At 41.6% G+C, this 225,111-nt stretch carries 198 protein-coding genes, 2 tRNA genes and 1 pseudogene (1 of these 201 only partly in view); 120 read left to right on the top strand and 81 right to left on the bottom strand.

Annotated elements, in window-relative coordinates; all coding sequences use genetic code 11:
- The 3 genes from D1164_RS23720 to D1164_RS23715 all read left to right on the top strand — a co-directional run.
- A partial coding sequence (locus tag D1164_RS23720) for a hypothetical protein (protein WP_172594332.1) occupies window positions 1–428 on the top strand: 428 nt, incomplete at its 5' end.
- A 9-nt stretch (window positions 429–437) separates the two neighbouring features.
- Entirely contained in the window at window positions 438–1,577 is a 1,140-nt protein-coding gene (locus D1164_RS04305) for a carbohydrate kinase family protein (protein WP_119348688.1), read from the top strand.
- A gap of 62 nt (window positions 1,578–1,639) precedes the next feature.
- Window positions 1,640–1,786 (top strand): hypothetical protein, encoded by a 147-nt coding sequence (locus D1164_RS23715; protein ID WP_172594331.1) that lies wholly within the window; start codon window positions 1,640–1,642, stop codon window positions 1,784–1,786.
- Between the two features lie 153 nt (window positions 1,787–1,939).
- Here the strand turns inward: D1164_RS23715 and D1164_RS04300 are convergent.
- Window positions 1,940–2,179: pseudogene (locus tag D1164_RS04300) on the bottom strand (transposase); the annotation flags it as partial.
- A 236-nt stretch (window positions 2,180–2,415) separates the two neighbouring features.
- Between D1164_RS04300 and D1164_RS04295 the strand changes: the two are divergent.
- From D1164_RS04295 to uvrA, 3 genes are all read left to right on the top strand, one after another.
- The gene (locus D1164_RS04295) at window positions 2,416–4,854 is read left to right on the top strand and encodes a carbohydrate binding family 9 domain-containing protein (protein WP_172594330.1); all 2,439 of its coding nucleotides are present in this window, start codon (window positions 2,416–2,418) and stop codon (window positions 4,852–4,854) included.
- A 1,264-nt stretch (window positions 4,855–6,118) separates the two neighbouring features.
- Complete coding sequence (locus D1164_RS04275) at window positions 6,119–7,042, top strand: lytic transglycosylase domain-containing protein (RefSeq protein ID WP_119348683.1); 924 nt, start codon at window positions 6,119–6,121, stop codon at window positions 7,040–7,042.
- A 10-nt stretch (window positions 7,043–7,052) separates the two neighbouring features.
- Window positions 7,053–9,920 (top strand): excinuclease ABC subunit UvrA, encoded by a 2,868-nt coding sequence (gene uvrA, locus D1164_RS04270; protein WP_119348682.1) that lies wholly within the window; start codon window positions 7,053–7,055, stop codon window positions 9,918–9,920.
- Window positions 9,921–10,432: 512 nt separating this feature from the next.
- Here uvrA and D1164_RS04265 read toward each other — a convergent pair.
- On the bottom strand, window positions 10,433–12,079 hold the full coding sequence (locus D1164_RS04265; RefSeq protein WP_119348681.1) for a sialidase family protein: 1,647 nt from the start codon (window positions 12,077–12,079) through the stop codon (window positions 10,433–10,435).
- Window positions 12,080–12,411: 332 nt separating this feature from the next.
- Between D1164_RS04265 and D1164_RS04260 the strand changes: the two genes are divergently transcribed.
- Together D1164_RS04260 and malQ are read left to right on the top strand one after the other, a co-directional pair.
- A complete protein-coding gene (locus D1164_RS04260; protein WP_119348680.1) occupies window positions 12,412–13,509 on the top strand; it encodes a Gfo/Idh/MocA family protein in 1,098 nt (365 codons plus the stop codon).
- Window positions 13,502–14,986, top strand: a complete 1,485-nt coding sequence (malQ, locus tag D1164_RS04255; RefSeq protein ID WP_172594329.1) for a 4-alpha-glucanotransferase — start codon at window positions 13,502–13,504, stop codon at window positions 14,984–14,986. Before D1164_RS04260 ends, malQ begins: the two co-directional genes overlap by 8 nt.
- A gap of 1 nt (window position 14,987) precedes the next feature.
- On the opposite strand, the gene D1164_RS04250 is transcribed toward malQ, so the two are convergent.
- A complete protein-coding gene (locus D1164_RS04250; RefSeq protein ID WP_119348678.1) occupies window positions 14,988–15,791 on the bottom strand; it encodes an alpha/beta fold hydrolase in 804 nt (267 codons plus the stop codon).
- Between the two features lie 139 nt (window positions 15,792–15,930).
- A complete protein-coding gene (locus D1164_RS04245; protein ID WP_119348677.1) occupies window positions 15,931–16,653 on the bottom strand; it encodes a pyridoxine 5'-phosphate synthase in 723 nt (240 codons plus the stop codon).
- Window positions 16,654–16,718: 65 nt separating this feature from the next.
- Here D1164_RS04245 and D1164_RS04240 point away from each other — a divergent pair, with 65 nt between their 5' ends.
- The 9 genes from D1164_RS04240 (at window position 16,719) to murI (ending at window position 26,760) form a co-directional block, all read left to right on the top strand.
- Complete coding sequence (locus tag D1164_RS04240; RefSeq protein ID WP_147372023.1) at window positions 16,719–17,384, top strand: CBS domain-containing protein; 666 nt, start codon at window positions 16,719–16,721, stop codon at window positions 17,382–17,384.
- Between the two features lie 10 nt (window positions 17,385–17,394).
- A complete protein-coding gene (locus D1164_RS04235) occupies window positions 17,395–18,276 on the top strand; it encodes an NAD kinase (protein ID WP_119348675.1) in 882 nt (293 codons plus the stop codon).
- Window positions 18,277–18,581: 305 nt separating this feature from the next.
- On the top strand, window positions 18,582–19,325 hold the full coding sequence (porG, locus tag D1164_RS04230; protein WP_119348674.1) for a type IX secretion system protein PorG: 744 nt from the start codon (window positions 18,582–18,584) through the stop codon (window positions 19,323–19,325).
- Window positions 19,325–20,071, top strand: coding sequence for an isoprenyl transferase (locus D1164_RS04225; protein ID WP_119348673.1), 747 nt, complete (start codon window positions 19,325–19,327; stop codon window positions 20,069–20,071). The genes porG and D1164_RS04225 overlap by 1 nt, the downstream gene beginning before the upstream one ends.
- A 16-nt stretch (window positions 20,072–20,087) precedes the next feature.
- Complete coding sequence (gene bamA, locus D1164_RS04220; protein WP_119348728.1) at window positions 20,088–22,802, top strand: outer membrane protein assembly factor BamA; 2,715 nt, start codon at window positions 20,088–20,090, stop codon at window positions 22,800–22,802.
- Between the two features lie 65 nt (window positions 22,803–22,867).
- A complete protein-coding gene (locus D1164_RS04215; RefSeq protein WP_119348672.1) occupies window positions 22,868–23,380 on the top strand; it encodes an OmpH family outer membrane protein in 513 nt (170 codons plus the stop codon).
- 44 nt (window positions 23,381–23,424) lie between these two features.
- Window positions 23,425–23,940 (top strand): OmpH family outer membrane protein, encoded by a 516-nt coding sequence (locus D1164_RS04210; RefSeq protein ID WP_119348671.1) that lies wholly within the window; start codon window positions 23,425–23,427, stop codon window positions 23,938–23,940.
- A gap of 136 nt (window positions 23,941–24,076) precedes the next feature.
- Window positions 24,077–25,915, top strand: coding sequence for a glycosyltransferase (locus tag D1164_RS04205; RefSeq protein ID WP_119348670.1), 1,839 nt, complete (start codon window positions 24,077–24,079; stop codon window positions 25,913–25,915).
- A gap of 17 nt (window positions 25,916–25,932) precedes the next feature.
- Window positions 25,933–26,760, top strand: coding sequence for a glutamate racemase (murI, locus tag D1164_RS04200; protein WP_119348669.1), 828 nt, complete (start codon window positions 25,933–25,935; stop codon window positions 26,758–26,760).
- A 36-nt stretch (window positions 26,761–26,796) separates the two neighbouring features.
- On the opposite strand, the gene D1164_RS04195 is transcribed toward murI, so the two are convergent.
- From D1164_RS04195 to D1164_RS04180, 4 genes are all read right to left on the bottom strand, one after another.
- Window positions 26,797–27,885, bottom strand: a complete 1,089-nt coding sequence (locus tag D1164_RS04195) for a phosphotransferase enzyme family protein (RefSeq protein ID WP_119348668.1) — start codon at window positions 27,883–27,885, stop codon at window positions 26,797–26,799.
- A gap of 12 nt (window positions 27,886–27,897) precedes the next feature.
- On the bottom strand, window positions 27,898–28,797 hold the full coding sequence (locus D1164_RS04190; protein WP_119348667.1) for a nucleotidyltransferase family protein: 900 nt from the start codon (window positions 28,795–28,797) through the stop codon (window positions 27,898–27,900).
- Between the two features lie 14 nt (window positions 28,798–28,811).
- Window positions 28,812–30,044: a glucose/galactose MFS transporter gene (gene gluP / locus D1164_RS04185; RefSeq protein WP_206610914.1), complete on the bottom strand. Its 1,233-nt coding sequence runs from the start codon at window positions 30,042–30,044 to the stop codon at window positions 28,812–28,814.
- 165 nt (window positions 30,045–30,209) lie between these two features.
- On the bottom strand, window positions 30,210–30,722 hold the full coding sequence (locus tag D1164_RS04180; RefSeq protein ID WP_119348726.1) for a gamma carbonic anhydrase family protein: 513 nt from the start codon (window positions 30,720–30,722) through the stop codon (window positions 30,210–30,212).
- A gap of 207 nt (window positions 30,723–30,929) precedes the next feature.
- On the opposite strand from D1164_RS04180, the gene D1164_RS04175 reads away from it, so the two are divergent.
- Together D1164_RS04175 and D1164_RS04170 are read left to right on the top strand one after the other, a co-directional pair.
- A complete protein-coding gene (locus D1164_RS04175) occupies window positions 30,930–32,768 on the top strand; it encodes a 2-oxoacid:acceptor oxidoreductase subunit alpha (protein WP_119348666.1) in 1,839 nt (612 codons plus the stop codon).
- Between the two features lie 2 nt (window positions 32,769–32,770).
- Window positions 32,771–33,838, top strand: a complete 1,068-nt coding sequence (locus tag D1164_RS04170; protein ID WP_119348665.1) for a 2-oxoacid:ferredoxin oxidoreductase subunit beta — start codon at window positions 32,771–32,773, stop codon at window positions 33,836–33,838.
- 123 nt (window positions 33,839–33,961) lie between these two features.
- On the opposite strand, the gene D1164_RS04165 is transcribed toward D1164_RS04170, so the two are convergent.
- Window positions 33,962–34,516 carry a hypothetical protein gene (locus tag D1164_RS04165; RefSeq protein ID WP_119348664.1) on the bottom strand — a complete coding sequence of 185 codons (555 nt, stop codon included), beginning with the start codon at window positions 34,514–34,516 and terminating at the stop codon, window positions 33,962–33,964.
- Window positions 34,517–34,732: 216 nt separating this feature from the next.
- Here D1164_RS04165 and D1164_RS04160 point away from each other — a divergent pair, with 216 nt between their 5' ends.
- From D1164_RS04160 to D1164_RS04135, 6 genes are all read left to right on the top strand, one after another.
- Window positions 34,733–35,896: a GNAT family N-acetyltransferase gene (locus D1164_RS04160; RefSeq protein ID WP_119348663.1), complete on the top strand. Its 1,164-nt coding sequence runs from the start codon at window positions 34,733–34,735 to the stop codon at window positions 35,894–35,896.
- 49 nt (window positions 35,897–35,945) lie between these two features.
- A complete protein-coding gene (locus D1164_RS04155) occupies window positions 35,946–37,151 on the top strand; it encodes a GNAT family N-acetyltransferase (protein WP_194074849.1) in 1,206 nt (401 codons plus the stop codon).
- A 116-nt stretch (window positions 37,152–37,267) separates the two neighbouring features.
- Window positions 37,268–37,531 (top strand): type B 50S ribosomal protein L31, encoded by a 264-nt coding sequence (locus D1164_RS04150; protein ID WP_119348662.1) that lies wholly within the window; start codon window positions 37,268–37,270, stop codon window positions 37,529–37,531.
- A gap of 206 nt (window positions 37,532–37,737) precedes the next feature.
- Window positions 37,738–40,191 carry an endopeptidase La gene (gene lon, locus D1164_RS04145; protein WP_119348661.1) on the top strand — a complete coding sequence of 818 codons (2,454 nt, stop codon included), beginning with the start codon at window positions 37,738–37,740 and terminating at the stop codon, window positions 40,189–40,191.
- A 116-nt stretch (window positions 40,192–40,307) separates the two neighbouring features.
- Window positions 40,308–40,778, top strand: coding sequence for a DUF302 domain-containing protein (locus D1164_RS04140; RefSeq protein WP_119348660.1), 471 nt, complete (start codon window positions 40,308–40,310; stop codon window positions 40,776–40,778).
- An 8-nt stretch (window positions 40,779–40,786) separates the two neighbouring features.
- Entirely contained in the window at window positions 40,787–41,104 is a 318-nt protein-coding gene (locus D1164_RS04135) for a heavy-metal-associated domain-containing protein (RefSeq protein WP_206610913.1), read from the top strand.
- 322 nt (window positions 41,105–41,426) lie between these two features.
- Here the strand turns inward: D1164_RS04135 and carB are convergent, their stop codons facing one another.
- Entirely contained in the window at window positions 41,427–44,654 is a 3,228-nt protein-coding gene (carB, locus tag D1164_RS04125; RefSeq protein WP_241558251.1) for a carbamoyl-phosphate synthase (glutamine-hydrolyzing) large subunit, read from the bottom strand.
- A gap of 27 nt (window positions 44,655–44,681) precedes the next feature.
- Window positions 44,682–45,758 carry a glutamine-hydrolyzing carbamoyl-phosphate synthase small subunit gene (gene carA, locus D1164_RS04120; protein WP_119348658.1) on the bottom strand — a complete coding sequence of 359 codons (1,077 nt, stop codon included), beginning with the start codon at window positions 45,756–45,758 and terminating at the stop codon, window positions 44,682–44,684.
- 218 nt (window positions 45,759–45,976) lie between these two features.
- On the opposite strand from carA, the gene argR reads away from it, so the two are divergent.
- The 15 genes from argR to D1164_RS04045 all read left to right on the top strand — a co-directional run bounded on the left by argR (window position 45,977) and on the right by D1164_RS04045 (window position 59,338).
- Window positions 45,977–46,456, top strand: a complete 480-nt coding sequence (gene argR, locus D1164_RS04115; RefSeq protein WP_119348657.1) for an arginine repressor — start codon at window positions 45,977–45,979, stop codon at window positions 46,454–46,456.
- A gap of 2 nt (window positions 46,457–46,458) precedes the next feature.
- Window positions 46,459–47,124, top strand: coding sequence for a GNAT family N-acetyltransferase (locus tag D1164_RS04110; RefSeq protein WP_119348656.1), 666 nt, complete (start codon window positions 46,459–46,461; stop codon window positions 47,122–47,124).
- Between the two features lie 109 nt (window positions 47,125–47,233).
- A complete protein-coding gene (locus D1164_RS04105) occupies window positions 47,234–48,427 on the top strand; it encodes an argininosuccinate synthase (RefSeq protein WP_119348655.1) in 1,194 nt (397 codons plus the stop codon).
- A gap of 9 nt (window positions 48,428–48,436) precedes the next feature.
- The gene (argC, locus tag D1164_RS04100; protein WP_119348654.1) at window positions 48,437–49,405 is read left to right on the top strand and encodes an N-acetyl-gamma-glutamyl-phosphate reductase; all 969 of its coding nucleotides are present in this window, start codon (window positions 48,437–48,439) and stop codon (window positions 49,403–49,405) included.
- Window positions 49,406–49,509: 104 nt separating this feature from the next.
- Window positions 49,510–50,661, top strand: a complete 1,152-nt coding sequence (locus tag D1164_RS04095; protein ID WP_119348653.1) for an aspartate aminotransferase family protein — start codon at window positions 49,510–49,512, stop codon at window positions 50,659–50,661.
- Window positions 50,662–50,672: 11 nt separating this feature from the next.
- Complete coding sequence (gene proC / locus D1164_RS04090) at window positions 50,673–51,476, top strand: pyrroline-5-carboxylate reductase (protein WP_119348652.1); 804 nt, start codon at window positions 50,673–50,675, stop codon at window positions 51,474–51,476.
- Between the two features lie 10 nt (window positions 51,477–51,486).
- Window positions 51,487–52,575, top strand: a complete 1,089-nt coding sequence (gene proB, locus D1164_RS04085) for a glutamate 5-kinase (protein WP_119348723.1) — start codon at window positions 51,487–51,489, stop codon at window positions 52,573–52,575.
- 12 nt (window positions 52,576–52,587) lie between these two features.
- The gene (locus D1164_RS04080) at window positions 52,588–53,838 is read left to right on the top strand and encodes a glutamate-5-semialdehyde dehydrogenase (protein ID WP_119348651.1); all 1,251 of its coding nucleotides are present in this window, start codon (window positions 52,588–52,590) and stop codon (window positions 53,836–53,838) included.
- 25 nt (window positions 53,839–53,863) lie between these two features.
- Window positions 53,864–54,814: an N-acetylornithine carbamoyltransferase gene (locus tag D1164_RS04075; RefSeq protein ID WP_119348650.1), complete on the top strand. Its 951-nt coding sequence runs from the start codon at window positions 53,864–53,866 to the stop codon at window positions 54,812–54,814.
- Window positions 54,815–54,919: 105 nt separating this feature from the next.
- On the top strand, window positions 54,920–55,654 hold the full coding sequence (gene hisA / locus D1164_RS04070) for a 1-(5-phosphoribosyl)-5-[(5-phosphoribosylamino)methylideneamino]imidazole-4-carboxamide isomerase (protein WP_119348649.1): 735 nt from the start codon (window positions 54,920–54,922) through the stop codon (window positions 55,652–55,654).
- Window positions 55,655–55,727: 73 nt separating this feature from the next.
- On the top strand, window positions 55,728–56,363 hold the full coding sequence (locus D1164_RS04065) for a nucleotidyl cyclase domain-containing protein (protein ID WP_119348648.1): 636 nt from the start codon (window positions 55,728–55,730) through the stop codon (window positions 56,361–56,363).
- Window positions 56,347–57,036 carry a DUF3307 domain-containing protein gene (locus D1164_RS04060; protein ID WP_119348647.1) on the top strand — a complete coding sequence of 230 codons (690 nt, stop codon included), beginning with the start codon at window positions 56,347–56,349 and terminating at the stop codon, window positions 57,034–57,036. Before D1164_RS04065 ends, D1164_RS04060 begins: the two co-directional genes overlap by 17 nt.
- Before the next feature lie 32 nt (window positions 57,037–57,068).
- Entirely contained in the window at window positions 57,069–57,824 is a 756-nt protein-coding gene (gene hisF / locus D1164_RS04055) for an imidazole glycerol phosphate synthase subunit HisF (RefSeq protein WP_119348646.1), read from the top strand.
- 35 nt (window positions 57,825–57,859) lie between these two features.
- Window positions 57,860–58,477: a bifunctional phosphoribosyl-AMP cyclohydrolase/phosphoribosyl-ATP diphosphatase HisIE gene (hisIE, locus tag D1164_RS04050; protein ID WP_241558250.1), complete on the top strand. Its 618-nt coding sequence runs from the start codon at window positions 57,860–57,862 to the stop codon at window positions 58,475–58,477.
- Window positions 58,478–58,657: 180 nt separating this feature from the next.
- Window positions 58,658–59,338, top strand: a complete 681-nt coding sequence (locus D1164_RS04045) for a hypothetical protein (protein WP_119348644.1) — start codon at window positions 58,658–58,660, stop codon at window positions 59,336–59,338.
- Window positions 59,339–59,439: 101 nt separating this feature from the next.
- On the opposite strand, the gene D1164_RS04040 is transcribed toward D1164_RS04045, so the two are convergent.
- The 5 genes from D1164_RS04040 to D1164_RS04015 form a co-directional block, all read right to left on the bottom strand.
- Window positions 59,440–62,919, bottom strand: coding sequence for a hypothetical protein (locus D1164_RS04040; protein WP_119348643.1), 3,480 nt, complete (start codon window positions 62,917–62,919; stop codon window positions 59,440–59,442).
- A 57-nt stretch (window positions 62,920–62,976) separates the two neighbouring features.
- Window positions 62,977–63,417, bottom strand: coding sequence for a hypothetical protein (locus tag D1164_RS04035; protein ID WP_119348642.1), 441 nt, complete (start codon window positions 63,415–63,417; stop codon window positions 62,977–62,979).
- Window positions 63,418–63,468: 51 nt separating this feature from the next.
- A complete protein-coding gene (locus D1164_RS04030) occupies window positions 63,469–64,134 on the bottom strand; it encodes an oxidoreductase (protein ID WP_119348641.1) in 666 nt (221 codons plus the stop codon).
- A 528-nt stretch (window positions 64,135–64,662) separates the two neighbouring features.
- The gene (locus D1164_RS04020) at window positions 64,663–65,061 is read right to left on the bottom strand and encodes a hypothetical protein (protein WP_119348639.1); all 399 of its coding nucleotides are present in this window, start codon (window positions 65,059–65,061) and stop codon (window positions 64,663–64,665) included.
- A gap of 65 nt (window positions 65,062–65,126) precedes the next feature.
- The gene (locus D1164_RS04015; RefSeq protein ID WP_172594328.1) at window positions 65,127–65,696 is read right to left on the bottom strand and encodes an RNA polymerase sigma factor; all 570 of its coding nucleotides are present in this window, start codon (window positions 65,694–65,696) and stop codon (window positions 65,127–65,129) included.
- A 143-nt stretch (window positions 65,697–65,839) separates the two neighbouring features.
- Here D1164_RS04015 and D1164_RS04010 point away from each other — a divergent pair, with 143 nt between their 5' ends.
- The 4 genes from D1164_RS04010 (at window position 65,840) to D1164_RS03995 (ending at window position 69,195) form a co-directional block, all read left to right on the top strand.
- Window positions 65,840–66,433, top strand: a complete 594-nt coding sequence (locus D1164_RS04010; RefSeq protein WP_147372021.1) for a hypothetical protein — start codon at window positions 65,840–65,842, stop codon at window positions 66,431–66,433.
- A gap of 199 nt (window positions 66,434–66,632) precedes the next feature.
- On the top strand, window positions 66,633–67,745 hold the full coding sequence (locus D1164_RS04005; RefSeq protein WP_119348636.1) for a L,D-transpeptidase family protein: 1,113 nt from the start codon (window positions 66,633–66,635) through the stop codon (window positions 67,743–67,745).
- 2 nt (window positions 67,746–67,747) lie between these two features.
- Window positions 67,748–68,428 carry a L,D-transpeptidase gene (locus D1164_RS04000; protein ID WP_206610912.1) on the top strand — a complete coding sequence of 227 codons (681 nt, stop codon included), beginning with the start codon at window positions 67,748–67,750 and terminating at the stop codon, window positions 68,426–68,428.
- 11 nt (window positions 68,429–68,439) lie between these two features.
- Window positions 68,440–69,195 carry a hypothetical protein gene (locus D1164_RS03995; RefSeq protein ID WP_119348635.1) on the top strand — a complete coding sequence of 252 codons (756 nt, stop codon included), beginning with the start codon at window positions 68,440–68,442 and terminating at the stop codon, window positions 69,193–69,195.
- Here D1164_RS03995 and D1164_RS03990 read toward each other — a convergent pair whose 3' ends face one another.
- On the bottom strand, window positions 69,196–70,170 hold the full coding sequence (locus tag D1164_RS03990; protein ID WP_119348634.1) for a nucleoside hydrolase: 975 nt from the start codon (window positions 70,168–70,170) through the stop codon (window positions 69,196–69,198). It abuts the gene before it with no gap.
- A 201-nt stretch (window positions 70,171–70,371) separates the two neighbouring features.
- Here D1164_RS03990 and D1164_RS03985 point away from each other — a divergent pair, with 201 nt between their 5' ends.
- Window positions 70,372–70,869, top strand: coding sequence for a response regulator (locus D1164_RS03985; protein WP_119348633.1), 498 nt, complete (start codon window positions 70,372–70,374; stop codon window positions 70,867–70,869).
- A 15-nt stretch (window positions 70,870–70,884) separates the two neighbouring features.
- On the opposite strand, the gene D1164_RS03980 is transcribed toward D1164_RS03985, so the two are convergent.
- Window positions 70,885–71,916 (bottom strand): AI-2E family transporter, encoded by a 1,032-nt coding sequence (locus D1164_RS03980; RefSeq protein WP_172594327.1) that lies wholly within the window; start codon window positions 71,914–71,916, stop codon window positions 70,885–70,887.
- 85 nt (window positions 71,917–72,001) lie between these two features.
- Here D1164_RS03980 and murB point away from each other — a divergent pair, with 85 nt between their 5' ends.
- Entirely contained in the window at window positions 72,002–73,018 is a 1,017-nt protein-coding gene (gene murB, locus D1164_RS03975; protein ID WP_119348721.1) for a UDP-N-acetylmuramate dehydrogenase, read from the top strand.
- Between the two features lie 20 nt (window positions 73,019–73,038).
- Here murB and D1164_RS03970 read toward each other — a convergent pair whose 3' ends face one another.
- The 8 genes from D1164_RS03970 to mltG form a co-directional block, all read right to left on the bottom strand.
- Window positions 73,039–73,854: a helix-turn-helix domain-containing protein gene (locus tag D1164_RS03970; protein WP_119348631.1), complete on the bottom strand. Its 816-nt coding sequence runs from the start codon at window positions 73,852–73,854 to the stop codon at window positions 73,039–73,041.
- A gap of 83 nt (window positions 73,855–73,937) precedes the next feature.
- Entirely contained in the window at window positions 73,938–74,297 is a 360-nt protein-coding gene (locus D1164_RS03965; protein WP_119348720.1) for a VOC family protein, read from the bottom strand.
- Between the two features lie 129 nt (window positions 74,298–74,426).
- Window positions 74,427–74,984, bottom strand: a complete 558-nt coding sequence (locus D1164_RS03960; protein WP_147372019.1) for a hypothetical protein — start codon at window positions 74,982–74,984, stop codon at window positions 74,427–74,429.
- Window positions 74,985–75,018: 34 nt separating this feature from the next.
- Window positions 75,019–75,402, bottom strand: coding sequence for a DUF6713 family protein (locus D1164_RS03955; protein WP_119348629.1), 384 nt, complete (start codon window positions 75,400–75,402; stop codon window positions 75,019–75,021).
- 40 nt (window positions 75,403–75,442) lie between these two features.
- A complete protein-coding gene (locus tag D1164_RS03950) occupies window positions 75,443–76,312 on the bottom strand; it encodes an SDR family oxidoreductase (protein WP_119348628.1) in 870 nt (289 codons plus the stop codon).
- A gap of 75 nt (window positions 76,313–76,387) precedes the next feature.
- Window positions 76,388–76,540 (bottom strand): VOC family protein, encoded by a 153-nt coding sequence (locus tag D1164_RS03945; RefSeq protein ID WP_194074848.1) that lies wholly within the window; start codon window positions 76,538–76,540, stop codon window positions 76,388–76,390.
- An 83-nt stretch (window positions 76,541–76,623) separates the two neighbouring features.
- Window positions 76,624–78,258: a leucine-rich repeat domain-containing protein gene (locus D1164_RS03940; RefSeq protein ID WP_147372017.1), complete on the bottom strand. Its 1,635-nt coding sequence runs from the start codon at window positions 78,256–78,258 to the stop codon at window positions 76,624–76,626.
- Between the two features lie 379 nt (window positions 78,259–78,637).
- The gene (gene mltG / locus D1164_RS03935) at window positions 78,638–79,720 is read right to left on the bottom strand and encodes an endolytic transglycosylase MltG (protein ID WP_241558249.1); all 1,083 of its coding nucleotides are present in this window, start codon (window positions 79,718–79,720) and stop codon (window positions 78,638–78,640) included.
- Window positions 79,721–79,827: 107 nt separating this feature from the next.
- Between mltG and D1164_RS03930 the strand changes: the two genes are divergently transcribed.
- Window positions 79,828–81,018, top strand: coding sequence for an FprA family A-type flavoprotein (locus D1164_RS03930; protein WP_119348625.1), 1,191 nt, complete (start codon window positions 79,828–79,830; stop codon window positions 81,016–81,018).
- Between the two features lie 108 nt (window positions 81,019–81,126).
- On the opposite strand, the gene yaaA is transcribed toward D1164_RS03930, so the two are convergent.
- Window positions 81,127–81,894 carry a peroxide stress protein YaaA gene (gene yaaA / locus D1164_RS03925; protein ID WP_119348624.1) on the bottom strand — a complete coding sequence of 256 codons (768 nt, stop codon included), beginning with the start codon at window positions 81,892–81,894 and terminating at the stop codon, window positions 81,127–81,129.
- Window positions 81,895–82,024: 130 nt separating this feature from the next.
- Window positions 82,025–84,403, bottom strand: coding sequence for a tetratricopeptide repeat protein (locus D1164_RS03920; protein WP_119348623.1), 2,379 nt, complete (start codon window positions 84,401–84,403; stop codon window positions 82,025–82,027).
- 577 nt (window positions 84,404–84,980) lie between these two features.
- Between D1164_RS03920 and D1164_RS03910 the strand changes: the two genes are divergently transcribed.
- A complete protein-coding gene (locus tag D1164_RS03910) occupies window positions 84,981–86,075 on the top strand; it encodes a nickel-binding protein (protein WP_119348621.1) in 1,095 nt (364 codons plus the stop codon).
- Between the two features lie 113 nt (window positions 86,076–86,188).
- Entirely contained in the window at window positions 86,189–86,593 is a 405-nt protein-coding gene (locus tag D1164_RS03905) for a group I truncated hemoglobin (protein WP_119348719.1), read from the top strand.
- 124 nt (window positions 86,594–86,717) lie between these two features.
- On the opposite strand, the gene D1164_RS03900 is transcribed toward D1164_RS03905, so the two are convergent.
- The gene (locus D1164_RS03900) at window positions 86,718–87,110 is read right to left on the bottom strand and encodes a DUF302 domain-containing protein (protein WP_119348620.1); all 393 of its coding nucleotides are present in this window, start codon (window positions 87,108–87,110) and stop codon (window positions 86,718–86,720) included.
- Window positions 87,111–87,532: 422 nt separating this feature from the next.
- Between D1164_RS03900 and asnB the strand changes: the two genes are divergently transcribed.
- Entirely contained in the window at window positions 87,533–89,239 is a 1,707-nt protein-coding gene (asnB, locus tag D1164_RS03895; protein WP_119348619.1) for an asparagine synthase B, read from the top strand.
- Window positions 89,240–89,259: 20 nt separating this feature from the next.
- Here asnB and D1164_RS03890 read toward each other — a convergent pair whose 3' ends face one another.
- From D1164_RS03890 to D1164_RS03880, 3 genes are all read right to left on the bottom strand, one after another.
- On the bottom strand, window positions 89,260–89,580 hold the full coding sequence (locus D1164_RS03890; protein ID WP_119348618.1) for a nucleotidyltransferase family protein: 321 nt from the start codon (window positions 89,578–89,580) through the stop codon (window positions 89,260–89,262).
- 11 nt (window positions 89,581–89,591) lie between these two features.
- Window positions 89,592–90,011: a nucleotidyltransferase substrate binding protein gene (locus D1164_RS03885; RefSeq protein ID WP_119348617.1), complete on the bottom strand. Its 420-nt coding sequence runs from the start codon at window positions 90,009–90,011 to the stop codon at window positions 89,592–89,594.
- Between the two features lie 64 nt (window positions 90,012–90,075).
- The gene (locus D1164_RS03880) at window positions 90,076–90,681 is read right to left on the bottom strand and encodes a type 1 glutamine amidotransferase (protein WP_119348616.1); all 606 of its coding nucleotides are present in this window, start codon (window positions 90,679–90,681) and stop codon (window positions 90,076–90,078) included.
- A gap of 106 nt (window positions 90,682–90,787) precedes the next feature.
- Here D1164_RS03880 and D1164_RS03875 point away from each other — a divergent pair, with 106 nt between their 5' ends.
- From D1164_RS03875 to D1164_RS03820, 12 genes are all read left to right on the top strand, one after another.
- Window positions 90,788–91,882 carry a TlpA disulfide reductase family protein gene (locus tag D1164_RS03875; protein WP_206610911.1) on the top strand — a complete coding sequence of 365 codons (1,095 nt, stop codon included), beginning with the start codon at window positions 90,788–90,790 and terminating at the stop codon, window positions 91,880–91,882.
- Between the two features lie 28 nt (window positions 91,883–91,910).
- Entirely contained in the window at window positions 91,911–92,882 is a 972-nt protein-coding gene (gene fmt / locus D1164_RS03870) for a methionyl-tRNA formyltransferase (RefSeq protein ID WP_119348615.1), read from the top strand.
- A gap of 231 nt (window positions 92,883–93,113) precedes the next feature.
- Window positions 93,114–93,392 (top strand): co-chaperone GroES, encoded by a 279-nt coding sequence (locus D1164_RS03865; RefSeq protein WP_119348717.1) that lies wholly within the window; start codon window positions 93,114–93,116, stop codon window positions 93,390–93,392.
- Between the two features lie 27 nt (window positions 93,393–93,419).
- Window positions 93,420–95,060, top strand: a complete 1,641-nt coding sequence (gene groL, locus D1164_RS03860) for a chaperonin GroEL (protein WP_119348614.1) — start codon at window positions 93,420–93,422, stop codon at window positions 95,058–95,060.
- Between the two features lie 226 nt (window positions 95,061–95,286).
- On the top strand, window positions 95,287–96,630 hold the full coding sequence (gene gdhA, locus D1164_RS03855; protein ID WP_119348613.1) for an NADP-specific glutamate dehydrogenase: 1,344 nt from the start codon (window positions 95,287–95,289) through the stop codon (window positions 96,628–96,630).
- A 123-nt stretch (window positions 96,631–96,753) separates the two neighbouring features.
- A complete protein-coding gene (locus D1164_RS03850) occupies window positions 96,754–97,518 on the top strand; it encodes a TatD family hydrolase (protein ID WP_119348612.1) in 765 nt (254 codons plus the stop codon).
- A 27-nt stretch (window positions 97,519–97,545) separates the two neighbouring features.
- Window positions 97,546–98,589 carry an asparaginase gene (locus tag D1164_RS03845; RefSeq protein WP_119348611.1) on the top strand — a complete coding sequence of 348 codons (1,044 nt, stop codon included), beginning with the start codon at window positions 97,546–97,548 and terminating at the stop codon, window positions 98,587–98,589.
- A 63-nt stretch (window positions 98,590–98,652) separates the two neighbouring features.
- Window positions 98,653–98,740, top strand: a tRNA-Ser gene (locus tag D1164_RS03840).
- Between the two features lie 356 nt (window positions 98,741–99,096).
- Window positions 99,097–99,906, top strand: a complete 810-nt coding sequence (locus D1164_RS03835) for a MotA/TolQ/ExbB proton channel family protein (protein ID WP_119348610.1) — start codon at window positions 99,097–99,099, stop codon at window positions 99,904–99,906.
- 9 nt (window positions 99,907–99,915) lie between these two features.
- Complete coding sequence (locus D1164_RS03830) at window positions 99,916–100,374, top strand: hypothetical protein (protein ID WP_119348609.1); 459 nt, start codon at window positions 99,916–99,918, stop codon at window positions 100,372–100,374.
- A 32-nt stretch (window positions 100,375–100,406) separates the two neighbouring features.
- Window positions 100,407–100,982 carry a biopolymer transporter ExbD gene (locus D1164_RS03825; RefSeq protein WP_119348608.1) on the top strand — a complete coding sequence of 192 codons (576 nt, stop codon included), beginning with the start codon at window positions 100,407–100,409 and terminating at the stop codon, window positions 100,980–100,982.
- 2 nt (window positions 100,983–100,984) lie between these two features.
- On the top strand, window positions 100,985–101,455 hold the full coding sequence (locus D1164_RS03820) for an ExbD/TolR family protein (RefSeq protein ID WP_119348607.1): 471 nt from the start codon (window positions 100,985–100,987) through the stop codon (window positions 101,453–101,455).
- Between the two features lie 64 nt (window positions 101,456–101,519).
- On the opposite strand, the gene aspS is transcribed toward D1164_RS03820, so the two are convergent.
- Window positions 101,520–103,274 carry an aspartate--tRNA ligase gene (gene aspS, locus D1164_RS03815; protein WP_119348606.1) on the bottom strand — a complete coding sequence of 585 codons (1,755 nt, stop codon included), beginning with the start codon at window positions 103,272–103,274 and terminating at the stop codon, window positions 101,520–101,522.
- Between the two features lie 71 nt (window positions 103,275–103,345).
- Between aspS and D1164_RS03810 the strand changes: the two genes are divergently transcribed.
- On the top strand, window positions 103,346–103,801 hold the full coding sequence (locus D1164_RS03810) for a nucleoside deaminase (protein WP_262707157.1): 456 nt from the start codon (window positions 103,346–103,348) through the stop codon (window positions 103,799–103,801).
- Between the two features lie 6 nt (window positions 103,802–103,807).
- On the opposite strand, the gene D1164_RS03805 is transcribed toward D1164_RS03810, so the two are convergent.
- Both D1164_RS03805 and aroB read right to left on the bottom strand, forming a co-directional pair.
- The gene (locus tag D1164_RS03805; protein ID WP_119348604.1) at window positions 103,808–105,049 is read right to left on the bottom strand and encodes a 3-phosphoshikimate 1-carboxyvinyltransferase; all 1,242 of its coding nucleotides are present in this window, start codon (window positions 105,047–105,049) and stop codon (window positions 103,808–103,810) included.
- 1 nt (window position 105,050) lies between these two features.
- Window positions 105,051–106,118 carry a 3-dehydroquinate synthase gene (gene aroB / locus D1164_RS03800; RefSeq protein ID WP_119348603.1) on the bottom strand — a complete coding sequence of 356 codons (1,068 nt, stop codon included), beginning with the start codon at window positions 106,116–106,118 and terminating at the stop codon, window positions 105,051–105,053.
- A 94-nt stretch (window positions 106,119–106,212) separates the two neighbouring features.
- Here aroB and D1164_RS03795 point away from each other — a divergent pair, with 94 nt between their 5' ends.
- Together D1164_RS03795 and dprA are read left to right on the top strand one after the other, a co-directional pair.
- Window positions 106,213–106,665, top strand: coding sequence for a hypothetical protein (locus D1164_RS03795; protein WP_147372015.1), 453 nt, complete (start codon window positions 106,213–106,215; stop codon window positions 106,663–106,665).
- A gap of 31 nt (window positions 106,666–106,696) precedes the next feature.
- Window positions 106,697–107,803 (top strand): DNA-processing protein DprA, encoded by a 1,107-nt coding sequence (gene dprA / locus D1164_RS03790; protein WP_206610910.1) that lies wholly within the window; start codon window positions 106,697–106,699, stop codon window positions 107,801–107,803.
- Between the two features lie 116 nt (window positions 107,804–107,919).
- On the opposite strand, the gene D1164_RS03785 is transcribed toward dprA, so the two are convergent.
- Together D1164_RS03785 and D1164_RS03780 are read right to left on the bottom strand one after the other, a co-directional pair.
- Window positions 107,920–108,078 (bottom strand): histidine kinase, encoded by a 159-nt coding sequence (locus D1164_RS03785; protein WP_147372013.1) that lies wholly within the window; start codon window positions 108,076–108,078, stop codon window positions 107,920–107,922.
- Window positions 108,062–108,649: a zeta toxin family protein gene (locus D1164_RS03780; protein ID WP_119348600.1), complete on the bottom strand. Its 588-nt coding sequence runs from the start codon at window positions 108,647–108,649 to the stop codon at window positions 108,062–108,064. The genes D1164_RS03785 and D1164_RS03780 overlap by 17 nt, the downstream gene beginning before the upstream one ends.
- Before the next feature lie 83 nt (window positions 108,650–108,732).
- Between D1164_RS03780 and D1164_RS03775 the strand changes: the two genes are divergently transcribed.
- Window positions 108,733–110,055 (top strand): DEAD/DEAH box helicase, encoded by a 1,323-nt coding sequence (locus tag D1164_RS03775; RefSeq protein WP_119348599.1) that lies wholly within the window; start codon window positions 108,733–108,735, stop codon window positions 110,053–110,055.
- Window positions 110,056–110,126: 71 nt separating this feature from the next.
- Here the strand turns inward: D1164_RS03775 and D1164_RS03770 are convergent, their stop codons facing one another.
- The 3 genes from D1164_RS03770 to D1164_RS03760 are packed head-to-tail and all read right to left on the bottom strand — an operon-like array spanning window position 110,127 to window position 113,578.
- Window positions 110,127–111,215, bottom strand: coding sequence for a DNA alkylation repair protein (locus D1164_RS03770; protein WP_119348598.1), 1,089 nt, complete (start codon window positions 111,213–111,215; stop codon window positions 110,127–110,129).
- 60 nt (window positions 111,216–111,275) lie between these two features.
- The gene (locus D1164_RS03765) at window positions 111,276–112,622 is read right to left on the bottom strand and encodes a 1-acyl-sn-glycerol-3-phosphate acyltransferase (RefSeq protein WP_119348597.1); all 1,347 of its coding nucleotides are present in this window, start codon (window positions 112,620–112,622) and stop codon (window positions 111,276–111,278) included.
- Window positions 112,619–113,578, bottom strand: coding sequence for a bile acid:sodium symporter family protein (locus D1164_RS03760; protein ID WP_119348596.1), 960 nt, complete (start codon window positions 113,576–113,578; stop codon window positions 112,619–112,621). The genes D1164_RS03765 and D1164_RS03760 overlap by 4 nt, the downstream gene beginning before the upstream one ends.
- A gap of 296 nt (window positions 113,579–113,874) precedes the next feature.
- On the opposite strand from D1164_RS03760, the gene D1164_RS03755 reads away from it, so the two are divergent.
- Window positions 113,875–113,962, top strand: a tRNA-Ser gene (locus D1164_RS03755).
- Between the two features lie 94 nt (window positions 113,963–114,056).
- Here D1164_RS03755 and D1164_RS03750 read toward each other — a convergent pair.
- The 4 genes from D1164_RS03750 to D1164_RS03735 form a co-directional block, all read right to left on the bottom strand.
- Entirely contained in the window at window positions 114,057–115,211 is a 1,155-nt protein-coding gene (locus D1164_RS03750) for an alkaline phosphatase (RefSeq protein ID WP_241558248.1), read from the bottom strand.
- Between the two features lie 118 nt (window positions 115,212–115,329).
- Entirely contained in the window at window positions 115,330–115,998 is a 669-nt protein-coding gene (locus D1164_RS03745; protein ID WP_119348595.1) for an AlbA family DNA-binding domain-containing protein, read from the bottom strand.
- 5 nt (window positions 115,999–116,003) lie between these two features.
- Window positions 116,004–116,897: a VIT1/CCC1 transporter family protein gene (locus D1164_RS03740; protein ID WP_119348594.1), complete on the bottom strand. Its 894-nt coding sequence runs from the start codon at window positions 116,895–116,897 to the stop codon at window positions 116,004–116,006.
- Between the two features lies 1 nt (window position 116,898).
- Entirely contained in the window at window positions 116,899–117,345 is a 447-nt protein-coding gene (locus D1164_RS03735; RefSeq protein WP_119348593.1) for a GNAT family N-acetyltransferase, read from the bottom strand.
- Window positions 117,346–117,631: 286 nt separating this feature from the next.
- On the opposite strand from D1164_RS03735, the gene D1164_RS03730 reads away from it, so the two are divergent.
- Complete coding sequence (locus D1164_RS03730; protein ID WP_119348592.1) at window positions 117,632–118,414, top strand: DeoR/GlpR family DNA-binding transcription regulator; 783 nt, start codon at window positions 117,632–117,634, stop codon at window positions 118,412–118,414.
- A 137-nt stretch (window positions 118,415–118,551) separates the two neighbouring features.
- Here the strand turns inward: D1164_RS03730 and glpT are convergent, their stop codons facing one another.
- Complete coding sequence (gene glpT, locus D1164_RS03725; RefSeq protein ID WP_119348591.1) at window positions 118,552–119,892, bottom strand: glycerol-3-phosphate transporter; 1,341 nt, start codon at window positions 119,890–119,892, stop codon at window positions 118,552–118,554.
- Between the two features lie 53 nt (window positions 119,893–119,945).
- Entirely contained in the window at window positions 119,946–121,523 is a 1,578-nt protein-coding gene (locus D1164_RS03720; RefSeq protein WP_119348590.1) for a glycerol-3-phosphate dehydrogenase/oxidase, read from the bottom strand.
- A gap of 468 nt (window positions 121,524–121,991) precedes the next feature.
- Between D1164_RS03720 and yjjX the strand changes: the two genes are divergently transcribed.
- Entirely contained in the window at window positions 121,992–122,510 is a 519-nt protein-coding gene (yjjX, locus tag D1164_RS03715) for an inosine/xanthosine triphosphatase (RefSeq protein ID WP_119348589.1), read from the top strand.
- Window position 122,511: 1 nt separating this feature from the next.
- Here yjjX and D1164_RS03710 read toward each other — a convergent pair whose 3' ends face one another.
- Window positions 122,512–122,841, bottom strand: coding sequence for a NifB/NifX family molybdenum-iron cluster-binding protein (locus D1164_RS03710; RefSeq protein ID WP_119348588.1), 330 nt, complete (start codon window positions 122,839–122,841; stop codon window positions 122,512–122,514).
- A gap of 219 nt (window positions 122,842–123,060) precedes the next feature.
- Window positions 123,061–124,374 carry a Na+/H+ antiporter NhaA gene (nhaA, locus tag D1164_RS03705; protein WP_119348587.1) on the bottom strand — a complete coding sequence of 438 codons (1,314 nt, stop codon included), beginning with the start codon at window positions 124,372–124,374 and terminating at the stop codon, window positions 123,061–123,063.
- A gap of 285 nt (window positions 124,375–124,659) precedes the next feature.
- Between nhaA and larE the strand changes: the two genes are divergently transcribed.
- The 8 genes from larE to D1164_RS03665 all read left to right on the top strand — a co-directional run bounded on the left by larE (window position 124,660) and on the right by D1164_RS03665 (window position 132,931).
- Window positions 124,660–125,499, top strand: coding sequence for an ATP-dependent sacrificial sulfur transferase LarE (gene larE, locus D1164_RS03700; protein WP_119348586.1), 840 nt, complete (start codon window positions 124,660–124,662; stop codon window positions 125,497–125,499).
- Window positions 125,500–125,505: 6 nt separating this feature from the next.
- On the top strand, window positions 125,506–126,693 hold the full coding sequence (gene larC, locus D1164_RS03695; RefSeq protein WP_119348585.1) for a nickel pincer cofactor biosynthesis protein LarC: 1,188 nt from the start codon (window positions 125,506–125,508) through the stop codon (window positions 126,691–126,693).
- The gene (gene larB, locus D1164_RS03690) at window positions 126,680–127,423 is read left to right on the top strand and encodes a nickel pincer cofactor biosynthesis protein LarB (protein WP_119348714.1); all 744 of its coding nucleotides are present in this window, start codon (window positions 126,680–126,682) and stop codon (window positions 127,421–127,423) included. Before larC ends, larB begins: the two co-directional genes overlap by 14 nt.
- Window positions 127,424–127,429: 6 nt before the next feature.
- Window positions 127,430–128,140: a sulfite exporter TauE/SafE family protein gene (locus tag D1164_RS03685; protein ID WP_119348584.1), complete on the top strand. Its 711-nt coding sequence runs from the start codon at window positions 127,430–127,432 to the stop codon at window positions 128,138–128,140.
- A 220-nt stretch (window positions 128,141–128,360) separates the two neighbouring features.
- On the top strand, window positions 128,361–129,110 hold the full coding sequence (locus D1164_RS03680) for a YebC/PmpR family DNA-binding transcriptional regulator (RefSeq protein ID WP_119348583.1): 750 nt from the start codon (window positions 128,361–128,363) through the stop codon (window positions 129,108–129,110).
- Between the two features lie 120 nt (window positions 129,111–129,230).
- A complete protein-coding gene (locus D1164_RS03675) occupies window positions 129,231–129,731 on the top strand; it encodes an SPOR domain-containing protein (RefSeq protein ID WP_172594326.1) in 501 nt (166 codons plus the stop codon).
- Window positions 129,715–131,613, top strand: a complete 1,899-nt coding sequence (locus D1164_RS03670; RefSeq protein ID WP_119348581.1) for an amidophosphoribosyltransferase — start codon at window positions 129,715–129,717, stop codon at window positions 131,611–131,613. Before D1164_RS03675 ends, D1164_RS03670 begins: the two co-directional genes overlap by 17 nt.
- 196 nt (window positions 131,614–131,809) lie before the next feature.
- The gene (locus D1164_RS03665; protein WP_119348580.1) at window positions 131,810–132,931 is read left to right on the top strand and encodes a lipid II:glycine glycyltransferase FemX; all 1,122 of its coding nucleotides are present in this window, start codon (window positions 131,810–131,812) and stop codon (window positions 132,929–132,931) included.
- Window positions 132,932–132,993: 62 nt separating this feature from the next.
- Here D1164_RS03665 and nifJ read toward each other — a convergent pair whose 3' ends face one another.
- The 4 genes from nifJ to D1164_RS03645 all read right to left on the bottom strand — a co-directional run bounded on the left by nifJ (window position 132,994) and on the right by D1164_RS03645 (window position 140,860).
- A complete protein-coding gene (nifJ, locus tag D1164_RS03660; protein ID WP_119348579.1) occupies window positions 132,994–136,545 on the bottom strand; it encodes a pyruvate:ferredoxin (flavodoxin) oxidoreductase in 3,552 nt (1,183 codons plus the stop codon).
- A gap of 50 nt (window positions 136,546–136,595) precedes the next feature.
- Window positions 136,596–137,771, bottom strand: coding sequence for an AAA family ATPase (locus D1164_RS03655; protein WP_119348578.1), 1,176 nt, complete (start codon window positions 137,769–137,771; stop codon window positions 136,596–136,598).
- 162 nt (window positions 137,772–137,933) lie between these two features.
- Window positions 137,934–139,772, bottom strand: coding sequence for a transcription termination factor Rho (gene rho / locus D1164_RS03650; RefSeq protein ID WP_172594325.1), 1,839 nt, complete (start codon window positions 139,770–139,772; stop codon window positions 137,934–137,936).
- A 485-nt stretch (window positions 139,773–140,257) separates the two neighbouring features.
- The gene (locus D1164_RS03645) at window positions 140,258–140,860 is read right to left on the bottom strand and encodes a class I SAM-dependent methyltransferase (protein WP_206610909.1); all 603 of its coding nucleotides are present in this window, start codon (window positions 140,858–140,860) and stop codon (window positions 140,258–140,260) included.
- A 171-nt stretch (window positions 140,861–141,031) separates the two neighbouring features.
- Between D1164_RS03645 and D1164_RS03640 the strand changes: the two genes are divergently transcribed.
- On the top strand, window positions 141,032–141,298 hold the full coding sequence (locus D1164_RS03640) for a cupin domain-containing protein (protein WP_119348576.1): 267 nt from the start codon (window positions 141,032–141,034) through the stop codon (window positions 141,296–141,298).
- 24 nt (window positions 141,299–141,322) lie between these two features.
- Here the strand turns inward: D1164_RS03640 and D1164_RS03635 are convergent, their stop codons facing one another.
- The 4 genes from D1164_RS03635 to D1164_RS03620 all read right to left on the bottom strand — a co-directional run bounded on the left by D1164_RS03635 (window position 141,323) and on the right by D1164_RS03620 (window position 143,528).
- Window positions 141,323–141,727 carry a QcrA and Rieske domain-containing protein gene (locus tag D1164_RS03635; protein ID WP_119348575.1) on the bottom strand — a complete coding sequence of 135 codons (405 nt, stop codon included), beginning with the start codon at window positions 141,725–141,727 and terminating at the stop codon, window positions 141,323–141,325.
- A 3-nt stretch (window positions 141,728–141,730) separates the two neighbouring features.
- Window positions 141,731–142,555 carry a DUF5777 family beta-barrel protein gene (locus D1164_RS03630; protein WP_147372011.1) on the bottom strand — a complete coding sequence of 275 codons (825 nt, stop codon included), beginning with the start codon at window positions 142,553–142,555 and terminating at the stop codon, window positions 141,731–141,733.
- A gap of 72 nt (window positions 142,556–142,627) precedes the next feature.
- Window positions 142,628–142,828, bottom strand: coding sequence for a YgaP family membrane protein (locus D1164_RS03625; protein WP_119348712.1), 201 nt, complete (start codon window positions 142,826–142,828; stop codon window positions 142,628–142,630).
- Window positions 142,829–142,898: 70 nt separating this feature from the next.
- Complete coding sequence (locus tag D1164_RS03620) at window positions 142,899–143,528, bottom strand: Crp/Fnr family transcriptional regulator (protein WP_119348573.1); 630 nt, start codon at window positions 143,526–143,528, stop codon at window positions 142,899–142,901.
- Between the two features lie 303 nt (window positions 143,529–143,831).
- Between D1164_RS03620 and D1164_RS03615 the strand changes: the two genes are divergently transcribed.
- Window positions 143,832–146,564, top strand: a complete 2,733-nt coding sequence (locus D1164_RS03615; protein ID WP_119348572.1) for a 2-oxoglutarate dehydrogenase E1 component — start codon at window positions 143,832–143,834, stop codon at window positions 146,562–146,564.
- Between the two features lie 12 nt (window positions 146,565–146,576).
- On the top strand, window positions 146,577–147,875 hold the full coding sequence (gene odhB / locus D1164_RS03610; protein WP_119348571.1) for a 2-oxoglutarate dehydrogenase complex dihydrolipoyllysine-residue succinyltransferase: 1,299 nt from the start codon (window positions 146,577–146,579) through the stop codon (window positions 147,873–147,875).
- 60 nt (window positions 147,876–147,935) lie between these two features.
- On the opposite strand, the gene D1164_RS03605 is transcribed toward odhB, so the two are convergent.
- The gene (locus D1164_RS03605; protein ID WP_119348570.1) at window positions 147,936–148,334 is read right to left on the bottom strand and encodes a hypothetical protein; all 399 of its coding nucleotides are present in this window, start codon (window positions 148,332–148,334) and stop codon (window positions 147,936–147,938) included.
- Between the two features lie 139 nt (window positions 148,335–148,473).
- Here D1164_RS03605 and D1164_RS03600 point away from each other — a divergent pair, with 139 nt between their 5' ends.
- The 12 genes from D1164_RS03600 (at window position 148,474) to D1164_RS03545 (ending at window position 164,184) form a co-directional block, all read left to right on the top strand.
- Window positions 148,474–150,054, top strand: a complete 1,581-nt coding sequence (locus tag D1164_RS03600) for a sulfatase family protein (RefSeq protein WP_119348569.1) — start codon at window positions 148,474–148,476, stop codon at window positions 150,052–150,054.
- A gap of 40 nt (window positions 150,055–150,094) precedes the next feature.
- Entirely contained in the window at window positions 150,095–151,627 is a 1,533-nt protein-coding gene (locus tag D1164_RS03595; RefSeq protein ID WP_119348568.1) for a sulfatase, read from the top strand.
- Between the two features lie 17 nt (window positions 151,628–151,644).
- Window positions 151,645–153,015 (top strand): sulfatase family protein, encoded by a 1,371-nt coding sequence (locus D1164_RS03590; RefSeq protein WP_119348567.1) that lies wholly within the window; start codon window positions 151,645–151,647, stop codon window positions 153,013–153,015.
- A 33-nt stretch (window positions 153,016–153,048) separates the two neighbouring features.
- Window positions 153,049–154,497, top strand: coding sequence for a sulfatase family protein (locus tag D1164_RS03585; RefSeq protein WP_119348566.1), 1,449 nt, complete (start codon window positions 153,049–153,051; stop codon window positions 154,495–154,497).
- 432 nt (window positions 154,498–154,929) lie between these two features.
- Window positions 154,930–156,057, top strand: a complete 1,128-nt coding sequence (locus D1164_RS03580) for a PAS domain-containing sensor histidine kinase (protein ID WP_119348565.1) — start codon at window positions 154,930–154,932, stop codon at window positions 156,055–156,057.
- A 595-nt stretch (window positions 156,058–156,652) separates the two neighbouring features.
- Entirely contained in the window at window positions 156,653–157,267 is a 615-nt protein-coding gene (locus D1164_RS03575; RefSeq protein ID WP_119348564.1) for a V-type ATP synthase subunit E family protein, read from the top strand.
- Entirely contained in the window at window positions 157,264–158,130 is an 867-nt protein-coding gene (locus D1164_RS03570) for a DUF2764 family protein (protein ID WP_119348563.1), read from the top strand. The genes D1164_RS03575 and D1164_RS03570 overlap by 4 nt, the downstream gene beginning before the upstream one ends.
- Window positions 158,114–159,880 carry a V-type ATP synthase subunit A gene (locus D1164_RS03565; protein WP_119348562.1) on the top strand — a complete coding sequence of 589 codons (1,767 nt, stop codon included), beginning with the start codon at window positions 158,114–158,116 and terminating at the stop codon, window positions 159,878–159,880. The genes D1164_RS03570 and D1164_RS03565 overlap by 17 nt, the downstream gene beginning before the upstream one ends.
- A 35-nt stretch (window positions 159,881–159,915) precedes the next feature.
- Window positions 159,916–161,235 carry a V-type ATP synthase subunit B gene (locus tag D1164_RS03560; RefSeq protein WP_119348561.1) on the top strand — a complete coding sequence of 440 codons (1,320 nt, stop codon included), beginning with the start codon at window positions 159,916–159,918 and terminating at the stop codon, window positions 161,233–161,235.
- A gap of 18 nt (window positions 161,236–161,253) precedes the next feature.
- Window positions 161,254–161,862 (top strand): V-type ATP synthase subunit D, encoded by a 609-nt coding sequence (locus tag D1164_RS03555; RefSeq protein WP_119348560.1) that lies wholly within the window; start codon window positions 161,254–161,256, stop codon window positions 161,860–161,862.
- Window positions 161,859–163,694 carry a V-type ATP synthase subunit I gene (locus D1164_RS03550; RefSeq protein WP_119348559.1) on the top strand — a complete coding sequence of 612 codons (1,836 nt, stop codon included), beginning with the start codon at window positions 161,859–161,861 and terminating at the stop codon, window positions 163,692–163,694. The genes D1164_RS03555 and D1164_RS03550 overlap by 4 nt, the downstream gene beginning before the upstream one ends.
- Window positions 163,695–163,725: 31 nt before the next feature.
- A complete protein-coding gene (locus D1164_RS03545; protein ID WP_119348558.1) occupies window positions 163,726–164,184 on the top strand; it encodes a V-type ATP synthase subunit K in 459 nt (152 codons plus the stop codon).
- 116 nt (window positions 164,185–164,300) lie between these two features.
- On the opposite strand, the gene D1164_RS03540 is transcribed toward D1164_RS03545, so the two are convergent.
- The 7 genes from D1164_RS03540 to ilvD form a co-directional block, all read right to left on the bottom strand.
- On the bottom strand, window positions 164,301–164,867 hold the full coding sequence (locus tag D1164_RS03540) for a chemotaxis protein CheB (RefSeq protein WP_119348557.1): 567 nt from the start codon (window positions 164,865–164,867) through the stop codon (window positions 164,301–164,303).
- Window positions 164,864–165,739 carry a CheR family methyltransferase gene (locus tag D1164_RS03535; RefSeq protein WP_119348556.1) on the bottom strand — a complete coding sequence of 292 codons (876 nt, stop codon included), beginning with the start codon at window positions 165,737–165,739 and terminating at the stop codon, window positions 164,864–164,866. The genes D1164_RS03540 and D1164_RS03535 overlap by 4 nt, the downstream gene beginning before the upstream one ends.
- Window positions 165,723–167,312: a response regulator gene (locus tag D1164_RS03530; protein ID WP_119348555.1), complete on the bottom strand. Its 1,590-nt coding sequence runs from the start codon at window positions 167,310–167,312 to the stop codon at window positions 165,723–165,725. Before D1164_RS03530 ends, D1164_RS03535 begins: the two co-directional genes overlap by 17 nt.
- A 1-nt stretch (window position 167,313) precedes the next feature.
- On the bottom strand, window positions 167,314–171,585 hold the full coding sequence (locus D1164_RS03525; RefSeq protein WP_119348554.1) for a response regulator: 4,272 nt from the start codon (window positions 171,583–171,585) through the stop codon (window positions 167,314–167,316).
- Between the two features lie 286 nt (window positions 171,586–171,871).
- The gene (locus tag D1164_RS03520) at window positions 171,872–172,747 is read right to left on the bottom strand and encodes a hypothetical protein (RefSeq protein ID WP_119348553.1); all 876 of its coding nucleotides are present in this window, start codon (window positions 172,745–172,747) and stop codon (window positions 171,872–171,874) included.
- Between the two features lie 48 nt (window positions 172,748–172,795).
- On the bottom strand, window positions 172,796–174,382 hold the full coding sequence (locus tag D1164_RS03515; RefSeq protein ID WP_119348552.1) for a hypothetical protein: 1,587 nt from the start codon (window positions 174,380–174,382) through the stop codon (window positions 172,796–172,798).
- A 128-nt stretch (window positions 174,383–174,510) separates the two neighbouring features.
- Complete coding sequence (gene ilvD, locus D1164_RS03510) at window positions 174,511–176,187, bottom strand: dihydroxy-acid dehydratase (protein ID WP_119348551.1); 1,677 nt, start codon at window positions 176,185–176,187, stop codon at window positions 174,511–174,513.
- A gap of 744 nt (window positions 176,188–176,931) precedes the next feature.
- Between ilvD and D1164_RS03505 the strand changes: the two genes are divergently transcribed.
- The 17 genes from D1164_RS03505 to D1164_RS03425 all read left to right on the top strand — a co-directional run bounded on the left by D1164_RS03505 (window position 176,932) and on the right by D1164_RS03425 (window position 192,971).
- Window positions 176,932–177,609, top strand: a complete 678-nt coding sequence (locus D1164_RS03505; RefSeq protein WP_119348550.1) for a hypothetical protein — start codon at window positions 176,932–176,934, stop codon at window positions 177,607–177,609.
- 38 nt (window positions 177,610–177,647) lie between these two features.
- Window positions 177,648–178,031, top strand: a complete 384-nt coding sequence (locus D1164_RS03500; protein ID WP_119348549.1) for a co-chaperone GroES — start codon at window positions 177,648–177,650, stop codon at window positions 178,029–178,031.
- A gap of 545 nt (window positions 178,032–178,576) precedes the next feature.
- Window positions 178,577–179,338: an RDD family protein gene (locus D1164_RS03495; protein ID WP_119348548.1), complete on the top strand. Its 762-nt coding sequence runs from the start codon at window positions 178,577–178,579 to the stop codon at window positions 179,336–179,338.
- Between the two features lie 245 nt (window positions 179,339–179,583).
- Entirely contained in the window at window positions 179,584–180,867 is a 1,284-nt protein-coding gene (locus tag D1164_RS03490; RefSeq protein ID WP_147372009.1) for a C45 family peptidase, read from the top strand.
- A 157-nt stretch (window positions 180,868–181,024) separates the two neighbouring features.
- A complete protein-coding gene (locus tag D1164_RS23945) occupies window positions 181,025–181,204 on the top strand; it encodes a hypothetical protein (RefSeq protein ID WP_119348546.1) in 180 nt (59 codons plus the stop codon).
- Between the two features lie 508 nt (window positions 181,205–181,712).
- Complete coding sequence (locus D1164_RS03480; protein WP_206610908.1) at window positions 181,713–182,105, top strand: DUF5684 domain-containing protein; 393 nt, start codon at window positions 181,713–181,715, stop codon at window positions 182,103–182,105.
- 364 nt (window positions 182,106–182,469) lie between these two features.
- Window positions 182,470–183,261 (top strand): alpha/beta hydrolase, encoded by a 792-nt coding sequence (locus D1164_RS03475; RefSeq protein WP_119348545.1) that lies wholly within the window; start codon window positions 182,470–182,472, stop codon window positions 183,259–183,261.
- A gap of 273 nt (window positions 183,262–183,534) precedes the next feature.
- The gene (locus tag D1164_RS03470) at window positions 183,535–184,416 is read left to right on the top strand and encodes a DUF488 domain-containing protein (protein ID WP_119348544.1); all 882 of its coding nucleotides are present in this window, start codon (window positions 183,535–183,537) and stop codon (window positions 184,414–184,416) included.
- Window positions 184,416–185,234 carry a hypothetical protein gene (locus D1164_RS03465; RefSeq protein ID WP_119348543.1) on the top strand — a complete coding sequence of 273 codons (819 nt, stop codon included), beginning with the start codon at window positions 184,416–184,418 and terminating at the stop codon, window positions 185,232–185,234. Before D1164_RS03470 ends, D1164_RS03465 begins: the two co-directional genes overlap by 1 nt.
- Window positions 185,235–185,456: 222 nt before the next feature.
- The gene (locus D1164_RS03460; protein WP_119348542.1) at window positions 185,457–186,218 is read left to right on the top strand and encodes an MBL fold metallo-hydrolase; all 762 of its coding nucleotides are present in this window, start codon (window positions 185,457–185,459) and stop codon (window positions 186,216–186,218) included.
- 119 nt (window positions 186,219–186,337) lie between these two features.
- Window positions 186,338–187,393 carry a hypothetical protein gene (locus D1164_RS03455; protein ID WP_119348541.1) on the top strand — a complete coding sequence of 352 codons (1,056 nt, stop codon included), beginning with the start codon at window positions 186,338–186,340 and terminating at the stop codon, window positions 187,391–187,393.
- 409 nt (window positions 187,394–187,802) lie between these two features.
- Complete coding sequence (locus tag D1164_RS03450) at window positions 187,803–189,242, top strand: SDR family oxidoreductase (protein WP_119348540.1); 1,440 nt, start codon at window positions 187,803–187,805, stop codon at window positions 189,240–189,242.
- Between the two features lie 208 nt (window positions 189,243–189,450).
- Entirely contained in the window at window positions 189,451–190,266 is an 816-nt protein-coding gene (locus D1164_RS03445; RefSeq protein WP_119348539.1) for a ZIP family metal transporter, read from the top strand.
- 172 nt (window positions 190,267–190,438) lie between these two features.
- On the top strand, window positions 190,439–191,347 hold the full coding sequence (locus D1164_RS03440; RefSeq protein ID WP_119348538.1) for an SDR family NAD(P)-dependent oxidoreductase: 909 nt from the start codon (window positions 190,439–190,441) through the stop codon (window positions 191,345–191,347).
- Window positions 191,348–191,526: 179 nt separating this feature from the next.
- Window positions 191,527–191,733, top strand: a complete 207-nt coding sequence (locus tag D1164_RS24155) for a GDCCVxC domain-containing (seleno)protein (protein ID WP_119348537.1) — start codon at window positions 191,527–191,529, stop codon at window positions 191,731–191,733.
- Window positions 191,734–192,528 carry a cation transporter gene (locus D1164_RS03430; RefSeq protein ID WP_119348536.1) on the top strand — a complete coding sequence of 265 codons (795 nt, stop codon included), beginning with the start codon at window positions 191,734–191,736 and terminating at the stop codon, window positions 192,526–192,528. It abuts the gene before it with no gap.
- Entirely contained in the window at window positions 192,525–192,971 is a 447-nt protein-coding gene (locus D1164_RS03425) for a hypothetical protein (RefSeq protein WP_119348535.1), read from the top strand. Before D1164_RS03430 ends, D1164_RS03425 begins: the two co-directional genes overlap by 4 nt.
- A gap of 229 nt (window positions 192,972–193,200) precedes the next feature.
- Here the strand turns inward: D1164_RS03425 and D1164_RS03420 are convergent, their stop codons facing one another.
- Window positions 193,201–193,563 carry a winged helix-turn-helix transcriptional regulator gene (locus D1164_RS03420; RefSeq protein ID WP_119348534.1) on the bottom strand — a complete coding sequence of 121 codons (363 nt, stop codon included), beginning with the start codon at window positions 193,561–193,563 and terminating at the stop codon, window positions 193,201–193,203.
- A 152-nt stretch (window positions 193,564–193,715) separates the two neighbouring features.
- Between D1164_RS03420 and D1164_RS03415 the strand changes: the two genes are divergently transcribed.
- From D1164_RS03415 to D1164_RS03395, 4 genes are all read left to right on the top strand, one after another.
- Window positions 193,716–194,096 (top strand): nuclear transport factor 2 family protein, encoded by a 381-nt coding sequence (locus tag D1164_RS03415; RefSeq protein ID WP_172594324.1) that lies wholly within the window; start codon window positions 193,716–193,718, stop codon window positions 194,094–194,096.
- A gap of 88 nt (window positions 194,097–194,184) precedes the next feature.
- Window positions 194,185–195,120: a ClpXP adapter SpxH family protein gene (locus tag D1164_RS03410; RefSeq protein WP_119348710.1), complete on the top strand. Its 936-nt coding sequence runs from the start codon at window positions 194,185–194,187 to the stop codon at window positions 195,118–195,120.
- A gap of 577 nt (window positions 195,121–195,697) precedes the next feature.
- Entirely contained in the window at window positions 195,698–196,174 is a 477-nt protein-coding gene (locus D1164_RS24185) for a DUF2975 domain-containing protein (protein ID WP_119348531.1), read from the top strand.
- 2 nt (window positions 196,175–196,176) lie between these two features.
- Window positions 196,177–196,383, top strand: a complete 207-nt coding sequence (locus D1164_RS03395; protein ID WP_119348530.1) for a helix-turn-helix domain-containing protein — start codon at window positions 196,177–196,179, stop codon at window positions 196,381–196,383.
- Between the two features lie 5 nt (window positions 196,384–196,388).
- Here D1164_RS03395 and D1164_RS03390 read toward each other — a convergent pair whose 3' ends face one another.
- The 5 genes from D1164_RS03390 to D1164_RS03370 form a co-directional block, all read right to left on the bottom strand.
- Window positions 196,389–199,412, bottom strand: coding sequence for a carboxypeptidase-like regulatory domain-containing protein (locus D1164_RS03390; protein ID WP_119348529.1), 3,024 nt, complete (start codon window positions 199,410–199,412; stop codon window positions 196,389–196,391).
- Between the two features lie 11 nt (window positions 199,413–199,423).
- Window positions 199,424–200,305: a hypothetical protein gene (locus tag D1164_RS03385; RefSeq protein ID WP_119348528.1), complete on the bottom strand. Its 882-nt coding sequence runs from the start codon at window positions 200,303–200,305 to the stop codon at window positions 199,424–199,426.
- 99 nt (window positions 200,306–200,404) lie between these two features.
- The gene (locus D1164_RS03380; RefSeq protein ID WP_119348527.1) at window positions 200,405–201,043 is read right to left on the bottom strand and encodes a response regulator; all 639 of its coding nucleotides are present in this window, start codon (window positions 201,041–201,043) and stop codon (window positions 200,405–200,407) included.
- A 118-nt stretch (window positions 201,044–201,161) separates the two neighbouring features.
- Window positions 201,162–203,099, bottom strand: a complete 1,938-nt coding sequence (locus D1164_RS03375; protein WP_119348526.1) for a tetratricopeptide repeat-containing sensor histidine kinase — start codon at window positions 203,097–203,099, stop codon at window positions 201,162–201,164.
- Window positions 203,100–203,183: 84 nt separating this feature from the next.
- Window positions 203,184–203,684 carry a hypothetical protein gene (locus D1164_RS03370; RefSeq protein ID WP_119348525.1) on the bottom strand — a complete coding sequence of 167 codons (501 nt, stop codon included), beginning with the start codon at window positions 203,682–203,684 and terminating at the stop codon, window positions 203,184–203,186.
- 375 nt (window positions 203,685–204,059) lie between these two features.
- On the opposite strand from D1164_RS03370, the gene D1164_RS03365 reads away from it, so the two are divergent.
- Window positions 204,060–204,908 (top strand): class I SAM-dependent methyltransferase, encoded by an 849-nt coding sequence (locus tag D1164_RS03365; protein WP_119348524.1) that lies wholly within the window; start codon window positions 204,060–204,062, stop codon window positions 204,906–204,908.
- A 175-nt stretch (window positions 204,909–205,083) separates the two neighbouring features.
- Window positions 205,084–205,542, top strand: coding sequence for a GNAT family N-acetyltransferase (locus tag D1164_RS03360; protein ID WP_119348709.1), 459 nt, complete (start codon window positions 205,084–205,086; stop codon window positions 205,540–205,542).
- A gap of 207 nt (window positions 205,543–205,749) precedes the next feature.
- On the opposite strand, the gene D1164_RS03355 is transcribed toward D1164_RS03360, so the two are convergent.
- Window positions 205,750–207,039 (bottom strand): aminotransferase class I/II-fold pyridoxal phosphate-dependent enzyme, encoded by a 1,290-nt coding sequence (locus tag D1164_RS03355; protein WP_119348523.1) that lies wholly within the window; start codon window positions 207,037–207,039, stop codon window positions 205,750–205,752.
- A gap of 129 nt (window positions 207,040–207,168) precedes the next feature.
- Window positions 207,169–207,591, bottom strand: coding sequence for a hypothetical protein (locus D1164_RS03350; protein WP_119348522.1), 423 nt, complete (start codon window positions 207,589–207,591; stop codon window positions 207,169–207,171).
- Window positions 207,592–207,697: 106 nt separating this feature from the next.
- Here D1164_RS03350 and D1164_RS03345 point away from each other — a divergent pair, with 106 nt between their 5' ends.
- Window positions 207,698–208,306, top strand: a complete 609-nt coding sequence (locus D1164_RS03345) for an HAD family hydrolase (protein ID WP_119348521.1) — start codon at window positions 207,698–207,700, stop codon at window positions 208,304–208,306.
- A gap of 101 nt (window positions 208,307–208,407) precedes the next feature.
- Window positions 208,408–209,448: an endonuclease/exonuclease/phosphatase family protein gene (locus tag D1164_RS03340; RefSeq protein WP_119348520.1), complete on the top strand. Its 1,041-nt coding sequence runs from the start codon at window positions 208,408–208,410 to the stop codon at window positions 209,446–209,448.
- A 37-nt stretch (window positions 209,449–209,485) separates the two neighbouring features.
- On the opposite strand, the gene D1164_RS03335 is transcribed toward D1164_RS03340, so the two are convergent.
- Both D1164_RS03335 and D1164_RS03330 read right to left on the bottom strand, forming a co-directional pair.
- Entirely contained in the window at window positions 209,486–211,138 is a 1,653-nt protein-coding gene (locus D1164_RS03335) for a hypothetical protein (protein ID WP_119348519.1), read from the bottom strand.
- A 24-nt stretch (window positions 211,139–211,162) separates the two neighbouring features.
- Window positions 211,163–211,876 (bottom strand): hypothetical protein, encoded by a 714-nt coding sequence (locus D1164_RS03330; protein ID WP_119348518.1) that lies wholly within the window; start codon window positions 211,874–211,876, stop codon window positions 211,163–211,165.
- A gap of 239 nt (window positions 211,877–212,115) precedes the next feature.
- Between D1164_RS03330 and D1164_RS03325 the strand changes: the two genes are divergently transcribed.
- The 3 genes from D1164_RS03325 (at window position 212,116) to D1164_RS03315 (ending at window position 217,946) form a co-directional block, all read left to right on the top strand.
- Complete coding sequence (locus tag D1164_RS03325; protein ID WP_119348517.1) at window positions 212,116–212,544, top strand: GNAT family N-acetyltransferase; 429 nt, start codon at window positions 212,116–212,118, stop codon at window positions 212,542–212,544.
- Between the two features lie 251 nt (window positions 212,545–212,795).
- Complete coding sequence (gene ccsA, locus D1164_RS03320; RefSeq protein ID WP_119348516.1) at window positions 212,796–215,861, top strand: cytochrome c biogenesis protein; 3,066 nt, start codon at window positions 212,796–212,798, stop codon at window positions 215,859–215,861.
- Window positions 215,862–216,164: 303 nt separating this feature from the next.
- Window positions 216,165–217,946 carry an AMP-dependent synthetase/ligase gene (locus tag D1164_RS03315; RefSeq protein ID WP_119348515.1) on the top strand — a complete coding sequence of 594 codons (1,782 nt, stop codon included), beginning with the start codon at window positions 216,165–216,167 and terminating at the stop codon, window positions 217,944–217,946.
- Between the two features lie 288 nt (window positions 217,947–218,234).
- On the opposite strand, the gene D1164_RS03310 is transcribed toward D1164_RS03315, so the two are convergent.
- The 7 genes from D1164_RS03310 to D1164_RS03280 all read right to left on the bottom strand — a co-directional run.
- Window positions 218,235–218,726: a DUF4494 domain-containing protein gene (locus tag D1164_RS03310; protein ID WP_241558247.1), complete on the bottom strand. Its 492-nt coding sequence runs from the start codon at window positions 218,724–218,726 to the stop codon at window positions 218,235–218,237.
- Window positions 218,727–218,984: 258 nt separating this feature from the next.
- Window positions 218,985–220,199, bottom strand: a complete 1,215-nt coding sequence (locus tag D1164_RS03305; RefSeq protein ID WP_119348514.1) for an ammonium transporter — start codon at window positions 220,197–220,199, stop codon at window positions 218,985–218,987.
- Window positions 220,200–220,223: 24 nt separating this feature from the next.
- Window positions 220,224–220,580 (bottom strand): P-II family nitrogen regulator, encoded by a 357-nt coding sequence (locus D1164_RS03300; RefSeq protein WP_119348513.1) that lies wholly within the window; start codon window positions 220,578–220,580, stop codon window positions 220,224–220,226.
- Window positions 220,581–220,599: 19 nt separating this feature from the next.
- Window positions 220,600–221,244 carry a TorF family putative porin gene (locus tag D1164_RS03295; RefSeq protein WP_119348512.1) on the bottom strand — a complete coding sequence of 215 codons (645 nt, stop codon included), beginning with the start codon at window positions 221,242–221,244 and terminating at the stop codon, window positions 220,600–220,602.
- A gap of 446 nt (window positions 221,245–221,690) precedes the next feature.
- Window positions 221,691–223,340, bottom strand: coding sequence for an ArnT family glycosyltransferase (locus tag D1164_RS03290; protein WP_119348511.1), 1,650 nt, complete (start codon window positions 223,338–223,340; stop codon window positions 221,691–221,693).
- 6 nt (window positions 223,341–223,346) lie between these two features.
- Window positions 223,347–224,981 (bottom strand): ArnT family glycosyltransferase, encoded by a 1,635-nt coding sequence (locus tag D1164_RS03285; protein WP_119348510.1) that lies wholly within the window; start codon window positions 224,979–224,981, stop codon window positions 223,347–223,349.
- A gap of 3 nt (window positions 224,982–224,984) precedes the next feature.
- On the bottom strand, window positions 224,985–225,111 hold the final stretch of the coding sequence (locus D1164_RS03280) for an ArnT family glycosyltransferase (RefSeq protein WP_119348509.1). 1,601 nt of this gene lie beyond the right edge of the window; 127 of the gene's 1,728 nt are visible here — the last part of the coding sequence; its start codon lies off the right edge, out of view; it ends in the stop codon at window positions 224,985–224,987.

Here is a 225,111-nt window from a genome sequence, read left to right as displayed (position 1 = left end):
AGAGTGCTGCCTATCTTGAGTTTTATGAGTTTTTTGAGAACAGTGTTTTGATGGGGGTCCCCGATTATGTCCCGGCGGAAGTAGTGGAAGGAAAAGTAAAGGTAAAACCGGCCGCATTCGGAAATATCGGCGGCGGCCTGCTGAACATCTCAACCATGAAGACCGGCAGGCTTACCCTGGCCAGGTTGTCCAACACCGGTAACCGGTACAGCATGCACATCTGCACCGGCGAAGGAAAACTAAAAGCCTGGGAAGAGGCCGGCTGGGATTACCCGGCGCCCCAATTGCCCAGCCTGGATATCCACCTGGATGTGCCGGTAGATGATTTTGCACAGAAAATATCGGGGCAGCATTATATTATTGCCTATGGCGACCACACCGGGCCCTTGAAAGACTATTGTTATTTAAAAAACATCGAAGTTGTATAAATAGCTGGTATGGAAAAACAGTACGACGCCGTGATTGCCGGTTACACCTGTGTTGATTTAGTCCCGGGGTTCAGAAAAAATTCTCCGGTAGCAGGCACCTCCGGTTTTTTTAAGCCCGGAAAGCTCATTGAAATCGGGGGGATGGATTTTGTATTGGGAGGTGTACCGCCCAATACCGGGCTGGCCATGAAAAAGTTTGGGAAGAAGGTATTTTTAAACGGGCTGATTGGTGAGGATTTTATTGGCGAAATAGCAGCGCAGGGGTTAACCCGTGCCGGGGTTTCCTTCAACATGATAAAAACAGGAGGGGCAGGTACTGCTTTCAGTATTGTACTGGCCCCTCCCGGGGTGGACCGTATATTTTTGGAATCACCGGGCTGTAACCGGGTTTTTGGCATGGAGCACATCGACTTTGACGCCATACAAAAATCGAGGCTTTTCCATTTTGGCTATCCGCCGCTGTTACGGGAGTTTTACCTGAATAACGGGCAGCAGCTGCAGCAAATGTACGGGGAAGTTCAGAAAATGGGCGTTGTTACCTCCCTTGACTTCAGTCTTCCCGACCCCGAAAGCGAATCGGGGAAAGTCAACTGGCCGGAGGTACTGGAAAGAACGCTTCCCGGTGTGGATATATTTGTCCCGAGCCTGGAAGAGCTCATTCAAACGATGGTCCCGGAAGCGTATGCAAAAATACAATCATTGCCCGGGGACACAGAGATTGTGGACAAAATCCCCCTTGACCTGGTAAAACAGGCCGGGCGCAGGATTATCGGTTTGGGGGTAAAAATCCTGCTGGTAAAGATGGGGCACCGGGGGGCCTTGCTTTTGTCAGGAAATATCTCTTCCTTAAACAAAAAAGCTGGCTTTGCTTTGGAGGAAAACAAATGGAACAACCGTGAAATACTGTGTGGCGCCTACAAGGTGGATAAATCAAAGGGGATTAATGCTACCGGGGCAGGAGATACGGCAGTGGCGGCATTTCTTACGGCGGTATTAAATGGTGAATGCCCCGAAGCAGCTGTTAAGTATGCAGCCATGGCTGGAAGGGAGAGCCTGTACTGCGAAAATATTTATAAAGAGATAGGCAGCTGGGAGCAACTGGCCCATAAAATACATGTTGAGCAAAATGAACTAAAATGCTTCTTGTAAATGGCATTAGTATCCGGAGTATCTTACCCTGAAATAACTTGACGTAAAAAGTGTCAGAAAAAATGAAAAAAGGGAAAGAAATCATGTTGACAGACTCCATGGAGGGATTTCAGGGAAAGGCAATTAATTACCATGATTATGAAGTAAGTTTTCGCCGATGGCTGGTCATTCAGATCGACTCAGGTAATATAACTTGCCAGGAAGCTTGAAAAGCAGTTGGAACGGACGCAGATGAAGAACGCGGCGCTGAACACGATGATTGATATTGCCGAAAACGACTACAAACTTGAAATCAGAAAAAAGTCTGGACCCAAACAGGAGATGTACTGGCGCGCATGTATCCTATGGTTTCCAAGGCGGTACTATGCGAACTGTTTGGGTTTACCCGCCAGGCCTGGTACGACAGCAAGAAACGTCAATCCGGAAATCAGGTTTGCCAGAAAGTTCTCAAAACTTCTGTGCCTGGTATGTTCTATTTGACATTGATTTTTAAGTTCATCATTAACTATCTCCGTCAGAGCTCTTTTTCTTAGTGAAATCATATCCTGAATATGCATCAGTGAGTTTTTTATGTTTTTACGAATCTTTGTAATCAGATGTATCCCTCCTTAACTTTGTCAAATTCTTTGCAGAATTCAAAGATAAGATAGAAAATTTCGGTAGTTTTATGCTCCATATTGAGCAAGGCTTTGTTTTTGTATATATTTGAATTTTAGACACTTTAACGTAATAGAAGCCTTGCTTTTTTACAACAATTATTTTTAGTTTCTTATATCGAACTCACGTTAATATTATGTTTTGGTATTTTAGGGCAAATTTTTTTCAAACCAATGATGCAATGAGATTCGACACAGTAAAGGAAAATTTAGGAAGCATGGAATGTGCTTTTTTGATTATTGGTAGCTATCTAAGATTCAAAAAATCCGGCAATATAAAATCAATCTTTCTGTTATTTTTACTTTTCTTTTCCTTCAATTCATTTGGACAGAGGGAGATGCAATTCAACCACTATTCACCTGCATATTTTGATTCTATCAGGCTATTGGTATATGATACGGCAACGGAACATTACGTGATTGAGGCCCATCGCCTGTCGGGAGAAAATGAAATTGTAATTGATGGACAATTAAACGAGCCCGCCTGGTGGAAAGCTGAGCACAAAGGCAATCTTTTGGAAAAGGAGCCTTTCCCGCTAATCCCCATGAGCGAAGAAACCGAATTTGCCATTTTACATGATGATGAGAATCTATACATTGGTGTATGGTGTTGGGACTCTGAACCCGGTAAAATTATTCAGCAGTTATCCCCACGTGGGACTTCAGCGCCAGATCACCTAATGTTTTTTATTGACAGCTACCACGACCACCGTACCGGATATAAATTTGTAGTGTCGCCAACGGGTGTGCAGGTTGATGAACTTCGGTATGATGACATAAAACGTGACAACAACTGGAATGGAATATGGTATTCAGAAGGGAGTGTTGATGAAAATGGCTGGTATGCAGAAGTTAAGATTCCTTTTTTTAATTTCAGGTATCCACGCGACAGCACTCAAACCTGGGGATTTAACCTGATGAGAAATATTTCGAAGAATGCCTCCCGCGGGCAATGGAAACCGCATTTACCGGAATGGGATAATACTACCCGTATGTCGCAGTTGGGACACATTGAAAATATCAGGAATATTCATTCCGGCAGAACTTTTGAAATCAGACCGTATGGCGTAGCCAGTTTTTCAGAATCGGCAGCTCAGAATTCATTAAAAACATTTAGTTTTGGAGGAGACATCCGGTACAGCCCCGGCCCTAACCTCACTGCGGATTTTACATTTAATCCCGATTTTGCGCAGGTAGATGCCGATATTTTTGAGATTAATCTGACCCGGTTTCCTACCCGTTTTAAAGAACTCCGTCCGTTTTTCACGGAAAGGATAAATATTTTCAATACTCCGCTGGAGTTATTTTACAGCCGCAGGATTGGTGCAAAAGGGGATATTCTCGGAGGAATAAAAATGACCGGGAAGTTACAACATGGAATTGAATTTGGGGTATTGGGAAACCTCACCGGCAAATCCTTATTTTCCAGTTCCGTACAAAATGTAGAAAATGCCCTGTTTAGTGTCATGCGGGTCAAAAAAGATATTTTGGGTTCAAGTAATGTAGGAATTTTAGCGGCAACAAAAGAAGACGCTGAAAACTATAACCGGATTGTGGGTGTTGATGGAAGTTTCATGCTAAACACAAATAATATAGTTGATTTTCAGGTTGCCTCCGGGCAAACTGAAATGGAGTATGACCACAATATGGCATATAATCTGGCGTATGTTCGAACCGGTGATTTGATGGGGGTTAAATTAAATTTCGATCGTGTAGAACCTGCTTTCGAAATTAACCGGGTGGGATATATTCAAAAAGAGCCTGACCGTGGCTGGAACAAATGGATTGGCCTTTTCCGGATTAGTCCCCGGATAAATAAATACCATATTCGCAGGATAACAGCCAACCTCGAATATGAAAACAAAAAAGATCTCTTTACATCGCGATACATTGATCGATGGCTTGAAATATACCCGGACTTTATTCCCGACCAGAAATTTGGGACAGTTGTTCAGACCGACACGGGCGAACGAACAATAAGCGGGGGAATAAAAGAAGCAAATAATTTCGAAACAGGCGGAGATTTAACCGTAAATTTCATAAATGAAATGTCTGTTTTTGCTGAATTAAAATACTTTTCCGACACTGAATTAACCGGCAGTTATTCCGGAAACGTCATAAAAATGAGCTATGCAACCAGGCCTTTGAGTTTAGGTCCTCAATTTGCAGGAAAGTTGTCGGCATCAAAGGGCACATTATACAATTTTGACCAAAAATATGTTGGCAGCCAAAAAAGTCTTTCTGCTGATGGAGAAGGCCGGTTTATGCATAATATAATAACCAAACTTCAGGGAGGTTTCACCAAAACATATAACCCGGAAAATGAGAACGACGGCCGATACTTCAAATTATCGTCTAATACCACATGGATGTTTACAAAAGACTTTTTTATCCGTGTGCATGCCCAGGGAATATTTGGCACAACATACTATGAACAAAAACAAATCTACAACGATTACTTACTCAGTGGTCTGCTCAGCTGGGAATACCAGCCGGGAAGTTTTCTTTACCTGGCCTACAATGAAGCCCGTTTCGATATTTTAGATTCAGGTATAGACAGAAACTTTGATTTTAAAAATCGTACGGTAGTTTTAAAGGTATCTTATTTCTTTAGTATTTAACGGTTCTTTGTCAATCAGGGGTAACACAAGTGCGCAGATGAAGAATGTGTGTATCCCTTCTATCAACCCCGTCTTGTTAGATGACTCCAGGGGGTGGTTGTGGACATTGAGTATTAGTTATTTATTATTGGATATTTTTACTGTTTTTCAGGAAATATTCGATGTAGAAAAAAATATTTTAGTTGGCAAAACTACTCTGCGGCTCTCTGTGTCTTCTCTGTGTCCTCTGTGGTTAGATAAAAAAGTTAACTACAAACAACCACAAAGGAGATGAAGAGAGGATTGGAAATATGTTTCTTTTTTCGGAAAATACCCAATGCAGAATACTCAATGTTTAATATCCAAATAGCAGTTTTTTGTTGGGTATTGGTTGTTGATTATTGGAAATTTCTTTTTTTTCTCAGAAATATCCAATGTAGAAAAAAACATTTGGGTTGGTAAAACTACTCCGTGGTTCTCTGTGTCTTCTCTGCGCCCTCTGTGGTTAAAGAGAATAAACCGGTAACAAAAGTCAGCGATAAAATAGGAAGCTGCACGAAAGAACAGGAAGAAGAATTTTATCTGTTCCTTTTATCAGGAATAAGACAGAAAGGAGTAAACATTTCCAGGGATAAAAAATTAAATAGTTTTGTAAACCAGTCATTGCAGAATAAGCATTTATACCTATCAGAAATAAAAGTTAAACCTGTCAAGCTATTTTAGGAAATTACATCGGGAGGTAGAAAATTTTCGTTGGGGCGGGACATTTTTCGTTGGGAACACAAAAAATCGTAGCGGGGAAGCTCAAATTCCGCTGGGGCCGTGAGAAATTACGCCGGGGCGGGTCATTTTCCACTGGGAGTATGAAATTTTCCGTCGGGGAGAGTCAAATCCCACAGGGGCGCTTAAAATCAGCAATTTGTAGGGACCTGTACGTAGCGTTTTTTAAGTTTGTCCTGCTTTTTCCAGTACACATACTGGCCATATTCGCAAATTATCCGGGCCTTTCCCCTTTGCTGGCGCTGATCTGTGATCAGTGTCCCGGGCTAAAAAACAAATATTTTTCTGGCTTCTCGTATTTCATCCACCCATTCTTTCAGGTAGGTGTAGCTTAACCACCGTTGACTATGGCAGATAGACTTTTCTTTTTACAAGACAATTGTGAACAAGGAACATGAAACATTCGTTCTTAAACTTTCAGATACATGGTTGAATCGAATAATTTTTCGTTGGCAACCAGCAAGTAAAAATGTAATTTTACGTTTTTTAAAAAAGTGAAAAACGAATGAAGCAGAAAAAGTGGTGGAGAATTGTAGTGCCATTTATTGTTGTGGCGTGTGTAGGGGTGATTGTTCTTTTTAGCATGGGCTCTTCGTATGAAGGTGAATCCAAAACGATAAGTACAGAAGCGCCAACGGTGTTTAAGTCAGTAAAAATTCCTGATTCGGTTTCGTTTGCAGGAGAGCCGGTCCCACTTGAAAGGTTCGATATAAAGGAATCGCTCGACCGCGAGTTGCTGGTCAACTCCTATTTTCATTCGCAAACCATTCGCTATATTAAACTGGCTCCACGCTATTTCCCTGTTATCGAACCCATTTTAAAAGAAAAAGGTGTTCCGGATGATTTTAAATACCTGGCAGTAGCCGAGAGCGGATTGAACCCGAGGGCTGTTTCTTATGCAGGAGCCGTGGGATTCTGGCAGTTTTTAAAGGGAACAGCCCGTGATTATGGCCTGGAGGTAAATGAAGAGGTGGACGAACGCTACCATGTGGAGAAGGCAACTTACGCTGCATGTGACTATCTTCTGGACGCTTACCAAAAATACGAATCCTGGGCAATGGTGGCGGCGTCTTACAATAGAGGAATGAACGGAGTGGATCGGCAGGTTACGCGACAGAAAAGTGATTCGTATTACGACATGCTTTTTGGGGAAGAAACCGGTCGGTATGTATTTCGGATTATTGCATTCAAGTTAGTTTTGGAAAGCCCGGAAACGTACAATTTTGTTGTGGCAGAAGAAGAAAAATACCCGTTAATTTCGAGCAGGGAGGTAACTATTTCCGGCAGGGTGGAAGATTTTGCCGAATTTGCTATAGCAGAAGGAATAAATTACAAGCTTTTAAAAGACTTCAATCCCTGGTTAAGAGAAAACTATCTGACCAATGCCCGCAATAAACAATATACCGTAAAAATTCCGGTACTGGAATAAATGATAAATCATGCAGGAGACAATATATACAGAAGATTTGGTTTTAGATGAAGGAGTTGAACCGGAAGAAAAAATTGTGGTTCAGGGGGCGCGGGTGCACAACCTGCGCGATATTGATGTTGAAATACCGAGAAATAAACTTACTGTTATTACCGGCCTGAGCGGGAGTGGAAAATCATCACTTGCTTTCGATACCATTTATGCCGAAGGCCAGCGACGTTACATCGAAACGTTTTCTGCCTATGCCCGTTCCTTTCTCGGAAACCTTGAACGGCCCGACGTGGATAAAATCACCGGACTCAGCCCTGTCATTTCCATTGAACAAAAGGTGACTACCCGCAACCCCCGATCAACGGTAGGTACTGTGACCGAAATATATGATTTTTTGCGCCTGTTGTACGCCCGTGCAGCCGAAGCATTTTCATATAACACGGGCGAAAAGATGGTGAAATATACCGAAGAAAAAATTCTGCAACGGATTAAAAATGATTTCTCAGGGAAACGTATTCACATACTTGCGCCGGTGGTAAAAGGGAGGAAAGGCCACTACCGCGAACTTTTCGAACAAATACGGAGAAAAGGGTTTCTTCATGCCCGGGTGGATGGTGAAATTACAGAAATCAGGCATAACCACCGGGTAGATCGGTATAAAAACCATTTTATTGAAATAGTAATTGATAAACTGGTTGTGGATGGAGCCGGAGATAAGCGACTCAAGGAGAGCGTTCAAACTGCTATGAAACACGGTCATGGAATTTTGATGATCCTTGATCATGACACGGACGAAATAAAATATTATAGCAGACTTCTCATGTGCCCTACCACAGGTATTTCATACAGTGAGCCGGCACCTCATAATTTTTCTTTTAACTCTCCGCAAGGTGCTTGTCCTAAATGCAACGGATTGGGAAGAGTTACGGAGATCGATATTGAAAAAATTATTCCAGATCAGGATAAAAGCATTGCCAAAGGAGGTATTGCTCCGTTGGGGGCTTATCGTAACTCATTAATATTTTGGCAAATTGAGGCGTTGGGTGAAAAGCTTGGATTCACCCTGAAAACTCCGGTTAAAAATATTCCGGAGGAAGGATTGCAGGCTGTGTTATTTGGTACCAACGAGCGCATTCAGTTAAAAAATACTCCGCTGGGCACCAGCATGAATTATATGATGAGTTACGATGGTGTCGTGAAATACATTGATAGCCAGAGGGAAGACAATCCGGCTAAAAAAGCGCAGAAGTGGGCAAATCAATTCGTGAAAACAACGGTTTGCCCGGAATGTAAAGGTCACCGGCTTAAAAAGGAATCACTTTATTTTAGAGTCGACGGAAAAAATATTTCGGAACTGGCCCAAATGGATTTGAACGAACTGGGAGAGTGGTTTCAAGGGCTTGAAGAACGGCTGACTGACCGACAGCGAAAAATCGGGACAGAGGTTATTAAGGAAATTCGGGACCGGCTGGGTTTTATGCTGGGAGTGGGCCTGGATTACCTGGCGCTCGACCGCACTGCTCAAAGTCTCTCCGGAGGTGAGTCCCAACGAATCCGATTGGCGACACAAATCGGTTCTCAACTGGTAAATGTGCTTTATATACTCGATGAGCCCAGTATTGGTTTGCACCACCGTGATAACCTGAAACTGATTCAGGCGCTGGAACAACTGCGTGATAGCGGAAACTCTGTTGTTGTTGTGGAACATGACAAAGATACAATGCTGCATGCTGACTGGCTTATCGACATGGGGCCTTTTGCCGGCCGGCATGGGGGAGAAGTAGTGGCAGCAGGGCCCCCGAAAGAGGTTTTGGCAACTGATACACTCACTTCAGATTACCTGAACAATCGCAGAAAAATTGAGATACCTTCCAAACGGCGCACGGGGAGTGGCAACGTTTTAACCGTTACCGGGTGCACCGGGAATAACCTGAAAAATGTAAGTCTGGATATTCCATTGGGTACTTTTATTTGTGTTACAGGCGTTTCGGGCAGCGGAAAATCAACGCTGATTAATGAAACGTTGCAGCCCATCCTGAGCCAGCATTTTTATAAATCGGTACAGGATCCGTTGCCTTATAAATCGGTAAAGGGGTTGGAGCATGTTGACAAGGTTATCCGCGTGGACCAGTCTCCAATTGGACGCACTCCACGGTCGAACCCGGTTACGTATACCGGAGTTTTTTCTGATATCCGCAGCTTGTTTGCCCAACTGCCGGAGGCAAAAATAAGGGGGTACAAGCCGGGCCGGTTTTCGTTTAATGTGAAAGGGGGACGATGCGAAGAATGTCAGGGAGGGGGAATGAAACTCATTGAAATGAATTTTCTCCCGGATGTATATGTGCATTGCGATAAATGCAATGGTAAACGGTATAACCGTGAGACACTGGAAGTACGTTACAAAGGGAAATCGATCAGCGATGTGCTGGAAATGACCATCAACCAGGGCGTGGAGTTTTTTGAAAGTATCCCCTCTATTGCTGTGAAGTTGAAAACGTTGAAGGAAGTGGGGTTGGGATACATCACACTGGGACAATCTTCCACGACTTTATCGGGAGGCGAATCACAGCGTGTGAAACTGGCTGCTGAACTGGCCAAGCGCGATACGGGCAAAACAATTTATATTCTCGACGAGCCAACAACGGGTCTTCATTTTGAAGACATCCGGGTGTTGTTGAGTGTGTTGAATAAACTGGTTGACAGAGGAAATACAGTGATTGTAATTGAGCACAACATGGATGTCATAAAAGTAGCTGATTACGTTGTCGATCTTGGCCCTGAAGGTGGAAAAAACGGAGGCAAAATTCTTTGTGCCGGAACCCCCGAAGAAATTTCCGGAGTAAAAAAATCATATACGGCAAAGTTTCTGAAAGAAGAATTGAGATAGTTTTGAATATCAGGAAAAAGAAAAGGGCAGCTCAATAGCCGCCCTTATTAATGTTAACCCCCAAACACACAAGCAATACAGGACGTATTGCACTACAAATGTAAAATTAATATTAAACTTTTCAAAATTTTTACGAAAAATATTCTGATGTAATCATAATTTACCTGAAGTTGTTAAGAAGTAAGTATTGATAAGGATGTGTATTCGTTTTGTGTTGAAAATAAGCGGGTTATTTTATTGTTTCAGCGGTTTGTTATAGGGAGTAGGTGTGCAATAAAAAGTGATTTATTTCGATGTGAAATTTTGGTATTCGAAGAAAAGTATCAAAGTAGAAGATCGTCAGGTATTTCTGATATTCTTTTTGTTAGAATGGGATGCTGGCGGTTTAGTTATCGATGCAGTATATTTTGCAGTACAACAGGAGCGAAGGAATATTTACTTAGCGACTTGATGTAATTTGGTCAATCCGGATGTATCAAAACAAACCGGCTCCCTTAAACCACCTCAATAATTCAGTTGAATCCACCCAGAATGTCCCGTACGGAAATTTTCTGAAAATAAAGCTCTTTCACTCCTTCGTACAGTATTCCTACCGTATTTTCATCAACCATAGTCATACAGGAGTAGCCGAATCCACGTGTTTCGTTTAGTTCTGCCTGGTTTTTTTCAGGCCATGTGTTGCCACTGTCCAGACTGGTTTTAATGGTCAGATTAGTGCGGGCTTCCCTGTTGTTGGGATTGGAAAAGAAAAGTACCTTCTGTTTTTGCCCGTCAATTTCAACATCAGCAGAAATAAGACTGGCCATGCAGTTGGGCTCGGGCAATACTGAATTGGAAGACGGGTGAATTGTCCATGTTTTGCCTAAATCGGAAGTAACCGCTACCGCCCGTCCATTGGTTTCGTCTTTTATTTTACGATTTCGATCGTCGCGCATATTGAGCATCAGACTGCCATCGGCCAGTTGTGCTACCTGCGATTCAGTGGTGTTTGGTTTGGCACCGGTGCCAATATGCCAGGTTTCCCCGCTGTCATGGCTGTAGATAATAGTGGAATGGCAGGTATATTGTCCGCCGTCGATGGCTTTTTCTCCCAGATCGGCTTTAAACTGCGCCGGAAAAACCAGGGTGCCGTCATCAAGGGTAATTCCCCGCCCCGGACCTTGCAGCAACAATTGCCATTCGGGGTCTTTTATTTGTTTGGTAATATTGATGGGGTCTGACCAGGAGAGACCATCATCAGTGCTTTTTGTCAGCATAAACTGACCTGTCTCTTCAGGAGTCATTCCAGGTTTTGAATCCCACCAGAGGCCGGCGTCTGGAGAGGGGCCACTCATCCATAAAGCTGCTACCCATAATGTTTCGGTGATATGGTCGTAGAGCACACACGGGTCTCCGATTCCGTTTGAATTTTCCGGGCGACCGCCCCATTCCCCCATGTCCATAATCACGCGCATGGGCTCCCAGCTCTGTCCTCCATCTGTACTGCGACTCATGCCAATGTCAATGTTCCCCTGAAGGTCACTAACGTTGTCGTAACGATTGTCATAAACGGCAATCAGTGTTCCGTTGTTTGTGGTTACCAGCCCGGGAATCCGGTAGGTATCGCAATTGTCTTGTCCTGCTGCCCTGAGCACTTTGGCCGGGCGGTAAGCAAAATCCGCGGGTGTCTCCAGTATCAGGTTTTCCTTTGCCCCAAAGTCCAGTTCAACATTTTTTATCCGAAAGCTTTTCTCAAGCGAGGCATTATCTTTTATCCTAAAATTGAAGGAGAGAAGGTGGCGACCCGCTTCAAGTGTTAAAGAGCCCCTTATTTTAATTTGTTCTGAATTAAATTTTTTAGTTTCTCCAAAGACTGAAAGAGAATCTTTGCTGGTTTCAGTTTTTGCATGTTGAACTACTACTGATTCCAAAAATCCGGTCTGGCTGTTTTTTCCAAGATGGAAAACTATTGATTCTAATTCAAGGGGTTCTTCTCCTTCGGGAACCGTTAGTTCCAGTTCAACGGCATTGTTATTTTTCTTTTCGATAAAAAGAGGTATTTTTTTTAGTATAATGTTTTTATGACTGAATTCCGGGAGCGTTCTTTGGTTTGTAACGGAGCAACTCAGGATAAAAGCCAAGGGAAAAAGCAAGCTGAATAAATGATATTTTATTTTCATCAGTTGTAATTATTTAATGAGTTGCCAAAAGTTGATTTCTGAAAAAGAAAATGATGTAAAGTGCAGAATTTCATTTTCTAAAATCTTATCGTGTTGAACAAAAATAAAATAAAAAGTGAGAGTTTTCCCGTTTTTAATCTGGGTAATTCGGGGAAGAATGCCCAAGTGGAATATTATCAGGTGTTTAAGTTTTTTGTTGAAGATTAGCTAGTTTTTTGTGCAGGTTATTCGCAATGTTTTTTGGCGTTACGTTAAATGAACTTATCAAACAAAGCAATTATTGTACTTTCTTCCCGAATCGCTATTTTTGAGAAAATTTTGAAAAATACTTTATGCAAAAAATACATATTGGATTTTTGGGAGCCGGGGGAATTGCCCGTGCACATGCCTATGCCCTTCAGTCATTAAAGTTTTATTATGACGAGATTCCGGAGTTGGTTTTTGAATCAGTAGCTTCGGCACGGAAAGAGAGCCGTGAGAGTTTTGCCGCAAATTACGGTTTTACTTCAGCGCAAACAGTGGATGAATTTTCACGGAATTCAAAAATCGAAGCTGTTTTTATTATGGGGCCGAACAATGTCCATTTTGAGCATTTGAAGCTTGCATTGAACATGCCCCGGGTAAAATATATTTACCTCGAAAAACCTGTTTGTGCTTCGTTAGAGGAAGAAGAGGCGATGAAAAAATTGGAAGAGGAAGTTGCCAGGGATGTAAAAATACAAGTAGGTTTTCAGTATTTACAAACCTCGTCGGTACGCGAAGCAATGCAGTTCTGGAAGTCGGGAAAACTGGGTAAACCTGTTCATTTCGATTTGAAATATTATCACGGTGATTACCTGCAACCAGCATACCGCGAAAAGCGAGTAACCCGCCTGACTCCGGCGCCTGATGGCGGCGCCATGGCTGATTTGGGATCGCATGGAATTAGCCTGCTGATGGCTTTTTTAGGGGAAGAACTGCAAATTGCCAGTGCACTGCAAGGTGGTGAGTTTCCTGATGTTCCGGCAGGATCCGATCTGTTTAGTTCTCTTTCTCTGGTGGACCCGAAAACCGGTGCGGTGGGAAATATGTCAGCCAGTCGTATCAGTTCAGGAACAGGTGATCTTGTGCACTTGGAATTGTATGCAGAAGGAGGTGCTTTGAGGTATTCTTCGAAAAAATCGGAGTATTATGAATATTACCTGGAAGGCTCCGGGCAGTGGGTTAAACAGATGGTGGGAAGTAACTATAAGCCGGTTACCAGTTTCCCTTCCGGGCATGTGCCTCCGGGGTGGCTACGCTCCATGGTGCATGCACATTACGTGTTCTTCACCGGAGGTGATCCGAAAGCCTTTTTATCTGACCTGAAACATGGCCTGGCCGTACAACGAATTGTGCGCGAAACGGCAGAACACCTTTCTGAATTCCGAAATAAATTCCGAAATGGTTGAGCGAAATAGCGGCATTCTGCTGCATATCACTTCGCTCCCTGGTCCGGAAGGAATTGGAACATTGGGTAAAGAAGCTTTCCGGTTTGTAGATTTTCTGGAGCAGACCGGGCAAAAGCTTTGGCAGATTTTGCCCCTGGGCCCGGTGGGGTATGGGAGTTCACCCTATCAGTGTTATTCTGCTTTTGCCGGAAATCCGCTGCTCATTAATTTAGATCTTGTGTCTGAATGTGGACTCCTTTCCAAAAAGAACCTGGAAAACCGTCCCCGATTTTCATCGGCGGAGGTCGATTTTCAGAAAGTGGAGGAATGGAAATATCCACTTTTGAAACAGGCTTTTGAAAATTTTCAGTCGAAAAAGAATGAGGCGCTTGAAGTTGAATACCATCATTTTTTAAAAGAACATACCTGGTGGTTGCACGATTATGCGCTGTTCATGTCTGCCAGGAATCATTTTAATAATTTGCACTGGAGTGACTGGGAGCATGATTTGAAGTTTCGGAAGAAGAAGGCTTTGCAAGAATATAGCGAACTGCTTTCCGTGGAAATCGAATTTCGGAAGTTTAAGCAGTTCCTGTTTTTTAAGCAATGGTTTGGTTTGAAAGATTATGCCCGATCGAAAAAGGTACAGATTTTTGGCGACATGCCGCTTTATGTTTCGGGCGACAGTGTGGATGTTTGGACCAATACCGACATTTTTATGTTGGATGAAACCTTCAAGCCTACACATGTTGGAGGTGTGCCGCCAGACTATTTTAGTGAAACGGGCCAGCTTTGGGGGAACCCGCTTTTCGATTGGGGGCGCCTGGAAGAGCGGGAATTCGACTGGTGGCTGGCACGACTACATTTTAACCTGAATCTGTTTGACAATGTTCGTATCGATCATTTCCGGGGGTTGGAATCTTTCTGGTCAGTCCCGGCAGACGAAAATACAGCAATTAACGGGGAGTGGCTGCCTGCCAAAGGATATCAACTTCTGAAAAAGTTTAAGGAACAGGTAGATTACCTGCCTCTGATTGCGGAAGATTTGGGGGTAATTACCCCGGAAGTGGAACAATTACGCAATGATTTTAGGTTGCCGGGGATGAAAGTTTTACAGTTTGGTTTCAGCTCTGATGCAAAAAGCCAACATTTGCCACATAATTACCGGCCCCGTTTTGTCGCCTACACTGGTACGCATGATAATGACACAACCCTGGGATGGCTGCACTCTCTGAAGGGAGAAGAAAGGAAGCTGGTTCGGCGCTATCTGGGCAGGCCGGGAAAAAGAGCATTGAAAAAAGGGATTGAATGGATTTGGGCTTCGGCTGCCCAAAGTGCTGTGATGCCCATGCAAGATCTACTTGGACTGGGAACCCATGCCCGTCTCAACACTCCGGGTGTTGCCAATGGAAACTGGAAGTGGCGGTTCAGTTGGAGGCAGTTAAGAGTGAAGCATAAAACATTTTTGGCTGAAATTACCCGAAAATATAATCGATAAGTTAGCAGCACCGCATTACTGCTTCCATAAATTCATTTGGTTTTTCTGCGTGCAGCCAGTGGCCTGCGCCGGGAATATCCACAATGCTTGCCTCAGGGTAGATTTCTTTAATCAATGGAATATCTTCATCCATAATGTAATTTGATCTCAGCCCGCGGATAAAAATTACCGGGTAGCTGGTTATCGGGATTCGGTCTTCAAACCATTGCCGGTTCACACCACTTATAATCTCGTCTAAATAGTCGTAAAGCACATCCACATTCAGCCGCCAGTTGTATTGTTTGGTTTTTTTATCTTTTGCCACATTCTTTAGCAAAAACTTCCGGATGCGTTCATCGTCTATTTTTTCAGAAAGCAGGTCGTCCACATCATTCAGTTTTTTTATCCGGCTAAAATCCAGTTCCTGCATAGCCAGCAAAATATTGTGGTGAAGATAGTACTGGCTGTCCTTTTTTTGTATCAGGTAATTTTTGGGAGCTATGTCAGCAATGACCAGTTTTTCCACTTTTTCAGGGTAATCGGCTGCAAACCACATGGCTGTTTTCCCTCCCATACTATGGCCCAGCAACGTCGCTTTTTCAATGTGGTGGGTTTCGAAAAAATTAGCCAAATCATCCTTCATGGCGTTAAATGTATGCTCGTCTGCAAAGGGGGAGCGACCGTGGTTTCGCTGGTCAATCATAAAAACTGTGTGGCTTTCGCCCAGCTTCTTACCCATATTCACCCAGTTGTCCGAAGAGCCATAAAGCCCGTGAACAATAACAATTGCAGGTCCGTTTCCCTCTTTTCGGTAATAAAGTTTCATGCTATTTCATCTCATTTATATTATTTACTTCGGGCGGTACTTAGTTCTATTAATTTCAATATCTAAAAGATATCTGATAGAATGTACAGCTCATTTCGATGGAAATCGAATGAATCTCAATAGTGTTCAGATGATTAGTCTATCTTTTCGGTTTCAGGCAGTCGAGGTATTTTTGAATGGTTGTTTCCAGTCCCATATACAAGGCATCGGCAATGAGCGCATGACCGATGGAAACCTCTTCCAGGTTGGGAATATTTTGGTAGAAATAGTTTAAGTTCTCCAGGCTTAAATCGTGACCCGCATTTACCTCTATCCCAATATTGCCGGCAAATTTAGCTGCCTCAGCAAAAGGTTGAATCGCTTCTGCTCTTCCCAGTGGATAAAGTCGTGCATAGGGTTCGGTATATAGTTCGATCCTGTTGGTACCAGTTTCGGCAGCCCCTTCGATGACCTTCGGATTGGCATCTACAAAAATGGAAGTCCTGATCCCGTTTTCCTGCAACCTGCTGATTATCTCTTTCAGAAAGGATAAATTTTTCCAGGTATCCCAGCCATGATCACTGGTTAATTGTTTGTGAGTGTCTGGTACCAATGTTACCTGATCGGCTTTTACCTCCGTAACCATCTTTAAAAAATCTTCGCTCGGATAACCTTCAATGTTAAATTCAGTGGTAACCACAGGTTTTATCTCGTAAACATCTTTGCGGGTAATGTGGCGTTCATCTGGTCGTGGATGAACTGTAACTCCTTGCGCTCCAAATTTTTGGCAATTTATGGCAGCGTCTTTTACATTGGGGACATTTCCACCCCGGGAGTTTCGCAGTGTTGCTATTTTATTTATATTTACACTTAGTCTTGTCATTGATGTATTTTTGATGCGCAAGTTACAATTTTTCACGTTGAATTGGAAAAACAAAAAATAAAGAATTGCTGGCGAGTAGATTGATATCGGATGTTATTCCTGCCATCGGATGCGATGAAAAGGGGCAAAAGGCACTGAACTTTATGGATGTATTCAGGGTTTCGCACCTTCCGGTGGTCTGTGATGAGAGGTACCAGGGGTTGGTGTCGGATAAACTCATTTATGATTTGAACCTGCTGGAGGAACCCATTGGAAAAGAAAAGGAAAAGTTTGATACCACACATGTTCATGAAGATCAACATATTTTTGAAGTTGCTATGTTGATGTATAAACTGAAGTTGAGTGTAATTGCCGTTCTTGATTCAGACCATGGTTATATGGGGGCCATTACACTGTACGATTTGGCCAGACGTTTTGCCCGCTATTTTTCGTTGCAGGAAATTGGCGGTGTGGTTGTGCTGGAAGTGAATGTGAACGATTACTCACTGGCGCAAATTAGTCAGATTGTGGAGAGTAATGATACAAAGATACTTAGCTTTTTTATGAACCGATTACCCGGAACCAATACGCTGGAGTTGATATTAAAACTTGACAAGGAAGATTTGTCTCCTGTTATACAGGCGTTTACGCGCTACGATTATAACGTAAAAGGAACCTACCTCGACCACTCCATGTTAAGTGATTTGTACCAGGACAGGTATGAGCAATTTATGAAATTTATGAACATTTAAAACCCTGTAAATGAAAGTGGCTGTTTTTGGAACTTCTTTGTCGAAGAGGTTTTTCCCTGTTTTGGATGAATTTTTTGGCTTTCTTAAAACAAATAAAATTGAAGTTCAATTGTTCAGGCCATTTTATAACTTTTTAAAGAACGAACTGAATATTGTACCTTATTATACAACATTTTTTCAATCACCTTCCGACTTCGATAATACCAATCAGTTTATCTTCAGTGTAGGGGGAGATGGCACCTTTTTACATTCGGTTGTAAATATTCGCAATTTTGATATTCCTGTAGTAGGAGTGAACAGTGGAAGGCTCGGCTTTTTGGCCGACATTTCGCAGGAGCAGGTTCAAGGTGCCCTTACCGATATTTTTAATGACCGGTACAGTGTGGTGGAACGTTCATTGCTGGAAGTAGACTTTTGTGGCAGAAAGAACTTAAATTTCAATTTTGCCCTGAATGAATTGGCGGTGCTAAAAACGGATTCTTCTTCGATGATAAATATTTCGGCCAGGTGTGGGAATAACCTTCTGAACAATTACTGGTCCGACGGATTGATTGTTGCCACTCCTACGGGTTCTACTGCCTATTCTTTGAGCGTGGGTGGCCCTATCCTGACTCCGGATTCAGAGAACTTTGTCATCACTCCCCTGGCTCCTCATAACCTTACCATCAGACCGGTAGTGGTTCCTGATAAGTATGAGATTGAGCTAAAAGTGGAAGGAAGAGGTTCGCATTATCTGACTTCACTCGATTACCGTTCTGAGGCTGTGGAGTTATCAACTACCTTGAAAATCAGGAAGGCAAAAGTTACTTTAAAAACACTGCAATTACCCGATCAGGACTTTTTTAATACATTGAGAAACAAGCTGATGTGGGGGGCTGACAAACGCAATTAATTATTCTGGAAGGCTTAACAATTTTTAATCTTTCTTTGGGTTTTATAATAGCATTCGGGTATGTTATATTTAGAATTATATTACTTTTGTACCTCTTGAAAGCTGAATAATAAAGGGGCAAGTAAAGTAAGTTCGTTGAAAACCAGTCGATTGTGTGATGATTTTATGATGTTTAATAACGGGAGATACACTGAATAAACAAATTTTTTGATTTTTGTGAATGTTCTGTAGGTCATTGCATTACGGATAAAACGAACCGTTAACATGCCTGAAGCTATTGTTGAATAAACGATTTGGACAACCAAATGAGAAAAATTGTATTGGTGTTTACAGCAATTGTTTTAACTGTTTCAGGGTTTGCTCAAAAAACAGCGGATATAGGCATTTGGGGAGGTTCTTCAGCTTATTGGGGAGATATAAAGGAAGCGCCTCCGATGCAGACGTTCAATTTAAATATGGGAGCTTTTTTCAGGTACAATTTCAATGCACGGGTTGCTTTGAGGACCATGTTTTTAACCGGTAGTATTTCGTCCGAAGGGGTTGTGGAAGATATCCCTTTCAGCTTTAAAAAAAATGTACAGGACATATCGGTAATGATGGAAGTAAACTACCTGAAATATATATTGGGAAATAAAAAAACACCGTTTACACCATATATTTTAGGAGGATTGGGGGTAACATATTTCCCTTATGCATTTGATCCGGCGGTATTTTTGCTCATTAATCCGGATTACCCGGTTCCTGATCCGGCGGAAGAGTCGGTTATCGGGCTGACAGTCCCTTTCGGATTTGGGATCAAGTTTTCCATTGGAGAAAGGTTCGGTATTGGAGCTGAATGTCAAATGAGAAAATTGTTTAGCGACAAACTGGATAATGCAGATGATCCGTTGTCGTTTGAAGTGGATAATGCAGACGGAGTTCCCGTGACGGTGAAGTATACTGACTTTTTGCATAATAATGATTGGCCGGGGTATGTTGGGATTCATTTAACGTACAAAATATTTTTGGAAAAGAAAGCCTGCCCGGCCTACGACAGGAAATACTGGTAATGAAATCGTTTAAGAAAAAATTGAATAACGAAAAAATCCCCCGGCATGTTGCCATCATTATGGATGGGAACGGGCGCTGGGCTGCCAAGCAAGGCAGCGAGCGGATTTTCGGGCACGAACACGGCGTCGAAGCTGTTCGCTCTACCGTGGAAGGGGCCGGCGAAATCGGGATTGAATACCTTACCCTGTACGCTTTTTCAACCGAAAACTGGGACCGGCCAAAACATGAAGTCGATGCATTAATGGGGCTGCTTGTACAAACCATCGAAGGTGAAACCGACGAGTTGATGAAGAAAAACGTCAGGTTGGAAGCCATTGGTGATTTGGAAAAATTACCTCCTGATGTGAGCCGGAAATTGAATGAGTGTATCCGTTTATTGGAGTCCAACACCGGGTTGAATCTGATTCTCGCACTTAGCTACAGTTCGAAGTGGGAAATTACTCAGGCCGTTAGAAAAATAGCATCCGATGTGAAAGACAAAAAAATTACCCTGCAAGAAATTGATGATAAACTGTTCGAAAGTTACCTGTCGACTGCCCGTTTCCCTGATCCGGAATTGTTGATCCGGACCAGTGGAGAATTCAGGATAAGCAACTTTTTACTTTGGCAGATAGCCTATTCGGAATTGTACTTCACCGACATACTTTGGCCCGATTTTAGAAAGGAGAATTTGTTTGAAGCAGTTTATGATTTTCAAAAAAGAGAAAGAAGATTTGGTAAAATCAGTGAACAGTTATTTAGTTAATTTATTTATGATCAGAATGCGAAAGCTATTTATATCCCTCTTGTTTTTTTCCATTGTATTTTCCTCGGCTGTGGTTGGTCAGATTACCGAAGATACCAATTTTTCAATTTACTATTCCAGCCCGCGTAAATATACAATTGCCGATATTCAGGTTACAGGGATTCGTTATCTCGATAAAACCGTACTTGTACAATTGTCGGGATTAAGTGTGGGGCAAGTGATTGAAGTACCGGGAGAGGGCATTACCAACGCCATTAAAAAATTGTGGGAACAGGGCCTTTTTTCCGATGTAAAAGTAACTGCCAGTAAAGTAGATGGAAATAATATCTGGCTGGAAATTTATTTGCAGGAAAGGCCCCGTTTATCGGACGTAAACTTTTACGGAATTAGTAAGTCGGAACAAGATGATATTACCGAAAAGGTTTTGCTGCTCAAGGGTAGTCAGATAACAGACAATCAGGTAAATAATGCCGAACGAACGATAAAGAATATTTTTCTGGCTAAAGGTTTTTTGAATACCGAAGTAAATATTGTACAGCGCGATGATACCACGCAAAACAACAGTGTAATACTCGATATTCAAGTAGACAAAAAAGAAAAAGTGAAAGTCAATGACGTTACTATACATGGGAATGAAGCCATAAAGGATAAAGTGCTTGAACGTTCGATGAAAAAAACAAATGCCAGGGAACTAAAGAACTTTTTTCGCACCAAAAAATTCCTTGAAGAAGAATACCAAAAGGATAAGATAAACCTTGTTGACAAATACAATGAGAAGGGTTACCGGGATGCGATGATTGTAAAAGATTCTTTATACCAGGTTGAAGTGGGTAAAAAGAATAAACCCCGCGTAAATGTTGAACTTTGGGTTGATGAAGGCGACAAATATTACTTTGGAGATATAAAATGGGTAGGTAATACCGTTTATCCGTCTGAATATTTGAGCAGTTATCTCGGAATTGAAGGAGGTGATGTTTTCAATCAGTCGATTCTTGAAAAACGGTTATTCGATAATGATGAAGGGCTCAATAATCTGTATCTGGACAAAGGCTATCTGTTCTTTGATTTACAGCCCATTGAAGTGAATGTTGAAAATGATACCATTAATTACGAAATGCGTATCCGTGAAGGGCAGCAGGCAACAATTGATAAGGTACTTATTTCCGGAAATACCAAAACGCACGAACATGTTGCCCGACGAGAGATTCGTACCTATCCGGGAGATTTATTCAGTAAATCGCAAATTATCCGGTCGGTAAGGGAATTGTCGCAGTTGGGGCATTTCGACCCGGAGGCCATTAATCCCGATGTCCGGCCACACCCCGAGGATGGTACAGTGGATATCGAATACCAGCTCCAGGAAAAGGCCAACGACCAGATTGAACTTTCCGGAGGTTGGGGTGCCGGTATGTTTGTTGGTTCTGTAGGATTGAAATTTGCCAACTTTTCAGCGCGCAATATTTTGAACAAAGAAGCCTGGCGACCTCTTCCTACAGGTGATGGGCAAACCCTTAGCCTGCGTTACCAACTAAGTGGCAAGTATTACCGTACAATAAGCCTTTCGTTCATTGAGCCATGGTTTGGCGGGAAAAAGCCTAATTCTTTTTCTGTCTCATTGTCTCATTCGAAGATAAATTACAGTGCCAATAAGTATTATCAAAGTTATAATCCCTATTATGGCGGTTACGGTGGCGGTTATGGTGGCTACCCGTATTATGGCGGTTATGGTGGAGGTTATGGTTATCCGTACTCTAGCTACGGTGGTTATGGTGGTTACGGAGGTTATGGTAGCTATGGTGGCTACGGCGGTTATCCACAGTATCAATACAATTACGGATCGGAAGATAACGACAGCGGGAATGATCAGATTTGGGAAACAACGGCATTGGCTATGGGATACGGTTACCGGCTTTCGTTTCCTGACGACTATTTTACCGTTTATCACGAAATGTCTTTCGAGCACTACCGCTTGCAGAATATGGGAAGTTACTTCTATTTCCTTGCCGATGAAAACGGCAAAGTGAACGGTACATTTAACAATGTGAGTATTAAAACAACTTTTGGAAGAAATTCAGTAGATAATCCGCTTTATTCAAGGCGCGGTTCACAATTCTCACTTACATTGAAGGCAACACCGCCATTCTCTCTGTTTTCCGGGAAAGATTATAGTTCTGAGGATATCACAAACGAAGAGAAATATAAGTGGATTGAATACCACAAATGGTTGTTTAAAGGACAGGTTTACAATCCGTTGTCACGAAATGAAAATTTGGTGCTGCGTACGGCAGTTGAGATGGGTTTTTTGGGATATTATGATCCCTACCGGCCTTCGCCTTTCGAAGGGTTTATTGTTGGTGGTTCGGGAATGTCTGGTTACAACATATATGGTACCGACTATGTGGCTTTGCGCGGATACAAAGATTTTAGCCTGAGTCCTCAGAGCGGTTCGAAAATGTATTCTAAGTTTACGATGGAAATGCGCTATCCGGTCACATTGAAGCCCAGCGCTACCATTTATGCCCTGGCTTTTTTGGAAGGGGGGAATGCCAACATGAGTTTCCAGAATTACAATCCTTTCAAACTTCATCGTTCTGCAGGTGTAGGCGTACGTATTTTCCTTCCCATGTTTGGGTTAATGGGTATCGACTGGGGGTATGGTTTCGATCAGGTTCCCGGAGCTCCTGATGCAAGCGGAAGCCAATTCCACTTTGTTATCGGGCAACAGTTCTGATAGTTACATATTTGGCATAAAATATGATATTGTGCATCTTAGTTATAACGAAAAATTAGTTAGCCATGAAGAAATTAATATTGACTATTGTAGCAGTAATTGCCGTTAGCGGGATTACTTTTGCCCAGAAATATGGCTTTGTCGACTCCGGTTATATTTTGGAAAATATTCCTGCTTTCAGGGCAGCACAGGAGCAGTTGAATCAGCTTTCGGCACAGTACCAGAAAGAACTGGAGACGATGCACGCTGAGATTGAACAAATGTACCAGGATTTTCAGGCTGAAAGTGTGCTTTTGTCTGAAGATATGAAGCGCAAACGTGAAGATGTAATTATCTCGAAAGAAAAGGACTACAAACAGTTGCAACGTAAATATTTTGGGCCTGAAGGCGATTTGTTTCAAAAACGCCAGGGATTGGTTAAACCCATCCAGGATGATATTTTCGGTGCGGTTCAGGAGATTGCCAATGAAGGAAGTTATGCCGTTATTTTTGACAAATCGGGCAATACAACCTTGTTTTATACCAATCCACGGTATGATTTGAGTGATCAGGTACTTCAAAAACTCGGATATAAATAATTAATAATTATCTTTGTGACCAAAAATTTAATACTACGTTGATTATGAGAAATTTAATGAAATTGTTTGTGTTGCTTATTTTTGCAACCGCTACCATTTCGGCCACTGCGCAAAACCTGAAGTTTGGGCATATAGATTTACAGGCGTTAGTACAGCTTATGCCGGAAAGAGCCACTGCCGAAACTGACTTCAATAATTTTCAGACAGAACTGGAGGATGTGCTTGGAGAAATGCAACAGAATTATCAGCAAAAACTCGCTGAACTGGAACAATTAGGTGAAGATGCCTCTGAGGTAAGAAGGAATGCCAAAATTACGGAACTTCAGGAAATTCAGCAGCGTGTTCAAAACTACCAGGTAACCGCTAACCAACAACTTCAACAAAAACAAGCCGAATTGCTGCAGCCTGTTTTTGATAAGGCTGAAAAAGCTATTGAAGAAGTGGCCCAGGAACAGGGATTACTTTATGTATTCGACGTAGGGTCAAGAGTTGTTTTATACAAATCGAATCAAAGTGTCGACCTTCTTCCGTTGGTAAAGCAGAAATTGGGTATTCAATAAGGAAAGAATTGTATCTATATATTGGCCATCTGTCACCAGGCAGATGGCTTTTTTTATGCTTTAAAACCATTTTTATTGGATAGAAGTGGAATTCGGTTTATATTTAAAGATGTGATTTTTATACATACAGAAGTTTATGAATTCACCAGTAGAAAGAGAAAAAGCAGGCAAAATAGAAATTCCATCCAATACCATTTTGTTTGAAATTGCATGGGAAGTGTGTAACCAGGTAGGAGGTATTTATACGGTGATCCGTTCCAAAGTGCCGTCGGTTATCGAAAAATGGGGTGATGAAAATTATTTTCTCATTGGTCCCTATTTTGAAGATCAGGCTTCGGCGCACTTCGATCCTGCCACAGACTATTCTACACCTGTTGGAAAAGCAGTTTTGAAGATGCAGGAGCGGGGTTTCGATGTGCATTACGGGCAGTGGATTGTTTCGGGGCGACCTCATGTTGTCCTGTTTAATCCATATTCTGTGTTTGACAAACTGGACGAAATAAAACATTTTGTTTGGCAGGATTACCACATTTCGCTTCCCGGGCAGGATGAATTGATGGATAAAGTGGCAGCATTCGGGTTTCAGGTGAAAGAATTTTTGCGTTACCTGTGTTCTTCCGGATTTTGTAGCAGCCGCGTAGTTGCCCATTTTCATGAATGGATGGCCGGACTACCTATTCCTGGATTGAGGAAGGAAAACCTTGATATAAAGATTGTTTTTACCACCCATGCCACTCTTTTAGGACGTTACCTTGCCATGAATGACAACCGGTTTTACGACCATCTGCCATTTTATAACTGGGAAACCGAAGCCAATAATTTTAACGTACGTCCCATTGTAGAGATTGAACGTGCTTCGGCACACGGTGCCCATGTTTTTACTACAGTGAGCGAACTCACTGGAAGGGAATGTACCCACCTGCTGGGGCGAACCCCTGATTTGATATTGCCAAACGGGCTTAATATCCAGCGATTTGAAGCGCTTCATTATGTCCAGAATCAGCACCTTCAGTTCAAGGAAAAAATACACGATTTTGTGCGGGGCCATTTCTTTCAAAGCTATTCTTTCGATTTGGATAATACCTTGTATTTTTTTACTTCTGGTCGCTACGAATACCATAATAAAGGGTACGATTTAACCCTGGAGGCGCTGGCCCGTCTTAACTGGAGAATGCAGCAATCGAACTCTAAAATGACGGTGGTAGCGTTTTTTATTACGCGCCGGCCTTTTTATACATTCAACCCCGATGTATTGCATTCCAAGGCGCTGATTGAAGATATCAGTCGTGTTTGTGAAGAGATTAAAGAGCAGGTAGGTCGCAGGTTATACACAAAAATTACTTCGCAGAACGGGCAATATGAGTTTCCGGACCTGTCTGAAATGGTAGACGACTATCTGCGATTGAAACTCCGGAGAAATGTACAAAGCTGGAGAACAAACCAGTTGCCAAAGATTGTTACCCACACGATAGTTGATGATACCAAGGATGAAGTACTGAATTTTCTCCGCACTGCCAACCTGGTAAACAACAGACACGACAGGGTAAAGGTGGTGTATCATCCTGATTTTATTTCTACCTCCAATCCTTTGTTCAAAATGGATTATAACCAGTTTGTGCGGGGATGCCATCTCGGTATTTTTCCCAGTATGTACGAGCCCTGGGGTTACACTCCGCTGGAGTGTCTTGCAAGTGGGTTACCTTCCATAACCAGTAATCTGGCGGGATTTGGCGATTATGTATCACGAAATATTCTGGACGGCGAAAAGCTGGGGATGTACATCCTTGATCGTAAGAGCAGAGATTTTAATCTGACCGCGGATGAATTGGCTGATATTATGATGCAATTTGTACAAATGACGCGCCGGGAGAGAATTGCCCTCAGGTATCGTAGTGAAGAGGCTTCACTTCATTTCGATTGGTCGAACCTGGGAAGATTCTATGATGACGCTTACGAACTGGTCCTTAAAAGATAATTCTCAAATTTGATTTTATGCAGTACTTCCCAATTGGCGTTTTCGATTCGGGTTACGGTGGACTGACCGTTTTAAAACAATTGAAAAAAAAACTTCCTCAGTACGATTTTTTGTATTTGGGTGATAATGCCCGGACTCCCTATGGGTCAAGGTCATTCAGGGTGGTGTATGAATATACCCTTCAGGCTGTCCAATATCTTTTTAGGCAAAACTGTCCGCTTGTAATTATTGCCTGTAATACAGCATCCGCAAAAGCTTTGCGGAATATTCAGCAACTCGATTTGCCGGGGTTGGCTCCCGACCGGCGTGTATTGGGTGTGATTCGCCCCAGTGTAGAGAAGGTGTCAGAAATTACGCGAAACGGGCATGTTGGTGTACTGGGTACAACGGGTACCGTTATTTCAGAATCGTATCCCATAGAACTGGCAAAGTGGTCTGGAGGGAAGGTCAAATCAACAGTTCAGGAGGCCTGTCCGCTTTGGGTGCCTCTGGTTGAAAACAATGAAATAGACTCAGAGGGAGCTGCCTATTTTGTTGAGAAAAACATCCGGAATATTTTTCAAAAAGACAAAGATTTGGACACTTTGATTTTAGGATGTACTCATTATCCGTTACTGCTTAGTCAAATAAGGAAGTTTGTTCCTCCAGATGTGCAAATACTCGAGCAGGGTGGGATAATAGCTGAAAAGCTGGGTGATTACCTTAACCGGCATCCCGAAATGGAAAAAAAATTATCGAAAGGAGGAAATGTTGATTTCCAGACAACGGAATCATCAGAGACCTTCAATGAAATGGCTGCTTTGTTTTTAAACCAAAACGTGGATGCCAAAACAGTCCATCTTTAATTTCCTCCCTTCGATAGGATTTGTTTTGATAAAAAATCAGGAGACCAGTTTTTTTATCACCTCTTTCATGGCGTCGTATTGTTCTTCAATACTGGTCAGTAGTTTATACTGCGCCCTGGTGCGTACCAGGTTGTGATCTTCCGATTTGGTTTTGTAATAGTTGTCACCGTCAATGTAATCCATCAAAAACCGGAGTACCTGCTCGTACGTAATGTATTTTGCAGAAAAAGGAAGGTATTCAATTTCCTTTTCCGTCAGGAACGAACCAGCCCCTTCCAGGTACCCTTTGGCAAAGGCTTCGAAGATTTCCATGTTCATCGATACATTATCGAGGTTGGTATCATCTTCTTTTCCGGTATTGGTATAGTAACGGATGGCATCTCCAAAATCGTTTAGTACGGTACTGTTCAGCACGGTGTCCAAATCGATAGCACAAAGCACTTCCCCGTTTTTATCGAACAGGATGTTGTTGATTTTTGTATCGTTGTGGCTTACGCGCGTAGGGATTGTTCCGTTTTCCACCAGTTTCCAAAAGTTCATCATTTCTTCGCGGCGACTTTCAATCCACCCAATTTCTTCAGCCACCTGGGCTTTCCTTCCTTTGGGATCTTCGCTCAACACCTTGTCCCATTGTTCGTAGCGGATACGAATATTGTGGAATCCGGGCAGGATATCGGTCAGCGGTTCTTTTAAGTCGGATACAAGCGACTGAAATTTTCCGACTCCCTTACCACCTGAGTAAGCCAACTCCGGTGTTTCGGCGGCTTCATAGGCAATGGTATCTTCGATGAAAAGGCACACAGCCCAGTACTCGTCCTGCTCATCAAGGAAATATAGTTTCCCGTCGTTGGCAGGGATAACAGTCATTGCTTCCCGCATGGGATCACCGCCTGCTTTTTCCACTTTTGCCTTGATGTGATCACATACCTTTTGAATATTCTCCATCATGGCCGGAATAGGAGAAAAGACCCTTTTGTTTTTTCGCTGAAGGATATATTGAGGCGAACCCTCTTCTGTTTTTATAACGAATGTGTCATTAATAAATCCTTCGCCAAGGGGAACTACTTCCTTTACTGTTCCTTCCAGTTGAAATTGATCGGCTATTTTTAGCAAGTCGAAATGCATAATAACAAGTTTTTAAAATAGTTTTTCAGGATATTCTCCCGCATCAATCAGTTGATTTATTTTGGCAACCACTCGCGGCTTGTCTTCTTTGTAAGTGACGCCAAACCACGGAGAATCAGCCTCTAATACCTTCACAGAGGCTTTCTCCTCCTGTATCATATCGAAAACGACCGATGGAATGAATATTTCCGATTTGGGTTCATTGATATGATTCTTCAGAAAGGCCGAAAACTTTTCTTCCAAAGAGTTGAATATTGAAGGTTTGAATCCCCAAATATTCATCGATACACTTTCGTTTCCTGTCAGTTGTTTTTCTGTGCCGTCGGGCTCAACAGAAATAATTTTGTCTTCCCTTTTCAGGATTTTTGTGGTTTCCACTATTTTCTGCAGCAGGTTGTTTTCGTCAACATCACAAACACCGCGGGACACTGAACCATAGTCAGATAAGGTGTTGTGAAGTTTATACCCAACCATGGAGTATTCAGTCGCATCAGAAGACTGACTTAGATATTCTGCCATTACTTTGTAAGCATTAAACCCGTAAAAGTCGTCCGCATTTAATGCACAAAAAGGTTCATTTATTAAATCTTTCGTTACAAGAATTGCGTGGGCGGTTCCCCACGGTTTTTCGCGTCCTTCCGGAAGGCTGAACTCTTTCGGGAGGTTATCCAGTTCCTGATACACATAGTCTACCTCAATTTTCCCTTCCAGCTTCGGACCAAATTTTTCCCGGAAAGCATCTGCAAAACTTTCACGAATAACAAAAACGACCTTCCCAAATCCGGCCCTGATGGCATCGTAGATGGAATAATCGATAATTGCTTCTCCGTTAGGGCCTACCGGTTCCACTTGTTTGAGGCCTCCGTAACGGCTGCCCATTCCTGCTGCAAGTATGAGTAATGTTGGTTTCATAAAATATTTTATAATTATACTTTTGATGTTCTGATTTTGTGTCCGCTTAGTGCATAGTAAAGAATAAACAGGAAGCAGGGAACAGCAACCCAGTAAGCATTTTGCGCCCCAATAGCATCTTTAAGAAAGCCATAAATCGTGGGGATTACGGCACCACCAACAATTGCTGTAACAAGCAGCGAAGAACCTGCTTTGGTAAATTTACCTAAGTCGGCCATGGCGAGAGGCCACAGAGCCGGCCACATTAATGAACAACCCAGTGCCATAAGGAAAACAAACCAAATAGAGATTACTGCCGGAGTGAATACCACCAGCAATGAACCCGCCAGGGCTACAAGGGCACTAATGAGTAATGCTTTTGACTGGCTTAAGTATTTGGGAATTAAGATAACGCCGCAAATATATCCTAAGGTCATCCCAATCGGCGCAATCCAGGCGTAAAGGTCTGCATTGGGAAGATTGAGGCTTACTGCATAATCTACGAGAGTTCCAAGCGAAATAGTCTCAGCACCTACGTATAGGAAAAGGGTAATACTACCCAAAATGAGGTGTGGAAATTGGAAAATAGATGTTTTATTGGCTGCATAAGGAGCATCTTCCACATTGTCAGAGTCTTCGCCAGCAGCTTTTACTTCTGGCAGACCTGAGAAGTAGGCAAGCACTCCAAGTAAAATAAATATCCCGATAATAATATAAAAAGGAAGGTTGATGTCGGTAAGTCTAACGTCGTCAACACTCTTATTGATTACCAAAGCCAGAAATACAGGTGAGATAGGCCATGCCAGTTTGTTGGCTATTCCCATGATACTCATTCGCTTGGCCGCACTTTCCATGGGACCCAAAATGGTTATGTAAGGATTTACGGATGCCTGTAAGAAAGCATTCCCCATTCCGCTGATAAAAGAGGCCAAAAGGAACAATGGTAAACTCTCCAATTCTGCAGATGGAATAAAGAGGTAAAAACCCAGCGCAAACATCAGGAATGAAAGCGCCATAGTATTTTTGTAACCAATCCGCTTAATAACCATTGAAGCCGGGTAGCTGAAAATAAGAAATGCGGAGAAGGTAGCCGCAATAACCAGGTAGGATTGCCCCGATGAAATTTGAAGGGCTTTGTTTAGTAAAGGTACCAGATAACTGTTAATGCCCAGGGCAAACCCAATGGCAAAAAACATAATTCCTACGATGATCAGGGGGAAAGTGTACGACTGCTTATTTACGGCAGCGGCTGTAGCTTTGGTACTCATAATTTTTGATTTTAACAGATTAATAACCGAACGCAATTTTCGATTACGAAAGAAGGAAATCTTTTTGATAATAGAAAATGTTGCACAAAAAAGTTCCTAATTTTTTTAAAAAGGAGAATTATTTTTTTGTGATAATTTCAAAAGAGAGGTTTAGGCGATTTCAGGCTATTGATACCAACCAGCATACATACTGTAGGCACCGGCGATCCGCTTAATTTCGCCCTCCAGCAAATCGGGGCTTATTGCCTTCATTTTTTTTGCCGGAATGCCTGCATACACACTTCCGCTTTCGACTACCGTACCCTTGGTAACCACCGATCCGGCAGCAATAATCGAATTGCTTTCTACAACAGCATCATCCAAAACCACTGCATTCATCCCAATCATCACATTATCGTGAAGAGTACAGCCATGAACAATGGCGCCGTGCGCAATAGTGACATTGTTGCCAATTTGGGTAGGTGATTTTTGATACGTGGCATGTATCACGGCGTTGTCCTGGATGTTTGTGTTGTTGCCAATTTTAATAAAATGCACGTCCCCTCGCAATACAGCATTAAACCAAACACTACAGTTATCGCCCATTTCTACATCGCCAATGAGGGTAGCAGTTTCTGCCAAAAAACAGTTTTTGCCAGTGATAGGCGTTTTCCCGTTGAGTGATTTAATAAGTGCCATTTTTGTGTTAATATTTAAATTCATTCCAAATATATCAAAACCTGTAAATATTTGTATATGTCATTAGTAACTTGTTAAATAATGGTTATTTTTGCTATCTAAGAATTACAAGTTAAAAGGGGTAGTCGATTCTAAAATTATAGTTCATTAATTTTAGGGTCGTTTTTCTTTTGAACTAAAAAAGAGGTAACCAAAAACCATATTTAAATGAAGGATGCAAAAGTAATTGAGTTGGAGGAAGTGGCCATTCGGTTTTCCGGTGATTCTGGTGATGGGATGCAATTAACCGGAACCCTGTTTTCGGATGCTACTGCATTAATTGGAAACGATATTTCAACGTTCCCTGATTACCCGTCTGAGATCAGGGCCCCACAAGGAACTGTCGGGGGAGTTTCCGGGTTTCAGGTGCAATTTGGGCAAAAACAGGTAACCACTCCGGGCGACTATGCGCATGTGCTGGTTGCCATGAACCCTGCTGCCGTAAAAGCCAATGCAAGGTTTATGAATGCGGGAGGGACCATTATTTACGATTCGGATTCGTTTACCGAAAAGAACCTGAATAAGGCAGGCTTCAAAACAGATGATCCTTTTTCGGAATGTAATTTGGATGACTACCGGAAAATTGCTGTTCCGGTTACCAGTATGACACGTGAAAGCCTGAAAGATTTTGGTCTCGATAATAAAAGTATTTTGCGAAGCAAAAATATGTTTGCTCTTGGCCTGGTGTGCTGGATGTTTAACAGGCCGTTGGAATATATCGAGGAATTTATTCGGAATAAGTTTGCGAAAAAGCCGGTAGTTGTTGATTCGAATATAAAAGTGCTGCATGCCGGATATAACTACGGGATGAATATGCAGCATATGACCCCGACCTACATGGTACATCCTGCAGAAATTGAACAAGGCACTTACCGAAATGTAAACGGGAACTATGCCACTGCCTGGGGATTTATTGCAGCAGCAGAAAAAGCCGGATTGGAACTTTTTCTTGGGTCGTATCCTATTACTCCGGCTACTGATATTCTTTCAGCACTTTCTGAGCGGAAAGATCTGGGGGTAAAAACTTTTCAGGCTGAAGATGAGATTGCCGGGATTACTTCTGCCATTGGCGCTGCCTTTGCCGGCGACCTGGCTATTACAACTACCTCGGGACCAGGGCTGGCGCTGAAATCTGAAGCGATTGGCCTCGCAGTAATGGCGGAACTTCCGATTGTAATTGTAAATGTTCAGCGTGGTGGCCCCTCAACAGGGTTGCCTACCAAAACGGAACAATCTGATTTGATGCAGGCGCTGTACGGGCGAAACGGCGAAAGTCCGGTGGTTATTCTGGCGGCCAGCTCTCCATCCGACTGCTTCTTTTACGCTTTTAAGGCGGCCAAAATTGCACTCGAACGAATGGTGCCGGTTATTCTGCTTACCGATGGTTTCCTGGGTAATGGCAGTGAGCCGTGGAAAATTCCGAAAATGGAAGAATTACCGCCAATTACGCCGCGTATTGCCAAAGATGCAGATGCATTTAAAGCTTATAAACGAGATGAAAACTTACTGGCCCGTGACTGGGCTTTCCCGGGAATGGCCGGATTTGAGCACCGCATTGGTGGTCTCGAGAAAAATATAGCAGGAACCGTGAGTCACGATCCTGAAAACCATCAGATGAATTGCCAGATTCGGGAAGATAAGGTTCAGAAAGTTGTGGATTTAGTGCCCGACCTGGAAGTTTGTGGAGACGATGATGGTGACGTGCTGGTGGTAGGCTGGGGTGGAACTTACGGTCACCTTATAAGCACAGTTAGGGAGCTTAGAAAAGAAGGTAAAAATGTAAGCCTTGCTCATTTTAATTATATTAAGCCCCTTCCCAAAAATACTGAAGAGGTATTCCGAAAATTCAAAAAAATAATTGTTTGTGAATTGAATCTGGGACAATTTGCAAGTTACCTGCGCGATAAAATGCCTGGATTTGAATACCATCAGATCAATAAAGTGAAAGGGTTGCCTTTTACTGTGAATGAATTAAAGGAAGGGATTTATAAATTACTGGAGGAATAAAAATGACGGATTTCAATTATACCATAAAAGATTTTAAAAGCGAAAATGAAGTGCGCTGGTGTCCGGGGTGCGGTGACTATGCTATTATGAATGCCGTTCAGCGTACTATGGCAGGAATGGGGCTCCCCAAAGAAAAGTTTGCCGTTATTTCCGGTATTGGCTGCTCCTCCCGGTTTCCTTATTATATGAATACCTTCGGTTTTCATACCATTCACGGAAGGGCTGCAGCGGTGGCGTCAGGTGTAAAACTTGCCAATCCCTCCCTGAGTGTTTGGGTTATTACCGGCGACGGCGATGCAATGGCTATTGGTGGAAACCATTTTATTCACACCATTCGCCGAAATATCGACTTGAATGTCATTCTTTTTAATAACCGTATTTACGGTCTTACCAAAGGGCAATATTCGCCTACTTCCGATCGTGGTTTCAAGAGTAAAACATCACCTTACGGAACCATTGAGGATCCATTTGTTCCCGGACAGTTGGTTATTGGATCGCGCGGAACTTTCTATGCAAGGGGTATTGACACTAATTTGAAACTGAGTGAATCCATCTTTCAGGCTGCGGCAGAACATAAAGGAACTTCGGTGGTGGAAGTTTTGCAGAATTGCGTTATTTATAATAACGGCGTTCATAATGAAATTACCAGCCCGGAGCATCGTGCCGACCGTCAACTGATTTTGGAACATGGAAAACCAATGCTTTTTGGCGCCGAAAATGAAAAAGGTATCATTATGGAAAAAGGCAGGTTGAAAGTAGCCTGGATCGGGGAGAATGGAATTACGGAAGACGATGTGCTGGTACACGATGCACATGAACCAGATCCTACATTACATATGGCTCTTATTAATATGTCGCTTCCCGAATTTCCGGTGGCTTTCGGAGTTATCAGAAGTGTCCAGGCACCGGTTTACGATATTGAAATGGAGAACCAAATTGAACAGGTGCAAAAGTCACGTAAAATAACCAGTGTGGATGAACTTTTAAGTTCAGGAAATACCTGGGAGGTTACCGGTAATGGAAACGGTAATGGCAGCCCGAAGGACTGTCCGGGGAAAGAAATAAAATAAAACGCAAGAGGATAAAGTTCTTATAGTATAATTAAAACGGGCTGGTCAGCGACCAGCCCGTTTTAATATATAAATTACCCATAAATCAGGATAATCAGGAAAGGCGAATTGAATTTGCAGGGTTTAAAACTTAAGGGCAACACCAATGTTTAAGTATGAAACTCCATACCCCAGTTCCAGTAATCCGGCAATGCTTTCATTAAAATAATACCGTCCTCCTAAAATCCATGAATACGTCAGGCCACTGCCCACAGAATTGGTAATAGTTCCTACCGTACCGTGGGATTTTGAGCTTACTATATTGTATCCCAGCATCAGGCCTGTGTAAGTGTCCAGTTTTTCTATAAACTGATAATGTAACGCTCCTCTTGCTCCAATGATAACACTGGAGTAATCCCAGCCATATCCCGAGTATTCCCATTTGGCGCCGGTGTAGCCAAAGTAGCCTCCCACGCCAAGCGAACTGTTTTCGTCAAACAATTCGTCTTTTACACCCACCTCAAATGATGCAGATACAGGAGGAATTTTGCTCTTATAATAGCTCCCGGAATAAAGGGTGCTTCCAAATCCTAAACCCAGATTCAGTACTTTGTCTCCTTCGTTGAAGGTGGTATTTTGAGCTTCGGAAGAGAAGGCACAAAATACGGCTACCAGAATAAGTAAAAAACTTTTGTTCATAATTTCCTTTTAAAGGTTAATAATTTTGCAATATTAAGATATTAATATGTTAATATCAATATTCGGTCTGAAATAAATCTGTTTTTAGTTCGGATTTTTTGTTTTTATAACTTCAGGCTAATATTTCCAGTCGTATTACCAGTTCGGGCGGTATTCTTTTTCCTGTTTCATCGTAAAAACTTATTTTCGGCAGGAACTTTTAAATTTTATTGGTGTATGGAAGTAATTGAGGTGTCCGGTAAAAAGACCAGAAATGAATTTTATAAAATGCCGGAAGGAATTTACAGGAATGATCCGAATTACACACCCTTATTGCGCCCAATGATTGAGAATACGTTTCATCCACAGAAAAATGCCAAATTTAAGGAGGGAGATGCCCGCCGCTGGATTGTGAAAAAGGAAGGAGAATGTGTGGGGAGAATAGCTGCATTTTTCGATAACAGTTATTCTTCCGGTTACGACCAGCCAACCGGTTGTTTTGGTTTTTTTGAATGTATAGATGACCAGGAAGTAGCTGACTTGCTTTTTGGCACGGCCAGAAAGTGGCTTGAAGAAAATGGTATGGAAGCCATGGACGGACCCGTGAACTTTGGCGAAAACTTTTTTTACTGGGGCTTGCTTGCTGATGGTTTTCAACCCCAGACCTTCGGGATGCAGTACCATCCTCCTTACTACCGGAAGTTGTTCGAAAACTACGGTTTTCAAATTTTTTATGAGCAATATAGTTATTCCCTGGATGTGACCAATCCCGACCTTCCCGACCGGTTCTGGAAAATTGCAGCCTGGGTTGCCAAAAAGCCGGAATACAGTTACCGGCATTTTACCTTCGAAGAGCAGGAGAAATACATAAATGATTTTCTTGAAATTCACCGGCAGGCCTGGGCCGATCACAGTAACTACAAACCGGCTGACTTTGATGAGCTCAAAGAAATGATAGATCAGGCAAAATTTATTTTGGAGGAGGAGTTTATCTGGTTTGTTTACCACAAAGAAAATCCCATTGCTTTTTTTATGATGATTCCCGATGTTAATCAGATTATGAGGAAGCTAAAATCAGGCAAAATGAATTGGCTGAATATTGCCCGCTTAATATATTATAAAAGAAAAAAGGTTATTTCGCGTTGCCGGGTAATTGTTCTTGGAGTTATTCCGCAATTTCAGCGTTTGGGTATCGAATCAGGAATTTTTTACCAGCTTAAACAGGTGATGCTTCGCAAACCATGGTATAATGATATGGAGATGAGTTGGGTAGGTGATTTTAATCCGAAAATGAATGCGCTTTTTAAATCGTTTGGAGCAACCCAAACTCTTACTCATCTGACCATGCGTTACCTGTTTGACCCTAAAAAAGAATTCAAACGGGCAGCAATAATTAGCTGACTATGGCGTATTTTTGTACGAATTACTAACCCGGCTTAATAAATATAAGATGCAACTGATTGAAGTAACAGATAAGAAATCGCGAAAACTTTTTCACCAGGTCCCTCATCCGATTTATAAAGGCGATCCCAACTGGGCTTGTCCGTTGGAAGGGATGGTGGAGAATGTGTTTGATCCGCAAAGGAATCCTTCGTTTAAAAACGGGGAAGCCATTCGCTGGGTTCTGTTTGATGAAAAAAACAATCCCATTGGCCGGATTGCTGCGTTTTATAACCTGGATAAGGCCAAAACCTTTGAACAGCCAACCGGCGGTTGCGGCTTTTTTGAGTGTGTCAATAATCAGCAGGCTGCCAATCGGTTGTTTGATACTGCCCGTGACTGGCTCAAATCCAAAGGGATGGAAGCCATGGATGGCCCAGTCAATTTTGGAGAAAATTATATGAATTGGGGCTTGCTGGCCGAAGGGTTCATGCCACAGGGGTTTGGAATGCCTTACAATCCACCTTACTATCTGGATTTGTTTGAAAATTACGGTTTCAAAATATATTTCAGGCAGTTTAGCTATCACTTAGATACCACGTTGCCCGAATTGCCCGAGCGGTTTTGGAAAGTGGCTGAATGGGTGGCCAAAAAGCCGCATTTCAGTTTTAAACATTTTTCATGGAAAGAAAAGGAGAGGTTTATCGATGATTTTGCCCGTGTGTATGATAATGCCTGGCGTTTCCACGAACATTTTAAGCCGATAGACAAAGACGATTTGGAAGATTTTATACAAAGTGCCAAATCGTTGATTGAAGAGGAGTTTATTTGGTTTGCCTATCACGAAGGCGAGCCCATCGCACTGTTTGTAATGGTGCCTGATCTAAACCAGATACTGGCCAAACTGAAAGGCCGGATTACCATCTGGAACCTGCCGAAGGTATTGTGGCTAAAATCGCGTAAAACAATGACCCGTACACGCGCCCTGATAATCGGTATAGTTCCTAAATTTCAGCGATCCGGGATTGAAGCTGCTATTTTCTGGAATCTTCGTCCGGTGATGTATAAAAAAAGATGGTATCGTGAAATGGAACTTTCCTGGGCAGGTGATTTTAATCCTAAAATTGTGGCACTTTATGAATCGGTGGGAGGTAAACGTGCCAAAACACATTACACTATGCGCTATCTTTTTGACCGAAATAAGCCATTTACAAGGGCTCCCATTATTTCTGCAGATCAAGGAAAAGAAAAATCAAAAACCGAACAGGAAAATTAAATTTCGTTTTTGCATTCTTAAAAACAATATTTATCTTTGCAGGCCTTTAAAAAATTAAAAATGAATGTTGAATGGATTGTAGTTTTAAATGCAACCATTCAGAAAAATAATAAAAAATGAAAAAGGGAATACATCCGGAAGAGTACAGGTTAGTGGCATTTAAAGACATGTCTAACGGACATATTTTTATTACCAGATCCACAGTAGAAACCAAGGAAACAGAAGAGGTCGACGGCGTGGAATACCCGTTGTACAAACTTGAAATTTCCAATACTTCACACCCATTTTACACCGGTAAGGTGAAATTGGTTGATACCGCAGGTCGTGTGGACAAGTTTATGAGCCGCTACGGAAAACATATGGAACAGAGGAAAAAGTAAAATATGTAACCGAAAGGTTAAAAGGCTCCGTAAATCGGAGCCTTTTTTTTGCCCTGCCATGCAATTTTGTCGGGTTCAAAAGGTATGTTTGGTGAACATCCTACGGTATCCAATCGTTTGTGGGGAGTGGCACGACTATTGCCAATAGCCCACGTTGAAATTAAAAACGACAGGTTCCGACAGAATGTCACATATAAAAAAGAAACATGGGGAAAATTAAAAATTCAGGATTCGAGAATATATTTTTAAGCGGAATGATGCAGGACGATTCAGACTTTATCCCGATTATTGCTGATGGCGATGATGCAGACTTGAAAAATACGGAGGTGCCTGACGTGTTGCCTATTCTGCCGTTACGGAATACAGTCCTCTTTCCGGGGGTGGTTTTGCCAATTAATGTGGGTCGTAAAAAATCATTGAAACTTGTTCAGGATGTTTATCGTGGGAGCCGTTTGCTTGGTACGGTGGCCCAAAAAGATTATACTATTGACGATCCTTCCATCGAAGACCTTTTTTCAGTGGGTACTGTTGCTGAAATACTGAAAATTCTTGAAATGCCTGACGGTTCAACTTCGGTTATAATTCAGGGGAAAAGGCGATATTCTATTCGTGAGTTTGTTTCGGAAGATCCTTATTACAAGGCTTCTGTCGAGCCCTTAAACGATATTCTGTCTCAAAATGATTCGGAGTTTAACGCCATTGTGGGATCGTTGAAAGACCTTTCTATTAAGATTGCCCAGTTTTCTGCTAATGTTCCCCCTGAGGCAACTTTTGCCGTAAAGAATATTGAGAATTCTACGTTTCTCATCAACTTTATCTGTTCCAATACTGATATTGAAGTAGATGACAAACAAAACCTGCTGGAAATTGAAAGCCTGAAGGAACGTGGAATTCAGGCAATCAGCTACCTCGTGAAGGAGGTGCAGATGCTGGAATTAAAACAGGATATCCAAAAGAAGGTGAAAACCGATATGGATCGCCAGCAGCGTGAATTTATGCTTAACCAGCAAATGAAAACCATCCAGGATGAGCTGGGCGGAAATCCGGTAGAGCAGGAGATCAATGAGCTTAAAGAAAAGGTGAAAGACAAAAAATGGGATAAAGAGATAGCCCGTTTTTTCGATAAGGAAGTTGAAAAACTACACCGACTGAATCCGGCTGCAGGTGAATATTCTGTGCAGTTTACATTTTGCCAGACATTGGCTGAATTGCCCTGGAATGAGTTTACCACCGATAATTTTGACCTGAGAAATGCCCGGAAAGTGCTTGATAAAGATCATTACGGGCTGGAAAAGGTGAAGGAACGCATACTGGAGCACCTTGCCGTACTTAAACTGAAAAAGGATATGAAATCGCCCATCCTTTGCCTTTACGGCCCTCCGGGGGTTGGTAAAACATCATTAGGGAAATCAGTTGCCCGTGCCCTTGGCAGGAAGTACGCACGTATGAGCCTTGGAGGCCTGCACGATGAGTCAGAAATTCGGGGGCATCGAAAAACCTATATTGGCGCCATGCCCGGTCGCATTATACAAAACATTAAAAAGGTTAAAACATCCAACCCGGTTTTTATTCTTGATGAAATCGATAAAGTATCCAAACATTTTCATGGCGATCCGGCTTCTGCATTGCTTGAAGTGCTCGACCCCGAACAAAATGCCGAATTTCACGATAATTACGTGGAGGTGGACTACGATCTTTCCAAGGTAATGTTCATTGCCACTGCCAACACCCTTAATACCATTGCACCGCCTCTGCGCGATCGTCTTGAGCTGATTGAAGTGAGTGGCTACCTGGTAGAGGAAAAAATAGAAATTGCCAAACGTCACCTTGTTCCAAAACAATTGAAAAACCATGGGTTGAATACAGGAGACGTTGTGTTCCCGAAAAGAATTATTGAAATAATTATTGATGGTTATACCCGCGAGTCGGGTGTAAGAGAGCTGGATAAAAAAATTGCCAAAGTTATCCGCAGGGTAGCCAAAAAAATAGCTTTTGAGGAAACTTACAATAAAAAACTAACAAAAGAGGATATACGCGAATATCTTGGTGTAGTTGAATACACAAAGGAGAAATATCAGGGGAATGAGTTTGCAGGGGTTGTTACCGGCTTGGCCTGGACGGCAGTAGGCGGTGAAATTTTGTTTGTGGAAACCAGTTTGAGTAAAGGAAAGGGAGCTCTCACTTTAACAGGTAACCTTGGCGATGTAATGAAGGAATCGGCTATGCTGGCTCATGAATACCTGAAATCACACGCCGAACAACTGGATCTGGCCCCTGAGGTTTTTGCCGACTGGAATGTCCATGTACACGTACCTGAGGGAGCTATTCCCAAAGACGGCCCATCGGCGGGTGTTACTATGGTTACCTCCATTGCTTCGGCTTTTACCCATCGTAAAGTGAAAAAGAATCTTGCCATGACCGGGGAAATCACACTCCGCGGGAAAGTGCTTCCGGTAGGTGGAATTAAAGAAAAGATACTGGCAGCCAAGCGCGCCGGCATTACTGAAATCATTCTTTCTGCTGAGAACCAAAAGAACCTGGAAGAGATTAAAGAGGAGTATATTAAAGGACTCCAATTTCATTTCGTAAATACCGTTATGGATGTGCTGGACATAGCTCTTTTGAATACCAAAGTGAAGAAGCCCGCAAAATCTGTTTAGAAACATTTGTTTGTTTTGAAGGCATTGGTCCCCGGTGGTACTTAGGGGGTGGGTATTCAATAAACATTTTCTTCTGCAGCTTGTTTTATGTCTGTATTACTTAAAACAGATATAAAATGAAGAAAGGTATAGTAACATTTGTAGGAGGAATTATTGTTGGGATAGCCGCAACTTTTTTTTCAATATTATTTATTCTTCCCGGCCAAATGTTTTTGGTGAATGAGAGCAGGTTGGGATTTGATCAAACCATGGAGGAAATTATTGAATCGGCCGAAGCCAATCAGTGGACGATTTCCCACATTTATGATTTGCAGGCAACCATGAAAAAGAAAGGCTTTGAGGTGGCGCCGGTAAACGTTATTTCTCTTTGTAACCCCATGCATGCCCACAACATTCTAAGTAGTGATGACGATCGCGTAGTTTCATCTCTCATGCCGTGCAGGGTTGCTGTTTACGAGAAAGATGGCAAAACCTATATTTCGATGTTAAATAGCGGGCTTTTTTCCCGGTTTCTGAGTGATAATGCCAAAGAAACCATAAAGGCTGCCGGCGAGGAAACCCTTCAGATTTTGAAACCAGTAATTTAAATGAAATTATGAAAGTTGTCGTTTTTATGGTAGTAACCTTCCTGATGGTCGGTTGTCAGAGCGGAAATAAAAAGCAGAACAATACCGGAGAAACTCCCGCTCAGATAGTATTGTCTGAGGAGACTTTGAATATTAGCGGAATGCATTGTAACATGTGTGTTGCCTCCATCGAAAAAGGTGTAAATGAAGTGGAAGGTGTTCAATTTGTAAAAGCAAATCTTGATGATTCTACTGCTGTGGTTCGGTTTGACAAAAACAAAACCAACCTGAATGAAATCAGCAGGGCAGTGGAAAAACGAGGCTACTCAGTAATACAAATGCAGTAGAAAATCCTTGAAAAATGTCTTTTTAGACTGTTTTTTCGCTGATTTACCGATTATGGCATTTTTTTTGTTTGTTTAAAGCATATTTTTGAATGAATACAGAAAACAAAATGCCATGGAAAACAAAATGAATCAAGATGAGGGACTAGTAGCATATTCATCAGCGGTTTGGAACATACAGGTAGGAGTTTTTAAACCCGAGCTGGTTTCAGCCAGAATGCTACCACCTGAGTTAAAATATTGGAAGTTAAAGGTAGTGCTTAATTAAAAAAAAATGCTTCCGCCATTTGGTGGAAGCATTTTTGTTTGGTCTTGTTTTTACTTTTCAGTATTGATCCCAACTTTTTATTGTAATATCATTTAAACTGTATTTGCAGATACTGTAAATGAATGCGCTGGCCACTCTTGAATTGGTTATCAGCGGAATGTTAAAGTCAATCGCATTCCTTCTGATTTTGTATCCGTTTTTCAATTCCCGTTTTGTATAGTTTTTCGGAATATTTACCACTAAATCAATTTTCTTTTCTTTGATAAAATCGATAGTGTTCGGGTGCCTGTCTTCTTCATCCGGCCAGTGCAGTAATGTGTTTTTAACACCGTTATCCTGCAAATACCGGTGGGTTCCTTCGGTCGCAAACAGGTTGTAGTCCAATTCCTGTAGCATTTTTGCACTTTTCAGCAGCTCTACTTTTGAGCGGGAAGGACCTGACGAGAAGAGGATGTTTTTTACCGGGATGCGGTAACCAACCGAGAGCATCGATTTTAAAATGGCCTCGTAATAGTTTTCTCCAATGCAGGCCACTTCGCCAGTAGATGCCATATCAACGCCCAAAACAGGGTCGGCATTCAGCAGGCGTGCAAACGAAAACTGAGGAGCTTTTACTCCTACGTAATCCAGCTCAAACAGTGATTTGTCTGGCTTTTCAACAGGCACTCCCAGCATTACTTTGGTTGCAATCTCAATCAGGTTCAGTTTCATTACTTTCGAAACGAACGGAAAACTCCTCGAAGCCCTCAGGTTACATTCAATAACTTTAATATCATTGTCTTTTGCCAGAAACTGCATGTTGAACGGGCCTGTAATTTCAAGCCCTTTGGCAATCTGCCGTGCAATTCTTTTAATGCGTCGTATAGTCTCCACATAAAGTTTTTGCGGAGGAAAAACAATCGTGGCGTCGCCGGAATGTACTCCGGCAAATTCAACATGTTCCGAAATAGCATAGGCAATAATCTCTCCTTCCCGGGCAACAGCATCAATTTCAATCTCTTTGGCTTCTTCAATAAATTCGGTCACCACCACCGGGTGTTCTTTGGAAACATTCGCGGCCATTTCAAGTAGGTGTTCCAATTGGTCGGGGTTTGAAACCACATTCATGGCAGCCCCTGAAAGGACATAGGAAGGCCGGATGAGCACCGGATAACCAACTTCTTTGATGAACTTGTGAATTTCATCAATGGTAGAAAGTCTTGCCCAGCGTGGTTGATCAATATGTAGCTCGTCGAGCAGGGAAGAGAATTTTTCCCGGTCTTCAGCATTGTCTATTTTTATAGGAGATGTTCCCAGTACCGGCACATTCTGGCTGTGTAATCTCATTGCCAGGTTATTAGGTATTTGTCCGCCCATTGAGATAATAACGCCGTGTGGAATTTCCAGGTCAATGATGTCCATCACCCGCTCGAAGGTCAGCTCATCGAAATACAGCCGGTCGCAGGTATCGTAGTCGGTACTTACAGTTTCAGGATTGTAATTGATCATTACCGACCGGTAATTTTCTTTTTTGATGGCTTCAATGGCATTTACACTACACCAGTCAAATTCCACAGAACTACCTATTCTGTAAGCGCCGGACCCCAGTACAATAACTGATTTGTCGTCGAAAGCAAAGTCAATATCATGTTCTTGCCCATTATATGTCAGGTAGAGATAATTGGTCAATGCCGGATATTCGCCTGCCAGGGTGTCGATTTGTTTTACAACAGGAAGCACATTGTGCTTTTTTCTGTAGGCTCTTACTTTCAGTAAGTCTTCCTGGATACGTTTATTGGAACTGTTGAGAACCATTCGTGCAAGCTGAAAATCAGAATAGCCGGCCTGTTTTGCAAGTCTCAGCAAATGAACAGGCAGGTCTTCCAGTTGATTCACCTGCTTTAGTTCCTTTTTAATATTGTGAATATTCTTTAACCGATACAGAAACCACCGGTCAATTTTTGTTTTGTCATAAATATCGTCAATCGAGTAATTTTTGTTGAAGGCCTCGGCAATTGCAAAGATTCGCCGATCTGTCGGATTGGAAAGTTCCGATTCAATTTCTTCGATATTAATTTCTTCCTTGTTTCCCACAAATCCGTGCATGCCCAGTCCAACCATGCGGATACCTTTTTGAATGGCCTCTTCAAAAGTACGCCCGATGGCCATTACTTCGCCCACACTTTTCATCGAACTGCCAATGTTTTTGGAGACTCCGATGAATTTGTTAAGGTCCCAGCGGGGGATTTTAACCACACAATAGTCGAGCGCAGGTTCAAACGCAGCCGTGGTAACTTTGGTTACTGTGTTTTTAAGTTGATGAAGACCGTAACCGAGTCCCAGTTTGGCAGCTACAAACGCCAGCGGGTAGCCGGTAGCTTTGGAGGCCAATGCCGAAGAACGCGAAAGCCGCGCATTGACTTCAATAACGCGGTAATCTTCTGAGTGCGGATCGAGGGCAAACTGCACGTTGCATTCGCCAATAACCCCTACGCGACGGATAATTTTGATGGATATCTCCCTGAGTTTATGGTATTCCGAATTGGTTAATGTTTGAGATGGCGCAACTACAATACTCTCACCGGTATGGATTCCCAAAGGATCAAAATTTTCCATGTTACACACGGTGATACAATTGTCGAACCGGTCACGCACCACTTCATATTCAACTTCTTTCCATCCTTTTATCGATTCTTCAATCAATATTTGAGGAGAGTAGGAAAATGCTTTGGATGCCAGTGACTCCAGTTCCGATTCATTTTCACAGAATCCGCTACCCAAACCTCCCAGCGTGTAAGCGGCCCTGATAATAATCGGAAAGCCAACTTCGCGGGCAGCTGACCTGGCTTCCTCCATGTTGGAAGCGGCAATACTTTGAGGGGTCAGGACATTAATTTCTCCCAACATTTTTCTGAAGATATCCCGATCTTCCGTATCAATTATCGATTGAACCGGGGTTCCTACCACCTCTACGTTGTATTTTTCAAGAACGCCGGATTGAAAAAGGGCCACCCCGCAGTTTAGCGCTGTTTGACCTCCAAATGCCAGTAAAATGCCCTGTGGTTTTTCTTTTTTTATAATTTCCTCCACAAAGAAAGGGGTAACAGGCAGGAAGTAAATTTTATCGGCAATCTCTTCGGAAGTTTGAATAGTGGCAATGTTCGGGTTGATGAGTACCGTTTCCACTCCTTCTTCCTTCAGTGCTTTCAGTGCTTGCGAACCTGAGTAGTCGAATTCTCCTGCTTCTCCGATTTTTAATGCCCCGGAACCGAGGATGATTGCTTTTTTTATGTTTGTATTTATCATGATAAACGATTGAATTGCGAATGTTGATTAAGCATTTTTGATTTTGTCAATAAAATCATCAAATAAAAACTCCGTATCAGTAGGGCCGCTGGAAGCTTCCGGGTGAAACTGAGTAGAAAAGAAAGGCTTGGTTTTGTGTCGAATGCCTTCGTTGGTGTTGTCATTTACATTGGTAAACATCGGTTCCCAGTCTTCGGGTAAAGTTTCGTCGGCCACAGCATAACCGTGGTTTTGCGAAGTAATAAAGCATCGTTCGGTTCCCCTGAGTAATACCGGCTGATTATGGCTGCGGTGACCATACTTTAGTTTGTAAGTATTGGCTCCGGCTGCCCGGGCCAGCAATTGGTTGCCAAGGCAAATACCCATTACCGGTTTGCTCCCGGTTAGTGTCTTTCTAATATTGTCTACTGTCTCAGTACACATGGCCGGGTCGCCCGGACCGTTGGAGATAAAAACCCCGTCATAATCTTCGTTGCTGAAATCGTAATCCCACGGAACACGTATAACGGTAGCTCCCCGTTTTAGCAGACAGCGGATGATGTTGTTTTTAACCCCGCAATCGATCAGTACCACCCGGGGATTCCCATTCCCGTAAACTTCACGTTGGGTACAGCTTGCACGGGCTACCAGATTCTCCTTGTTGGGGTCGTAAAAGTCGATTTTCTCATCTTCAAATTCAATTTTTCCCAACATCGATCCTTTCTCACGTAAAATTTTTGTTAAGGCTCGTGTGTCAATATCAAAAAGACCAGGGACTTCATATTCCTTCAGCCAGTCTGAAAGACTTTTTTCTGCATTCCAATGACTGAACTCAAAGGAGTAGTCAGAGATAATAAGTCCACTGATGTGTAACTTGTGCGACTCAAAGTATTTGTGAATCCCATTTTCTGTTGCTCCGGCAGGAACACCGTAATTCCCAATCATGGGGTAGGTGGAAACGAGTATCTGTCCGGTATACGACGGGTCGGTCAGGCTTTCGGGATACCCCGTCATACCTGTGTAAAAAACCACTTCGCCCGCTACCGGTTTTTCGCTCCCAAACGATTTTCCTACAAAAACATTCCCGTCCTCGAGGGTGAGTTTTGCTTGTCTAACTTGTAACATTTTAAATTATCTGTTAAAAAAAATGCGCTTGCCCCGCAAATGGTTCAAACGCATTTCTCTGAATTATCTTTTTTTATTGTACCCGTTTTGTTTCCCATAAAGACTTCTAATCAAATTTCTTCTGAAAACCGGGACAAAAATAATAATATTTCCCGATATTTTTATTGCATTCCTAAATAAATGTATAAATTTGCACAATTATTGGATATTTATTCAGGATGAAAAACCGGGTACAGCGGCAGCTTGAAATAAGAAGAATAATTGCAAAGGGAAATGTGCGCAGTCAGGAAGAAATGTTGGCTGCATTAAAGAAAAGAGGTTTTGATTTGACTCAGGCTACGCTGTCGCGTGATTTGAAGTTTCTTCAGGTGGCCAAGGTGCCTCATCCGGTAAATGGTTACGTATATCTTATTCCGAATGACGGACAAGATGATGTGAGGCCGATAAGATCGAAAGATAATTTTTTGGCGGATGGGTTTCAGGGATTGAATTTCTCAGGTAATCTTGCCGTGATGAAAACACTTCCTGGTTATGCCAGTACCATTGCTGCAGTCATTGACAGCGCCCGGCAATGGGAAATTTTGGGGACAATTGCAGGGGATGATACTGTGCTGATTATAAGAAGAGAGGGGACAACGAGCAATGATTTGATGAATGCGCTGATTTCGATTATCCCCAAGTTAAAGAACAAGTTGTAGAAATGAAGGATTTGAAGAGTATAAAAGTGGATGTGGCAAAGCCGGAACATGTCAGGTATGTCGACGAAATAAACGATGCCATCGATCTTGCGTCCAAGCAACGCGGTACCGGCATCGCGAGACGGTCGAACGAATATCTTGCATCGAAGATGGAAGAAGGCAAAGCAATTATTGCTTTTGACGGTGATAAGTTTGCCGGATTTTGCTATATCGAAACCTGGGGGAACAAAGGATTTGTGGCCAACTCGGGCCTGATAGTTGTTCCTGAATACCGTGGGTTGGGGCTGGCCAAGGAAATAAAAATGAAAGCTTTTCAGTTATCGCGTAAAAAATACCCAAATGCAAAAATATTTGGGTTGACAACAGGCCTGGCCGTAATGAAAATAAATCATGAACTGGGATACCGCCCGGTAACTTTTTCAGAACTAACAGATGACGACCAGTTTTGGAACGGTTGTAAAGGCTGCGTGAATTATGACATTCTGGAAAGAATGGGACGTGGTAAGTGTTTGTGTACCGGAATGTTGTATGATCCGGCATGGGAAAAAGCTCCCAAAGCGGGCAATGGTATTCGGAAAAGGAGCCTGCTGGAGGTAGTTCAAAAGTTGAAGCCTAAAAACGGCTTTAAAATACAAAAGTCTGAATTGATAAAAAAAACAAAAGAGTGACAGGGCGCCGCAAAAATTAAACAGTAACGCAGGGGTAATCACCCAAAAAATGAAAAGTTTTTAAATTGGATTTGGCGCTGCTGTTACTCTTTTTATATTAAAAATCACTATGGGGAAAAAATTAGTTTTGGCATTCAGCGGGGGGCTTGATACCTCGTTTTGCGTAAAGTATTTAAAGGAGGAAAAAGGATTTGAAGTGTATACCGCTATCGCAAATACCGGAGGGTTTTCTGAAAGCGAATTAAAATCCATTGAGGAGAAAGCTTATCGCCTGGGAGCAAAAGAACATATAACGTTGGATGTTACGGGTGAATACTATGAAAAGTGTATTCGCTACATGGTTTATGGTAATATTCTCCGGAATAATACTTATCCGGTTTCGGTAAGCTCAGAAAGGGTTTTTCAAGCCATTGCTACGATTGATTATGCAAAAAAGATTGGAGCCGGATACATCGCTCACGGCAGTACAGGGGCCGGAAACGATCAGGTGCGCTTTGATCTTACATTCCAGGTGCTGGCTCCTGAAATCGAAATTGTCACACCCATTCGCGACTTAATGTTGAGCCGTCAGGAGGAAATCGACTTTCTGAAAAAGCATGGAGTGGAAGAGGATTACAAAAAGATGGAGTATTCCATTAACCAGGGAATCTGGGGAACGAGCGTGGGAGGAAAAGAAACCCTTACTTCAAGCCAGGGGTTGCCAAACGAAGCATTCCCAAGTCAGTTGGAAGCAGAAGATGAAAAAACGATTGAACTGGGTTTTGTAAAAGGAGAACTGAAAACCATAGATGGAAAATCTTTTTCAAATGGACCTGAAACCATTCAGGCACTGGAAAAAATAGCTTCAAAATATGCTATCGGTCGGGACATCCATGTGGGTGATACCATTATCGGTATAAAAGGCCGGGTGGGATTTGAAGCCGCCGCTCCTTTGCTGATTATTAAAGCACACCATCTTCTGGAGAAACATACTCTTACCAAATGGCAGGCCTACTGGAAAGAACAACTGGCCAATTGGTATGGAATGTTCCTTCACGAAGCAATGTATCATGAGCCGGTGATGCGCAATGTGGAAACTTTTCTTGAAGCAACACAGGAAAATGTAACCGGAAAGGTATTTTTAAAATTGAAGCCTTACCACTTTGAGCTTCAGGGAATAGAGTCGGAACACGACCTGATGAATTCAGGGTTTGGCGATTACGGCGAAACAGTAAAAGCCTGGACTCCCGATGATATTAAAGGTTTCACCAAGATATTGGGTAACCCACTGAAAATTTACCATTCGGTAAACAAAAAAATCTGAAAAGGAGAAATGGTTAAAGTTGGAATAATTGGAGGGGCAGGATATACAGCCGGCGAGTTATTGCGGATATTGCTGAATCATCCGCAGGCAGAGATTGTTTTTGTGCAGAGTTCGAGCAACGCCGGAAACCTTATTTCAGATGTTCATTTAGACTTGTTGGGGGATACCGGTTTGCGATTTACGGATTCTTTTTTGTTCCATGATGTGGATGTGGTTTTTTTGTGCATGGGGCATGGAAAATCCAAAGAGTTTATAGAGAACAATAATCTGCCGGCAGGTTTAAAGGTGGTGGATTTGAGCCACGACTTCAGGCTAAAAAGGGAAGGCAATGACTTTGTTTACGGCTTGCCTGAGTTGGATCGTGAAAAGATTAAGAAGGCTTTGAAAATTGCCAACCCGGGTTGTTTTGCTACGGGTATTCAGTTGGCGCTGCTGCCCCTTGCAGCTAATAATATGCTGGTTGATGAGATTCATGTGCAGGCCGTTACCGGTTCTACCGGAGCCGGGCAAAAACCTACCGACGCATCGCATTTTAGCTGGCGTAACAACAACCTTTCAGCTTATAAAATTTTTCAGCATCAACACGAAGGAGAAATTTTACAGAGTTTAGGACAGTTGCAGCCGGGATTTTCCAAAGGGTTTAACTTTGTCCCCATCCGGGGAAACCACACCCGGGGTATTTTTGTTTCTGCTTACACGCGTTTTGACGGAACGTTGGAAGAGGCAACTGCCTTGTATCAGGAATTTTATAAAGATCATCCGTTTGTGGTGTTATCCGAAAGGAACCCATCACTCAAGCAGGTTGTAAATACCAATAAAGCCATTATTTATCTTGAGAAGCAACGAGATAAGCTGGTTGTTATAAGTCTTACCGACAATCTTATAAAAGGTGCGTCCGGGCAGGCGGTACAGAATATGAACCTCCTGTTTGGTTTAAGTGAAACAGCCGGGTTAAGTTTAAAACCGGTGGCGTTTTAGTACCCGGGATTGATTTTAAAAGAAACAGTTTAATGTGATTGCCGAATGACCGGTCGTATCGGAATAATTTCCCGATCAGGCATTCGGTTTACCTACTTTATATTATGAAACTATTTGATGTTTATCCGCTTTTCGACATAGCTCCCGTTAAAGCAAGCGGTTGTTATGTCTGGGATTCCGAAGGGAACAAATACATGGATTTGTATGGCGGGCATGCCGTAATTTCCATTGGGCACAGCCATCCCCACTATGTTTCGATGATTTCGGAGCAGCTAAAAAAAATTGGTTTTTACAGTAACTCCGTTCAAAACCCGCTGCAACAGGAACTGGCAGACAAACTGGGAAAGCTTTCAGGGTATTCTGATTACCAGCTTTTCCTGTGTAACTCGGGCGCAGAAGCAAATGAAAATGCTATTAAACTGGCTTCATTTGTTACGGGCAGGAAAAAGTTTGTTAGTTACAGAAAGGGATTTCATGGGCGCACTGCGGCAGCAGTTGCCTTAACTGACAATCCAAAAATTGTGGCCCCGGTCAATAAAACGGAGAATGCTATCATTCTTCCATTCAATGATTTGGATGCCACGGAAGCCGAATTGAAAACCGGACAGGTTGCGGCTGTAATTATTGAAGGTATTCAGGGAGTTGGCGGGATAAACGTTCCTGATTCTCAATTTTTGGAAGGATTAAAAAAGCTGACAGAAAAATACGGTAGTCTGCTGATTCTCGATGAGATTCAGTCAGGGTACGGACGTAGCGGACGGTTTTTTGCACACCAATATACATCAGTGAGACCCGATATTATTACTATGGCTAAAGGAATGGGGAATGGTTTTCCCATTGGCGGGGTACTCATTCAGCCTGAAATAAAACCCTGGATGGGAATGCTTGGTACCACGTTTGGCGGAAACCATCTTGCCTGTGCTGCAGCTATTGCAGTACTTGATGTGCTTGGCAGTGAAAAACTGGTTGAAAATGCCGAAGAAACAGGTAATTATTTGATGGAGAAACTGGCGAAAATCAGTCAGAATATTCAAATTCGTGGCGAAGGGTTAATGATTGGCCTTGAATTTCCGACGCCCATTCAGGAGTTGCGAAAGAAATTGTTGTTTGAGCACAAGATTTTCACCGGGGTTTCCGGACAAAATATGATTCGACTTTTACCGCCGTTAAGTTTAAAAAAAGAAGAAGCCGATCTATTTTTAAAAGCATTTGCTAAAGCATTTGCTGAAGTTTCTGCATCTTTGATAGATAATTAATTGCTGTTAAAATGAATGATAAAAAGATTGCCGTAATAGGGGCAGGGAATATGGGAGGTGCCATTGTGCTGGGTTTATTAAAATCCGGCTTTGTGGATGCTTCTGATATTTTTATTTCAGATCGAAAAGAGAGTGTTCTGAAAGATATGAAGGAGAGGGGAGTACATGTATCCGAAGACAACCTTGAGACTACCATGGGAGCCGATGTGGTTATTGTAGCGGTAAAACCCTATCATATTGAACATGTTCTAAAAGAGATCAAACCTGCACTAAGCCCGGAAAAAATACTGATATCGATTGTGGCCGGAGTGGGAATAGATGAGTTGGATAAGATGGCCGGGAACGATATTCCGATTTTCAGGGTAATGCCCAATACGGCGATTGCCTTGCAGGAGTCGCTTACGTGTATTTCAGCCAATGGAAATTCAGATGTGCACAAGAATTACGTGGTTGAGCTTTTTGATAAACTGGGTAAGACCGTTGAAATCCCGGAAGAGCTGATGGCTTCGGCCACTGTTTTGTCATCATGTGGTATTGCCTTTGCCTTGCGTTACATCCGGGCTGCCATGCAGGGGGGAATTGAAATCGGTTTTGGTGCTGAAATGGCTCAGTTTATCACGGCACAAACTGTAAAAGGAGCCACGGAACTGGTGTTACAAACCGGCCATCATCCAGAGCGTGAAATCGACAAAGTGACCACCCCGCGCGGCGTTACCATTACAGGGTTAAATGAAATGGAACACAAGGGGTTCAGTTCGTCATTGATACAAGGCCTTTTGGCGTCTTTTAAAAAAATAGAAAAAGATCTAAAGTAAAGATAAATTGATGGGTTTCAGGTATAGTAAAATAACGGTAAAGGTTGGCAGCAATGTTTTGGCTAAGGCTGACGGCACCCTTAATGTTGCCCGCATCGCCCATTTGGTTGACCAAATTGCATTTTTGCATAAAAACGGCATAGAAGTAATTTTGGTTTCTTCAGGTGCGGTTGCTGCAGGCAGGGCCGTTTTGGAACCTTCAAAAAAAACAGATGCCGTTTCGAAACGACAGCTTTGGGCAGCGCTGGGACAGGTAAAACTTATCAGCCGTTATTCCGATTTTTTCAACGAACACGGCCTTACCTGTGCGCAGGTATTAACAACCAAAGAGAATTTTTCAAGCCGTGCTCATTACCTGAACATGAAAAACTGTATGACTACCTTGCTTGAAAACAGAGTCATACCCATTGTGAATGAAAATGATACCATCTCGGTAACAGAACTCATGTTTACTGATAACGACGAGCTTTCAGGGTTGATTGCATCGATGGTTGATTCGGAAACGCTTATTATTTTGAGTAATGTAAACGGAGTTTACAATGCCGATCCGAAGGAGGAAGATGCCGAACTGATCCCAAAAATCGGCTTGAATGAGAAAGAGCCTGAAAATGCTATTTCTGCAAATCATTCCCAGTTCGGAAGAGGAGGAATGCTTACCAAATTCCGGCTTGCCAAAAAACTGGCCAACGACGGTATCGGTGTTCATCTGGCCAATGGATTTAAAGAAAATATTTTAATTGATTTACTCACGGGCAAAGAAGTGTCGGGACATACTTTTTTCGAGCCTTCTCCCAAACCGGCGAGCGGAGTAAAAAAATGGATTGCCTATTCCGATGGCTTTGCCAAAGGAAGAGTGGTTGTTAATCAGGGAGCAACGGATGCCCTGAAATCAGACAAAGCAGTGAGCCTTTTGCCCGTTGGAATTGTTAAAATTGAAAACGAGTTTAAGAAAGGTGACCTGATTCGAATTGTAGATGAATCCGGAAACACCTTGGGGTTAGGGAAAGCGCAGTATGGTTCCGAAAAAGTAGGAGTTGAAAAGCGTTCGGAGAAACAAAAGGCGCTGGTGCACTACGATTATTTATATATGGAAAAGTAACGGACAGTAAGTATGAAGATTGAACAGCAACTGAAAAAAGTTTTGGAGGCGTCGCGGAAGTTGAATTTGGTGGAAGAAGAGACGGTGAAAAGTGTTCTTCTCGATTTGGCGGATAAAGCAGAGGCCGGGACAGATTTTATTTTAGCAGAGAATAAAAAGGATTTGGATCGTATGGATCCGAATGATCCCAAATACGACCGGCTAAAACTTACAAAGGAACGAATCGAAGGAATTGCTTCCGATATCAGAAACGTAGCGGGTCTGGATAGTCCGGTGGGGAAAGTTCTGAAAGAATCAGTGCGTCCTAATGGGTTGAAAATTAAAAAGGTGACTGTTCCTTTTGGGGTTATTGGAATTATTTATGAAGCACGCCCCAATGTAACGTTCGATGTTTTTTCCCTTTGCCTGAAATCGGGCAATGCCTGTGTGCTGAAAGGGGGTAGCGATGCTATTTACTCTAACCAGGCAATTGTTTCCCTTATTCAGGATGTGCTAAAAAAATATCAGGTAGATGAGGATACAGTAGCGCTTTTGCCCGCCGGACGTGAAGAAACCAACGAAATGCTCCGGGCCCGGGGATATATCGACCTGATTATCCCCCGCGGAAGTCAGGGGCTTATTAATTTCGTGCGCGAAAATGCAACCATCCCGGTGATTGAAACCGGTGCCGGAATTTGCCATACTTATTTTGATGAGTATGGCGATGCTGATAAGGGACGGGAAATTATTTTCAATGCCAAAACCCGCCGCCCATCGGTGTGTAATGCACTCGACTGCCTGGTTATTCACCGGAAGCGCCTTGGTGATTTACCTGCCTTTGCCAGGCGGCTTGCTGAAGCAGAAGTGGTTATTTACGCCGATGAAAATGCGTACGAGAGTTTGAAAGGAAATTATCCGGGACAACTCCTGTTCCCGGCCACGGATGAATCATTCGGTACCGAATTTCTTTCGCTGAAAATGGCGGTAAAAACAGTCGGTTCATTCGATGAAGCGCTTGCTCACATTAATAAATATACTTCGAAACATAGTGAAGCCATTATTTCGGAGGATCCGGAACGTGTTGGAACTTTCCGTAAACTGGTAGACGCTTCTTCCGTTTATTCGAATACTTCAACAGCTTATACAGATGGTGCGCAGTTTGGTCTGGGGGCAGAAATAGGTATCAGCACTCAAAAGTTACACGCCCGTGGTCCTATGGCGCTTGAGGAGCTCACCAGTTACAAGTGGATTATCGAAGGCGACGGGCAGGTAAGACCAAAATAACCAGGCAAAAAAATGTATACTTAATATGAGAAATTTCACATCAGTAAAAGATATTCCTGACTTAAAAAAGGTAGTTGATGCTGCCTTTGAGATTAAAAAGGACCGCTTTGCCTTTCAGCATCTGGGTAAAAATAAAACGATGGTCCTGATATTTTTTAATCCCAGTTTGCGTACACGCCTGAGTACCCAGAAGGCGGCCATGAACCTTGGTATGAATACTATGGTCATGAATGTAAGCGAAGATGGCTGGCAGCTGGAATCGGAACTGGGCGTTGTAATGGACGGCGACAAACCGGAACACTTGTTGGAAGCCATTCCGGTAATTGGAAAGTATTGCGATGTAATTGGCGTACGTTCCTTTGCGAAGTTTCAAAACAGGGATGATGATTACTCCGAGAAGATTCTGTCGCAGTTTATTGACTATGCCGGCGTACCGGTTGTGAGCATGGAAGGCGCTACCCGCCACCCGTTGCAAAGTTATGCCGACCTGGTTACCATTGAAGAATTTAAAAAGAAAGAACGTCCCAAGGTTGTATTGACATGGGCGCCACATCCCCGGGCGTTGCCGCAGGCAGTGCCTAATTCGTTTGTGGAATGGATGCGCGAAACAGACTATGAGTTGGTTGTTACCCATCCCGAAGGGTATGAATTAGCGCCTGAGTTTATGGGGGATGTGAAAGTAGAATATGATCAGAAAAAGGCTTTTGAAGGTGCTGATTTTATTTACGCCAAAAACTGGGCTTCTTATAGTAGTTACGGGCAAATTCTTTCAAAAGATTTTGGGTGGACTGTGAACGAAGAAAAAATGGCTTTGACCAACGATGCCCGGTTTATGCACTGCCTCCCCGTTCGTCGCAATGTTATTGTGGCCGATGGCGTGCTTGACAGTCCTTCCTCTATTGTTGTGGAACAGGCTGCGAACCGCGAGATTACTGCTCAGGCCGTGTTAAAAATGATTTTGGAAAATAACAGGTGATACGGTTTCCCGCGAAGCGATCGTTTCGGTGCGAACCGTATTGAGAATGGGGAAATTTTAATTCATACCCCGTTCAACTTAAATCACCTTCTTCATGTAATAAGAATGAGTAGCAAGAAAATTGAAATCATTCCGGCTATCGATATCATTGGTGGCAAATGCGTGCGGCTTGCACAAGGCGATTACGAACGCAAAACGGTGTACAATGAAAATCCGCTGGAAGTGGCCCAAATGTTTGAGGATGCCGGAATCAGAAGGTTGCATCTTGTGGATTTGGATGGGGCTAAAGCAAAACATATCGTAAATTACAAGGTGCTGGAACAGATTGCCTCCCAAACCAATTTGATTATCGATTTTGGGGGAGGTCTGAAATCGGATAAGGATTTGGAAATTGCGTTTGATTCAGGCGCAGCCATGGTGACCGGCGGCAGTATCGCCGTAAAAGAGCCTGAAACTTTTTTGAGTTGGCTCGGGAAATTTGGGAGTGAAAAAATCATTCTTGGCGCCGATGCCAAAGATGGAATGATTGCTGTGAGCGGTTGGCAGGAAGAAACGGAATTACCCGTAATCGATTTTATCTCCGGATTTCATGAGAAGGGAATTTCCAAAGTGATTTCTACTGATATTAGTAGGGATGGAATGTTAACCGGACCTGCATTTGAGTTGTATTCAGAGATTATGAAAACATTCTCTGACGTTGAAATTATTGCCAGTGGAGGCATTGCTTCCATGGATGATATTTTCAATCTGGCCGAAATGGGTGTCCCGGGTGTTATTACCGGAAAAGCTATTTATGAAGGGAAAATTAGCTTAAAAGAGGTGGAAAACTATAACCTCTAAAGTGTATGTGTTGAAATTATAACCTTTCCCGGTTATTTTTTTATTTATAACCTATATTAGTTATATTTGTACTGTGAAACAACAAAAACAAATAGCGGTTATAACAGGAGATATCGTCAACTCTTCCATTTTAAAAGAAGATCAGAGAAAGATAATTCAGGCAAAAATTGAACGTTTTGTACATGAAGGTATTCTTCTGAAGACGCGATTTTACCGGGGCGACAGTTTCCAGCTGGCGGTAGAACCTTTCGCGGCATTATTGCTGGCCCTGAAGTTCAGGATGGCTGTGCGGCGTCTAAATGAAGGGAATGATGTGAGAATATCGATTGGCATTGGCGAAGTTTCAGCCTGGAATGAAGATGTACTTTTGTCGAATGGCTCTGCTTTTGAACGGTCGGGAAAAAATTTGGATAAACTGAAAAAAAAGGGCCTGCACATTATTATTGTTACCGGAAACAGTGAACTGGATAATGAGCTGGAAACCTATTGTTACATGGCCGACGTACTGATAAAAAACCTGACTTCCGTTCAGGCGAATGTTATTTTTCATAAATTGGACGATACCCCTCAGGAGCAGATTGGCGAAATGCTAAATGTCTCTCAGCCGGCAGTTAGTAAAACTTTAAAAGCAGCCAACTGGAAGGCAATTGAAAAGTTTCTGGGCAGGTACAGACAAATAGTTGAGAAAAATTATGGAATTACTGAATAGTGTTTTCCTTCCGATGCTAACGGGGCATCTGGTTGCCGATTTCTGGCTGCAACCGGGCTCCTGGGTGCACCACAAAAGAGAAAACGGATGGAAGTCGGCGAAACTGGTTTTACATTCCGGGATCGCATCATTGCTGCCTGTACTGTTTACTTTTCAGTTAGGTTTGTGGTGGTTCTTTCCGGTAATTTTTGTTCTGCATTTTTTTACGGACTTCTTTAAATCGAAATTACCGGACACGATCCTTGCTTTTCTGGTTGACCAGCTTTTACATATAGGAGTGTTGTTGGTTTTAGCAGTTTTTGCAACATCTGCAGAAATTTCAGAAGGTCTGACCGGGTTTTGGATTTATGCTGTCGGATTTGTTTTGGTCACCAGTCCTTTGGGTATTTTTACAGGGATGTTTTTAAATGTTGTGATACCCGATAAAAGTAAGGCATTTAAGCTTGATGTTTCAGCCTGGATAGGTATTTTGGAGCGTGTACTCATCCTGGTGTTTATCACGTCAGACCAGGTAGCAGCACTCGGTTTTCTGATTGCCGCAAAATCCATTTTTCGATTTAACGATACCCGTGAGGACGGGAACAAGAAAGCAGAATTCTTTCTTTTGGGGACACTGCTTTCCTTTACATTGGCTATTGTAGTTGGGTTGGTAATCAATTGGTTGTCATCATAAAAATATTTTGAACTTTTAATTTTAAACAGAGAATGCTTGCAAAAAGAATTATACCATGTCTGGATATTCGGGATGGTCAAACCGTGAAGGGAATCAACTTCGTAGACATCAAAGAGGTGGGTGACCCGGTTGAACTGGGAGCCAAGTATGCGGCAGACGGAGCCGACGAGTTGGTTTTTCTTGACATCACGGCTACACACGAAGGGCGCAAAACTTTTGTGGAACTGGTAAAACGTATTGCCCGTCATCTGAATATCCCTTTCACTGTAGGCGGTGGTATCAGCGAATTGGCAGATGCAGAAAAATTGCTGAGTGCCGGTGCGGACAAAATTTCCATCAACTCTTCGGCTGTACGCAACCCGCAACTGATAGATGACATGGCAAAAAGTTTTGGAAGTCAATTTGTGGTGGTGGCCATAGATGCACGAGGTGATGAAAAGGAGCACTGGACGGTTACCGTAAACGGAGGGCGCATTCCTACAGATAAGGAACTTTTTTCATGGGCAAAAGAAGCAGAAGATCGTGGCGCCGGAGAAATCCTGTTTACGTCCATGAACCATGACGGAACTAAAAACGGTTTTGCTAACCAGCAACTGGCCCGGCTGGCCGATTCATTAAAAATTCCGATCATTGCATCGGGCGGGGCAGGAGCAAAAGAACATTTTGTAGATGTATTCACGAAAGGAAAAGCAGATGCCGGACTGGCAGCTAGTATTTTCCATTACAACGAGATTCCAATTCCTGAACTTAAAAAGTATTTAAGAGAACAGGGGATTGTGGTGCGTTAATTTGTAAATCGTTAAATTCGCGGCAAATTATTATTATGATGGAGTTTTCAGGTATAGAACAAATAGATTTCAATAAACTAAACGGCTTGGTTCCGGCAGTTATTCAGGATAATTCAACACAGAAGGTGTTAATGGTGGGGTTTATGAATAAGGAAGCCCTGCAAAAAACCACCGAAACAGGAAAGGTAACCTTTTTCAGCCGTACCAAAAACCGGTTATGGACAAAAGGTGAGGAATCCGGTAACTTTCTGAATGTGGTTTCCATACTGGTTGATTGCGATAAAGATACTTTGCTTGTTAAAGCTAATCCGGTTGGACCGGTTTGCCATACCGGCGCCGATACCTGCTTTTCAGAAACGAATAAAGAGGCCGATATTCAGTTTCTGGAATATCTGCAGAGTTTTATTGATAAGCGGAAACAGGAGATGCCTGAAGGGTCTTATACTACATCTCTTTTTCAAAAGGGAACATCCAAAATTTCACAGAAGGTGGGAGAGGAAGCCGTTGAAACCATTATTGGTGCTATGGCCAACGATGATGAGAATTTTATTTATGAAGCAGGTGATCTGATTTACCATCTTATTGTTTTACTTACGCACAAAGGCTACCGTTTGGAAGATGTGGTTAAAGAATTGAAAAAGCGGCACAAATAGTTTGCAGGCCTGTGGCTGTACCTTCGGTGGATTTTTGCTTTAACCCCTCTTTTAAAAAATTGTTATGTAACATAGTTTCAAAACATAACTGTAAAACATTTTATATTTTTTATCATTTTCAGGGAGTTTTGCGTATAAGTTGGTAGTTTTGTATTACTGCTAACTCAAAAAAACTATATCATGGAAACCGCAACTGCTTGTCCGACCAGCACAGCCACCATTCTGGCCTGTCAGAAAATTGCCAAATCATTTAAGGAAAACATTTACGAATTGTCCAGCATCCGGAATGAATGGGATCCTGAATATGCCATTTCCCTTAATGTTTGGATAAATGATACCATTGAAAAGTATTATGCTGAAAGCTTTGACAGCATTAAAGATGAGAAATACCGGGAGTGGCATGAGGTGTTGGTGGCAGGGCTTCAAAGCCTTAAAGTTCTTCGGGCAGCATTAAAAGTGGATTTTAAAAAAGATAAACCTTTTGTTAAAGAAGTTTTTAAGAAACTGGGATACAACGATTATTTCAGCGACGCCAAGAATGGGGATCATCTGAGTTTATACAAGTTTCTGGTTACTTTTGCCGAGAACCTTGATGAGGATACCCGGAAAAAGATTTCTGACAAAGGTGTTCCGGATTCTTTATTTCATAAGATTCTGGAAACAGCCCGGCAGATTGAAGACTTCAAGTGTTGTTTCGAAGCGCTGGAAAGCGAAAACGAGTTGAATACCTTTGCTCAAAAAGATGTAATCGAAATTTATGAAATCGTCCAGGATATATGTCGCCTTGCAGCTGCCTATTACCAGTTTGATCCCATCAAACGGGACGAATTTAATTTCTATAAAGTTATGGTAAATCTTTAAACTGTCTGATAATTAGCTGTAAAAGCAGTCTGCTGAAGTTTCGGCAGGCTGTTTTTTTTTTAATCCCTGACAGGCTTTGAAACCTGCCAGGGATTAATCAATTATTTCCCTCTGAATAGTGGATCGGCACCAATAGTACCCACCAGTTCATCCAGATACTTGTCAGATTCAACATGTTGCAGGTTGTTGAAAGCGCTTTGCAACCGACCCGAAATTTCCATTTTTTCAACCAGCTCCTGGTTGTTCGGATCCGACATAAAATCTTTCAGGTACCGGATTTGTTTATTCAGGAAGGCTGTATCCTTTTGTTGTTTCAGCCTTAGCCGTTCTTTGTACCAGTCTGTTTGTAGTACAAAATCCCTGTCGAATTCCTTTCGGAGTTCCGGGCTGCTCAGCTCTTTTCCTTCGTAGTGCCCATAGGCCATAATGTGCAGAAGGATTTTCAGGGGAGGAATAGCTGCTTCCACACTGCCTTCTTCAAAGTACTGAAGCGCTACTTTTTGTTGAGCTTCTACAATGTTTTTAATTCCGTCAACATATTCTTCCATATCCTGAAGTTCAGGCCGGAGCATTTTGTCGTTAAATACAGCTAATGGCTCATCGAAAAGCCTGTTCATACAGCGGAAGGCAAAGTTCTCATTGATACGATAACCGAGGCGACTGGCCAGGATTTTTTCTCCGTTGTATTCAAAATCTTCCAGTTTTTCGAGGCAGTTATGACTGATAAGCTTTTGAGCATCTCTGTCATCGGGTTCAAGGCGGGCCCATATTTCCGGGACGAGGATACTGATATCATGATCAAACCGTTTGTATTGCCCGATGTATCCGGCAGCCGAACTGAATCCCTGGTACTCGGAAAGAATGTAGGAGAGCAAGGCATTGTTCAGATCGGTAGTTGGCACGAGCATATTGAACGGCCCTTTGGTGAGCGCCCCTTCGGAGCCTGCTCCTGTGGTGGAAGGTGACTTTCCGGTGAGGCTACAGATGAAATCCATGAACAGTTCCGGGATTTCCTGGTAATGAATCGGGTTATAGACACTGAGCGGACGGATGCCTTTTTCCCTTTCTGCAGGGTTGTTGCGCCGCCCGGGAAGCACAGCGTTCACCGGCAAATGAACAGGGTTCTCTGCCGGAACTTTTCTGAATAACCTGATTCCTGTTTCGGCAAGGTAAGTTTCCTGGTTTTCATGTTTAAACCGGTTGACCTGCAGGTAACGCGGGTTGTTGGTCGGAACGCCATTCACGACACGTGTGTGGGCAGGCGAAACAAAATAACAATCTTTATGTCCTTCAGCTACCTTTTTAATCAGATCCTGCACAGGGGCAGTATACTCATCGAAGCGGATGGCATCCTCATAAATTTCGGTGGCGTCCTCGCGCGTCAGCGGTTCATAGTTGGTAAGGAAGGTATTGTTGCGTACAATATCTGCTTCGGCTTCCTTGTCGTAACCTCTTATTATCGCTTCATCCGGCCGTTGAAAGAGGAAGCTTTCGCAGTTGGAAACCAGCTTCACGCTTTTATTCCTGTATTCAGGATTTAAATGGTTTAACCGGTTGGCCGGCACAGTAATGGAAGCCGTAATGTCATCTTCCATCTGGATTTTTTCGCTGGGAATAAAGTCGGAGCGCAATTTATGTAAATACCATTTTCCTTCAGGGCTAAAACCTATTCGTGCGTAGCTTGCTACAATTTTATTGTGTTTGTAGCGCAAGGCATTTCCGTCTCTGCCATTCACTATTTCCACATTCAGGTATTCCTTCCAGGTCCCTTTATCCTGATGGGTGCGGTACATTCTTTTGATATACAGCGCCAGGTTTTTTACATGGATGGGAATACTTTCCAGAAAACGGTTGTATTTATCGCTGTACTGATCGGATGGAGTAAGCAGTTTCACTGCGGAGCCCAGTGTCCGGTGCGGACTCAGGAAGGGTCTGGATGGGCGCGCATCCGGGTAAATGGATTTCCAGCGGTTGGAATAGTCGTATTGAATGAGCATATCCACCATTTCTGAGTCTTTTTCCAGATCCTGGATGTAAAATGAACCGTATTTAATGGCATTCTGCATCGATTTGGATATTTCGGATTTTCCCCCTCCGGAAACCGTGCTGGGTTTGTGGCAGAAAATACCTTCCGGTGCTGTGTCTACAATTCGCCACAACTGCTGTTCCGGGTGTTTTACAAGTTGAAACTTGTGTCCCGAAGGATGGATGTAAATTTTTTGGGGCGACAGTTTCAGTTTTTGTTCTTTGCCATTATGCTTCCAGATAACTGCACCTTTTTCCAGATCAATGTCAGCATGTTCATGAATATAAATGATGTCCGGATATTTTTTATCGATCGCATAGTTTTCCGGCATTACGTCGATTTTTCCGGCCAGCAGGTTTTTTACTTCCTCAAAAGTATATTTGTTGTTAAACTTTCCGGAGAACGGCTCTCCAAAAATATTGTCTCCCATATTTCCCCGAGGGAAAGCAATGGCACCACCTGCATGTTCTTCTTCAACCAGTCCGTAAAGGTTGGCAGAGTAGCTTATCTGCGTTTTTATCTCTTTTTTCGAGTATCCGTAATAGTTGTCGGCAATAAGTGTTACCACCACGCCCCGGTCGTCGCGACAAGTGACTTTAAAGGCGCCGCCATCATTATAAAGTTCGTTTTCATCCTTCCAGCACATGCCGTTGAGCCGCTGGCGTTCGGTGGCATCATTGAAATGGGGCAGACCGATGTCTTTCTTTTTTAGTTTGGTAAGGTGTGGCGCCAAAATAATGCACCCGGTGTGGCCGGTCCAGTGTTCAATGTCCAGCGCCGCATCGTTTTCTGCGAGGTTGTGGTCTCCTGCATTTCCAAAAATGGTTTCCACAAAATCGAGATTACTCACCAGGCTTCCGGGGGCGAAAAAGCGGATTTCCATACTTTTTTCACTGATTACTCCTTTCACCTCCGGGCAAACCACTGGTCGTAGTAAAAGCGAAACCATTAGTTTGGCTTTATCCTTCTGGTTCGATGTAAAGGGAAGAATATTTATCTCGTCCGACGGATGAAGCGCCGCGTGTAACATGTGCGCAAACGCAATTTTAGGTACTTCCTTTTTATCGAGGGCTACCGGAAGTCCGCCTTCCACAATATGAAATGTCCCTTTGGTTGTACGCTTGTCGGCTGCCGGGTTGTTCAGAATTCCCTGTTTGAGCCGGTAAGAACTCAACAGATCGTTTTTAAATGAGTTTCCGTTGGGAGGGAGACTCACTTCGCGGGCCATCCCAGGCTGGTTTAATACAAGCGTGTCATTTGGCAACCGGCAGGGTTTATCGAAACCAGTGTCTTTTAAATAATCATCTATAAATTCCTGAATACGAAAATCAGGAGGGGAGAGATGTCCGGCAAGCAGTCTCGATTTTTCACGAAAGCTGCTAATCAACCCTTCGGTAAGTGAAATAAAACGGGCTCCTGCGTATTTAGCCCCTTCTTCCGCCTCACCTGTAAACAATGGCTGTCCTAACGAAGCCAGTTGCAGGTTGATGTATTGAATCATTTCCCTTCTGTCTTTTTTTCTGGATTTCTGGATATCCTTTTCATCGTTTTTCATCTGTCGAAAATATTTTAACCGTCAGTATTTTGAATAAGATTGGTTGTGTGTCTTGGGTTAAAAGAATGCTCTGTCCCATGGAATTCCGGCCAGTACCAGAATGAGGGCAAGGCTGTACCAGATTGCGGCAGAGCAGTGTTTTTTTACTGGTATGGCAGCTTTTTTGGATTTGCTTTTTCCGATATGGACAAAAACCAGGGCAACGAGCATCATCAGGATATGTTCTACTGCGTAGAAACGTAAATCGGCATTTTTCATAGCTGCACCGAAATCGGCAAAAGCTGCTTTGGTGAGCGGACTTACAAACGCGTAGAGTATTAGTCCAACCAAGAATTGAATGTCAACGAAAATAGTAAGTACCAATCCCAACATATTGTCCCGTTTCGACCACTCTCTTTTACTGAACCAGCCTGTAAATGCAGAAACAATTGCCAGCAACAATACAATTAAAACTAACCAGCGAAAGAGATTGTGGGTGTGAAGTAATCCTGTGTACATGATTTTTAAATTTATACATTATATATTAGAAAGAAACACTTTTTTCAGACTTTAGTTGAAAGGAATTGTATTGGCTAGTTTAAAAATTTCATCGGCCTCCCAGATTGTTTTTTCAGTATGGGAATTTATGGCCGCATTAATCATCGCTTGTGCAACTGTTCTATCTTCAATGGGGCGGTATTTCTTAAAAACGAATCGGGTTACCAGGCGTGCAACGGGAATGGAAATATTTTCCATCCAACGTTTTTCTCTACGCTCTCCAGTCAGGGAAGAAGGCCTTAGTATGGCCAGTTTCTTGAAGTTAAGGTTAGCCACAGCTTTATCCAGTTCACCTTTCATGCGGGTGTAAAAAATTCGCGACCTGGGATTGGCACCAACCGAAGAAACCAGTACGTAATTTTCTATTCCGTTTTCTTTGGCTTTCCGGGCAAAATTCAGGTTGTATGTAAAATCCACTTCATATTCCTTTTCTTTACTTCCGGCTTGTTTTAAGGTCGTTCCCAATGCCGAAAAGAGGATGTCTCCCGTCAGTTTTTCGCCCCAGGTTTTTTCGTTGCTAAAATCAACAACTTCCTGAGTCAGTTTCGGATGTTGCATTTCCGTATTGCGCCGGACAAAAATGCGTACTTTTTCAAACTGATCATTCTGCAAAAGTAAATGTACCAGTTGTTTCCCCACCAGCCCGGTTGCTCCAATGACATTTGCCGTTTGTTTCATGCGCATCCTAATTATTCATTTTTGAGGTATCCTGATGGCCATGGGGAGAACTTCCATAAAATTTAGGATCATGATTCATTATGAAAAATTTATTCATCACCATTTTATTTCTGTTTTTTACTTCCCATTGCCCGGTTCAACCGGAACCATTTCCAAAAGTTTCTCACATCTGTTGGGACTCCTTAAGTCCATCTCTTATGTGAAGGTAATCAAATGTGGTGTATATTTTGGTATTTGATAACAGTTTCTAACATAAAAATAAAAAAGGCAGGAGTTTATTCCCTGCCTTTCCATTGTGAAAATCATTTATCCTCCTTTTAGTCCAAGTTTTTTTCAAACGACTGCCCATATTAGGAGCAGTATCATAAGCAATCCGATGCCAATAATAAATGCCACACTATTGCCTTTGCCCGGTTCCTCATTTTTTTGATTCATAACTTTTCAATTTATTATTCTGACGGAGCCAGGCGAAAAAGTAACACGTTTTGAGATGAAATTATTCAAAGATATTTTAACATGTGGGGTATTTCAGAGTTTATGTGAGTCCAGTAAGTCGCCATTTTCGTTAAAAAGGAGCAGGTTACGTTTGAGCGCAGGATCTCTTATGATCACCTCAAAAAAACGGTTCTCTTTTCTGAGAATGACAATGGCATTCATAATTTCACCTAGTTTATTACATTCATCCGCAATTTCTTTTGGCAGTTCGCTGGGCCAAAGATTTTTTTTGTATTCTTTTAAAATACCTTCGTGGGAAAAACGGGCAATGTGTTCTATATCATTCATATAGAAAATAGCCTCGTAACTTACTTTTTTCTGTTCCCAATCAATGTTAATGGCACCGGGAAAATGACTAAGCAGTACTTTTTGAATAGCTTCAGGAACCGACTTCGGCGGACTTTTAAATATTTTTATAAGTGGTCTTTTCATAATTTTTCGGATGGATATTGTTGCAGACTTTTTTATGGTTTGTTATATGAATATTACATTTTTTTTTAGTCATTGCTAAACAGTTTAAAATACATGTAAACGACCCGGGCTCTTGCCCGTTTCAAACGCATTTTAACAGCATCTTCACTTATAGTAAGGCTGGTTGCTATCTCTTTTAGAGATAAGGAATCCTGGTATTTCATGAGTAACAGGGCTTTTTCTTCAGGGTGTATTTTTTCGAAAACCTCCAAGAGGTTTTCATAACTCAGTTCGTTTATTTCAGTGTCTGACTCATCGATTATTTCGGGGAGTTCGTTATTTTGGTTCCAGTTGGGGTAGTGCAATTGTTTCTTTTTCCGAAGGTAATCTATAATTGCGTTATAAGAAATGGAATACAACCACGAAGAAAACTGTGATTTTCCCTGGAAGCTTTCCAGTTTCTCAAATGCTTTACTTAAAATATCGTTGGCAAATTCTTCCGATTGAGATTTGTTTTTTAAAAAACTGTAACATTTATCCTTTACCCTGGGAAAATAACGGCGATATAAAACGCTGAAAAGTTCATTGTTCTTTTCGCTTCTTAATTTTTCAATTATTTGATCATCTGTGAATTGGTCTGTTGTGAGATCGTTCATGACACTAGTTGGATTTTGAATGATCATTTTTTCAGGAAAATTACAATTTTTTTTTCTGTTACTTCATGTTATGCGCCCGTCAAAATAGATGAATGAAATATGAAATAACATTCAAAAAAATAATCATTTAAATGTTTGAAATCATGAAAAGAATTTTTTTCGTTTTAACCTTATTTGCTGCTGCCTTTATTTTTGTGTGTTGCGGTAAACTTCCCCAGGCTGAGTTGGATGGCGCCAAAGCTGGGATAGAATTGGCAAAAACAGCCCAGGCAGATATGTACCTTGAAACAGATTTTTTTGCGTTACAGGATTCATTAAATGCCACCATAGTGGTTATGGAAGCGCGGAAATCAAAAATGTTTGCAAATTATAATGATGTTACGGCAAAGCTGAAAGAAATTACTGAGCAGGCCACAGAACTGGTTGCGAAGACAGAAACCAGAAAGGAAGAAATAAAAAGCGAGTTGGTTTCGGCTCAATCGGCCATTACTGCCTTGCAGGAAGAGAACCACCAGCTTTTGGGGATAGCTCCAAAAGGGAAGGAGGGCAAAGAGGCGCTTGATGCCATTAAGGCCGATATAGACGGAATCAGCATCTCCGTTTCCGAGGTTCCCGCTTTAATTGAAAATGGGGATTTGTTAAATGCGCAAACTAAAATTAAAGCTGCGCAGGAAAAAGCTTTGGGAATTAATACTGAATTGAAAACAGTATTGGAAAAATACATGAAAAAGAGTTAGCAAGGTCATCAAAAAATAAGATTTCATAATTACCGGGGATTTTCCCCCGGTAATTTTATATGCAGGTATATAGAACGAACATGAATTTTTATCATTCTAAATTCACAAACAAGAATGATTAAAGTTTATACGAGTCTCCGGATGTCTTCTCGGTCAGCTGACTGAGAAGGCATTCGGAATTCAAAAAATATGGAAACAGATGAAAGCGAAGAAATTAACCCGGCTACTCATTTATTTTTTTCTTGCTGTTTTATTTGCTTTTTCGGGATACGCGATAATTATTTATACCGCCAATAAACCGCCCGTGGAAGAAATAAACAGAGCCCGGGAAGCACTCGCTTCAGCGAAAGGGAAAAAAACCGGGAAGTATGCAGTAGAGTCATTTAAGAAAGCTGAAAAACTTTACAATGATGCAATTGCTGAGTGGGAATACCAAAATCGTCAATTTTTTATGAGGAGGGATTTTTCTTTTACTTCTGAACTGGCGGTTAAATCGTATAACCAGGTAATGTCTTCAGTGGAAGAAGCTGATGAGTCAAGAATGAAACTGAAACAAGACGCAGAGCATAAACTGGCTCTTTTGAAAAAGCAAATTGAATATTTTGAAAAATACTATAAAAACCTGGCGCTTGGAAGTTCCATCCTGCACTTGTTTAGTAAAGGGAAAACGTACTTTACGGAAGCGCAAATCGAATTTAAAAGAGATGAGTATGTGCAGTCGCTAAGGTCGATTTTCAGGGCAGAACAAAAACTCTCGCAAGCAGAGAAGCTGGCGTTTTTTAAGTTAACGGAGTTTTATAATAATTATCCGGGCTGGCAGGAAAATACCCGATTGGCGTACAACCTATCCCAAAAAGGGCAAATCGTTTTTTTGATTGACAAAATGGAATCCTCACTTATTGTGTTAAAATCGGGGAAAGAGTTTAAAACGTTTGCCGTTGAGTTTGGCGAAAATTGGATGGGAGATAAGGCCATCAAGGGGGACAAGGCAACGCCGGAAGGAATATATAAAGTTCAGACCAAAAAGAGCAACTCCAAAACGAAATATTATAAAGCTCTTTTATTGAATTATCCCAACAAGGAGGATCAAAAGCAGTATGATGAACTGGTGCGTTTGGGTAGAATATCAAAAAATGCGGGTATCGGCGGGTTAGTAGAAATTCATGGCGAAGGCGGAAAAGGAGTTCATTGGACCGATGGGTGCATTGCACTCGAAAATGGAGAAATGGATATAGTTTACAGGCTGGGGACCGTCAATACCCCGGTAATTATCGTCGGATCAAGGAAGTCAATGGAAGAATACCTGAACTAAAAATGTGGAATATCAGAAAATACCTGCACTCTTTTGCCCGGATGTTTTTTTGGGTTTTTGTGTTAGGGCTTTTTGTTGCAGCTAACCTGTTTTTAGTGCCGTTTGTCCAGTATTCCGTTTACCGGGGCAAATCATCCGGGAATATACTGCCTGATACAGTCCGGGTTTCTGAAAGGGAGTTGAGTCAGATGAAGCAGAAAGCAGAGATGCTAAAAAGGAAGTTACACCGGCTGACCTTCGCAGGAGATGCATTTCTGATTGTTAATACCACAAACAATACATTCCGCTTGTACCAAAACCGGCAAGTGGTAAGAAGTGGTTTGTGTTCCACCGGGAGTTTCATTCATCTGGAGGCCGACAGTTTACAAAGTTGGTTGTTTGAGACGCCCAAAGGAGTGTTCACCATAAAAAATAAAATGACCGACCCGGTTTGGCGCAAACCCGATTGGGCATTTATCGAAGAAGGATTGCCGCCACCCCCTCCTGGCCACCCTTCCCGCTATGAACGTGGAGTTCTTGGCGATTATGCCCTCGACCTTGGAAAAGGATACCTGATTCACGGTACTCTTTATCAGAGGCTAATCGGACAGCCTGTTACACATGGTTGTATCCGGCTAAATGACCAGGATCTGGAGCATATTTACAAAACACTTCAAGTCGGGTCTAAAGTGTATATTTATTAAACCGGGATAAAATGAATTTTTTGAAAAAAAGAAAAGGATTATTTTCAATTATTGCTGTGTTTACATTGCTGCTCGTTTTTTTTGTAGTTCGGCTGGTTTTTGCAGTAAGTTCTTCATATACAGGCTTTGGGAAGTCTGTATCCGTTCCCCTCAGGAGTGATGTACACACTGCCGGTTGGAACAACAGCGAGGTTCGTAAGTTACAGAAAGATATCTTTTTGCTTGAGCAACTCCGGGTTTTAGCCCAATCAGATTCGATAAGTATGGTAATCGACTTGTCTGACAGTACCGTGCAGTTACAATTGAAGGGCATGGAACTTTTTCATACAAAAATCCTTCGAAAGTATCCTGGAGTTTTTTTAGATGACCTGAGTCAGGAGGCATACAGGCGTTTTGCACAAATTACATGCATAGGAAATGAAAAGGCCAATCTTAGCAAAAAGCCTGTTAAAAAGATTCAGGCTTTTCAAAAAGAAACAATTGGCTCCGGGGCAGAAACCGCTAATTTGCAAAACGCTCCGGTGAATTGGTCATTTGTAACCGGCAATAATGTGTGTGTAGTGATAACCGGTGTAAAATTGAATCAGGATTCAACATTTATAATGCACCCTACATACGATTTAATAAAGTACTTTACCCGCAATTTTTTTAATGAAATTTTCCCGGAGACCTATTCTCCCGTTCTCTATTTGTGGCTGAATGACAACGATGCCAGGGCTATTTACCGCGCCGTTCCGTTAGAGGGGAAGATTTTGTTCCGCAACTAACTATCTGGCCAATTTGCTGAATAAGTCCCTGAAAATAGCGTCGCGACGGAGGTCTGTAGCCATTCGTATAAAGTGGCGGGAATGATCGACACTGAAGGTCATCTGGTCGGTGAGTACCGGACTGTGAACCAGATCGGTTTGAATCCACGTCGGATTTACAAGCCAGGCCACTGTTGTTACATCCCAGATTACTTTGGAGTAGGCCTCTTTTCCTCCGCTGTATTCACACACAATGTTGTACAGGTAATCCGACAACTCGTTTTTCCCTTCCAAATAATATTTTAACTCGGGAATAGTTGTATGAAAGTGTGATACCACAGGGCGACAGGGCATGACGACAAGAGGTACCCCTGAATCGAAAACCACACGGGCTGCCAGTACATCCTGTTTCAGATTAAATTCCCGCTGGTGGGGCCAGTTTAACCCGTTGCCGCCTAACCAAACAACTACTATGTTTTTAATAATTTCAGGTTCTATCAAAATAGCCGAAGCAATATTGGTAATACAGCCAACCGGCACCACATAAAGCGGGTTCTCCGGACTGCTTGCCATCGCTTTTTGCACCAGGTCGAGTGCTGCTTCGCTACGAACAGGACGGGTTACATCTTCCAAATAGCGGTCGGAACCGCGAAAGGCAAATTTTTCAGGAGATTTTCCCAGCATCTTCAAAAGCCGCAGAATTTCCTGATAGCTTTTTTCCATGCCGTCGGCAGGACCTTCTGAACGGGCATTGTGAAACGGGGCAGCGTACACCGCTTCCAGTTGTATTTTTTCTTTCGACAAATAGGCATAAGCCAGCGCAAACTGGTCGTCCACTTCATTATAAGTATCGGTATCCAGTACCACACGTACTTTCCCGGAAGGCGGTTCCAGTTGTTTCAACCTGAAAGCTTCTTCTAACTTCGGGAAGGTTTGGGAAGATGCAAGGAGTGATGAAATTGAAATTACCATGCCGGTTAAAATTGTTTTTAGCATAAAAAATTATTTTATTGAGTAGCTGTTCAGATATACCTTCTTTTCAGAAAAGATAAAAATAGGAATTAATTCTGTTCCCTGTTTCCCCTGTCAGATAATTTGCTGCTAATCAATGTTTGAATCAGTTAATTCTAACAAAAGTTTGTATTCTTCAAAAATGTTTTATTTTTAGGGAATCTAAATAAACCTAAAACTGAAAAGATGGCCGAGAAAAAAAGCAACCTTATTTATGTTGTGGAGGACAACGAAGTTTACAACAAGCTTGTAACCGAATTCCTGAAAAATCAAAATTACACACATGTTAAATCGTTTTTTTCTGGAGAAGAATGTGTGAAAACGATTGAAAACGGCGAAAAGCCGGATATAATAATCCAGGATTATTTTTTGGAGAAAATGACCGGGATGGATGTTTTTCTTAAGGTTAGAAAAATAAGCCCGAAGTCTGAATTCATATTTTTGACCAATAACGAAAGTATGGAAGTAGCTGTTAATACCATTAAGTTTGGAGCCTACGATTATATTATCAAAGACAAGATTACCCTCGATAAGGTAATGGATCGGATTCGGAAAATCAGCAGGACAAAAAATCTTGAAAGGAAGAACAAACAAATACAGTTATCTATTATCCTCTTTTTGACCATCGTCTTTCTTATTGTTCTTTTTGCAGTTCTCTATTTTGTTGTTTTTGGGGCTTCCTGAAATGGAAGTTTCCGGTTAGTCTTTTATTTTTCCGGTGCGGCTGAGTAAAATGGCAAACGGCCGTGTTTCCGGGAATTCTGACATAATGATAATGAGAATAACCGTAATGGGGATACTAAGTAACATGCCCGTAATTCCCCACATAAGGCCCCAAAGTGCCAGTGTCAGGAAAACCGCTAACGGAGTAATATTAAGGGAGCTGCCCATTACACGGGGTTCCAGTAGGTTGCCAACAACAAGTTGTATTGCTCCCACAACGGCCAGCACAAGAATGGCCGGGGTAAATTCTCCAAACTGGAGCAGGGCAAAAACAGTAGGGAAAAGTGTGGCGACCAGCGACCCAATGGTGGGGATAAAATTCAAAATAAAAATGAGGAAAGCCCAAAAAATGGGGGCATCAATGCCTGCAAAAAGTAAAACAAAGTAGCTTAAAAGACCGGTGAGTAAACTCGCCATTGTTTTTACGGCGATGTAGCTGCTTACCGAATGATCAATTTTTTTGACCAGACCGTTTACCTGCTCAAAACGTTTTTTGTCAGGATACATGGCTTTCATTTTTCCCGGAAATGTAGGCTCCTCAAGCAGCAGAAAGATTAGGTACAAAAGTACCATAAAAGCATCGCCAAAAAGATTGGTGAGTGTCGAAAAGATTTTCGAAAGAATACCACCAAAATTCAAATCTTTGGCAAAATCATTCAGAATATCAGATAAATCTACTTCAAATTGCGCATTTATCAGTTGCGTTATTTTATGGATATTGGCTTCGTAAACAGGCAGTGTGGCAGTGAGGTGCTGAATATTGCGCGTAATCATTTCTACTGTAAATACCAGAAAACTGAGTAGTATAACAGAAGAGAAAAGCGTAAGAATCCATTGGGGCCACCGGCTTACGAATTTAATTTTTGCCAGTATTCTTCTGATGACGCGTATCAAAAATAAAAAGAGAATGGCCAGGATGAATGGGATGATAATACTTTGTGCATAAATGAGAACTACTACGATGGTTATCAGAATCAGGAAAACATAAATCTTTTTTGCTGTGTCCATTTTATTTTTTTGAAAAGTTAAAAGTAGAAAATCCGGCATTTTATAACAACATTTTATTCTTCTATCTTTGCCGAAAATTTTTTACATGATTCGTTTTTCCGAGAACTACGCTTTAACACCGCATAATACTTTTGGTTTAAAAGCCCGCGCCCGTTACTTTTTTGAATTTACCGAAACCGAGGACTTGCAAACGTTTGTAAGTTCGAATGAATCCTGGAACAACCTTCCGTTGTTTGTATTGGGAGGGGGCAGCAACGTGCTATTCCGGGATGATTTTGAAGGGTTGGTCATCCATCCGAATATTCCGGGGATTTTTAAAGTAAAAGAGGACAGGCAGTATGTATGGTTTGAAGCGGGTGCCGGCGAAGTGTGGGACGATTTTGTAAAATATTGTGTGGATTTCGGGGCCGGTGGAGTGGAAAACCTTTCTCAGATTCCCGGTTCAGTAGGCGCTGCACCGGTGCAAAACATTGGTGCTTACGGACAGGAAGTAAGTCATGTGATAGAACGGGTCAAAGGATTTGATCTTCAGCAGAAAATGCCAGTAGAATTTCCGGCTTCTGCTTGTGAATTTGCTTACCGTGACAGCCTGTTCAAAAAGGAACTGAAAAACCGGGTAGTTATCACATCAGTCATTTTTAAACTGGATAAATTTCCGGAATTTAACCTCGCTTACGGACAGGTGGAAGAAAAGGTAAACACGCTGGGAGAAGTCAGCCTGCAAAACATACGGAAGGCGGTGATTGAAATCCGCGCCTCCAAATTACCCGATGTAAATGAGCTTGGCAATGCCGGCAGCTTTTTTAAAAATCCGGTAGTAACAGTTGAGTTTGCCGAAAAGATTCGCGAGCGTTTTCCGGAGGTGCCGGTTTACCCGGTCAATGAAAAGGAAGCGAAACTGGCGGCGGGATGGCTTATCGAAAAAGCAGGTTGGAAAGGCCGCCGAGAAGGCAATGTGGGGGTGCATGAAAAACAGGCGTTGGTGCTGGTAAACTACGGCAATGCCACAGGAAAAGAGGTTTTTAATTTTTCAGAAAAAATAAGGCAGGCTGTTTGGGAAAAATTTGGTGTTCAGCTTGAACGGGAGGTGAATTGTATCTGATTTTTTTGTGTGTTTTATTGTCAGGGGGTCTGGAAATAGTCTGAGAAAGGTTCACATTCGTCAAAATATTGTTTGGGAGTCATGCCGGCCAGCTTTTGGAAATCATTTATCATGTGCGATTGATCGTAATACCCGCAGCTGTAAGTAAGGTCTGTTAAGTTGGGCGACTTATTCTTCGACTTTACATCCAGTGAATTTTGAAATCGAATTGTTTTTAAAAATTGTTTGGGAGTGGTTCCAACATAGTGGGAAAAAACTCTTTCAAATTGTTTCCGGCTAAAACATGCTTTGGAAGCGAGAAAATCAATCGTAACAACTCCGCGCGTTTGGTTGATGATGTGAATACTTTGTTCAATCCTGTTGTAACTATATTTGTTCGTGCTTTTGCTCAGTAGCTTTAAAAGATAGTTTTCAATAACTTTTATTCTCTCTGTAAATGATTTTGCCTCAGATAATTTTGTTTCAATTTCAACAATGTCATGTTTGAACAGGTACTTTAAGGGAACATTTTGATTGTACAATTCATTCAGGGGGATATCCAGAAACATACTCAGGCCGTGAGGTTCAAACAAAACAGAAAACAATGAAAGTTTTCCGGAAATGTGAATGTCATAAAATGCACCTAGATGCCCGGATATTACAGTATTTTCGTTGATCGATTTTGTCGTGTCATTTGACACGGGCCTGTCTCCCAAATAGAAGATAAGTTCCAATAAACCGGTGGGGACAATTCTTTGAGTATGTCTTTGATGAATGGGTATGCAGCTTTCAATCGTCCAGTAATGTTTTACGAACTTTGATAACGGCAACGATGGTTTTGCAATACGATACTCCATTTTTACTGAGTCAGTAATACAAATTTAGTGAATTGAATCAAGAATATGGCCTGAGAGTAACCAGGCCATAACTTTAATTTACATTATTCATCGCCGTAAAGTCCTACTTTATTGCCTTCACAATCAATGAACAGCGCGAAGTAACCCCTGCCTTCCACCTCAATCTTTGTTTTGGACTGAACAAGGGTTCCTCCATTTTCTGTAACCCTGTCAATTGCTCCGTCTAAATCCTTTTCTACATTGAAACTGACCAGTGTTCCGTCCTTGCCGGGGTTAAAACCAGGTGCGCAGGAAATGGCGCCTTCACCGTTTGGAAAACAGGCCATTTTTTCCTGACCACAATCAAACACCTGTAAGTCAATTTTTAGTACAGAACCATAAAATTTTACGGCTCTTTCGAAATCGGTTGCCGGGATTTCTACCCACGAAATTAGCTTTGTCATTTTCATTTCTTTTTTAGTTTAAAATCAAAACACAATGCAAAAGTAGTTTCAACCGACTGGCTAAAATTGGAAATTTGCGACATCTCTCACCGGGTATTGTTGGCACTTTGCGCTTTCATCCTGGATGAATTATCTATCCCACTTTTTTATATTGAACCCCAGGTTTAACTGTAGCATAACAGGAAAAAATCCATTATTCCCTTTTGTGTCAAAGTAATACACAGATCCGATGTCAAACATTAAATGCATTTTTCCATAGGCTCGTTGAATTCCCCAGGTTGGTCCCAATGCAAAGCTTGTTTTGTCCTTTCTTAAAACATTATGAGATTCTACTTCTTTAAAATTGGTCAGCAACCTGATTCCCCAATAATTTCCGGAATTGTAGTCCAGATTTTTATTCTTTGATAATCTTGATTCTCTGTTGTAAAGCTTTTTGTAGGTTACATCTAAAAATGGGGCGATATAGTAGGTAATTCCCGAATTGGTATAGTCCAAATGCAGATAACTTCCCTGTATCCCTATTCCTGTATTGGCCGCCAGCGTTGATTTTTCAGAGAGTGGCATTTCAAATTCTATCCCCGGACTTAGCACGTTTATTCTAAGTACATTGTTCAAATCATTGCTTTTTTCTTGTGCCAGGCCTGCCAGTGAGATAATTAAACTCAATAGTAATAATTGACTCTTCATTATTTTTCTTTTGCTTTAAATTAGGAGGTCAATATTACATGATTTTTATAACGGTAAGAACCACTTGTAGTAAGGATAACGGGAAAATTAAAATTAAAATCAATTTAGAAAGCCAGTTGTTAAATTCATGTCGCCCTTTTCTTAAATGATAAAAATGAAAGAGAAAGGCAAAAATTCCACTTGTGGCGACAATTAAAGAAATTATATATCCTGCAACGAGTCCCCGGTCAATCAAAAGAAGGCCTAAGAGTACTGCAAAAAGTAATGGGAAATGAATGATTAAAAATCCTTTTATTCCTAAGCTGTCAAGTTTAAATAATTTCCATTCTTGCCAGAATGCAGAGTCAATCTCATGGTTAATGATAAATACGGAGTTGATAAGATATACCCAAAACAGCACATTAAATTCCGGTAACATATATTTGTGTTTTTATGCTGATAGTTGAATTTTTGTTCGGTTAGTTATTTGCTTTTATTCTTTTCACTTCGGAACTAAAAAAATCTTCAAGTCGTTTATTGCCATATTGATTTGCTATATTGTCACAGGCCATTGCCGTTAAAAAGAACTCAATTGGGCCGTACGTTTTTGATGATGTAAAAGTTCTTGTTAACTGTATCGTTAATCTTCTTGTCCAATCAGGAAGGTGACTTATTTTAATGGGTTTTCCCCAGGCTTTTAAGGCTAAAGCTGCTATTTCATTATGGCTCAAAATGTCAGGGCCACCTACTGTTGTTTCAGTTTCACCTGTCTCCATTTTGTCTACACATACTTTTGCCAAATCTTCACCATGAATAGGGTTTAATTGTAAGTTCCCCTCTCCAAAGAGATATACTCTGCCTCCCCGGGCCATATCTAAAAAATCCTTCATGTCAGAGAAAAATCCGTTGGGACGTATTACCGAGTGGCTAATGGCTGCGTTTTTTAATTCATCCACAAATTTTTCTTTTGCCTCAAATATTTTTAAATGCCGTAGCCTGTCCCCATTAATGGCAGAAATATATTGAAATGCAGCGGCTTTATTTTTTAATGCTTCTTTTAAAAGATTTAGATTCCCCTGATAGTCAACATTCATATAAGTCATCCCATCTTTTTGACGCGTAATTCCGATGGTAGAAAAGATCCAATCAATATTTTTTGCTACGTCTTTTGAAGAGCTGGGTTCTGTGACCTGACCAATATAAAAGTCATCAACATTATCAAACTTTTCTTTTTGACTTTCTTTACGAATCAACACCCTTACCCAATAGCCGCGTTTCTTCAGTTCCTTAACCAAGTATTGTCCTAAATATCCTGTTGCTCCGGCAACTAAAACCCTCTTTGCGATCATTGTTTTTAGTGCAAATTTAGTGAATTGAATCAAGATTATGGCCTGAGAGTAACCAGGCCATAATCTTAATTTGCATTATTCATTGCCATAAAGCCCTTCTTTATTCCCTTCACAATCAATGAACAGCGTGAAATAACCCCTGCCTTCCACCTCAATTTTCGTTTTGGGCTGAACAATGATCCCTCCATTTTCTGTAATCCAGTCAATTGCTCTCTCTAAATCGGTCACCGGGATTTCAACTGACTGACTAAAATTGGAAATTTAGGACATCTATCACCGGGTATTGTTCGCGCTTTGTGCTTTTATTCTTATTATTCACAATTTAAGATATCATCTAAAGAAGGATTCTCACTGTTGCGACTTATGTTGATATTTATCGATGGATTACTTTCTATCAGGCTCTTTAGAGGACAAAAGTCTTTAAGGGAAGTGTTGTCCAATATGTCCATGGACATAGAAACCGTATTTAGGTTTTCCAATCCACTTAAACTTTTCAGAAACGAATTATTTTCTATCCTAATTCGTTCTGTCATTTCAAGTTTAGGTATCCATCTAAAGTCCTGATTGAAACAATCTTTAACTTCCATATTGTTAATCGATTTTAATTCGGGAAACATAATATCTATAAAAAAACGGCAGGTGGCGATTTTAAAATTATAGACATGGTTTAGAACGGGGAAGTTACCTTTACTTATAAATGAACAATTCTGGATGGTCAAATCTAAGATTTCTGTAATACCCGGCAAATGTAGAGTAGATAGCTTGCACCCAAAAAGCTTTAGTTCAATGAGTTTATTCTCTGTAAGAGCGGGAAATGAAATTGTATCATAGTTGTATGCGATATTTATTCTATCTATAGATTCAAGTTCCGGGAATATAACATTGGTAAGATTTTGTTCTTTTATTGAAAGATTGCCTATGTTTTTTAGCTTATTAAGTTCTTCTATTGACTTAATTCCATTGTTTTCAAGGTATAAAGTTCCGGATATTCCCAGGAGATTTGACAGACCTTTTAAATTTTGAAGAGTATCGTTTTCTACTATATAAATATTTTGTGTCGTCGTAGGATTATCCAGGCCATCCAAAGAAACCAATTGATCATTATCCGCAATATGTACTGAGACCCATTTTGTATTTTTTAGGTCTGTTATCTGTTTAAGATTTTTATTGCTGAATAAAGATATGTCTTCAATCTCCTGGATTGACTCAATTCCCTTAAGATTGATTAATGAGTTGCAATTCTGGATACTTAAATAATGGATCGAACTTAGTTCGGGTGAAAAATAAAAAGATTCGAAGGAGGGCATATCCAATAATTGAACCCCGGAGATTGATTTTAAACTAAGCAGATTATCTATTTTATTCAGCAAAGGATTATTTTGTAATGACAGATTTCCTCCAATTTCTTCCAACGATTCCACCCCTTCAAGGGTTTCCAGATTTTTATTTCCTTTGATATTAAGGCTTCTTCCAATTTTTTTGATGCTCTCTAATCCTCGCAATGACTTAAGACCATCAGTAGTTGTATTGGAGTAGTTGGATGAAATTTCGAATGTACCTCCTATTTCTTTTAGACGTAAAAGTCCTGTTAAGTCAATACATTCAGTTCTAAGAATCCTAAAGTGGTCGCCTATGTACGTGAGGCTTTCTAGTCCCTTAAGACTTTTTATTGCTTTTGAATTAATGGTAAATTCACCTGAAATACTGTGAAGGTTTTTTAGTTTATCTAGATTGGTTACTGAATCTCTTGTTATGTATATAGATCCAATAAGATCTATATATTTTCCCTTGAGAGAATCCTGTCCAAAATATTTATCAAAATCACCATCATTTTGAATGATAATATATTTTGTTAGCGTAACAAATGGCCCGGTTATTTCGGGTATTTCCTCAGACTCTAGTGAGGAATCATCTTTATTACATGAGATGAAAATGCTAAGAGTCAAAAACAAATATTTTAGTATAATTTTTTCCGGGTTGAAGCGTCTGTAAGAAAACTGATAGGAGGGGAGTTTCATTTTTCTCTGCGATTTCGGGTTATATGTCATTTGGCTTAAGTTGTTGTTTATTTAGAGTTTAAAGCTAATGAATGGCAGGGGATATTGCAAGTGAATTTACAAATTTGTTCAGGAGTAAATAGTATGCTACCTCTGGCAACTTTTGACGTTAAGCAGGGAATATTGCGCTGTGAAGTAAATCAGGAAGTGTAAAGCGGAGTGTTATTCAAAGGGCAGTGTCAGTAAAAATCGTAAGGCTATTGTTTTGTCGGATAAGCCTGAATGACAGGCAGGTTTATTATCAAAAATGGTTTCCCATTCACTTCTGTTATTTCCAGATTTTTCGATCATTCAGTGCGGCGCGGTACCTTGCGGCGTGCCGGTTGTGTTCAGCCAGTGTTCTGGAAAAGTGGTGGTATCCCGAGAAATCCTCGCGGGCCACCATGTACAGATAGTTGTGCTTTTCATAGTCCAGTACCGCTTCAATAGCAGACACTTCAGGGAAGTTAATGGGGCCAGGGGGCAACCCGGCATTTTTGTAGGTGTTGTAGGGAGAGTCCATTTCAAGATGGGTATTCAGCACTCTTCTCAGAGAAAAATCACCCACAGCAAATTTTACGGTAGGGTCGGCCTGTAAGGGAATGCCCCGTTTTAACCGGTTCACATAAAGGCCTGCCACGCGTTTTAGCTCATCGGTTTTGGCCGTCTCTTCCTGCACAATGGAGGCCAGGGTGGTAACTTCCACCGGGGTGAGACCTGCTGCGTCAGCTTTTTTTCGGCGGGTTTCGTTCCAGAAACGATCGTACTCTTTTTTCATCCGGTCGGCAAACTCCGCGGCATCGGTAGTCCAGTAAAACTCGTAGGTATTGGGAATAAACATCGCCTTAAATGTTTCGGGCGTAAATCCGTAAGCTGCTATTTTTTCATGATCATCGAATAGTTTCAGGATGGAAAGTGAATCAGCCAGAATGTAGCGGCTGACCTTTCCGGCCAAATCCTGTTTGAAACGGGCATTGTTGAAAGTGACATCCAGTGGTTCCTGTTCTCCGGCCCTCAGCTTGTTCACAATCTGGTTGGTGTTCATTCCTTTCCGGAACAGGTACCGTCCCGGTTTTACCGCCTCCCGGTATTTTTTCTTTTTTGCCACCCATCGGAAAGCTTTGTAGTTGAGTAAAATGTCATTCGCTTCCAATGTGTCTGTTACCTCACTAAATGTGGCGCCTTCCGAAATAAAAAAAGCTTTTTCGGTTTTTACATTCTCATGGAAAACATACATGTAGAGCTGATATCCCCGCAACCCTGCAACAATAAATGCGAGGGCAAAAAAAATGATGATAAATTTTCCCATGCGCGGGAATAACATAAGTTTGCTCTTTTTGTCGATGGTCATTTCCAATAAATAAATTTGCACTCAAAGATAAAACAATTTTACCTTTTGCTATTTCTGCTCGTTCTTTGTCCTCACGTTCCCGGCAAATTCCTTAAATTCGCAATCTGAATACAAAAAAAACTGGAACCATGCAGTATGTAAATCTTTCAAATGACATTTATTTTTTGGGATACAACGACCGGCGAACCCATTTATTTGAGAACATCTGGCCCATTCCGAATGGGATTTCTTATAATTCCTACCTCATTGTAGATGATAAAATTGCACTGATAGATACAGTAGAGCGCTCGTTTTTCGATGAATACCTCGACAACATCGAAGAGATAATTGGCGACCGCAAAATTGACTACCTCGTTATTAATCACATGGAGCCCGATCATTCAGGGGCGCTAAAGTCTATTATGCAAAGGTATCCGGAGGTTACGCTCGTTGGAAATAAAAAAACTTTTGCGTTTGTTGAGAGCTTTTACAAGGAGCCTGAAAATGTGCACCTTGTTCACGACGGTTCTGTTTTGGAACTGGGCAAACACCGCTTGCAGTTCCAGACTATTCCTATGGTGCATTGGCCGGAAACAATGGTGACCTACGAAGAAACCAATAAAATTCTTTTTTCTGGCGATGCATTCGGCAGTTACGGAACATTGGACGGAGGTGTTTTCGACGATGAAATTAACCTCGATTTTTACGAAGTGGAGGTGATGCGCTATTTTACCAATATTGTAGGGAAATATTGTCCGCATACCCAGCGCGCCATCAAAAAACTGGCACCGCTCGATATTAAAATGATTGCTGCTACGCATGGTCCGGTGTGGCGCAGCGATCTCGACTGGGTACTTACCCGTTACAACAAATGGAGTTCTTACGATCTTGACAAAGGCGTGGTCATTGTTTACGGCTCCATGTACGGAAATACCCAGAAAATGGCAGAAGTTATTGCACGGCGTTTGGCTGAACGCGGAATTAAAAACATCCGGGTTTACGATGCTTCCAAAACGCATGCTTCCTATATTATTAACGATATTTTCAAGTACAAAGGTTTTATTGTGGGCAGTCCGGCTTACAATAACTCGATGTTTCCGAATGTGGAAATATTGTTGTCAACCATTGAACACATGGCGCCTAAAGACCACTACCTCGGTATTTTCGGAAACTTTTTGTGGAATGGCGGCGGCGTAAAAAACCTGAAAGTGTTTGCTGAAAAGATTAAGTGGGAACTGGTGTATGATCCCATTGAAGAAAAAGGCGCAATGAAGAAAGACAACAAGGAGCAGTTGTGTAAACTGGCCGATGCCATGGCGGATAAGCTTATGGCGGAATAAGTTCTGAAGAAGGTGCAGCGGATTCCAATCCGTGATTCGGATGTGGCGATTTACGAATCGCCAATTGTGTAGTGTGCGGTTAGGAAACCACACCAACCTTTCCAGTTATTATCCTCTTGTAAAGACAGGTTGGCCAGGCCGGGATAACCGCGGGTTAAAATGGTACCCTTCGTAATCGAAAGCCTGCAGGTCATCGGCATTGTCGATGTTATTTTCCAGAATGAACCGGCTCATCAGTCCGCGGGCTTTTTTGGCAAAAAATGAAATCATTTTGTACTCCCCGTTTTTCATGTCTTTAAAAGCCGGGGTTACAATTTCCGCTTCCAGTTTTTTCGGATCAATGCTTTTGTAATATTCGTTTGAGGCCAGGTTCACCAAAATTTTTGAGCCCGACTCATTAATCGCTTCCTGTACTTTCGGGGTGATTTTTTTACTCCAGAAGGAATATAAATCCTTGGCCTTTCCCGCGCCAAATTTTGTACCCATTTCCAAGCGGTAGGGCTGAATGAGGTCGAGTGGCTTCAGTACGCCATACAATCCCGATAAAATCCGAAGTTTTTGCTGCGAAAGATGCAGCTTTTCTTCTGAAAGTGACGGAGCATTTAGCCCGACATAAACATCGCCATTGAAAGCCAGTACAGCCTGCTTGGCATTTTCAGGTGTAAATGGCAGGTGCCATGTTTGAAACCGTTCGTAGTTCAGGTTTCCCAATGAAGCGGAAATTCCCATTAGTTTCGAGATTTTTTCCGGTTTCATTTTTTTGAGCCTGGCAACCAGCTTCTCCGACTCATTCAAAAACTCGGGCGTTGTATATTCAGATGTTGTCGGTTTTGATTCAAAATCCAGCGACTTGGCCGGCGATATTACTATTAACATGGCACGTATTTTTTTGAAATAAACGGTTTTAAAAGCGTAAAGTTCAATGAAAAAACAATGAAACTGTAATGCGGATGAAGTGTCTGTTTTGCATCGGATAATAAGTTTTAAAATGCCTTCTGTTTCGTGTTTATTCCTTAGGTTTTGAGTTCCGGATAGTATTTAGAATCTGTTGAATGGCATTTTTATCCTGAGGTGAAATTCCTTCTGTTTTCAGGGTTTGTTCATAAAGGGTTTCTACCTGTTTTAGTTTGTTATCCTTTGTATATATGTCTGCCAGAAAACTTACCGCATTCAGGTAAAGTGGATGATCGGCAATTAGCTTTTTTAAAGTCTTTTCGGCTTCGCTTTTTTGGCCGTTTTCAAGTTGGTAGAAGGCCAGGGTGTAAGCGTATTTTGGTTCTTCCGGGCGCGCTTCAGCCGCAATCCGGGCATACTGAATCGCTTTGTCCGGATTACGTTGCGAAACAATAACACTGAGATTGTAGGCTGCCACTGCCTGTTTGGGATTGGCATTTAGTGCCGAGAGTAGCATCTGCTCTGCCTCTTCCATTCTTCCCTGTTCGGCGAAAAGAAGCCCCAGGTTTAAGCTGGCTGCTTCATTGCCCGGATCTACTTCAAGCGCTTTTTTTAGATTTTCTTCAGCTTTTGGCTGGTTGCCAACGTAAGAGTAAAGTACACTGCTGTTGATGAGCGGCATGAGCGCTTCCGGGTATAACCGGGCAGCTGTTTCGTAAGAGCCCAGCGCTTTTTGGGCCTCGCCTCTGTTTTGGTGAAAGATTCCCTTGTTATAATGCGAGCTCCAATCGTCAGGACGGGCAACCAGTGAATTCATGTACTCTTCGGTTGCCTTTGCCACTGTTTGTGTTTCTTCTGGTGAAAAACGGTTGTCCGGGAAGCCAGACAAGGAGTTGGCTACTGAAACGCGTACCAGTCGCAAGTCGTCGGTAGCCGCAGTGAGCAGGGCTATTTTTACTTTTTCTGAGGTGTTTCCGGAAAGTGTTGTAGCGGCGGCGGCTCTTACAAGGGGCGATTCGTTTGTCTTCATCGCCTGAATCACCGTGTCCCACTTTTTTTCGTTGGGGCAGTTTGTCAGCAGTCTAAGGAACGAAGCTACTACCACCTCATTTATTTTATTTTCCCGGATTATTTCGAGCATTTCATCCAGACGATCCCATTTACTCTCCCTGGCCTCTTTAATAAGCTGGGCCCAGTAAAGCGTTTCTTCCTGATAATTACCGTTAGGGCGCATCTTTACAATTTGATTGGCCCATTCCGGCGTTTTGTCAGTGTGGCACTGATTGCATGCATTGGGTGAGCCAAACTGGATGGTTGCCTCAGGCATGGGAGGCCTGAACGAGTGGTCGCTGCGGATGAAGTGTCCTACAAATTCGCGACTGGGAACATGGCAATTCACACAGAGGGAGCCGGGGCTGTCGGGCAGGTGACGGGTGTGCTCCGTCAATGTTTCTTCCTTGTCTGTATGGCATGAAATACAGGCCTGGTTCGGGTTGTCTTTAAACCTGTTTCTCCCGCTGGAAGTGTGGCAGGTCACACAATGGATATCACTTTCTGTGAGACAAGGGTTCATCTTCCAACCAGTCATGGTGTAATTCTCTCCCAGGTCTCGGCCATCCGGATAAAAATCCGGATCATCCAGGGTTGCCAGGTTAAAATGATCGTAATACAATTCACCGGGCATATATTTCTCTGTAATTGGACTTCCTTTGGCATGACAGGTGGCACAGGAGGAGTTATGCTGTTCGGGTGTGAATGTGCTGGTTACGATAATCTTCAAATCGTCCGGAACATTTCCTTCGCCGGCCTCCATGCAAACGCGCACATGCTCTGCGCTGGGGCCATGACAGGTTTCGCAGTTGATGCCCGCCTCTTTCCATGTAGTTTGGTAGGTGTCTGTTGTTAAATCATAATTGGAGCTTAACTGACTTACATGACAGTTGTAGCAACCGGTATTGAAGGTATACATCCGGTCTTTCCATGGCAATGCCTCATCTGCCTCCTCCTGGTCGGTAAAGTGGCGTACGGCCGATTCCGGGTAATTGAACCAGGTCTGACGGTTCATATCGTAAGCCAGTGGAATGGTTTGCAGTTTGCCTTTTTCTATCGGGGCAAGGAAGGTAAATACATTTTTGCCTCCAAGCGACCATTGCAGCGGATATTTGTTCAGTAGTTCGTTTCCTTCTTTTTCAATCATCACCATGGATGAATCTTGGTAAACGATTTCGTAATTTTTCCCCTCAATCTCCATAAATCCGCTTTCAGGGAGACTGTACTCTTTTACAAAACCGGCATTTACCGGTTGCATGGCTTTTCCGTGAAATGAAGGTGCCCACAATTTGTAAAACTTTTCATGACACTGGATACAACTCTCCGAGCCGGAAAAGCCTTCGGTTGTTTCCTGCTGGCTTTTTTGTTGAACACAGGAGATCGTTGTTGTAATTACAAAAATGAATATACCGGCAATTCGGATGAAATTGTTAACTGTCATGGTTTTTGTTTTTACATTGCAAAGATTGCGATAATTTTGCAAAGAATGAATCTAATCTGTGCCATGATAATATTTTTCCAGGCAGGGTTTCTGCTTGTCCGTTAGCTACTTGGTCGGCTCCAGGGGAGGAGTTAAGTCTTCCTTTGGAAATAGTCTGTAAGGATATTCTTTAATTTTTTCAGGCAGTTGTCTGTACATTTTTGTGTGCATAAAAAGGTTATTTTTTTGCCGTAGAGTGAGGATTAGCTTGTTGTAATATTTGGTTTGAACTTAGATATTCATGTTTGATACGATTTTAATTTTAACCCAATGTTTATGACCGGCTGCGCTGCGGTAAAACTTTTAATGTGATTCATTGTTTTTTATTTCCGGAGAGACATTCGTTAGTGCAATTTTGATACGGAAAACATCAGTTTATCAAAAAAAGGTGAGAATAAAGCAAGGGGAGTGTTGCTGTTCTTCAAAAAATGTTTCATGGCTGAAATGACTAAATCAGCTACTTCAGAATAAAGAAGCGCCGGGGCAGGAGTTAAGCTTTCCAGGGTGCTGAATGAATTAAAAATCAAAATAAAAGCGTATGCCAATTTTTATGGATCGTCATGATGTTTCAGAAAGTGTTACCGCTGAAATAGTGGCGCAGTTGCATCAGCAGGATTTAAAAATTCAGCACAAGTTTGGTTGCCGGGGTTTAACTTATTGGTTTGATGAGTCCCGGAAAATGGCATTTTGTTTGATTGAAGCGCCCAGTGAAAATTCGATTAAGGAAATGCACAAGAATGCACACGGGGAAGTTCCACATCAGGTGATTGAAGTTGATGCAGGTATTGTTGAATCTTTTTTGGGTCGAATTCAGGATCCTGAAAAAGCAAAAAATACCGATTTGAATATAATCAACGATCCTGCTTTCAGAACTATTATGGTAATTGAATTTGTACGACATTCTGTCAAGGGAAATGGAGCACAGGTTTTGAATATTGCCGATTTAATGAATGAGATTAAAAGTGGCTTTGAAGGGAGCGTGGTTAAGCAGTATAGAAATCAGCTTCTTGTTTCGTTTAAATCAGTTTCTAAAGCAGTAACCTGTGCATTGGAGATAAGTGCCGGAACTCTTGGTTCCGGAATGGACAAAAATTATGGGTTTGACAGGTTGAAAATAGGTATTACTTCAGGTGTTCCGGTAACCGGAAAAGACTCAATTTTTGAAGATGCTATTAAATTGGCAGAGCGAATGTTATTTGCAACAGAGGCGGATATTTCTATTTCAACAGAAGTGAAAGAGTTGTATCGAAGTGAAAATTTCAATCAGTTTGTGGAGACTGACCAAGTGCTTGTGCTGACGCCCGACGACGAACTATTTTTAACCCGGTTAGTAGATTTTATAGAGGAGAAATGGCAAAATGCAGATTTGAGGGTAGAAGATTTTCAGCAATATCTTGGGGTCAGTAAATCCCAGCTATATAGAAAAACAATTCATTTAACGGGTAAGTCACCGAGTGCCTTTTTGATGTCATATCGTTTAAATATGGCCTTGAAAATGCTTGAAGAGCAAAAGGGAAACATCTCCGAGATAGCATTTGGTGCCGGATTTAACAGCCCTTCCTATTTTTCGAAGTGTTTCAGGAGAAAATATGGTATTATGCCCTCCGGGTATCTGGGGGCATATGCTGAATGATTCGTCTATGTTTCGGGGTTTTTCTGGGCCCAAATTACCTGCATTTGAACTAATTGTTATACCCGTTAAAGTGCATGATTCGTAAATTGCTTAAAATTTAATTTTTAATGGTTATGACAGAAACAGTAACAAAAACAAGTATTGAGAAAGCAACTCTTTTTGAGCGGCTTGGGGGCACAGAAGGTATCGCACAATTGGTGGATGACGTGGTTGAAAACCACATGAAAAATCCGGCCATTAAAGTCCGGTTTCTCCCGTATAAAGATCAACCGGAAAGATTGGCCAAAATAAAACAACATACAGTTGATTTCTTTAGTGCAGGTAGTGGAGGATCAGCTATTTATACTGGTCGGGATATGCCAGCTACGCATAGAGGTATGAATATTAGTGCCAGTGAATATATGCATGCTATGGATGATATTATGCTGGCGTTGGATAGCCATGAAATAGATGAAGAGTCAAAAAAAGAGGTGCTTGCCATTCTTTGGTCATTAAAGGAGTCAATAATGGCGAAATGATTTCATCATTTTCTTTCAACGTATTGAAGAAATATGAACGGTGTCTGTTAGTTTTTTAAAATCGAAAGTGTATTGGGGGATTAAGCTTTTGGGGTGAACCTGAAAAACAGGACAGTTGATACTGTCAGCTTAGGTTTTCAATCACCCTTTTTAGTCTTCCTGCAATTTCGGTTGCAATATCCTGTACCGTATCGTTTTTTACTGCCAGCATGGAAGCCTTTGCATCAACTGCGGCTACCTCCACGTCCCCATTTTCATGTTCCTGAACAATAACACTGCATGGGAGCAGCACGCCTATGTTTTTCTCACTTAATACTGCTTTGTGGGCAAACGATGGGTTGCAGGCGCCCAAAATTTTGTATTTTCTGAAATCTACATTTAATTTCTGCTTGAATGTAGCCTGCATGTCAATTTCTGCCGGAACCCCGAATCCTTCTTTTCCGAGTTCTTCCTTTACTACGTCAAGCACTTCTTCAAAACTTTTGTTTTTTACTACGGTATTAAAAAAATAGCTCATATCATTTTGTTTTTTGTTAAAGAATTATTTGTACCCGTATAAACAAAGTAAATGGAATTCCGTTCAATCGGACCCCTGATTTTTAAAAATCCGTATCAAGACATTTGTCAGGCTCCTTGAGTTTTTTAATTGAGGGGTGTCTTGTTGAATTTTGTGAATATTTACTTGTCTTTGGCTTGTGTTGAAGGGGTGTGGTAAAAATTTTTGCTTTTTTTCTAGAGCGTTTGTGCTTTTGGAAGGGGGTTGTATGGAAATATATTCATTATTAAAGAGTTTTGTTTTTATGGTATTTTTGATGATTGTGTAATGTAAATATTAGTTTTAGTAGAAAAAAGTCAATAAAAATTTTGTTTTAACGACAAAATGTATATTTTTGGCGCAGAAATTACACTTTTGTCTAATAAATAGAAAGGAATATTAATATGTGTGGCATTGTAGGTGTTTTCGATTTAAAAACGACCAGTATGCAGTTACGTCCGCAGGTGTTGGAGATGTCGAAAAAATTGCGTCACAGAGGTCCTGACTGGTCGGGGATTTACTGTGGGGAAAAAGCGCTGATAGCGCATGAAAGGCTTGCTATCGTCGATCCTGAATCGGGCGGGCAGCCACTGTACAGTAAAGACAGGAAGTTGATATTAGGCGTGAATGGTGAAATTTATAATCATCGTGAAATCAGAAAACAATTCGAGGGGAAATATGAGTTTCTTACCGGATCGGATTGCGAAGTCATTTTGGCTCTTTATCGTGAAAAGAAGGAAAAATTTCTCGACGAAATGAACGGGATATTTGCCTTTGCCCTTTATGATGAAGAGGAGGATGCATATTTGATTGCCCGCGATCATATTGGCATTATTCCGCTGTATCAGGGGTGGGATGCTTTCGGGAATTATTATGTAGCCTCAGAGCTGAAAGCCCTGGAAGGGTATTGTAAAAAAATAGAAGAGTTTCCTCCCGGGCATTATTTTTACAGTAAAGACGGTGAATTGAAGCGCTGGTATGTGCGCGACTGGATGGAATATGAAAATGTAAAAGATAATGCGGCAGATATTGATGAACTGGCTCAGTCACTGGAAGATGCTGTGCACCGGCAGTTGATGTCTGATGTCCCTTACGGGGTTTTATTGTCGGGCGGACTCGATTCGTCAATTACATCGGTGCTGGCCAAAAAATTTTCCAGGAAACGGATTGAAGATAATGACCAGAAAGATGCCTGGTGGCCGCAGTTGCATTCTTTTGTTATCGGGCTGGAAGGGTCACCTGATTTGGCGGCTGCCCGAAAAGTTGCCGATCATATCGGTACCGTACATCACGAAATTCATTATACTATCCAGGAAGGCCTTGATGCTATCCGCGATGTTATCTATCACATTGAAACATATGATGTCACCACTGTCAGGGCTTCTACGCCCATGTACATGGTGGCTCGGGTTATAAAATCAATGGGAATAAAAATGGTTTTAACTGGTGAAGGAGCCGATGAAATTTTTGGCGGCTACCTCTATTTTCATAAAGCGCCCAATGCCGAAGAATTTCACAAGGAGAGTGTGCGAAAGGTGAGCCGGCTTCATTTGTATGACTGTCTCAGGGCTAACAAGTCGCTGGCCTCGTGGGGTGTGGAAGGAAGGGTTCCATTCCTGGATAAGGAGTTTGTGGACGTGGCCATGCGGTTTAATACTGAAACCAAGATGGCTAAGAACGGACGCATCGAAAAGTGGTGCCTCCGCAAAGGATTTGAAAAATACCTGCCCGAAAGTGTGGCCTGGCGGCAGAAAGAGCAGTTTTCCGATGGCGTGGGGTATGGTTGGATTGACACCTTAAAGCAAATTGCACGCGAGCAGGTAAGTGATGAGATGATGGACAACGCGAAATATCGTTTCCCGGTGAACACACCCATGAACAAAGAAGAGTATATGTACCGGGTCATTTACAGCGAGCATTTCCCATCTGACCAGGCTGCAGCGTGTGTGCCTTCGGTGCCGTCCATTGCCTGTAGTACAGGGGAGGCCCTGGCTTGGGACAAATCTTTCCAGGGTAACGCTGACCCCTCAGGACGGGCTGTTAATACCGTTCATGAAAAGGGAGCTGTATTTGAAGATATCAAGCGTTCACAAAAAATGGAAGTTGTATGATTTATCGAAAATCCGTCGTGCTAAATAGCAGAATGGTTTTTCTTTTCGTAAAAAATGATCCCGATACGGGCAATGTGATTCAGAAGTTCCTGATTTGTGATTTGATGCGTCAGCGATAAATCAATTTTCCAGGGAAGTAGTAAATCGTCCAGTTGATTTTCGATCTTGAAAAGATCAGGGAGAGAGAGTCCGGGAGCTATCAGTGCCAAATCAATGTCTGAGCCTGGTTTAAAATTGCCTTTGGCCCGCGAGCCGTACAAAATGGCTTTTTCAATATGGCTGTGTGAAGCAAAAACATTTTTTATTTTTTGGATGGTGTGATCGTTTAATCCAAATGTCATAGCAAGGAAATTTAATTGTCCAGCCTTTCTTTCATCATTTTTGCGAATTCGCTGAAAAGAGGAAAATAGGTTTCAGTAATCTGGAGTACGATTTCTTCAGCTACTTCTTCATTATACGTATGTGATGATTTATTCCTACTCCTAATCATATCCATCCAGCCTTCTCCATTACGAATAATTCCTTTGTTAAATGCTTCGCGTGTGGCATCTCGCGACCCAAATATGGTGGTGTCTCCCTGGTATTCAAAAAAATCTTTCATTACATTCCATGAGAGTTCATGTGTGAATTCAAAAGCCTGAATCAAGCCCTGTTTTTCCAGGTTAGAAAGTTCTCTTTCTTCGCTGAGGTTAATGGCTTTTTTCAATTGCTCTAAGGCTTTTTGGAAGTTGGAGAATCGTTGCTGCCATCTGATATCGTTTTCTTTTTTCATTCTTCCATTCAAATTTGTAATAAAAGTAGGTATTAATTTTTGAATAGTTTTCAGGGACTAAAAATTAATCCGTTTGCATTGATTTCCGTTCAACAATCCTTAGAAAATTCCGAACCAGGTCGTGGTTGTAAAATTCCGGATGAAACTGACAGGTGTAAATAGGTTTTTCCCAATGTTTCATTATTTGATTTTTGCAGGTTTTTGAGGTGGCCAGTAATTTAAAGTCCGAAGGAAGGGAAATGGAATCGTTATGCATTTGTTTTACCTTAAATTTTTGTGGCATGCCACTGAATATAGGATCATCCATAACTGTTTCCACTTCATAATCGCCCGACTCAGGTTCTTTACTGCGATACAATTTTGCTCCGAAAATATACCCTGTGATGTGATGGCCTGCACATATTCCCAACACAGGGATTTCATTCGTTTTGAGCCAGGTGAAATAGGGCAGGTGGTGTTCGACAATATCGTTCCCCTGCGGTGAGCCGGTTAAAAGAATACCATCCGCTGATTTGAAACGGATGGTTTGGCAGTCCGGGTATTCAATTGTCTCAAAGTGAAAATTTATGTCGGTTTCTGAAACAATTCTCTCGAGCGGTTTCGAGAATTCGCTGATTCCTGGTTCCGCATTATTTATTATCAGTATTTTAACTGTTTTCCCCGGTTTCATATTACAAACTTATAAAATATTGACAACGGGTTTCTGTAAATTTTTCCCTTGTTAAATGATTTTCTATCTTTCGGGTGGAATTCACAACGATATAATATTTACGGAGATGAAAAAGTTTTTTGTTCTGTTATTAATGGTAGCCTTTTTTGCTTGTAACCAAAAGCAAAAAGGATTCGAAATAAAAGTTGATCTCAAAGGAGCAGAAGGGCAGGTTTTACTGGAAAAGAGAGGAGAATCGCAATGGGTGCCTGTGGATACGGCTGAGATTATAAATGGTGTCGCGGTACTTAAAGGGCAAGTGGATGTTCCTGAGGATCATTACCTGTCTGTGCTGGGGCAACGGGGAAAAACAATTGTTTTTGTGGAGAATAAGGACATGACAGTTCAGGGGAATATCGATTCTCTGGAGCAGGTAGTGATCACCGGGTCGGAGACACACGATGAATACCTGAAAGTAAACGACAAGATCAGGGAAATTGGCGAACAATACATGGAACTTTACAATCAGGCGAGGGAAGCAGCCACTTCAGGCGATACTACAAGAGCCACCCAGTTGATGCAGCAGGTAGAAGAAATGTATGAAAGTGCCAATACCATGCAGGAAGATTTTGTTCGAAACAATCCTGCATCGTTTGCTACACCCTATTTCCTTTCAAGGGTTCAGCATGGTCTGGACGTGGAAGAACTGGATGAGCTGGTCATTAATCTTGACCCACAGTTGAATGCGGTTCCATCTATTGTTCAACTGAAAAAGAGGCTTGAAAAACTCCGGACAGTGGCGGTCGGTCAAATTGCTCCTGATTTTACGATGAACGATCCCGATGGAAATCCGGTTAAGTTTTCAGAAGTGTATGCGCAGAATGAATATACCCTTCTCGATTTTTGGGCTGCCTGGTGTGGGCCGTGCCGGGCTGAAAATCCGAATATTGTAGCTGTTTTTAATGAATACAAAGACAAAGGATTCAGTGTTTTTGGCGTTTCGCTGGATCGGGAGAAAGATGCCTGGTTAAAGGCCATTGAAGATGACAATCTTACCTGGCTGCATGTTTCTGATTTGGCTTACTGGAAAAATGCTGCTGCACAATTGTATGCGGTAAATTCTATCCCTTCGAGTTTAATTGTAGATAAAAACGGGAAAATTGTAGCTAAAAATAAACGGGGAGAGGAATTGCGGCAAACAGTTTCAGAATTGCTCGATTAAATCGTATTTTTGCTGAAAATTAATGTTGATGAGAGGAAAAGAGCTCCGGATTGTTTTTATGGGTACTCCTGATTTTGCCGTTGCCAGTTTAAAAGCTTTGGTTGAAAACGGGTATAATGTGGCAGGAGTCATTACCGCTCCCGATAAACCAGCGGGAAGGGGAAAAAAACTGACCGAGTCGGCTGTGAAAAAATATGCTGTAGAGAAAGGGTTAAAAGTTTTGCAACCTGAAAAGTTGAGAGACCCTGTTTTCCTTGAAGAATTAAAATTACTGAAACCCGAATTGCAGGTGGTGGTGGCATTCAGAATGTTGCCTGAAGTTGTCTGGAGTATGCCCCGCCTTGGAACTTTTAACCTGCATGGTTCTTTGCTTCCTCATTACCGGGGAGCTGCCCCGCTTAATTGGGCAGTCATTAACGGAGAAACAAAAACCGGTGTGACCACTTTTATGCTTGAACACCAAATCGACACCGGCAAAATTCTTTATCAGAGTGAAATAAAAATCGGAGATAATGAAACGGTGGGAGACATTCACGACCGGTTGATGTTTGTAGGAGCCGATCTGGTACTTAAAACGGTAGACTCCATTGCTAAAGAAAAGGTTAGGCCTGTAGCGCAATCGGAACTTGTTGTTGACGAAAAAATAAAAACAGCCCCTAAGATATTTAAGGAGGATTGTAAAATTGACTGGACAAAAGATGTCCAGATTGTCCGCAATTTAATCCGGGGCTTATCGCCATATCCGTCGGCATGGGCAAACCTGGTACATAAGGAAAACGGGCGAACGGTTCCCTGTAAAATATTTTTTGCCCAACGTGTATTTGCTGAGGAAACAGCCTCTCCCGGGAGCATCGATTCCGACGATGAAACTTATATGAATGTTGCCTGTGGAAACGGGTGGCTCGAAATTACCGACTTACAGCTTTCCGGTAAAAAACGCATGAACACCGCTAGTTTTCTACGTGGGTTCAGAAACATATTCGACTACCGGTTTGAATAATCGTCTGCTTTTTTGTGTAGGCTCTGACACCCTGTCAGAATAAATGCCATTGAGGGTTTCTTTTTGATTGTTAGGGTGTTGTGTGGCTTTTTGCTTTGTCTTGTTTTTTGAGAGGTGTAATTTTGTCCATTTCTGACGGGAAAAATCTATACCGGATTTTTTGGTACGGAATGTGATTAGGCAGTGTGTCGATTTTTGAAAAGTATGTTTAATAATAAAACGGAAAAAACAATGGCAGAACTAAAAGGTAAAATTCTGGCAGGTAAAATCCTGGTAAGCCCCCAGGAAGCAGAAGAAAAGACTCAAAGCGGGATTATCATCCCCGATTCAGCAAAGGAAAAACCACAACAAGGAAAAGTAGTGTTGGTTGGAGCGGCTAAAAAAGACGAACCCATGGAAGTGAAAGTGGGGGATGTTGTTGTTTACGGCAAGTACTCCGGCACTGAGTTGAATATTGACGGCGAGGACTTCCTGCTTATGTCACAATCTGATGTATTGTACATCGCTTAATTTTAAATTCAAAAAAAGTAAATAAAAATGGCAAAAGAAATTAAATTCAACGTTGATGCCCGAGACAAATTAAAATCAGGTGTTGACCAGTTGGCTAATGCTGTGAAAGTCACATTGGGGCCTAAAGGCCGTAATGTAGTTATTGAGAAAAAATTTGGCGCACCTCAAATTACCAAAGACGGTGTAACCGTTGCCAAAGAAATTGAGCTTCCCGATGCATATGAAAACCTGGGAGCACAAATGGTGAAAGAAGTGGCTTCTAAAACTGGTGACGATGCCGGCGACGGAACTACTACTGCTACTGTTTTGGCACAGTCGATTATTACAGTTGGTTTGAAAAACGTTGCAGCAGGTGCTAATCCGATGGATTTGAAGCGTGGTATTGACAAGGCAGTTATCCAGGTTGTTGGCAGTTTAGCAGACCAGGCACAAACCATTGGCGACGACTACAAAAAAATTGAATCAGTTGCAAAAATTTCAGCGAATAACGATGAAGCTATCGGTGCTTTGATTGCTGAAGCAATGCAAAAAGTACATAAAGAAGGTGTCATCACTATCGAAGAATCAAAAGGTACCGATACCTATGTTGATGTTGTGGAAGGAATGCAGTTCGATCGCGGATATCTTTCAGCCTATTTTGTAACAGATGCTGAAAAAATGGCTGCCGAGCTTGAAAATCCTTATATCCTGATTCATGATAAAAAGATCAGCACCATGAAGGATCTGCTTCCGGTGTTGGAAGCTACTGCTCAGACTGGACGTCCGTTGATGATTATTTCTGAAGATGTAGATGGAGAAGCTTTGGCTACTTTGGTAGTGAACCGTTTGAGAGGATCACTGAAAGTATGTGCCGTTAAAGCTCCTGGATTTGGCGATCGCCGGAAAGAAATGCTCGAAGATATTGCCGTTCTTACCGGAGGAAGTGTTATCACCGAAGAAAAAGGGATGAAGCTTGAACAAGCTACCATCGATATGTTGGGAGAGGCAGAAAAAATTACTGTTGATAAAGAAAATACAACTATCGTAAATGGTTCCGGAGCACAGGAGGCTATTGCTGCCCGCGTTTCTCAGATTAAAAAACAGATTGAAGCTACTACATCAGACTACGATAGGGAAAAACTACAGGAGCGTTTGGCTAAATTGGCCGGTGGTGTTGCAGTAATTTATGTTGGCGCTGCTTCAGAAGTAGAAATGAAGGAGAAAAAAGACCGCGTTGATGATGCACTGAGTGCAACGCGTGCAGCCGTTGAAGAAGGAATTGTTCCCGGTGGTGGTGTTGCTTACCTGCGTGCTATTCAGGTATTGGATGAGCTCAAAGGAGAAAGCGAAGACGAACAAACAGGTATCGAAATCGTGAAACGGGCTATCGAAGAACCGCTTCGTCAGATTGTTGAAAATGCCGGAAAAGAAGGCGCTGTTGTTGTTCAGAAAGTTCGTGAGGGGAAAGGCGACTTTGGCTACAATGCCCGCATCGACGAATACCAGAACCTTTATGAAACGGGTGTTATTGATCCGGCAAAAGTGGCTCGTATTGCCCTTGAAAATGCCGCATCAATTGCAGGTATGCTTCTGACTACAGAAACTGTAATTGTAGAAGAAAAAGAAGATAATCCTCCGGCAATGCATGGAGGTGGTCCCGGAATGGGTGGAATGGGTGGAATGATGTAAAAAACTGCTCAGATAAAATTTAAGTAAAGCCTTTCCTTACGGGGGAAGGCTTTATTTTTTCCCTCCAAATACTGACGATTGTCAGACGCTGTTGTCTAACATTTTTCGAATGTATGTCAACTCGCTTTTAATGAGTCTTTTATTCGAGTTGTAATTGTGGCGATTTCCTTTGTTTTATTTTAAATAAGTTGGCAACTTTGCTCCTTTATTTTAAACCATTGATGAAATGAAAGCAGACATAAATGAGTTCATTGCGGATCTCGAAAATAGGACTCCCGGAGAAAAAGAGTTTCACCAGGCAGTAGAAGAAGTAATCGGTTCTGTTTGGGACTTTTATCAGCAGAACGCCCGCTATCGGCAGGCTAATATTCTGGAACGAATGGTCGAACCGGAGCGCGTTATCATGTTTCGGGTACCCTGGGTTGACGACCGTGGAGAAGTACGGGTTAATCGTGGCTACAGGGTGGAGTTCAACTCGGCATTAGGGCCCTATAAAGGAGGAATTCGTTTTCACGCCAGTGTGACGTTGAGTATTCTGAAATTTTTGGGTTTTGAACAAACCTTCAAGAACAGTCTTACTTCTCTTCCAATGGGAGGGGGTAAAGGTGGTTCTGATTTTAGTCCAAAAGGAAAATCTGATGGGGAAATCATGCGCTTTTGCCAGTCGTTTATGAGTGAACTGTACAGGCATATTGGTGCGAATACCGATGTTCCGGCCGGTGATATTGGAGTAGGAGGCCGTGAAATAGGATATTTATTCGGGCAATACAAACGGCTGAAAAACGAATTTACCGGAGTGCTTACCGGGAAAGGACTTTCATGGGGTGGCAGCCTCGTCAGACCTGAAGCCACCGGTTTTGGAGCTGTTTATTTTGTACAGCACATGCTGCATCGCGTGGATAAGGATATTCAGGGATTAACCGTTGGGGTTTCCGGCTTTGGAAATGTGGCCTGGGGAGCCATTAACAAAATCAATGAGCTCGGTGGAAAAGTTGTTACCATCTCGGGGCCAGACGGGTATATTTATGACCCGGAAGGGATTAATGGGGAAAAGGTGGATTATCTGCTGGAACTGCGAGCTTCCAATAATGATGTAGTGGAACCTTACGCCCTTGAATTTGGCGCCAGGTTCATCCCTGGAAAACGTCCGTGGGAAGTTCCGGTAAATATAGCTATGCCTTGTGCTACTGAAAATGAATTGAACCTGGAGGATGCAAAAGAATTGGTTAAAAATAATTGTACTTTGGTGGCAGAAGTTTCCAATATGGGATGTACTGCAGAGGCAGCTGAATACCTTACGGAAAAAATGGTTTATGCTCCGGGAAAAGCTGTAAATGCAGGAGGAGTAGCGGTTTCGGGTCTCGAAATGTCGCAAAATAGTATGCGTATCAGCTGGCCCCGTGAAGAGGTGGATGCCCGCCTGAAGGTAATTATGGAAAGCATTCATGAAACGTGTGTTAACTATGGGTTAACTAAAGGTGCCAAAAATAAGATTGATTATGTGAAAGGTGCCAATGTGGGTGGTTTTGTGAAAGTCGCAGATGCTATGTTAGCACAGGGCGTGGTGTGATATTCTCTTCACACTTATTTGTTTTTCAGGTATTTTATTTTGAAAATTTAATCTATTGATAAAATTGAAAATTGTTTCGGAATAAAACACTTTCCTACATTTGTCAAAATTTGAATTTTTGACATGCTGATTGATACGCACGCTCATATTTATTCAGAGGATTTTTTGCACGATGTGGATGAAGTCTTACAACGTGCTTATGATAACGACGTTAAGAAGATAATCCTTCCGAATATTGACTCAGGTTCGGTGAAGCGCCTGCTTGATTTAAACGATGCCTATCCTCATTTGTGTTTTCCGCTAATGGGGTTGCATCCGACATCGGTAGGCGCCGATTATAAAGAAGAACTTCAGGCTGTAGAATACTGGCTTGACAAGCGGAAATTTTATGGCGTAGGTGAAATCGGTATAGATCTGCATTGGGATCGTACATATTTGAAAGAGCAGCAGGATACATTCAGGTATCAGATAAAATTGGCAAAGTCGCATCAGCTTCCAATTGTAATTCATGTACGTGACTCTTTTGATGAAGTATTTTCTATTGTGAAAGAGGAGCAGGATGGAAATCTGAAAGGGATTTTTCATTGTTTCTCAGGAGATGAAGCAGAAGCAAACCAAATTATCGATTTGGGCTTTCTGATAGGCGTTGGGGGAGTTATTACTTTCAATAACAGTAATTTGTCTGAAATAATAAAGAATGTCCCTCTTAAAAATCTGGTGCTTGAAACTGATGCTCCTTACCTGACACCCGTTCCGAAACGTGGGAAACGAAACGAATGTGCTTACCTGGTATATGTTGCGCAGGCAGTGGCAAAAGTTTTTGACCTTTCGGTAAGTGAACTGGCGGAAATAACTTCAGAAAATGCCCGGAATTTATTCCGGATTTAATAGTTTGTTTCAAAATTATTATCGACTATGGTAAAGTCGGACAAAACAAGGCCTTCTGTTTTAATTGTATATACAGGCGGGACTATTGGTATGGTTCAGCGTCCCCATTCAGGGACCCTGACTCCTGTAAAGTTTGACCAGATTAAAGAAGAAGTCCCCGAATTGAATAAATTCGATTACAATATTAAAACCATTACCTTCAATCCAGCTCTTGATTCTTCAAACGTAACTCCGCAAGTGTGGATAAAAATTGCCAAAACCATTGAAAAACATTACAACCAGTTCGATGGTTTTGTGGTTTTGCACGGAACAGATACCATGGCCTACACTGCGTCAGCACTTAGTTACATGTTTGAAAACCTCGATAAGCCGATTATTCTTACAGGCTCCCAGCTCCCTATCGGTACATTGCGCACCGACGGGAAGGAAAACCTGATTACATCAGTTGAGATTGCAGCAGCAAAGGAAAAAGACTCTGCGTTGGTGCCCGAGGTGTGTATTTATTTTGATTTTAAATTGTACCGGGGTAACCGCACAGTAAAACGCGATGCAGATCAGTTTAGTGCATTCCATTCAGTGAATTATCCTGAACTGGCTGTGGCAGGAGTAGATATTCGTTTTAGGAAGGAGTTTATTCATTATCCTGAGAACAGAGGGATTTTAAAAGTCAATACGCAAATCAACGATCAGGTAGTGATTTTGAAAATGTTTCCCGGAATTAATCAGAAAGTATTTGACTCAATCCTTTGTATTCCCGGGTTAAAAGGTGTTGTTTTAGAAACCTTCGGGTCTGGAAATGTACCGACTTCGAGGTGGCTTATCAATTGTATCAGAAGGGCGCTCAAAAAAGATATAGTAATATTGAATGTAACACAGTGTCAGGGAGGCAGGGTTTCAATGGGACAGTATGAAACAAGTATTGAACTTTTGAAATCCGGTGTTATTTCCGGTAAGGATTTGACTACTGAAGCAGCTGTTACCAAACTCATGTTTTTATTAGGACAGGGATTTTCTACGGAACAGGTTAAAATATATCTGAATAAAAACCTGCGTGGTGAAATAAGTAATTAGTACTATAATTTCGTAAATTTTTATTACTTTGCGGCACCTTTTTCTGGCATGCCGGAAAAACCTGGAGAGGTGCAGGAGTGGCTTAACTGGCACGCCTGGAAAGCGTGTGTACTGCAAAACGGTACCGGGGGTTCGAATCCCCCTCTCTCCGCTTAATTTAAAAGAGAACGTGTTATTTCGCATATATTCTGAAAAGTGAATCTGACGGAATTTATTTTTTGCTTTTTCATATGATGGAAGAGGACTTCTGAAAATTCACAATTCAGGAAAAAGCAAGTATACTTATTTGGTAAACAACTGTGAAAATATATTATTCCGGTAAGTTTTCCGCTTGAAGAGAAGCACCCCCCAAAGAAAAGTTCTTTAAAAGTATTGAGGGATATAATTTTTAAGTTGATATATTTGATTTTTTCGCAGGAAAACGTGTTATTTGTTGTGAAAAAATTTATAAAATTCAAAATAGAACAAAAAATCAAGGAGATTATTAATTAAAAATTCAAATTAATTATGAAAAAACTATTCGCGTTAATGGCATTTACCGGAATGTTGCTTTTTATAGCATCGAATGCCGTAGTTGCACAAGACAACACAGCAATGCAAGACACCTCAACTGTTCAGGAAGAGCAGGTGGATATGACAGCTGATCCGGTTGAAGAAGCAGCAGCTGTTGCTGAAGAAGGAAAATCGTTGCACAGTCAGTTGAAACAAAAATTTATTGAAGGTGGACCAACCTTTATGTCGTTCGTATTGATTGCATTAATTCTTGGTTTGGCATTTGCAATTGAAAGGGTATTGTACCTGAATCTTGCAACAAGCAACACCAAAAAACTGTTGGCGAATGTAGAACAAGCACTTGAAAGCGGTGGCGTTGAAGCAGCAAAAGATGTTTGCAGAAAAACACGCGGACCGGTTGCAAGTATTTTCTATCAGGGACTTGATCGTTTCGATCATGGAATTGAAGTGGTTGAAAAATCAATTATTTCTTATGGTGGAGTTCAGGCAGGTTTGCTTGAAAAAGGTTTGAGCTGGCTTGCCCTGTTTATTGCTTTGGCACCGATGCTTGGATTCATGGGAACTGTAATTGGTATGATTGATGCTTTTGATGCTATCGAAATCGCCGGGGATATTTCTCCCGCATTGGTTGCCGGTGGTATTAAAGTGGCTTTGATTACAACCGTATCTGGTTTGTTAGTTGCCATTATTCTTCAGATTTTTTATAACTATTGTGTTTCAAAAATTGACAGCATTGTCAATAATATGGAAGATGCTTCCATTTCATTATTGGACCTGTTGGTTAAACATCAAATGAAAAAATAAGAACTTCTCATGGAAAAAGTAGGAAAAATAGTTACCATTTTATTATGGGTCCTGCTCATTGTTTCAGCGGTTCTTATTGTTTCAATGATGGTTAACATTAGCGAAAATGAGATGGATCCTACAATGGGAAGCTGGATTAATTCCAATCTGGTATGGGCCTATATATTACTGGTTGTTGGTGCTGGAATAGCAGTACTTGCCAGTTTATTTCATATGTTTACTGATATCAAAGCAGCGAAGAAAGGTCTTCTCTCCATCGCTTTTCTCGGAGTGGTTGCTCTTCTCTCATACCTGCTTGCATCAGATGCAATACCCCAGTTTGTTGGAGTACAGAAGTTTATTAACGACGGGACACTTACACAGCAAGTGGCGAAATTGGTAGATGCTGGTTTATATGCAACATATATTTTGTTGGGATTGGCCGTTTTATCTATCGCCTATTCTTCGTTGACCCGTTTATTTAAGTAGTTTAGGTTTGGTAAAAAACAGGAAAATTAATTATGGCTAGAAAAACACCTGAAGTGCCGGCAACCTCGTTGGCAGATATAGCGTTTATGTTGCTCATCTTTTTCCTGGTAACAACCACAATGGACGTTGACAGCGGTTTGGAAAGAAGGCTACCTCAATGGATTGATCCTGAAGAACTCGAAAACGATGACAGGATTAACGAACGAAATGTATTTGTTGTTTTGGTAAACCGGAACAATGATTTACTGGTGGAAGGGGAGTACGCCAATATCGATGACTTACGCGAGCGGGCAAAAGAATTTATGGCAAACCCTTATAATGAGGAAAATTTGCCTGAAAAAGAACCCAAACAAGTTCCATACTTCGGAGAAGTAATGGTTACCAAAGGGGTTATTTCGCTGCGAAACGACATGGATACCAAATACGGGACATATATTGCTGTTCAAAATGAACTGGTTGCTGCCATTAATGAATTGAGAGAAGAATTATCTAAAGAGCAATTTGGAAAATCCTATGAGGATTTGGATAAGGAGCAACAAGAGGCTGTTCGAGAAATTTATCCTTCCAAAATATCGGAAGCTGAACCTAAAAAGGTAGGAGGAAATTAAGTATGAGTAAGTTTAGAAAAAAAGGAGGGAAAGATCTTCCTCCCATATCAACAGCTTCATTACCTGACATTGTATTTATGTTGCTGTTCTTCTTTATGGTAAGTACTACCATGCGGGAGGTTACTTACAAGGTTCAAATTAGACTCCCGGAAGCTACTGAATTGAGCAAGTTAGAGAAGAAATCTCTCGTAAGTTATATTTATGTTGGGGAACCATTACAGCAATACCAAAAAACGTTTGGGCTGGCATCCCGGATTCAGCTGAATGATCAGTTTGCAAATGTAGCTGATATACAAGACTACGTTATTGCAGAAAGAGAAGCTCGTTCTGAGGAAGAAAGACCTCATATGATTACTTCGCTGAAAGTGGATGAAAATACCAAAATGGGTATTGTAACCGATATAAAACAGGAACTTCGTAAATCTGCTGCGTTGCATATTAACTATTCATCGCGCCAGAGAGTGGAAAGATAACAAATGAGTTACGACATAAAAAAAGGAAGCCAATGCTTCCTTTTTTTATGTCTTTATTTTATTTTCATTTTATTTTTTTCACTAGTTGAAGGTGTAACTCATCCAATTGTTCTTTCGATACAGGAGCAGGCGAATCATTCATTACATCGCGTCCGGCATTGTTTTTTGGGAATGCAATAACGTCGCGGATAGAATCAAGTCCTGCAAATAACGATACTAACCGGTCGAATCCAAAAGCAATGCCCGCATGGGGTGGCGCTCCATATTTAAATGCGTTCATCAAAAATCCAAACTGTGCCTTTGCCTGTTCGGGAGTAAAGCCGAGTATGTCAAACATTTTTGCCTGTAATTCCGAATCAAAAATACGAACTGAACCACCGCCAATTTCCACCCCGTTAATAACCAGGTCGTAAGCATTCGCCCTGACTTTCCCCGGCTCTGAATCCAAGAGGGAAATATCTTCGGGTTTGGGTGAGGTGAATGGGTGGTGCATGGCAAAGAAGCGTTTTGTCTCTTCGTCCCACTCCAGTAACGGGAAATCGATAACCCAAAGTGGTTTAAAAGTTCCTTTTTTGCGCAGTCCCAAACGGTTACCCATTTCAAGGCGAAGTTCACCCAGTGCATTTATTGTGGGCTGTTTCTCTCCTGAAAGTATCAGCATTAAATCGCCCGGCTCGGCCTGGAGCTTTTCCGCCCAGGCTTTTAAATCTTCCGGTGAATAAAATTTATCGACAGAGGATTTAAGGCTTCCATCTTCATTGTATTTTACATAAACAAGACCTTTGGCCCCAATTTGAGGACGTTTTACCCAGTTGGTCAGTTCATCTGTCTGCTTTCGCGAGTAACCGGCACAGCCTTTGGCACAAACTCCCCCGATATATTCTGCCGAATCGAAAACGACAAACCCTTTCCCTTTTGCTTGTTCCGTAAGGTCATTCAGTAACATTTCAAACCGGATATCCGGCTTGTCAGACCCATATTTTTCCATGGCAGTGGTATAGGGCATCCGTGGAAAATTATCCACTTCCACATTCAGTACCTCTTTAAAAGCATATTTGGTAAGACCTTCAAAGGTATTCAGAACATCTTCCTGTTCCACAAAAGACATCTCACAGTCAATTTGTGTAAATTCAGGTTGACGGTCGGCACGGAGGTCTTCATCCCTGAAGCATTTTACAATCTGGAAATATTTATCGAAGCCTGCTACCATCAAAAGTTGTTTGAATATCTGTGGAGACTGGGGCAGAGCATAAAATTCTCCGGGATTCATTCGGGACGGCACTACAAAATCGCGTGCTCCTTCTGGTGTTGATTTAATTAGAACAGGTGTTTCTGTCTCAATAAAATCATTTGCCGTGAGAAATGAACGCACCGCATGAGCCATTTGGGCACGTAGTTCCAGATTTTTTCGCACTGCATTCCGTCTCAAATCCAGATAACGGTATTTCATACGCAGATCATCGCCCCCGTCTGTATCATCCTGAATTGTAAAAGGAGGCACAGCCGAAGGACTAAGAATTTTTAATCCTGAAATTTCTATTTCGATATCTCCTGTCGGAATATTTTTGTTTCTGCTGGAGCGTTCGCGAACAGTTCCGGTCACCTGTATAACAAATTCCCTTCCCAGTTCTTCGAGGGTTTTCTTCACCTCTTCGGAAGTGTTTTCATCCGCTACTAACTGAGTGATTCCGTACCTGTCACGTAAGTCGATAAACGACATGGCACCCAAATCTCTCACCCGCTGAACCCAGCCGGCCAGTATTACCTCTTTCCCAATGTTTTCCGGGCGCAATTCTCCACACGTATGTGTTCTGTACATAATACCTTTTTTATGATTCAGTTGCGAAAATAAGAAGTTTTTAGCAATTTCAACCTCTAATTAAAATCCTTTTGAGAATCAATATGATTGAACCGTTTAGCGATGAATATTTTATGAAAAAAGCCTTCTCGGAAGCCCTGCAGGCTTTTGAGAAAGGAGAGGTGCCGGTGGGAGCTGTGGTCGTGGCTAACGGGAAAATTATTGCCCGTGCACACAACTTAACCGAAACACTGAACGACGTAACAGCACATGCTGAGATGCAGGCCATTACCGCCGCTGCTAATTTATTGGGAGGCAAATACCTTGGTGATTGTACCCTGTATGTTACCCTGGAACCGTGCGCGATGTGTGCCGGAGCATTGGGATGGGCACAAACCGGAAAAATCGTTTACGGGGCTTCAGATCCTAAAAGGGGTTTCCGAAAATTTGCCCCTAAAGCTCTTCACCCGAAAACGGAGCTGATTGGTGGGGTTTTGGAAACCGAGTGTTCCGAACTAATGCAGGAATTTTTCAGGGAAAGAAGGTAGCGGCGATTACGATGTCATATTTTCAATTTGAAAGTCTATTTTTTTCAGGTCTTCCCAAAAGGAAGGGTATGATTTGGTGACCACCATCGGGTCATCTATTTCCATTTTGAATCCGGCCAGGGCAAGTGGCGCAAATGCCAGCGCCATGCGGTGATCGTGGTATGTTTTTATAAGCGGGATTTTCCCTTCTGCTGCGGAATCAAAGTTTCCATCCCATGCCAGTTCACCATCTGATGGTTCCGTTAATGCAGCACCAAACTTTGCCAGTTCGTTTTGCAGGGCAAAAATCCGGTCGGTTTCTTTTATTTTTAGTGTCTTTAATCCGGAAAAGTGGAACGGCACTTTTTGTGCCACACACAAGCAGGCAAAGGTTTGAGCCATATCCGGATTTTCCAGAAAATCGAGTGTCAGCTTTTCCGGTTTTATATTCTCTGTTTTGATAAGCAAAACACCATCCTTTTTTTGCTCCGATTTTACCCCGAATTGTTCAAACCAACCGGCAATGGTTACGTCTCCCTGCAGGCTGTCGAGTTGCAGGTTTTTCAAAAGCACTTCGCCCTTTTCCGCCAGAGCTGCAATCTGGTACCAGTAAGATGCGCCCGACCAATCGGCTTCTACGGTAAACTCTCCGGGAAGGTAGTTTTGCTCCGGAACATGAATGATATTTTTATTCCAGTTGTATTGTATCCCAAACCTGGCCATCAGCTTTAAAGTCAAATCAATGTACGACTGCGAGGTGACTTCCCCTTTTAGCTTTAGCGTCAGCCCGTTTTCAATCGTGGGGGCAATCATCAGCAAAGCAGAAATGTACTGACTTGAAATGCTACCGTCCAGTTCCAGTGTTTTGCCTTTCAGGTGTGACCCGTATATTTTAATTGGAGGAAATCCTTCTTTTTCAAGATATTCGATTTTAGCACCCAACTGGGTTAATGCATTTGCCAAAATTCCGATGGGGCGCTGCTTCATTCGTTGCGAACCAGTAACTTCCCATTCACCTACAATTTTGGAAAGAAATGCCGTAAGGAAACGCATGGCTGTTCCTGCATGGCCGATGTCGAATTTATTTTGATTGGAAAACAGCGCTTTTTTCAGTACGCACGTGTCATCAGAGTCCGACAGATTGTGGACAGGGTAGGGGTTGTAGCACAGTGCGTTGATAATTAACACCCGGTTACTGATACTTTTGGATGCCGGAAGGTCAATGTTTCCGTTCACTGTTTTGTTTTGCGTAGATACAATATATTTCATTTTACTGAATGGTTCGGAAATATTCCAATGCGTCAAAAATCAGCTCTTTATTACAGTGTTGGTTGATTTCAATCCGACCTATTTCAGGAAGCAGGGTGAAGTTGATTCTGCCTGCTTCATTTTTTTTGTCGTGAGTCATCAATTCATAAAGGCGTTCAAAGTCATCTTTTTCGATGTTCATCTTTCCGTAAATTGAGAGCAGCCAGTTTGTTATTTTAGTGCATTCCATTTCATCAAGTCCACATTCTTTTACAGAAAGATAAAGCTCGACAATCATTCCCCAGGCCACATTGTATCCATGTAATGCCTGATTTTTTTGTCCCATGCCAAAGCTTTCGAAAGCGTGGCCTACTGTATGCCCAAAATTCAGTGCTTTGCGAATATTTTTTTCTGTTGGATCATGACCGACAAAATATTCTTTCACCTCTACCGAATGTCGTATGATTTCCTGCAAATTCTGGTAATCGATTTTTTTTAGGTTAAAATTTTCCAACTCTTCAAGGTGTGCCGGGCTTTTAATCAAACCATGTTTAATCATTTCAGCAAAGCCGGAAAGAAAATTTTCAGGATCGATTGTTTGCAGAAACCGGGAATTAATAATGACCGCTACCGGTTCTTTAAATGTTCCTATCTCGTTTTTCAGTCCGTTGAAGTTAATACCGGTTTTCCCTCCCACTGATGCATCCACCTGGGAAAGGAGCGTGGTCGGGATATTCAGGAAATCGATACCGCGCTTGAAAGTTGATGCGGCAAATCCTGCCAAATCGGTAAGCATACCACCGCCCAAATTAATAAGAAGCGATTTGCGGTCAGCGCCGTTTTTCGATAAAAACTCCCATATTTCAGTTACTGAATTCAGTTTCTTGTTCTTCTCTCCCGACGTTACAACTACCTTCCGGATAAAATGTTTGTCCAGGAAGGAGTTGAATTGTGGCATCCACAACTGATCCACATTTTCTTCAGTGGCAATAAAAACCTTCCCCTTTTCATACTTGTCAATCCATTGGTTTAATTCGTTTTCAGGAGACGTGGTATAAATTATTTTTGAATAAATTTTTGAATTTCCCATAGTTACCTGCTAAATTGCGGTAAAGTTACAATAAATTTGTTTTGCGGTTTTGTGAGGCATGAATGAGACCGTTATTTTACAAAAAATTATAAAAATGACTATTTCAAATAAACCACAAACCGTTTTTTTGCGACGCCTTTTTTTTCTGGTAAGCCTTGTAATTGCTTTAACAGCACTGGGTTTGTTCCTGCTTGATTTCACCCTTTACGGCATCGCAGCGGTAGGCGTTTTTGCATTATGGTTTCTGTTTTTCCAGGTGGCCGACTACCAGTTTATCGAATTCAACGATGCTAATGATAGAATTGTATTAAGGTATTACAAAGCTGTTCGTTTTGGTAAAACAAGTTTCAATTCGATTGAATTTCCTCAGCAAATATTGCATAACGCCCATTTTGAAAATTCGTTCTTCGGAAAAATGTCTGACCTTACCCTTATTGTGAAAACCAGGCGTGGTATGGCAGAATATCCGTCGGTGAGTTTAACTGCACTTCCAAGGGAAGAAAGAAAAAGGTTAAAAGAAAGGTTCTTACAAATTATGGGTGTATAGTTTTTCAGTCGTTTAATTTTCCCTCGAAAACATGATGAAAAATGAACTATTCTATAAAGTAGCGCTTTCACTGGCACCAGGAATTGGAGGCGTGTTGGCGCGTAACCTGGTGGCATACACCGGCAGCGCCAGGCAGGTATTTTCAGAACCTCACAAAGCTTTGGTTAAAATTCCCGGAATTGGTGAGGTGAATGCCAAACGATTAAAAAACACCAGCATTTTTGACAGGGCAGAAAAAGAATTGGCTTTTATTGAAAAGAATAATATCAATGTTTGGTTTTACACCGATAAGAATTACCCGAGACGATTGAAGTCCTGTCCTGATGCACCTGTTATTCTTTATTCGAAGGGGAATATGAACCTTGATGAACAGCGGGTGGTAAGTATGGTGGGAACACGGAATGCCACTGATTACGGGAAAATGATTTGTGACCAACTCATTCATGCTTTTTCAGAACGAAATTATTCGGTGTTGGTGGTGAGTGGTTTAGCTTACGGAATTGACATTCATGTACACAAATCGGCCTTGAAATATAATATTCCAACCGTAGCTGTGGTCGGGCATGGAATGGATAGAATTTATCCGTCGTTACACGCTGATACTGCCCGAAAGATGCTCGAAACCGGAGGACTGATTTCCGATTTTCCCAGCGAAACTTCCATTGACCCCTCCAACTTTGTCCGGCGTAACCGAATTGTTGCGGGGCTGGCCGATGCCACTATTGTGGTTGAGTCGGCAGAAAAAGGAGGAGCGCTGATTACAGCTGAAATGGCTTCGTCATACAACCGCGACGTATTTGCTTTTCCGGGGCGAACCGACGAACCGTATTCCAGAGGTTGTAACAAACTGATTCGGTTGAACGGTGCCAGCCTGATTCAGGGAATCGATGATTTGGAATATTTTATGGGATGGGAAACCACTGAAAAAGAAAAAGTGGTGCAGCCAATGTTGTTCGTTGATTTATCTCCTGAAGAAGAAAAAGTGGTTGAGTTGTTGAAAAAAGAAGGCGATTTGTTTATTGACCAGATTTCGGCTGAACTGAAAATTCCGGGGAGCCGGGTTTCAGCATTGCTGCTAAATATGGAGTTTAAGAATTTACTGGTGGCTTTGCCGGGGAAGATATACCGGTTGAAATAGTTTAACTATTCTGTTGAGTTACAAAAAACGAAAAAGAATTACCCTGCTGTAATTTGAACAGGATAAAATTAACATTGTCGAATTTAATGAGCGGGTATAAGAACTGATTTAGCGGCTTAGAGTTCGTGAGCGGGAATACGTACAACCCTTCCTTCGTCGTCCGAAACAACCAATTCAAGGTTTCTTACTTTTTTTGTTTGAATAAGTCTTTCCTGATAGATTTCAAGACCCTTTAAAACCTTCTCCCTAATTTCATTTCTATTTTTCATCTCCATCAGCCATAATTTTTAAGCGGTCAAATTTAGTAATATTTTTTATAATGCTCGATTTACTTTTTATTCCTTCAGCAATTAGCTCAGAAGACATTTTTTGGGAGTTGTCAAAAATCATCCAGTAATCACTGATGGGGATGTAGATATTGAAGAGGTTTCTTATTCCTGCATAGTACCTTCGGGCAATAACATGTTTGTGAACGTGGTGGCCTCCTTCAAATACCCGGTTTTCAACGCGTTCGTAGGCCAGCTCAACCGAATTTAGCCAAAAAAATATGAGTGTGGTTTGGTACCCTGATTTTTTTGAATTTTGAATCGTATTCCGAAATGTTCTGGATGATAAGGTCGTTTCAAACGCAAAATCTTTTTGAAGAGGAATAAAATCACTGATTCTTTTTAACATTAACCGGCCTGCTTCAATCGACGACAATTCCGGGTTTAACGGAGAAAGGCCACGCGCAATTTCATCTGCATTAATAAAAATATCGCAATGTAGCATTTCCGGCAATACGGTAAAGGATGCCGTTGTTTTTCCTGCGCCGTTACATCCGGCAATAATATATAAATTTGGCATATTCGTAATTCTGGGTTAAAGATATAAATTAAACCTAGAATCAATTCGGGTTGCAATCAATCAGGTTTTCCTATTTTTGTACCATGAGAAAAACATTCGAAGAGCTTAAAATTGCCAAGTCGATACTGAAGTTGTTGGATGATATCGGTTTTATTGAGCCAACTCCAATTCAACAGGAAGCCATTCCGAAAATCAATTCGGGAGCTAATGTTGTGGGGGTTGCCCAAACCGGGACCGGCAAAACGGCAGCTTACCTGTTACCGTTGCTTACCAAACTCCGGAAACCCGAGGGAAATGATCCGCGTGTTGTTGTATTGGTGCCAACCCGGGAACTTTCTATTCAGGTGGGAGAAGATGTGGCAGAACTGACTTCCAGGTCGGAGTTGCGGCATGCCGCGATTTTTGGGGGGATTGGCTGGACCAAACATGCTGAACTGCTTGCGCCCGGTGTCGATTTGCTAGTAGCCACTCCGGGGCGGTTAATGGATTTGTACCATGCCGGGGCTCTGTCGTTGAAAAAGGTGAAGTATCTGGTAATTGATGAGGCTGATCGTATGCTCGACATGGGGTTCCTTCCGCAGTTGCGCAAGCTTTTCGAAATACTTCCTTCTAAAAGGCAAAATCTGCTGTTCTCAGCTACTTTTTCAGAAAGTGTGGAAAGCCTGGCGACAGAGTTTCTCGATTACTTTGAAAAACTCGAAATGGCACCTTCGGCAACGCCTGTTCAGGAGGTAAAACAAATAGCTTATAAGGTTCCCAATTACCGTACGAAATTGAACCTGCTCGGGCATTTGCTGGCCGATGAAGAAACGTTTTCGCGGATTATTATTTTTGTAAAAACCAAGGAACATGCCGACGGGGTTTTCAAAGTTATTCAGCGGAAAGTGGAAGGCGAAAAGCGAATTTTGCATTCGAACAAGGGACAAAATGCCCGGATCAATGCCATCCGTGCGTTTAAGGACGGAGAGGTGCGTATTTTAATTACCACCGATGTTTCTGCGCGTGGTTTGGATGCCAGTCAGGTAAGCCATGTAATTAATTTCGATGTGCCTCCTAATTATGAAGATTACGTGCACCGGATTGGGCGAACTGCGCGTGCAGGTAACAAGGGCGATGCTATTACACTCATAGATTCGTCGGAAGAGTGGCACTGGAAGAAAATAGAAGAGTTGATCCGGATGGAGATACCGCCGCAGGAAATTCCACAGGGGGTAGAGGTTGTAGAGACAGATTTTGACCAACGTCAGAGTCAACTCCGGGAAATTGACCGTCAGCGGAAAATCGATGATCCTGACTACCAGGGAGCTTTTCATCAGCGGAAGAAAAGGGATAAATCAAAACGATCGTTTGAAGACAAGTTTAAACGCACTAAGACCAGGCAAAAACGTTCAAAAAGAAGAAGGTAGTACTTCTTTATAGGGATCGGCGAATTTTATTCGCCGCTTTTTCTGCGATTAAAAATCGTAGTTCCCGGGCGCTACGCCTGCAGCAGGTTCAACGTTGCTTCTGCTTTAACTTCTCCGTTTACAACAATCTGCAGTTTATGTTCTCCGGGAAAATGTTTCCGGGTGGACACGTTGGCAAATGAATGTTGCTTTTCTACTCTGTGGATTCCCTTTTTCAGTTCAGACTCCCGGATTTGAAATACCTTGGGTGATGTTTTTCCAGAAGATTTTACAAAATGAAGAATGTATTCCAGCCTCACTTTTTGGTTGGCGGCTGAATTCAGTTCCAAATCAAACGAAAAAAGCAATTTCTCTCCAACCTTCGGGGAACTGGTTGACAACTTCAGGTTTTCAATTTTTATCTTGTCCGGGGTGGCAAACCCAAACAGCAACATGGCTCTTTTGTTTCCCTGTTTCAGGAGTGTACGGCAGGCATGTTTAATAATCCAGTCAGTACCTTCAGACTTGCCATGCCAACGTTCACATAAATCCAAAACCAGTTTGGGATGGTCTTTGGAAATATCGTTCAGGTTATTGGCCACGCTCTTTCTTACAAACAGTTCCGGATCGTTTTTCAGCATTTCAAGAATGGGAATGATTGGAGACGGATCTTTTTTCAGCGCCGGGACACCTGCTCCCCAAGGCAATCGCGGCCGGCACCCTTCGCTTGCAAAACGCCTTACCCTGAAATCCTCGTCTTCGGCCCATCTGTACATGTATTCCATCGCCTTTTTCAGGTTTTTATTTAAAAACGGGCGAATCGCAAATTCAGAAGTGCCACATTTTGTTAATACACCCAGCGCCGGCAGTGAAATGTCCCAGTGGTCTTGCCCGTAAACTTCCACGTAGTCGGGCAATACAATTGTTTCAAAACCTTCTACTTTGGGAACAATAGCCTGCAGAATTTCAACGGCCTGATGAAAACCGGCGGGTAAAAATTTGCGAAGGCAGAGTGTTGTGTGGCGCATCTTTTCTTTCAACTCCCTTTCCGGCCATTTCTTGTCACACACGGCGGCAACAAACTTTTCTGCTGCAAATGGAGGATAAGCTATTTGCAGCAGTTCTGCAAACTTTTTTACTTTTTCGGGAGGAAACAGAATGTCTTTTAATTTTTCGGGCATGACTTTGCTGTTTTCATGTTTTGGACTTGGGTTTTGCCTAAGTTATCCCTTCGGGGAATGTTACGGTATAATGAATTTATCCAGTTTCTCAAAGAGTTGTTTTTTCTCTTTTAAAAGTTGTTTATATTCTGTAAAGTTAAACCATTTTAACCAAAGCAATCTGCACCTTCCTTTGGTTTTTCGCAATAGAATGTACCAGTTGAAAGCCAGTTTTCCGGCAAAGGGCAGGCTGATTAAAAAAGCAATTTTCAGCCAAAATCCGGGGATGAGCCACGAAACAGCAAGCAGTTCCAGCAGGTAGAATAATGGAAACAGAATAAATCCTGCTACGAGGAAGAAAGTACTCCAGAACGAAGGATCTTTTACCTTTTTTCGTATAACCCGGTCAATAAGAAAAAACGGTATGGCATTAAACAGAAAACCATAAATAAACACCGGCAAACTTATCAGCAGGAACAAGGTGTTTGCAACGACTCGCACAGAATGGTTCTGTTTCCTGTTGATTAACCAGCTTTTCAGTTTTAGCCTTTCTGTTTTTTCATACATATTGTTTGCTGTGGTCACCAACTTTTCGGTTTCATCAGGGAAATTGGTTTCCGCTTCTTCGAGAAGGTGAACCAGCTTCTGATCCGATTTGAACAGGTTCAGCGCAGAATATTTTTGATTCAGCCGCTTCAAAAAACGGCGACCATACATTTCGCGTATTTTTTCAAAATCGGTATAATATTTTTTGCTTTTGATGTTGATGATAAGTGGGAGGATGCCATCATAAATTTTTGATTTTAAGGCCATTACTGCCGCATTTGGGTTCTGGCTGTGTGTTTCCATAAAATCTTTAACAGGGATGGGGTCCCCGAAATGAATCATGACCGTGCGGTTGAATTTCCAGTAATGACTGTAATATATTCCGGTGGGAATGATTTGAATATCGAGTTGATTACTGGTTTTCTCTTCGGCCATAAAAACGATGCGTGGCACGGCTTTTTTATGTGCCAACATCTGTCTTTTTGCCGAGTGGGCAGCTTCAGGAAAGAGTGCCAGGGCAAAATTGTTTTCCAGCACTTTTATAGAGTTGGCAAAAGTTTGTTCGTTTTTATCCAGGTTCTCTTTCCCGTCGCGCAGGCGGTAAACCGGCATAATTTTCAGGAATCTCAGGATGGAATCCACGATTTTTGATTTTCCGAAAATATCGGCCCGCGCCAGCCAGACAGGTTGAAAACGTGTATTCAGCAGTACAGCCATGGGATCGCTTAGTGCATTCTGATGATTGGGGGCAAAAACGATAGGTTTGTTTTTTGGAATTTTCTCTTTGCCGGTGACTACCGTCTTTTTGTGGATCAGCCAGTCGGCAAAAATGATGTACTGCTTTAGAAACCAGTACCCCAGCGACCATTTTTCGTATTTCATCTTACAGCAGGTTGGTATAACGGCTTTTTCGACCACAAACCGGAGAGCGCCAGTCCACTGATAATATGCCACACGCCCCACCAGGCGGCAATTACAGTCATTCCGCCCAACTCAAGTTCCGGAGGGAATATTTTCGGGTTGAACATGAGTACCAGGGCCAGTCCTGAATTTTGAATGCCTGTTTCAATGGTAATGGTTCGCCGATCGATGCGGGGTAAACGCAGCAAAGAACTGAAGGAAAAACCAGTTCCCAGCGCCAGGGCATTGTGGATTAAAACAATCAGGAAAACGATATGAATAAACCGTATAAAGTTGCTGAAATTGGCTGATAACAAAATAATTACAAACCCGATAAAAATGACAATGGAAAGTTGCCGGATAGGTTTTTTTATTTTTTTTGTGAGGCGGGGAAAATACTGGGAGAAGAAAAGGCCCAAAATAACCGGAATGCCGAGCAGAATGACTACCGTTTGTACCATTTGCAAAAAGTCAATCTCTATTGGGACAAGGTAATTTCCGGCACCGGCTGCATTGTAATATTTCAGGTACAGTTTTCCCCAAAGGGCAAAGTTAAGCGGTGTCATAAATGTAGCGGCCAGGGTGGCAATGGCGGTTAAGCTTACTGAAAGGGCTACATTGCCTTTGGCCATGGCGCTCATGAAGTTGGAAATATTTCCTCCCGGACACGACGCAATCAGGATCATTCCCAGGGCCACAGTGGGCGTGGGATGAAGTACCAGAATAAAGGCAAAAGTAACGGCGGGCAGCAAAATAAACTGTGAGACCACACCGGTTAACGCCGATTTGGGTTTCATAATAACGTCTTTGAAGTGATGCCACTTGATATCGAGCGCCACACCAAACATGATAAAAGCAATGGTGACATTCAAAGCAAGCAGGCCGGAGGGGGAGAAATTTAACCTTACATGGTCAAGGACTTCCAGCGCTTCGTTCATATTAATATATTTTTAAAGATACCCGAAAATAGGAAAACAAACGGGAACGGCAATAAAGTGCGTGTTAAATTAGGGAAAGGGATGTTTTGTGTTTCGATTTTAAGAAGGGGACTGAAATATTTAGTTTCTCTTAATTCGGACTTTCTCTAAATAGATGAAAATTCCTGCTTTTTTATTTTTTTACTCCCTTTTTTTCTAAGAAGTTATCTTTTTTAGCTGCAAAGTTTCCGGTACAATTTTAGGATTGGATATTTTTTGAATGTCCGGACTTTTTGCGTTTTTTTGCCCAATCAAAGGGAGAGTTGCCGGAGTGGTCGAACGGGGCAGACTCGAAATCTGTTGACCTGCTTTGCGGGTCCGGGGGTTCGAATCCCTCACTCTCCGCAGAAACATTGGGTTGTTTGAAGAATATCATACAACAAAAAACGTCAGGTCTGTGAAGGCCTGACGTTTTTTATGGAGCTAAAAATCAAATCATTTAATTTCCAAGCAGTAGTTTTTTTAAACGGTCATGCACGTCCGTATTTTCCATGATTCCAATAAATTCTTCGGCGCCGGGGCCGTAAGCCAAAATGGGGACCATCAAGCCGGTGTGGCTGTTGGTAGCATATCCGCCCTTTACCATACCGGTTTCAAAGTTGCCGTCCAAAACAGCCATCCCTCCGGTTTCATGATCGGCAGTGACAACAATCAGCGTTTCTTTGTCTTTTGCGGCAAATTCAAGTGCTTTTCCAACGGCACGGTCAAAATCAAGCACTTCATCAATGACCTGGATTGTGTTTCCGGCATGGCCGCCCCAGTCAATTTGAGAACCTTCAACCATTAAAAAGAATCCTTTTTTGTGGTTACTTAAAATATTGATAGCCGTTCCGGTTGCCAGGGGCAGCATATCGCCGCGTTCCTTCAACCCGGGATTATGCTCAGGAGCTGTTAAACCTGCCAGTTTTCCCTTTTTAACTCTTTTAATTTTATTGATATCCTGCTCTACGGTATATCCTTTCTGCTTAAGCTCTTTGACAAGGTTCCTCCCGTCTTTCCGCTTGGTGAAATGGTCGTATCCTCCGCCAATAAAAACGTCGATATCGGTTTTCAGGAAATCGCCGGCAATTTCTTCATACATGCTGCGTTTTTCCTGGTGTGCAATAAACGATGCCGGCGTGGCATGCGTAATGGCCGATGTGGAAACCAGTCCGGTTGCCAGTCCGTTTTCTTCGGCTTCTTCCAGGATGGTTTTTAACGGCTTTTTATTTTCATCCACACTGATGGCGCCATTGTATGTTTTCTTTCCGGTGGCAAGTGCAGTGCCTCCTGCTGCCGAGTCGGTAGTATATTTATTGGACGAAGCTGTTTTTGAAAAACCGATGTATTTCAGGTTTTCGAGGAAAAGACTGCCTCTATTGGCTGTTAGCCCAGCAAAAATGTGGCTGACTCCCATGCCGTCGCCAATCATAAAAATAACATTTTTGGGCTTTTTGTTTTTGAAATCCTGCCGGAATATTTCTACCTCATACGATTCTCCTCCCTTGTAGAGCTTTTCGTCTTCTTTTGCCCTGGCATCAAGGTACTCACTTTGGGCAACCGATGCGAAGCCCGTAAAAAGGGCAATCAAAAAAACCAGTGCTTTCTGCATCATACTTTCTGTTTTTATATTAATAGAGTTAATGACAAATTTTGACCTGCCAAAATAAACAGAATATGCGGGGAGAAGTTTGCAAACTGACGGGAAAAATGTAAAACTTTTGTTAAAGTTGTTAATCGTTCCTGAATTTTTCGAGTTCGGTTCTGTCAAATTCCTCATTCAGGATAAAACGGGTTCCATCCCTTGATGTAATTATATTGATGACCCCTATAATAACAAAGTTGCTTAGAATCTCTTCCGCCTTTTTGCGTGTAATATGGGCCAACCGGATAAATTTTGAAAATGAAATACTGTCATTTTTTTGGAGGTACTCGATGAGGAATTTTTCATCGCTGGAAAACGAAAAATGAATGCCGTGGGGGCTGTTTTGCTTTTTCCAGACTTGCAGTTGAATTTTATGGGCGAGCATGTTTTCATCTTTTACCCGGATGTAGGCCAGCCATTTTCCGTTTTCGTCTTTTGCAAAATGAGGTTTTTCCCCGCTGGGGCTGACATTGATTTCAAGTACTGTTTTCCCTTCAGATTGCCATTGCCGGGTCGAAAAAGTGACAGGTGGTTTACTGTAAATTTTAGCGGCCGATTCTACCATGTAATATTCTTCGTCGGTGCTGATGCCTATCACTTTGCCATTATCCTTCACCCCGATGAGCAATCGTCCGCCATCGGTATTGGCAAAGGCTACCAGCGATTTGGCAATTTTTTTTGAGTCGTTGATGCAGTATTTAAAGTCCTGCTGCTGGTGTTCGCCTTCCTCTATTAATTTGTAAAGCGATGCATTCAATTTATTTAAATTTCAATTCCAAAAATAACCCGGGCTAGGTATCCCAACCCAAATGAAATCAACCCGACAACTGTGCTCAGCATAACCATCTCGCCGAATCGTTTTTTGAAAGGCTGATCGTTCGCCACCGAAATATAGTAACTAAACAGAAAAACGATAAATACGGAATTAAAAACGGCCCAGGCGAGACTCATCCATGGTGAGTCTAAAAGCAAAAAGGGTGTAACCAGAAAGAACACGGCAAAAATGTAGGCTACTCCTGTAAAAATAGCTGATTTTATGGCTCCCTCGGTTTTTCCCTCCGATTTGTTGGACAGGTATTCGGAAGAAGACATGGAAAGCGCCCCTGCAATGCCGGCAATAATTCCGGCCAGGGCCACCAGCCGGTTGTTCTGCAGGGCGAATGTCAGCCCCGCCAGTGTCCCCAGAATTTCAACCAAGGCATCGTTTAGTCCCAGAACAATGGATCCAATATATTTTAACTTGTCCTCTTCAATTAAGGATAAAAGTTCTTTTTCGTGCTCGTTTTCTTCGTTGCTTATTTTTATTGCCTCCGGTATTTCTTTCCCTATTTCCCGGTAGTTTATTTGCGCCTGTTCTTCGTTGCGCTCCATAAGTTTCAGGCCGAATGTCAAACCAAAAATACGCGCTATCCAGAAGTATTTTATAATATTCCACCTGTTTGCACCCACTTCCCGTCCACTGTATTTTTTCCAGATTTTGTAATGGCGAAGTTCATCATTGGCAATTCGCACGAGTAGTTCTTTGTTTTTTTGCAGGCGTGCTTTTCGTGCCAGTTTGTTATACAAATGGTATTCGGTTATTTCATTCCGCTGTGCCTGGATAATTTGTTTCCGCACCAGAGGAGGGAGTGATTTTATTTCGCCTATGGTTTCCATTTTATTTAAGCCATTCAAAAGTTAGGTAGTGATCGGGAGTCATTCCCAGTTTGCGGTAAACTTTTTGGGCGGCTTCATTCGACTTGTCAGCATACAAACGAATGCCTTTCAGGTCGGGATTGTGGAGAACCCGATTTTTTACATGTGCATAAAGAGAGCTGTAAACACCCGTCCTTCTGAACTCAGGTACCACATACACCGACTGAATCCAAAGAACTGTTCCGTTTCGCCAGTCGCTCCATTCGAATGTGGTAAGTAGCGAACCAATCACTTTGCCATCTTTTTCGGCAACATAATACTGTCCCTTGGTAGCATCCTCCAAAACGGCTGATACTCCTCTGTAAACGGTTGAATGTTCCAATTCGATATTCTCTGTTTCCCGAGCCATTACCCGTTGAAATTCCGTAATTGAATCGAGGTCGTTTGATTTTGCTTTTCTGACTAACATTTTTCAAATTTAACAGGCGAAAATAATAAATCTTATCCAAAAAGAGGGATACCGAACCCGGAGCGTCGCCTGTTTGGTGAAAACGGTGATGGCAGGCAGGTTTTGCTTTCGGATTGTTGCCTGTTGACAAGGGGGTTGATGTTTTGAGAAACTGATTCTTCTTCGTAGATTTGTTTCAAATAATCTAAATGGGTTTTATTTATTTACCTGTATTTTGTGCGTTGAGCGGCTGCAAAAAACTTAATAAAGGATAGCACTTATACGAAAAATTGATTTAAAGAAAAATATGAAAAATTCTTCCGGAAAAAGAAACAGTGCCCAGCGGCACAGGGCGATTTTAAATGAAATGGAAAAAAAGGGATATGTTACGGTACAGGACTTCAGTCAGGAACTGGGGGTTTCGGAAGTAACCATTCGTAAAGATTTGAAAGAACTTGAAAAAAAGAAGCTGCTTCTGCGCAGTCATGGAGGAGCGAGCCCCTTGAGTTCATTGATCAGCGATCGCCATATTGATGAAAAGGAAAAGATTATGGTAGATGAGAAGCTGCGCATTGCAGATGCCGCAAATCAATTACTGGTGAAAGATGACCGGATTATAATCGCATCGGGTACCACCCTGTTGTATTTTGCACGTAAAATTTCCATGACGGAACCTTTAACGGTAATTACCCCTTCGGTGAAGGTAGCGTTAACACTGTGCTACAACCCAAACATGGAAATAATACAGTTGGGGGGCAGTATGAGAAAAAGTTCTGCATCGGTTATTGGTCCTTATGCTGAGCAGTTCTTGAGCGGGTTAATGTGCAATAAGCTGTTTATTGGTGTGGATGGAATTGATATCGATTTTGGATTGACGACCAGCAATATTGGGGAGGCCCACCTGAACCATTCTATGCTGAATGCGGCCAAGGAGGTTATTGTTCTTGCCGACTCGTCCAAGTTCGGGAAACAGGGGTTTGGCAAAATTTGTAGTATTGAACAGGTGCAACATATTATAACCGATAAGAATGCACCGCAAAATGTGTTGCAAATAATCAGGGAAAAGGGGATTGAGGTTACGCTGGTTTAAAGAAGGAGAGTATTTCCTGGTTTCTTATCTTGACATTGCTTAAAAGTTTGTGAAAGAACAGAAGAACCAGGATATATCTTTTTTTAACTTCCCTTTTGTATTTGTGCCAAATAGTTTCATTTTTGGGTATTCATTTTTTAGTTGTCAGCAAATAATCTTCTTTTTTCTGTATTCCATGTAAACGTGGTGAACAAAATGGCAATAATGCAGGCCGCAAGCATCAGTATAAATGCAGCATCCCAACCCAGGTGATCCACAATAAAACCAATGGCGATATTTGCGCCAAGAGCGCCTCCCAGGTAACCAAATAGCCCGGTCAGGCCTGCCGCTGTTCCCGCTGCTTTTTTGGGTACCAGATCAAGTGCCTGCACCCCGATTAGCATCACCGGGCCATAAATTAAAAAGCCAATGGCAATCAGTGCAATGTTATCGAGTACAAGGTGTCCCGGAGGGTTTTGCCAGTAAATGTAAATAGCCACCATTACCAGCAACATGTAAATTACGATAGCAGGTGCCCTTCTTCCTCTGAACACTTTGTCTGAAATCCATCCGCAGAGAAGGGTGCCGGGAATTCCTGCATATTCATAAGCAAAATAGGCCCAACCTGATTCTTCTACCGAGAATTCTTTAACTTCTTTCAGGTAGGTAGGTGCCCAGTCAAGGATTCCGTACCTTACCAGGTAAACCATGATATTGGCGATAGCTATCAGCCAAAGAAATTTATTTCTAAACACGTATTTGAAAAATATCTCTTTAGTAGAGAATTCCTTTTCGTAACGTTCATTGTAATCTTTGGGGTAATCGTTTTTGTGCTTTTCAATGTTGGGCAATCCGCACGACTGTGGTGTGTCGCGAATAAGCAGGTAGGCAATAAATGCGATTCCAATAGCGATTATGGCAGGAAAATACAGCTTACTTTGCCAGTCGCCGAAGATGGCAATTCCAAGTACAGCCAGCGGGCCGATAAGGCCTCCTCCTACATTGTGAGCGATATTCCATATTGACATTTTTGTTCCGCGTTCTTTTGTGGAGAACCAATGGACCATTACGCGACCTGATGGGGGCCAGCCCATCCCCTGGAACCACCCGTTTATAAGCATAATCAAGAACATGATAGCGACGGAGGATGTAAGTACCGGTATGGTACCAAGACTAAATATCGTGATTCCGGACAAGAGTAACCCCAAACTCATAAAGGTACGGGCATTGCTGCGGTCAGAGATACCTCCCATCAGAAACTTACTGAGCCCGTATGAAATGGAAACAGCTGATGCGATAATTCCAAGCGCTCCCCTGGAATATCCCTGCTCGATCAGATCAGGCATTACCAGCGAAAAATTCTTTCTGACAAGGTAATATCCGGCATATCCAATAAAAATTCCCATAAAGACCTGGAAACGCAACTTTTTGTATGTTGGATCTATTTTTTCTTTCGACAGTTGCTCTTTGTGTGCGGGTGGTTTTAAAATACCTATCATTCTCAGAGTTTTTATTATGTGGTTAAAGTATATTGTAACTGATTACTGCAATTTCAGGAGAGGAAATACTCATTGGCTATTTGGGTGTATTCCTTTACCTGTTCATTTTCCCAATTATTATCTTTTTGAAGTTCTTTTGCCATGATGGAAGCAACAATCGGGGCCATTTCAATGGATGCTTTGGCGTCCATATACAAAGCTCTTACCCGGCGGGCCAGCACATCATCCACGGTGCAGGCCATTTCTTTCTGAACTGCCCAGACTACTTCAGCTAAAGTGAAATCCAGATTTTTGTGGAGTTTTTTTGCATAGTTCTCATTCTTTTTTTGCAATGATGTGATTTCGGTCTGATCACTGCCATAAATATATAAGTGATTATTTCTATCCGGATTTTTTTGGTAGCCGTGAATTTTCAGGTTTCTGGTTATGCATGGTTTGAAGGGCAGCTTTTTTGTTTTGATGGCCAGATCAATTGTTTCTTCAGCCATTATACGGTAGGTGGTCCATTTCCCTCCGGTAATCGTTATTAATCCTGAATCGGATGCCAGTAATTTATGACTGCGGGAAATCTCTTTTGTTTTGGCCTCTTCGGCATGTTTCTGGGGAGCAGCCAGAGGCCGAAGGCCGGCAAACACACACAGAACGTCTTTGCGTTGAGGTTTTTTTGAAAGATATCTTCCGGCTGTTTCCAGAATGAAGTCAACTTCTTCCTCTCTGGCTTTAGGTTCCAGAACAAAGTCTTTTACCGGGGTGTCGGTGGTGCCAAGGATTACCCGGTTGTGCCACGGAACGCCAAACATTACTCTGCCGTCGCTGGTTTTAGGAATCATAATAGCATCGTCGCCACCTAAAAATGATTTGTCAACCACTACATGGACGCCCTGACTTGGACGGACCATTGGTTTCCCTTCCGGGTTATCCATTTTTATGATGTCGTCAACAAAAATTCCGGTGGCATTGACTATGCAATTCCCCGTTAATTCAATGGAGTCACCCTCAATTAGATTATCCACAATTACGCCTGTTATTTTCCCCTGGTCGTTTTTTGTCAGTTTTGAAACTTTTGCATAGTTAACAACTGTAGCGCCATAGGAAATAGCTGTTTGCATTAAATTGATTGCCAGACGTGAATCGTCGAACTGTCCATCTTGGTATGAAACACCTCCTTTTAGTTTGTTTTGTTCTATTTTTGGGATATGCCGTATTACCTCTTTTTTACTCATTGGTAGCGAGTGACCAAGACCCATTCGGCCTGCAAGGATATCATATAATGTTAAACCGATAGTGTAAAATGGCTTTTCCCACCATTTATAGTTACCGATAATGAATCTTTGGTTTTTTACCAGGTGCGGTGCATTCCTGTTCAAATAGCCTCTTTCGCGCAAGGCTTCCCTAACCAGGGCCACATCGCCCTTTTGCAGGTAGCGGACTCCGCCATGTACCAGTTTTGTGCTTCTGCTTGAGGTGGCTTTGGCAAAATCAGCTTGCTCCAGCAAAACCGTTTTATAGCCCCGGCTGGCTGCATCTACTGCAATCCCAAGGCCTGTGGCACCTCCTCCTATGATAATAAAATCCCAGGGTGTACCGGAGTTCGATTTTTTTAATTGATTGATTTGGTATGCTCGTTTCATAGATAAAGATCTTATTTGCCAAAAATATGAGATTTGATCAGTAATACAAAATAAATACGAAAGAAATTGAAATAAATCGAAACATTATCTTTCGTTATTGGGGCGGCATCTAATTTATTTCTTCTATTTAATTTGATTGTTAGGCTTCGCTTACGAAATAGAATATTTGTGAAATAAAATTCACAGAGAATAAAAAGAGTCAGTACCCTTTTGGCTTTTGGGGGTAGTGTGTGGGCTGTTAAAGTTTCTCTTAATGAGTTGTATATGGTGAGATGTTACGAGCATCCGGTTTGTGGAAAGAGGAATGTCCTTCCATGTTTAATTGGAATTAAGCTTGTTTGATTTTGCTTTTCTGCTTAACATTTTTCAAATTTAGCAGGTGAAAAAAATAGGGTTGACTCAACGCTTGAGTGAAAAAATAAAATTGAAATAAGTTACCGGTTTATTTCGGTAAAAAAACCAAAAGAGATGAAAATTGTTGTCGCATCAGAAAATCCGGTGAAATTAGGTGCAGTGAAAAGTGCTTTCAATTCCTGTTTTAATGATTTTCATGTAGAGGGAATTGAGGTCGGATCGGGTGTTTCGGAGCAACCGTTAACCGATAAAGAGACGCTCATCGGCGCACGAAACCGGGCAGCAGAAGCAAGAAAAAGGATACATGATGCCGATTTTTGGGTGGGAATTGAGGGAGGTGTCCAGGCAGAAGAAAACGGGCTGGCTGCTTTTGCATGGATTGTAATTAATTCGGCTGGTAAAAGTGGCGAAGCACGCACCGCCGCTTTCATGTTGCCGGAAAAGATAGCACACCTTGTCGCCGGTGGACTGGAACTGGGAACGGCCAATGATCTTGTTTTCCGGAAGTCTAATTCAAAACAGAAGGAAGGGGCAGTGGGCCTGCTGACCCAAAACAGGATCGACCGAACCGAATTGTATCGGCAAGCGGTAATACTGGCCCTTATCCCTTTTGTAAATCCCGGACTGTATTGATTTAGCCGGGTTTTTTGCTCAGACGGGCAATAATTTCATCGATTTTAATTTTTTCCTCCTGAAGCAAAACCAATTGCAGTTTTTCCTTATGGATCATGTCGCTCACTGCTGGTCCAACTTCACCTGTAATGATAACCGATACTCCTTCTTTCTTTAGGAATTTGATCAATTGAACACCACTGTGGTCAGAATTTTTGTAGGGGTTTTCAAGGATGTTGTACTGGCCGCTGTCCCCGTTGTAAATAACGACATTTTCACATTTCCCGAAACGTAAATCGAGAAACGATTTTTCAGTTTTCCCGTTAGAGGAAATGGCAAATATTTTATTCATATTGTGTAAGTTGTTTGTTAATATAACAAATATTCAGAAGAAAGTTTTATCCGCTATCTCTGTTTTACTTCTTCGAGTATTCCAAAGCCCTTTGTGTGGCGGGGAGTATAAAGGTGTACCCCGCCACTTTAGCTATCGAAAAAACATTGAATATTTTACTGGTGATAATTCCATATCCTGATTTTTTATCACGAAAATGGGATATCAAAACAGTTCAATTTATTGCACAGGTTTTAATTTGGCTCGCAGAATAAAGTAGCCAAAAGCACCTGCAATTACAGAGGCAATCAGAACGGATAACTTCGCGGTATCAGTATATCCGCCTGTTTTAAAGGCAAGTTCTGTTATGAAAATAGACATCGTAAATCCAATACCCCCCAGGAACCCGGTTCCCAAAATGTGCACCATTTTTATGCCCTTGGGAAGATCTGCCAGTTTTGTTTTTATGGCAATGTAGCTTAAAAGTGTTATCCCGATTGGTTTTCCCAAAGCCAATCCCAAAATAATTCCGATAGGTAATGTAGCCGTTTCGCCAGCTAAAAAGTTGCCGCCTGCCAATTCTATACCGGTATTGGCAAATGCAAAAACTGGCATAATAATAAATATGGAGAAATATTGCAGGGAATGTTCCAGTTTCTGTAATGGGGAGTTTACCTTTTCGCATTGATCAGAAATATTCTCAATGGATTCAAATTGTCTGCGAGATAATGCGAACCTCGATTCCTTGTGTTGACTTTTTTCCAGATTCCCGAGATTGTGATGAATGTTTTGTATAAAATCCTGCGAGAGGATACTTCTTTTGGCCGGTATGGTGAAGGCCGCCAAAACCCCCGCCATCGTGGCATGTACTCCGGAAAGCAGAAGCGGCAACCATAAAAGAAAAACGGCAACGGGGATGTAAAACCAGATGTTCCGTGTGTTTGCCATATTCAGCAGGATAAGTATCAACAGTCCGCCGCCTGCAACCAACAGTGCGGTATAGTTAATGTCTGAGGTATAAAATACGGCAATGGCAAGTACTGCACCAATGTCGTCCACAATAGCAAGCGCCGCCAAAAAAATCTTCAACGGAAGCGGTACCCTTTTTCCCAGCAGGGCCAGTATCCCCAGAGAAAATGCAATGTCTGTAGCCATAGGAATGGCCCACCCGTTTAGTAGGGCATCATTGGAATAATTCAGCGCCAAATATATTCCGGCAGGTATCAACATCCCGCCAACAGCAGCAAAAATGGGCAAAAGCGAACTTCTTACAGAAGACAGGTTGCCGGTTAATATTTCTCTTTTTATTTCGAGTCCGATAAGAAAAAAGAAAATGGCCATCAGCCCATCATTCACCCAGTAATGCATAGGTTTTGACAGTTCAAAATTTTTAAAACTGAAGGAGAGCGAGGTTTCGTCCCAAAATTCATGGTAGTAATGCGCCAGGGGAGAGTTGGCAACTATTAATGCTGCAATTGTGGCGACAATAAGTAATATGCCGGAAACACTTTCTGATCTGAAAAATCTTTGAATCGGATTTAATGTATTCTCCATTGTTTGCTTTTTAATTGTATAATTTAATCAATATTAATGTAATTTTCGACTAAATGTTCATGAAACAAATCGTGTAATATATTTTTTTTAAAAGCCACAAAACTAAAAGAATTTTTCAGGTGGCTGCTTTTTTCGATTGGCTTCCGGATCAAAAAAGAAGTAATATTCATCGTCCATTTTCAAAACAATTGCGCTTTCTTGCGTGTTATTATTTTTCTAAATGGTGTCACCTTTTAGTGCCAATTTTATATTCGGGATTGAAGGAACACCTTAAATGACAAGCCTATGCCGGAGATCGCAGAAAATTTAGCGCTTACATTAAATAAACTCGAAAAGTGGTATTCCCAAAGGAAGGGGTCTATTGTGGCTTTTTCCGGAGGAATCGATTCTACCCTGGTTCTGTTTCTTGCCCGAAAGTACCAGGGAAAGTCCAATGCTATTGGGGTCATTTCCAACTCTGAAAGTTTAAAGAAAAAAGATTTTGAACTGGCCCAATCGGTTTGCCGGGATTTCGATATTCATCTCGAGGTAATTAAAACCAATGAGTTAGAGGATGAGAGATATAACCGGAATCCTGTTGACCGATGTTATTTTTGTAAAGAACACCTTTACAGTGATTTGAGTAAAATCGTTGAGAAATATCCTGATTTTGATGTACTAAACGGAACTAACTTTGATGATTTTGGCGATTATCGTCCGGGCCTGAAAGCTGCTGCAAAATTTCGAATAAATTCCCCGATGGCCGATTGTGAGGTATCAAAAGAAGAGCTGAGGCAAATAGCCCGGTACTTTAATTTGCCGAACTGGGATAAACCGGCAAGTCCCTGTCTGAGCTCCCGCATACCTTACCATCATGCTGTGACAAACAAAAAATTGCGCCAGATAGAAGATGCTGAAAATATGCTGAATGAAATGGGATTTAGCAATGTTAGAGTAAGACATTACGATACTTATGGAAAAATTGAGGTGCCCAAAGAGGAACTGGCTCAATTGTTTTTACTTCAGGATAAGGTAACCAAAAAATTTTCGGCACTCGGTTTCGAAGAATGTGTTATTGATACCGAAGGCCTTGTTTCCGGGAAATTAAACCGGGCAATAAAAGATGTAGTTAGTAAATCCAACTAAATATTTATGCAAAAAATATTGTACTATGATTGTTTTGCCGGTATTAGCGGCGATATGAATCTTGGAGCTTTAGTTCATTTGGGAGTCGATCCCTCATACCTGAAGGCGGAACTTGAAAAACTTAAAATTGACGGTTTCAGGCTTGAGATAAAAGAAGATAAAAGACGTGGTATAAGCGGTATAAAAGCAGAGGTAGTGATTGATAACCCTGAAAATGAAAAGCACAGGCATTTGCACCATATCGAAAGTTTGATAAACGATTCGGATTTGCCGGAAAGGGTTAAGTCAACATCGCTGAAAATATTTAGTCTGGTGGCTGAGGCAGAGGCCAAAGTACACAGCATACCGATACAGAAAGTTCATTTTCATGAGGTCGGAGCGCTCGATTCCATTGCCGATATTGTGGGGGCAGCCATTTGCCTGGATTACCTGAGGGTGGATAAGGTGGTTGCATCACCGGTGCAGCTTGGTGGCGGAACCGTAAAATGTGCGCATGGGATAATGCCTGTTCCGGCACCGGCAACGGCTGAAATCCTGAAAAATATTCCGGTAAAAACAGGACTCGTTCAATACGAAGCCACTACGCCAACCGGGGCTGCTATTCTTGCTGCTACTGTGGATGAGTTTACGCCGGTTTTTAATCTCGATATTTTAAAAGTGGGTTACGGTTTGGGAACCATAGATACGGAAGTGCCCAATGTTTTGCGGGTGTTTCTGGCAGAGGAGGAAGGTTCGGTGCAGGATGTGATTCAAAGTGATGCCACTTTGCTGGAATGTAATATCGACGATTTGAGTCCTGAAAATTATGAATTTGCCATGGATCTGCTTTTTGCTGCCGGAGCCAGCGATGTTTGGATTGAACCCGTTATTATGAAAAAATCAAGGCCGGCCAGTAAGTTGTCTGTTTTATGTCAGCCAACCGACACGGGTAAAATGAAAACCATTCTGTTTACACACACAAGCACCATCGGACTACGTGAGTCACTGCTGAAAAAAAGTGCCCTTCGCCGGGAAGAACAGGTGGTGAATACTCCCTATGGAAATGTGCGGGTGAAACAGAGTTTTTACAAGGGAAAGATTGTAAATGTAAAACCGGAATTTGAAGATTGTAAAAAATTGTCGCTGGAGCATAATATTTCGGTTGGAACGGTTCAGAGTTCTGTATATAAAAGGATGGGTAATGGGAATAAATGAGTTGCTGGAGAATTATAAAGAAGGTTCGCTGAGTTTACAGGAAACGTTGTTTCAGCTGAAAGAACAGGGAATTGAAGATTTGGGATTTGCCAGAATTGATTCAGCCCGGCAGGCTCGGACCGGAATTCCTGAAGTTATTTATACGCCGGGGAAAACAAAAGAGCAGGTCAGGCAAATTGCCGAACGGATGTATAAGTCGGGGATTGATATTCTGGCAACCCGTGCATCAGAAGAAGTATTTATGCATGTGAGGGAGGTGGTGCCGGAGGTAACATTTAACAAAATGGCCCGCACGATCGTTTTTCATCACCATTCCAACCGGGAAGAAACGAAAGATTACATTGCTATTGTGGCTGCCGGCACGTCCGATCTTCCGGTAGCAGAAGAGGCTGCCGAAACGGCCCGGTTCCTTGGAAACAAAGTAGAACGGATTTATGATGTGGGAGTGGCGGGTATTCACCGGTTGTTTAGTAAAATAGAAGGTATCAGAGAGGCAAGAGTTATTATTGTTGTTGCCGGCATGGAGGGAGCCCTGCCAAGTGTAGTTGGCGGACTGGTAAATAAACCGGTTATTGCTGTTCCTACCAGTGTTGGTTATGGGGCAAACCTGGGAGGGATTACCGCCTTGCTCGCCATGCTCAACAGTTGTGCTGCCGGAATAAGCGTGGTGAATATTGATAACGGTTTTGGTGCCGCTTGCCAGGCCAGCTTAATAAACCAACTGAAGTAATTTCAAATGAAAGAATTGTATTTGCTGTATGGTACGGCTGCATCGTTGGGGTTTTTTCATACTATTTTGGGACCCGACCATTATGTGCCGTTTATTGTGTTGAGTAAAGCCCGAAACTGGTCCCGTTCCAAAACATTGTGGATTACTTTTATTTCCGGCCTGGGGCATGTGAGTAGTTCGGTATTGCTTGGGTTTGTGGGGATAGCTTTGGGAATCAGTATACATAAGCTGGAGTCTCTTGAAGCTTTCAGGGGAAATATTGCCGGCTGGATGTTGCTGGTTTTTGGACTGATTTATTTTTTCTACGGAATATTCAGGTACATGAAGAAGAATGGGCACAGTCATCCTTTTCGTTTTCTGCTTCCTGAAAAAATCCGGAAGGCACAGCATATTCATGCTGATAGTGAGGAAAGTATAAAAAAATCCAATAAAGCAGGCATTACTTCCTGGATGCTTTTTTTGATTTTTGTTTTTGGTCCCTGCGAAGTACTTATTCCTATGCTGATTTTTCCGGCGGCCCAGCACAGTACCATTGGGATTGTAATGGTAGCAGTCATTTTCGGTCTGGCAACTATTCTTACTATGTTAGGGGTTGTTTACCTGGGGTACAAGGGTTCAAAACAACTGAAACTAAAGCAAAAGAGTGAGTATATTCATATTGCCGCCGGCTTTGTTATCGCATTTCTCGGAGTGAGTATTCAATTTCTGGGGTGGTAGCGGGATGTTCTAATTTACAGAGTCTTCCGGTCTTGTTAAGTTGGCAGTGAAGACAAAAACAATTTTTTTGCAAAAAGCTTTGATATTAAAATGGGAGTATTTTTAATGGAGGAGAAGTATTGATAAGCAGAATTTGGTGGGCAGTACCTGATTCATTGGTTTATTGTATTTCAGTTTCCTTTTTTTATTTTTAACGGAAACTTAAAAAAACATCACTTTTATGTCAGGTCACAGCAAATGGTCTACGATCAAAAGAAAAAAGGGAGCGCTGGATGCCAAACGTTCCAAAATGTTTTCCAAGCTTTCGAAGGAGATTACTGTTTCGGCCAAACTCGGTGGGGCAGATGTTGAAGCCAATTCCAGGCTGCGCCTTGCCGTGCAAAATGCGAAAGGCCAGAATATGTCGAAAGATGTAATTGAGCGTGCTATCAGTAAGGCTGAAAAAGATACCTCCAATTTCGAGGAAATGACTTTTGAAGGATACGGTCCGGGAGGAGTTGCCATTTTTGTGGAATGTTTGTCAGACAATAATAACCGCACTGTTGGGAGCGTTCGTTCAGCCTTTTCAAAGCATAATGGTCATCTGGGAACGAATGGCTCCGTTGCTTTTCTTTTTGAAACCAAGGGAATTTTTACCGTTCCGGTAAGCGGGAAAACCAGGGACGAAATGTTTGAGCTTGAAATGATTGATGCCGGTGCTGAAGAGATGGAAGAAACCGACGGATATGTGGGGATTACCACCGCGATGGAAGATTTTGGCAATGTGTCTAAAAAATTGGAGGAATTGGGTGTTGAGACAGAAAGCCAGGGGTTGCAGCGCATTCCCACTACCAGTACCGCGCTGGAAGTGGAGGATGCCAAGAAAGTGCTGCGGCTGGTAGAGCGTCTCGAAGAGGATGACGATGTGCAAAATGTGTATCACAATCTTGAATTTACTGCTGAACTGGAAGCGGCTCTGGCAGAAGAATAGCCTTCAGCTTTTGGATGTTTTAACATATTTTTTGTAAACCCCCGGACAATGGAAGTGGGAAGCGGATCGTTCTGAATAAGGTTTTTTAAGTTATATTTGCACCCTCGATTAATGGGAACGATGAGGAGATATTTTTTATTTATAGCAGGATTGTTCTTTTGTCAGATGCTGACGGCACAGGTCATTTTTCCTTCTGCATCTGACATTGCAGGAACTGACTCCGCCCATATCGAAACCGTCCCTTTGACTATTTTCGAGAATGTAGAAGTCAATCAGGATCCGCGCCTCGAAAAAATGCTGAAATGGCATGTGGAAAATAACCAGAAACGTGACGGAATAAATGGTTTTCGGGTCGAAATATTTTTTAGTTCGGCCCTTAGTGCCAAAGAGCAGGCCCTGAAAAAGAAAAAGGAATTTTTATCGAAGTATCCGGAATACAACGTCCATGTAAAATTCAGTGCGCCCAATTTCAGAGTCCGTGTGGGCGATTTCAGAACTAAAAATGAGGCATTGAAACTGTACAAGGAAATACAAAAGGATTATCCCGGAGCATTTATCGTACCGGACATTATTGATTTTCCGTTGCTGAAAACAGAAAATAATTATGAGCGACCAGATTAAGCACGAGTGTGGCATTGCCTTAATTCGTTTACTTAAGCCCTTATCGTATTACAAGGAAAAATACGGAACCTGGAGGTACGGCCTGAACAAGCTCTACCTGCTGATGGAAAAACAGCATAACCGCGGACAGGATGGCGCCGGGATGGTATGTGTGAAAGATCATCTCGATCCCGGAAGTTCTTATATTAACCGCATCCGTTCCATCAAGCAAAATCCCATTCTCGATGTATTTGATAAAGTAAACAGGCCCCTGAAAAAAGCTGCGCGAAAGGGAATGGATGTGGAAAACTGTGATTGGGCATATCAGAATTATCCTTTTGCCGGCGAGCTTTATTTGGGGCATCTGCGTTACGGAACCTTTGGGAAAAACAGCATTGACTTTGTGCATCCGGTGATGCGGCAAAACAACTGGAAATCCAGAAACCTGGTTCTAGCCGGAAACTTTAACCTGACCAACACCGACGAACTTTTTAAGGTACTGATTGATTTGGGGCAACACCCCAAAGCTTATACAGATACGGTTACTGCCCTTGAAAAGGTGGGGCATTTTCTCGATGAAGAAAACCAGTTGCTGTTCCGGAAATATAAAAATGAAGGGTACAGTAACGACGATATTTCACCGCTCATTGAAGAAAATCTCGATATTCAGAATATCCTTGAGCGGGCCACCAAAGATTGGGATGGTGGATATGCCATGGCCGGGCTCATTGGTCATGGCGATGCTTTTTTGGTGCGTGATCCCCTGGGAATCAGACCGGCATTCTATTATCACGACGATGAAATAGTGGTCATAGCCTCAGAGCGGCCAGTCATTCAAACAGTGATGAATGTGTCGTGGGAAAAGGTTAAGGAAGTTGCACCCGGAGACGCTTTGATTATTAAAAAGAATGGGTATGTAAGCCGGCAAATGATAAGGGCCCCGCATAAAAGAAGCTCCTGTTCGTTTGAACGGATTTATTTCTCCCGGGGCAGCGATCGTGATATCTATCGCGAAAGAAAAGAGTTGGGACGCCTGTTGAGTTCTACAATTTTGGAAACGATAGATTATGATTTTGAGAATACGGTTTTCTCCTACATCCCAAATACTTCCGAAACCGCATTCTATGGAATGATTGAAGGCATAAGGGAATACCTGACTGACTGGAAAATTGAAAAGCTGAAAGAGGGCAACGGAAGTATGACCGACGATGATATTAAACGGATTATTTCGTTAGAGCCAAAGGTCGAAAAGATTGCCATTAAAGATGTAAAATTGCGCACGTTTATTGCCGACGATGCCAGTCGCGACGATTTAGTGGCGCACGTTTATGATGTAACTTACGGCGTAGTCAGGAATAAAGTTGACACCTTGGTGGTTATCGACGACTCCATCGTGCGCGGGACAACACTGAAAAACAGTATTCTTCGGATTCTGGACCGGTTGCATCCCAAAAAGATCATTGTGGTTTCTTCTGCGCCGCAGATTCGTTATCCCGATTGTTATGGTATTGATATGGCGCGACTCGATAAATTCATTGCGTTTAATGCGGCCATCGAACTGCTGAAAGATAAGGGAAAAGAAGATGTAATTGAGAAGGTTTACCGCAAGTGTAAGGAGCAGGAAAATCTTTCTAAAGAAGAAATGGTGAATTATGTGCGGGAAATTTACCGTGCGTTTACCCCCGAGGAGATTTCAACTAAAATTGCTGAACTTCTGAAACCCGATGAATGTGAATCGGAAGTGGAAATAGTTTACCAATCCATAGAAAATTTGCATAAAGCGTGTCCTAACGATACCGGTGACTGGTACTTTACCGGAAACTATCCAACGCCGGGGGGGAACAGGGTGGTCAACTCATCTTTTATTAATTACATAGAGGGCAAGGACGAGCGCGCGTATTAATTTTTTGTTATCCGCAATTAAAACATTTTCAGGCATTGCGTGTTTTAGTTTATGCCTCTGGAAATGGGAGAAACAATTTGTCATGGCGTATTATTAATCTTTCCCTCGGGAAAAAATTATCTTCCAGTTTTCCAGGGGTTTTTCTTTTTTTATTCAAGGAATACATTGTACTTTTGCCTGCCCAAAAACAACAGAGATGCCTTGTAAAATATTGAAAAAGGATGTGCAGGACATTATAGCAAGTAACATTGTCCAGCAAACCTGGTTTTGGGCTAAAATAAAAGACCGGCAGGGATTTAGCCCGATTGCATTTGAATACCAGGCCACCGATGATTTATTTTTTCCTGCGTCTTTCGGGGGAAAAAATATTCAGGACGATATACTGGTACTTATCCGGTATATTAATGATACCCACTGTTTTGCCTACGTTCCTTACGGACCGGAAGGCGAACCTGATTTTGAAAACCAGGGAGTTTTTCTGGAAGAATTATCCGAGGTGTTGCGGGAATACCTTCCCCCAAACTGTATATTAATCCGCTACGATTTGCCCTGGGAAAACCAGTGGGCAAATGAAGAGGATTTTTTCAATGACCAGGGAGACTGGATTGGACCGCCGTCTTTTAAGAGCCAGGAGTTCAGGGTGAATTTTAATACGCATAACTGGAACCTTATGAAAAGTCCCAGTGATAATTTGCCTTCCAATACCATATTTCTGGATTTGGAACAAAGTAAAGAATCCCTTCTCCAAAAGATGAAACCAAAAACACGATACAACATCAGACTTTCAGAAAAAAAAGGAGTGAGGGTAAAAAGTTACGGCATGGAGAAGCTGGATGAATGGTATAAGCTTTATCGGGAAACAGCTTTTCGAAATAATTTTATTCTGCACCCTAAAGAGAATTTCAGAACGTTTCTGGAAAAACAACAAAATGATAGAGAAGATGTGGATATCCGTTTGCTGATGGCTGATTATGAAGGGGAGTATTTGGCTGCCATGTTTTTGACGTTATCCAATAAACGGGGTACTTATTTGTACGGTGCATCATCAGGTAGTAAACGCAATCTGATGGCCACCTATGCGGTGCAGTGGGAAGGTATCCGGCTGGCTCATCGGGCAGGTTGTGAGGAGTACGATATGTTTGGTGCTGCGCCCAATTCCAATCCGGGTCATCCCTTATTCGGCCTCTACCGGTTTAAAAGAGGCTTTGGAGGTGATTTGTATCACCGAATGGGCTGTTGGGATTATCCGCTTGATAAGGAACAATACATGGCTTTTCGTGCACAGGAGGTGAAAAACCAGGGATATCACATCAATTGATCTTATAAAAAAAGCCGCAGTATTTCTACCGCGGCTTTTTTTATATAATAACAATTGGCTTTTTATTCTTCATTGTTTGAAAAATCCATCACTGCCATACGTTTGTATGAGTTGTGACGCCACTTGGCATTCTCTTCTGCTGCGGCAAATAATTCATCGGCCTCGGCAGGGAACGATTTTTTCAGTGAAGTATAACGAACCTCTCCGTTGAGGAAGTCCTGGAATTTACTCCAGTCAGGCTCTTTGGAATCAAGCTGGAATGGATTTTTTCCTTCATTTTCCAAAAGCGGATTGTAACGGAAAAGTGACCAGTAACCTGATTGAACAGCCCGCTTTTCTTCATCCTGTGTATTTCCCATGCCTGCTCTCAGGCCGTGACTGATACATGGAGAATAAGCAATGATAATGGATGGTCCCGGGTAAGATTCGGCTTCCCTTAATGCCTTCAGGTATTGTGTTTGGTTTGCACCCATGGCTACCTGCGCCACATATACATACCCGTATGTCATCATCATCGCACCCAAATCTTTCTTGCGGATTTTTTTGCCGGATGCGGCAAATTTTGCCACGGCTCCAACAGGTGTCGATTTGGAGGATTGTCCGCCGGTATTGGAGTACACCTCGGTATCAAGAACCAGTACGTTTACATCCTCACCGCTGGCCATCACATGGTCGAGGCCGCCATAACCGATATCGTAAGCCCAACCGTCGCCACCAAATATCCAAATAGACTTTTTGACCAGGTATTGTTTCAGCTGAGTAATAACTTTGGCATAATCGCTGTCACTGTTGGCAATAGCTTCCAGTACCTTAGAAGAGGCTTCTGTCGAAGCATCCCCGTTGTCTTTGTTTTCGAGCCAGAGCTGGAATGCTTCTTTTTCAGAGTCGGTAGCTCCGTTTTCCAGCGCTTGTTCCATAACATAAGCAAGGCGGTTACGATGTGCGGCAATACCTTCGGAAAACCCAAAACCATATTCTGCATTGTCTTCAAAAAGTGAATTTGCCCATGCAGGTCCGTGTCCCGATTCCTGATGTTTGCAATAAGGAGTTGATGGCGCTGAGCCTCCGTAGATTGAAGAACATCCGGTAGCGTTGGCAACCATCATTCTTTCGCCATACAATTGGGTGATAAGTTTAATATATGATGTTTCTCCACAACCTGCGCAAGCTCCTGAGAATTCAAAGAGTGGCTGTGCAAATTGAGAATTTTTCACCGATTTGGTTTTGTCTACCACTTTTTCTTTCAGTGACACTTTGTTCACCATAAAATCCCAACGTTCAATTTCATCGCGTTGGCTATCGAGTGGTTCCATTACCAGTGATTTAACTTTCGATGGGCAAACTTCTACGCAATTGCCGCATCCTGTACAGTCAAGTACGCTTACCTGAATTTTGAAATTCAGCCCTTCAAATGTTTTAGAAGGCGTAGCTACACGGGTTTCAGTACCTTCGGGAGCTGCATCCACTTCTTCATCTGTTAAAAGGAAAGGACGGATAGCAGCATGCGGACAAACATATGAGCACTGGTTACATTGAATACAATTTTCAGCCTGCCACTCCGGTACGTTTACGGCAATTCCCCTTTTTTCATAGGCTGCTGTCCCTGATGGGAAAGTGCCATCTTCCGCTCCGGCAAAGGTAGAAACCGGAAGGTCGTCTCCTTTTTGACCGTTGATGGTATCTACTACTTTTACAATGTATTCCGGACGGTCAGAAACTCCGTTGGAGTCTTTCACTTCCAGGTCTTTCCATTCTTTCGGAATAGCAACTTTCTGCACATTTTTTCCGCCGGCTTCCACGGCTGCGAAGTTCATATTCACCACCTTTTCACCTTTTCTTCCGTAGCTTTTTACAATGGCTTTTTTCATTTCATCTACCGCCATTTCGTAAGGAATTACGCCAGTAATTTTGAAGAAAGCTGATTGCATAATAGTATTGGTACGTGTTCCCAGACCAATATCTTCGCCCAGTTTGGTGCCATTAATAATATAGAAATTAATGTCGTTTTCTGCCAGGTATTTTTTCATATGATCAGGCAGGCGCAGCTTGGTCTCTTCTTCATCCCAAATGGAATTGAGGAGGAAAGATCCGCCTTTCTTTAACCCTTTAAGTACGTCGTACATGTTAATATAAGCAGGAACGTGGCATGCTACAAAGTCAGGAGTATTAACTAGGTAGGTTGAACGTATGGGTTTGTCGCCGAAGCGAAGATGCGAACAAGTGAAACCACCGGATTTTTTGGAGTCGTACTGGAAGTATCCCTGGCAGTATTTATCCGTAGCGTCACCGATAATTTTAATTGAGTTTTTATTGGCCCCAACCGTTCCATCGGATCCAAGTCCGTAGAATTTTGCCTGGTAAGTACCTTTGGGTGTAATGTCAATTTCTTCTTTTGGAGGAAGAGATTTAAATGTTACATCGTCAACAATACCAATGGTAAAGTCATTTTTGGGCTCATTCATTTCCAGGTTTTCATACACAGAAAGAATTTGAGAAGGAGTGGTGTCTTTTGAACCTAACCCGTAACGTCCCCCCACGATAATGGGCGCATTTTCTTTCCCGTAGAAATTGGATCTCACATCAAGATAAAGAGGCTCTCCTGCTGCTCCCGGTTCTTTGGTGCGGTCGAGTACAGCAATGCGTTTTACATTTTTAGGTAATGCCTGCAAAAAGTATTTTGCGGAGAACGGTCTGAAAAGATGTACTGAGATCATTCCCACTTTTTTACCCTGGCTGGCAAGGTAATCAATCGTTTCTTTAATGGTTTCCGTAACGGAGCCCATTGCTATAATGATATTCTCGGCTTCCGGATCACCGTAATAAGTGAATGGTTTGTAATCCCTTCCTGTAAGTTTGTTTATTTCCTTCATGTAGTTGGCTACAATGTCAGGTACGGCATCGTAGAATTTATTGGCTGACTCTTTTGCCTGGAAGAAAACATCGGGATTTTGAGCTGTACCGCGTGTTACAGGATTTTCAGGATTTAAGGAGCGGTTACGAAATTCCTGCAAAGCTTCCTGATCTACCAGCGGGATCATATCCTCCATTTGAAGAGCTTCTACTTTTTGCACTTCGTGTGAGGTGCGGAACCCGTCAAAAAAGGCCAGGAAAGGAATCCTGGATCTAATGGCTGCCAAGTGGGCTATACCTGCCAAATCCATTTCTTCCTGAACCGAACCTGCGGCGATCATAGCAAACCCGGTTTGGCGTGCAGCATAAATATCGCTATGGTCGCCAAATATTGAAAGAGCATGTCCGGCTATTGCACGTGCACTAACATGAAAAACCGAAGGAAGTAGTTCACCGGCAATTTTATACATGTTCGGTATCATCAATAACAATCCCTGTGAGGCGGTATATGTGGTGGCTAAAGCGCCTGTTTGAAGGGCACCGTGTACGGCCCCTGCAGCTCCTCCTTCACTTTGCATTTCCGCAAGGCGAACCGGGCGACCAAACATATTTTTTTGTCCAAATGCAGCCCATTCGTCAACATATTCAGCCATGGTCGACGAAGGTGTAATCGGGTATATACATGCGACTTCACTAAACATGTAACTCATATATGAAGCAGCATAGTTCCCGTCACAAGTGATAAATTTTTTTTGTTTTGTCATTATTATTCTCCTTCTTTTTCAAAAATTAATATTTCTTGTAACTCTTGTTCTTAATATAAAAAGCCGAAAAGCCAAAGGGGGATTTTATTTTTATTTCCGATTTCAATCATATCTGCGGCAGCGAACGAATCTTTTCCCGGCTCGGTTTTATGCCCGCCAACAAAAAAATGGTGGGTGTTGTTAACCAGGAAGTCGGCTGTTTTTGAACTGTTAACACGTTGAGTATAACCTACCTGATTGTAAAAGAACGTTTGGCGCAGATTCGCGTTGTCCACGTTATTGGGCGCTATAGCATACAACAGGTTTGTATTATGCATATGAACTCTATCCGGTTTTTTTAGCTCATTTTCGTCGCCATTTGAATAGAGCAACTGAATGAGTTTTGCATTTTTGAGGTAGCGGAGGTAATTCATAACCGTCGCCCTGGATGTTTCAATATCAGCTGCCAATTTACTTACATTTGGCGAAAAAGGTGTCTCCGAGGCTATGATATGCAGCAGTTTTCTGAGTTTTGGTAAATACTTCAGTTCGATTTGGTTGATATATGGTACATCGATTTCGAGCGCAAGGTTGATATGTTTTAGAAGACGATTGGAATAGAAATTAGGATCATTGATGAAGTACGGGTAGATTCCACTTCTCAGGTACTCTCCGAAATAGGCCAGCGGTCTTATTTTGGAAACAATTTCACGGGATATTTCAACATGGTTGTTTAAAATATCGTTAAAAGAGTAAACAGGGAAGTTTTTTTGAGCCGAATGATTTAAATATTCCCGAAACGAAAGTCCTTCAAGGTGGTTAACCTTTACAAGTCCTTTCAGGTCAGGATTATCTTCCGTAATACGTAAAACCGGTGATGATGTAAAAATAACCTTCAGTCCGGGAATACGATTGTAGCACTGTTGCAACTCTTTTGACCAGTTCGGATATTTTTGGACCTGGTCAAGTAAAAGTATTTTTCCTCCTCTTTTGAAGAATTCATCGGCAAAGGAAATAATGGTTCGCTGTGTAAAATAAAAGTTATTAAGGTTAATATAAAGCGCTGTAGTGTCTTTTGGATATTCCTTCCTTAGGAAATCCAGTAAAAAAGTGGTCTTGCCCACACCGCGAAATCCTTTGATGCAGATGAGTCGCTCGGACCAGTCAATGGTATTTAGCAGCTCCCTTCTCAGCGTGGGGTGCGTGCTTTCGAGCAATGTTTTATGGATATGATGAAAAAATTCCAATGTTCTAATTTTAGTGCAAAATTAACAGTTTTTGGCTGAAATTGTAATGCGCAGATGCCAAAATAAAAGATTTTATGTAATTTATAATTGATAAAAATAAAAAAAGCAGGCGCTTAAGCCTGCTTCGCTATTTTTTGAAATGGTAATTTTTTTTGTCCATTTTTAACTGTCGTTCATCGAGGCCAGAAACTCGGCAACGGAATTAGAACGCATGAGCCTGGTTTTCATAAATTCCATCGCTTCCAAAGAGTTCATGTCGCCAAGATAATTGCGTAGTATCCACAGTTTGTCCAGTATTTCTTTGCGGATAAGCAAATCTTCGCGGCGGGTGCTTGATGAAGGAATATCCACGGATGGGAATATCCGTTTGTTGGAAAGCTTCCGGTCGAGTTGCAGTTCCATGTTTCCTGTTCCTTTAAACTCTTCGAAAATGACCTCGTCCATTTTGGAGCCGGTTTCGGTAAGCGCTGTAGCGAGAATTGTGAGCGAACCACCTTCCTCTATATTACGTGCGGCTCCAAAGAACCGTTTGGGTTTGTGCAATGCATTGGCATCCACCCCGCCCGAAAGTACTTTGCCCGAAGCCGGTTGTACGGTGTTGTAGGCACGTGCCAAACGGGTAATCGAGTCGAGCAGGATAACTACGTCGTGGCCGCATTCTACCAACCTTTTTGCTTTTTCCAAAACAATATTGGCTACTTTCACATGTTTGTCGGCTGGCTCGTCGAAAGTAGATGCAATTACTTCTGCATTTACACTACGGGCCATATCGGTAACCTCTTCGGGGCGCTCGTCAACCAGCAGCACAATCATGTAAACCTCCGGATTGTTGGCGGCAATGGCATTAGCTATTTCCTTGAGTAGTACGGTTTTACCAGTTTTGGGCTGGGCTACAATCAACCCGCGTTGTCCTTTCCCAATGGGAGCGAACATATCAACTACTCTGGTTGAGATATTGTCGTGCCCTTTTCCCGTCAGCTCAAACTTTTCATCGGGGAAAAGCGGGGTCAGGTGGTCGAATGGCACGCGATCACGGATATAGTCCGGACTTCTACCGTTAATCTCCAAAACCTTTATAAGCGGAAAATATTTTTCTCCCTCTTTGGGCGGACGAATGGTGCCTGTAATTGTATCGCCGGTTTTTAACCCGAAGAGCTTTATTTGTGATTGTGACACATATACATCGTCCGGCGAATTGAGATAGTTAAAGTCGGAAGAGCGTAGGAATCCGTATCCGTCCTGTAAAATTTCCAGCACGCCGGTGTTTGTAACAATGCCATCAAATTCATAATACTTCCCGTTTCCTGATTGTCCACCTTGTTGGTTCCCGTTTTGTTGCTTATGTTGAAATGATTTTTGGTCCCGGTGGTCCTTTTTTTGAAAACGAATTTTTTCCTGTGGCTTTTTCGTTTCGGATGCAGCCTGGGGCTGGTTCTGATCCGATTTTACAGAAATTGTTTTTGGCTTTTCATTTTTGGCTTCCTGAGCCTTTGGTTGCTCTTTCTTCTCTTTTTCTTTGTATTGTATTTTTTTCTCTTCTTTTGGAGACTTGTCATCGTCCTGAGAATTTTTTGACTTTTCACTAAAGCCCTGTATAATGGCTTTTATCTGATCCTGACGTGATTGAACCTCATCTTCTTTTTCCTTGTTTGAAGGGGCTTCTATCTTTTCAGATTTAGGTAAAGGTTCTACTCTGTCCCGACGCGGACGTTTCCCGCGGCGTAACTTTTCATCTGTTTTATTATCCTCTGTTTTGGCCGTATCCTGTTTTTTGCGTAAGAAGTTTTTAAAAGTGGATCTTTCCTCTTTTTTTTGGTCGTTCTGATCTTTGGAATCGGTCTTTTTTATTTTCTTTTCAGCTTCCTGAATGGCTTGTGTGTCAAGAATTTTGTAGATAAGATCCTGCTTTTTGTAGGACTCTACGCGTTTGATTTTTAGTCCCTTGGCTATATCACGCAACTCAGGGACGAGTTTTTTATTCAATTCTAAAATGTCGTACATTGGTATAAAATTATTATTCTCTTATCCTGATTAAAACTTATAATGATAATCTATTTGAAGTAAATAAAGTGGAGCGAGAATTTGTTGAAATTCGGCTGCAAGTATAGTAAATACTTATTACATACCAAAGATTAAAATTCTTTTTTTATTTCATTCTTACGTTTTATTCAACTAATTTAATATTAGAACGTTTTGCGTTGTGTAATATGGTTTTTGTCCCTTGGAAATTGTCAGCATCAGTTAATCTGCATGTAATTTTTTACGTCTGTTAAAGATAAAAGTTCTGTTTTGCCGGGAGAATATACTTTAACAACGAAAGGGGAGTACATTTTGTTTTATTTTTTTTAGAATTTACTTTAGGTTCTGACTGTTGCTGAGTCATTAGCCTCAAACAGACTCTCTGAAAATTTTGTTTAATCAGGTGTTTTTTACTCCATTTCGGATTTGTAAGTAGAATAAATGCCGGTTAAATAGGTTTAAGCATATTATTTGAAGCCGATCATGTGAATGACAGAAGCATTTCCCAAATGAAATGTCCCTTCATCCAGTTCCGTTTCCAGTTCCTGAATTTTTAATTCGGAAAGGGATTGGAAATCTGATTTTAGTTCTTCTTCTGAAAAAAGCATCTCAATGTTTCTGGGGCCACCCGAGTTATTTTTAATTTGATTTTTTGAGAATCCCACCAGAATGATCGTGCCTTGCGGTTTTAAAAAAGTCAATAGCTTTTGGTGGTAGCTTTTTCTTTTATCCGGTTGAAAATGGGCAAATATTAAAGCGATGCAATCAAATTCTTCAGGTGGGTAATGTACATGTTCCAGGCTTTCTACCTGGTACTTGATGGAAACTTCTTTTTCTGAAGCCAGGTTTTTTGCTTTGACCCGGGCTTCGCTACTGCTGTCGAATGCAAAAACTTCCCATCCTCTCTGTGCCGCAAACACAGCATTACGTCCTTCTCCTTCCGCCGGAAAAAGGATTCTGCCCGGAGAGAGTTTTTCTAAATGCCCTTTTAAAAATTCATTGGGATCCGTTCCGTAAACATATTCTTTTGCAGCATAACGTTCGTTCCAGAATTCACTCATTTGTTTCATTTTATTTTGGCCAATTTTAACAAAAAAATAGTGATTCGGTTTAAAAATGCGCTCATTATATAGTATTTCCTTTTGGGGATATTTGTTGTTTGAATATGAACTGATATTTTTATTGGTACATTAAGTTAGTAGAAAAGGTTTCTTTTTTATTTTTGCAAAAAAGTGAAAACGATGAGAATTGAAATTGAGCAACCGGACCAAGAGGAACTGGAGGAAGCAGGGGTATTTTCCTGGCCGGTTTGGGAGCACGATGAAGACAAATTCGACTGGTATTACGACAAAACCGAACATTGTTATATTGTAGAAGGCGAAGCAACGGTTGTTTCCGAGTTCGATTCGGTTACAATAAAACCCGGGGATTATGTAATTTTTCCGGCCGGATTGGAATGCGTGTGGGACATCCATTCCGCCATACGGAAACATTATTCCTTTGAATAATGGTATGTTTTCCCCTTCCGGAAATTAGGAGATAGTTAAAATATTTCCCGCTTTCGATACCGTGTAAGCTTTTAAAGCGTTTTCTGCCGGTCCGTTCACTACTGCTCCGGAAATGGCATAAAGCGAACCATGGCAAGGGCAGGGTAATTGATTGGTCGAAGAATTGTAACTTACTGTGCACCCCTGGTGGGTACAAATTTTTGAAAGAGCTATGTACGTACTTTCGCCGGTACGGATAATAATAATATCACCACTGTAGGCAAAGCCACCTATATCCTGCAGTGCCGCAAAACTTGAGTTACCCAGATCAATCGTGGTTTTTCCGGCTGGTTCCATATCGTCTTCACTACAGGCGTTAAAAAGTATGGGCGCCGTCAGTAAAATACTTCCGCCAACTGCAAACTTTTGTAAAAAATCTTTTCTTTCCATCGTTTAATAATATTTAATTCTGAATTTCCGAATGAGGTTGAAACCTAAAAAGAGACTGCCGTTTCCCCAGTCACCTGAAGTAGATGTGTAAAGCCCGCGGGTAAAAAATTGTTGCGAGTTTGATAAAACTAACTGGAACAAATGCCCTCCTGTCTTAATATCGACCCCGAGCGAAAGCGGCCTTGAAGCTGAAAGACTGGAATGGAAATAGGGCAGATATTCGATATTTGCCGAAACGTTATCCGATATTTTTGCAGAGCCTGCCAGCCCCAACGTAAAAAAGGATAAACTTTGGTTCTTAACAGGGATGTATCCGGTAGAAAGGAATCCGGGGGAGACCTGTAACCCGACATTCCCAAAGGTTTTACCCAGTAATAATTGGATATTTCCTGCAGCTTTGGAAGAAAAGTTGTCTTCCGTTTCCGGGAAGGTGTTGCGTATTGTGGGAAGAGAGCCTGCAACCACGGCAGCTATTGTCAGCGGGAAATCATTGTCCTGGGTTGCAAACCGGGCTTTTATGAAAGCATCGTAGGTTTTCATGAAGGAACTTCGTCCAATACCAATGTTCAGGTTTTTCCCCGCGCCATATTCAAATCCCAATCGCATGGTTGCCTGATCGAGCCCGAAAAGTTCGTAAAATCCGCCGTCAATTTCACCAAAACGGTGCTGGATTAAAAGAATCAATTCCCCTTTATCGGCAAGGTTTACTGACTGTTCGTTTACAAAACGGGTCCCCTGAAAAGCCTGGTCTGTAACCCCTTCTTCATCCTGAGCTTTTAATGATTGTATAATCAAAAAAAACAGTATTGTTAATGCAAAAACTTTCATAAACACATATTTAAGATATAAAAGCATATTTAAATCCTTTATAAGGATAAAAATTAAGTAGTTAATTTGTGCTTACTTCGCACATGTTTTAATTCCAAATGGCAAGTAGGTAGGACAAATCCGGAAAATACTTGTAAGCAAAATGATTCCGGCAAGAATCAGCAATATTGTTCCAATCGTTCCGCTTATAATGTTTGTGAGGTAAAGCACTGCAACTGTTGCTGCGATTATTACCCGGATAATCCGATCTGCCACTCCCATATTCTTTCTCATAATGCTGTTGTTTGTATATTTATACTTCACCAAATTTAAAGTGTTCAAAATTAAGATGCTGTGACTGTGGTCACGACTTTAATATTTTTATTCCGTCCTGATTTTGTACAAGCTTGCTTTCGTATTCCAGTTTTTTTAGTACTCTGCTTACAACTTCCCTGGCTGTCCCCAAATCATTGGCAATTTGCTGATGCGAGATTTTTAAAATGTCTTTCTCCCATATTTTTACTTTGGTAGATAAATATTCGTATAACCGTTTGTCCATTTTGTCGAAAAGTACTTTGTTTACCATCTGTATCATTTCGCTGTACCGGATATTGTATTGCCGGAAAAACAAATGATTCAGTTCCGGGAATTCCTTCATCCATTGAAATACTTTTTCCAAAGGCATAAGCAGTATTTTAGAATCTTTTTCAGATTGGGCAAAAGCTTTGCTCGATGTATTTGTCAATACAGAATTAAAAGAGACGATACAGGTTTCCTGCGGCCTTATATAATACAGTAGTAGTTCTTTGTCCTCGTGTTTGGTGAAAACTTTCACAAGCCCCTCCAAAACAATCGGGATTCTTTTCACATATTGGCCCTCTCGCATTAGCTCCGTATTTTGCGGAACATCCTTTATTTCGGAATGTTTTACTAATTCTTCCTTTAATTCCAGAGGAAAAGGCAGAAGAGAAAGCAATTTATCTTCAGTTTTCATACGAGTATATAAAGTTTAAAAGTCTTCACCAGCTATTGATTTTCCGAGTTTCTTTTACAGAAATTGCCCAATAATATAAAACAACAACTCAGTTTGTTTTGTTTGATAACCGGGTTAAAATTAATGTATTAAATAGATTTTTTTATAAAAACAGACCCGGGGCCGGAGTTTCAGGAAGAGATAGGTTTTTTTTTGAGACGGTAATAAAAGCTAAATTTGTATTTTTAAATCCGAACTTTTGAATAAACATTAGAAAATCTGTATTGTTTTTATATTGACTAAAGGTTAATTATATAATTGGCAATGGATAAATTTTCATCAGTGGGTAATCAGGAACAGGAAACGATGGACGACCTGTACCAAATATACCTGAAGAGTCCGGAAAAACTGGATAAAAGCTGGCAGCATTTTTTTGCAGGGTTTGAGTTGGCACGAACCAATTACCCGGCCAGTAAGACCATGCATTTGGAAGGCGATATTAACAAAGAATTTGCTATTTTAAGCCTGATTCACGGTTATCGTCAGCGTGGACATTTGTTTACAAAAACCAACCCTGTAAGGACTCGCCGTCAATATGCTCCGACGCTGGATATTGAAAACTTTGGGTTGGAAAAAAAGGATTTGGAAACCACTTTCCAAGCCGGGAATGATATTGGTATTGGCCCGGCGAAGTTAAAAGACATTGTGGAGCATCTTGAGGCCACTTATTGCCGTTCCGTCGGTGTGGAGTACGTTTATATGCGCGATCCGGAAGTGGTAGCGTGGCTGAAGCAAAAGATGGAAAGCAGTCGTAATTCACAGGAATTCTCAGAAGAACACCGGAAGGATATTTTTTATCACCTGAAAGTGGCAGTGGGCTTTGAAAACTTTATCCATAAAAAGTTTGTGGGACAAAAGCGCTTCTCTCTCGAGGGGGCTGAAAGTCTTATCCCTTCGCTGGATGCAGTTATTGAGCGTGGTGCCGAATTGGGAATTGAAGAGTTTGTTTTGGGAATGGCTCACCGGGGTCGGCTTAATGTTTTGGCCAACATCCTGAAAAAGCCGTATGAGAATATTTTTAAGGAGTTTTACGGGAAGGAATACGAAGAAGACCATTGGAATGGTGATGTAAAATATCATCTGGGCTATGAGAACGAAGTAATGACCGATTTTGGGAAACAGGTCAGGTTAAATCTTATGCCTAACCCGTCTCACCTCGAAGCGGTGGGGCCTGTAGTGCAAGGTATGGTCCGTTCGCGTATCGATTCGGTTTACAAAGGAGATTACAGTAAGGCTGCAGGAATTATTATTCATGGCGATGCCGCCATTGCAGCGCAGGGTGTGGTTTATGAAACCATACAAATGTCGCAGCTTAAAGGATACCGAACAGGTGGAACCATTCACCTTGTAATTAATAACCAGGTAGGTTTTACCACAACATATCTTGACGGCCGGTCGAGTACCTACTGTACAGACGTGGCAAAAGTTACGCGCTCTCCGGTGTTTCATGTAAACGGAGACGATGTGGAGGCTCTTGTTTATACCATCAGGCTGGCGATGGAGTTCAGGCAAAAGTTTAGTACCGATGTGTTTATTGACATACTTTGTTACCGTAAATACGGACACAATGAGGGAGATGAACCCCGCTTTACGCAGCCGATGCTTTACAGGGCAATCTCAAAGCATCTGAATTCGCGCGATATCTATGCGGAGAAAATGGAGAAGCTGGGTATTATGACGCAGGAAGAAGCCCGCAAGAAGGTGAAAGATTTCGACCGGTTTATGGAAGAAAAGTACCGGGATTCAGAAAAAATCGAAAAGCTGAAATTGCGAAAGTTTCTGCTTAATGAATATGAGCCTTATGACATGCCTCAAAAGTCGATGTTTGAGCAGTCGGTAAATACAGGTGTAAAAGCAGGGCAATTGGTGCAGATTGCGGAAAGCATCAACAATCTGCCGGAAGATTTGGTTTTCTTTAAGAAGGTGAACCGGATTTTGTCCGATCGGCGGATGATGATACTCGATAATCGCCTTGATTGGGCCATGGCTGAATTGCTCGCCTACGGAACATTGGTTACAGAAGGGCATCCGGTGCGGTTGAGCGGACAGGATACCGAACGGGGAACTTTCGCCCATCGTCATGCGTCTTTTGTGGTGGAAGGTACCGACGAAAAATACTTTCCCTTGAAACATGTTGAGCAAAACCAGGCACCTTTCCATGTTTTTAATTCACTTCTTTCAGAATATGCGGTAATGGGATTTGAATATGGGTATGCACTGGCCCAGCCGAATGGCCTGACCATTTGGGAAGCTCAGTTTGGCGATTTTGTCAATATGGCCCAGGCTGTTGTTGATCAATACATTACTTCTGCATTTGAAAAGTGGGGCTTGATGAATAACCTGGTGCTGCTGTTGCCGCATGGCTACGAGGGGCAGGGGCCGGAGCATTCCAGTGCACGTATGGAAAGATTTCTGGAGCTTTCAGTAAACAACAATATGCAGGTGGTTGTGCCCACAACTCCGGCCAATATGTTTCACCTGTTACGCCGGCAGGTAAAAATGAAAATGCGTTTGCCGCTGGTTGTTTTTACGCCCAAGAGCCTGTTGCGACATCCTCAGGTAATATCTACCATTGAAGACCTCTCCAAGGGAGCCTTTCAGGAAGTTATTGATGATCAGACTGCTGATCCTGAAATAGTAGAAAAAGTAATATTTACTTCTGGTCGCCTGTATTATGATTTAGTTAAACATAAAAATACGAAAAAAATATCCCATGTGGCAATTGTTCGTTTGGAGCAATTGTATCCCATTCCCTACAAACAAATTGATGAAGTAGTGAAAAAGTATCATACTTCCAACCTTGTTTGGGCACAGGACGAACCGGAGAACATGGGGGCATGGCCTTTTCTTAACCGGAAACTCGATTATCTCGGATTAAAACTGGTTTCCCGGAAAGAGAGTGCCAGTCCGGCGGTTGGGTTAACAGAAAAACACACCCAGGCCCTGGAGAAAATTTTAAGTACTGTTTTTGAAGAAAAAGAAGTAGTAGCTTCATAAAAAAAACCAAAGATGATAATAGAAGTGAAAGTTCCCAGTCCGGGAGAATCTATAACCGAAGTTGAAATTGGTGCCTGGCTTGTTGAGGACGGCGCAGTGGTCGATAAAGATCAGGAGATTGCCGAAGTGGAATCAGACAAAGCAACGCTGACCATTGTGGCCGGCGAAGCCGGAAAAATTGAGTTAAAAGCTGAAGAAGGGGCGACGGTTGAAGTTGGCGCGGTGGTTTGTACCATCGATACCAGTGTAAAACCTGCTGTCAAAAAAGAGGAAGAAAAGGCCGGAGAAAAAGAAGCTGCAGCTGATAGTGAAAAGAAAAAGGAAGAGGGGAAACTGCAGAAAGATGAAAAAGAAGCGCCGGAAGCTGCCGGGAAAACAGAAACAAAAGAGGGAAAAGAGTCCGCAGAGTATGACCAGGTGAAAGTGACTCCGGTGGCAAAAGAGTTGATGAAAGAACACGGAGTTTCTGTTGATGATATAATAAAAGGGTTGAAACGTATCGGAAAAAAAGAGGTAGAGGCTGCGATTTCTGCGCCGGCCGATTCCCCGGTTCCTGCTGCAATGCAGCCCAAAGAAGCTTCGCGGGAAGTGGACAGGCAACGGATGACTGCACTGCGACGTAAGTTGAGCCAACGCCTGGTGGCCGTAAAAAATGAAACGGCAATGCTTACTACTTTTAATGAAATTGACATGGGCCATGTGATGGACTTGCGTAAAAAGTACCAGCAGCAGTTTGTGGAAAAGCATGGATTCAAGTTAGGTTTCATGTCGTTTTTTACAAAGGCAGTTGCCCTTGCCATGGACTTTCACCCCATGGTAAATGCCCAGCTTGATGAGGATGAAATTGTTTCACCCCAATTTGTGGATGTGGGAATTGCAGTGTCTACACCGAAAGGATTAATGGTGCCTGTTGTTCGTAATGCTGAAAGTAAAACCATTCCGCAAATCGAACTGGAAATTAAAGAACTGGCTGAAAAAGCCCGCAACAAAAAGATTTCTGTGGATGAATTAACGGGAGGCACATTCACCATTACCAACGGAGGGGTTTTCGGTTCGCTGCTTTCTACCCCCATTATTAACCCACCGCAGTCGGCTATCCTGGGAATGCACAATATTGTGGAACGTCCCGCGGCCGTAAATGGTCAGGTGGTGATACGTCCTATGATGTATGTGGCTCTATCCTACGACCACCGCATAATCGACGGAAAAGATTCGGTAGGCTTCCTGGTAAAGGTGAAAGAATTCATTGAAAACCCGGAACGGATGTTTACCGGAGGCCGGGAACCGGAAAGGCTGCTTCTCGGGATTTAATCGTTTTGAATGGATCAACCCCGAAAAAGTTTCTATACTTTTTCGGGGTTGAAAATATTTTTACTTCAATCTTTTTAAATTCAACCCATAACCTCCCACAAAAATTAGTGTGAAAATGGCATTGGTTACGGAAAATGCCTGCCAGTCTGTCCAGATAACCGGGATAAAAAGGATGCAAAGCTGGGCAAATGTGTACAGCAGAAAACCGTCACGGTGTAGCTTCCACATGCGTATTGCTCCCGTAAGCGAAAGGGCATACAACGCCATCAGAAGAGTGAAATAAACAGGAGAGAGCGCCTCTGTTGTATGCCAGGAGGAATACTTTATGATAAGTTCGGTGCTTTGCTCAAAAAAAAGCGATACCAGGAAATACCCTAAAAAGCCAATGCTACTGCCAATAAAAGTCAGGTTGCAAAGAGCACTTAAAAATGGCGGACGTTTAACAGGTATTGTATTCATATTCAGAATTTATTTTATCATTTTCTCTATATAAAGAATCTCTATGACAGAGATTCCCTTGTTTCTTTCCGCTACTCCTTCATTTTTCGTAAAATTGTACTGTAATTAAAGGAATATGCAAATTTAAAATAACAATGCGATGAACCAATTATTCATAAAATCTATTGCCCTCCTGTGTGTGGGGATAGGTATGATTAACTGCACCCCTCAAAAGGAAGAGGTGCAGCGCCCCAATATCCTCTTTATTATGAGCGACGACCATGCATACCAGGCCATTAGTGCATACGGGCATGGGCTGAACGAAACTCCTAACATTGACCGGCTGGCCGATGAAGGTGTTATTTTTACCAGGGCCACCGTGACCAATTCGATTTGTGCGCCCAGCCGGGCGGTTTTGCTCACGGGTAAACACAGTTTTGTAAATGGGAAAGTGGACAATGTTCAGCCATTTGACTGGGACCAGCCCAACTTCCCGAAACTGATGCAGGCCAATGGCTACCAAACAGCCATGATTGGTAAAATCCATTTGGACGGCATACCACAGGGATTCGATTTCTCGATGGTGTTGCCAGGCCAGGGACAATATTATAATCCCGATTTTCTTATTGAAGGGAAACGGGTTAGAAAAGAAGGTTATTGCACAGAGATCATTACTGAAACAACACTCGACTGGCTGAAGAACAAACGGGACCCCGACAAGCCGTTTTGCGTGCTGTACCATCAAAAAGCGCCTCACCGAAACTGGCTGCCGGCGCCAAAGTATGTGAATTTATATGATGACAAAACGTTTGATCCGCCGGCCAACTTTTTCGATGATTATGAAGGACGCGGTACAGCAGCCAAAGAGCAGGAAATGCAGGTAGACGGCCATGCCCAGTGGGGACATGATTTTAAGTTGATTGTCGATCCGTCCGGAGATTCAACCGGTTTTATCAGGGATTTGAAAAGGATGAACGAGGAGCAGCGTGCCAACTGGATGGCCGCTTACGAAGATGAAAACCAGGAGTTTTTAAATAATATGCCCGAAGGGAAGGATCTGGCTCTTTGGAAATTTAACCGCTACATAAAGGACTACCTGCGTACCATCAAATCAGTAGACGACGGAGTAGGAGAGGTGCTCGATTATTTGGACGAATCTGGGTTGGCAGAGAATACCATCGTGGTTTACACTTCTGACCAGGGATTCTACCTCGGCGAACATGGCTGGTTCGACAAGCGCTTTATGTACGAAGAATCATTCCGTACCCCGTTGCTGATTCGGTATCCGAAAGAGATTAAACCGGGAACAGAAATTGACAAGCTTGTGCAGAACCTTGATTTTGCACCAACATTCCTTGATTATGCCGGAATAGAAGCCCCGGAATCAATGCAGGGTGAATCCTTCAGGAAACTGGTAGCCGGGGAAACAGATGAATGGCGCGATGCCGTTTATTACACCTATTATGAATATCCTTCGGTACACATGGTGAAACGGCACTACGGCGTGGCTACTGACAGATATAAGCTCATGCATTTTTATTACGATATCGACGAATGGGAGATGTATGATTTGGAGACCGATCCGGCGGAAATGAAAAATATTTACGGCGATCCGGCGTATGCCGATGTGCAGAAAATGTTGCATCAAAAGCTTGAAGAACTGCGCGAATATTATGGAGACAGTGATGAACTGAATGATAAGTATCTGAAAGCGTACCTTGAACACCGGGCTAACAGGTGATCTGTTTTTTATAAATTTCAGCGTGTAAATTTCGGACAAAATGAATAGAATTAAAGTCAGAAACAATTTGGAGAATCAAAAGAATTGGGCAAAACCTGTATTTGCATTTTTCCTGTTGTTGTTTTTTTATCAGGGAGTACATGCTCAAAAACCGAATATCCTTTTCATTGTGTCCGATGATTTGAATACACGTATCGGGCCATTCATGGATATAGATGATCACACGCCGCACCTCGATCGGCTCGCTACCGAAGGGGTGAGATTTATCCGCGCTTTTTGTCAGTACCCGTTATGCGGCCCTTCGCGGGCATCGTTTATGAGCGGGTTGTACCCGGAAACCAACAGGGTACTTACCAATAACGATCAGCCGGGGAGTTACAGAAAAGAGACTCCGGCGTTGGCAGACCACCCTTCTCTGGCAGGTTTTTTTCGGGAGCAGGGATATTTTACAGCACGGGTATCAAAAATTTACCACATGGGAATCCCGGGAGGCATTGAACGGGGAGAACCCGGAGGCGATGAACCCGACTCCTGGGATTACGCTTACAATGTGATGGCGCCGGAAACTTTAAGCCCGGGAGAGATGGAACTACTCTCTCCAAAAAATCACCATTATGGTTCCAATTTTGCCCGGATGGTTATTCCCGATGAACTGGAGGGTACGCAGGCCGATTATTTGGCGGCCAGTCAGGCCATTGCCATCCTGGAAAACAGGGCCGGGGAAGTCCCTGAATCCGGGACAAACAAGCAGAGGATAAAAAATGATGCCCCGTTTTTTCTTGCAGTGGGGTTTGTCAGGCCGCATGTGCCGCTGATTGCTCCTGAAAATTGTTTTGTTCCTTATCCCGAAAACGAGGTCGTACTGCCTCCTGTTAAGATTGGAGAAAATATTCCGGAACAAGCATTACAAAGGCAGAATGAAAAAATATGGGGAATGAGTGAAATCCAGCAACGCCGCACCATTAGCAGTTATATGGCCAGCGTACGGTTTATGGATCAGCAGGTGGGGCGCTTACTTGACGCCCTGGACCGGCTTGGAATCAGAGAGGAAACTATTGTTGTTTTTTTATCTGACCACGGTTATAATTTGGGCGAACACGACTGCTGGTCGAAAACCAGTCTGTGGGAAGGCAGTGTTCGTTCTCCTCTTATTATTTCTGTGCCGGGCTACGAGAAAAACTACGGTACATCCTGCAATGCCATTACGGAATTGATTGACCTTTATCCAACACTGACAGAGTTATGTGGCTTTCGCGATAAACAACCGGAGATTTTGCAGGGGGAAAGCATGAGAGGATACATCTCCGGAGAAAAGGAAGAAGATTCGGCTGCCTTTGCCTACACTGTTTCTTACCGGGGGAAGGATGGCTCCATCCGGACGGGCAGATGGAGATATACCCGTTGGGGAGAAGAAACCGGAAAGGGAAATGAAGAATTATATGATCATGTAAACGATCCGGAGGAGTATGTAAACCTGGCCGGCGATTCGGATTATTTTAACGTGTTGGAAGAGATGCGGATGAAGTTTGAAGAAGCAAGGGAAAAGGCAAAAAGTGGATTAACAATAAATTAAGTAAAGTCAAAAATAGGATGAAAAGGTTGAATGCTGGATCTATTTTTTTTGTAATAATTGTGCTGACAGTATTTTCCTGTGGAAGGCCGCAACCTGAGGACCCCAAACAGCCCAATTTTATTGTTTTTATTGCGGATGATGCTGCCTGGAACGACTGTGGGCCTTATGGCAACCATAAAATTAAAACGCCCAATATTAATTTGCTCGCAGAAGAAGGAGTTGTTTTTAACAATGCTTTCCTGACAACCAGTTCCTGTAGTCCGAGCCGTTGCAGCATTTTAACCGGGCGCTACCCGCATAGTACCGGTGCGCCTGAGCTACACATGCAGCTGCCTGCCAGTCAGTTGTTGTTTGCCGGGGAGTTGCAGAAAGCAGGGTATTTCACCGCTGTGGCCGGAAAATACCATATTGGTCCGAAGAGGGCAGAGTTTGACACCATTTACGGAGGGGCTCCCAGTGGTTGTGAGTACTGGGTTGAGGCGCTGCAAAACAGGCCAAAAGACAAGCCTTTCTTTTTGTGGCTGGCAGCCATCGATCCGCATCGTAGTTACCGCCCTGGCATTATTCCGGAACCCCACCGCCCCGAAGATGTGATTGTTCCTCCCTATTTGCCGGATAACGATTCTACGCGTAAGGATTTAGCTTTGTACTATGACGAAATTTCAAGAATGGACAGCTACATCGGGCAAGTGATGTACGAGTTGAAAAACCAGGGAGTGGATGAAAATACACTGATTATTTATATGACAGATAACGGGCGTCCTTTTCCCCGGTGTAAAACACGGCTTTATGACAGCGGAATCAAAACGCCCTTTATTGTCCGGTGGCCTGAAAAAATTAAAAAAGGAAGCACCGATGCACTGGTGAGTTCCATAGATATTGCTCCCACTTTTTGCGAACTGGCGGGTGCCGGTACTTCAGAGACATTTCAGGGAGTATCTTTTGTTCCGGTTTTGGAGGATTATTCGAAAGAAACAAGAGAATACATTGCTTCCGAGCATAACTGGCACGACTATCAGGCACACGAACGAGCTGTCCGTAATCATCAGTATCTGTACATCCGGAATGCTTTCCCTCATCTGAATGCTTCACCGCCTGCCGATGCTGTGCGAAGTATAACGTACCAGGAGATGGTGAATAGGTATAATGAAGGCCATCTGAATGAAAACCAGCTGGATTGTTTTGTCTCGCCCCGACCCTCTGAAGAATTGTACGATGTGGTTAATGACCCGCACCAATTGCATAACCTGGCCGGCAATACGGATTATGAGGGTGCGCTTAATGACATGCAAAAACTGCTTGATAATTGGATGGCAGAATCCGGTGATGAAGTTCCGGAGAATCCGACGCCTGACAAGTTCGATCGGTGGACAGGGAATAAGCTGTAATTTAACTGATTCAGATAAAAAAAACAGAGTGGAATGAAACGAAATACAATATCAATAGTGCTGGTGTGCTTGCTTTTCCTGGGATTGACCGGGCAGTACCCGGCATTGTCTTCTGAAACAGAAAGCGGCCAACCACCCCGTCCCAATTTTATAGTGATATTTGCCGACGATTTGGGGTATGGCGATCTGGGAGTTTTCGGGCATCCCACGATCAAAACGCCTCATCTTGATAAGATGGCTTTTGAAGGGCAGAAGTGGACCAACTTTTATGTGGCTGCACCGGTTTGTACGCCAAGTCGTGCAGGATTGCTTACAGGAAGGTTGCCTGTTCGCTCAGGAATGTGCAGTGACAAAAAGCGCGTGCTGTTCCCTGATTCCAATGGCGGGCTTCCTCAAACCGAAATTACCATTGCTGAAGCGTTAAAACAAAGTGGCTACTATACAGCGGCTATCGGCAAGTGGCACTTGGGCCACAAATCACCTTATTTACCCACAGATCATGGGTTCGATAGTTATTTTGGAATCCCATATTCCAATGACATGGACAAGGTGGAAAAGACCAGCCATTTTACCCTGGCAGAAAACGAGCGCTACCAGGCTTACAATGTGCCGTTGATGCGGGACAAAGAAATTATTGAACGGCCGGCCGACCAGCGTACCATCACAAAACGCTATACAGAAGAAGCTGTTTCAAAAATAAAAGATTTAAAAGATGGACCCTTTTTTATATATCTAGCCCATTCGCTTCCACATATTCCGTTGTTTCGTTCCAAAGAATTTAAAGATACTTCACTGGCCGGCTTTTATGGCGATGTAATTGAAGAAATTGACTGGTCGGTAGGGCGTATTCTTAAAACCCTAACAGAAGAAGGAGTTGCCGAAAATACACTGGTAGTTTTTACTTCTGATAACGGGCCGTGGCATATTTTTAAAACGCACGGTGGTTCAGCCGGCCTGCTGCGGGGGGCCAAAGGAGGAACTTTTGAAGGAGGGATGCGTGAACCTACCGTTTTTTGGTGGCCGGGCCATATCAAAACGGGAGTGGTGACCGACATGGGAACAACGATGGATTTGCTGCCTGCCTTTTGTAAATTATCCGGGACAAATCTTCCCGAAGACCGGGTTTACGACGGGTATGATATTTCTCCATTGATTCTGGGAACCGGGAAAAGTGAGCGCGACGTGGTATTTTATTATCGGGGCCAGCAGGTTTATGCTGTCCGCAAAGGGGATTACAAGGCCCATTTTATTATTCAAAATGAATACCGGACCCAAACGGCGCATCCCGTAACCGATCCGATGCTTGAAATTCCAGATAGTCCGACGGTCTTAAAAGAACCCATCCTTTATAATGTAAATGTCGATCCGGGAGAAAAGTTTAATATTGCCGGAGAGCATCCGGAAGTTATTGCAGAAATCAGAGAGGTACTGAAGAAACATCTTGCTGGTGTTGAGCCGGTGGAAAATCAATTGGAGAAATAAGAAAATGTTGGAACAAGGGAGAATAGAACAGAGAAAATACGTTGCTACCTGGTTGCCTTTCTGTATCTCTGTTCTTGTTTGCACCGGTCAACACCGAAAATTTACATCCGAATATCGTGTTAATATTGACTGATGAGCAGGTTATGGATTCTTGATTGCATAAGTTGAATCGCATTGGATAAAAATTTCAGTTCGAAAGAGGCTGTAGATTTTGTGATTACCTGGAGGGAAAAAGGAGCAGTAATTCTTTGTATTGAATCATAAATATAAATCGTTCCGGGGCTATACTTCTGGTAATTAGGGTAAACAAACATTTGCTTTTGAACGAAATCATTTTTATTTTTAGGCCGCGAAAATCAATAGAATAAAACCGATATCTCTGATGTAAATACCGAACCAATATTGCTTTAATTGCCGAAACAAAGTTTCAAGATGAAACAATCCAATAAGAAACGCAAAAACAGATACTTTCACTATCAGAAGGAGATTTTGAATACCATCTTCGAACCTGCATCTTTTATCGGTAGTAATTACCGGTATATATTTGTTAATAATGCGTTTAATAATTTTTACGGAAAGGAAACCAATGAAACCATTGGAGAGACCGTGGAAAAAATATGGGGTGCCGAAAATTTTGAGAAGAAGCTAAAACCCGGCATGGAAAAGTGTCTGGCCGGCCAACCTGTCTTTTTACAGTATGAAGGTAAAATACCAAATGGAGAGGTTAAAGTATTGGAAATGAATTTTTACCCGCATCGCAAACCTTCGGGAAAAATTGACGGGGTAATTTCCACGGCAAATGATATTACCGAGCGTGTAAGAGCAGAGCAGGCGCTGAAAAAAAGTGAAGCACAATTACAAGAACTTAATGCCACCAAAGACAAACTGTTTTCTATTATTGGTCACGATCTCAAGGGACCTTTAAACAATATTCTGGGCTTTTCGGAACTCATTGAAAATGGTTTTGATAAATATTCCTGTGATGAAATAAGAAAGTACAACAAAATTATTTATCAATTATCCACGTCTGTCTCCGATTTGTTGGAGAACCTGTTGACATGGTCGCGGGCACAGCGGCAAAAGCTGACTGTTTCACCTCAGAATCTTGCGATTCATTTTATTGTGGAAAAATGCTTTGGCCTTTTGGGGCAGAATGCCTTGCAGAAAGAGATTCGTTTTAAAAACAATATTTCTCCCGAAACAATTATTTATGCCGATGAGGAAATGATGACCATTGTAATGCGTAACCTCATTTCCAATGCCATAAAGTTTGCTTACCGGGGAGGAACCATTTCGGTTTCCGCCAAAAACTCTGATGAAATGGTTGTTGTTGGCGTAAAGGATACGGGCGTGGGAATTCAGAAAGAAAAAATACCCTGCCTATTTCATCCCGACGAAAATCACTCGAATTTAGGGACCGAAGGGGAAAAAGGTACCGGCCTTGGTCTGATTATTTGCAAAGACTTTGTTGAAAAAAACGAAGGGGAAATATGGGTAGAAAGTGAGCCCGGGAATGGGACTGTTTTTTATTTCTCTCTACCGGCAAAAAGTAATTCATAGAGTGGTATGAATTGTATTTCTGTTTAATGAAATCCGGAATTAGTATTTCTCTGTCTCCGAACAAAATCAAAAAGCAAATTAAGGTTGAATGATAAGAAGATATTCCATTCCTGTGATCAAGCGTAGTAATTTTTGAATCATAGAAAATTTAGCTCTTTGGGCAATGCTAACTTCAACCCATGGTTCATACTCAAAATAACATTGCGTACTAAAATTATATTGGGGAAAATGTTCTAACGTTAAGCCAATATTAAAAGATTAAAAAACCTTCCATTCCTCAAAATAGTCACTTAAAAGTGTTGGGTTGATTCATTATTTTGTTTTGTAATGAGTTGTTTGTTAAGGGTGTGATATCATAATTTTAATCTTTTATAAATCCCTTTTTTTCGCTTTTTCCGTATTTTTTGTACCGATCTTAAAACATATTTTGCGACATAAAACCCAAAATTAAGGTAATTTTCCTTCCGTCTTATTAAAATCTTGTTAGTACATTTACAACCCTTTGAAAAGGAAGTATTTTTCAGGATAGAGAATATATTTTCTTTTAAATAAAGAAAAATTTCAATATAAATGAATTTTTAAACATCAGGAATATATGAATTCAAAAATTCAGGAATTAACCGAAACCATTTACAACGAAGGCGTTCAAAAAGCGAAGGAGGAAGCAGAAGCCATTGTGAAAGAGGCCAGGGAAAAGGCTTCGGACATTGAAAAAAATGCACAGAAAGAAGCGGAAAAGCTGATTGCCGACGCGAATGATAAAGCGCAGGAATTGAAAAAGCAGGTGGATTCGGAGATTAAAATGACATTGAACCAGGCTGTTTCGGCTATGAAGCAGGAAATTACCTCGCTCATCGCCATGAAAGTAATTCAACCTTCGGTGAAAGAACTTTTTGCCGACAAAGACTACCTGCAGACATTAATTTCTGGCGTGGTGAAAGGTTGGATGGAAAAGGAAAGTTTCGATTTGAAGGTTATTCTGCCTGAACAAGACAGGGGACAACTGGAAAGCTTTTTCAAAAACAACCTGGCCGACGAGTTGAATAAAGGCCTGGAAGTTTCTTTTGCCCAAAACGTGAAGTCCGGATTCAAAATCGGACCGGCGGACGGGAGTTATCTCATCAGCTTTACCGATGAGGATTTTACCAACTTCCTGAAAGGGTACCTGCGTCCCAAAACCAGTCAACTGCTTTTTGAGGAGGGAAAATGAATAAGCGGAACTACTACTGCCTGGTAGCAGGCTTGCCCGATCTTATTCCTGATGATAAAAAGCTCCACTTTTCATCGGTGGAGTTGCGCGATTATCTGCGGGAAGAACTTCATGCGTCAGATTTTGAACTGGTGAAGTTATTTTACCTGCCGTGGGATCACGAGAATTTAATCAACCTTTTGTTTGGCGGTGAGTTTGAGTGGGACGAACGCGGAAATTACACCCGAGAAAGCCTTGAACAGCTTGTCGATAAAAAACAATTTGAGCTGATTGATACTTCGGCATTCCCTTCCTATTTTTCCGACTTTATTGAGTTTTACCACGATGATGAAGAAGAGTTTCCCAAAGTAGCTACCGTAAAATTTCTTACGGAAAGGTGGTATAAAACGTTGGCCGGCTCGGGGAATGAATTTGTAGCGGCATTTGCAGAATACAAACAAAACATGGCCAATATTATGCTGGCTTTGAACGGGCGAAAGCACAGTATTCCTTTTGAGGATGCCATTATTGGCGACGATGAAGTAAGCCACGCCCTGAAAAAAAGCCGTTCGCGTGATTTTGGACTTTCCAATGAAATCAACGATATCGAGAGTATCGTTCAGATTTTCGAGATAGAGAATATCCTGGACAGGGAACTGAAACTCGATAATCATTTGTGGCATATTCTGGATGAAATAACCTTTTTTAATTATTTCACTATTGAAAAAGTGCTGGCGTTTGTTCAGAAACTTTTTATTGTGGAGCGCTGGTTTGAACTCGACAAAGAAAAGGGCCAACAAATATTTAACCAGTTATTAGAAGAATTACAATCCAATTTTGAATTTCCTGAAGAATTCGCGATAACATATGGAAAAAGAAAATAAAACAACAGGCAAAGTGGTTGGTATCGTTTCCAACCTTGTTATGGTAGAAGTGAACGGGCCGATTGCCCAAAATGAAATTTGTTATATCTCTTTGGAAAAAGAGCGGTTGATGGCGGAGGTGATTAAAGTGGTGGGGAAACATGCCTATGTACAGGTATTTGAAAGTACCCGCGGCCTGAAGCCAGGATCGGTGGCAGAGTTTCAGGGGCATTTGCTCGAAGTGACTCTTGGTCCCGGAATTCTTTCGCGAAATTATGACGGGCTGCAAAACGACCTCGACAAAATGGAAGGTATTTTCCTGAAACGCGGAGAATATACCGACCCGCTCAACCGGGAGAAAAAATGGGAATTCAAACCCATTGTCAAAGTAGGCGACGAAGTGCAGGCAGGTGCCTGGCTTGGCGAGGTAAATGAAAATGACCAGCCGCATAAAGTAATGGTTCCGTTCAAAATGAAAGGAACATTCAAAATTAAAGAAATTGTTAGCGAAGGCGAATATACCGTTGACCACAAAATTGCTGTGGTTACCGATGATGATGGCAATGATACCGATCTGACAATGGTGCAGAAATGGCCGGTGAAAGTGGCTATTGGCTCCTACAAAGAGAAACCGCGTCCGTTTAAACTGCTGGAGACAGGGGTTCGGTGTATGGATACGTTAAATCCGATTACCGAAGGAGGAACTGGTTTTATTCCGGGGCCGTTCGGCACAGGAAAAACCGTTTTGCAGCATGCTATTTCAAAACAGGCTGAAGCGGATATTGTAATTATTGCAGCCTGTGGGGAGCGTGCCAACGAGGTGGTGGAAATTTTTACCGAATTTCCGGAATTGGAAGACCCGCGTACTGGTAAAAAGCTGATTGAGCGGACCATCATTATTGCCAATACATCCAACATGCCGGTGGCTGCCCGTGAAGCTTCGGTTTATACGGCCATGACCATTGGGGAATATTACCGGGCCATGGGATTGAAGGTACTGCTGATGGCAGACTCTACTTCGCGCTGGGCACAGGCATTGCGTGAAATGTCGAACCGGTTGGAAGAACTTCCCGGACCAGATGCCTTCCCGATGGACTTGTCGGCGGTTATTTCGAACTTCTATTCGCGGGCAGGATTTGTTTACCTGAACAACGGAAAAACCGGTTCAATTACGTTTATCGGTACGGTGTCGCCGGCAGGGGGTAACCTGAAAGAACCGGTTACCGAAAGTACCCGGAAAGCCGCCCGTTGTTTTTACGGTCTTAGCCAGGCGCGTGCCGACAGTAAGCGTTACCCGGCAATTGATCCTATTGACAGTTACTCGAAATATCTTGAATATCCGGAGGTACAGGAAAACCTTGAAACGAATGTAGGCGACTCATGGCTCAAAGAAGTAACAAAAGCCAAAGACGTTCTTCTTCGCGGAAAAGAAGCCATGGAACAAATAAACATCCTGGGCGACGACGGTGTGCCCATCAGCTTCCACGAAACCTTCTGGAAATCGGAACTTATTGATTTTGTTATTTTGCAGCAGGATGCTTTTGATAAAATCGATGCTTCCACTCCCATGAAACGTCAGCAATACATGCTTTCAAAAGTGTTGGACGTGGTTGACAGCAGCTTTGTATTCAGCCATTTTGAAGATGTGAGTTCATTCTTCAAAGAGGTGATTAACGAGTTCAAGCAGATGAACTACTCCGAGTTTGAGTCGGATAAGTTCAAACAGCACGAAGGAGCGCTGAATGAGTTGCTTAAAAAGCAGGCAAATTAATTAAGGCATACATTTAATACTGAAAAAGAGATACTATGGAAAGCCAGGCATTTCAGAAAGTATATACCAAATTAACCAACATTACCAAAGCTACGGTGACGTTAAAAGCCGACGGCGTGGGCTATGACGAGATTGCCAGCGTGAACGGCAAACTGGCACAGGTGGTAAAAATTACCGGAGACGATATTACACTTCAGATTTTTGAAGGGACCGAAGGGATTCCAACCAATGCTGAAGTAAGTTTTCTGGGAAAACCGCCTCAGTTAACCGTTAGTGATGAACTGGCCGGGCGTTTTTTTAACGCGTATGGCGCTCCTATTGACGGGGGGCCTGAAATTCAGGGAGAAGTGCGTGATATCGGTAGCCCCTCGGTAAATCCGGTGCGCCGTAAACAGCCATCGAATCTTATTGCCACAGGTATTGCAGGTATCGACCTGAACAATACACTGGTGTCGGGACAGAAAATTCCGTTTTTTGCCGACCCCGACCAACCTTATAACCAGGTGATGGCAATGGTAGCCCTGCGTGCAAAAGCCGACAAGATTATCCTGGGCGGCATGGGGCTCACCAACGACGACTACCTTTATTTTAAAAATGTATTCGACAATGCCGGAGCGCTCGACCGGATTATCAGTTTTGTAAATACCACCGAGAATCCTCCGGTAGAGCGTCTGTTGGTTCCTGATATGGCATTGACAGCCGCCGAATATTTTGCCGTAGATAAGAATGAAAGCGTTTTGGTGTTGCTTACTGATATGACTCTGTACGCAGATGCACTCAGTATTGTATCGAACCGTATGGATCAGATTCCTTCGAAAGACAGTATGCCGGGATCATTGTATTCCGATCTGGCCAAAATTTATGAAAAAGCCGTGCAGTTTCCGTCAGGAGGTTCCATTACCATTATTGCTGTAACCACTCTGTCTGGCGGGGACATTACCCACGCTATTCCGGATAACACAGGGTATATTACGGAAGGGCAGTTATTCCTTCGTCGCGATTCCGACATTGGGAAGGTAATCGTTGACCCGTTCCGGTCACTTTCGCGTTTGAAACAGTTGGTAATCGGGAAACAAACCCGTGAAGATCATCCGCAGGTAATGAACTCGGCCATCCGTTTGTATGCTGATGCGGCTAACGCACGGACCAAGCTGGAGAACGGCTTCGACCTGACCGACTATGACGAACGTACGCTGAAATTTGCCAGGGAATATTCCGACAGCATTCTTGCCATCGACGTGAATGTGGGTACAGATACCATGCTCGATATTACCTGGGATCTTTTCTCAAAACACTTTAAAAAGGCAGAGGTAGCTATTAGGGAGAGCCTGGTTGAGAAGTACTGGAAGAGTTAAATCAAATAAAGAAATTACGTGGCCATAAAATTTCAATATAACAAAACAGCTTTACAGGCGCTTGACAAGCAGTTGAAGGTCAGGGAACGGGCATTGCCCACACTGAAAAACAAGGAGTCGGCTTTGCGTGTGGAGGTGAAACGGGCCAAAGACAGGGCTGCTGCCCTTGAAGAGGAATACAGCAGCCAGATTGCTTCGTATGAAACCATGGCCCGGCTGTGGGGGGAGTTTGATCAAAGTCTTATAAGCATCAAAGATGTAGAGCTTTCTTCGAAAAAAATTGCCGGGGTTTTTACGCCGGTGCTGGAGAAAATCATTTTTGAAACCAACACCGACAACCTTTTTAACCAGCCGGTTTGGTTTCCCGATGGTATGGCGATCATCCGAAAAATTGCCGAGATTGCCATTGAAAGGGAAGTATTTCTGCGGAAAATGGAACTGCTTGATTTTGCCCGGAAAAAAACAACCCAAAAGGTAAACCTTTATGAAAAGGTGCAAATTCCAGGCTTTCAGGATGCAATCCGTAAGATAAAACGGTTCCTGGAAGATCAGGACAATTTGTCGAAATCGGCACAGAAGATTGTAAAAGACAGGCAGGAAAAACAAAGACAGGAGGTTGAGGTATGATTGTTCCGATGTATAAATATGCTTTCCTGGTGTATCATTCCGCTTATAAGGATTTTTTGAAGGAGATCCGGAAGATTGGCGTGGTGCACATCAGCATTAAAAACAACGAACCCACTCCCGAAATGCAAGAGCTTTTCAGGCACCTCAATGAGGTAGACAAAGCAGCCAAAAAGCTGGATATGCTGGAACCGGAGAAATCGGAAACCAAACCTGCGTTTAAAACAGGTGAAGAGGTTTTCAACCGGCTGAAAGCCATGGAAAAGGAGATGGAGCATAACCATCATCAGGTTTTACAGCTTGAAAAAGAGAAGAAACAATTGGTGCCGTGGGGCAATTTCGACTGGAAGCAGGTTCAAAATCTTGAAGGACAAGGCGTGCATATCCGGTTTATGTCTTGCCCCGTAAGAAAATATAATCCGGAGTGGGAAGAGAAATTTTACCTGCATGTAATTGGCGACCAGGACGGGTACCGTTATTTTGTAAAAATCGAAAAAACCGAAAACGGAATTCCGGAAAACGGATTCGATGAAATATCGGGAGCCGATGAACTGATCTTGCCCAACCGCTCATTAAGCCAGGTGAAGGAAGAGATCGAAAAACGGGAAGGTGATGCGGGGACACTGACTCACGAACTGCACCAGATTGCATTTTACTGTAAGCCTTTACTGAAAAGTTACCATGATGAAATTCAGCAGCAACTGGCAGAACAAAATGCCTTACTGCAAACCACAGAAGAGGTTGAGGGGAAGGTAAAAATGTTGGAAGGCTGGGTGCCCGAGACTAAAAAGGCAGAACTGGATAACTATCTGGAAGAAAATAGAATTCTGCATACTACAGATAAGGCGGAAGAAGAGGATAAAGTCCCGATTTTGCTGAAAAATAACCGGTTTGCCAAACTCTATGAAGTAATCGGGGAGCTGTACGAATTGCCTAACCATAAAGAGCTCGATCTGGTGCCTTTCTTTGCACCATTTTACATGATGTTTTTCGGGTTCTCGCTGGGCGATGCCGGGTATGGACTGATTATTATTGCAGCCGCCCAATTTATGAAAAAGAAAATGCCTAACCTGAAATCGGTGATGAGTCTGGCTCAATGGTTGGGATTAGCTACCGTTATTTTTGGAGTACTCACCGGTACCTTTTTCGGAATTGATTTGATCAACTCCGACATTCCCTGGCTGGAAAGCGTAAAAACTTACATGATAAGTACTGACAAGTTATTCAATCTGGCCATCATTTTCGGGGTCATTCAGATTATTTTCGGCATGGTACTGAAAGTGATCAACATAACCCGTGTGAGGGGATTCTTGTATTCCCTCTCTACTATAGGATGGCTGGTGCTAATGGTCGGATTTGGAAGTGTTTACGGCTTACAAACGAAGGAAATAATTTCACCCCAGGTTGCCGGAATTGCCCAGATTGCCGTCTTTGCTGTAGCGGGTGTGCTTATCCTGTTGATTAATCATCCCAAGAGGAACATTTTTATGAATTTTGGCGCTGGTTTGTGGGATGTTTACAGCATGGCTACCAGCCTGCTTGGCGACATTCTTTCGTACATCCGGCTTTTTGCACTTGGGGTTTCAAGTGCTATTCTGGGACTGGTGTTCAACAGTATGGCTTTGAGTATGAAGCCCGACATCCCGGTTCTCGGACCTTTGGTGATGATCATCATCCTTGTTGTAGGGCATGGAATTACCATATTTATGTCGGCGCTGGGGGCATTTGTGCATCCCATACGTTTAACGTTTGTTGAGTTTTATAAAAATGCCGGGTTTACCGGAGGGGGCAGGCCTTACAAACCATTTGCAGAGCCGGCTTCAAAAAATGAATAAATAAGTAATAACATTTAAAAATAAATCGAGAATGGAACCTATTGTTTTAGCTTACATTGGAATTGGATTAATGGTCGGCCTTGCAGGGGTTGGCAGTGCATTTGGAACTACCATTGCCGGTAACGCGGCTGTGGGGGCCATGAAAAAGAACGGGGAAGCTTTCGGGAACTACATTATGCTTACGGCACTTCCGGGTAGCCAGGGGCTGTATGGTTTTGCCGGCTACTTCCTGCTCGACAGTTTTGGTCTGTTGCAAACAGATATTGGCTGGGGTGTTGCTGCTTCTGTTTTTGGTGCCGGACTTGCTTTAGGGCTTGTTGGTCTTTTGTCGGCCATTCGTCAGGGGCAAGTGTGCGCCAACGGGATCGCCGCTGTTGGTTCGGGGCACGATGTTGCCGGGAAAACCCTTATCCTTGCTGTATTCCCTGAACTTTATGCTATTATTGCACTGGCTGCCACCTTCCTTATCGGTAGTGCAGTTGCAGGATAAAAGGATTACAAAGTGTCTGGTTGTGTTATAAGGTTTACGGGCTGAAGCCCGGTTCGATTCAACCCGGTGGTGATAACATCCCGGGTTGAATCTGTTAAGTTGAATTGTTTCTCCCCTTAGCTCTCGTTGCTTAATTCAAGTAATTTGTCAGCAATATTTTCAAGGTCAAGTACATAATCCGGCTCGAAGAGTTCTGTTGCAGCAGAAGGCATAGATTGGGCAAAAGCCGTTTCAGGATTCTCCACGATGGTTTTTCCCCCGTATTTTTTGATGGTTAGAAGTCCCCGGGCGCCGTCGTAATTAGAGCCTGTGAGCAAAATGCCAACAAGCCTCTCTTTAAATGTCCAGGCAGAGGTTTCAAACAAAACATCGATGGATGGGCGCGAGTAATTTATCTTTTTGTCTGTCGAAAGGCTAAACGAATAATCATCCTCAACTTGCAGGTGGTAGTTTGGCGGAGCAAAGTAAACGGTTTTTTCCCTTATCGTTTCTTTATCTTCAGCTTCTTTTACAGTGAAGTATGTTTTTTTGTTCAACTGCGTCAGAAAGGAAGTGATATTATTATTCCCGATATGTAAAACGATAATAACCGGTAAATGAAAACTATCAGGGAGTTTTGAAAGCAGGGTCCGTATTGCCTCCATTCCTCCATAAGATGTGCCAATAGCAACTGCTTTAATCATTTCGGTATATATAATTTTTTGTAAATTCTCATTTTCTTATCTACTGCCTGGAACTTATTTTCATAGTCGGTAAATTTCAGGCTTTCTTTGGTACCAAGGCATAAAAATCCCCGTTTGGCAAGGCTGTCTGAAAACAGGCCCAGCACTTTATTCTGCAGGAGTTTGTCAAAGTATATCAGGACGTTCCTGCAAAAGATTAAATGGACTTCGGCAAACACCCCGTCGGTTACAAGATTGTGATCGGCAAATACAATGTTTTTGGAAAGTGATTTGTCGAACAATACAGAACCGTATTTTGAGGTGTAGTAGTTGGAGAGCTCACCCTTTCCTCCGGCCTCTTTGTAATTCCTTTCGTAAAGTTCCATCTCTTTTTTACTGTAAATTCCCTGTTTGGCTGTTTCCAACACACTTTTATTAATATCGGTAGCGTAAATTTGTGTGCGCGCTAACAGGTTTTCTTCTTTCAGGATGATGGCCAGGGAATATACTTCTTCACCGGTAGCACATCCGGCATGCCATACTTTGATGTGTGCATACGTTTTTAAAACGGAAACAACTTTTTCTCTGAAAGCAGCATAAAAATCAGGATCGCGAAACATTTCGGTCACATTGATGGAAAGGTCTTTGAGAAAAAGCCGAAAAAATTCCTTATCCCAAAGTATCTTGTTTTGAAGTTCCGAAATGGTCTCTAAATTACTTATGTTTAGTCGCTGGTTGATTCGTCGTTTCAGGTGTGCCTTGCTGTAGTTTCTAAAATCGTATCCGTATTTCAGGAATACGGCCTGCAGCAGAAGGTCGAGCTCAATGTTTTGTGTGTCGTTTTTCTCCGGGCTTACCGGAAATATCCTGTCGTTTTTAGTTTCTGACGGCATTTCTGATAATTTTCTTTAATTCAGCTACATTAAATGGTTTACTGATAAAATCATTCATTCCTATCTCAAAACATCTTCTTTTATCTTCTGAAAATGCATTTGCTGTTACTGCCGCAATATATACGGGTTTGTTGATTTTATGGGCTGCTTCGTGTTCCCTTATTTTACGGGTAGATTCGAGTCCGTCAACCTCCGGCATCTGCATATCCATCAGTATCAGGTCGTAGCCGTTTGATTTAAACATGTCGAATGCTTTCTTCCCGTTTTCAGCAATATCACAAACAATTCCGATTTTTTGAAGCAGAAGTTGCGTTACCCGCTGGTTAACAAGATTATCTTCGGCATATAGTATTTTTATATCCCTGGGAATCTCTCTGTTTTCGGGAGTATCTGTTTTACCATTTTTCCTTTCCCTGTAACCGAATTTTAAACTAAACCAGAATTCCGATCCTTTTCCGGGAGTACTTTCAACACCTATTTCTCCGTCCATCAGGAAAACCAGGTTTCTGCATATATTCAGGCCTAACCCGGTTCCCCCGTATTTCCGTGCAATGGAAATATTTGTTTGAGAAAATTCCCTGAATAACTTCTTTTGGTCTTCTTCCGAAATTCCGATCCCGGTATCGGTAACTTTAAATAACAAAACGATATTTTGGCCTTCTTTTTTTAGTGGTTTAACCGATATCTTTACACGGCCTTTCTCCGTAAATTTAATGGCATTGTTTACCAGGTTGGTAATAACCTGGTTGAGCCTGTAGGGATCACCCGTTAAGGTTCGCGGTATATTATTGTCTATATCCACGGAAAGTCTGATTCCTTTTGTGTCAGCCTTAAATTTCAGTAGTTTAACAATGGTGTTGACGATATCAAAAAGTATAAAATCAATGTTTTCAAGTTGAATCTGGCCTGATTCAATTTTTGAAAAATCGAGGATGTCGTTAATGATATTCAACAGGTTTTCACCTGATGTAGCTATTATTTCGGTTAGTTCTTTCTGGTCCTCATTCAATCCTGATTCTTCCAGTAATTTCGAAATTCCGATTATTCCGTTTAGGGGAGTGCGGATTTCATGTGACATGTTTGCCAGGAATATCGATTTTGCCCGGGTGGCCTCTTCTGCTTTGTTTTTTTGAACTTCGAGCTCTTTGTTATTTTCTTCCAGCCTTTTGAGAACCCCTTTCAGTTCCTGTTTCTGCGCAAACAGGTCGAGGAATATTTTTACCTTACCAACCAAAATTTCAGGAATGATCGGTTTGGGTATAAAATCTACGGCGCCGGTTTCTATTCCTTTGATTATATGCAGATCGCTTTGATGGATGGCTGAAACAAAAATGACAGGAAGGTACCTGGTCTTTTTTCTTTTTCGCATTAGGGATAAAGTCTCGTAACCATCCATTCCGGGCATCTGCACATCCAGAATGGCCATGGCAAAATCATTTTTCTGTGTAATTCTGAGTGCCTCCATTCCGGAGGTGGATCTGACAAAATCAACATCGAAATCTCCCAGAATCATTTCCAGGCTGACAAGGTTTTCGATTAAGTCGTCTACAATCAGTATTTTAGGTCTTTCCATTTTATTTAAACAACCATATTTTTAATAAAGATAAAAGTTTCGAAACATCTACCGGTTTCGATATATAGTCGTTCGCCCCGTTATTGATGGCTCTTTGGTAATCTTCTTTCATGGCTTTTGCCGAAAGGGTAATAATCGGGATGTCATCTATTCCAGGCGTATTCCTGATAATTTTCATCGCTTCGTACCCGTCCATTACCGGCATCATAATGTCCATTAATACAAGGTCTATGTCTCTGTTTTTTTTCAGTGTTTCAACGGCAACCTCTCCGTTTTCCGCTTCCATCACTTCAATTTCTCGTTCTTCCAGTATTTGGGCCAGGGCAAAAACATTTCGGATATCATCGTCTACCAACAGTACTTTTTTCCCTTTAAACCCATTTTTGTCCGGCACTTCTGTTTTTATCTGCACTTTCCTCGGAAGTTTATTCGCCACCTGGTGTAAGAAAAGGGTAACTTCATCCATTAACCGCTCATCGGACTTGATCCCTTTTATTACAATAGAGTCGGAAAATTTGTGCAATTCCCGAAGCTCTTTGGCCGAAAGTTCCCTGGCTGTATGAATAATGACATTTGGGATGGGAATATTCCCTGCTTTTAGCTTTTTCAGTAGTTCGTTTCCTGAGAAGTCGGGAAGCCCCAGATCCAGGATAATACAGTCGAATGCTTTGGCTGAAATCATTTCATAAGCCTGCTGCCCGGTATTGGCTTCGTGAAGGATTATGTCCTTGTCTTCAAAAAGTATGTGAATGGCTTCGCGCGTGCCGGGATCGTCTTCCACTACCAGTATTTGTTTGTACTCTTTGCTTATTTTGTTTTCAATGTTTTGTGTAATATTTTCCAAAGGAACTGATTCGGGCGTTCTTAAATCATCTATGTTGTCAAGGATTGAATCTTCAATCCGTGACACAAAGTGGAGGGGCAACTGCCTGGTAAATTTGTTGTTCTTTAGGTTTTGGAATTCGTTTGAGTCATTTAATTCGGAGGAAATGATAATGGCCTGCAGCGAAAATGCAGAAGCCAGTCTGATGCCTTCGCTGATACTGGCTGCCACCAGGGCATTGAAGTTTTTCTTATGGCAAAGTTCGAGTAGTTTATGCGCCTTTTTCTTTTCATTATGGATGATAAGCACCATTAGTCCGGAGGGATCCAAATTCCGGTCGTCGTCGATAAAAGCCGGGAGTTCGTTCTTGTCAAATTCTTCTTCGGCCGTTTCGTACGTCGTTGATGCAGGTTCTTCAACGCGTTCCACCTGTTTTTTTTCTGTTCCGGGTTCGTTGTAAACTTTCCCAACCAGGTTTCTGTCTGAGGGCAGGTAAACCGTAAAAACAGAACCTTTGCCTTCAGCGCTTTTTACATGTATCTCACCTCCCAAAACGTGGGTCAGGTGCTTCGATATGGAAAGTCCCAGTCCGGTTCCGCCATACTTTCGCGAAATACTTCCGTCAGCCTGCTGAAAGGCCTCAAAGATTTCTTCTGCTTTCCCTTCGGGGATTCCCACCCCCGTGTCTTCAACGGCAATAAAAAATGTATTCCGGTGGCTCAGATCGGGATTAACCAGTTTGGCCGTCGATGGGGTAATTCCCATGTTAACCTTCACCCCGCCGGAGTTGGTGAATTTAAACGCATTCGAGAGAAGGTTCCTGATTATCTGCATTAGCCGCTGTTTGTCCGTGAAGATGGTTTTGGGAAAGTCATCTGGCTGATTGACCTCCAACGTCAACGCTTTATTTTCGGCTACCGGCCCGAAATGCTGGATAACTTCAGACTTTATGTCGTCGACAGAAACTTCGTCAAAATTGTAAGTCATTTTGCCCGCTTCTATTTTCGAAAGGTCGAGAATTTCATTGATTAGATCGAGTAAGTCTTTTCCACTTTTGTGGATAATATTTACCGATTTTAGCTGATCTTCTGTTAAGTTTCCTTTTTTATTGTTGCTAAGCAGTTTGGAAAGAATTAACAAGCTGTTTAGCGGAGTACGCAACTCGTGCGACATATTGGCGAGAAACTCCGATTTGTATTGGCTTGCCAGTTTCAGTTCCTGGTTGGTTTCTTTAAGCTTTTCCCGTTGTTTTTTTAGGTTTTTTTCATTTTCGGCCAGAATTTTTGTTTGCTCCGCCAGTTCTTCATTGGCCACTCTGAGCTCTTCTTCCTGCGATTTCATCTCTTCGTTTGCCACCCTAAGTTCTTCTTCCTGAGACTTCAATTCTTCGTTTGTTGATTTGAGTTCCTCTTGTTGCTGCTTTAGCAGGTGGTTTACATCCATCAGCTCTTTCTGATTGGAAAGCAGTTGTTCGTTTTGTTTTTTTACTTCTACTTCCAGTTGTTTGATTTGGGTAACGTTTTTCGATATGCCAAATGTGCCGATACACTTTCCGGTTTCGTCATACATCGGAAGCTTGGTTACGGAAGTCCAATTTTCCTTTCCGTCTTTATCAATGCTTTGGCGGATTTCATCCACAACCCCTTCTCCATCTTTTATAATTTTCTGTTCCTCATCAAAATATAATTGAGCTTCTTCCCGGGAACGGAAATCGAAATCGGATTTGCCAATAACTTCTTCCGGTACTTTCACCCCAAATCGGTTTGCCATCGATTTGCTGATTCGCAGGAATTTGCTGTCGATATCTTTAAAATAAACCGAATCGGGAAGGGTATGCAGCATGGAGTCGAGCAACGCTTTTTCCCTGATAAGGCTTTCCTGTATCCGGGTAATTTCTTCCAGCTTTTTGCTAAGTTCTTCATCGCGGGCACGTAACGTTTCTGCCTGATCCAACGTTTTTTCAAGCAACTCTTTATGGCGTTCCCTTGCCACAGAAGCTGTGATACTTACGGATATTCTTTCGGCAATTGAGCTCAGAAATTCAATTTTAATATCGGATAACTCATTGACCGGTGCCAGTTCAATAACGCCCTGAATGCTTTCGTTATAAAACAGGGGCAGCAGGTATATTTTTTCAGGAATTATTTCTCCTGTTGCACTGAAAATTTTGTGATATTTCTTTTTCGTATCCACAATTTGCAGGGAGCCTTCCAGCGCCGCTTTGCCGATAAGTCCTTCCCCGATTTTAATATTTTCTTTCAGCTCTGCTGTGTTTAACCCGACAGAACTTGCGAAGCTGAGCTGGTCAATCGTTTCGTCAAAAACATAAATAGCGGCCAGTTCAATTTTAAGAAAGTGGCTCAGGTAAGTGATAATTTTTCCGGATAGGTCCCTTACCGAATGGTTGCCCCTTATGTGGTCGTCGAGGCCGTTTATGCCTTTTTGCAACCAGTTTTCCTTTCGGTGGTTTATTTCTGTTTGTTCCAGTTGATAGGCCATTTTGTTCAGCGCCGGAGCGAGTTCGTCCTCTTCCGATTTTGGTTCTAGTTTATCGCTATAGTCGCCTTGTGCAATTTTTTTTGAATGTGAAATAATATCCTGAAGGTTGGTTTGAAGTTGCGAAAACGATCTTGATAACTGGCCGATTTCATTTTTGGAGTCTATTTTTACTGAGGGTTTGATGTTACCGCTGGCCATCTTTTCAAAATTATCCGCCAGTTTGGTGATTGGATCAGAAATGGACTTGTTGATCCTTCTGGAAATCAACGTGCTTGTAAGAATCAAAAACAAAGCGAGGAAAATAATGAGGGCAGCGAATGAATTGGTAACGTATTTGTTAAGCTCATATAATTTCCAAGTAAACCTTTGGGTATAGGACCGAATTTTGGGAAATTCAGCTTGAAGGCGGGTCAGTTTTTCGGGCGATTTGTTTTCCCTGTATGAGTCGACTAATGACGTAATGTTTTGGATAAACAGCGAAATATCTGCTGCAATTTGCTGGATCTCATCCAGTTTTTTATGGTTAATGTTGTCAAATACACGTATCTGAGCACCCATAAATTTGATTTTATCAATGTCGTTATCAAAACCTTCTTTGAAAATTTCAAGAAAATAGGATTCCCATTCTTCCCGGGGCATAACATTCATAAGGCTGTCTGCTTTGGCAAAAACAGATACAATGTTAAAGGCATGACTAAAATATTCGTAGGCTTTTTCCAGTTCTCCGTTATTTCCTGAAACTTCATATTTGTAAAAATGGGCGACACCTGAATCGAAAGTTTCTACAAAAACTCTGTTCTCATTTCCCAACATGGTAAATGATTCACTTGATTTAAACAGAACATAGGCAGCCAATCCCATAATGATGATGCCGAATACAAAAATGTATATAAGGATGGCCAGCTTTCGCGTAATTTTGAAGTCGGAAAATTGTGGTATGAATTTGCCCATGTTTTATCTTGTTTAGCTTACATTTTGTTGCGGAACTGCAAAATAGACAAAAAAATGTTAAATAATTGTGCGAATTATAAAATTATTTGTCAGTCAGTTTTTTGAAAATAAAAAGAGTTCGCCTTCGCAGCGTTCAATAATTTTGGGTTTTCAAACCAAGGTGTAAAATGGATGTTTTTTTTCTGATTTTTATTATTTCGGAATGTCAATGAGAATAACCGCAAACTTTGTAACAGGTACACCTCTTTATCGCTTATGTTGGTCGGTTGCCTGCATTAAAAAAGTGTTAATTCGCCCAGGGGAGGTTATCTCCTTTTTCCTGACGGGGAGAAACTTCCATGGTTCCAAGCGGAATTACAATTCCCGCTGTAAATTTTGATACAATTCCATTGGCATGGTTTCTTACCCCGTTTGTATAATTGTGCACCCCGTCCAGGCAGGCATAGTTTATTACATTCGCAGTGTACGACAATATAATTTGCCATTTTTTGGGTGACCCGATTTTTGTGCCCAGTCCGAAAATGGCCTGCGCTACATTGGTGGGGGGAGTACCTTTGGTAACCCCTTTTTGAAAAATAATAGGTGAGGTTTCTCCGGGTGGAGTTGTTTTATACCGAAGCTCTGTGGCAAACGAATTGACACCACCGCCTGCCTCAATATAGGGATCCAGACGGAACTTATCAACGTTGGTTCCGGGCACTTCCCTGAAGTAAAACCGCACGACTCCGGATAATGAACCACTGAGAGAGACATATTCTACCGGAGTCTGGTAAAAGGGACCGCTGAATGAGGGATGGTTTCCGTTGGCTGTAAAATCAGGCGAATCGCTGTCTCCCGAAAGGGTGAACAGACTAAAGCGGATGGCCGGTTCCCAATGCCTGCCGATTGTCCGTCCCGCAGAGATATCAAAAGCCCAGCCTGGTTGGTGCCGGAACTCGTTTTCGAGTATAACGTATTCTTTTGAGAATTCAGTAGATAGAATCGCCATCCCCACACTGCCTGAAATCAGCCACTTGTGTTTCTTCGACGAGGAGGGTGGGGTAGCATCGCTTTTGGCAGGTGATAAAATCAAAAGAGTAAGGATGAATATCACCGTTCCGGTTAGTTGAACGTTTCGGATCATCTGGTATTTCTGTGTTTTTTTTGTAAGATATTGAATCATTGTAAACGGCTTTGAAGATAGCTTTTTCAAATAATGTACGTAAAAATACTAATTCAATGGAAAAATAACCCAGGAGATTCCACATCGTATTCCCCACGACTGGTAAAGAGATCCGCTGTCGAACCCAAAAGCTGCCTGAGCAGTAAAGTTCCGGGGAAGTTGTTGCGAAAGTTCCAGTAGGTAATAATTTTGTTTTTTAACCTCCCGGAAGTAATACCCTTCGCGTTCGTTGAGCCATTTTGTGTAAAACCCATTGTAGGTTCCAAAATTTTCGGAAAAGGTTACTTTGGCGTTATAAGTAAGCCCTTTTGTAATGGAGCCTTTCATTGCAAAGTGGTGTGCCTGCAACCGGTTGTTTCCTATGGTAGAATAATTGAAATCATCAATATCTTTAAAGTACTTTATTTGTTCTTTGGAGTGCATGAGGGGATATCCATAAAAGTGTTCGTCGTAAAAATGCCCCAACCGGTAGATTCCGTGGTTGAAATAATTGTCGCGGCCATACTCGGGGTACCCACGGTTTACATATTCTTTCAGGTAAGGGTAAAATTCTTCCCATGTATTTACATCCGCATCCAGACCAAAATTCTCTTTCAGAAAAAGGGAATAATCTTCAACTTCCCTGAATGGCGCAAGGTGAAGTCCCGGGCCGGTTTGGTGTTTGGTGTATGCATACTGATAGCTGAATTCTTCCAGCCAGTTTGTTTTTTTGATTTGGATTCTGAAGTTTAGTATTTTGTCTTTGGAGCGAAACAGGCCTGAATAATCGGTCATTGGGTCCTGTTTTGAAATGAACAGGTTTATCCTGTCCGTTTCATAATGAATTCCGAATTCACTTAATCCCACATGTTCTCCGGGGGCGTTGGTTCCTTCGCCGTGGTTAAACTCCTTCAGCGTTTCAGAAGAATTGATAAGGTAGGTACTTATCCAGTCGACAGGTATTTCGGTTCCATCGCTCAGTGTTCCGCCAAAAAGAACAGAGTGATTCATGCCTGCAAAAATATTTACCGGCAGGTTTCCTGTTTTCAGGTAAAGGCTTTTGAAATGGTAGTAGGGCTGGCGAACACCGGGCGATTCACGTTCGTCATTCAGGCGGCCTTGAAGGAGTGCCGCTTTGAATTGCAGGTATTCCCTGGTGAACGGAACCGGTGTGTAATCAAAAAAGCCGAAGGAAATTGCCGGCATAGGGCGAATGTTGCGAAAGTTAAAAAATGCAGGATCGGCTTCCTGCCCGGGTAAATAGTCCAGATTTTTTTTGCCTGCAATAAGTGTGAAGCTTTGAAAGCTGACTGCTGCAAACAGTTGCCCCGGAGTTACCCTGTCCAGTTCATTATCGGTCCAAAAGCCGGTGCCTGCCGTAAGCGACAATTTTTCATTCCACCTATGTTCATAGGAAGCGTGAATATGGCCCAGCAACTGCCCGTTTCCAAATGCATCAATCTGTCCGTACTGGTTGGAATGTAACCACAGTGGTACCAGGTGGTCTGAAGAGTAAACGGCTACTCCGCGGACGCCGATCTCAAGGCTGTCGGATTGTGCCCCGGCGGTTTGTTGCAGGAGTGTAAACAAGGTAAGCAGCAAAAGTATATTAACGGTACGCGATATTTTATTGAATAATTGAAGCCAAAGTCCCATGGGAAAAATTTTGTGCAAAAATAAGTAAATAGGAGAGGCCTCCAACAAGTGATCCGATTGAATATTTTGAACGGATGTTATTCTCCCCGCGTGTTTGTGTTTCACTCCTTTGTCGTTTTATTTTTTGGTTATACGGTGATGCAACCCTCTGATGCAGACGCAACCGAGTTCCGGTATTTTTTCAATATCCCGGTAAGTTCTTTCTGTGAAGGTTTTATCCATACTTTCCTGCGGGCCTCCAACTCTTCCGGTGTCAAATCCACATCAATCCGGTTTTGTATTACATCGATGGTAATCCGGTCGCCGTTTTGGATGAGCCCGATTGCACCCCCTTCATAAGCTTCCGGAGTAATATGCCCCACCACAAAACCATGAGAGCCTCCGGAAAAACGGCCGTCGGTAATAAGGGCGACATCCTTCCCCAAACCGGCTCCCATCACCGCGCTGGTGGGCTTAAGCATTTCGGGCATTCCGGGCGCTCCCCTGGGGCCACTGTTCCGGATAACAATTACCTCGCCCGGCTTAACCTGTGTCCGGATACCTTCAATGGCTTCAAACTCATCTTCAAATACTCGGGCCGGGCCGGAAAACAATTCGCCTTCTTTGCCGGTAATTTTTGCCACGGCTCCCTGTTCGGCCAGATTTCCGTAAAGTATCTGGATATGCCCCTTCTTTTTAATCGGATTTTCAAAGGAGTGGATAATTTTCTGTCCTTCTTTTAACCCGGGAGCTTCTTCCAGGTTTTCCCCTATCGTTTTTCCCGTAACGGTGATACAATTTCCGTTCAGGAAGTTTTCTTTCAGGAGAAATTTCATTACGGCCGGAATTCCTCCGACGTCGTGTAAATCTTCCATCAGGTAGGTGCCGCTGGGTTTTAAGTCCGCAATAAAAGGGGTTTTGTCGCTGATGTGCTGAAAATCGTCGATGGTTAGTTCCACGCCCACTGCTTTGGCCATGGCAATTAAATGAATTACCGCGTTGGTGGAACCCCCCAGGGCGATGGAGAGTGTAATGGCATTTTCAAACGCTTCGCGGGTCATGATGTCCCGTGGCTTAATGTCTTTTTCCAGTACATTTTTAATGGCTTCTGCCAGCCCCCGGCATTCCTCGTTTTTTTCGGGGCTAAGTGCCGGATTGGAAGACGACCCCGGCAGGCTCATTCCCAAACATTCAATGGCGGCGGCCATGGTATTGGCGGTATACATACCTCCGCAGGCTCCTGCGCCGGGAATACAGTTCCGAATGATTCCCCGGTAATCTTCATCAGAAATGGTTCCCCTTATTCGCTCCCCGTAAGCCTCGAAAGCTGAAACGATATTCAAATCTTTGCCCTTCCAACGGCCTTTTTTTACCGTTCCTCCATACATCAGGATGGACGGCCTGTTGAGGCGACCCAAGGCCATCATGGCGCCGGGCATGTTTTTGTCACAACCAACAATGGGAATAACGGCATCGTAAAACTGTGCGCTTACTACCGTTTCAATGGAATCGGCAATAATTTCCCGCGAAGGGAGGGAGAACTTCATTCCTTCGGTGCCGTTGGTAATCCCGTCGCTTACCCCGATGGTATGAAAAATAAGTCCATACAACTCCTCCTGTTTGTCCACCTCTTTTTTTAGAGCCGAAGCCAGTCCGTTCAGGTGCATGTTGCAGGGGTTTCCCTGGAAACCAGTGCTTACGATTCCCACCTGGGCTTTTTGCTGATCTTTTTCATCCATGCCAATGGCATACAACATGGCCTGGGCTGCCGGAAGCGTATCATCCTGTGTAATCAGCCGGCTATTAATGTTCCACTTATTTCCCATAATTTCAATTTATTTTGGTTGTGCGACGAAATTAAGATAAAAATATCCTTTAACTAAACGAACGGGATAAATTCTTAGTATTTTTTGATGGGGAGAGGTTTATTCTCAGCCGTGGCTGAGAAACTATTTAAATTTTATTCCACGGCACTATACTGCTTTGATTTTCAGTTTTTACCCCAATCTGACATCTGGTAGGAATTTACTCTCTTTAGGGACAAGGTTAAATAAATTGATTTTCAATATCATACTTTGTACAATAAAATTTAAATTCATTTTATATAATAATGCAAATCAAGAGTTGAACCCACTTCGGGGTTCTTTTCATATCCACTTCATTACCACGGGTTTTACCCGTGGCTATTATTATTTAATCCCTTTCGGGATAAAGAGATGTCCGAAGGACATAAATAAAAATAGCCCCATGCGAAGCTCGGGGAAGGCAATGCGGGGTTAAGACGCAACCCCGGAGTGGTTTGAATTCCTGATAATCAGCTAGTGTCAACTCTTGATTCGTATTATTATATTTTTACGATTTTTAAACAGTTTCTGAAGATAGCGGAGGTGCCGTTTTGTTTTTTGTTATGAATTGCCCGTTGTTGGGTAGCGGCTATTTCCCTCTGGTAGCTTCTGCAATAATCTTGTAATATTGCCTCGGTATAAATAATTTATTTTCTGAAAATTAGTAATTTGGCTGTGTTCCAATAAAGGGATGGATTTGTTATGGCATAAAAACAATTATTTGAGATGATTCTTTTTTATTGGCTAAATATTCCATTGCGCGACGGAGGGCATACTTACACGGAAACCAACCTGGAAAAGGTGATTGTGGAGCCCTGGAATTTTGTGACGGCCGCACTGTTTGTTGCCGTGGCGGTTTTCTGGTTTTTGAAAATCCGAAAAGAAACTTCCCGTTTCCGGTTTATGTTTTCTTTGTTGGTTTTGTTACTCATTGGCGGGGTGGGAGGGACCATCTACCACGGATTTCGCTGGCACCGTGCTTTTTTGATGATGGATTGGATGCCCATTATGCTCATTACCTTTTCTGCATCGTTCTATTTTTTTATGAAAGCCTGGCGGAAGTGGTGGCCACCGGTAATATTGCTGATGGTTTTCTTTTTTTCTCAGGGAGCGCTTTTTAACAGCGGCCTGCCGGTTCAAACCGCCATCAATGTAAATTATGCTTCCATGGCGGTAGTAGTGCTGTTTCCCATTGGCTGGTACCTTGCAAAAACCGGTTTCCGCAACGGATATTTGGTGGGGACGGCGCTCATCTCTTTTGGGGTTGCGCTGTTTTTCCGGTGGGCCGATACCTTTGCCTGGTTACCCATGGGCACGCACTTTTTGTGGCATGTGTTTGGCTTGCTGGCGGTGCATCTGATGCTGCAGTTTTTGTTCTGCGTAAGAAGGGCAGAAACCCGTTAGAAAATTCTATCTTTACCGCCTCAAAGATTATTGTAATTATGTCACTTGTTATTGAAGAAAAGGACCTCGAAAAGTTTATTATGGTGGGCGACCGGGTATTGATAAAGCCCAAAACGCCTTCGAGCAAAACCAAAACCGGCCTGTACCTGCCGCCAACGGTGCAGGAGAGCGAAAAGATTCAGAGCGGTTACATTGTAAAAGTGGGACCGGGGTATCCCATTCCGGCCGTTTCGGAAGAAGATGAAACCTGGAAGCAAAAACAGGATGACGTAAAATATGTACCGCTGCAGGCCCGTATGGGCGATTTGGCCGTTTTTATGAACAAAAGCGGCTACGAAATTGAGTTTAATAACGAAAAATACCTCATTCTGCCACACTCAGCCATCCTGATGATTATCCGGGATGAAAACCTGCTGGCCTGAAAATTACTTTTCCCTGCTTCGGGGACTTTAACGCATTCCTAAATCCCGGTGGTTTCCGATTGGTGAAGCCGCAATGTATGAAAGGTGCCTTCCCTCCTTATATTTGAGGAACGTTTTCCTGTTTGATAACAGCCTCCTGTTATCATTTCCGACTTCCTGGGTAGCGTTTAGTATCTGGGGTGAATAAAATATTTTAATCAAAAGTTCGATTAGTATTTTTTTTATCTTCGACGCTTGAAAACCAAATTATTGTTTTGTTGACTATAAAAGCGAAAGTAACCCGAAACAACGGCGACCGCAGAAAGCAGAAAGCTGGTATTTGTTTTGGCTGGGAATGCCTTGGGCGCAATAGTTTTAAAAGAACCTGTTCCCTTAGGGCTGCATCACTTCTGTGCGTGGGTAAAAACTGTTAGGCGGTTTACTTTTTGTTCTTTAAACATAAGTGAATGATTTTTTCTTATACGGTGAATATATGTACTTTACAGAAAGCAAAAATAGATGGAGTAAATATACGACAACGTTAGCACCAATTTAAAAAACCAAAAATGGAGGAAGAAATAAACCAAAAACTAAGAGTATCAAGCAGAAAAAGACGAATTGCTGCATTTATAATTGACCATTTTACAATAACATTTTTGTTGGTTTCAACCGTTTTTTTATCAATGGGCACAAGTTTCTTGGATAATAACGATATAAGTAAAATGACAATAACAATGTTGGCCGTAATGCCTATTGGGTTTCTTATATATTTTGTAAAAGATTCAATTAAAGGGATTAGTATGGGGAAATGGATTATGGGAATAATGATTCGAGATGCAGACGAACTAAATCAAGTTCCTTCTTTTGGTAGACTACTTATCAGAAACTTGCTTATAATAATCTGGCCTGTTGAATTTATTGTTCTTGCTTTAAGCCAAGAAAAGAAAAGACTAGGAGACAAAATTGTAAATACTATTGTTGTAAATAATCCTAATAAGCCAAATAAACTACCAAGAATCATAGCTTTAATTGGAGTTGGTATTACCTTTTTTACATTCATAATTTTGTTTGTTGGAGTTACAATGAAAAGCTCGGAGGCATATAAAGTTGCAATAATCGAAATAGAACAAAATCAAGAGATATTATCAGAAACAGGAGGAATCAAAGGATATGGAATAATGCCAACAGGAAATATTAGTATTACAGGTGGTAATGGACAGGCTCAATTGGGAATAAAAGTTCTTGGCAATGAAAAGGATTTGAAGATTAGAGTTTATTTGACAAAAGAATCAAATGAGAAATGGAAGTTAGTTGAAATGAATAAATAAAAAACTGGTGCTAACACAACGCATATTGCATAGCGGGGTTTGGTGGTGCGCCATCAGCAGATTCTCGCATCGCCGTTCAGTCCTACCGGACACTGACGCTCTTCGAAATCCGCAACGACAGCTTACAAGTGACCATTACCAGCCATTTTAGGAATTGACATCATTCTCGATGAAAAGCATTTGAGATGATCATGCATTAAAATTGATAAGAGAATATTATTAACCAATTAAATTCAAAAGAAAGTATGAATCTATTTAAAATGGGCAAATTGTTTGCCTCTGTATTGTTTATTAGCGCATTCACTTTAATTGCATGCGAACAAGAGCCGGAAGAACAGGAACAGACATCGACAATTAAAGGGGAAATTATTGAAGATGATCAAATTAAAATTATAAAAGTATATGGTAGCAATTACGAAATGGGGTATGCCTATGGTTCGCTATTGGCCAATGAGATAAGCCATGTTATTAAAGATTACATAAAAGCACTATTTGGAAGTGAGTATTATGCTACTGCAAAAACACTGGCAACAACCGAAGGTAACTTCAATATTAGTCAGGATATGATGGACGAAATGCAAGGGGTTATTGATGCGCTGAATGATTCGTCAGCAAATGTTTATTCGCTTGATGTTGGAGACTTAATTGTGGCAAATTGCTTTCTCGATATATACAATATGTTAATGAGTATAAGTAGCAATACCCGTAATGCCGGACTTGGCTGTTCGGCATATATGAGTTGGGGTAGTGCAACCGAAAATACTGCCCTTGCAGGAGAATCAGTAATTACCCGCCACTTAGACTGGCATGTAACACATGCTCTTACCCAAAATATCGTGATGTGTATCCATCAACCCGATGACGAGGATAAACAACCTTGGATCAGTATTGGTTTTGCTGGGTTACTGGGTTCATTATCCGGTATTAATGAGCATATGGCTTTGTTTCAAAATACGATGGACGATTATTCGGAAGCAGGCCCTCAATTAGGGCAAAACTATACTCCGATATGGTTTGCATTGCGTGAGGCAATCGAAACAGCTGATTATAATCTCGATGGCGAGAATACTCTGCTCGATATCAAAGATTATATAAACAGTAATGAATCGTATGCTACACCCGTATTAATATCAGCGCTTGCTATGGCCGATACCGATGAAAACACAGCTTTAGTTACCGAACTGGCTCCAACAGCGCCATATATTACTTTCCGTAATAGCTCATTTCCCGATTCCATTGCTGGAGATAATTTATATGTTGCTAATGGACAGGTAGCCAGAAATAACACCTATAATTTTGAAGATCGTTATACAGCAATGATTCAGGCGGTAAATGCCGAACAAAACATCTCTGCACAAAAAAGCTGGAATCTGATGCATGATAATTCGAGTTTATCGCATAACTTAATGGTTATCCAGTACGTTCCATCAACAGGTGAAATAAACCTGTCGGTTTATGATACCCAAAATAACGTTCCAGCATATGAGTGTACTCCTTACACGTATTATTTCAAAGAGCTTTTTGAATAAAAACAGAAAGTAGAAATATGAAGGAGGATAAATAATGATGCCTCCTTTTTTTATATAATTACGCTGATTGGATACAGCAAAGTAATCTGTTTATAATTTATACTTTATTGTTTTAGCTTTTTGGTGTATGCTGGGGGGTGTTTAGTCCCGGGCATGAATGAGTTATGCGCTTTCCGCACCCGTTGGATTAAGAAAATATTTTTTATCTTCAACGCTTAAAAACCAAATCATTGTTTTGTTGACTGAAAAAGTGAAAATAACCCGAAACAACAGCGACCGCAAAAAGCAGAAAGCTGGTATTTGTTTAGTAGGAACGCCTTGGGAACAGTATTTTTAAATAAACTATTCCCTTAGGGCTGTAACACTTCCGTGCGCAGGCAAAAATTGTTGGAGGGTTTACTTTTTGTTCTTTAAACATAAGTGAATAATTTTTTCTATAAAAGATGAATACAGGTGCTTTGCAGAAAACAAAAATATATGGAGTAAATATACGACAACGTTATGGGCAAGTTTGAAAAATAACTAACACAAATAATCATGGATAAAATTTTTAACCTACTTTCAATTAAAAAAATAACCTGACTAATTCTTTGTACAAAAAATAATTCTAAACAAAATCAACAATCTAAAAAAAACTTAAACCTTTCCCGAAAAATGAATTTGAGGGGGATTTTCTAAATAAAAAAATGAAATGGTGGACTAATGAAATTAAATAATTGACAATAAAATTTTTAAAAGAAAATCAAAAAAAATAGTGGAGACCAGAAATCACTATAAAAACGGGGCGTTACCGAAAAGCCAAATGAGTAGGGAGTAGGGAATAAAAAAATCAAAAACTAAACATTATGAATCAAATTTTAAATTTCGTTTTACTTGGATTTATTGGTCCTCAGGAAATCATTATAATCTTTATTATGCTTTTCTTGATTTTAATACCACTTATTGCAATGTGGAAGTTATTTGAAAAAGCAAATCAGCCAGGTTGGGCTGCAATTATTCCAATTTATAATTTAATTGTATTCATGGAAATAATAGGAAAACCATGGTGGTGGATTTTCTTATGGATGATTCCTTCTTTAAATTTTATTTGGATAATTTGGGGATGGAATCTTATGGTAAAAAGTTTTGGAAAAAGTGAAGGTTTTACAGTTGGTGTAATTTTGCTTAGTATTATTTTCATTCCAATTCTTGGTTTTGGTGATTCAAAATATATTGGACCAGCAGGACTTAAGCAATAAAACCAGCCCATAACAAAGTGCAAATGTAATGCGGGAGTGCGCGGTGTTCCAGCGCTTTTGCCTTGTTCAACCACCGCCAATCCGTCGTGGACGGATTATCGGTAAAAAACAAAATTTAGTGCTACGCCTGCTTGGCTCCGTGCAAACTTGACAAGTTGCCGTTTCAAAGCTCCGCACTACACTTGCACCAACCGTTATCTGCAATCCTCCTACTGGTTGTAAAACAGTTGAGTTTTTTTGCTAACGTCTTTTTTTAGCCATTATTTAATGAGAAAAAGCAAAACAACTAAATGTCAATAAATCAAAAGATTAACTTTGGCGTTAGTCAGAATTTTAACAGAGCCAACAACATAGCTAAATTACAATGAAAAAATTAACTCTTTTAACCTTATTAATCCTATCAGCGACAATTCTATTTAGTCAGGAAATAAAGCTCGGATTTATTGATTCAATAAATTCGAAAGAACTGAATGAGAATAGAAAAATCATAATTAAACTACCCAAAGGATACGATGAGACAAAAAAGTCTTATCCTGTCATTTATCGACTTGACGGCAACATTGACTTATTTTCTGAAACCATTGGGACAATCAATAGGTTAGCTTACATTGATGAGTTAATACCAGAAATGATTGTAGTTATGATTGAAAACACAAATAGGAACCGAGATATGATGCCGACAAAGACTGGTTTTTTCGACACAGAACCTGGTGCTGAAAAGTTCAAAAAATTCATCGACAATGAGTTGGTCCCATATATAAACAAATCTTTTCGGACAACCAATGAGAAAATTTTATGTGGACAATCTTTAAGCGCAATTTTCACATTGTATTATTTTTTGACAAATACTAATTCTTTTGATTCGTATATTGTATGTAGCGGAGCATTTCTTGATTGTGGAGAATATTTCGACGACTTAACAGCTAATTTTTTAAAAACAAAAAATAATAAACTGACAAAAATATTTTTAACACACGGACTAAAAGATTTTCTAGACCCGGATGGAATTAATAGAAAACAACTGTCAGATTTTAGCCAAAAAATAAAATCCAAAGAGAATGTTGTATGTGAGTTGAAAGTTTATGAAGACGAAGGACATGTACCTTTTCAAAGTTTATATCATGGATTAAAATTTATATATACATCGGATAAATGAATAAAAAAACAGCAGGTAACAAATTGCATATGGCAGGCGGGGGTTTTGGCGGTCTGACAAGTCAGACCTTGCGCCCACTTTCCTGCGGGTCTGACACGATTTCTTCCAGAAATCCCGCCCGACCACATACAAGTGACCGTTGGTGTTCATTGTAAAACACAGATAATTAGATGTTTCTTATAAAAATGAATATTGAAAATCAAACTATTAGTCGAGATTTTTTAGTTGACAAGGAATTAAATTAAATTTGTAATTATTCAGAAAAAATTGTCAATGTTATATAGAAAAAAAATATTACTTGCTATTGTTGAATTATTCGGCAATGAAATAAGTGCAACTGATTTTCAAAAGATTTTATTCCTTTTCTCAGAAAAACAAACGGATAGAAAATATGATTTTGTTCCATACAAATATGGATGTTTCTCATTTCAAGCGATGGCTGATAAAAATTCTTTGATAAAAGAAGGATATTTAGCAAATACTAGAAATTGGAAAACAAATATTGAACATGCAAATTTTATTCACACTATTGAAGAAACTGACAGGAAAATCTTGTCAAAGCTAAAACTGCAATTTGGCAATTTATCCACCGACGAGTTAATAAGACAAGTCTATTTAAATTATCCATATTTTGCAATTAACAGTGAAATTGTTTCCAAACACTTAAATGAAAAGGAAATTGAAATAGTTAATCGATTTAAACCTACTATTACAACTGAAGGAATTTTTACGATTGGATATGAAGGAAGAAGTCTTGAAAATTACTTAAATACGTTAATTCAACAAAATGTGAAAATCCTTTGCGATGTGAGAAAAAATCCATTAAGCAGAAAATATGGCTTTGCTAAAAAGACCTTGCAAAATGCTTGTGAATCAGTTAACATAAAATATATTCACCTGCCCGAATTAGGAATTGTAAGCGAAAAAAGAAAAAATCTTAGCACTCAAATGGACTATGACAATTTATTTGTTGACTATGAAAAAGAAATTCTTCCAAATCAACAAAAAGAAATTAGACTAATTCATAGTTTAATAAAAACTTATGGCAGAGTTGCATTAACTTGTTATGAAGCGTTGCCAAAACAATGTCATAGAACTAGAGTAGCAAATGCCGTACATTTATTAGACTCAAAAATCCCCATAATACATTTATAATGCCCAAAAGAAAAATCCTCATTACAGTAAAAACTTATCCATCAGTTTCATCGAAATATGAAGAACTTGTCTGCACTGCAGGGATAGATGAAGATGGAAATTGGATTAGAATTTATCCAATACCCTACAGAAAACTTGATTACAATAAACAGTATCAAAAGTACCACTGGATTGAAATGGACTTGGTAAAAAATACTCGTGATTTTAGACAAGAAAGTTATCGACCAGTAAACATAGATGCTGAGGATATTATAACTTTTTATGGTCGTATTGGCACTGAAAACAATTGGGAAGAAAGAAAAAAATGGGTTTTGAAAAATATTTACTATGACCTCAATTTACTAATCTCCGAAGCTAAAAATAAGGAGAAATATATATCACTAGCAATTTTTAAACCAACAAAATTTATTGATTTTATATACGAGCCATGCCAACGTGAATGGAATGCGAAGCAAAAAGCTGTCCTCTTACAAGGAAAATTATTTGAGGAAAAAAGGAATTTTGAAGTTGTTAGAAAACTACCCTATAAATTCAGTTTTGTTTTTTCTGATATAAATGGGAAAGTAAGTACTTTAATGAATGAAGATTGGGAATTGGGTGCTTTGTTTTGGAATTGCATGGAGAGGCATGATGGAAACGAAAAAGCAGCATGTGATGATGTTAGAAAAAAATATTGGGATGATTTTGCTAAAACAAAAGATTTATATTTCTATTTAGGTACAACTAAATTACATCATTTAGTTGCTCCCAACCCTTTTATTATAATTGGGACATTTCATCCAAAAATTGAGAATCAACTTAAACTAAACTTTGACTGAGAAAAAAATAAAAAAACAAAACAACGAAACGCCAACAAATTGCATATGGCAGTCGGGAGTTTTGGCGGTCTGACAAGTCAGGCCTTGCGCTCACTTTCCTGCGGGTCTGACACGATTTCTTCCAGAAATCCCGCCCGACCACATAGAAGTGACTGTAGTGTGTAATTTGAGTAACGAGTTGCTTTCCAATGACAATTAGTTCGTAACAATTTTATGTGATAAATGAAACTGAATGTATTAAAGATTGAAAAAATAATAGATGGTGAGAATAAAGTTATATTCCCAGTATTAATACAAAATGAAAATCGTAATTATCTTGTTGACTGCGGATATGAAGAAACTTTCGAAGAGCTTAAATCAGAATTAGAGTCTTTTGGAATAGGAATAAACGATTTAACAGGAGTGATAATTACACATGATGACTATGACCATTTAGGTAGTCTTAAATTATTGAAAAAGGATAATGTGAATTTAAAAATATACTGTGGAGAATATGAAAAAGATTCTGTTTCAGGTATTACAAAATCAGAAAGACTTATTCAAGCAGAATCTACACTAGATGACATGCCCACAGAATATAAGGATTGGTCGATAAATTTTATACAGAAGTTAAAAAATGTTCAGCGAGTAAGTGTAGATAAAGAACTTGTTGATATGGAATATTTTGAGCGTGACATCATTGTAATTCATACTCCAGGTCATACAAAAGGACATATATCTTTATTCTATCCTAAAACAAAAATATTAATAGCTGGTGATTCATTGGTTATTGAGAATGAAGAGTTTAATATTGCAAATCCATCATTTACATTGGATATTAAATCTGCGATAAAGTCAGTAGAAAAAATTAAAGGTCTAAATCCTCATACAATTATTTGTTATCACGGAGGAATTATGGATAGAGACATTAATAATAAATTGACAGAGTTGATTGATAAATATAAAAACTACACACAACATTTTGTAATAAGTAATGGCAGGTAATGTGATAAACATCAAGGTTTATAGCCTGCTCAAACTGCGTATCGGTTTGACAGGAAACTACCACACAATCTGCCACTACGCATACACGTTACTGTTGTATATAATAACCTAAACTAAATATGACCGATATGAAAAATGAGCGTTTTAACTTCTTAATGAATAACAGTGAACAAACGATAAAGCATTTACTTTTAAAACATTCAAACGTCGCAGGAAATGACGCGTATGGGGAAAGTTATGATGCTTTACTAAAACTTCCTGCCGTTTTATACTGGAAGCAAAATATTCCTTCTGAAGTAAACAATACAACCATTTTAGGGAGTAGCGATTCCTGTTTTGAAAATTCGTTTGGTAAACTTGTATCTTTTGGGCTATCCTTTGAAGATATATTGTCTCATGGCGATTTAAAAAAGTATGTTGCTTTTTTAAAAACGAAAGAGAGTAATAACATTTATGATTCTTTGTGCCGGTTTGTAGTAGCGGGATATCTTTTTGCCGCTAACTTTTCTGACGATATCGTTTATGAAACTGTTATAAGCAGGATAAACACGTTGTATAACTTTATTACTACCTCTTCAGCTAAATACAATATTTATGCAAGCGCCGCCAGTTTTAAGATTCCGAGCCAGTATAAGACGAAAAAATTAGTCAACCCTGTCCTCTACGAAAAAAATGAATTAGTATTGCCTTTGGTTTACGATATTTTCGTTTTCTATTATGTCTATGACAAATTACCTGAAGATACAAAGAAGAAAATAGATTGTATTCTTGAATATGTTTCAGACAATAGGTATCAGTCTTTTGATTACGGTTATGGTCTCATTAAAAGTCCACAAAACAAATATCATTTTATGGGTTGGAGCGTACATTTACCACTCTATAATGAAGCACTCTCAATTGATTATTTCAAAAACGGCCTTATTCACAGAATGGTTTTATTATCCAGGTTTAAGAACCCTGATATAGAGACGTGGATTAGCGGAGTACTTGAGAAATTAAGAGATTTCCAAATTGATGATTATCTGTATTGTTTTTCTAATGAATATCTGCCAGAAATAAAAAATTCTTACTTTATGAATGGAAGGCATACCAGTCTTAATGAGAATAGAAGAAAAAAGATCGGGAGAATTGTCGAATCTACTTTTTATATCCATTTAATAAATGATTGCAACTAATTTTTGATAGAATGATATTTGAAAGCAGTAAATGAATCAACAAACAACTACACACGGTGCATATTGTATAACGGAGGTTTAGTGGTGCGCCATTCGCTGATTCTCACATAGCTGTTTAGTCCTACTGAACATGAAATTTTACAGAAACCCACTTGGCCAAATGTATCAACACAGTGTACAAGCATAAAAAAGACACTACAAAACACTATAATGACTGATTGTTATGGTATTTGGTCATTATAATATTGGGTATTACCTTTGAAATCAAACAGAATCGTAAAATTTATTTTACGACAATGGTTTTAGAAATATGATTTTAGGAGATTCTAAACCATTAGTTCTTAGACTTGACAGGTAAAAGCCACGCAATCTGCTACTCATACAATTTACTGTTTAAATAAAGGGTGATATGACAAAAGTTTTATTAACAGGAGCTACAGGATACATTGGAAAAAGGTTATTGCCGATTCTGGTTCAAAGGGGATATTCTGTAGTTTGTTGTGTTAGGGATAAAAATAAATTCCATGTTGTAGAATCTATCAAGGATAAAATTCAAGTTGTCGAATTAGACTTAACCCAAAAAGAATCGCTTAATAACATTCCTCAAGATATTGATTTTGCCTATTATTTAGTCCATTCAATGTCAACTTCAAAGAACTATAATACATTAGAAAAACAATCTGCTGTAAACTTTAGGGAGGCAGTTAATAAAACTAATGCGAAGCAAGTAATTTATTTAAGTGGTATTGTTAACTCTGAGACTTTATCAAAACATCTGCTTTCAAGGAAAAATGTGGAAATAGAATTAAACAAAGGAAAATTCTCTTTGACTACAGTTCGGGCAGGAATTATAATTGGTTCAGGAAGTGCCTCCTTCGAAATTATTCGCGATTTGGTTGAGAAATTGCCAATTATGATTGCACCAAAATGGTTAAAGACTAAATGTCAACCAATTGGTATTTCTGATGTAATTAAAATATTAGTCGGGATATTGGGAAATGCTCAAGCATATAATAATTGCTATGATATTGCAGGTAATGAAATACTAACCTACAAAGAAATGTTAATGGGTTTTGCACAGGTACGTGGTCTGAAAAGAAAGATATGGACGATACCTGTAATGACTCCAAAACTGTCATCTTACTGGTTGTATTTTATTACATCCACCTCATATAAACTTGCTACTTCATTAGTTGATAGCATGAAAATAGAGGTGATTGCAAAAGATAATGAAATTAACAAGTTACTTCATTTAAATCCAATATCTTATAAAGAATGTATCAAAAAAGCATTCAGTAAAATTGAGCAAAACGAAATTATTTCCAGCTGGAAAGATTCGACCATAAGCGGCAGGATGGATTATAAAATTTCGGATTATATCAATGTGCCCGAATATGGTTGTTTTAAAGATATTCGTAAGAAACAAGTTAAAGATGATTTAAGCTGCATCGAAAAAATTTGGATGATAGGAGGAGAGACAGGTTGGTACTATGCCAATTGGTTATGGGAAATTAGAGGATTTATTGATAAAATATTTGGTGGTGTAGGTTTAAGAAGAGGCCGGACGAGTTTGAATCAAATTCACGCTGGTGATACTCTTGATTTTTGGCGAGTACTTTATGCTAGCAAAAATGAAAAGCGATTACTTTTGTTTGCAGAAATGAAATTACCCGGAGAGGCTTGGCTGGAATTTCAAATAAAGGGTGACATTCTTATTCAAACAGCTACATTTCGTCCGAAAGGATTATTAGGGAGGGCTTACTGGTATTTAGTATTCCCATTACATGGATTAATATTTAAAGGGTTAATAAAAGAATTAACTAAACACAACAATGTGAATACAAGATAGACGTGATAGTTGTAAGTTCAGGGGTTCGTGCGGTGCGTTGTCTCGGTTCCTTTCCTGACTATCATATACCGGACATGAACGCGCTCTGAAATTCGCAATGACAACATACAAATGACCATTCGTTACTTTCGGAAGTTCATACTATGTTGAATAACAGAAAGAAAATAGATGTACATTTACCAGGTAATAAACCTGTGAAATTGAGAATATGAAGATAGAATGGTTACTTAACTACAATCCTATACTCCTGGCTTTGGGAGCAACACTTTTTACCTGGTTTATGACAGCTTTAGGCTCTTCTATGGTATTTTTCTTTAAAACCATCAATCAAAAGATTCTTAATTCTATGCTAGGTTTTGCCGCTGGAGTTATGATTGCAGCTAGTTTCTGGTCCTTGTTAAAACCTGCAATTGAAATGTCCGAACAAAATGGTTCTTTACCATGGATACCTGCTGTGGTTGGATTTTTAGCGGGAGGAGCTTTTTTACTTTTGGTCGATAAAATATTACCCCACTTGCATTTGGGGTTATCTGTTGATAAAGCCGAAGGAATTAAAACAACGTGGCAAAGAAGTGTATTGCTTGTACTTGCAATAACTCTACATAATATCCCTGAAGGGTTGGCTGTTGGAGTTGCATTCGGAGCATTGGCAAATAATCCTGATATGGGTATGTTGGCAGGAGCTATTGCCTTGGCCTTTGGAATTGGATTACAAAATTTCCCTGAAGGTGCGGCTGTTTCTATTCCAATGCGACGAGAAGGCTTTTCTAGATTAAAAGCATTTAATTATGGTCAACTTTCTGGTATTGTTGAACCGATTGCAGGAGTAATTGGTGCTTACCTGGTATTGACAATTACTCCTTTGTTGCCCTATGCACTATCATTTGCAGCAGGAGCAATGATATTTGTTGTAGTTGAGGAGCTAATACCTGAATCTCAAAGAGGAAATGAGACAGATTTATCTACCATTGGAGCCATGCTTGGCTTTGCGACAATGATGCTTTTGGATGTATCTTTGGGATAGTCCGTAGCTGAAGAACAAATAAGCATCCACTTTAGTAGGGGAAATGACAGGAGAAGTACTAAATATCAAGGTTTATAATCCACTTAAATTGCATTGTGTTTTGACCGTAAACGACATGAAATCTGCCGCTACTCATACAAATTGGCGTTGTGTTTAATTAAAAAAACAAATTATGAAAGTATTAATAACAGGAGGCACTAATGGAATGGGAAAAGGGGTCGCAAAAGTATTGGCTGATGCGGATAACCAGGCACATGAGATAGTAATACTATGCCGTTCAAAAGAGTTAGGCGAAGCATTGATAAAGGAATTGAATGATGAAACGTCCAATAATAAGATTTCTATTATTTTATGTGACCTGACTAAATTTAGTGATGTTAAGCGCGCGATAATTGAAATGTACGAAAAACATGAATTTCTTGATGGCATATTTATAAATGCTGGTTTGGGGTATGCTGCAAAACGGATTGAAACCGAAGATGGATTTGATGCACATTTTCAGGTAAATTATTTATCCCAATTTATGCTGACCTTAAACCTGCTGGACTTACTTAAAAAATCAAAAAAAGGAGGAAGAGTGATTTTTAACGTAACCAGGAGAGGTGAAATATTCTGGGACGACATGCAAATGGAAAAGAAGTGGAGTTACGAAAGGGGTATACACCAGGCTATGGTAGCAAAGAGGATGCTTCTTGTTAAGTTGCATCGTATGTTTAGAGAAATCGAGGATTCAAAAATATCATTTATCGGGTTTGAGATTTCCAAAACAGTGTGGAGCAACCAGATAAATATCATACCAGGTTATATGAGAATAATGGTAACACTGATGAAGTTTTTTGGAACATTTATTTCAATAGAGGAGTGTGGGAGAATAATGAAGCCTCTGTTTGTTGAAAGCCAGCAAGATAGTCTGAAAAGATCCGGTACGCTTATTACCTGGAAGAAAAATCAGTTTATGGATATCAAAGAAGATTTGGCTGTATTGAATAAGGAAATGCAAGATAAGTTATGGAAGATTAGCCTTGAATTATGTGCAGATGAAAAAACCAATCAGATTGCAGAGAGTTTTCAAAACAGGTGAACGATAAACAGTAAGCCACATAAAACGTTGTATAAGTGATGACAGGGAGAGTACAAAATATCAAAATTTGTCGCTCGTTCAAACTCCGTAGAGGGTTGACAGGAAAGTGTCACGAAGCCGGCTGTTATTTTTATACCTTCTTGTTGTAGACACTACAGATAAACGATTAAGCAGATATTATGGAAATACAATTAAACTCAGTAATAACTTGTCCAAACTGTGGACATAAAAAAGAAGAAATAATGCCTGCAGATGCTTGCCAATATTTTTATGAGTGCGAGAACTGTAAAAGTATATTAAAGCCAAAACAAGGTGACTGTTGTGTGTTTTGTAGTTATGGAACGGTGAAGTGTCCTCCTGTTCAACAAAATAAAAAATGTTGTTGAATGCAAAAAACAATCTTTGAAATTGCCAAAATGGACTGTCCCTCAGAGGAAAATTTAATCCGAATGAAATTGGATGGTATTGCAAGTGTTGAAAATTTGGATTTCGATATTCCAAACAGAAAACTGACCGTTTTTCATAACGGGCAAATTGACCAAATCGAAAAATCAATTCTCGAACTGAATTTAGGTGGCAGAAAATTAAAATCTGAACGAACTGACCAAACGGAATTTAAGGAACATACAAATCAAAGAAGACTGCTTTGGGCGGTTCTCGCCATCAACTTTGCTTTTTTTATAATAGAAATGACAACCGGGCTGATTTCAAAATCAATGGGACTCGTTGCAGACAGCCTGGATATGCTTGCCGATTCATTCGTTTATGGAATTAGTCTTTTGGCAGTTGGTGGAACACTGACAAGAAAAAAGCGAATTGCCAAACTGGCGGGATACTTTCAGATAACCCTTGCTGTTATTGGATTTGTGGAAGTTTTGAGACGCTTTCTCGGAGCGGAAAAGTTACCTGACTTTACGACAATGATTTTCGTTTCAGTTTTGGCATTAATCGCTAACGGTGTGTGTTTGCATCTGCTGCAAAAATCAAAAAGCAAAGAAGAAGCCCATATGAAAGCCAGCATGATTTTTACATCAAATGACGTGATTATAAATTTAGGCGTTATCGTGGCGGGGCTTATGGTTAATTGGCTCAATTCGAATAAACCTGACCTGATTATCGGAACCATTGTTTTCGTTTTGGTAATTCAGGGAGCAATAAGAATCTTAAAACTTGGGAAATGAATAAACGGATAAAAATAATAGTAGCAGGATTGGTTGGAGGTTTTATTGGCGAAGGAATTATGGGAGGTTTATTTATGAGTCCTCCAATACATTCTATTCTTTATGACCCATCTGTTCAAAGTCAACTTTTTATAGAAATAACCCCCAATCGTGATCTTTTCAAGTCAATAGCGGGTATGGTAATTTTGAGTATCGCACATGCATGGTTTTATTCTTTGTTTATTAAATCGATACCTGGAAAAACATGGATTAAAAAGGGCTTGTTTTGGGGATTTACAATTTGGTTAATGTATTGGGTGTTTCAGGAATGGTTTATTTACCATACGCTTCTAAATGAACCAATTTTATTGAATTTACTTGAATTGGCCATATTGTTATTAGGATCTCTGGCTGAAGGGATTATTATTGCATGGTTCTTTAAAAAGGAACTGAAAAATACGTAGTAAAGAAAAGCAATTTTGTTTGTAAATGCTGTTGTTCAGTTGCGACGAGTTTGTGTTGTGCACAAAGGAAGAGTGAAATAATAAATATTGTCATTTAAAGCCTGAATCATTAGCTAAAATAGAAACAGAGTGGTTTGGTAAGGGAGAATTAAAGGTTTTCCCAACTGTTAGCGGTAAATATCGTCTGCCTTAATGAACAGGAAATATAATACGAGCCCGGACCTTAAAATCACTTATTTTTATAAACTGACTGCCTGTACTCAATTCCCCAATTTGCCAGCGCATCAATGAGAGGAGAAAGTGTTTTCCCGTATTCAGTAATGGAATATTCAACGGTTATAGGTTTTGAGTTCATTACCGTTCGACTGACCAAACGATTCACCTCTAAATCTTGCAATTCCTTGGAAAGCATTTTAGAGCCTATGCCATCCACTTCGCGCAACAAATCCATAAAGCCTAATTTGTCGCCCTCAATAAGTGTCCCCAGAATATGGAATTTCCATTTTCCTGATAAAATGCTCATGGCATCACTTATGGCTTGCATCCTAACCTGACAATCAGGAGTATTATTTACAGTTGCTTTCTTTTTCATGGATCTCAATTCGTATAAAATATAGTTCAAAATTAAAAACCTTTGAGGTAATTTCCAACAGGAAATCACTTTCCAAAAGGAAACCCATGGTGAATATACAATTAGTTTACTGTAGTTTTGTGCCATCGTTTAAAATCAAAAAGCGTACAGCAATGAACAGTTCAGAAAAAGAAGTAGTAGAAAAAATGTTTGCTGCATTTGCCAAAGGAGATGTTGAGGGTTTTGCAGAAACCGTTTCCGATAATACTGTTTGGATTTACCAGGGTACACAGGTTATTCCCAAAGGCATTTTTAAAGGGAAAGATGGAGTTCGAAAGTTTGTCAATAATATTCTTGATAATACTGAAATCATTAGTTTTGAACCTCTGGAATATATCATTGAGAACCATAAAGTAGTTGTCTTGGGAAGGGAACATCAAAAGGTTAAAAGTACAGGCAAAGAATTAAAGCAAAAATGGGTTCAGGTTTATACTGTTGAGAACGAATTGATTGCAAGAATGGAGGAGTTCGCCACTTCGGAGATAGTAAACTAACATTTTTATGTCAAAAAAAATCAGCATTATTATAATGTCGATTTCCTTGTTGAGCATTACAGCTTGCCAGGGACAATCAAAAAAGATTATGAATACAGAAATATCAAATACAAATCCGCTTTTATGCGACCCTGAAACAGGTTTGTGTGAAATTCCGGGCAATGACGCAAAAGATACCACTACAATAATGACTCAATCAAAGGAAAAACAAGTACGAGTAGTTTACTTTACCGACCCAATTTGTTCATCTTGTTGGGGCATAGAACCACAATTAAGAAAACTGAAATTGGAATATGGCGAAGATATCGCCATGGAATACAGAATGGGCGGTTTGTTACCAGATTGGAGTTACAACAGCGGGGGTATAAACAAGCCCGATGATGTAGCCCATCACTGGGATGAAATGAGTGTTTATTACGATATGCCCATAGATGGAGATATATGGTTGGAAGACCCGCTCCACTCGTCTTATCCGCCATCCATAGCTTTTAAGGCGGCACAGCTGCAAGATGAGGCTAAAGCCATCCTGTTTTTAAGGGAAGTACGGGAAATGGTTTTTTTAAAGAGAAGGAACATTGCCAAATGGGAATATATAGCCTCTGCTGCTATGAATGTAGGGTTGAATGTAGAGCAATTAAAAACCGACATGGAAGGTAAGGCTAAAACATGGTTTGAAGAAGATTTGAAATTAGCCAGAGAATTTGGTGTCAGGGGATTTCCTACCATGTTTTTTATGGACAGTTCCGGTAATAAAGAAATGGTATATGGCTCAAGACCCTACGCTTTTTACGAAACCGCCATCTTAAAAATTCAGCCGGCAGTAGTTAAACGTGAATACAAAAAAGATTGGGAAACGCTTTTTACCAAGTATCCATCATTAACAGCAAGGGAATTCGTAGAATTGTCAGGAACACCACGAAACGAAAGTGAAAAATTACTGAATGAACTGACAAAAAATGGGAAGTTGGAAAAACTGACCACAAAGAACGGAGCATTGTGGAGGCGAAAAAGTACCAGCAGTTAATTGTATAAATGTAATAGCGGTTCAGCGACAAGCTTGAACCGCTCTGTGTTTAATCAGTATTTTTATCAAAAACACTTTAGTATAATCTGCTACTTCATTTGTACAAGGCCGGTAGCAACTATTACAAAAGGATGTTCCCAATGAATTTTTCTCTCAATTGTAACAAGTTCCCTTGTTATGGCTCAGCCAATGCAAAAATTGGAATCGTCTTTGGGAAAAAGAGTGGACAGTGGCTATTAATGAGATTGTTAATGATTTTGAAAATACCTTGATTCAAATTTTTCGAAAAAAATGATAGCCAGTACGATAAGTATTTAGAAGAATTATCGAAAGGGAATCTTTCAAAAAATGGAGAATCAGTGATTCAAAAATGGATAAACATAAAAAGCACGGATGCTCTCCGCAAACTGCTAAAAAAGATTTGTTCCAAACCGTCAGACTGCCGTTAGCAAGAAAGTAAATTCGATACCTTCTATAATTTTTTAAAAGAACATTATTGTTGTTTTTCAATAATGTTTTATCGTTTTGCGATAATTTTATTAGATTTGAATAAAATTTAATAACAAAACTTTTCACGATGAAAAACTCATTTTTGTTCAAATCATTGATTGACATTCTTTTCTTCCTCCATGTATTAGGACTGTTTGTGATACTATTGAGATTTCCATTGGGTATTTTCGACGTTACCGAAATGGAACCGCTACATCTGGGGGAATGGATTATTCTTATCATTTATTGTTTTATATATTTGGTTCTTTTGCGAGGTTTGTTCTTTCTGCGAAAGACTGCAAGAAAACTCCTGCAAAATAAAATTTTCACTAGATATGTAGCTTACTCCACTATGATAAGCGGATATCATTTTATTATTGCTGGAATACTTCTATTTTTAATGAAGTTATCAGCGAATTTATTTCAATTAAATTTTGAATCTATTCCAAAATCGTTTTCAGTAACTCCTATTTTTTTACTGATGGTTGGACTATTCTTTATTCTTCAAAGTGAGATATTGTTAAAGGCAATTGATATAAAAGGTGAAAATGATTTGACAATATAATTATGGCTATAGTTGTAAATCTTGACATGATGCTTGTCAAACGTAAAATGAAAAGTTATGAGTTGGCTGGGAAAATAGGCATAACGAATGCAAATCTATCGATTTTAAAATCTGGAAAAGCCAAAGCCATAAGACTGTCAACTCTTGATGCAATTTGTAAGGCATTAGACTGTCAACCCGGAGATATATTGGAATATGTTGACGAATAAATTTGTTAATGAGTGGGACAGTGAACAGTGAAATTCCAACTTGTACCATTGGTTCCGTCGCAGTTTGGATTTACTTTTACGGTTATGGTGGATGAGCGTCCATTTAATTTTAACGGCACGCTTCCATCGGCGCCTACACATCCCGTATTAAAAATTATTTGGCCTCCCTGGCTTACCAAAATCTGGTCTTTAATATCGTATGTTTCGTAGTCAAATGTAAAAGTTCCAAAAGATTGCCCGAGATTTATATGATGTACTTCCGGGGCATTTCCACCGGCTTCCTGTTTGTCGTTGCAGTTACTTTGATGAACAACAGGTTGTTGTGCTTGTGTGCCAGTCATTGAACCCCCGGAAGAAGTGCCGCCCAATGGATTATTCCCGTTTGCTGCATTAATGATATTAATTGTGGCAGAAAGTATGCTATTCCAGTCAATATCCGGTTTTTTTCTTTCCTGGACACAACCTGTCCTGCTGCTATTCCATTTATAGCCCGGGAGGCATTCGCAATAGTATTGGTTTGTTGCCGGATCAAAAATAGCTTCTGCATTGGGATACAGCGAACAGTTTTCATTTTGTAATTGTTCGGTAGCCACTCTTTCACAGTGCAGGTTATCGTCAGCCCACTGGTAGCCGGCAATGCAGTCACAATATACTTCTTTCCCAACCGGATCCCAGACCGGTTCGGTATTTGGATATGAACTGCAGTCTGAATTTGCCAGCGCATCTTCCCAATCCGGAATACAACCTGTCCCTTCTTTGTTCCAGACATAACCCGGAAGACATTCGCAAATAACCTGCTCCAACTGATCGTCCCAAACCGGCTGGGAATTGAAATATCCCGAACAGTCGGAATTGGCTACCTGTAGCGCATGTCCTTCCACACAGGCAGTATTTTCTTTATTCCATACGTAGCCAGGTTTACATTCGCAAATGGGTTCATTTAACGAATAATCCCAAACAGGTTGTGTGTTGGGGTATTGTGAGCAGTTGGAGTTGTTAAGAATGGCTTGTATGTCGGGTACGCATTTTTTTTGTGTTTCATCCCAGCGGTAATAATCATCGGGACAACTGCACACCACCACTTCGTTTATGGCATCCCATTGAGCTACCGCACCCGGTACATTTGCGCAATCTGCCTGACTGAGTAAGGTATTGATGTCAACAGACGTAGTATCCGGATCGGGTGGTGGTGGCACAGGTACTGTATCCTGAGGGGGTACATTGGATGTATCGTTTTGGCTGACGGAGGAGGTTGTATCTGGTTCTTCATACGGCAAATTCAGCTCTACCCGATATGTGTTGTCTTTTAGTCCGGGTTCAACGCGTATGTCTGCGCTTACAGTATTTCCACCGGGTGTTGTTGCTGAAACGGTCATATTTGTATTGTTATCCAGCACCATTAGCAGATAATATGAGAAATACCCGCTGGTTGAGGTAGTAATTTTATGATCCGTGTCTCCTGAGGAAAACATTGAATTTAAACCAACCTGTAGCTTTGCTCCGCTAACCGGAACTCCGTTGCCGTTATTCACCGTTCCATAAATATTTACCGGAACATTCTCTTCCAGGTTCCTGATAATTTTGTCGAGCTGGTTCAGGTTATTATGATGTTTGCTCAGATAATAGTTTTTTATCATGGAGTTCAAAATATCATGCGTGGCTATATTGAGGATTTTCAGTTCGTTCCATGAGTATTCCAGTTCGTTGGAAGTGAGCAGCCTGACAAGCCAGTTAAACCCTATTTTGTCCATATAAAATTGCTCTGCTTTTTGTTTTTCGCAGATGTTAACGGTTGCGTAGGAATATTGGAAAAGTTGCTGTATCCTGTCTATTCTTTTTTGGACTTCATCAGTGTACGTTTTCCATCCGTACTCCTTTTGAAAAGACTTTACAATAAATTCCAGGTCGGTAGCTTTTTCAGCATGGCCGTTACTCCTTAACCAGCGGATAGTTGAAAAGATATCCTCCCTCCCAACATGTAATTTATCTTTTTTGCCTTGTTCCCATTTATTTTTCAGATAGAAATATAAATCTGTTGCGTAGCTGGTGCTTTGATAGGTATTATTGTACACCGGATTATAGACATCCTGGTTCAGCGGACAAACTCTTCCCGCATTCGGGAATTGTTTAATAAACAATGTTCTTTTGTTTTTATTCACAGAAGCGTAGGTTCCTCCGGACGAGTTAATGCAACCTTGGTTTAGATTTTTTTCCAGTACATTTTCCAACCCTTTGGCAGCCGAAAGAACGCCTTTTCCCAGGGTAAATATCGGTGTAATTAAATCGCCGATTATGGGCACTTTGCCCCCAAACGACTCTCCCAATTCAAATAACATTTCAATTTTATACACCGGATCGTCTGAACTCATAGCTGAGGCTACCGTTGAAAAAGCGCTTAGAGGGTCGGCCAGTTTTTCGTAACCTACAGAAAGGACTTGATCCAAATCATCGATAAGGTAAAAATAGTCCGATTTTATCCCGTATTTTTTTAGAATTGCGGTAACATCTGATTCATAGTCTGCGTCATCCGGCGCTAATCCGGAAATTCCTTCAGCTGCATCCAAAAGAGCCTCAATTTTTTCCTTTCCCGCTGAAAACAGGTTGGAGCACTGGTCATAAATCTCAAACGATTCCTTATCGACGTAGCTCGAAGCATAATTTATTAATCCCTGTTTTACCAATCCTTTCATTTCTTCTTTCAGAAGCCCGCTTCTTGTGAGTGAAGGATCGTCTTTAACTTTTTGTTGAATTTTTTGATAAATATCGTTTGCCTGATTTATAAAATTTGGATCAGAAGGACTTATCCCAAAGGGTTCAAGTGGTTCCAGAATAATGGAGAAATACGTTTCTTTGGTTACCCAGGCTTCTGCGCTCTGGACAGAGGAGGTCAGTTCATCTGTGATTTTTCCTTCTATTTCTTCTTTCAATGCGTTTGAAAGCTGGTTTTGATCCACGGTTATTTGTGCAGAGGAAAATTGAACAGAGAGAACGAAACAAACAACAATAATAGTGATGAGATTTCGAAACATTGTTCATTGGTTTAAAAGTAAAATCGAAGCCCCAAATAAATCGATGTCATATTGAAATCTTCGTAATTCTCGAATAGTTTGGTGAGCCAGAGTTCCGTTCCAAGTTCAAACATGACGGTTTCGCTGCCCATTTTTAGTCTTCCCAGTAAATTTACTGAACTGTCGGTTCCGGTTCTTCCCATTACACTTCTATCGTCTTCCGTAGAAACCATTTTTGTGTTTACCTGAACTCCCGCTTCTCCCATAAATACCATTCCGCTTGTTTTTGTCCGGTAACCTAAAAAGGCCGGTATCCGGCCAAAGTAATAAAACTGCGAATTTTCCCCGCCCTGGTCGATTGTGGCATAATACGCATTAAAAAGAATGCCGGTACCTACATAGATTTCTTTGCCAATGAGTTGCTCCACTCCCAGTTCGATTCCCGGAACAAGATTGTTTTTGAGCATCAGTGTTTTGCCGAGGTTGGAAAATTTGATGTCTAATAGCAACGAGGTGTTGTTAAATTTATCAGGAGCCTGAGACGATTGGGTTTGTAGGTTACTATTTCCCGAAGCCGGTTTGTTTTGCTGGGGGGTAGTAGCATTATTTTGTTGTGGGGGCGCATTTTGGGGCTGAGATTGTGTTTTGATTTGATCGATAATCTCTCCCGGGTTACATTGTGTAGTTGTATAATTTTGGTCGATCCATTTTTGTGCCACCTGGCGAAATGGAAACCCGCCTTTAATGGGAATAAAATTGGGGGATTTCACCTCCGATTCAACCACTTTGACTGTGTTGTCTGTTTTATCACAAATAACGGTAAATGTCTTTTGGGCATATCCATTTGAGGAGCAGGAAATACAGAGTACTACAATTATAAACCGTAATAATTTTTGGGCAAAATTTTGTTTCATACTTCATCAGGTTAAGTGAAAATTATGGCTTTTGAGCAAAATTAACTTTATTAAAGACGGCTTGAAATACCTACTACTAGGTATATTGGTTTTTACATGTTAATAATTCAAATTCAGATTCTTTAGTGCGTAGTTTACCAAACCCGTATTGCTTTTTATTTTTAGTTTTTTATGAATGTTTTTACGATGGGTATCGATGGTAAATTTGCTTAGCTTGAGTTCGTGTGCTATTTGCAAAGTAGTCCGTCCTTTGGCAATTAGCGCTAAAATTTCTTTTTCCCGGCGGGTTAATATTATTTCATTTTCTTCCGGCGCGCACGATGCCCACTTGCAGAAATCTTCCGGAATCGTTTTGCTAAAATATTTTTCTCCGGCCACCAGTCTTTTTAAGGCCAGCAAAAGTTCCTGTTTGTCTGCTTCCTTGGTAACGTAACCTTTGGCACCGGCTTCCAGCATTTCAACCACGTCCGCGCCCTGATCGTACATGGTTAAGGCAAGGATCGGGATATCGGGGTATTTTTTTGTTAGTTCTTTTGTTGCAGCAATCCCATCCATTACCGGCATTCTAATGTCGGTTACAATAATTGTTGGCAACGGGCCGTTTTCAATGGCTTTTATTAATTCCAGTCCGTTGCCTGCCTCCATTATAATATCTACATCAATTTCAGTCGATAGAATGGATTTTATCCCATCAATAAACAGTTTGTGGTCATCGGCTATGGCAACTTTTATTTTCATTCATCCGGAATTTTATAATTGCCACTTAATGAGATTGTAAAAAATGAAACTCATGGAGCCGCTTCGTTTTCGTATCATTTTATTCATCCAGTATCTGTGTGATATGATCATTGTTGTTTTATAAAGGAATGGTTAGAATGACTGTTGTCCCGTTACCGGGAGTAGAATCGATGACTAAATTACCATCGATGTTTTCAATACGCTTTTCAATATTTGTTAAGCCAAGTCCGAAAGTTACTTTGTTTATATCAAACCCTTTCCCGTTGTCTTCAACCATAATATTTAACCCGTTTTCATCTTCCGAGAACTGGATGGTCGCTTCTGTCGCCCCGGCATGTTTTATAATGTTGGTAAGCAGTTCCTGTACAATCCTGAAAACCTGAATTTCAATATTGTTTTTAATCCGTTTGTTGACGTTAATATTTATTACATCGATTTGTAGGTTTTCTGCCATCGAAATTTCCCCGGCAATATTTTTTACCGAGGGAATTAATCCCTGATTAATGAGCGCCCCAAAATTTTTGTTGTGCGCAATTTTCCGAACTTCTTTGTACGTTTCGTCGGCGAGCAATTTCAGTTTTTCCTCCAGAATTTCTTTTTCTTTTGCTTTGCTTTTTTGTGTTTTGAGTTCTTCAATATACAACTTTAAAGTGGCTATTTTGCTTCCCAAATTGTCGTGTAAATCATCGGCAATGCGGCTGCGTTCTTCTTCCTGGGCTGTAATAATGGCATCTATCCCGTTTAGCTCCTGGTTTTTCAAAATTTGTGTAATTTCCTGTTGTTTGATTTTGAGATTCTGTTCGGCAACAATCCTTTTTCTTTTGGAGCTTTTTAGTAAAATATAAACGAAGAAAATTGTTCCGGCTAAAATTCCGATAACAATAAAAAGCAAGTTCCTGTTTCTGTTCTTTTTAAATTCAACTTCCAGGTTTTTGGTTTGCAGTTCAAAAATCTCTTTTTCCTTTTTTTCGGTTTCGTATTTGGTTTGAATTTCGGTAAAAACTTTTTGGTTTTCAGCATTTAAAATACTGTCGTTTAAATGTTGGGCTTTGTCGGCATATTGCAAAGCGAGCGCCGGTTGGTTCAGTTTGGAGTAACATGTTTTTATTTGGTTGAAAGTAAACACCAGTTGTTTCCCTTTTACAATATCGGCCACCTGTTTGTAATACGAAACAGCCATGTTGTAATTGCCGTTTTTCATGCTCAAATACCCCAGGTTTCCGAGCGTAACTTCAATCCCGGCTTTCAGGTTTAATTCATTTTTTAGTTGAATGGTTTTTTCAAGATACTCTTTGGCCCTTTCCGGGTCGGAATCCAAAAATATACTTCCCAGGTTATTGTAAATGATTGACAACGAGCGTTTATTTCCCATCTTTGTGGCCAGTTTTTCAGCTTCGAGATTGTAATCGATGGCTTTCAGCGTATCTCCGTTTTTATAATGCTGGGCAGCCAAATTCGGAAGTGTTATCAACTGAAAAGGCAATAAGTTTTGTTCTTCAAAAATGGTGAGTGCATTCTCGTTGTATTTAATGGCCTGCTTATAATTTTCAAGTTCGGCCAGTGCGCTGGAAATGTTACTGTAGCATTTGGCCGCATTTAGTTTATCGCCCGTTTCCTCAAAATAGGTGGCACTTTCAGTAAGTGTTTTTATGGTTCCGTTGTAGTCTCCCTGCCGGAGTTGGACTGCCCCCAGGCTAATGTTTATAATGGCAACGCTTTTGGGATCGTTTAAATGATCTAACGTTTCTTTTGCTTTGGTGAAATAGAAAACAGCCGAGTCTAATTCAGCCATAAAAAAATAGAATCTTCCTAACTGATTGCTGGCTTCGGCGATTAGTGAGTCGCTGTCTGTAAATTGTAACGATTGGTAAGCAAACGTTGTCCCTTTTTTGAGGTCGATTCCTTCATAATGTTTTGAGATATGAAGATTTAGTTTTGCCGTTTCAAATTTATCGGTTGCAGCGTATAAGCGGGCCAGCAAACTGTCAATTACATTATTTTGCGCAGGAAGAGTAAAAATATATAAGCTGAACAATATGGTTAGAAGTAGCTTCAATTGATTTTTTTATAAAAGTACAAAATTTATTATGATAGTTATTTATTGGAAGCTTGCATGTTCTATTTCCGGCCGGTTTGCCCATTACCAGGGAACTTTCAGGATATGATGCAGGAATATAGGATTTACTGCATATTCTGCGGTTTCTTCGTACCCCATGCTGTCAGAATATTTATATTCTTTGGTGTCGCCTGTTAATGGATCCTCGCCAGTAACGGTAATGGTATAGTTCACCTTGTCTTCCAGGTTTGCAAATTTATACGTGAATACATACGCAAAATTGGCATACCCATCTTCTAACGTTGTGGCTTTTTTAATAAAGGTTCCTTTAATGGTTCCGTCACAATACTCCTTGTAAATGTTAATCTCAACATGTGCCCCCCAGTAACTTTTTCCATTTTTATTTTTGATATAAACCGCAGGAGAGAGTGACTTTTCAAACGAGGGTTGTTCTGTCTCTTTGCATTTGTTATCACTGTCATTTGATAATAAATCACAGGTGTTAAAGAGAAGAATAATAATAAAACTTAGAAATAATTTTTGCCATTGGTTTTTGGCAATGAATAGGTTTTTTACGGTAATCATAGCTTATTAATTTGGTTTTTACTTTTGATGGAAGTTTTCTTAGTTTTTTGTTTTTACCCCATCGGGTATTTATCCGTAGCAAAGGTAGCCCGAACAACTTCACAGGGAAATACCTAATGATAGGTATCTTTTGAAATGAAAGAGAGTATGATGGCAGATCAGGAAAGAGAGAAATGACACTAAAATTATTCCCGGTTTCCGGATTGTTTTTTACATTTGCAGCGCTTTGAATACTTTATAATACATATCTCATTCCTGTTCAGGAAAAATGACAAATACAGTGATAACCATATTATCATCGTCTGTTTGTTGTGTATATTTTAATCAATAGTTTATTAATATTTCTCTCATAAAGAGAGCTTAAAAGGCAAATAAATGAAAATAGCAGATATTATTTCAACGTCTGAAAAACCGGTTATTTACGAAAAAGGAACCTCCTTCATGTGGACAGATGAACATATTTCAAATCAGTTGCTGGATATTCACCTGAATCCGGACATTGATCTGGCTAGCAGGAAAATGTCAACCATATCAAAAACAGCAAAATGGATTTTAGATTCGCAGAAAGCAAAAGGGCAATTAAAAATTCTTGATTTGGGCTGCGGACCCGGTCTTTATTCTGAAATTTTTTCTCAAATGGGGCATAACGTTACGGGGGTAGACATTTCAAAAAATTCGTTAGACTATGCGCGAAAATCGGCTCAGAACAAGGGGCTTGATATTGAATATATCAATGCAAGTTATATTGATTACGATTTGGAAGAAGAGAAATATGACCTGGTTTTGCTAATATTTACGGATTTTGGTGTGCTAGCTCCCAACGAAAGAGAGTCTTTGTTGAGAAAGGTTTACAGGGCTTTGAAAAAAGGAGGAGTGTTTATTTTTGATGTACTAAAGGATAATCAACTGGAACAAAAAGTTGCACCTAAAAACTGGGAGGTTACGAAAAGTGGCTTCTGGAAAGATTCTCCTTACCTGGTATTGTCAGAATCATTTTTATATGAAGAACAAAAAGTAATACTGTATCAGCATGTGGTCATTGATTCTGATGAGGGGATTGAATCATATCGTTTCTGGACCCATTTTTTTAGCCGGAAAGATTTAACGCAATTGCTGGAAAATAGCGGTTTTTGCCGCATTCATTTCAGAGACGACATATTGCCCGATGGAAACATGTGGAATGGTGACAATGTAATTTTCTCGGTGGCATTAAAAAACCGATAATGTGATTTTAATTTCCGGAGGAAGGCACAAAGGTTATTATGATAGTCTCGTAATAATGAAAGAAAAAAGTAAATTCGGACAGTGGAACAGATTCTTTTTTGAATGTAATTGAAACGGCGGGAAATGGCGAGCGTATATTTTTAAGATGATATCAAATGAATCCAATATTGTTCACATGCCAGAATTAAGAAGAGCGACACAGGGCGAAGAAGAAAAGATACTGGAACTGGTAAAGAAAGTTTTAGCTATGTATGGGCTGGAGACGGATCCGTCGGAGACTGACTCTGACCTGTCGGATTTGAATAAGTACTATTTTGAAAATAACGGATGGTTTGCCGTGATAGAAGATCACGGTGAAATTATTGGTTCGTACGGGCTGTTCCAAATCGACAAAAATGTATGCGAATTGCGAAAAATGTATCTGAGTCCGGGGCATCAGGGAAAAGGCCTTGGAAAAATGATGATGACCGATTTTATAAATAAAGCGAAGGAACTTGGGTATAGTGAAGTAATTCTGGAAACGAATACCCGGCTGGATAAGGCCATCGGGTTATACGAAAAGTATGGATTTGTCGGGTTTGAACCTCCCCATTTGTCGGCGAGATGTGATTATGGCATGCGAAGAAAACTATAACCCAGGGGTTTTGGCCTGTTTCAATAAACCTTTCACTTTTTCATTTCCGGGAGGAAAGTAGGGAGTGTCATCATCTCCGGAGATTCAAGTTTTGGAATGGCATGCAGTATTTTGTAAACTGGAGGGCACAAATAAAATAGCCCGGATACTCTGACAAAATTCCTGATTTTGACGGAATATCCGGGCTTCAGCTTCATCGTTGAAGTGTTAGCTGCATTCCTCGCAAGCTTTGTAAATACCTTCAAACATTTCTTTTACATTGGTTGAAGCTACGGCAGAGAATGCCAGCCTTAATATACCATTCAGGCTAATGGTGCCAATGCTGTATTTATTAATAAGCGTCTGGCGCACTTTTTCACTGTCCAGTCCCTCTGCCAGTTGAACGCACATAAAGTACCCGGAATTAAAAGGCAGTGCAGTAAAGTACTTTTTATATTTTTCATCTTTCAGGGCTTCCTTTACAGCCACATACCGTTGCTGCATAACCTGGAATTTCGCCTGTTTTTGCAGGGCATACTCGTCGCTGTTGTATGCAACATACATCAGCGATTGAGAGATGTTGGCCGCGTTGGAAATGTTTCCGCGAATAGCGCCGGCAGTTTTTGACTCCAGTGCCCCGTAAAGTTCGGCGTCGCCTCCTTTCGTAGCGTATGTTATAAATCCGACGCGAAATCCCCAGACATAATCTTCTTTGGTAGCGCCGTCCAGTTTTACGGCCAGTACATTTTCATGCAGGCTGGCAAGCGGGGCGAAGATACTTTCCTGTGCAATTCCTTTTTCGTAGACCAGGCCAAAATAGGCGTCATCAGTAATACATACGAGTTTGTTGCCTTTCACCGCAGCCTTTCCAATGATGGAAATAATGGCATCCACCTCTTTTTGAGTAGGCGTGTAACCCGATGGGTTGTTAGGGAAGTTCAGAATAAGAATTTTTTTGCCAATTGGGCCTTCATTCAGTTTGGCTTCGAATGCATCCACATCAAAACCACCGTCTTTAAACAGGTTAAATGTAACAAGATTGGCTCCGTAACCGTTGGCTAGCGTGAGATTGTAATTTCCCCAAAAAAGGCTGGGTACAATTACTTCGTCGCCGGCATCGGCAAACAGGTAACCGGCCATGCTGATTCCATGGGTAAGCGCGTTGGTAACCACCGGCGAACTTATTTCCGTTTTTCCAAGCGACGGGTTCTTTCCATAAATCATACTTTTCCATTTCGAACGCAGGTCGGGTCGTCCGAAACTGGGAGCATAAGGAAATACCAGCGACGGGTCAAGATTAATTTTCGAGGCGATGGTTTCCAGACGCATAGGCGAACCGTCGTCCTCAATGGCAGCTCCAATCGTCGCATTGATACGGGTGCCTTTGGCTTCAGCTGTTTGTCCGAGGATTCCTTTTTTGGGAAAGAAAATATTTTTTCCCCTCTCAGAAAGCATTTCGAAAACCGGTGTACTTTTTTGCCGGATAATTTGATTCAGTTCTTCAGCCTGTGGATTCATAATTTGTCAATTTTAACCTGTTTTTTTCAAATTTAATATTCATACAATTTGGTGTGCAAGATAAAAAACAAGAAAATAAAAAAGACAGATTGTTGACAATTTGAATGGGTTTTTGATAAAATTCTAACATTATACACTCCGTAGTGCTCCTACGATAACAAAAAATCCCATAAGCCCTGCCAATCCGGTAAGAATCATCAGCAGGCTTTTGCCCTTTTTATTTTTCCATTCCAGAACAAATGCAGGAATAGCCAGCACACCTGAAGAGAGGAATGCGATGTAGGCGGGCAGAAGCTGAGCGACAAAAGGAATCTCCTGCAGTGTTTCCTCTTCCATCTCTTCGCTTAATATCTCTTCCGGGGTAAGAAATTCATGGGCAGAGAATGAGCCGTTTAAAAGAGTGAAGGTAGCAAATGCTCCCAGCAGGACGAAAATTGCCGGGCCCAGCATACGGAATCCCTTCTTGTGTTCCACCCAGCCGTAAACACTTGCAATAATACCGGCAAAAACAAACCACTGGGGAAGCGTATAAAGAAAGGTATCCTGGCTCATATTAAATTAATTTGAAACAAAATTGGGGAAATTTCCTTAATTTCAAAAGCTTTGGGGCATTTAGGCTTTATTTTTAATTTTGGGTTTTAAATAAAAAAGGAACATTGTGGTGAAATTAAACATCGATCCGAAAGCAAAAGCTTTAATTTTCGATTTGGACGGGACACTTGCCGATACCATGCCGGTACATTTTCAGGCATATAAAAATATTTTGCGGGATTATGGCATTGAGTTTACTCCTGAATTATTCGGCACCCTCGCGGGGGTCCCGGCAGTGGACACTATACGCAAATTGAATGAACAGTTCGGTACCCATATGGTGCCGGAAGAAGTTGGACATTTTAAAGAAGGGGAATACGAGAAAATAATGTATAAGATGAAGCCGGTGGAGCCGGTAGTGGAGTTGGTAAAAGAATACCATGGAAGGCTTCCCATGGCAGTGGGCACCGGTGGCTACAAGAGGCTTGCCTGGAAAACGCTTGAAATTTTGGGGCTGGATAAATATTTTGAAATACTGGTGTCAGCCGAAGATGTGAAGCACCCGAAACCCCATCCGGAAACTTTCTTGAAATGCGCCGAACTATTGGGGGTTCAACCCGAAGTGTGCCAGGTGTTTGAAGACGGCGATCCGGGAATTCAGGCTGCCACTGCTGCCGGCATGATCTCTACTTTGGTAACAGAATACTACGAAGTTACCATTGGGAAGGATATTTAAATTGATTTACTCCCTCTGAAGGCGGAGTGAAAAAATGATTTCCTGTTTATGAGCCTTTTTAAGGTAGACCGAGAGAATGGACAGACATTTAATTTAAAAGAATGAGGGAGCGTACATTTCATTTTCTGAACCATGCACTGTTTTTTGTCGCAGTCCTGCTTTTTCTGGGGGCATGTGCCCCATGGAAAAATGCAGCGCGCCGGAATATGACTGTCGCGTTTTATAACGTGGAAAACCTCTTCGACCTTGAAGATGAGAGCGGGAAAAACGATGATGAATTTACGCCGGATGGAGATAAAAACTGGGACAGAACAAAGTACCGGAAAAAACTGGCCGACATTTCAAGAGTTATCAGTGGAATAAATGAAGGTGACTTGCCCGAGATTGTGGGATTGTGTGAAGTGGAGAACGAAAGTGTGGTGACTGATTTGGTGCAGACCGGCCTGCTAGCAAATGGCAACTATCAGGTTATTCATTTTGAAAGTCCCGATTTTCGAGGAATAGATTGTGCGGTGGTTTACCGTCCCGACGAATTTAGAGTGGTTGACTATGTAGCTGTCCCGGTATATTTTGAGGGGAGCGCTGACTTTAAAACCCGCGATATTTTGTATGTGAAAGGCCGAACCCGGAACAGGGAAGAACTTCATCTGTTTGTAAACCACTGGCCCTCCCGAATTGGCGGGGTGGAGAAGACGGAACCGAAACGGGTAGCCGCTGCCCGTATTTTAAAGGAGAAAATTGATTCTTTGATGGAAGCCGACAACCGGGCCCGTATTATTATTTTGGGCGATATGAATGATGAGCCTGACAACAGAAGCCTGCAGGAGGTACTGGGCGCCAAAGCACCCTCAGATGCAAATGCCATGTTGGTAAACCTTATGTTTCCTGAAGATGAAAAAGGGAAAGGTACCTACAACTACCGGGGAACATGGAACATGCTTGATAACGTTATTGTTTCCCGCAACCTGCTCGATGAAAAAGGTTTCCGGTGCATGGAGCAACAGGGACATATTTTCCATGAGGAGTGGATGGAAGATGTGGGCAGGGAAGGAGATATTTTTCCGCGCCGCACGTATAAAGGACCAAATTATAATGGCGGGGTAAGCGACCATTTCCCTGTTTATTTCAGGCTGCGACGGTAACCGGTTCTTACCATGCCCCGTGGTTAATGCAAGGAAATTACCATCCCAAATCGTCGCACACGTCCTGACTGAAATTATGCTCTACATAAATCCGCACACGTCCGTCTTCCAGTAATTCGGAATGAATGTTCGAGCCGCTTTCGTGAAGGTAATTCCCGTTCTCATCAAATTCGGTAACCAATGCGGAATACTCCCATTCGTCTTCCCAGAGCAGGCGGTACTGGTATTCCTGGTCGGGAAGCCCCAGCAGATCAACTACACCGCCGGTCATATCGGCACCCTGCCACGGATTATCACTATTTTTAATCCTTAGCTCGCCGCTGTAAGTGGGCGCTACGGCAATGGTCGGATTATCGGGGCAGAAAGCTTTCAGAACGATCTGGTATTCCTTGTATCCCTCAGTAGGAGAGACGGTCACTTCATAATTACCGGAACAGAAATCGGCAATTTCCAGCGGGGCAATGGGTTGAAAAGCAGGGTTGTTGTCGCGGAAAACAAGTTTTACTGCTTTTTGCGGGGTGTTCTCCACTTCAAAAGTTTCAGGGAAGCTCCCTTTAAAATTGAGTGTGGTTATCAGGTTGTCTTCGTTGTCGTAAACATCAGCATCAATGGAAAAGCTTGATATCACATTCGATTTGAATGTAATACTGCTTCCGGCCGGGCAAAGGGGCTCTGTTGAGGCTTTTACCAGGGTGTAGCTGAAATTCAGGCTGGTGTAACTGTTTTCCGTACCGGAAATGTCCCAGGCTTGTTCTGAAAACTGGGCAAACCCAAAAAGGTCTGGTGCCGGGAGGCCCGTGTAACTGCTGGTAGATGTGATTTTACCTCCGTTTAAGTCTGCCACTACTTTCCCGCCGATGGTCAGGCTGGTGAGTTTACCGGTTTCCAGTTTGTGGAAAAGAACACTCACCGGGTTCCCGTCAATGTTCACTACATCCGTTTCCGGTTTATAATCAGAAAATTTACTGATTGTTAATTTGATAAAATTTTCCGGGTCAGCTGCATAGGCAGCCATTAAATCTGTTTTCGACTGAAACAACAGATTGCCGCCGGCATCTTCAAATTTCAGGATCTCCGTCGGTGTGAACTCATACTGGATTTTATAAGGTTTTTCTTCTACAGCGGCAGATTTTAGCTGTTGTGCCTGGAGTCCGGAAACAATAAATGTAGTATCTCCGTCCCCGATAATTATCTCACCTCCCATTTCGGATTCTTCTTCGTCAGCTATTTTCGACAATTGTAGTTCAATGGTCTTTTTTCCTTCGGCCTGAAACTGGAATCCTTTTGAAAGCGTGTTGTAACCATCCACTTCCACATTCACTGCAAAAGTAAAAGGCGAACTTTCCGAAATAGATACATTCGGGTCCACTGTCACTTCTAATTGTCCTTGCGAAGTGGTAAATTCCGGTTTTTTGTCGCCGGAAAAAGTGACAATATCATTCCCGTTCTCTCCTGTAAAGCGAATGGTTGCGGGAGATGTAATAAGTGATCCGTCTTTGGCATCAAGTAGTTTGACCGAAATCCGTGTATTGAAAAAATTGAAGTCAAGCACAAGCAGGTTTATGTCTTCTCCTGTTTCTTTGTCTTTTAGCGGGTTGTCGAGGTAGTTGCAACCGGCTAAAGAAACGGTTAAAATTACAGCAAAGGCTGTGCGAATAATCCGGTGTATTTTACTATTCTTGTTTTTCATGTTTAATTTTTTTACGTGTTTAAGTTAAAAAAGGCGAAGGGCAATGGCAAATTTTACAACAGGGTAAAATTTATAGGCAGAAAACTGTTCTTCCAGTTGTTCTTTTTTCCCGTGGGCAGGATCGGCTGTTGGGGCAAGCAGCCCGTTAGCTTCTATGTTTAAACGGGGAGGCCCCATGTAGTAAAGTCCTGTTTCAAAATTATAGGTCACCATTTGTTTTTTTCCAATGAACCTGCGAAAACCTAATGCCGCATAAGGGGAGACTTTTAAGTCGGGTTCAAATTGAAAATCGAAACCTCCTACCTTGGAGGCAGGGATTGAAATGTCCCCGTATTCCATGTCGCTAACCGCCATGCCTTCCAGGCGGGGCTGAAAGTTATTCAATACGGCGCCAGCAGATAAATAAAGGGAACGGGTATAAAAATAGTCGGCCAGTAAAAACAACCCGCCGGTTTTATAATTGAGTTCCGTGTCGTAGGAAATATCGTTTTCGTCGAAGGTAAAATTACGACTCAGGTTAAACGCCTCTACTCCCATTCCCAGGGTTAGCCGCTTGCTGATGATGTAATGGAGGTTTAAACCCAGTCCGTTGGTAGTAGCCTGTCCGCCTACATAAAGTCCTGATGGGTTTTCCTGCGAATTGTTTTCGGGGTTTGTGCTGCCCTTTGCAAAGACTCCCTGGAATGCCAGGATTGAAAAAAACAAAACCGACGTTAAAACCCAACTTCCTGTTTTCATTGTATGTATTGTTAGTTTATTAAAATCAGGGCGCAAATTTATAATTATCAGTTTAACTTAAAACAAATTTCAATATAAAAATAGCTTAAATGGTTATATTCAGAAATTAAGCTTTAATAATCAGGAAAAAGGAAGGGTAAGAATCAGTAAATAAGGAAAGTTTCGGGGTTTTTCTTTTCGCTTTTTTATTGTTCTTCTCCTAAAAGTTTTTAGGTTTAACTTTCTGAAAAAGGAAAAAGATGAAGATTTGGGAATTGAAAACATTTCAGCAGGAAACATACCGGGCTGTATTGGCGTTAACGCCGCAGTTGGGGGAGGGCATCCCATTGCTAACGGAAGAACATTTTAAACAAATTCTGGAGTCCCAAAACAGTCACTTGTTTCTGGCTGAAAAGGACGAGGAGATAGTTGGGATGTTCACCGTTGGTACGTATGTTATTCCAACGGGAAAAAGGGTATGGATTGAAGATGTTGTGGTAGATCAAAAACATACAGGGAAAGGCTATGGAAAACAATTGATTCTGGAAGCGATAAGGTTTGCAGAATCGATAGGGGCAGTCTCTGTAGAACTGACTTCCCGGCCTTCGCGGGTTGCGGCAAATAAACTGTACCAGCGGGTTGGTTTTGTTAAACAGGAAACAAATAAATACAGGTATATTTTAAAGTGAGGCATTCATCATTTGGCTCTAAATCTCTCCTGAAAGGAAAGAATGGGAGGAGAATACAGATTGAATTGTTCGGGGGTTATCCGGTTGCGATTAACCGGAAAGACTGCATCAGGGGGCCGGGTTAAGGCGGAAGAAAGCTTTCCGAATAACCTTTCTTAAGAATAAAAATACCTTTCAGTCCTTTTTGTGGTTTCTGCTTTGCCATGTTCCCAAAATGAACTATTTTCAGCGCTTTAAAAGTTTATAGTAAAATGAAGAAAATATATGCGTTTATAACCTCCATGTCTTTTATGGCTTTTTTGTTGCTTGCTCTGGCTTTTTCCATGGCTATTGCCACTTTTGTTGAGAGTAGTTACGGCACACCGGCGGCGCGTTCACTTATTTATAATACCCATTGGTTTGAGGTGCTTTGGGCCCTGTTTGCCCTCAATTTGCTGAACAACCTGTTTAAATACAGGCTGTTTACCAGGCGTCGGTTTACTATCGGCCTTTTTCATGTCTCATTTTTGGTGATGCTGTTGGGCGGGGCTGTTACCCGCTGGCTAAGTTACGAGGGCACCATGCACATCCGTGAAAACGACAGTTCGGATTACATCCTTTCCTCCGATTCTTACTTTTTTGCAGGTATTGGGGAGCAATCGGAGGAAGAAAACGTACGTTTTTCAGAGATTACACCCAAACAGTTTTCGGCGGGATTTGATGTTAACGGACAAAATGTAAAAGTGAAAACCGTAGGGTTTATTTCGCACGCCGAACGAAAAGCCATTCCTTCTGAATCAGGGGAAGCAGTCATCGACTTTGTATTTGCAACCCCCGATCGTCAGGGAATGCAGTCGTTTACTTTCCGGCGTGGTGAGGTGTTGGATTATCCGGGGTTAACGGTTGGTTTTGAATCGAAAGAGGAAACCATGGTCCGTTTTTTTATGCAGGACGATGAATTATTTTTGGTTTCAAATGTTTTGTTGGGTGAAACAACCATGGCCAGCCAGGAAACTGTGGAGTATGCTGCAGGTGATACTATTCCGGCAAAAAAAATGTTTTTGTATAATCTGAACGATTTCCGGTTCCTGGTGCGCGACTTTTTTCCAAAAGCCACTTTTACTGCGGTAAAAAGTGCACAGGAAACCAACGAACATGCCGTAATGGTGGAGGTTTCCGATGGGGTGAGGCAACAAACCGTCCCTGTTTTTGGCCATTCTAACCTGGCTGCCGATACCGTAAGAGTTCCACTGGCCAATGCCACACTGAAACTGGCTTATGGTGCCAGGCCTATTCCACTCTCATTTCGTCTTTACCTGAAAGATTTTGAACTGGAACGTTACCCGGGCTCTGAATCTCCTTCTTCTTTTGCATCAGATGTGGTTCTGATTGATGAGGACGAAGGGGTAGAGCGCGATGTGCGGATTTTTATGAATAATACCCTGCTGTACAAAGGGTACAAGTTTTTTCAGTCGTCGTATGATCGCGATGAGAAAGGGACCGTGCTTTCCGTAAATTATGATTTATGGGGAACCTGGATTTCATATTTCAGTTACCTGCTTCTTGCATTGGGCTTTATATTCTCATTGCTGAATAAAAATTCCTATTTCAGATATCTTGCCCGGCGCTTGAAAGAGAGCTCCGGAAAAGCTGCGGCAGTGCTGCTACTGGTAAGTGGTTTCTCGCTTGCCACTTCCGCTCAGGATGGGGTCGGGGCTGGTATCCCGGCCGTAGATGCGCAGCTGGCAGAACGTTTTGGCGAGTTGTGGGTGCAAACGGTTGACGGACGTATTAAGCCGGTTAATACTCTTTCCGGTGAAATTGTGCGCAAAGTAAGCCGGAAATCCAACCTTTACGGAATGTCGTCCGATGAAGTGGTGATAAGCATGATGAGCCACCCGGAATTGTGGCAAACACTGCCGTTTGTGAAAGTGGGAAATAAAGAACTGGCTGCTGAACTGGGTATCAGTGGAAAAACCATTTCCATCCAACAACTGTTTGATGCGCAGGGGAATTACAGGCTTACCGAACAAGTGAGGGCCGCCTTCAATAAACCCGTGGCATTCCGCAATAAACTGGAAAAAGAATACATTTACCTCGACGAGCGCGTGAGTATTTGTTTTATGGTATTTCGAGGCTCCCTGTTTAACCTGTTCCCGCGCGAAAATTCAGAAAATACATGGTATGAACCCGGAGCTACTGCCCGGGAATATTCGGGGGGCGATTCCATTTTTATTAAAAGTGGGGTGAATCTGATGATTCAATCTGTTAAGGAAGGAAACACAAGTGATGCATTGGAAGTGGTCGATGCCATCGATAAATTCCAGAAAAAATACGGGGCAGATCTTATCCCTTCGCAGGTTAAAAAAGATGCAGAACTGGTTTACAATAAAGTGAACCCGTTTGAAAGGATTTATCCGTATTATCTGTTGTTCGGGTTCCTGTTGCTTTTTGTGCTTTTTGTAAATATTTTCAGGCAGAAACCCTTGCCTGTTCTTCTGAAAAGGTCGTTTTACTTTTTCATAATCCTGTTGTTTGTGGTGCATACCGGAGGAATAATTATTCGCTGGTACATATCCGGCAGAGCGCCCTGGAGCAATGGTTTCGAGTCGGTGGTTTATGTGGCCTGGGCAGCCATGCTTGCCGGAATTGTTTTCGGGCGAAAATATCCTATGGTAGTGGGAACAGCTGCATTTTTAGCGGGGATTTCGTTGTTCGTCGCCCACCTGAACTGGATGAACCCGGAAATAACCCCGCTCGTGCCGGTGCTTAAATCTTACTGGCTTACCATCCATGTTTCCATTATTACTGCCAGTTACGGATTTTTCGGATTAAGCGCCTTTCTGGGGATTTTGACACTGATTCTTATTGTGATTCGTCGTAGCTCAAATGAAAACAAGGTGAGCCTGTTTGTCGATCAGCTAACCACCATCAATGAAATGTCAGTAACTGTGGGGCTTTACTTTCTTACCATCGGTACCTTCCTTGGCGGTGTGTGGGCCAACGAAAGCTGGGGCCGTTACTGGGGGTGGGACCCGAAGGAGACGTGGGCGCTGATTTCAGTGGTTATTTATTCGTTTGTTGCCCACATGCGGCTCATTCCTTCGCTAAAGGGAATTTTTAACTATAACCTTGCTTCTATTATAAGTTTTGCATCTATTTTAATGACTTATTTTGGCGTGAACTACTTCCTTTCGGGGCTCCATTCTTATGGTAAAGGGGTAACTGACGGAGTTCATCCCGCTGTACCGGTTAGTTTTGCGCTAATAGCCGGACTCATGATTTGGGCCTACCTAAAGGATGCAAAGTATGAAAAAGAGAAAGAGCAACGGACATAATTTCTCCGGTTTCGGAATCTGAAATCATTGCCTTGAGATTGTGTGCTTTGGTAAGGGAAACTCCTGTTTTTTTTTACCACAAATTGTAAGAAATTCGGAGTTTATTTTTCTTTCGGATATCTGAATTTTTAGAATATTTGGTTCTCCTTTTCGAATGCGCTTGATTTAATTGGTTTATTATTAGGTGTTTGTGCTTATTTAGATTCGTTCAAAATAAATGATATGTGGTTAATTCCTCTCTGAATGAGAATTTAACGACGTAGCAAAAAAGTATATTTGGCCGTTTTTCCAAATATTTAAAAAATGACAGTCAGAGTTACACGCACCTTTGATATCCTGGACAAATACATGCAGGAGTTTCCAAGAGAAGACGCTCTTGGAGGGAAAAAGAACGGCGAGTGGTACACCTATTCCACGGAGGAGTATTATAAAAAATCACATCAATTTGCCCTGGGGTTATTGGCGCTGGGCTTTAAAAAGGGTGATAAAATTGCCACGGTAACTACTAACCGGCCCGAGTGGAATTTTGCCGATATGGGAATGGCAATGGTTGGCGTGGTGCATGTACCCATTTATCCCACTATTGGAGAGGAGGAATATAAATACATACTGGATCATTCAGAAGCAAGGATGCTGATTGCCGGGGACAGTAAACTTTATGAGAAGCTGGGACCCATTGTGAGAAGTTTGTCCGTTATCCGGGAGGTATACACTTTTGAGGATGTAGAAGGGGCCAAAAATTTTGAGGAGATTCTGGCTCTTGGGGAATCCAAAAGAGTAGAATTGGAAGGCGCTTTACATGAAGTTAAATCATCGGTTGAGCCCGGCGATTTGGCCACCATTATTTACACTTCTGGTACCACAGGCGTGCCGAAAGGAGTAATGCTTTCGCAGAATAACCTGGTTTCCAACTTTGTGTCCCATTCTAAAATGCATAATCTCGGGAAAGACCACCGGGTGGTTAGCTTTCTTCCCCTTTGCCATGTTTATGAGCGCAGTGTGAATTACCACTTTCAGTACAAAGGAATGGGCGTTTACTATGTGGGGAGCCTGGGCCAGATTGTTTCGGCGATTAAAGAAGTTAAACCGCACATGTTTAATTCAGTACCGCGGTTGCTTGAGAAGGTTTACGATGGATTTGTTGCAAAAGGGAAAGAACTTTCGGGTGTTAAAAAGGCACTTTACTTTTGGGCTTTGCGACTGACACATCATTTTGAATATAAAAGAAAATACGGTCCCTGGCTGAAGTTGAAAATTAAAATAGCCGACAAACTCATCTATTCCAAATGGCGGGCTGCGCTGGGTGGAAATATTGTTTACATCGTTTCGGGCGGAGCAGCGCTTCAGCCACGTATCGCACGGGTTCTGGGTATGGCAGGAATGTATAATCTCGAAGGGTACGGCCTTACAGAAACTTCACCGGTAATTGCCGTGAATAATCCGGTAAAGGATGAAATGAAAATAGGCACGGTTGGGCCGGTGCTGGAAGGCTTTGAAGTGAAAATTGCTACCGATGGCGAAATTCTTTGTAAAGGTCCCGGTGTGATGATGGGATATTACAAAGCGCCCGAACTGACGGCCGAAGTGATTGACAGAAATGGATGGTTTCATACGGGGGATATCGGTATTCTGGAAGAGGGTAAGTTTTTGAAAATCACCGACCGTAAAAAGGAGATTTTTAAACTTTCAGGAGGGAAGTATATTGCTCCGCAGATGATTGAAAACAAATTGAAAACATCGAACCTCATTGAGCAGGTGATGGTGATTGGTGCCAATGAAAAATTTGCCAGCGCCCTTATTTCACCGAATTTCCCGCTGTTGCACGATTGGTGTGCCGAGCATAAAATTCATTTTGAAGATAACAAAGCGTTAATCCAGATTCCGGAAGTAGTAGGGAAAATCCAGCGGGAAGTAAACAACATCAATAAAACCCTGGGGTCACATGAACAGATTAACCGAATCCGGCTGGTGCATGAAGATTGGACTCCGGGCACCGGAGAGCTTTCTCCCACACTGAAACTCCGCCGTAACGTGGTCGCTGTAAAATATCAGCACCTTATCAATGATATCTATTCCAAGAGTTAAGTAGGCGATAGTATGACTTGAGATTGTATTGTCATTTCACCGTATTGGTTGATGTTATTTCCTGTTCGTCAGAAAGGAATTCCGGCTTGTATATTTTTCCGGGTACTGGAAAATGAAAGGTAATCCGTAAAATATTCGGATCAACACATAAGAATATTTTCAACTGTGAAAATCTCACAGTTTTAAAACTTAATGGCGCACAGTCTTTTTTTGTGCGTGATTCGGAAATTGTGTTACCCTGTTAAGGCTTTCCCTGTATCTGTTGTTGTCTGGTAATTACCCGGACTTTTATTCCTCCGTTTCCGTTTCCTTTTCCAGGGGAGTGAATCCTTCCGGCACCGCAGATTCTGAGGGTTCATACGGAAATACATCCACAATGGTGCTGACTGCCAGCGAAGAAACCACATAAGGGATAACAAGGTAAGATAAACTTTCATCAAGTCTTTCCAGTGCCTCCTTTATGTCATCGGCCATTATTAAATAGTAGGTACGTAATTTTTTTTCGCGTCCTGCTTCTTCGTCGATTGTTACCAGATTAATAGTAGCTTTAAACCACCATTCTCCATTTTCGAACGGGAATACCTCGGCAATTTTGGATTTTTTGATGTCGGTCACCGAAAACTCCCCTTTTACCATTTGCTGCATTTGGCGAATCATCCGGGTTTCAGCATCCGTGAATGATACGGCATCCAACAGGAAATTCTCCGTAACGGTCTGTTCCTTCCCGCTTTCAGAAACCTTTACGTATTTTACTTTACATTCAAACCAGGTTTGCATCATTTTCTTTTTATTAGGCCGACAAAAATAGAACTCTCTTTGGTTAAAAAAAAAGAACCGACCCGGATTTTTCTTCCTCATCGGTTCTTGCCACACTAACTAGTAATAAAAACTGCCTTACTCTATGTGTGTTTTTCCGGCTGTCTCTTTGTATTGTCTTATCTCACTGGTATTGTACAGTGTAAGTTTTTGGAAAAAGGGGCCGCCCCTACGGGCGAACCCCTTACAGACAGCTACAGACTAAAAGCCAAAAATAAGATGTTAGTTATAGGCGCTTTCTCCGTGTTCATAAACATCAAGACCTTCTTCTTCTATTCGCTTGGAGACTCGTAATCCAATGGTTGCCTTAATTGTTTTGAACAGGATGAGTCCTGTCCCAAATGCCCAAACAAAAACCGCGGCTACTCCAATGATTTGTGAAATAAGTAGTTGTGCGCCACCGCCATAGAACAGGCCTCCGTCGGTGGCAAACAGGCCTACAGCAAGAGTTCCGAAGGCCCCGTTTACACCGTGTACGGAAATGGCGCCTACCGGATCGTCCACGCGCAACTTCTGGTCAATAATTTCAACGCTGAATACCAGAATGATACCAGCCAGTAATCCGATAATTAACGCTCCTCCGGGGCTAACGATATTACAGCCGGCAGTTATGGCCACAAGTCCTGCCAGTGCACCGTTCAGCGCCAACGATAATGCCGGGCGTTTGTAGCGCATCCAGGATGTTAACAGAGCTGCTATGGCACCGCCGGCAGCGGCGAGGTTTGTTGTGAGGGCGATGTGGGCTATTGCCAGCGTATTTTCGTTGCCCGCAGCTCCCAATTGCGAACCGGGATTGAACCCAAACCATCCGAACCAGAGGATAAAAACACCCAGTGCGCCAAATGTGAGGTTGTGCCCGGGAATGGCTTTTGCTTTACCGTTTATATATTTCCCTACACGTGGTCCCAGTACAATGGCACCGGCTAAACCTACCCAGGCGCCCACGGAATGTACCAGTGTGGAGCCGGCAAAGTCCAGAAAGCCAAGCTGATCGAGCCAGCCACCGCCCCATTTCCAGTGACCGGAGATGGGATAAATGAGTACGGTTATCACGACTGTAAAAATAAGGTAGGCATTGAATTTGGTTCGTTCGGCTACCGCTCCCGAAACAATGGTAGCGGCTGTGGCTGCAAAAACCGTTTGAAACATCAGGTCGGTTTTGTTGGCATAGTCGCCAATGCCGTTGTCGTTAATGAAAAGGCTTGGCATTCCTATCAGTCCGCCGATTGATTCTCCATACATAATGGTGTATCCGATGAACCAAAAGAGGATGGAGCCAATGGCAAAATCCATCAGGTTTTTGGTAAGGATATTTGCTGTATTCTTTTGGCGTGTAAAACCTGCTTCGACCATGGCAAATCCGGGTTGCATGAACATAACTAAAAATGTTGCGACCAAAACCCATACATTGTTGATTGATATAGATAATTCTTCCATAATACTTCTTGTTTTTGCGTTTTTTTATACTTCTTTCCCTTTAATGAAAAGTGATTCGTCTCCCTTTTCTCCGGTCCGGATACGATACGATTCTTCAATCGGGATGACGAAAATTTTTCCGTCCCCTATCTCGCCGGTCCTTGCTGAGGCGAGAATAGCCTGTACCGTTTTTTCAATGTTTTTGTCTCTTACGATAATGGATAGTTTCGTTCGTTCGATGGTGCTGGTGTCGTAAACAATGCCCCGGTAAATACGACCTTCGCGGGCTAATCCTACTCCTCTTACATCCCAGAAAGAAAAGAATTCGATCCCCGCATCATGAAGGGCTTCTTTTACCTCTTCAAATTTGGTTTTGCGTATAATTGCTTCAACTTTTTTCATTTTTTTTATCTTTTAATTTTTACAATGAAATTCCTACCACAACGTAAAATTGTTCGGAAGAAGGGTTCAGGATGACTGCCCCCGATACCGGAAGCGAAAAAGACTCGGTCACCTGAACTTCCTTTGAAGTGCTAATGCCAATATTGCAGATGTTAAAATCTCCATCGACAGTATATGCTCCGTCGCCACCTCCCAGAAACAGATCAACCGGGCCAGCCGAAAGACCTGCTTCAAGGTAAATGTCCCCTTCATCGTCGTTCATCATGTAGGCTCCTGTTAGAGAAAAAGCTCCAAGTCCAAGGGTGATCATTGGCTCAATGTAGTGTGACAGGCCATCAAACCATTTCGTTCCGGGGAAATAGTAATCGGTAAGGGTAAGTCCGAGCGAAGCATTCTCGCCCAGGTCAATCCCGTAGCTGGCGTACAGGTCGGCTTCTGCCGCCTCTTCGGTAGAAGCGCTGTAAGATCCCCAGGCGCCAATGGAAAAACCACCTGTGCTGAATTCAACCGAGGGCTGGAATGCTGGCCCCGAACCAAACTTGGTCCCCCTCCATATGTAATTGCTGTAAATGTCTAGGCCTGTGCTCCATTCCTGTGCTTTTGTATTCGGCATGAATGACATAAAAATTAAAATACCGGCCATTCTGATCAGATTCTTTTCCATAATTTAAATTTTTAAAAGTTGAACATTCTTTTTTTATTAATTTTTATTTTGACCCCCTTTGAAATGATGTTTTGTTTTTAATATTTTGTTTTGTTTTCGAATTAGACCCCTATATTTTTTGTTTTTATTTTTCAAAAATGATATGTTTTTTGATGATACCCCTATTTTTAAATAACATGAATTGGTGAGTTAACAAATTTTTAATGTTTGGCTATCTTTTCAAGAAAAAAGAAACAAAAAGATTTGTTATAAAAGAAAAAAGATAATGTTTTTAAGATTATCGTTTCAAATATTTATAATGATAGAAAAAGTGGTGGAGGTGTGCAGCATGCTTTACGGAAATATCATATTTTACCGGTGTGTTATATTTTATTGCCGAATATATATGGCTATTGTCCGGGTTTTTGACAATATCAAATGGGGTAAGTAATATGTGTGAAGAGTTGTTATTTTAAGTTTAGGGAAACGATTTCTCCCCGGATATTTTCTTTCGTGCGGGTGTAAAATGTAATGGGGTAATTCCTGTTTAATTTGTTTTCAGGGAGGGTAATCCGGAGGGTGGCTTTGCCATTGGCTGCAATTTGATGGCTGGCAGAAGAATCAGACAATGGCACCGATGCTATTTCTTCCTGGTTTTGCATTAGGCATAAAACCGGTTTGGAAACATGTTCTGTATAAACCGTTCGTTTGTTGGTATTCTGTAGGGTAATCTCGAACTGGTATTCTCCGTTGGAGTGTTTTATTTGGGGAGTAATGCCAACCCCTTTCAGCGATTGAAATTTTTCAATCTCAATAAAACCTTTCATCTGTCCGGTGGCCATACGGGTAAGGTTTGGCGGGTTCAAGTGTTTTGACTGGATGGCAAAAACCGTTTCTCCTTCAGCATATTTTTCATCGTCCCATAAATCATATTGACAGAAACGGTATGCGGGGGTTGACAGGAGTACTGCTGAGTCGCCCGTGTAAAAAATATAGTTACTTGCAGCGGCATAGTTGTCGAAAAACCCAACCTTTTTCCCCTGTGCCATCTCTTTTATTTCCAGGGCATGGGCTTCGCGGTTGTAGAATGTAATTTTGGTGTAGCCTACATTCGGAATGACGTCCAGCGCCAGGTAAACCCTGTACAAAAGCATTAAAACAATTACAGGGAGCGCCAGCCGTTTGAACCAGCGCTTAATTTTTACATCCGTTTTAATGAGCGGGTAGGTTACCAGCATGAGCATAGGAATGACCGCGGCGGCCCAATGGGCTTCTATGCGGTTTTTAAAACTCAGTAAAAAAAGGGCAATGTAAAAACCCAGAATATTGAAAACCAGTGCCCGATCAAAATCATTTTTTATTTTGAAGCGGGAAAGTTTCCAAAATACCAAAATGCCGGTGATGTGGCCGGCCATGAGTAACTGGTTTAGCAGGTTGTCGGTAATGTATTTCAGTCGGAAAGGTTTGGCGCGTTCAATCAGGTGGTATTTAAATGTAGGAAAGCCATTTTCAATTTGCCACCATGCGTGGGGCATTAGCAATAAGATGGAAAGGCTTACTGTTAGCCAGAAATATTTGTTACGAAACAGTTTTAGGTTCGAGAGTACCGTAAAACCGACTACAAGGAATGCGTGGTATTTGCTGTAAATCAAAGCTGCAATAACAACAGCCAGCAAAATGGAAAGTCTTGTTCCGGGCTGTTGTAAGAATTTCCGGTAAAGTATGAGGAACAGCAGCGTGAAAAAAAGCAGCGGAACATCCGGAATGGCAAGAAAACCCGCAATGTGGGTGTGAACGAGTGGAAAAGAAAGGATAAAGACGGAGAGGAAAAGCAGGTCCTCTTTTTCATTCAGCTCATTTAGAATGAGGGCGAAAGTTATGGTGGAGAGGAGGATAGGGAAAAGCCTGACTCCCAGCTCGCCCGGGAATATCAGGTGCCCGAGGTGGATAAAAAGCGCTGCCATTGGCGGGTGGTCGAAATACCCCCAGGCCAGGTTTTCAGAATACATCCAGTAATACGATTCGTCGGAATGGAGGCCAGTGAAAATGGATTGCAACAGGTTGGCAATGAACCAGGCTCCGATGAGGTAATAATGTTTTTTTTGCAGGTTTTTCATCGCATTTTATTTAGGTGTTGCAATATAATAGACTGTCCCGCTTTCTTTTACCTTCTGAATGACGGGTTGTAAAAAACCGGGAAATTTTTCCTGGGGTACCCGTTTCCATTCTTCCGATCCTTTTGTAACCCGGTAATCTTTTAAATTAAGAAATGGTTCTTCTTTTTTGCTGAAAACCAGTATATCCTCTTTTTCGGCAGGGAGGGTGAAAATGGTATCCATACTCACCACATCAAGTTTGTGGTGGCTGTGGATACGAATGTTTGATGCTGTGCGAATATTTCCGTAAACATAAATGGTCTCGTTTCCGGTTATTTGTTTTTCTCGGATAGCTTCTACCAGTTGTTCTCCGGGATTGGGCATTAACAGGGGGTACAATAATAGATGTACATTAAACCAAAGGAGTAGAATGGTGTTTGCCAAAATAACTTCAACAGATACCGTTTTAAACTTGCCTGCCGCCAAAAGGAGAAAAAATACTGCGCCTGTGGCTGTGCCTGAAATCAAAATTTTATCGGGTAAAATAAACAGGGCATACAATATATTAATAAGGAGCAGGAACAGGGTCAATCCAAGAAAGAGGTTTAATATCGGCTTTTTAAAACGGGTTTCGGTATGGGTGAGAACCAGTGCAAAAAATAACGAAAACAACGGAATAACCGGCAGCAGGTAACGGTCATAAAATTTAAAAACTGCGCCGGACATAACAATGACCATTATGATCCACAGGGCAATCAATCCCAGGATAGCTTTTGTTTTCGGATTGGCCCCTGAAATAAATAATTTTAGTTTGGCGAAGTTTAAAAAGGCTATAATTATCCAGGGGATGGTAAATGCTATCAGGTTAAGCACACCCAGTGATGTGTTGGTAATTACCTGTACTGTTTTTGACGATACCCGGTAGCCTATCTGATCGGCAAAAAAAGAGGCGAAAAAATGCGAACCGTGTTCTATATACATGAAAACAAACCAGCTCACGGCTACCATCAGCGCTACAATAACAGATGCGGGGTGGATGAGTTTGCCGATTTTTTTTTGTTGCCATGGGTTGAAAAGCAGGTATAAAAAGCTGATCCCGGTAAAGGCCACTGCGGGGAGCCCCTTGGTTTCAAAAGCCAGCGCAGCGCCGAGGTAAGCCATCCAATAGTATTTGGATGAAGGATTCTCTGCGGTCATAATTTCCAGGAATCCCCACACGCTAATCGTGAGGAACAATACAAGGAGAATGTCCGGAATGGAGCGGCTGGCGCTCATAAGTACAAGCGGGTTTGCAGCGGTAATGAAGGCCGCCAGGAAGGCGGTTTTCCTTTCTTTGGTAAGTGATTTTGTCATGAAGTAAACGACCATAACCAGCAACGCGCCGGCCAGCCAAAATAGTAGTCGCGATGAAAATTTGCTTACTCCCAGTACCTTGTAGCTTCCCATCAGTACCCAGTAAGTAGCGATAGGTTTCAGGAAGCGGTGGGAGCCATCAGCTTTGTAAGGAGTAAAGTAATCCTCTTTATCCATCATTTGCAGCACGGCGTCGGTATAGTATTTTTCATCCGGAAAATGGAAAACATAATCCAGGGCGCTGGGTGCCGAATAAAGTAAAAACAGCAGCGGAACAAATAGCCAGGTGTATTTTGACCGGTTGGACATGGTTTAGTACTTTATGAGGTACATCGGTTGCAGCACTTGTTCCCGGGTTTTGGGATGAATAAACCGACCTCCCCTGTTGAGGTAAAGGTGGCGATATTGTATAATGGTATCTGCTTCTGCGTTTAATTTT

This window comes from Mariniphaga sediminis (assembly GCF_003573545.1).
Lineage (GTDB): Bacteria > Bacteroidota > Bacteroidia > Bacteroidales > Prolixibacteraceae > Mariniphaga > Mariniphaga sediminis.
Note: the sequence above shows the minus strand (reverse complement) of the source record. Positions and strands in the feature narration are given on the sequence as shown.

What these genes read in the sequence shown, in the direction of transcription:
- dprA (WP_206610910.1), top strand. Translation starts at nt 106,697, where the DNA reads ATGATGAAAAATGAACTATTCTATAAAGTAGCGCTTTCACTGGCACCA.
- D1164_RS23715 (WP_172594331.1), top strand. Translation starts at nt 1,640, where the DNA reads ATGAAAAAAGGGAAAGAAATCATGTTGACAGACTCCATGGAGGGATTT.
- D1164_RS04045 (WP_119348644.1), top strand. Translation starts at nt 58,658, where the DNA reads ATGGAAACCGCAACTGCTTGTCCGACCAGCACAGCCACCATTCTGGCC.
- ccsA (WP_119348516.1), top strand. Translation starts at nt 212,796, where the DNA reads ATGAAGAAAATATATGCGTTTATAACCTCCATGTCTTTTATGGCTTTT.
- D1164_RS03335 (WP_119348519.1), bottom strand. Translation starts at nt 211,138, where the DNA reads ATGAAAAACAAGAATAGTAAAATACACCGGATTATTCGCACAGCCTTT.
- D1164_RS03865 (WP_119348717.1), top strand. Translation starts at nt 93,114, where the DNA reads ATGGCAGAACTAAAAGGTAAAATTCTGGCAGGTAAAATCCTGGTAAGC.
- argR (WP_119348657.1), top strand. Translation starts at nt 45,977, where the DNA reads ATGAAAAACCGGGTACAGCGGCAGCTTGAAATAAGAAGAATAATTGCA.
- D1164_RS03905 (WP_119348719.1), top strand. Translation starts at nt 86,189, where the DNA reads ATGACAGAAACAGTAACAAAAACAAGTATTGAGAAAGCAACTCTTTTT.
- D1164_RS03285 (WP_119348510.1), bottom strand. Translation starts at nt 224,981, where the DNA reads ATGTCCAACCGGTCAAAATACACCTGGCTATTTGTTCCGCTGCTGTTT.
- yjjX (WP_119348589.1), top strand. Translation starts at nt 121,992, where the DNA reads ATGAAAATTGTTGTCGCATCAGAAAATCCGGTGAAATTAGGTGCAGTG.
- D1164_RS03565 (WP_119348562.1), top strand. Translation starts at nt 158,114, where the DNA reads ATGGAAAAAGAAAATAAAACAACAGGCAAAGTGGTTGGTATCGTTTCC.
- D1164_RS03450 (WP_119348540.1), top strand. Translation starts at nt 187,803, where the DNA reads ATGACAAAAGTTTTATTAACAGGAGCTACAGGATACATTGGAAAAAGG.
- D1164_RS03600 (WP_119348569.1), top strand. Translation starts at nt 148,474, where the DNA reads ATGAACCAATTATTCATAAAATCTATTGCCCTCCTGTGTGTGGGGATA.
- D1164_RS03875 (WP_206610911.1), top strand. Translation starts at nt 90,788, where the DNA reads ATGAAAAAGTTTTTTGTTCTGTTATTAATGGTAGCCTTTTTTGCTTGT.
- D1164_RS03425 (WP_119348535.1), top strand. Translation starts at nt 192,525, where the DNA reads ATGAATAAACGGATAAAAATAATAGTAGCAGGATTGGTTGGAGGTTTT.
- D1164_RS03480 (WP_206610908.1), top strand. Translation starts at nt 181,713, where the DNA reads ATGAATCAAATTTTAAATTTCGTTTTACTTGGATTTATTGGTCCTCAG.
- D1164_RS03520 (WP_119348553.1), bottom strand. Translation starts at nt 172,747, where the DNA reads ATGATTCAATATCTTACAAAAAAAACACAGAAATACCAGATGATCCGA.
- D1164_RS24155 (WP_119348537.1), top strand. Translation starts at nt 191,527, where the DNA reads ATGGAAATACAATTAAACTCAGTAATAACTTGTCCAAACTGTGGACAT.
- D1164_RS03310 (WP_241558247.1), bottom strand. Translation starts at nt 218,726, where the DNA reads ATGATGCAAACCTGGTTTGAATGTAAAGTAAAATACGTAAAGGTTTCT.
- D1164_RS03740 (WP_119348594.1), bottom strand. Translation starts at nt 116,897, where the DNA reads ATGGAAACCATAGGCGAAATAAAATCACTCCCTCCTCTGGTGCGGAAA.
- D1164_RS03470 (WP_119348544.1), top strand. Translation starts at nt 183,535, where the DNA reads ATGTTATATAGAAAAAAAATATTACTTGCTATTGTTGAATTATTCGGC.
- D1164_RS03950 (WP_119348628.1), bottom strand. Translation starts at nt 76,312, where the DNA reads ATGATCGCAAAGAGGGTTTTAGTTGCCGGAGCAACAGGATATTTAGGA.
- D1164_RS03590 (WP_119348567.1), top strand. Translation starts at nt 151,645, where the DNA reads ATGAAAAGGTTGAATGCTGGATCTATTTTTTTTGTAATAATTGTGCTG.
- D1164_RS03675 (WP_172594326.1), top strand. Translation starts at nt 129,231, where the DNA reads ATGAGGAGATATTTTTTATTTATAGCAGGATTGTTCTTTTGTCAGATG.
- hisF (WP_119348646.1), top strand. Translation starts at nt 57,069, where the DNA reads ATGCTTGCAAAAAGAATTATACCATGTCTGGATATTCGGGATGGTCAA.
- D1164_RS04225 (WP_119348673.1), top strand. Translation starts at nt 19,325, where the DNA reads ATGAAATCGTTTAAGAAAAAATTGAATAACGAAAAAATCCCCCGGCAT.
- D1164_RS03355 (WP_119348523.1), bottom strand. Translation starts at nt 207,039, where the DNA reads ATGAATCCACAGGCTGAAGAACTGAATCAAATTATCCGGCAAAAAAGT.
- D1164_RS03570 (WP_119348563.1), top strand. Translation starts at nt 157,264, where the DNA reads ATGAATAAGCGGAACTACTACTGCCTGGTAGCAGGCTTGCCCGATCTT.
- D1164_RS03545 (WP_119348558.1), top strand. Translation starts at nt 163,726, where the DNA reads ATGGAACCTATTGTTTTAGCTTACATTGGAATTGGATTAATGGTCGGC.
- D1164_RS03350 (WP_119348522.1), bottom strand. Translation starts at nt 207,591, where the DNA reads ATGAGCCAGGATACCTTTCTTTATACGCTTCCCCAGTGGTTTGTTTTT.
- D1164_RS04170 (WP_119348665.1), top strand. Translation starts at nt 32,771, where the DNA reads ATGACGGATTTCAATTATACCATAAAAGATTTTAAAAGCGAAAATGAA.
- D1164_RS04195 (WP_119348668.1), bottom strand. Translation starts at nt 27,885, where the DNA reads ATGCATTTCGACTTGCTAAAAATAGCCGATCAATTTCAACTGGAAGGA.
- D1164_RS03665 (WP_119348580.1), top strand. Translation starts at nt 131,810, where the DNA reads ATGCCTTGTAAAATATTGAAAAAGGATGTGCAGGACATTATAGCAAGT.
- D1164_RS03535 (WP_119348556.1), bottom strand. Translation starts at nt 165,739, where the DNA reads ATGCCGTCAGAAACTAAAAACGACAGGATATTTCCGGTAAGCCCGGAG.
- D1164_RS03460 (WP_119348542.1), top strand. Translation starts at nt 185,457, where the DNA reads ATGAAACTGAATGTATTAAAGATTGAAAAAATAATAGATGGTGAGAAT.
- D1164_RS03370 (WP_119348525.1), bottom strand. Translation starts at nt 203,684, where the DNA reads ATGATTACCGTAAAAAACCTATTCATTGCCAAAAACCAATGGCAAAAA.
- D1164_RS04235 (WP_119348675.1), top strand. Translation starts at nt 17,395, where the DNA reads ATGAAAGTGGCTGTTTTTGGAACTTCTTTGTCGAAGAGGTTTTTCCCT.
- D1164_RS03420 (WP_119348534.1), bottom strand. Translation starts at nt 193,563, where the DNA reads ATGAAAAAGAAAGCAACTGTAAATAATACTCCTGATTGTCAGGTTAGG.
- D1164_RS03985 (WP_119348633.1), top strand. Translation starts at nt 70,372, where the DNA reads ATGGCCGAGAAAAAAAGCAACCTTATTTATGTTGTGGAGGACAACGAA.
- D1164_RS03680 (WP_119348583.1), top strand. Translation starts at nt 128,361, where the DNA reads ATGTCAGGTCACAGCAAATGGTCTACGATCAAAAGAAAAAAGGGAGCG.
- bamA (WP_119348728.1), top strand. Translation starts at nt 20,088, where the DNA reads ATGCGAAAGCTATTTATATCCCTCTTGTTTTTTTCCATTGTATTTTCC.
- D1164_RS04020 (WP_119348639.1), bottom strand. Translation starts at nt 65,061, where the DNA reads ATGAAAAGACCACTTATAAAAATATTTAAAAGTCCGCCGAAGTCGGTT.
- D1164_RS04000 (WP_206610912.1), top strand. Translation starts at nt 67,748, where the DNA reads ATGTGGAATATCAGAAAATACCTGCACTCTTTTGCCCGGATGTTTTTT.
- D1164_RS03980 (WP_172594327.1), bottom strand. Translation starts at nt 71,916, where the DNA reads ATGGACACAGCAAAAAAGATTTATGTTTTCCTGATTCTGATAACCATC.
- carB (WP_241558251.1), bottom strand. Translation starts at nt 44,654, where the DNA reads ATGATAAATACAAACATAAAAAAAGCAATCATCCTCGGTTCCGGGGCA.
- D1164_RS03605 (WP_119348570.1), bottom strand. Translation starts at nt 148,334, where the DNA reads ATGAATACAATACCTGTTAAACGTCCGCCATTTTTAAGTGCTCTTTGC.
- D1164_RS03490 (WP_147372009.1), top strand. Translation starts at nt 179,584, where the DNA reads ATGAATCTATTTAAAATGGGCAAATTGTTTGCCTCTGTATTGTTTATT.
- D1164_RS03685 (WP_119348584.1), top strand. Translation starts at nt 127,430, where the DNA reads ATGAAAGAATTGTATTTGCTGTATGGTACGGCTGCATCGTTGGGGTTT.
- D1164_RS04135 (WP_206610913.1), top strand. Translation starts at nt 40,787, where the DNA reads ATGAAAGTTGTCGTTTTTATGGTAGTAACCTTCCTGATGGTCGGTTGT.
- hisA (WP_119348649.1), top strand. Translation starts at nt 54,920, where the DNA reads ATGAGTAGCAAGAAAATTGAAATCATTCCGGCTATCGATATCATTGGT.
- D1164_RS04030 (WP_119348641.1), bottom strand. Translation starts at nt 64,134, where the DNA reads ATGAAACAAACGGCAAATGTCATTGGAGCAACCGGGCTGGTGGGGAAA.
- larE (WP_119348586.1), top strand. Translation starts at nt 124,660, where the DNA reads ATGCCGGAGATCGCAGAAAATTTAGCGCTTACATTAAATAAACTCGAA.
- D1164_RS03430 (WP_119348536.1), top strand. Translation starts at nt 191,734, where the DNA reads ATGCAAAAAACAATCTTTGAAATTGCCAAAATGGACTGTCCCTCAGAG.
- proC (WP_119348652.1), top strand. Translation starts at nt 50,673, where the DNA reads ATGAATGATAAAAAGATTGCCGTAATAGGGGCAGGGAATATGGGAGGT.
- D1164_RS03785 (WP_147372013.1), bottom strand. Translation starts at nt 108,078, where the DNA reads ATGGAGATGAAAAATAGAAATGAAATTAGGGAGAAGGTTTTAAAGGGT.
- D1164_RS03645 (WP_206610909.1), bottom strand. Translation starts at nt 140,860, where the DNA reads ATGAAACAAATGAGTGAATTCTGGAACGAACGTTATGCTGCAAAAGAA.
- D1164_RS04160 (WP_119348663.1), top strand. Translation starts at nt 34,733, where the DNA reads ATGGAAGTAATTGAGGTGTCCGGTAAAAAGACCAGAAATGAATTTTAT.
- yaaA (WP_119348624.1), bottom strand. Translation starts at nt 81,894, where the DNA reads ATGTTAATAGTAATATCGCCGGCCAAGTCGCTGGATTTTGAATCAAAA.
- D1164_RS03960 (WP_147372019.1), bottom strand. Translation starts at nt 74,984, where the DNA reads ATGAAGAGTCAATTATTACTATTGAGTTTAATTATCTCACTGGCAGGC.
- D1164_RS03505 (WP_119348550.1), top strand. Translation starts at nt 176,932, where the DNA reads ATGATTCTTTTTTATTGGCTAAATATTCCATTGCGCGACGGAGGGCAT.
- D1164_RS04005 (WP_119348636.1), top strand. Translation starts at nt 66,633, where the DNA reads ATGAAAGCGAAGAAATTAACCCGGCTACTCATTTATTTTTTTCTTGCT.
- D1164_RS03995 (WP_119348635.1), top strand. Translation starts at nt 68,440, where the DNA reads ATGAATTTTTTGAAAAAAAGAAAAGGATTATTTTCAATTATTGCTGTG.
- D1164_RS03710 (WP_119348588.1), bottom strand. Translation starts at nt 122,841, where the DNA reads ATGAATAAAATATTTGCCATTTCCTCTAACGGGAAAACTGAAAAATCG.
- D1164_RS03475 (WP_119348545.1), top strand. Translation starts at nt 182,470, where the DNA reads ATGAAAAAATTAACTCTTTTAACCTTATTAATCCTATCAGCGACAATT.
- D1164_RS04215 (WP_119348672.1), top strand. Translation starts at nt 22,868, where the DNA reads ATGAAGAAATTAATATTGACTATTGTAGCAGTAATTGCCGTTAGCGGG.
- D1164_RS03970 (WP_119348631.1), bottom strand. Translation starts at nt 73,854, where the DNA reads ATGGAGTATCGTATTGCAAAACCATCGTTGCCGTTATCAAAGTTCGTA.
- D1164_RS03325 (WP_119348517.1), top strand. Translation starts at nt 212,116, where the DNA reads ATGAAGATTTGGGAATTGAAAACATTTCAGCAGGAAACATACCGGGCT.
- D1164_RS03615 (WP_119348572.1), top strand. Translation starts at nt 143,832, where the DNA reads ATGGATAAATTTTCATCAGTGGGTAATCAGGAACAGGAAACGATGGAC.
- D1164_RS04295 (WP_172594330.1), top strand. Translation starts at nt 2,416, where the DNA reads ATGAGATTCGACACAGTAAAGGAAAATTTAGGAAGCATGGAATGTGCT.
- D1164_RS03670 (WP_119348581.1), top strand. Translation starts at nt 129,715, where the DNA reads ATGAGCGACCAGATTAAGCACGAGTGTGGCATTGCCTTAATTCGTTTA.
- D1164_RS03930 (WP_119348625.1), top strand. Translation starts at nt 79,828, where the DNA reads ATGCAGTATGTAAATCTTTCAAATGACATTTATTTTTTGGGATACAAC.
- groL (WP_119348614.1), top strand. Translation starts at nt 93,420, where the DNA reads ATGGCAAAAGAAATTAAATTCAACGTTGATGCCCGAGACAAATTAAAA.
- D1164_RS04110 (WP_119348656.1), top strand. Translation starts at nt 46,459, where the DNA reads ATGAAGGATTTGAAGAGTATAAAAGTGGATGTGGCAAAGCCGGAACAT.
- D1164_RS03635 (WP_119348575.1), bottom strand. Translation starts at nt 141,727, where the DNA reads ATGGAAAGAAAAGATTTTTTACAAAAGTTTGCAGTTGGCGGAAGTATT.
- D1164_RS03340 (WP_119348520.1), top strand. Translation starts at nt 208,408, where the DNA reads ATGAGGGAGCGTACATTTCATTTTCTGAACCATGCACTGTTTTTTGTC.
- D1164_RS03300 (WP_119348513.1), bottom strand. Translation starts at nt 220,580, where the DNA reads ATGAAAAAAGTTGAAGCAATTATACGCAAAACCAAATTTGAAGAGGTA.
- D1164_RS04190 (WP_119348667.1), bottom strand. Translation starts at nt 28,797, where the DNA reads ATGAAACCAACATTACTCATACTTGCAGCAGGAATGGGCAGCCGTTAC.
- D1164_RS23945 (WP_119348546.1), top strand. Translation starts at nt 181,025, where the DNA reads ATGAGTTATGCGCTTTCCGCACCCGTTGGATTAAGAAAATATTTTTTA.
- D1164_RS03750 (WP_241558248.1), bottom strand. Translation starts at nt 115,211, where the DNA reads ATGATGCAGAAAGCACTGGTTTTTTTGATTGCCCTTTTTACGGGCTTC.
- D1164_RS04265 (WP_119348681.1), bottom strand. Translation starts at nt 12,079, where the DNA reads ATGAAAATAAAATATCATTTATTCAGCTTGCTTTTTCCCTTGGCTTTT.
- aroB (WP_119348603.1), bottom strand. Translation starts at nt 106,118, where the DNA reads ATGGGAAATTCAAAAATTTATTCAAAAATAATTTATACCACGTCTCCT.
- D1164_RS03955 (WP_119348629.1), bottom strand. Translation starts at nt 75,402, where the DNA reads ATGTTACCGGAATTTAATGTGCTGTTTTGGGTATATCTTATCAACTCC.
- porG (WP_119348674.1), top strand. Translation starts at nt 18,582, where the DNA reads ATGAGAAAAATTGTATTGGTGTTTACAGCAATTGTTTTAACTGTTTCA.
- D1164_RS04035 (WP_119348642.1), bottom strand. Translation starts at nt 63,417, where the DNA reads ATGTACACAGGATTACTTCACACCCACAATCTCTTTCGCTGGTTAGTT.
- malQ (WP_172594329.1), top strand. Translation starts at nt 13,502, where the DNA reads ATGGTTGAGCGAAATAGCGGCATTCTGCTGCATATCACTTCGCTCCCT.
- D1164_RS03550 (WP_119348559.1), top strand. Translation starts at nt 161,859, where the DNA reads ATGATTGTTCCGATGTATAAATATGCTTTCCTGGTGTATCATTCCGCT.
- D1164_RS04175 (WP_119348666.1), top strand. Translation starts at nt 30,930, where the DNA reads ATGAAGGATGCAAAAGTAATTGAGTTGGAGGAAGTGGCCATTCGGTTT.
- D1164_RS04060 (WP_119348647.1), top strand. Translation starts at nt 56,347, where the DNA reads ATGGAATTACTGAATAGTGTTTTCCTTCCGATGCTAACGGGGCATCTG.
- murB (WP_119348721.1), top strand. Translation starts at nt 72,002, where the DNA reads ATGATTCGTTTTTCCGAGAACTACGCTTTAACACCGCATAATACTTTT.
- fmt (WP_119348615.1), top strand. Translation starts at nt 91,911, where the DNA reads ATGAGAGGAAAAGAGCTCCGGATTGTTTTTATGGGTACTCCTGATTTT.
- gdhA (WP_119348613.1), top strand. Translation starts at nt 95,287, where the DNA reads ATGAAAGCAGACATAAATGAGTTCATTGCGGATCTCGAAAATAGGACT.
- D1164_RS03585 (WP_119348566.1), top strand. Translation starts at nt 153,049, where the DNA reads ATGAAACGAAATACAATATCAATAGTGCTGGTGTGCTTGCTTTTCCTG.
- D1164_RS03780 (WP_119348600.1), bottom strand. Translation starts at nt 108,649, where the DNA reads ATGCCAAATTTATATATTATTGCCGGATGTAACGGCGCAGGAAAAACA.
- asnB (WP_119348619.1), top strand. Translation starts at nt 87,533, where the DNA reads ATGTGTGGCATTGTAGGTGTTTTCGATTTAAAAACGACCAGTATGCAG.
- rho (WP_172594325.1), bottom strand. Translation starts at nt 139,772, where the DNA reads ATGTACGACATTTTAGAATTGAATAAAAAACTCGTCCCTGAGTTGCGT.
- larB (WP_119348714.1), top strand. Translation starts at nt 126,680, where the DNA reads ATGGGAATAAATGAGTTGCTGGAGAATTATAAAGAAGGTTCGCTGAGT.
- larC (WP_119348585.1), top strand. Translation starts at nt 125,506, where the DNA reads ATGCAAAAAATATTGTACTATGATTGTTTTGCCGGTATTAGCGGCGAT.
- D1164_RS04250 (WP_119348678.1), bottom strand. Translation starts at nt 15,791, where the DNA reads ATGAAACTTTATTACCGAAAAGAGGGAAACGGACCTGCAATTGTTATT.
- D1164_RS04075 (WP_119348650.1), top strand. Translation starts at nt 53,864, where the DNA reads ATGAGAAATTTCACATCAGTAAAAGATATTCCTGACTTAAAAAAGGTA.
- D1164_RS03495 (WP_119348548.1), top strand. Translation starts at nt 178,577, where the DNA reads ATGGAGGAAGAAATAAACCAAAAACTAAGAGTATCAAGCAGAAAAAGA.
- D1164_RS03465 (WP_119348543.1), top strand. Translation starts at nt 184,416, where the DNA reads ATGCCCAAAAGAAAAATCCTCATTACAGTAAAAACTTATCCATCAGTT.
- D1164_RS04095 (WP_119348653.1), top strand. Translation starts at nt 49,510, where the DNA reads ATGAAACTATTTGATGTTTATCCGCTTTTCGACATAGCTCCCGTTAAA.
- D1164_RS03445 (WP_119348539.1), top strand. Translation starts at nt 189,451, where the DNA reads ATGAAGATAGAATGGTTACTTAACTACAATCCTATACTCCTGGCTTTG.
- D1164_RS03440 (WP_119348538.1), top strand. Translation starts at nt 190,439, where the DNA reads ATGAAAGTATTAATAACAGGAGGCACTAATGGAATGGGAAAAGGGGTC.
- D1164_RS03730 (WP_119348592.1), top strand. Translation starts at nt 117,632, where the DNA reads ATGAAAAATTCTTCCGGAAAAAGAAACAGTGCCCAGCGGCACAGGGCG.
- D1164_RS03630 (WP_147372011.1), bottom strand. Translation starts at nt 142,555, where the DNA reads ATGAAAGTTTTTGCATTAACAATACTGTTTTTTTTGATTATACAATCA.
- D1164_RS03500 (WP_119348549.1), top strand. Translation starts at nt 177,648, where the DNA reads ATGTCACTTGTTATTGAAGAAAAGGACCTCGAAAAGTTTATTATGGTG.
- D1164_RS03835 (WP_119348610.1), top strand. Translation starts at nt 99,097, where the DNA reads ATGAAAAAACTATTCGCGTTAATGGCATTTACCGGAATGTTGCTTTTT.
- D1164_RS04155 (WP_194074849.1), top strand. Translation starts at nt 35,946, where the DNA reads ATGCAACTGATTGAAGTAACAGATAAGAAATCGCGAAAACTTTTTCAC.
- D1164_RS03360 (WP_119348709.1), top strand. Translation starts at nt 205,084, where the DNA reads ATGCCAGAATTAAGAAGAGCGACACAGGGCGAAGAAGAAAAGATACTG.
- D1164_RS03795 (WP_147372015.1), top strand. Translation starts at nt 106,213, where the DNA reads ATGACTATTTCAAATAAACCACAAACCGTTTTTTTGCGACGCCTTTTT.
- aspS (WP_119348606.1), bottom strand. Translation starts at nt 103,274, where the DNA reads ATGTACAGAACACATACGTGTGGAGAATTGCGCCCGGAAAACATTGGG.
- D1164_RS03540 (WP_119348557.1), bottom strand. Translation starts at nt 164,867, where the DNA reads ATGATTAAAGCAGTTGCTATTGGCACATCTTATGGAGGAATGGAGGCA.
- D1164_RS04275 (WP_119348683.1), top strand. Translation starts at nt 6,119, where the DNA reads ATGAAGCAGAAAAAGTGGTGGAGAATTGTAGTGCCATTTATTGTTGTG.
- D1164_RS03820 (WP_119348607.1), top strand. Translation starts at nt 100,985, where the DNA reads ATGAGTAAGTTTAGAAAAAAAGGAGGGAAAGATCTTCCTCCCATATCA.
- D1164_RS03385 (WP_119348528.1), bottom strand. Translation starts at nt 200,305, where the DNA reads ATGAAACAAAATTTTGCCCAAAAATTATTACGGTTTATAATTGTAGTA.
- D1164_RS04015 (WP_172594328.1), bottom strand. Translation starts at nt 65,696, where the DNA reads ATGAACGATCTCACAACAGACCAATTCACAGATGATCAAATAATTGAA.
- D1164_RS03735 (WP_119348593.1), bottom strand. Translation starts at nt 117,345, where the DNA reads ATGTTAGTCAGAAAAGCAAAATCAAACGACCTCGATTCAATTACGGAA.
- ilvD (WP_119348551.1), bottom strand. Translation starts at nt 176,187, where the DNA reads ATGGGAAATAAGTGGAACATTAATAGCCGGCTGATTACACAGGATGAT.
- D1164_RS03575 (WP_119348564.1), top strand. Translation starts at nt 156,653, where the DNA reads ATGAATTCAAAAATTCAGGAATTAACCGAAACCATTTACAACGAAGGC.
- D1164_RS03515 (WP_119348552.1), bottom strand. Translation starts at nt 174,382, where the DNA reads ATGGGACTTTGGCTTCAATTATTCAATAAAATATCGCGTACCGTTAAT.
- D1164_RS03910 (WP_119348621.1), top strand. Translation starts at nt 84,981, where the DNA reads ATGCCAATTTTTATGGATCGTCATGATGTTTCAGAAAGTGTTACCGCT.
- D1164_RS04105 (WP_119348655.1), top strand. Translation starts at nt 47,234, where the DNA reads ATGGGGAAAAAATTAGTTTTGGCATTCAGCGGGGGGCTTGATACCTCG.
- D1164_RS03890 (WP_119348618.1), bottom strand. Translation starts at nt 89,580, where the DNA reads ATGACATTTGGATTAAACGATCACACCATCCAAAAAATAAAAAATGTT.
- murI (WP_119348669.1), top strand. Translation starts at nt 25,933, where the DNA reads ATGCAGTACTTCCCAATTGGCGTTTTCGATTCGGGTTACGGTGGACTG.
- D1164_RS03395 (WP_119348530.1), top strand. Translation starts at nt 196,177, where the DNA reads ATGGCTATAGTTGTAAATCTTGACATGATGCTTGTCAAACGTAAAATG.
- D1164_RS04245 (WP_119348677.1), bottom strand. Translation starts at nt 16,653, where the DNA reads ATGACAAGACTAAGTGTAAATATAAATAAAATAGCAACACTGCGAAAC.
- D1164_RS03295 (WP_119348512.1), bottom strand. Translation starts at nt 221,244, where the DNA reads ATGGAAAAGAATCTGATCAGAATGGCCGGTATTTTAATTTTTATGTCA.
- D1164_RS03415 (WP_172594324.1), top strand. Translation starts at nt 193,716, where the DNA reads ATGAACAGTTCAGAAAAAGAAGTAGTAGAAAAAATGTTTGCTGCATTT.
- D1164_RS03305 (WP_119348514.1), bottom strand. Translation starts at nt 220,199, where the DNA reads ATGGAAGAATTATCTATATCAATCAACAATGTATGGGTTTTGGTCGCA.
- D1164_RS03845 (WP_119348611.1), top strand. Translation starts at nt 97,546, where the DNA reads ATGGTAAAGTCGGACAAAACAAGGCCTTCTGTTTTAATTGTATATACA.
- D1164_RS04260 (WP_119348680.1), top strand. Translation starts at nt 12,412, where the DNA reads ATGCAAAAAATACATATTGGATTTTTGGGAGCCGGGGGAATTGCCCGT.
- D1164_RS03330 (WP_119348518.1), bottom strand. Translation starts at nt 211,876, where the DNA reads ATGAAAACAGGAAGTTGGGTTTTAACGTCGGTTTTGTTTTTTTCAATC.
- D1164_RS24185 (WP_119348531.1), top strand. Translation starts at nt 195,698, where the DNA reads ATGAAAAACTCATTTTTGTTCAAATCATTGATTGACATTCTTTTCTTC.
- gluP (WP_206610914.1), bottom strand. Translation starts at nt 30,044, where the DNA reads ATGAGTACCAAAGCTACAGCCGCTGCCGTAAATAAGCAGTCGTACACT.
- D1164_RS03640 (WP_119348576.1), top strand. Translation starts at nt 141,032, where the DNA reads ATGAGAATTGAAATTGAGCAACCGGACCAAGAGGAACTGGAGGAAGCA.
- D1164_RS03290 (WP_119348511.1), bottom strand. Translation starts at nt 223,340, where the DNA reads ATGAAAAACCTGCAAAAAAAACATTATTACCTCATCGGAGCCTGGTTC.
- D1164_RS03620 (WP_119348573.1), bottom strand. Translation starts at nt 143,528, where the DNA reads ATGAAAACTGAAGATAAATTGCTTTCTCTTCTGCCTTTTCCTCTGGAA.
- D1164_RS03770 (WP_119348598.1), bottom strand. Translation starts at nt 111,215, where the DNA reads ATGCCCGAAAAATTAAAAGACATTCTGTTTCCTCCCGAAAAAGTAAAA.
- D1164_RS03530 (WP_119348555.1), bottom strand. Translation starts at nt 167,312, where the DNA reads ATGGAAAGACCTAAAATACTGATTGTAGACGACTTAATCGAAAACCTT.
- D1164_RS04305 (WP_119348688.1), top strand. Translation starts at nt 438, where the DNA reads ATGGAAAAACAGTACGACGCCGTGATTGCCGGTTACACCTGTGTTGAT.
- nifJ (WP_119348579.1), bottom strand. Translation starts at nt 136,545, where the DNA reads ATGACAAAACAAAAAAAATTTATCACTTGTGACGGGAACTATGCTGCT.
- D1164_RS03850 (WP_119348612.1), top strand. Translation starts at nt 96,754, where the DNA reads ATGCTGATTGATACGCACGCTCATATTTATTCAGAGGATTTTTTGCAC.
- D1164_RS03880 (WP_119348616.1), bottom strand. Translation starts at nt 90,681, where the DNA reads ATGAAACCGGGGAAAACAGTTAAAATACTGATAATAAATAATGCGGAA.
- D1164_RS03525 (WP_119348554.1), bottom strand. Translation starts at nt 171,585, where the DNA reads ATGGGCAAATTCATACCACAATTTTCCGACTTCAAAATTACGCGAAAG.
- carA (WP_119348658.1), bottom strand. Translation starts at nt 45,758, where the DNA reads ATGTTACAAGTTAGACAAGCAAAACTCACCCTCGAGGACGGGAATGTT.
- hisIE (WP_241558250.1), top strand. Translation starts at nt 57,860, where the DNA reads ATGATGGAGTTTTCAGGTATAGAACAAATAGATTTCAATAAACTAAAC.
- nhaA (WP_119348587.1), bottom strand. Translation starts at nt 124,374, where the DNA reads ATGGAGAATACATTAAATCCGATTCAAAGATTTTTCAGATCAGAAAGT.
- D1164_RS03965 (WP_119348720.1), bottom strand. Translation starts at nt 74,297, where the DNA reads ATGACAAAGCTAATTTCGTGGGTAGAAATCCCGGCAACCGATTTCGAA.
- uvrA (WP_119348682.1), top strand. Translation starts at nt 7,053, where the DNA reads ATGCAGGAGACAATATATACAGAAGATTTGGTTTTAGATGAAGGAGTT.
- D1164_RS04210 (WP_119348671.1), top strand. Translation starts at nt 23,425, where the DNA reads ATGAGAAATTTAATGAAATTGTTTGTGTTGCTTATTTTTGCAACCGCT.
- D1164_RS03765 (WP_119348597.1), bottom strand. Translation starts at nt 112,622, where the DNA reads ATGAAATACGAAAAATGGTCGCTGGGGTACTGGTTTCTAAAGCAGTAC.
- D1164_RS04040 (WP_119348643.1), bottom strand. Translation starts at nt 62,919, where the DNA reads ATGAAAAACGATGAAAAGGATATCCAGAAATCCAGAAAAAAAGACAGA.
- D1164_RS03805 (WP_119348604.1), bottom strand. Translation starts at nt 105,049, where the DNA reads ATGAAATATATTGTATCTACGCAAAACAAAACAGTGAACGGAAACATT.
- D1164_RS03830 (WP_119348609.1), top strand. Translation starts at nt 99,916, where the DNA reads ATGGAAAAAGTAGGAAAAATAGTTACCATTTTATTATGGGTCCTGCTC.
- D1164_RS03315 (WP_119348515.1), top strand. Translation starts at nt 216,165, where the DNA reads ATGACAGTCAGAGTTACACGCACCTTTGATATCCTGGACAAATACATG.
- D1164_RS03625 (WP_119348712.1), bottom strand. Translation starts at nt 142,828, where the DNA reads ATGAGAAAGAATATGGGAGTGGCAGATCGGATTATCCGGGTAATAATC.
- D1164_RS03595 (WP_119348568.1), top strand. Translation starts at nt 150,095, where the DNA reads ATGAATAGAATTAAAGTCAGAAACAATTTGGAGAATCAAAAGAATTGG.
- D1164_RS03825 (WP_119348608.1), top strand. Translation starts at nt 100,407, where the DNA reads ATGGCTAGAAAAACACCTGAAGTGCCGGCAACCTCGTTGGCAGATATA.
- D1164_RS03775 (WP_119348599.1), top strand. Translation starts at nt 108,733, where the DNA reads ATGAGAAAAACATTCGAAGAGCTTAAAATTGCCAAGTCGATACTGAAG.
- D1164_RS03580 (WP_119348565.1), top strand. Translation starts at nt 154,930, where the DNA reads ATGAAACAATCCAATAAGAAACGCAAAAACAGATACTTTCACTATCAG.
- D1164_RS04080 (WP_119348651.1), top strand. Translation starts at nt 52,588, where the DNA reads ATGAAGATTGAACAGCAACTGAAAAAAGTTTTGGAGGCGTCGCGGAAG.
- D1164_RS03390 (WP_119348529.1), bottom strand. Translation starts at nt 199,412, where the DNA reads ATGTTTCGAAATCTCATCACTATTATTGTTGTTTGTTTCGTTCTCTCT.
- D1164_RS03990 (WP_119348634.1), bottom strand. Translation starts at nt 70,170, where the DNA reads ATGCTAAAAACAATTTTAACCGGCATGGTAATTTCAATTTCATCACTC.
- D1164_RS03455 (WP_119348541.1), top strand. Translation starts at nt 186,338, where the DNA reads ATGACCGATATGAAAAATGAGCGTTTTAACTTCTTAATGAATAACAGT.
- D1164_RS03900 (WP_119348620.1), bottom strand. Translation starts at nt 87,110, where the DNA reads ATGAGCTATTTTTTTAATACCGTAGTAAAAAACAAAAGTTTTGAAGAA.
- D1164_RS03920 (WP_119348623.1), bottom strand. Translation starts at nt 84,403, where the DNA reads ATGACAGTTAACAATTTCATCCGAATTGCCGGTATATTCATTTTTGTA.
- argC (WP_119348654.1), top strand. Translation starts at nt 48,437, where the DNA reads ATGGTTAAAGTTGGAATAATTGGAGGGGCAGGATATACAGCCGGCGAG.
- D1164_RS03410 (WP_119348710.1), top strand. Translation starts at nt 194,185, where the DNA reads ATGAATACAGAAATATCAAATACAAATCCGCTTTTATGCGACCCTGAA.
- D1164_RS03380 (WP_119348527.1), bottom strand. Translation starts at nt 201,043, where the DNA reads ATGAAAATAAAAGTTGCCATAGCCGATGACCACAAACTGTTTATTGAT.
- D1164_RS04180 (WP_119348726.1), bottom strand. Translation starts at nt 30,722, where the DNA reads ATGGCACTTATTAAATCACTCAACGGGAAAACGCCTATCACTGGCAAA.
- D1164_RS04010 (WP_147372021.1), top strand. Translation starts at nt 65,840, where the DNA reads ATGAAAAGAATTTTTTTCGTTTTAACCTTATTTGCTGCTGCCTTTATT.
- D1164_RS03760 (WP_119348596.1), bottom strand. Translation starts at nt 113,578, where the DNA reads ATGAACGAAGCGCTGGAAGTCCTTGACCATGTAAGGTTAAATTTCTCC.
- odhB (WP_119348571.1), top strand. Translation starts at nt 146,577, where the DNA reads ATGATAATAGAAGTGAAAGTTCCCAGTCCGGGAGAATCTATAACCGAA.
- D1164_RS03560 (WP_119348561.1), top strand. Translation starts at nt 159,916, where the DNA reads ATGGAAAGCCAGGCATTTCAGAAAGTATATACCAAATTAACCAACATT.
- D1164_RS03720 (WP_119348590.1), bottom strand. Translation starts at nt 121,523, where the DNA reads ATGAAACGAGCATACCAAATCAATCAATTAAAAAAATCGAACTCCGGT.
- D1164_RS04150 (WP_119348662.1), top strand. Translation starts at nt 37,268, where the DNA reads ATGAAAAAGGGAATACATCCGGAAGAGTACAGGTTAGTGGCATTTAAA.
- D1164_RS04165 (WP_119348664.1), bottom strand. Translation starts at nt 34,516, where the DNA reads ATGAACAAAAGTTTTTTACTTATTCTGGTAGCCGTATTTTGTGCCTTC.
- proB (WP_119348723.1), top strand. Translation starts at nt 51,487, where the DNA reads ATGGGTTTCAGGTATAGTAAAATAACGGTAAAGGTTGGCAGCAATGTT.
- glpT (WP_119348591.1), bottom strand. Translation starts at nt 119,892, where the DNA reads ATGATAGGTATTTTAAAACCACCCGCACACAAAGAGCAACTGTCGAAA.
- D1164_RS03885 (WP_119348617.1), bottom strand. Translation starts at nt 90,011, where the DNA reads ATGAAAAAAGAAAACGATATCAGATGGCAGCAACGATTCTCCAACTTC.
- D1164_RS03365 (WP_119348524.1), top strand. Translation starts at nt 204,060, where the DNA reads ATGAAAATAGCAGATATTATTTCAACGTCTGAAAAACCGGTTATTTAC.
- D1164_RS04140 (WP_119348660.1), top strand. Translation starts at nt 40,308, where the DNA reads ATGAAGAAAGGTATAGTAACATTTGTAGGAGGAATTATTGTTGGGATA.
- lon (WP_119348661.1), top strand. Translation starts at nt 37,738, where the DNA reads ATGGGGAAAATTAAAAATTCAGGATTCGAGAATATATTTTTAAGCGGA.
- D1164_RS04205 (WP_119348670.1), top strand. Translation starts at nt 24,077, where the DNA reads ATGAATTCACCAGTAGAAAGAGAAAAAGCAGGCAAAATAGAAATTCCA.